Here is a 200,243-nt window from a genome sequence, read left to right as displayed (position 1 = left end):
AAAAATATTAGGGGTCTGCGCGTTGTAAAATCAATAAAAAATTATTTTATCAATATGCTTATTTCTGGAAATTACAGACTCTTTTAATAAGCCATCTATAACATCATATTTTTCTGCACTAAATGGACTGCCGCTAAACAAGGTTTGTAGCTCTAATGCCGTTCGCTCTGCCAGTCTCAATGGAAGTGCTAGGCAGCAATGATCCTCCATAAAACAGTAGACTAAATCACCGAAATATTCATCGATTGTGGCAGATAAACTACCCTTCCGGAATACGTTAGTATTGAAAATATATTCCTCTGGTTCGAAAAATGTATTATTCCTATAGTTAATGTCTTCTCTTTTTTTCATTATTCAATCATAGACGTTAATGTTGTCGATCACGTGATTGGTAAGAAAAATATCGTCATGCCCAAATTCTTTTAAGTAGGTAGCGATTACTGTTTTGTGATCGCCTCTTATCGATTCGCCATCACGCTTGCCTACATCTCGCTTAGTTGGCTTTTCGCCAATTTCTAGTTTAAGCGTATATATCCCAGCGCTTTTCGCAAAGCAATACCCGTTGGCCGCAAAAGAACAACGTAACAAATAGAATACACTATAGTAAAGTTTTACCACGGCCCACGAATGGAGCCCTCGATTAATAGCGTTTACAGCCTCAACGAGGCTTAAAATCGCTTTAAAATAGAGATCTTCAGTGTCCTCAATCAGTAAATTGTGGAGTGCCGGCAAATTGACTGCATTAACTTCGTATTTTAAAAATTGTGAGTTGTATGTTTTCCACTTTTCGACATCACTGCATCCTACCTCTTGCTCTATGAAACTTTGAACACGAAGCCTAGAATTCATAATGTTCTTGGTCCGGCAACGAGTTTAGCAAATTACTTTCCAGCAAGTCTCGAATTTTCTTTCTTGCAGTTTTCCCATCCTGCCCCTGCAATTGATCCCAAGTAATTAGCCCTTCAGTATCTAGAGAAATGAAATCTTTCATTGTCTTTATAGAAAACGAGCCTTTTTCCGCGCAGCGCTTAATCAACGAATCAAAAAAGAAATCCATAGCGCCATTAAAGCCTGCCGCTTTAATAAAAGGATTCTTATTGCCATCCCAAATTTTGGCATTGGAGTAATAGTCCCTTATGCAGCGAAAAAAATTCCAGACTGCTTGCCTTTGAGTATCGAGAGTTTTTAGCTTGTAGGTATAAAAGGTGCCGGTCGGAGGTTTAAGATGGTCTTTAATTGATGCAACAAACGTTGAGAGCTCAATGTACCCTTGGCCACGAGGACTACCTGGGAATTTCAATAATTTATATAATGGGGAAGTGGGATCATCGTTAAGTTCACGGGCTAAATCCGTTGCCCGGTTAGTGGCATGATTTTCGTCATCAATGACTTCACCAAATAAATCAAATATTAAGCTCTTCGGAACAGGCCGTTGCTCAGTATTGATATTTAAAAATATTCTTGCAGCTTGTTTGGTAGTTAAGCCTACACAAAGTGTAACAAGTATATCTCGATCTCCAATAGCAGGATCGGCTTCCATTGCCTGCTCCAAACCGGCCAATCTATGTTGCCCATCGATGACTTGTGCCGCAGCTGTTTGCAATGGTATTTTAATTACCGCGCTGGCCGCAAATGCGGGGCTGTAGTTTTCATCTGTCCAATTTAATATAAACGAATTGAAAAAAGTATTTCCGTCCATAATATAAGACTTAATATCATTAATCCGTCGGATGCTTAAAGGCCTTTGAACGGCGCCTACTTCGTCATCCTTACCTCTAACCGCTACATAAGATATCGTAACGACATCCCTAACTTTCATTGAGAATGTATATGTTGGAATATCCCCAAATTTGGTCATAAGAAATGCTGTCGAAAACGTCGGTAGGACATTTAACTTCGCAGTCTTCGACGCTGCCTTCGGCACAGGTTTCTTCTTAGCAGGATCCACCGAGGTGATCTTCTCTACAGCTTTTTTGGATTCAGTACCGGCCATGAAATCTCGCTTTTCCCTTGGTTGAGAAGGTTTTCGACGGAATAGTGCGTGTCGCACTTCCTTCAGTATGATGGAGAATATACCATTTTCTAGTAAAGAAAAAGCTCCCAGGTCGATAATGAGGGAAATTCCCAATATTAGTTTGCGTAAATTTTTTTGTTACTCGAAGGTGTTGGAAAAGGACGATTCTACGGTTAGCGCGCATCTACTGAGAAACCGTATTGCGGTAGCGACCTTGCGTCGGCTTTACTTCAACCAACCCCGGCGCAAAAACACCCACACCGGCGAAATCATCGATGCCACCATCAAGGTCAATGCCAACGGATAGCCGAACTTCCATTCCAGCTCCGGGAAGAACTTGAAGTTCATGCCGTAAATACTGGCGATCAGGGTCGGCGGCAGGAAGGCCACCGAGGCCACCGAGAAGATCTTGATAATCTTATTCTGGTTAATGTTGATGAAACCGACCGTGGCATCCATCAGGAAGTTGATCTTGTCGAACAGGAAGGAGGTGTGGCCGTCCAGCGATTCGATGTCGCGCAGGATCTGGCGCGCTTCCTCGAACTGCTCGGCGTTGAGCAAGCGGCCGCGCATCAGGAAACTGACCGCGCGCCGGGTATCCATCATGTTGCGCCGGATGCGCCCGTTCAAATCCTCTTCGCGCGCGATCGCGTTCAGGGCGGCGGCCGCATCTTTATCGGTGAATTCTTTTTGCAGCACCAGCCCGCTGACTTCTTCCAGATGCTGGTAAATCCCTTCCAGCGCATCGGCCGAATACTCGGCATCGGTGGCGTACAGGTCGAGCAGCACATCCATGTAGTCGGCGATCGACCCGGGGCGCGAGCGGGCGCGCATGCGCACCAGGCGGAATACCGGCAAGTCGTCGGTGTGCACCGAAAACAGCATCTTGCGCGCGAGAATGAACGCGACCGTGACCACACGCGAGGGGCCGTCGTCTTCTTCCAGCAGGAAATCGGTGCGCAGATGCAAGTCGCCGTTTTCCGCTTCGTAATAACGGGCCGACGCTTCGATATCCTTGACTTCGTCTTCGCCCGGCAAAATCACGCCGTAGATTGTCTTGACCCAGGCCCGCTCGTCGTCGGTCGGATCGGTCAGGTCGACCCAGACCGGCGCCACGTTTTCCAGATCCGCGCGGGACTCGATCGGTACCTGATTGAGTCGGCCATTTTGTAGGACAAATACGTTGATCATGCGCTTTCTCGGCCGGATTCAAAACAGCGCAAGTGTACCCGTTAGGCCTGAGCCCGGCCACCCCGAAACACTTAAATTGGCTCAGCGCAGCTGTTTTTCGATCATTTTGTCGATGGTGGGGCTGGAGCCCGGCGCGGCCTTCTCCAGCGGCGGCTTTTTCGGTGCCTCGAAGCCCTTGGTATCGTGGATCTCGATGACCTTGCTGGTGCGGTTGCCGGGCGTGCAATCGGTGTTGGAAATGACCGTCTTGCCGTTGATGATGCACTTGCGCATCACGCCGTCGCCCTGGCCGCTCACCTCGTTGACCGTCTTCCTGGCCGAGTCGATCAGCGTGCCGGCGGGACTGGCGCCGACCATCTTGCCGGCCTTGGCCGCGCCTTCGGCGAACAGATTGCGCTCGTAACGCATGGAAAACAAGGCGGCCATGGCAAGCGCGGCCAGCACGGCCGAGCCGGTGCCGACCCAGAACAGGGACATGGCGCCCTCCTGGAAACGGCGGGGATGGAACATGGTCATCTCCTGGTGAAGGATTAGGGCAATTCCGCCGAACTCATACGGTTGACGATCAGCGTGGTGCGCTGCGCCAGGTAGCTCGAACTGCGGTGCCGGTCGTAATAACGCGGATTGGGCAGCATCACGGCCAGTTTGGCGGCTTGTGCCACGCCCAGGTTGGCCGCGCTGGTACGGTAATAATAGCGCGAAGCCGCCTCGGCACCGAAAATGCCGCGTCCGAATTCAGCCACGTTCAGGTAAATTTCCAGGATGCGCTGCTTGCTCATGACCGTTTCAAGCATGAAGGCGATGATCATTTCCTGGCCCTTGCGCAGGTAGCTGCGCGAGCCGGACAGGAACAGGTTCTTGGCCAGCTGCTGGGTGATGGTGGACCCGCCGCCGACCACCTTGTGCTTGCGGTTGTTGCGCTCATAGGCTTTTTGCAGCGCTTCCCAGTCGACCCCGTCGTGCTCGGAAAAATTGGCGTCTTCCGACGCGATCACGGCCCGTTTCAGGTTCTCGGAAATGCGCTCGTAGGGCACCCATTGCTGCTGCAGCACGGCCTTGGGTTTTTTTTCGCGCATCAGCGCCAGCTGGTCGTTCATCATGCTGGTGCTCGAGGGATTGAACCAGGACCACCAGCACACCATCAGGAAGAAATACAGCTGGGCCAGGACGATCAGCAGCAAGGGGCCGAGGAAGATCCACTTGACCCAGCGCCGCCCGCCCGCCTTGCCGCCCTTGCTCATACGCCCAGGCGCAAGCGGTCCAGGATGGCCGCGGTCTCGGGACGGGCGCCGCGCCACAGCAGGAAGGCTTCGGCGGCTTGCTCGACCAGCATGCCCAGGCCATCGCGTTGGCGCGCGCCATGCTCGCTGGCAAACACCATGAAGGGGCTCGGCTCCTTGCCGTACATCATATCCAGCGCCAGCGTGCCGGCGCCAAAGGCGCTGCCCGGCACCGGCGGCAAGTCGCCGGCCAGGCTGGCGGAAGTCGCGTTGATCACCACATCGAACGGGCCGGCGATGTCCTCGAAGGCGCAGGCGGCCAGGCGCTGGTCTTGCGCCAACTGGGCGGAAAAGCGCTCGACCAGGGCCTCGGCCGTGGCCACGCTACGGTTGGCAATGGTCAGCTCGGCCGGCAAGGCGGCCAGCAGCGGCACCACCACGCCACGCGCGGCGCCGCCCGCGCCCAGCAGCAGCACGCGCTTGCCTTCCAGGTCGAGGCCGGCATTGCGGGTGATGTCGTTGACCAGCCCGGCGCCATCGGTATTGTCGCCAATGATGCCGCCGCTACTGTTAAACAAGAAGGTATTCACGGCACCGGCCGCGCGCGCGCGTTCGGTCAGGCGGTCGGCCAGGTCGGCCGCTTGCAGCTTGAAGGGCACGGTGACGTTGGCACCGCCATAGCCGGCCGCCACCAGCGCGCGCACGGTGGCGTCGAACTGGTCGAGCGGCGCCAGGCAGTGCTCGTAGAGCATGTCTTGCCCGGTTTGCAAGGCAAAGGCGGCGTGGATCTCGGGCGACTTGCTATGGGCGACCGGGTTCCCGATGACACAGTAACGCTCGCTCATCGCGCGTCGCCACGCAGCTCGGCTTCCAGCTTGTCTTCGCGCGTGAACTTGAAGCGCGTGATGATGACCCACAGGTCATCCTTGTCGGAGGACAGCATGTTTTTCGGGAAAGCCCCGAACGGCGCGGCGCGCCGCACGATGGCCAGCGCAGCCTTGTCGAGCGCCGGATTGCCGGAACTCTTTTCGATGCGCACCCCGCCATCTTTCTGGTAAATGCTGCCATCCTGGAAAATCGGAATGTACACGGTCAGCTCGCCGTACAGCTTCTTGCCGTCGCGCTGGGGGAAGTTCAGCGTACCGATATCCTCGACCCGCTTTTGCATGGTCTTGTAATAGATCGCGTAGCCCACCGCCTGGGTGCTCGGCGTGATGTAGGTCTTGCGCGGGCGCTTGTTCTGGTCTTCGATGCGCTGGGCAATCTCGGCCGTCTTGCGCGCCAGCGGGCGCGTGCTTTCGATCAGGTCGGCGCCGTCGCGCTCGGGATCGGGCTTTTCCTTCTCGGTGACCGGCGAGGCTTTCAGGGACGAGTCGCGCGTCTTGGTCAGCAGGTTTTGCTGCATCTGCTCAAGCTCGGTGATGCGGCGCAAGGTCGATTTGACGCTTTCGCCCGTCTCGTTCTTGTGCATGTCGGGCAGCGGCGAGGCGGCGCGGCCGCTCTCGGCATTGCCGCCGCCATCGAGGTTGGCCTGGGCCAGGGCATCGGCCTTGAGCGGCTTGTTGGCATGCTTGGCGTTGACCAGGATGACTTCGAGGCCGGGATCGGCCGGGGTCAGGGTGAACGCCTCGGGCGCGACGAAACGGACCGCCAGCAGGGCCGCGTGTACCGTGACCGAAACGGCGACGGCGATGGACAGGGAGCTTAAATTTTGCAAGTGCTTCACACGATACCGGGAAGAATCTGTTGAATCAGGGAACGGCCATTCTACATTCTAATGGCCGCCGTGGCGATGCTGACAACTGCCTAGCTGGCCGCCGGTTCACTGGTGATCACGGCCACCGCGCCTTCGGCTTCCGCCGCTTCCGTCGCGGCCGCTTCGCCGCTATCCGGCGCGACAGTGTCCGGCGCTGCCGCTTCCTCTTCCTCGTAGTCGAGGTCGGCATCGGCGGCGATCTCGCTGACCGCCGGCAATTCCAGCAGGCGCGCTTCGATCGTCAGGTCCAGCTCGTCCCAGCGCAGGATGTCGAGTTTGACCTGGGCCCCGCGCGCCACTTGCGGCATGCCGGGCAGGCGGATGATCAGCGGAATGTCGGCCAGACGCAACACTTCATCCTTGAGCACCACCGCGTCGACCTGGCGCTGGTCTTGCTGGCCGAGCCAGCGCAGGCACCAGTAGCGCTCCATGTTTTGCTGGTGATCGTTGTAGGCGGCGTAGGCGGCGTCGAACGCGGAGACGATCGCGAACAGGTTGGCGTCGCGCGGCTTGAACGGGGCCACCAGCGGGGCCGTCACGCCGTGCTCGGCGCAGGCCAGGATTTGCCACTGGTTGACCAGGTCGGTGTAGCGGCGCAGCGGCGAGGTGCTCCATGCGTACTGGTCCACACCCAGGCCCTGGTGCGGGGCGGCATGGGTGACCATGCGCACCTGCATCTTGGCGGCCCAGCCGGCGCCGCTGCCGGCGCCTTGCGAGCGGTAAATACCGGGCACGCCCGAGTCGTGCATCAGCTTGCCCCAGGTGCTGTTGGCGAAGATCATCAGCTCGGCCACGATCTTGTCGAGCGGCGCGCCGCGCTTGCGCCGCAGCACCGTGACCACGTCGTCTTCCACGTAGAAATTGAAGTCGACCCGGTTGTTTTGCTCGGGTTTGAGGCCGAAACCTTCGCGCTTGACCATGCGCGCCGCTTCCAGGGTGAGCGCCCACTGCCACAGAACGGCCATCTCGGCCTTGTGCGGATACTCGCCGGTGCCGGCGGCCAGGGCTTCTTCACTGACGACATCATCCAGGTCGTTGTTGCGCAGATTGCTCTTGATAGGCACCAGTTCGGCGCGGGTCACGGTCGACTTCACGCTCCAGTCGGCCGGGTCGATGGTGGCGTACAGCGACACCGCCGGGCAAGTCTTGCCTTCGGCCAGGGTGAAGGCGGCCACCAGTTCATCCGGCAACATGGTGATTTTGTCGCCCGGCATGTAGACGGTGGACATGCGCGCGCGCGCCATTTTGTCGATGGCGTCGTCGGGGCGGATGCCCAGGCCCGGCGCGGCGATGTGGATGCCGACCTGCACCATGCCGTCCGGCAGCGTGACGACCGAGAAGGCATCGTCGATTTCGGTGGTGGTGACGTCATCGATCGAGAACGCGGCCACGGCGGCCAGCGGCAGGTTGGCCGGCGCGGCTGGCACCGTCACCGCGGGAAAGCCCGAGCCGCGCGGGAAATTCTCGAACAGGAAGCGCGCCATGTGCAATTCTTTGGGCGACGCGATGCCGCCGGCGGCCAGCATCAGGCGCGGCGGCGTGGTGTGCAGTTCGTTGCAGGCGGCGTCGAGCGCCTTGAATTCGATGCTGTTCTTGTCCGGTTTGAACAGCAATTGCTGCACCAGCGCACGCATGGATTCCGGCAAGCGGTTGGCCTTGAGCTCGTCCACATAGCCGGCCTGGATCACCCCTTGCTGTTTCTTTTTCTCGATGCCGGCCTGGGCCGCGCGCAGGGATGCTTCCGGAGCCGCCTTGTAGCGTCCGCGGCCCTTCTTGTAGAAATAAATCGGGGCGCCATGCAGCGCCAGGATCAGGCCGGCGGCTTCCGACGGCAGCGGAGTGTGGCCGAAATACTCGGCGCCCAGCTCGGCGAAACCGAACTCTTCCTGGCCGGCGACTTCCCACAGGAACTCGAAATCGACGTCGGCGGCGACCGCCTTGGCCGCTTCCAGCAGTTCGGCGGCGGATGGCTTTTCGTACTGCAGCAGCACATCCTTGACCTTGACCTTGGTACGCTTGCCGCTTGGCATTTCGACCTGGTAGGCCTCGCCCGCTTGCGACAACACGGTGCCGACCTTGAAATCGCCGGATTCTTCAAAAAATAGATTCATGTGAATGCTTTGTCTTTACTTGGTATGGTTCGTTGGCGCTGGGTTGGCATCGCGCCGGGCCAGTGCCAGGACCGGGGGCAAGAACACCTCGGTCACCAGCAACATGCCCCGGTGGCGGCGATACAGGCAGCGCCGTGCATATAAAACAGTGTCGCCAGCCGCGCCCAGGGCAGCGCGGGCGCGCGCCATCAGGGGGTGGCCGGCGCGGATCCGCGCAAATTCCAGTTCGCCGCGTGTCACTTGCGGATCGTAAAACAGGGTACTGCCAAGCGAGCGCTCGCCCAGGCCGCCGAACAGCGGCCAGTCGCTGGCGCTGGCCGACAGCGGCACCACGGTGTGCGCGAACACCACCGGCGTGTCGTCGCAGCGCAACAACACTTCGCGTTCCAGCACCTGGACCGCGCGCGGCAGCTTCAGCGCACCGGCTTCGTCCGCCAGGCACGGGGCACGCCGCTGGTGCAAACGCTGCACCCGGAATGCCTGGCTGTGCGCGATCAGGCGCGCCGTCAGCGAGCCGCCGCTGGTGAGCCAGTCGCGTAGCAGGGGCGGCGCGTTGACACGGTTCACATGCGGATGCCACAACGCCTGGCGCAGCGAGGCGCCGCTCACCGCGCCGGGCTCGCGGCGCGGTCCAGGCAAAACGCCAGGACCTCGTCCACGTACTGCCCGAATTCGGCGATGGCGTGGTCGCTGCCATCGATCACGTGCTGGCGCGCGCCGGCGTAGTGCGCCGTCATGTCGCGGTAGTCGAGCACGTCGTCGCCGCTGGCCGCGATCAGGAAATAACGCTCCGGGCCGGTGATGGCCGGCACCGCCAGCGCGCCCAGTTCGTCGATATATGCGCGCTTGAATTCAAAAACTTTGTCGGAATGATACTCGGTCGTGACGCCGACATGCTGGTCGAGGTCTTTCAGGGGGTAGATCGCCGGGTTCAGCAGCACTGCGCGGCAGCCGAGGCGCTCGGCCAGCCAGGTAGCGTAATAGCCGCCCAGCGAGGAACCGATGATGGACAGCTCGCTGGCGTCATAACGCTCGATGAGGGTCAGCGCCAGCGCCATCGCTTCTTTCGGCGAAGCCGGCAGCTGCGGGCAGACCAGCTCGGATGCGCGCCCCAGCGCCGCCATCTTCTCGCCCACCACGCGCGCCTTGAACGAGCGCGGCGAGGAGCGGAAACCGTGCAGGTAAAGAATCATCGGGCCAGCGCCTCAAGCAGTTTCTGGTGCACGCCGCCGAAGCCGCCGTTGCTCATGACCAGGATATGGTCGCCCGGCTGGGCCGCGTCGACCACGGCTTTCACCAGGAAATCGATCTGGTCGAAGCTGTGGGCGATGGCGCCCAGCGGACAGAGGGCGTCGGCCAGGCTCCAGCCGAGCGCCTGCTGGCTGCCGAAGCCGAACACCAGGTCCGCTTCGCGCAGGCTGCCGGGCAAGGCATCTTTCATCGAGCCCAGTTTCATGGTGTTCGAGCGCGGTTCCAGCACGGCCAGGATGCGGCCCTGGGCCTTGTCGCCGCTGCCAATCTTCTGGCGCAAGCCGTTGACAGTGGTCGCAATCGCCGTCGGATGGTGGGCGAAATCGTCGTACACGGTGATGTCGCGCACCACGCCGCGCACTTCCATGCGCCGCTTGACGCTCTCGAAACGGGCCAGCGACACGGCCGCCTGGGCCACCGGCACGCCCACGTGGCGCGCCGCAGCAAGCGCCGCCAGCGCGTTCAGGCGGTTGTGCTTGCCGGTCAGGCCCCAGGTCACGGTGGCGACTACCTCGCCCTTGAAGACGACGTCGAAGTTACCGCCGGCATGTTCGGTCATGGTCCAGTCGACCCCGTCGCTGGCGCCGAACATTTCCTTTTCGCTCCAGCAGCCGCGCTTGAGCACGCGCCCGAGCGAGGCTTCGTCGCCGTTCACGATCAGGCGTCCGACACCAGGCACGGTGCGTACCAGGTGGTGGAATTGGGTTTCGATGGCACCAATATCGGGGAAGATGTCGGCATGATCGTATTCGAGGTTGTTCATTACGGCCGTTTTGGCGTGGTAATGCACGAACTTGCTGCGCTTGTCGAAAAAGGCGGTGTCGTACTCGTCCGCTTCGATCACGAAGAAGATCGACGGTTCCGCACCCGACAGACGCGCCGAGATGCCGAAGTTCATCGGCACGCCGCCGATCAGGAAGCCCGGCGCATAGCCGGCGTCTTCCAGTATCCAGGCCAGCATGGCCGAGGTGGTGGTCTTGCCGTGCGTGCCGGCCACGGCCAGCACCCATTTATCGTGCAGGATGTGTTCGCCGATCCACTGGGGACCGGACATGTACGGCAGGCTGCGGTTCAGGATTTCCTCGACCAGCGGATTGCCGCGCGCCACCACATTGCCGATCACATACAAATCGGGATTGAGCTGGGTCTGCTCCGGGCTGAATCCCTGGATCAGTTCGATGCCCTGGGCTTCGAGCTGGGTGCTCATCGGCGGGTAGACATTGGCGTCGCAGCCGGTGACCTTGTGGCCGGCTTCTTTCGCCAGGACCGCGAGGCCGCCCATGAAGGTGCCGCAAATGCCGAGGATGTGAATATGCATGATGTCGGGGTGTGGCCAAATGAATGAATACGCGATTTTACCCGACCCAATGGGATGGCTCGAAAAACCGTAGCGAGCGGTGGGAGTTGGGGCCGAGAAGCGCAGCCGTACGAAGGTACGGTGAGCATCGCAGGACTTTCGTGTCCCGGCCCAAAATCGCGCCGCGCAGTAGGTTTTTCGAGCTATCCCATGGCATTTACCGTTCCAGAGTATGATCTCGCTCATGATGCCTACCCCGATTGACGATCTCTCCCTGCTGCGCGCGGAAATCGCCGCCGTCGCCGCGCGCATGATTGCCCAGGACGGCGCCGACTACGCCAGCGCCAAACGCAAGGCCGCGCTGCAAGTGCTCGGCGAGCGCGCCGACGCCGGCCGCCCGTATGCCGCCAACCTGCTGCCCGACAACGCGCAGATCGAAGACGCCGTGCGCGATTACCAGACCCTGTTCCAGGCCGACACGCAGCCGGCGCGCCTGCTCGCGCTGCGCCAGGCGGCCCTGCAAGTGATGGATGCGCTGGCCGAATTTTCGCCCTACATCAGCGGCGCCGTGCTGAACGGCAGCGCCGGCGAGTACGACGACATCGAGCTGCAACTGTTCGCCGACAGCGCCAAGGAAGTGCAGATTTATTTACTGAACCGCAACGTCACCATCGATATTTCCGAAACGCCGCACTTCAAGGGCGCGCGTTACGACCCGGTCGAGACGGTCAGTTTTTTGTGGCATGGCGAAGGCGTGCACGCCGAACTGTATGAAAAGCACGACTTGCGCGGCGCCCTCAAGCCACGCGCCGACGGCCGCCCCCAGCGCGCCGACGCCGCCACGCTGCGCAGCATGATGACACCCCCGACTTCACCCCAGGACCCGACATGAACAAGCAGACCCTTTTCACCTTTGCCGGCATTGCCGTGCTGGCCGGCGCGCTGGGCGCCTACGTTGGCGTGCGCAATAAGCAAGCACCTCCGGTGGCGGCCGCCATGCCGGCCGGGCCCGCCGCCAGCGCTGCGGGCACCCCGGTCGAGACCCTGTTTGCCGAAACCATGAACGACCCGGCCGGCAAGGCCCAGGCGCTGGCGCAATGGAAGGGCAAGCCGCTGGTGGTCAATTTCTGGGCGCCCTGGTGCCCGCCGTGCGTGGAAGAAATGCCGGAACTGGCCGACCTGGCCCGCGAGCACAGCGCGAAAAACATCAATGTGATCGGCATCGGCATCGATTCCCCGACCAACATCGCCGAATTTGCGACCAAATTCAAGATCACCTATCCCATCTACGTGGCCGGCATCAGCGGTACCGATTTGTCGCGCAAGTTTGGCAACAGCGCTGGCGGCTTGCCCTACACCGTGCTGATCGGCGCGGATGGCCTGGTCAAGAAGACGTATCTGGGGCGTATCAAGTTCGACGAGCTCAAGGCTGACCTGGCCGCGCTCAAGTCTTGAGAGGCAAAAGCCTCGCCGCAACCGTGCTTTACGGTACGGAATGCACCGTTCAGTAATTTCAAGCAATTTTTTTCGCTTGCCAATGCCCGCCGTTGGCGGCAAAATGCGGGACTTTCGCGTGATAACGACCCTTCAACCATGGCAAAAAAGCTCCTTCTGCTCAACGGCCCCAACCTGAATCTACTGGGGACACGGGAGCCAGAGGTGTACGGCAAGGCAACACTAGCCGACATCGAGAACGCTGCGACAGCCCAGGCTGGCGCGGCGGGTGCGACAATATCTTGCTTTCAGAGCAATCATGAGGGTGCGCTGATCGATGCCATCCATGCCGCCCGTTTGGACGGCGTGGACGCCATCGTCATCAATCCGGGCGGGTTGACGCATACCAGCGTCGCCTTGCGCGATGCCCTGGCCGGCGTTGCCATCCCGTTTGTGGAAGTCCACATCTCGAATATTTACCAGCGCGAAGCATTCCGCCATCATTCTTTCCTGTCCGCGATTGCGCAGGGCACCATTTGCGGGCTCGGCATTGATGGATATCGCTTTGCCATCGACTTTGCGCTTAAAAAGCGTTAATCTACTGGCATCTTCAAGCATTATGCGCGGTTATGCTTTTATCATGCATTCCGCATACTCTTAAAACACAATAAATTCCAAGGGGTTTCACATGGATTTACGAAAACTCAAGACCTTGATCGATCTCGTCGCCGAATCGGACATCGCTGAACTCGAAGTAACCGAAGGCGAGAGCAAGGTCCGCATCGTCAAGTCATCCGCAATCCCGCAGAATCAGATGGTCATGATGCAGCCGCAAGGCATGCAGCAGCACTACGCCAGCGCCCCGGCAGCCGCGCCGGTCGCCGCCCCCGTGGCCGTCCCGGCCGAGCCAACCGGCCACATCGTGAAGTCGCCGATGGTCGGTACTTTCTACCGCTCGTCGGCACCGGGCTCCGCCGCCTACGTCGACATCGGCTCGAACATCAAGGAAGGCGACACCCTGTGCATCATCGAAGCGATGAAGCTGCTCAATGAAATCGACTCGGATGTGTCCGGCGTCGTGACCAAGATCCTGGTCGAAAACGGCCAGCCTGTCGAGTTCGGCCAACCGCTGTTTGTGATTGGCTGACCGACCACTATGTTTGAAAAAATTCTCATTGCCAATCGTGGAGAGATCGCGCTACGTATCCAGCGCGCCTGCCGCGAGATGGGCATCAAGACCGTGGTGGTCCACTCCGAAGCCGACAAAGACGCCAAGTACGTGAAGTTGGCCGATGAATCGGTGTGTATCGGACCGGCGCCATCGGCCCTGAGCTACCTGAACATGCCGGCGATCATCAGCGCGGCCGAAGTCACCGATGCCGAAGCGATTCACCCCGGCTACGGCTTCCTGTCCGAAAACGCCGACTTCGCCGAACGCGTGGAAAAATCCGGCTTCGTCTTCATTGGTCCGCGTTCCGACTCGATCCGCCTGATGGGCGACAAGGTCTCGGCCAAGCAAGCCATGATCCGCGCCGGCGTGCCCTGCGTGCCAGGTTCGGACGGCGCCTTGCCGGACGACCCGAAAGAAATCATCCAGACCGCGCGCCGCGTGGGCTATCCGGTGATCATCAAGGCCGCCGGCGGTGGCGGCGGACGCGGCATGCGCGTGGTCCACACCGAAGCGGCCTTGCTCAACGCCGTGGCGATGACCAAGACCGAAGCCGGTGCCGCCTTCGGCAATCCGGAAGTGTATATGGAGAAGTACCTGGAAAATCCGCGCCACGTGGAAATCCAGATCCTCGCCGACGAACACAAGAACGCCGTCTGGCTGGGCGAACGCGACTGCTCGATGCAGCGCCGCCACCAGAAAGTGATCGAAGAAGCGCCGGCGCCGGGCATTCCGCGCAAACTGATCGAAAAGATCGGCGACCGCTGCGCCGAAGCTTGCCGCAAGATCGGCTACCGTGGCGCCGGGACCTTCGAGTTCCTGTACGAGAACAACGAGTTCTATTTCATCGAAATGAACACGCGCGTGCAGGTCGAACACCCGGTCACTGAAATGATTACCGGCATCGACATCGTGCAGGAACAGATCCGCATCGCCTGCGGCGAAAAACTGCGTTTCCGCCAGCGCGACATCATGCTGTCGGGCCACGCCGTCGAGTGCCGCATCAATGCCGAAGATCCGTTCAAGTTCACCCCGTCGCCGGGGCGCATCGTTTCCTGGCACGCGCCGGGCGGCCCTGGCATCCGCGTCGATTCGCATGCCTACGCCGGTTATTATGTGCCGCCGCATTACGATTCGATGATCGGCAAGGTCATCGCCTACGGCGCCACGCGCGAGCAAGCCATCCGCCGCATGCAAATTGCGCTGTCGGAAATGGTGGTTGAGGGTATCCTGACGAATATTCCGCTGCATCGCGAACTGATGATCGATGCGCGCTTTATCGAAGGCGGCACCAACATCCATTACCTCGAGCAGAAACTGGCCGACAAGCCGGACCTGCCGAAAGGCCCGACCAGCCCTAACAAATCGGAAACGAAGGCAGACGCATGAGCTGGACAGAAGTTGTCATTGAAATTGCACGTGAACACGCGGAAGCCCTGTCCGACGCGCTGATGGAAGCCGGCGCCCTGTCGGTGTCGGTGGAAGATGCCGACGAAGGCACCGACCAGGAAAAGCCGCTGTTCGGCGAACCTGGCATGGAACCGACCGAAGCGGCGTGGGAACACAGCCGCGTGGTGGCCCTGACCGACGTCGATGCCGACCAGGCCGCCATCGTGGCCGAAGCGGCTGCGGCGATTGGCATTGAAACCACGCCGGCGTTCACTACGCGCGCCGTGGCCGACGAAGACTGGGTGCGTTTGACCCAGTCGCAGTTCGCGCCTATTCATATTGGCAAGAACATCTGGGTCGTTCCGAGCTGGCACGAAGCGCCGGATCCGGACGCCCTGATTCTCGAACTCGACCCGGGCCTGGCCTTTGGCACCGGCAGCCACCCGACCACGCGGCTGTGCATGGAATGGCTGGAGGCGCATCCCGCCCCCGGCAAGACCGTGCTCGACTACGGTTGCGGCTCCGGCATCCTGGCCATGGTAGCCAAGAAAATGGGTGCGGGCGACGTGGCCGGTGTCGATATCGATCCGCAAGCGATCGAATCGGCGCGCGACAATGCCGCGCGTAACCAGTGCGAGATCGATTACTACCTGCCGGACAGCTTCGCCATCTCGGCCAAGCCGCATCACGCCACCGGCAAGTTCGACACGGTCGTGGCCAACATCCTGTCGAGCCCATTGAAACTGATGGCGCCGATGCTGGCCGGCCGGGTCGCCGCGGGCGGTTCGCTGGTGTTGTCGGGCGTGCTCGCGCGCCAGGCGGAAGAAGTGGCCGAAGCGTATGCGCCGTTCATCACGCTCGGCGTGTGGGCGGAGCAAGATGGCTGGGTAGCACTGCACGGCCAGCTTGGCAGCAACGTTCCACCTACCCCTCGCGGTCAATAAAGGCATGGCGCTCGCCACTCGATGCCCCCATTGCAGCACGACTTTCCGGGTCGCTTCCGACCAGCTGAAGTTACGTGGGGGCATAGTGCGCTGCGGCGCCTGCAATGAAATTTTTGATGGCAACGCGGCACTGATCGAACTCGACGCGCTGCCGCCAGCCACACCCTCCCCTGTTGTCGAACCGCCTTCCGCCCCGGCGGCGAGTGCGTTCGCCGATCCCGGCAATGCCGTGTCCACGCTGCACATGGAGACTGCTTTCGTTCCGGTGTGGCTCAGGCAGCAACCGGCGCCGGCTCCCGAGCCTGAACCGGTTCCTGAGCCTGAACCCGAACTGGTGCATGTGCCGGAACCCGAGCCTGTCGCGGAACCAGAACCGGAGCCAGAACCGGAACCAGCGCCACGAACCAAGCCCTTCATCCCGCTCTCGATTGCGACCTTTGTCGAGCCCGAGGATATGTATGACGAGCCCTACGCGGCGCCGTACGTCGAACCCGAACCGCCGCCGGCAGTCTGGCGCGGCAAGTCCAAGACACCCTGGCCGACGATCGATATCGACGGCCACGATCAAGCGCCGCCCGCGTCTGGCCCTGCGCCATTTCCGGTCGACATGCCAATCGATGAAGAAATTGTTGCGATTGCGCCGCCGGAAGACCTGTCCGAGCCGGAATTTGGAGAGCTGAGCTTCGACGAACCGGTGCTCGACCTGACCTACCCGTCCGCCCCGGTACGCGATCCGAACGCGCGCATCGAGCCGGTGTTCTTCGCGCCGGAGCCCAAGGCACCGGTATTTGTCGAGCCGGTATTTGTCGAGCCAGTATTTGTCGAGCCAGTGCGCGTCGAGCCGGCCTTTGCCGAGCCGGCCCGGTTTGAACTGCCGGCCAAACCCGCGTTCGACGAGCCGATCCATGCCGTGGTCGCCGAGCCTGCGAAGGTCCTGCTGCCGCTGGTCGCGCCTGCGTTCGATGAACCGGTGCATACCGAACCGGAACTTGCCGAACCTGCCCAATTCCTGCCGCCGCTGGTCGAGCCTGCGTTCGATGAGCCGGTGCATGCCGAACCAGAACTGGCCGAAGCTGCCCAGTTCCTGCCACCGCTGGCCGAGGCTGCGTTCGACGAGCCAGTCCATGCCGAACCGGAACTGGCCGAGCCTGCCGGATTCCTGCCGCCGCTGGTCGAGCCTGCGGTCGATGAGCCGCTTCATGTCGAACCGGAGCTGGCCGAGCCTGCCCAATTCCTGCCGCCGCCGGTCGAGCCTGCGTTCGATGAGCCGGTCCATGTCGAACCGGAACTGGCCGAGCCAGCCCAGTTCCAGCCACCGCTGGTCGAGCCCTCGTTCAACGAGCCGCTCCATGTCGAACCGGAACTCGCCGAGCCTGCCGGGTTCCTGCCGCCACGGGTCGAGCCTGCGTTCAACGAACCGGTCCATATCGAACCGCAACTTGACGAGCCGGCCTACGACGAACCAGTCCGCGTCGAGCCACGTGCCGCCAGGCCGGCCAGGTTCCAGCCTGTGGTCGAGCATGCATATGACGAGCCGGGGCACACCGTGCTGGTGCTTTCCTACGCTGAAGAAACCACGCCGCACGACGACGAGGCGCGCAGCGACGCATTGCTGAACCCCAACACTGAACCACTCGTGCGCGACCTGGAGCATGCCCCGTTGCCGCTGCTGCGCCAGTCGTCGGGCGACAATCCCGCGCCGAAGCCGTCGAAAAAGGCGGCAAGGAAGCCGGCCGCGCCACCACCGCCGCCACCAGCAGAAGTTGTTCCCGAGCCGGAGCACGACGAGCCCGATTTCCTGCGCCGCAGCCGCGAACTGGAAGAAAAACAAGGCTCGCGCCGGATCGCGATGCTGCTCGGTTCGGTCTTGCTGGCGATCCTGCTGGTGGGCCAGGGCGTTACCACCTTCCGCAACATCCTGGTGGCCAAGTTCCCTGCGATCAAACCCGTGCTGGTCTCGGCCTGCGCCACGCTCGGCTGCAAACTCGAACTGCCGGCCCAGATCGACAGCCTGAGCATCGAAACGGGCGAGCTGCAATCGCTCGGCGCCAACGCCTTCACGCTGTCGACCCTGCTGCGCAACCAGAGCGACCTGACCCAGGCCTGGCCCAACATCGAACTGGCGCTGACCGATGGCAACGACAAGACCCTGCTGCGGCGCGTGGTCGTGCCCGCCGAATACCTGCCCAAGGGCACGGTGACGGCCAAAGGCTTCGCGGCGCGCTCCGAACAAGCCGTCAAACTGACTTTTGAAGTAAAACAGATCAAGGCATCCGGCTACCGTATCGCTATCTTCTATCCATAAGGCACATCATGACCAAGACCACGCTGATCTGCGGATCGCTCGCATTCGACAAGATCATGCAATACAACGGCCGTTTCGGCGAAACGCTGCTGGCCGACCAACTGCACAAGGTCAACGTCTCCTTCCTGGTACCGACCTTGCGCACCGAATACGGCGGCTGCTCGGCCAACATCGCCTACAACCTCAAAATGCTGGGCGGCGAGCCGCTGATCATGGCCGCGATCGGCCAGGATGGCGGCGAATACCTGGAACGCTTCGACAAGCTGGGCATCGAGACGCGCGCGATCCGCAAGATCACCCACTCGTACACCGCGCAATGCTTCGTCACGGCCGACCTCGACAACAACCAGATCAATGCCTTCCACCCGGGCGCGATGGAATTCGCGCATGAAAACAATGTCGGCGACCAGGGCGCGCTACGCGTGGCCATCATCGCGCCGGACGGGCGTGGCGGCATGCTCAAGCACGCGCGCGACTGCGCGGCGCTGAACGTGCCGTTCATGTTCGACCCGGGCCAGCAATTGCCGATGTTCAGCGGCGACGAATTGATCGAATTCATCAACCAGGCGACCTATGTGGCCGCCAACGACTACGAATTCGAGATGCTGATGGACCGTACCGGCCTGACCCTGGCCGACATTGCCGGCCGCCTGGAAGCGCTGATCGTCACGCGCGGCGAGAAGGGTTCCGAGATTTACACCGGCGGCAAGCGCCACGAGATTCCCTGTGTGCAAGCGGCGGCGGTGGTCGACCCGACCGGCTGCGGCGACGCTTACCGCGCCGGGCTGCTGTTCGGCATCACGAACGACCTCGACTGGCCAACCACCGGCCGCCTTGCGAGCCTGATGGGCGCGATCAAGATCGCGCACCAGGGTGGGCAAAACCACGTCGTCACGGCCGCCCAGATCGCCGACAAGTTCGAAGCCGAGTTCGGCTACCGCTTCTAAGTCGCAACACCGGCGCAACACCGGGGTCTGACCTCTGATTAGTAATCTTTCTAATCAGAGGTCAGACCCCGGTTGGGAAACCAGTGGCCCTACTTCAACAGTATTCGCGCGACCTGCTCCGGCGTCAGGGTCGCCGACACCACTTCGACCAGCTTGCGCTTGTTGGTCAGCCCGTGCGTGATCGTGAGCGCACTTTTCGGTACGCCCAGTTCTCCCGATAAATATTTGATCAAGGCCTCGTTGGCCTTGCCTTCGATCGGCTGCGCTTGCAGCTTGAGCTTGAGCGCGTCGTCGAGCACGCCGATCACCTCGGTCTTCTTCGCATTCGGGGTGATCTGCACCGCCAGCCGCAATGCGCCCGGCAGCGCCGAACACCAGGCCCGGCTCATCGCAGGCCGAACAGCATCTGCACCAGGATGTGCACGATCTTGAGCAGGATCATCGCCACCATCACCGACAGATCGATTCCGCCAATCGGCGGCACCACTTTGCGCAGCGGACGCAGCAAGGGGGCGTTGAGGGCCTGCACGAAGGGCGCCATCGGCGCCTGCGGGTTGACCCAGCTCAGGATGACTTCGATGAACAGCAAGCCGATGAAGCCGTACAGGATCCAGGTCAGGAAGTTGTACAGGGCCAGGATGGCCACCATCTCGAACGAGGCGCCAAAGAACAGGATCACGGACGTCGCCAGCGCCACCACCAGAAAGGCGCCGACCAGGCTGGCCCAGTCGTAGCCACCCACGCCGGGAATGATGCGCCGCATCGGCAGCACCATCCAGTCCGACAGGGCATAGATAAATTGCCCGATCTGCGACGGCGGGCGCACGCGAATCGCCTGCATCCAAAACCGCAGCAACAGGACTCCACCGAGGATGGAGGAGATGGTGTCGACAATCAACTGAACAATACTGTGCACATGCTCTCCTTAAAAAAAAACCGCTGTGTGAATCAAGTCACACAGCGGCATTTTGCCTGATCCAGGCCCAACTGCCTGTTACGGACGGCTGCTGGTCGGGAAAGGCCATGCTGCTGCTGGAGCCAACACAGTTTTCGCCGCTGGCGCTGGCGCCGGTACTGCCGCTACTGCTGGCGCAGGAGTTGCCAGCTTCGATGCCACGTCGGCTTTCGGCGCAGCTGCCTTCTTCGGCGGTCCCGCCTTCTTTACAACCGGCTTGGCTGCCGCAGCGACAGGAGCTGCCGCTGGCGCCGCTGCTGGCTTGGCTGCTGGCTTCGCCGCAGCCTTAACCGGCTTTTTTGCTGCTGGCTTAGCCGCCACCTTTTTTGCTGCTGGCTTTGCTGCTGCTTTCGCTGCTGGCTTTGCTGCTGCTTTAGTTACTGCTGGTTTTTTGGCGGTCGACGTCGCTGCTGCTTTTTTGGCGGCTGGCTTGGCTGCGGCTTTGCTGGCTGCTGGCTTCGCTGCTGCTTTTTTGGCGACAGGCTTGGCGGCCGGTTTGGCTGCGGCTTTTTTCGCTACCGGCTTGGCTGCTGGCTTCGCTGCCGACTTGGCTGCTGGCTTGGCCGACGACTTCGCTGCGGCTTTTTTCGCTGCTGGCTTCGCTGCTGCCTTCTTCGCTACCGGCTTGGCCGCGGCTTTTGCCTTGGCTGCTGGTTTGGCTGCTGGCTTGGCTGCCGCTTTTTTGGCGACTGGCTTGGCTGCTGCTTTTTTAGCGACTGGCTTGGCGGCCGGCTTGGCTGCTGCTTTTTTCGCTACCGGCTTGGCTGCCGACTTCGCTGCCGACTTGGCTGCTGGCTTGGCGGCGGTTTTCGCTGCGGCTTTTTTCGCTACTGGCTTCGCTGCTGGCTTGGCTGCGGCTTTTTTCGCTGCTGGCTTGGCTGCGGTTTTCGCTGCGGCCTTTTTCGCTGCCGGCTTGGCTGCAGGTTTGGCTGCGGCTTTCGTGGCTGGCTTGGCTGCGGCTGCTTTCGCGGCGACTTTCTTCACTGGTTTCTCGGCAGCGGCTTTCGCGACTGGTTTCTTTACTGCGGGTTTCTTAGCGGCTGTTGCCATTTGGGTTCTCCTTCATCTGCGATGGGAAAAAATCACGCTACAAGATTTAAAACCCGTCCGACCCGTAACTGGAGGTCAGGCGAATTATTCATCGGCACAAACGTGATCGTGTTTATGCTAATGAATTCGGCACCAGCTGAACTGCTGCAACTCCTCAAGTTTGCAGCGCTTCAGCTATAGTCGTTTCTGAAAACAGAGACGACGGATACGGTGTTCATGGTTCGCTGTCCACATCCAAAAGCCCACAACCGTAAAAGAAAAAGCCGCCATGCCTGAACCGGATCAGGCAGTGCGGCTTTGTCTTTTGCAGAAGTTTAAGCACATATCTGTTGAATCAGCGTCCCATTTTGATCGATGATTTTGTCGTCGCGCGCGGCTTGCATCTTCGCGTTCACGTTTTGACAAATTCAATCACGTAAAGTACACGAAAACCTTGTCAGTGCGCAACTGGCACACTGCATTTGTTTGACTTTTTTTTTCGCGTGGCGCGCGCATCGGCACGCGATCGTTGTGCGCGGCGGCGCGCCAATGCGCGCCGCGCGCCGCCGCGCGTGCTGTCGATGCGGCCCGGGCACTGCGGGCGCGCGCCCACGAGCAACGCAGACATGCCGTACCTAAAGGCGCTATGCGGCGCCGCCAAGCGCGCGCCGGCAGCGCCGGCGGCAGGCGGCGCGCGCTGCGCGCTGCGCGCAGCGACAGGCGCGGCGTCGAATGCGGCAGATGCGCGCGACGCGCGCATCGCGCGCTGTTCGTTGCTGCTGCGAGACGTATTGGCGCAAGCGCGCACGTGAATGGCGCTGCGCGCTCGCGCGCTCGCTTGAAGTAAACAGTTTGGCGCGCCGCCTTGGCGCGTGCGCTCTTGTGCCAGGTCCGGCGCCGGCATAGCATCGCTTCAGGCGCCGCGCGGCGACCACAACAAAACAAGAGACGATCGATAAACAGACTAGTCAAGTGGCTCACCATCCTCGGCATGGCATCGCTGATGGCGGCGGCGGGAGCTGCCGAACGCGGCACCAGCGAGGAAGCGGTGGCCCTGATGAAAAAGGCGATCACCTACTACAAGACGAACGGCATGGAAAAGACCGCCGCCGAGATCAACGGCAAGACCGGCCTGTTTGAAAGCAAGGACCTCTACCTGTTCATCGCGCCCGTCGCGCCAGGGCCGGTGATGGCGCACGGCGCCAATACCAAACTCGTTGGCAAGGAACTGGGCGACCTGCGCGACGTCGACGGCGTGTATTTCACGCGCCGCTTCCGCGAGGTGGCCGCCAAGGAGGGCAAGGGCTGGGTCGAGTACAAATGGCCCAACGCCAAAAGCGGCGCGCTGGAAGCGAAGAGTACCTACGTCGAGCGGGTCGACGATGTGTACTTGGCGTGCGGCGTGTACAAGCCCGGCAAGTCCTGAGACACGGGCGTGCGCGGCTCCCAAAATGAAGAAAGCTCCCACAGGGAGCTTTCAGAAGAACGCACGGCAGGGTGATCCCGCAGCGCAGCGATGCTTATTCCCAGTTCAGCGCGCCGCCGGTCTGGTACTCGGTCACGCGCGTCTCGAAGAAGTTGCGTTCCTTTTTCAGGTCGATCATCTCGCTCATCCATGGGAAGGGATTTTCCTCGTGCGCGAACAGCGCGTCCAGGCCGATCTGCTGGGCGCGGCGGTTGGCGATGAAGCGCAGGTAACCCTTGAACATGGTCGCGTTCAAACCCAGCACGCCGCGCGGCATGGTGTCTTCGGCGTACGCATACTCCAGGTCGACCGCTTGCAGGAACAGCGCCTTGATCTCTTCGCGGAACGCCGGGGTCCACAGCAGCGGGTTTTCCATCTTGATCGTGTTGATCAGGTCGATGCCGAAGTTGCAGTGCATCGATTCGTCGCGCAAGATGTACTGATATTGCTCTGCCGCACCCATCATCTTGTTCTGGCGGCCCAGCGCCAGGATCTGGGTAAAGCCCACATAGAAGAACAAGCCTTCCATCAGGCAGGCGAACACGATCAGCGATTTCAACAGCTTCTGGTCGTTTTCCACGCTGCCGGTGGTGAACGCCGGGTCGGTCAGGGTGTTAATGAACGGAATCAGGAACTCATCCTTGTCGCGGATCGACTTGACTTCGTTGTAGGCGTTGAAAATCTCGCCCTCGTCCAGGCCCAGCGACTCCACGATGTACTGGTAGGCGTGGGTGTGGATCGCTTCCTCGAACGCCTGGCGCAGCAGGTACTGGCGGCACTCGGGCGCCGTGATGTGGCGGTAGGTGCCCAGCACGATGTTGTTGGCGGCCAGCGAATCGGCGGTCACGAAGAAGCCCAGGTTGCGCTTCACCAGACGGCGCTCGTCGTCGGTCAGACCGTTGGGATTTTTCCACAACTCGATGTCGCGCTGCATGTTCACCTCTTGCGGCATCCAGTGGTTGGCGCAACCGGCCAGGTATTTGTCCCACGCCCATTTGTATTTGAACGGGACCAGCTGGTTCACATCGGTCTTGCCGTTGATGATGCGTTTGTCGTCGGCGTGCACGCGCTTGGCGACCGCTACGGCATCGGCGTCCGCTACGGCGGCGGGTTCGGCACCCGCTACGGCGGCGCTTGGCGCCACGGGGCGCGCGGCTGGCGCGCTGGCTGTTTCATCGTCCCAGGACAACATGGTGTATTCCTCTTTCGTCTGTCTTCAATTCGGTCTTGCGCGAAGCGCCGTGGCGCCCCGCCTCTTTGCCAGCGATTACTGGCAGGCTTCGCATTCCTCGAAGCCATCGTCGCCCGGACGCAGGTAGCACGCCGCGCCGTCTTCCTCGGCCGCCGCCGCTGCCGTCGCCGCCGCGCTTGCCGCCGCTGCCGCCGTGTCGGCCGCCGCACCGATTGCGTGGGCCGACATGCCGCCATCGACCGCCACCGCGTTCAGCGCGCCGGTCTTGGAGGTCGACTTCTCCATGTGGGTCGCCGCGATGGTGCGCAGGTAGTAAGTGGTCTTCAAGCCGCGCAGCCAGGCCAGCTTGTAGGTTTCGTCGAGCTTCTTGCCCGAGGCGCCAGCCATGTAGATGTTCAGCGACTGGGCCTGGTCGATCCACTTCTGGCGGCGCGACGCCGCTTCCACCAGCCAGCTCGGCGAGACTTCGAACGCCGTTGCGTAAATGTCACGCAAGTCTTGCGGGATGCGGTCGATCTTGGCCAGCGAACCGTCGAAGTATTTCAGGTCGGCGATCATGACTTCATCCCACAGGTCGCGCGCCTTGAGGTCGCGCACCAGGTAAGAATTGATCTCGGTAAATTCGCCGGACAGGTTCGACTTCACATACAGGTTCTGGAAGGTCGGTTCGATGCAGGCCGACACGCCGATGATGTTCGAAATCGTCGCGGTCGGGGCAATCGCCACGCAGTTCGAGTTGCGCATGCCGAACTGCTTGATGCGCTCGCGCACCACGGTCCAGTCCATGGCCGACGACATGTCCACTTCCAGGTAGCCGCCGCGTTCCTCGGCCAGCAGCTTGATCGAATCCTGCGGCAGGATGCCGCGCTCCCACAGCGAGCCGGCGTACGACTCGTAGCGGCCGCGCTCTTCGGCCAGCTCGGTCGAGGCCAGGTAGGCGTAGTAGCACACCGCTTCCATCGAACGGTCGGCAAATTCCACCGCCTGGTTCGACGAATACGGTACGCGCATCATGTGCAGGCAATCCTGAAAGCCCATGATACCCATTCCCACCGGACGGTGGCGCATGTTCGAGTTACGTGCTTTTTCGACGGCGTAGTAATTGATATCGATGACGTTGTCGAGCATGCGCATCGCGGTGCGCACGGTTTTCTGCAGCTTGACCGGGTCGAGCTTGCCTTCTTTCATGTGCGCCGGCAAGTTCACGGAACCCAGGTTGCAGACCGCGATTTCCGACTCGTTGGTGTTGAGGGTGATCTCGGTGCACAGGTTCGAGCTGTGGACCACGCCCACGTGTTGCTGTGGCGAACGGATGTTGCATGGATCCTTGAAGGTGATCCATGGGTGGCCGGTTTCGAACAGCATCGACAGCATCTTGCGCCACAGGTCGAGCGCGGCGATCTTCTTGAACACGCGGATCTCGCCGGCGGCAGCCTTGGCTTCGTAGCCGGTGTAGGCCGCCTCAAACGCCTTGCCGACCTTGTCGTGCAGGTCCGGCGTTTCCGATGGCGAGAACAGGGTCCAGTCGCCCTTTTCCATCACGCGCTTCATGAACAGGTCGGGAATCCAGTTGGCCGTGTTCATGTCGTGGGTGCGGCGGCGGTCGTCGCCGGTGTTCTTGCGCAGGTCCAGGAATTCTTCCACGTCCATGTGCCAGGTTTCCAGGTAGGCGCATACCGCGCCCTTGCGCTTGCCGCCCTGGTTGACCGCCACGGCGGTGTCGTTGACCACTTTCAGGAACGGCACCACGCCTTGCGACTTGCCGTTGGTTCCCTTGATGTGGGCACCCAGGGCGCGCACCGGCGTCCAGTCGTTGCCCAGGCCGCCGGCGAACTTGGCCAGCAGCGCGTTTTCCTTGATGGCGTCGTAGATGCCTTCCAGGTCGTCCGAGACGGTGGTCAGGTAGCACGACGAGAGCTGCGAGCGCAGGGTGCCGGCATTGAACAGGGTCGGGGTCGAGCTCATGAAATCAAAACTGGACAGCAGGTTGTAGAACTCGACGGCGCGCGCTTCACGGTTTTCTTCGCGCAGCGACAGGCCCATGGCCACCCGCATGTAGAACGCCTGCGGCATTTCGATGCGCACATCGCGCACGTGCAGGAAGTAGCGGTCGTACAGGGTTTGCAGGCCGATATAACCGAACTGCAAGTCACGGTCGGCAACCAGGGCCTTGGCCAGCTTGGCCAGGTCGAAGGTGGCCAGTACCGGGTCCAGCAACTCGTTTTCGATGCCCTTGGCGATGTATTTCGGGAAGTACTCTATATAGTGTGCCGCCGCCTTCGCTTGCGGGACTTCTTCGCAGAACACTTCCTTGCGGATGGTGTGCAGCAGGATGCGGGCCGTCACTTGCGAGTAAGCCGGGTCCTTTTCCATCAGCGCGCGCGCAGCCAGGATGGCGGACTTGTGCAACTCTTCGACCGGCACGCCGTCGTACAGGTTCTTCACCGTTTCGGCCAGGATGGCGTCGGCGTCGACGTGCTTTTCCAGGCCGACGCAGGCGGCGGCGATCAGGTCGCGCACCTGGTTCATGTCGAGCAGGCGGCGCTGGCCGTTCTCAAGTACGTGGATTTGCGGCGCACTCACGTCGGCCGAACCGCCCAGCGCTTCCTTCTGCAGGCGGCGCTCTTCCATGTGCTTGGCGCGGTACAGCACGTAGGCACGCGCCACGTCGTGCTCGCCCGAACGCATCAGCGACAGTTCAACCTGGTCCTGCACGTCTTCGATGTGGAAAGTGCCGCCCGATGGCTGGCGCCGGATCAGGGCCGACACCACGTTCTCGGTCAGTTGCTCGACCAGTTCGCGCACGCGCGCGGAGCCGGCGCTCTGGCCACCGTTGATGGCCAAAAAGGCCTTGGTGACGGCGATCGAGATCTTCGATGGTTCAAACGCGACGACAGCGCCGTTGCGGCGGATGATGCGATAGTCGCCGCGGGCGGCGACGGCGGCGGCGCTGGTGGACGCTGGCTGGCCAGCCGCTCCAGGTGTGATGTGCAATTGGTTGATCGAAGAATCTTGGGATGTTTGCATTGGACCTCCTGGAGCGGCGGGCTTTGGTCTGCCGCCGGTTGTTATCAAGTGGACGGCGTCATTCAACCGTCCCCAACAAATATAAAAACAAAAAAACACCCCGCCAGCCTGGATTGTCGAGGCCGGCGCCGTGAGGCGATGGTGGGTGGATTGCGCTAAAAAACTGGGCTTGCCGTGCTGCGTTATGGATGCTGAGTTATCGGTGGTAGCGCTTCAAAAACCACTATATCTAGTCGATTCATCAAATGTGGGACTAATTGTAGTGCCTCACCCGGGGAGTGGCAATAGAATTAAGTAGCAATATTTTCCTGTGCGTCGCTTGACTTTTTTGACTCAGGCCGCATGAAGGACTGCCCGGTTAGCACATACTAACGGGTGCCATTTTTTGAAGCAGCCGCCAGCGCGCGCGCCTGCCATTTCTGCGTCGCGGGGCAGCATTATAAACCGTGGCGGGAGTGGGCGCTGGAATGGGCCTGGAAGGACGCCGCCCGGCTATCTGGCCGGCCCGCGCAGGCGGGGGCCAAGTTATTTCTGCGCAGACGCGCCGCAGGCCCCAGGTGCTGGCGGCCGCACCCTACCCTTCCGGCTCCTGGATATCGAGCTTTTGCATCTGATAGCGCAGCTGGCGGAAGCTGATCCCCAGCAGCAGGGCCGCCTGGGTGCGGTTGAACTGGGTCTGGGTCAGCGCGCGCAGGATGATCTCGCGCTCGACCTGCTCCAGATAATCGGGCAAGTTGCTGGGCAACTCGGCCGGCCCGCTCACGCTCATCGGCGCAGCCACCTGCGGCGCGCCCGCCTGCAGCGGCGCCGCCACCGCCTCGGCCACCGGCGCCGGCCGTTCGGCCACGCGCGCGCCCTTGAGCGACAGGTCGCCCACTTCGATCACGCCATCGTTGGCGAACGCCAGCGCCCGTTCCAGCACGTTCTCCAGTTCGCGCACATTGCCCGGGAACGAATACGTGCTCAAGGTTTCCAGCACCTGCGGCCCAAGGGCGGCCTGCTGCCCCGCCCCGGCCAGGCGCGCCAGCATGCCATGGACCAGCACGCCCAGGTCGTCGAGCCGCTCGCGCAGCGGCGGCACGCTCAACTCGATCACGTTCAAGCGGTAAAACAGATCCTGGCGGAACTTGCCGGTTTCGACGCACTGCGCCAGGTTCTGGTGGGTGGCGCTGATGATGCGCACGTCGACCGGCTCTTCGCTGGTGGCGCCGATCTTGCGCACGCGCCGTTCCTGGATCGCGCGCAGCAGCTTGACCTGCATCGCCAGCGGCAAATCGGCCACTTCATCGAGCATCAGGGTGCCGCCGTTGGCCGCGTGGAAAAACCCGTCGCGCTCGTCGGCCGCGCCGGTAAACGCACCCTTGCGGTAGCCGAAAAACTCGGCTTCCATCAGCGCTTCGGGAATCGCGCCGCAATTCACGGCAATGAAGGGCTTGCCCGCGCGCGAACTGCGGGCGTGGATTTCGCGCGCCACCAATTCCTTGCCGCTGCCCGACTCGCCCGTGATGGCAATCGGCGCCATCGAGCGCGCCAGCCGTTCGATCTGCTTGCGCAGCGATTGCATCACGGCCGATTCGCCGATCAGGCGCGACGCCGTGCCGGCCGCCGCCGGGCTGCCGCTGTGCGTGGCCGGGGCCGACAGGCGCAGGGCCGACTGCACCATCACGCGCAAATCGTCCAGCACCACCGGCTTGGAGACGTAATCGAAGGCGCCCGCCTTCAAGGCCACCACCGCGTTTTCGGCGCTGCCGTAGGCGGTCACCACCGCGATCGGGGTCGACTTGTTGGACGCGCTCACTTCCTGCACCAGTTCCAGGCCCAGGCCGTCGGGCAGGCGCATGTCGGTGAGAATGAGACCGTAATCGTTCTGCGCCAGGAAGGCGCGCGCCTCGCGCAGCGTTTCGGCGCTGTCCACATCGAGCCCCATCCTGACCAGCGTGATTTCCAGCAGTTCGCGTAAATCCGCCTCGTCATCGACGACCAGTACGCGGGGTGATGTCATGTTGTTGCCTTTCTATTACTAGTAACACCGCGCGCCCCCAGCGGCTGCGCGAATGAAATCACAAAGCGGCCACTGGCCGCGCGCACGCCGAAGCCGCTGGCATCGAAGCGATATTCGTAATCGAGCATCGCCGCGTTGTTCAGGCACAGCTCGCGCGCCAGGTACAGCCCCAGCCCGGTGCCCTTGCTCGAGGTCGTATAGAACGGCTCGAACAGGTGGGCCCGCACCTCGGGCGTGATGCCCGGACCGTCATCCTGCACGTGCAGCTCCATGCCGCCGGCCGAGTCGGTCACCACGTAGACGCGGATACTGCCCACCCCGCCGCTGGCGTAGCGCAGCGCATTGGTCAGCAGGTTGATCAGCACTTCGCGCAGGTGCAGCGCGTCGAAACGCACCGGCACGGCTCCAGTGTTGCCCAACCACACTATATCATCGGCGACACTCTGGGTTTCGTCAAATTCGGTTTTCAGCTCATTCAAAAACGGGCCGAGCAACAAGGGATCGCCATTCGGCTGGACCTTGCGCGACAATTGCAGTATGTCTTCGACCATGCGGTTCACCCGCGCCACATTGTCGCCGACGATCTTGAGCAGGCGCGCCTGGCCCGGCTCGTGCAAGTCTTCCGCCAGCAGGGCGGTGGCGTGGCCGATCGCCGAGAGCGGATTGCGCACCTCGTGCGCGATGCTGGCCGTCAGGCGTCCCATCGATGCCAGTTTCAGTTCCTGGGCCTGGTTTTCGATGGCGGTCACATCCTGCAAGAAAATCACGCAGCGCTCGGACGCCTCGTCGACCGTGTCGACCCGCGCAAAGCGCAGCTTGAGGTGGGCCGCCAGGTCGCGCCGTCCGCTCCAGGCGGCCATGCCGGCCTCGCCCCCGCCGCTGTCGCGGTAGGGCTTGACGGTGACGAAGGCGGCGCGCGCCACGCCGGCGGCGCTGGCCGGCCCGACCTGCTGCTGCCACTCCGAAAACGCGAACGCGACCGGTTCCAGCGCGGGCACCTCGGACAGGGCAAAGCCGCTGTCGCCGTTGGCCAGCCCCAGCATGTGCTGGGCGGCCGGGTTGCCGGCGAAGATGTGGCCGTCGCGGTCGACCACGAGAATGCCATCGTCGACATCGGCGATCACGATCTGGTTGATCGCCTGCTGGATTTTCAGGTCGGCGCCGTGGCGCGTGGCCAGTTCTTCCTGCCGGATCAGCCTGGCGGCGAGGCGGCTGACCACCATCACGATGGCGAAAAAGGCGGCGCCGTACAGCCCGGCCTGGGTGAGCGGCATGCCGGCCGCGCCCAGGAAGACCTGGTACAGGGAATCGATCAGCAGGAACAAGGTGACCAGCGCGGCCGAAAACAGGGCCAGCAGGCGCGGTGCCAGGATTGCGGCCCCGGCCAGCGGAAACAGGTACAGGATCACCAGGCTGCCGCGGCTGGCGGCGGCGGCCATGTACAGCACCGAAATGACGCCGATGTCGACCGCGATCTGCAGCACCACCTGCATCAGGAAATGCTTGCGCACGTACACGCTGGCCAGCACGAAGGCGCCGGCCAGCACCAGGTAGGCGATGCAGGTGTCGGCATACAGATGCGGGCCGGCGCTGGCCACGTCTTTGTGGTCGAAGGCCAGGTAGGCCAGCAGCACCAGCGAGATGACGATGCGGGTGGCGGTCAGCGCCTGCAGCGAGCGCCAGAATGTTTCGCGCGACTCCGCCGACAGCGCGCTCCAGAAGGACATCACTCAGGCGGGCGGCAAACGCGCGTGGTCCGGGCTGCAATACTCGCGCCCGCCGGCCTTGACCGCTTCCGACTCGGGGAAGTACACATGGCAGTGGGCGCAGGCGATCATGGTTTCCGCTTCGCGCGCGGCCGGCCGTGGAGCGCTGCCCTGCCCGGGCGGCGGCGCCATGCCGCGCAGCTTGCTGCGGATGGCGGCGATAATCAGGATCAGCAGGGCGATCCAGAACAGAATGCGTGTCATGCCAGCCCCCGGTGCAAAACGACTTCAAGAACGAAACGGCTGCCGACATAGGCCAGCACCAGGGTGGCGAAACCGGCCAGGGTGAAGCGCAGCGCGGTCTTGCCGCGCCAGCCGCGCCAGCGCCGTCCGGCCAGCAGCGCGGCGAACAGCAGCCACGACAGCAAGGTGAAGACACTCTTGTGATCCCACTTGAGCACGGTGCCGAACACTTGCTCCGAAAACACAATCCCCGAGAGCACGGTCAGGCTGAGCAGCACGAAGCCGATCCAGATCAGGCGGAACAGCAGTTTTTCCATGGTCAGCAGGGCCGGCAGCTGGTCGAGCGCGGTGGCCAGCCAGCCGGCTTGCGGGTTGCGCGCGTGCAGGCGCGTTTCCTGGAGCGCCATCAAGACCGCGTGGAAGGCGGCGATGGTCAGGGTGCTGTAGGCCAGGATGGCGACCGAAATATGCCAGCCGAAGGCCGGGGCGCGTCCTTCGAGCTGCAGCACGCTGCCCGGAAACACGGCCGGCAGCAGCGCGGCGGCGGCGGCGCAGGGCATCACCAGGCGGCGCAGGCCATCGAGCGCGAAATTGCGGTTTTCGATCCAGTAGGCGGCCACCGAGATCCACAGGGCGGCGGAAATCATCAGCGCGAAGCCGATCCGCACGCTGCCGGGCGCCATCATGTCGAACCAGAGGGCGGCGCCGTGCAGCAGCCAGGCCCCGGCCGTGACCCCGGAAATGAGGGCGCCCCGGGGCGTGGGAAGAAGGGCGCACAGCGCGTACAGCAGCGCCGCTGCGATAAGTAAGTAAGTCTGCATGGCGCAAGTTTACACTATCGGCGCGCGCTGGCGGGGACGGCGTGACGGCGCCGCCGCCAGCGCCGCCTAATCGACCGCCGCCATGCGCAACTCGTCGTTGTGGTGGCGCTGCTGCTCTTCCATGACCAGCTGCCCCAGCTCGCGCTTGAGCGCATTGAAATCGGGCGCGGCCGGGTCGCGCAGGCGCGCCAGATCGACCATCACGTCGCGCTTGACCGTGCCCGGACGGTAAGTCATCACCACGATGCGGTCGGCCAGGTAGATCGCTTCCTCGATGCTGTGGGTGACGAAAATGATGGTCTTGCCGGTGGCGGCCCAGATGCGCAGCAGTTCGTCCTGCAGGTTGCGCCGGGTCAGCGCGTCGAGCGCGCCGAACGGCTCGTCCATCAGCATGATCGGCGAATCGAGCGCCAGCACGCGCGCAATCGCCACCCGCTGGCGCATGCCGCCCGACAAATCCTTGGGAAAGCGCTGGCGGAAGTCGCCCAGCGACAGCATCTCCAGCAGGCGCGCCACGGTGGCCGCGATGGTGGCCTTGTCCAGGCCCTTGATTTCCAGGCCGAAGGCGACGTTCTGCTCGACTGTCATCCAGGGAAACAGGGCGTACTCCTGGAACACCATGCCGCGCTCCGGCCCCGGCCCCGTCACCGCGTGCGCGCCGGTGCGGATGGTGCCGCGCGTGGGCAGCGCGAACCCGGCGATGGCGTTGAGCAGGGTCGACTTGCCGCAGCCCGACGGTCCCAGCAGGCAGGTGAATTGCCCGGCCGGGATCTCCAGGTTGATCTCCTTGAGCGCGACCAGCTCGCCCGCGGCGCTGTTGAAGACCTTGTCGACGCCCTCGATATGGATCGGTGATGCACTCATCTCAGTTCTCCAGGCCGCGGTGCCAGCGCAGCAGGTAATTGTTCAGGCGGTTCATGCCGATGTCGATCGCCAGCCCCAGCATGCCGATGGTGGCCATGCCGGCCATGATCTTGTCGGACCAAAAATACTCGCGCGCTTCCAGGATGCGGAAACCCAGGCCATTGTTTACTGCGATCATTTCCGAGACGATCACCACGATGAAGGCGGTGCCGATCCCGATCCGCACGCCGGACAGGATGTAGGGCACGGCGGCCGGCAAGATCACGCGCACGAACATGGTGCGCTCGCTGGCACCCAGGTTGCGCGCCGCGCGCAGGTAAATGGCGTCGACCTGGCGCACCCCGGCGATGGTATTGATCAGCACCGGAAAGAACGCCCCCAGCGCGATCAGGAACACGGCCGGCGGATTGCCCAGCCCGAACCACAGGATCGCCAGCGGAATATAGGCGATCGGCGGAATCGGGCGCAGCAGCTGTACCAGGGGATTGAGCCAGGCATACACGCGCGCGTTCGCCCCCATGGCCAGCCCGAGCGGCAGCGCCAGCGCGGCCCCGATGCCGAAGCCGAGCAGCACCCGGACCATGCTGGTGAGCGAATCGACCATCAGTTCGCCCGACACGGCCCAGGCCAGCCAGCTGCCATCCACGTGCGGCTGCAGCGGCAACAGGTACTCGATCCACTTGCGCAGCACCGCCAGCGGCGACGGCAACACCTGGGGATTGACCAGGCCCTGCACCGCCGCCAGCTGCCACAAGGCGATCACCACGGCCGGCACCACCAGGCCGATTCCCACTTCACGCAACTGTCTGCTATTCATGCCACCTCCGGAAAACGTTGTTACAGCACGCTTGGATTGTCGAACCGGGCCCGCTCACTTGCCCCCCAGGCTTTTTTTTGCCGCGTCCAGCAGGTCGGTCCTGACCCAGTCCCTGGCCAGCGGCGGGCGCACCATGCGCCCCACGCCGGTCTTGACCATGGTGTCGGTGGTGATCTGGATATGCTCGGCCGTCACATCCAGCGAATACGGCGAATTGGCGATCGCATCCTTGAAGTCGGCGCCGCTGATCTGGCCCTTGTAGATCACGTCGCGCACGTACTTCTCGGCGATGGCCGGCTGGGTGATGAAGGTGCGGGTCGCTTCGACGAAGCAGCGCATGAATTTGTCGGCCAGCGCCCGCTTGCCGCTGTAGAAAGCCTCGGTCATCACCATGGTGCGCACCGGCTCGCCGATCGGGGTGTCGTAGGGTTTCAGCACTTCCCTGCCGAAACCCCGGTTGATGGCTTGCGAGGATTGCGGCTCGGATTGCATCATGGCATCGATATTGGCCGCCATCAGCGCCTGGTTCAGGTCGGCGAACGGCAGGTAAATCACATGCACGTCCTTGCCGGGCGCGCTGTCGGCGCTCATGCCGTGCTTTTGCAATTGGGCCATCAGCAGCACTTCCTGGATGCCGCCGCGCGTGACCCCGACCTTGCGGCCTTTCAATTCTCGGATGCCCCTGATGCCCAGGCCGGGCCGCGCCACCAGGCGCGCGCCGCCCCTGGCAAAACCGGCGACGATGATGATCGGCGCGCCGCTGGCGCGGCCCGAAATGGCCGCCTCGGACGCCGTCGTGCCCACGTCCAGCTCGCCGGCGATGATCGCTTGCATCACATCGAGGCCCTTGGCGAAGATCTTTTCGTCGACCTTGATGCCGCACTTGGGCGCGATTTCCTTGATGTACGAAACGGCGCCGAAATGCGCGAACTTGAGGTTGCCAAGCCGGATCACTTCCTCGGCGTGGCTGTGGCTGGCGGCAAACAGCGCCGCCAGTACGATCGTGTTGCAGATGAGCTTCCCTGGCATGCCTGTCTCCGTTGAATGGTGCAGAGTCGATGAAGTAGCGCGCGTGTCGTCATGCATGCAAACGAGCCGCCACCGGCCCCGGTATCCGGCGCGGTATCCGGCGCGGTTTCCGACGCGGTATCCGGCGCGGTTTCCGACGCGGTATCCGACGCGGTATCCGACGCCGTTGCCACACGTTTGCATGCTTACCTCAGGGAAAGATAGCCCGGAGAGAAAGCAATGTCCAACGACTGGCGCAAGCTTTGCGCTGATAAGATGCTCCTCCCTCCGTGAAAGAAATCAATGAAACCCATTTTGCATAAGCGCATAGGCGCACCGTTGTTTTTCATGATGTTCGGCCTGGCTGCCATGAGCACGGCGCAAGCCGGCGAGCGCCGCTGCACGTTTTACGAAGACCCGTCGGCCGACGGCAACGTGTTCGAGCCGCCGCGCTGGCCGGGCAGCCTGACGCCGGGCATGTATGCCCAGCCCGGCATCGTGCGCGCCGGGCGCGACGATTTTTACCAGTTCATCGCCTGGCGCGCGCTGGCCGGCATGCCGCTCGACGCCGCCGCCCAGGAGCGCCTGCGCCCCTTCGACCCGTGCTGGCTGACCGAAACGAGCGAGCACCACGGCCACAATCCGCACAACGACGCCGCCCTCAAGCACGCGCTGGAAGGGTGGCAAACGGAACGCCTGCGCGGCGGCGGCCCCAAGCAGGCCGCGCTCGCCATCGCCGGCAAGGACAGTTCGGTGCTGAACTGTCCGGCGGACGCATTTCGCAACGCCACCCGCACCCTCGGCATCCGCCTCACCAACTACGGCGCCGACGCCACGCTGCGCGACTGGGTCGTGGGCCAGGACGCCGTGTTCGCCAACTGCGCCGCGCCCGGCGCGATGCCGGCCGATGCCCCGGCCGGCGCGCCCGACTGGCTGCGCATGGACCGCGCCTACCAGCAGGCGGCCGCCCACTTTTACCGCGGCGCCTACCCCGAGGCGGCCGCGCGCTTCGACGCCATCGCCCAGGACGCGGCATCGCCCTGGCGCACCATCGCGCCCTACCTGGCCGCGCGCGCCGACGTGCGCGCCGCCACCGCCACCGCCGCCGGCGACGGCAAGGCCGATGCGGCGCTGATGGCAAGCGCCTTGAAGCGCCTGGAGCCGCTGGCCGACGCCAGCACCGACACGCCGCTGCGCACCGATGCGCGCCGCCTGCGCCAATTGATCTTGCTGCGCACCGCGCCGGCGCAGGTACTGGCCCGGCTCGACACCGAACTGGGCAGCGCCGCCCCATCCGCCAATATCGGACAGGATGTACGCGATTACAGCTATGCCTGGCGCACCACGGCGCCCGCCGAACGCGGCCAACTGGGCTATGGCGCCTGGCTGGCGGCCATGCGCAGCGCGCGCGCCGCCAACGCCTCGCCGGCCGAGGCGCTGCGCCAGTGGGAAGCGACCCAGCAATTGCCCTGGCTGGTGGCGGCGCTCACGCGCGCCACGCCGCAGGCGCCGCCGCCCGAAGCGCTGCTGACGGCCGCGCAAGCGCTGGCGCCCGCCTCGCCGGCCTACCTGACGGCGCGCTACCACCTGGCGCGCCTGGCCGCCAGCGACGCCGAGGCGGTCGCCATCGTCGACGCGGCGCTGGCCCTGCGGCCGGCGCTTGGCGCGGATGACGCCAACGCCTTCAAGCGCATCGGCCTGGCGCGCGCGCGCAACCTGGACGACGTCGGCCGCTTCATCGTGCGCAGCGGCGTGCTGCCGGTGCGGGGCGAAGCGCCGGCCGCCGCCATGGACGTGGCCGCCTTCCTCAACAGCGGCCTGCCGCTGGACATGCTGGCCACCCTGGCGCAGCAAAAAAACCTGCCGCCCAAGCTGCGCGCCGAACTGGAAACGGTGGCCTGGACGCGCGCCCTGCCGCTCGCCCGGCCCGATGTGGCCACCCGCCTGGCGCCCGCCATCAAGGCGCGCTTTGCCGGTTCGGCCCCGCTGGTCGACCAGATGCTGGCCGAAACCAATCCGGCGCTGCGGCGCGGCATCAGCGCCATGCTGCTGGCGCGTTATCCGGGCATGGTTGCCAACGTCAGCCCGTTCATCGGTTACGAGGCCGATCCCACCAAGTTCGCCCATCCGGTTATGCGTGCCAGCAACAACCTCGAACGGTCGCGCGCGAACTGGTGGCAGGTCTTCGCCGGCGGCAAGCCGACTTACGGCAAGAGCGTGCCGGCGCCCGCCGTGCCGACCTTCCTGGCGGCCGACGCGGCGGCCACCCTGCGCGCCGAACGCGCCACCCTGGCGGCCTTGCCGAGCGGCACCGACTACCTGGCCGGGCTGGTCATGGAGCACGCCACGCGCGAGCCGCGCGACGCGCGCCTGCCGCAGGCTCTGTCGATGCTGATCCGCGCCCACGGGGGCGACGCCAGGGGCCAATACACGGCTCCCATGTTCAAGCACTTGCACAAATACTTCACGCGCAACGAATGGGCCAAACGCACGCCGACCCACCGCTGAAGTCTCCCATCCTGATGAACCGGCGAGGCGTGCTGGCCGCAGCCAGCGCCACCATGCCTTGCTGATACACAACGTTACATCTTAATAAATATTTTCAGAATACACTCAATAAAAACTAACCAGGAGTCAACAATGAATTCACGCTCGTTTCAGCTGCGCCGCATGACCCTCCAGATGGGCGCCGCGGCGTTCCTGACCGCCTGCGGCGGCGGCGATGGACCAACGCCGACGCCAACGCCGACGCCAACCCCGACGCCGACGCCAACACCAACGCCCACGCCCACGCCCACGCCAACGCCAACGCCAACCCCGACACCACCCCAGACCTACCCCGGCCCAGTGCTGCCGGCAGGACTGACCCTGATCGCTGGCGACACCGGCAGCATGGTCACGGCGGACGGCACCGGCGTCGACGCCCGCTTCGGCTACATCCGCGACGCGCTGATCGACAGCAAGGGCACGGTGTACATCAGCGAGACCAGGATGGACAACCGTGGCATCTTCGTGGGGACCGGCCCGACGATCCGTGCGTTCGGACGGGACGGCGTGGTTCGTACCGTATTGTCCGCCCCGGTACCCGCCGATGAAAATCACGCGTCCCTCGATCCCACGGGCGCCGACCTGTCCTTTGACCGCGACGAGCAGATACTGGCAAGAGTCGGGCGCACGACTTACCTGATCCGGAAAGACGGCAGCACGACCCAGGTGCCGATCGACCTCAACCCTACCTATCCCGACCAGTCCTTCATCGTCGGCAACGCGGCCGGCGTGCGTTACAGCATCAACTATAGCCGCGAGGGAGGGGGTACCTCGATCGCGCGCATCGGCGCCGACGGCAGCCTGACTGCGTTGGCGGGGAGCACCGTGCGCTCTTCGGAGCCGCGCGACGGCCAGGGCGCCGCGGCCCGCTTCGCCGCCCTCCGCGACGATGGCGTGGTGGTCGACCCGGCCGGCAATCTGTATCTGATCGACGCGGGGACGATACGCCGGGTCACGCCGGGCGGCCTGGTGACCACTTTGGCCGGCGTCGCCAATTCCACATTGCCGGCCCAGGATGGCAGCGGCAGTGGCGCGTACTTCAACGAACCGCGATCGATCGTCATGCATGACGGCCAGCTGCTGGTGCTCGACAAGACAGGGCTGCGCCACGTCACCACCGGCGGCGTGGTCACAAGCGTCGGCCCCAAGCTGACGGACACGCCGCGCATGCTCTTCGCGACGGACACGCAGCGCCTGCTCTCCGACGGCCAGGGAAACGTGTACGCCATCCACCGAAGTCATGTTTCCCTGATTGTGCCCGATGGCGGCGCGTCGCTGTTTGCCGGCAAGCCCGACCTGTCCAGGTTGCCGGTGGACGGCATCGGCGCCGCCGCCCGCCTGGTGCGCCCGAAGTTCATGACGGCCGACAGCGCGGGCAACCTGTTCTTCGTCGAACAGCAACACATCGGCTACCGCTACGCCGGCTATGAGGAGGCCGGGGTGTACCTGCGCAAGGTGGCGCCGGACGGCACCACGACCAGCACCGTGACGTACGGAGGTTATCCGAGCGGCATCGCGGCGGACAGGGCGGGGAATGTGTATGTCTCGACCTTGCGTTACCTTCCACCAACCCATGCAGCGGGCCCGGAGCGTGGCGCCGTCATTCACAAGGTGGGCAGCGACGGCGTCTGGAGCGTGTTCGCCGGCGTCGATACCGAAAAAGGCGGGCAGGATGGCATCGGCGCCGCCGCCCGCTTCAACGCGCCGTCGATTCTGGGCTTCGACCATGCGGGCGATCTGTATGTACAGGACGAGGGCAATGGCTACCGCCGCATCAGCCCGGCCGGCGCCGTGACCACGGTTGCCGCCGTGCCGCCGGAAGTGGGCCACATCACTGACGACGCCGGCAACCGCTACGTCGCCGACAGCGAGCAGAGCACGATATCGCGGATCAGCGCGGCCGGCGTCTCCAGCATCGTAGCGGGCATCCCCGGCCGCGCCGCCACGGTGCTCGGCCCCCTGCCCGGCAGCGTCGAACATCCGCGCGGACTGGTGCGGATCGGCATCAACAGCTACGCCTTCATCTCTGGCAGCGCCATCGTCAGGCTGGCGCTGCCGTAAACGGCGTACCGGCACCCGTTTACCTGGCCGGCCTGGTCATGGAACAATACCGCGCGCGCGCCGCGCGGTGCGCGCCTGCGCTGCCATCCTGATGAACGAACGAGGCATCGTGGCCGCGGCAAGCGCCCACGATGCATTCCCGATACACAACATTACATATTAATAAACATTTTCAGAATACACTTGTTAAAACCAACCAGGAGTTAACAATGAATTCACGCTCGTTTCAGCTGCGCCGCATGACCCTCCAGATGGGCGCCGCGGCGTTCCTGAGCGCCTGCGGCGGCGGCGATGGACCGACTCCAACACCGACGCCGACACCGACGCCAACGCCCACGCCAACCTACCCCGGCCCGGCACTGCCGGCAGGCCTGACCCTGATCGCCGGCGACACCGGCAGCATGGTGCGCGCCGACGGGATCAGGCAAGACGCCCGCTTCGAGGCCATCGCCGACGCCGAGATCGACAGCAAGGGCACCCTGTACATCAGCGATCAAAAGCGCGACAACACCGGTGGCTACTATTTTTTCGGCTATGCGATCCGCAGCGTGGGACGCGATGGCACGGTGCGCACCGTGTACACCCACTCGTTCGACAACAATCCCGGCGCCACGCTCATCCCTGGCGACCCCAGGGTGTCGATCGACGCCCGCGACCAGGTGTTTTTCACCAACCTGAGCCAGACCTATTTGCTGGGCCAGGATGGCATGGCGACGCCGCTGCCCTTCGGCCAGGGCGGCGAGCGCGTGGTCACCAGCGCCGCCGGCATCAGTTACCGCATCACCTACAGCACCATCTCGCGCATCGAGGCCGACGGCAGCGTCACCTTGCTGGCCGGCGCCGACATCACCATACCCCTGGCCAGCGGCGATCCCGCCTTCCCCGGTCCGGTGGACGGCCCGGGCCGCACTGCCCGCTTCAAGTTCATCCGCCCCGAGACCGTCGTACTCGACCCGGCCGGCAATCTGTACCTGGCCGACGCGTCGATGATCCGCAAGGTCACGCCGCAAGGCGTGGTCAGCACCCTGGCCGGTGCCGACGATACCGCAGCCGCGCGCGACGGCACCGGCAACGCCGCCCGCTTCTCCGAGCCGACCGGCATGGCGTACAAGGGCGGCCTGCTGCTGGTGATCGACAACGGCGTGCTGCGCCGCGTGAGCCTGGCCGGCGTGGTCACCACCAGCACGACCACGCTGCCGAACGCGCGCGTGCTGCGGGCGGACCGCGACGGCACCGTGTATGTGGTCTTCCCCGACCACATCGCCACCCTGGGCGACGATGGCCAGGTGACCTTGTTTGCCGGCAAACCCAACCTGTCGGAAACCTCCGTGAACGGCATCGGCGCGGCCGCCCGCCTGCGCGGCCCGCAATGGCTGACGGCCGATCCGTCCGGCAACCTGTATGCCATCGAACGGCAAACGCTCGGCTACCGCAGTACCGGCCCGTATCTCAACAGCGGCGTCAACTTGCGCAAGATCGCGCCGGACGGCAGCGTCACCAGCCGCTTGCTCGCCGCCGGCCTGCCCAGCGGCATCGCGGCCGACAAGGCTGGCAATGTGTATGTCTCGACCCACTGGTACGACTCGGTCAACCCCGGCGCCGCACGGGCCGGACGCGCCATCCACAAGCTCGGCCCGGATGGCACGTGGACCGTGTTTGCCGGCCTCGACGCCGGTCCGGATGAGAAAACCGACGGCAGCGGCGCCGCCGCCAGGTTCAGCGCGCCGCGCATTCTCGGCTTCGACAAGGCCGGCGACCTGTACGTGGAAGATGGCGGCCCGGTGATCCGGCGCATCACGCCCGCCGCAGTAGTCACCACGGTCGCCAGCGCGCCTGCGGAAGTGGGCCAGGTGTTCGACGACGCAGGCAACCGCTACGCCGCCGACACGGCGCACAGCACGATCCTGAAAATCGTCCCAGGCGGCGTAGCGAGCATCGTGGCCGGCACGCCGGAGCGCGCGGCGACCGTGCTCGGCCCCCTGCCCGGCAGCGTCGAGCACCCGAAGGGCCTGGTGCGGATCGGCATCAACAGCTACGCGTTTATTTCAGGCAACGCCATTGTCAGGCTGGCGCTGCCGTAATCGGGCGCGCGCGGCATGGAGGAGACCGGCCCGGCGCCGGTCTTTTTTCGTTGTGACTAGGGTAAAATGACGCCACAACCGGCACTCGCCGGCATCGCCCTATATATTAGTCAGGTCTGCCATGCTAGATAACTTAACCCAACGCCTTGCCAAGGTCGTCAAGACCATGCGCGGTGAGGCGCGTCTGACCGAATCGAATACCGCCGAAATGCTGCGCGAAGTGCGCCTGGCCCTGCTCGAAGCCGACGTGGCCCTGCCCGCCGTGCGCGAGTTCATCAGCCGCGTCAAGGAAAAAGCCCTCGGTGAAGAAGTCATGGCCTCGCTCAGCCCGGGCCAGGCCCTGGTCGGCGTGGTTCAGCGCGAGCTGGGCGCGCTGATGGGCGCGGACCTGGGTCCGGAAGCGTCGCAGCTGAGCTTTGCGCAGCAGCCGCCGGCGATCATCCTGATGGCCGGCTTGCAGGGTGTGGGTAAGACCACCACCGTCGGCAAGCTGGCCAAGTACCTCAAGGAAGAGAAAAAGAAGAAGGTCCTGACCGTCTCGGCCGACGTGTATCGTCCGGCCGCGATCGCCCAGCTCGAATCGGTGACCAAGCAGGTCGGCGCCGACTTCTTCCCGTCCGCCGCCACCGACAAGCCGGTCGACATCGCCCTGGCCGCGCTCGACTGGGCCCGCAAGCACTACCACGACGTCCTGATCATCGATACCGCCGGCCGCCTGGGTATCGACGAAGCGATGATGCAGGAAATCTCCGCCGTGCACGCGGCGGTCAACCCGATCGAAACGCTGTTCGTGGTCGACGCCATGCTGGGCCAGGATGCGATCAACACCGCCAAGGCCTTCAACGATGCGTTGCCGCTGACCGGCATCGTGCTCACCAAGCTCGATGGCGACTCGCGCGGCGGTGCGGCGCTGTCGGTGCGTCACATTACCGGCAAGCCGATCAAGTTTGCCGGCGTGTCCGAAAAACTCGATGGCCTGGAAGCGTTCGACGCCCAGCGCATGGCCAACCGTATCCTGGGCATGGGCGACATCCTGGCGCTGGTGGAAGAAGCGCGCAAGGGCGTCGACAGCAAGGCCGCGGCCGACCTGGCCAACAAGATCAAGGTGGGCGGGCGCTTCGACATGAACGACTTCAAGTCGCAGCTGGGGCAGATGAAGAAAATGGGCGGCATGTCGAGCCTGATCGACAAATTGCCGGCGCAATTCCAGCAGGCGGCCGGCGGCGCCAACATGGACCAGGCCGACAAGCAGGTGCGGCGCATGGTCGGCATCATCGATTCGATGACGCCGCAGGAACGCGCCAAGCCGGAACTGATCAAGGCCACGCGCAAGCGCCGCATTGCCGCAGGCGCCGGCGTGCAGGTGCAGGAAGTGAACCGCATGCTGGCCCAGTACGACCAGATGCAAGCCATGATGAAGAAATTCAAAGGCGGCGGCATGATGAAAATGATGCGCTCGATGAAGGGCATGATGCCGGGCGGGATGCGCTAAGCGCACCTCGTTTCCACATCGTTTCTTTCGACCGACGCCCCTGAAACCGTCGCCCCCGCGCCAAGGCGGCACTCGGCGGGGGCCCAAGTTCGTCGCTGATCCGCTAACTTGGGGGGAACGCATGCGTTCCCGCCGAGTGCCGCCTTGGCGCGGGAAGTCGGTTCCGCCAGTGGCGGGACCGACGACTCACCGGTTCCGGGCACAATCCCCCTGCACCATCCCCCGCCCCATCAAAAACCGCCTTCCGGGCCGTAGTTCTGGCTTTTCCCTATGAAAACGCCGAAAAATTCTTGAAAAACACTTGCGTCATCGGTAAATCCCCACCAATATAAGCCGTGCGATGAATTGCGCAATTTCCCATGTGTTCGTTAAGGAGGCTTGAAGATGGCAACAGCCAAAAAAACCCCAGCAGCAGCGCCAGCAAAAAAGGCCGCCGCAGCTAAGCCGGCCGCAGCGGCAAAGCCAGCAGCAGCGAAGAAAGCTGCTCCAGCAAAAGCTGCAGCCGCACCAAAAGCAGCAGCCGTAAAAAAACCTGCAGCAGCCCCACGCAAGCCGAACGCCGCTTTCATGAAGGCGATGACTCCGTCCGCCGTCCTGGCAGCCGTGGTTGGCGCAACGCCGCTGCCACGCACCGAAGTCACCAAGAAAGTCTGGGACTACATCAAGAAGCTCGATCTGCAAGACGCGGCCAACCGCCGCATGATCAATGCCGACGACAAGCTCAAAGCAGTCTTCGGCGGCAAAGCACAGGTATCGATGTTTGAAATGACCAAACTCATTTCCGACCATCTGAAATAAAAAACAGATTGCTCGTCCAAGCCTGATTACAAAAAGCCCCGGTGTCACCACCGGGGCTTTTTGTTTTTCCAGCCTGTGTCATGCGGCAGGCGCCGGACATCATGTCCGGCGCCGCCCCGTTACGCCAGCCGCGGCGTCAGATCCTGCAAGGCGCTACCAGCCTGCAAGTTCTGGAGCGCCGCACCGAATGGCGCCGCCGACAGCAAGGCGTCCGCCGGCGCCAGCGACAAGGCCGCCAGATTGCCATTTTTGGCGTACTGGTAAGCCAGGTCGCCGCCGATGGCCGCCGTATCGCTGCCGCCCAGGTGAAAGCCCAGCAGCGAGGACGACAAGGCCCAGCTGGTCAAGGCCGGATTGGCCTGGCGCGCCTGGTCGAAGGCCGTTGCCAGCCCATCGAAATTGAAGCGCTCGATCTTCTTGTTGTTGATCGCACTGGCCGATGCCGCGTTGTAGTCGCTGCTGCCTTCGATCACCACCTGCAGATTGGCCACGTTGCGGTTGTTGGCACTCAGGTACCAATCCTTGAAGCTGAGCTGCTCGCTGGTCCCGGTGACCAGCACCAGGTCGTTGCCGGATTTCTTGAACAGCAAGTCCGCATACTTGACGCCTTTGCCCAGCGACACGGTGTTGTCCTTGCCGCTGCTGGCCGCGACCGTATCCTGGCCATCGCCGCGGTTAAACGCAATGATGTCGGCGCCAGTCGAGGTGACGATGCTGTCGTTGCCGCTGCCGCCGATGAACAGCTCGTTGCCGCTGCCACCGGTCAGGCTATCGATGCCGGCGCCGCCATCGAACACGTTCTTGCCGGCCGTGTCGTTCAAGGTATCGGCGCCATCCCCGCCCTGCAGGATATCGTTGCCGTCCGCACCGGCCAGGGCATTGGCGGCGCTATTGCCGATAATCAGGTTGTCGAGCAGGTTGCCGCTGCCATTGATGGCCAGGGTGCCCGTCAGCCTCAGCGCTTCGACGTTGGGGCCGAGCGCATGGGTCACGCCGGAGAGCACCTGGTCCACGCCTTCGCCGGCGTTTTCGGCGACACTGTCGGTGCTGTTGTCGAGCACGTACACATCGTTGCCGGCGCCGCCGGCGAGCTTGTCCGCCCCCGCGCCGCCATCGAGCCGGTCGTCGCCGGCGCCGCCGTTGAGGGTATCGTTGCCGCCCAGGCCATTCAAGGTATCGTTGCCGGCGCCGCCGTTGAGCAGGTCGGCATTCGCGCTGCCGTTGAGCACCTGATTCTTCACGCTGACCACCAGGTCGAACACGTCCGACACGCTCAGGCTGCCGCTGTCGGTGGCGGCGACGCGCACGCTGACGGTGGCGCTGGCCGGCGGCGTGCCGCTGAAGGCGCGCGTGGCCGGATTAAACGTCAGCCAGGCCGGCAGCGCGCCACCGTCGGCCAGGGTGGCCGTGTAAGCGAGCTTGTCGCCCGCATCCGGATCGGTAAACGCTGCCGAAGGCACGGTCCAGGCGAACGGCGTGCCCGGCGACGCGGCCTGATCGGCCAGCGCTGCAGCCAGCACCGGGGCCCGGTTGGCCGCGCCGACCACCAGGTTGACGCCTTGCCCGGCGCCATTGCCGGCGCTGTCGGTGCCCCACAGCTGGAACTGGAGCGTGCCGATATTGCCGGCCGCCGGCGTCCCCGACAGCACGCGCGTGACCGGGTCGAACCTCAGCCAGGAAGGCAGCGCCGCGCCGCCGGCCATCTTGACGCTGTAGGTGACCGTATCCCACGCGTCCGGGTCGGTCACGGTATCGACCGGCACCGTGTAGCTGAACAGGGTATTGGCCTTGGCCTGCAAGGTCGGCAGATAGCTTTTGACCGTCGGCGGGCTGTTGCTGCCGGCCCGGTCGAGCATCAGCTGGACTTTGGCCTGGTCCCACACCGCGCCGCCGGCGAAGGCGATCTTGTCGAGCTTGCCGTCGGTGGCGGCGCCATTGCCATCCTGGCCGGTGGCGAAGTAGCCCATCAGGGCCACCTGGTCGGTGCCGCCCTTGAGCATCAGGAACACGTCGTTGCCCTGCTTCATGGCCGATACATCGGTTTCCAGGATGCCGGCGCCGAAGCGCAGGATATCGATGGCGCCCGCGATATCGGTATTCTTGATGGTGTCCTTGCCATCGCCCTTCTCGAACACATACACGTCGTCGCCGGCGCCGCCGTCGAGGTAATCGCTACCCTTGGCGCCGGTCAGCACGTTATTGCCAGCGTTGCCCCACAGGCCGTTGGCCAGTGCGTTGCCGGTGGCGGTGAATGCCTCGTCGCCGTTGAGCGCCAGGCGTTCGAGGTTCTCGCCCAGGGTCCAGCTGAGATTGGCGCGCACGAAGTCGTCGCCCTGGCCGGCCAGCTCCTCGATGCGGTCGCCCTCATCGTCGACTTCGTAGTAATCGTCACCCGCCCCGCCGACCAGCAAGTCCAGCCCTTCGCGGCCAAACATGGCATCCTTGCCCAGGCCGCCGATCAGGGTATCGTTGCCCTCCAGTCCCAGCAGGTTGTTGTCGGCATCGTTGCCGGTAATGAGGTTATCGAGTTCATTGCCGTTGCCGCGCACCGCCTCGCCCACCAGGGTCAGGTTGTCGACACCGTTGGCCAGGATATAGGTCGTGTCGTAGCTGCGGATGATGGTGTCGCTGCCCTCGTCGAGCGCTTCGTTGACCTCGTCGCTCTCGCTGTCGGTCAGGTAGGTATCGTTGCCAAGCCCGCCGCTCATGGTGTCGGCGCCGGCGCCGCCATCGAGGCGGTTATTGCCCTCGTTGCCGCGCAAGACATTGTCGGCATCGTTGCCGCTGCCATCGACGTCCAGGCTGCCGGTCAGGACCAGGCCTTCGAGGTCGCTCGCCAGGGTGTAGCTCAGACCGGTTTCGACGGTATCGAAGCCAGCCTCGCCAGCTTCGACGATCTGGTCGGCCAGGGTATCGACCACGTAATAGTCGTTGCCCTGCCCGCCATCGAGCTGGTCGGCGCCGGCGCCGCCATCGAGCGTGTCCGCGCCCTCGCCGCCATCGAGCGTATCGGCACCGGCAGCGCCATCGAGGCGGTTGTCGTAATGATTGCCGGTGAGGCGGTTGGCGAGCGCATTGCCGCGCCCGTCGATGGCACCGGTGTTTTCCAGCACCAGCGTTTCGATGTTGTCCCCCAGCGCAAACGTGGCGCTGGCCCTGACCGTGTCCTGGCCCTCGTCCGCCGCTTCGAGCGCCAGGTCGGTGCTGGCGTCGACGATGAAGACATCGTTGCCCAGGCCGCCGATGAGCACATCGTTGCCAGCCCCGCCGTCGAGCCAGTCGTCGCCGGCGCCGCCATCGAGGGCATTGACCGAGGCATTGCCAAGCAGGGTGTTGGCGAGCGCATTGCCGATGCCGTCGGCGGCGCCGGCGAGCGCGTCGAGCTCCAGGATCTCTACGTTCGCCGGCAAGGTCGTGCTGACCGAGGCGCGCACCGTGTCCATGCCTTCGCCCGGCAGTTCGAGCACGACGTCGGCCGTGCTTTGCACCAGGTACAGGTCGTCGCCGGCGCCGCCGCTGGCGCTGTCGTCGCCCAGGCCGCCGTCGAGCGTGTCGTTGCCGGCGTCGCCGCGCAGCTGGTCGTCGCCCGCCTGGCCCAGCAGCAAATCGTGACCGCCGCCGCCGCCCAGCGTATCGGCGCCATTGCCGCCATCGATGCGGTCGTCGCCGCCGGCGCCATTGATGCTGTCGGCCTTGGTGTAGCCGGCAATGAGGTCATTGCCTTCGGTCGGCAGCAAAGCCTGTTCGAGGATCGCGGCCAGGTTCCACAGCGTGCCGTCCTGGAACGCAATCTGCTCGATGCGGCGTCCGGTGCCCGCTTCCTTCTCGAAAAATCCCGGTACGCTCAGGCTGTCGCCGCTGCCTTTCAATTGCAGCTGCAAGTCGTCATTGACGCGGGCGATGCGCACGCCGGCGGGGGTGACCCCGGCGCCAAGGCGGATCGTGTCGGTCTTGCCGGGCGTATTGTCATATTCACTGATCAGGTCCTGGCCGCCGCCGCTGCCGAACAGGAACACGTCGTTGCCCGCGCCGCCCATCAGGCTATCGTTGCCGGCGCCACCGTCGAGCGTGTCGTCGCCCTCCTCGCCGGACAGCTGATCGTCGCCGCTGCCGCCATCGAGCGCATCGGCGCCGCCATAGCCGGACAAGCTATCGTTGCCGTCCGCGCCAGCGAGCTGGTCGGCCGTCTCGTAGCCCGTGAGCTGATCGTCGCCGCCAGTGCCGAGCAGCACGCGGCGCTTGACCTCGGCCACATCCCACAGCTCGCCGCCGGCAAATTCGATGCGTTCGACCCGGTTGCGCAGCCCGTTGAAATAGTCCTCGATCGTCACCGTATCGGCGCCGCCGCCCACGCTGAGCAGCAGCGCATTGCCGACCCGCTGGGCACTGGTGTTGGCCACCGTCACATTGGCGCCGAAGCGCAGCACATCGACCTCGCCCTCCGTGCTTTCCGTGTCGCGCAGCACATCCTTGCCATCGCCGCCCGCGAACTGGTACAGGTCGGCGCCACCGGCACCGTCGAGCAGATCATCGCCCGCCCCGCCCTGCAAGACATCGTCGCCGGCGCCGCCCGCCAGGCTGTCGTTGCCGGCACCGCCGTTCAAGCTGTCGCGCCCCGCGCCACCGAGCAAGGTATCATTGCCAGCGGCGCCGGCAATGCTGTCGTCGCCGGGGAAACCGGCCAGCAGGTCGGCCTGTTCGGTCGGCGCCAGGACGCGCTGCTTGACCGTGGCTGCGTCCCACACCACCCCGTCGCTAAATTCGATCCGTTCGAGCTGGGTGACGAACTGCGTGTCGTAGGTAAAGAAGCCGTTGACCTTGACGCTGTCGCCGCTGCCGAAATCGAGCACCAGATCGTCGCCGACGTGGCGCGCGAGCGTGCTGGAGGCGCTGATGCCGCTACCCAGGCGCAGCACGTCGACCATGCCGTCGGCATACCAGCCATTGTTGTCGGTGATGGTATCGCGTCCATCGCCGCGCTTGAAGACATACACGTCGCTGCCGATGCTGCCATCGAGCACATCGTCACCGCGCCCGCCTTCGAGGGTATCGTCGCCGCCGTAGCCGAAGATGGTGTCATTGCCGGCCAGGCCGGCCAGGGCTTCGTTGATCTCGTAACCGTAGATGGCGTCGGCCTGTTCGGTGGCGATGCCGACCAGGGTCTTGACCTTGGCCACCGACCACACGGTCTGGTCGGCGAAAACGATCTGGTCGACCTCGTTGCCGCCGGCGCCATCGCGGTAGAAGTAATCCTTGATCGTCACCTTATCGGCGCCGCCGAAGGCCAGCACCAGGCTGGCGCCTTCGCGCCGCGCCACAGTGCCGGCCGGGGTCAGGCCGGCGCCCAGGCGCAGCGTGACCAGCTTGCCGGCACCGGGCTCGTAGGTGTGGATCACATCGCTGCCATCGGCGCGGTTGAACAGGAACACATCGTTGCCGCCGCCGCCTTCGAGCATGTCGTCGCCCGTGCCGCCGTGCAAGGTATCGTTGCCGCCCCGGCCATCGAGCGTATCGTTGCCGGCCAGCCCGCTCAAGACGTCAGCGCTGGCGGCATAGCCGTACAGCGCCTCGTCGCCGGCGGTGGCCACCAGCACCATGGCCTTGATCTTGTCGATCTCCCACAGCGTGCCATCCTTGAACTCGACGCGCTCGATTTGCAGGTAACCCAAGGCATCGTTGTGGAAGAACTGGCGCACCGTGACCGATTCTTCCTCGCTAAAGCGCAGCACCAGGTCGGTGCCGACGCGGCGCGCCTGGGTGGCGCCCGGCAGCAAGCCGGCGCCCAGGCGCAGGGTGTCGATGGTCTGGTCGCCATTGTCCTGGTCATGGATGATTTCATGGCCATCGCCGCGTTCGTACAGATAGACATCGGCGCCGCCGCCGCCTTCGAGCAAGTCGTTGCCCTTGCCGCCGTGCAGCAAGTCGTTGCCGCCGAGGCCGCTCAAGGTATCGTTGCCGGCCCCGCCATCGATCCAGTCGCCGCGCTGGGCTTCACCTTGCAGCACATTCTTGCCGCGGTTGCCCAGGAGCATGCCGCCGTCCAGCGCATAGCCCACCGGCGTCGGATACGGCAGTTGCGCGCCGATCGCGCGCAGACGTTCGACCTCGAGCGGCGCACCATCCGCTTTCAGGCGCGCCAGCAGGCGCGCCATGCTCACGGTATCGTCGTAGCTGGTGCTTTGCGCCAGTTTCAGCGCCAGGCTGTTGTTCAGGCGCGCCGGATCGAAGGCATCGAAACGGTCCTGGTCGACCGAGTAAAACACGCCATCGAGCCAGCCCTTGTCGAAGGCCTGGGCGGAAAAACTGAGCGCCATGCGGTCGGCGATGAAACCGAAGCGTTCGGCGATATAGCTCTCGTCAAAGGTGGTGCGCCAGGGCGTATAGAAGGAATTGCTTTCGATGAGTTTCTTGCTGATATCGACGCCCGCCAGCGATTCGAGCATCCACACCTTGTCCATGGTGCTCAGTTCGCCGCTGCGCACGCGGCCCTGGCGCACATAGGCCGCGTCCAGGCCGGTCCACTTGGCCATGAACTGGTCGATCTCGTCGCTGACGGCGGCCTTGCCGCTCCCGGCCAGCGCGCTGACATAGGCGCGCAACTCCAGGTTTTCCTGGATCGCATACGACAGGTCGCGCACGGCGCCGAAACCGCGCAGGCGCGGCAGCATCGCCACCTCGCTGTCGAGTTCGAGCTGTTCGTCCAGATGGCGGGCCGGATTCGAATCGGTCAGCGCAAAGTTGACCGCCAGCTCGATATCGGCCACCAGCCGGGCCTGGCCATCCTGGACAAACGCGCCCTGGGCGATGATGCGGTTATCGTTGCTGGCGATGGCCACCTTGGTCGATTCCGTGCCAATCGCGGTGATGCCCAGCTGGTCCAGCGTTTTCAGCTCGCCGGCCTGGGAAATGCCATCCTGGTTGGCATCCTGCCAGACCAGCAGTTCGCTGAACTTGGCGTCGCGGCGGTCGATCACGCCATCGAGATTGCCGTCGAAGCGGCGCTTCAGGCTGCTGAAGCCATCTTCCTGGGCATTGCCGAACAGCTCGGACAGATTGTCGACGAAGCGGTTCTTGTTTTCGTCGGACACCAGCATGCCGTCCGCCGGGCTGATCCAGCCGGTACGCTCGGCGATCGCATCGCTGTTGAAATCGAAGTACACGCTCGACTGGTCGGAGCCGACCGAATTGATGATGCCGTCGTGGTTCAGGTCCAGCACCAGCGGATCGACGCGGGCGCGGGTACGGTTCGGATCGAACGGCGGCTTGGTCGGCACTTCCTTGTCGGTTTCCGACAGATAGATCTCGAGCTGGCCGTTGGACCAGTTCTCGATGGTCAGCGCGCCCTCGGGCCCATTGACCAGCAGGGTCGAGCCCTGCTGGGTGTAGGAGATCTTTTTATCCCACGAATAGTAGACCGTCTCGCCCTTCTTGCGCCAGGCGCCATCGATATAGCGGCGCACGAAACGTACCGTTCCCTGGCCATCGCTGTCGCGGATGGTGTCGCCCCCGGCCGTGTGGTAAAAGTCGAAACCGGCGCCGCCTTCGAGCGTGTCCGAACCCTGGGTATCCCACTTGTCGGTGGCGCCCTTGAGCACATCGTTGCCGCTGCCGCCTTGCAGGGAATCGTTATCGGCCTGGCCATCGAGGGTATCGTTGCCATCGCCCCCGATCAGGGTATCCTTGCCCTTGCCGCCGAGCAGCTTGTCGTTATCGCCGCCGCCGTCGAGCGTGTCGGCGCCGATGCCGCCGTCGAGCGTGTCGTTGCCCTCGCTACCGGAAAGCTGGTCGTCGCCGCTGCCGCCTTCCATGTAATCCTTGCCCTTGCCGCCCGTCAGCACATCCTTGCCGCCCATGCCATACAGGTGGTCGTCGCCCTCGCTGTAGCCGGGCGCGTCGCCGGCGGCGGCGCCGAAGATGGTCTTGTGATTCAGGGAGGAAGGGGTGAGGCGGCGGTCGGTCTTCAGGTCGAGGAACAGGCGGTCGCCGGCCGGCGTGTCGGCACCGTCGGTCTTGTTATCGGCGAGAACCGCCACCAGCATCGCCGCCCGGTCTTTCAGGTAGTTCTCGGTCAGCTGGCCATTGCCGGTGTCTTCGTTGAACACATCGAGCTCGCCGTCGTTATTGAAGGGCGCATAGTTGGCGCCCACCACGGCGAACGGCAGCATTTCGCGCAGTGCGTAGCGGATCGCGATCGCTTCGCCGCTCGAGCCGGGTACATTGGCGCGCGCGGCGATGGCCTCGCTGCTCAAGCCAACCAGGTTGACCAGCTTCAGCGAGCCATTGAGCTTGGTGCGCACTTCATTGATCGCCGTTTGCATGGCCGCGGTGTTAGCGTACACCAGGTCGGGCGGGGTGGGCGTGACCTCGGCGCCGGCCAGGATGGTGCGCAAGCTGTCCACCACTTTTTCCAGCGATTCGAGCGGTTTGTGCGAGGCCGCGTCAAGAATCTTGCGCGCGTCGACCAGGGTCAGCGCCGGGTCCATCCGCTCCAGCAATTCAGCCACGGCCAGCGATTGATTGAGCAAGTCGAGACTGTGGTTCGATACTGGCTGGTTCTCGATAAAGACCGGCAGCTGCTGCCCAAGGGCCTTGGTGAATATCCCTCCGGCACCGGAAATGATCTCGACACCGGCGTCGCCGTACACATGGTTGATTTTTGCGCCCACGGCCGATGGCGTATTCCCGTTGAGCAGGATGTACGGCACGCTGATGCCAGGCGCTTCGAAAATGACGGCCTTGTCGACGTTCTCCAGATGGCTGGCGGTAAACGCCGTGGCCAGGTGGCCGCCGAGCGAATCGCCGGTGACGTCGAAGGTGGTGCCGGCGGGCAGTTTGGCGCCGTCGGCGGCGAACAGCTTCTTATAAAAGGTAGCGAGCGCAAGAATTTGCGCGCCGGCCAGGCCGGTCTGGAAGATGGCCACATCGGCGGCGAGGTCGCGCAAGTCGCCCGAGGTCGCGCTGGCCAGTTCGGTGCCACGGAAGGCGATCACCAGCTTGCCGGTTGCCGTGGTCCGGAACACCGAAGCGGCAAAGCCCGAGTCATCCGAATAATGGTAGACCAGCGAATAATGCTGCGTCACTTCCTTGGCGTGCTCGTCGCTGGCAAACTCGAAGACGATATGGTTGCTTTTGCTTTGCAAATCGGCTTCGGACATGCTCGATCCGGCGAATTCGGTATAGGCGGCGCGGGCCAGCATGGAAAGCTGATAGGTCTCTTTGATATTCACTGTCTACCTTTACTGGTTAAAATAGCTTCGATAAGTCCCTGCGCGCCGGAAGCGAAACGGCTGCCGCAAAAGTCATAGGGTGTGTTGCTGTCGTACGGCGCCGGGGCATCGGGAAACGCGGCCCGGTTGCGCCATCCGCCGACATACGCGTACGTCACCGCGCGCGCCACCAGGGCGCCCGTGGCGCGCTCGGTCATGGTCCAGCGCATGGCGCACAGACGCATGGAGCCCCCCGGGGCGGTGCACGGTTCCATCCGGTGTTCGAGCAGATAGGCGCTGGTGAAGGCATCGATGCGGCGGGCGCGGAAACACGCGCGCGGCAGCGGCAAGACCGGGCCGGGCGCGGCGCTGCACAGATTGTCGACCCGGTAGTAACCCGGCGCGGCCGGCTGGCCGTCGAGCGTCAGGGGCTGGGGCGCATTGCGCCCGCGGAAAGGTCCGCCATCGACAGCGGCCGCGACGCTCGCCGAATCGAATTGAAACTCCACGTACGCCAATTGCTTGCCCACATGGTTGGCGGTATAGGTGGCGGCGATATCGACAATGTCGCCGCTGCCGCCGATGCCGGCCGGGTGCACGGCCAGGCTGTCGAGCCGGTCGAGATGGCGGGCAATCTGGTCGCCGCCGTCGGCCCGGCAGGCGGGCCTGACATAGCGCCACTGGCCGTACAGGCGGTCGATATTGACCAGCCAGTAGGCGGCAAAAGGGGCGCCGAGCATGCCGGCCGTGGCCAGGGCGCGCGCCAGCGCCCCTGTACGCCCGCGCGCGGCGCGCCGGATGCAGAACCACAGGACCAGCGTGACGGCGCCGTAGTAAAGCAAGCCACCCAGCGGATCATGGCCAAAAAACGGCTTCATGCGCAGAAACCGGACGCGGCCGGCACGGCCGTTAGCGGCGGCAATATGGGAGAAAAGAGGTGCCGGTGCGCTGCGCCAATTGCTTGCCCCACCCTGAAAAATGTTTGCTTGCGGATTGCTTGTGGGTTCATGCGGAAAAGGGCCTCGGCCGATTGGCAATATCGGCTGATATTTACATGAAATATAGCTCAAAAGCTACATTTTCGCTACGGAATTATTGCCCGTTTTATACAACCATTATTTTCCCCACAGCATCGGGATAAAAAAAGCCCCACTCTCGCGAGCGGGGCCGGGATGGGGAGCGGCAGGCCTCAGAAACCGAAGGCCGCTTTCATCAGATGGAACACCTTGGTGTTTTCCATCGTCCCCCTGAACACGCCCGAACCGGCGCCGGTGGCGAACAGCTTGACGTCGCCGCCGCCGTGGGTTTCGCCCTTCAGGCGCACGCCGGTCTCCTGATGGTAGCTGTCGGCCAGCGCCGTGGCGCTGTCGACGTCCACGCGCTGATCGAGGCGGTTCGGGCCATTGCCGAACACCAGCGCGGTGTAGGTCTTGCCATCTGCATCGCGCGCCGGCTGGCCATCGTCCACATTGCGCACGATATCGAGGATCGGATTGCCGCGTTTGGCGTACCCGTTCATCACGATCGTATGGTCGTGGTCCGCCGTGACCACCAGCAGCGTATTGCGCAGGCCCGGATCGAGCGTCTCCATCTTGTCGAGCGCCGTCTTGATGGCGTCATCGAAGCCGATGGTCTCGGCCAGTGCATTCTTCACGTTCGAGTCGTGCAGCGCATGATCGATCTTGCCGCCTTCGACCATCAGGAAAAAGCCCTTCGGGTTGGCGGCCAGCAGGTCGATCGCCTTGGAGGTCATCTGCGCCAGGGCCGGCTGGCCGGCGCGCCGGGCCAGCGCGTAATCGAGGTGGCTCACATCGCTGTAGATACCGACGAATTTCCTGCCCTGCGGCGCGGCCTGCATCTCGCTTGCATTGGCCGCCACCGTGTAGCCGCGCGCCGCGAATTCGGCCAGCATGTCGCGTCCGTCGGCGCGGCCCTTCGGATTGCGCGCCGCGTCGAACGGCGTGAAGTGATTGCGCCCGCCGCCCATCAGCACATCGACGCCATCCTGTAGCGCCGGGTTGTAGCCGGCGCCGCCCGGCACGATCTGCGCCGCGATCGAATACGCCATGTCGCGGTCGCACACATGCGAAAAGGTCGACGCCGGCGTGGCGTGGGTCAGTTCCGTGGTCGTGATCGAGCCCACCGACTTGCCGCTGGCCTTGGCCAGTTCGAGAATGGTGGCCGCCGCGCGCCCGTTGCCGGCCGGGCAGGCATCGATGCTGGCGTTGCCGTTGGCATCCTTCTGCGGAGAGAAGGGCTTGGCGTCGGCCATCGAGATGACATCGTTGTTGATCTTGATGCCGGTCATGTAGGCTCCCATCGACGGGGCGCTGTCGGTGGTCTGGGCGTCGTTCGAATAGGTCTTGATGCGCGCCGAGCGCTCCATCCGCTCGAAGTGGAGGAAGCCCTCTTCCTTGTAGCGATAGATGCGCGCGGCGGTGATGGTGGTCGGTCCCATACCGTCGCCGAGGAAGAACAGGATGTTTTTCGCGGCCGGCGCGGTGGCCGACGATGCGGCGGCCGCGAAGGAAGGCGCCAGCGCGCACGAAGCGGCCAGCAGGAGCAAGGGAAAGCGGGAAGGCGTCATGGTCAGTCTCATAAATGGGGCGCGGCTTACCAGCCGGCGGCCGCCTTGATCAGTTCAAACACGCGGGTGTTGTCGATGGTGCCGCCGAAGCGCGCGGCGCCGGCGCCGATCGCGCCGAGGTACACATCGGTGCCGCTGTGGGTCTCGTAGCCGGGTTCGGTGCGCACCACCGCCTCCTGGCGGTAATCGTCCGCGCTCACCTGGGCGTCGGTCAGGTGCGGCGCGGCGCCACGGCTGCCCTGCACGCGTTTTTCGCCATTGCCGAAACCGATGATGGTAAATGGCGCGCCATCGGCATCGAGCTTGATCTCGTTGTTATCGACGCGGCGCATCAAACCCAGCACGCCCGGTTGGGACGGCGTGGTCTTGCCGGTGCGGGGCGCGTAGCCGTTCAGGAGCAGCGAATGATCGTGATCGGCGGTGGCCACGATCAGCGTGTTCTTCAGGTCCGGATCGATGCTGCGCATCTGCGCGATGGCCGCCTTGAGGGTATTGTCGAAAACGACCGTCTCCTGCAGGGCGCGGCGCGCGTTCGAGTTATGCAGCGCCAGGTCGATCATGCCACCCTCGACGACCAGGAAGAAGCCTTTCGGATTGTTCGCCAGGATGGCGATGGCCTTGCCGGCCATGTCGGGCAGGCCCGGCTCCTTGGCCGCATCGCGCATCGAATCGAAGCTCATGTCGTGCGGAGTGAACAAGCCGACCAGCGGCTGGGTGGACGTGCTGTCGACCGCCTTGAGCTGGGCGCTGTCGGCGACCGCGCGATAGCCCTGCGCGGCCAGTTCGGCCAGCAGGTCGCGCCCGTCGCTGCGCTTGCCGCCCTTGGCCGTGGTGGTGAAATGGGCGCTGCCGCCGCCGAGCAGCACATCGAGCCCGCGCGCGCCGAGGGCCGCGTTGTAGCCGGCGCCGCCCGGAACCAGGGCGGCGGCGATATCGTTCTCCATGGCGCGATGGCACACGTGCGAAAAGACCGCGCCCGGGGTGGCATCGGTGACGCGGGTGGTGGTGACCACGCCGACCGACATGCCGCGCTGCCTGGCCAGTTCGGCCAGGGTGGCGACGGGGCGGCCACCGGCGCAGCGGCCGGCCAGCTTGTTGCCGGCGGCGTCAAGGGCGGGCGCGGCGGCGGCCGTATCGGTGCTCATCGACAGCACATTGTTATTGACCTTCACGCCGGTCATATAGGCCGACATGGACGCGGCGCTGTCGGTGACCTGGGCGTCGTTGGAAAAGGTCTTGATGAAGGCCGATTCGGGCAAGGTATCGAGGGTCAGCTCGCCATCCTCGCCGACGGCGTAGATGCGGGCAGCGGTCAGGGTATTGATGCCCATGCCATCGCCGAGGAAGAAGATGATGTTTTTCGCTGGCGCGTGGGTGATGGCCGGGGCCGTGGCCGGCGGCTGGACGCTGGCGCATCCCGCCAAGACCGCCAGCGCGGACGCTGCGGCAAGAAGAGTCAATCGCATGTGCACTTTCGTGAGCTCGGAGAAAAAAAGCAGTCTACACCGCCGGCCACCGCCGTGCCTAACCGGGGTCAGCGCATTACTGGCCCCACTCGCCAAAATCTCCTACACCCGGCATCGAGCCTCCTACACGGCATCGAGCCTCCTACAACCGGGGTCTGACCTCTGATTAGAAATCTTTCCCGCATCCTACAACCGGGGTCAGAGCTCTGATTAGAAATTTTTCCGGTGCGTCAGCAGGGGATGGCGTTTGTCATTTGCCCATCCACTTGTGCAGCAGGCGTTTTTTGAGGGCCGCGCGTTCGTGCGGGTTCTGTCCCCTGCGCTCGGCGCCCCACTCCGCCCACTCCACCTGCTCCCTCAGAGGACGGTAAATATGACCGTCCTTATCCATCGCCCATACGTTACTGACCTCACGTTCCAGCACAGACAGATGGGCTTCCAGGCCATCGGGCAAGGCGCAGGCCAGCGCTTGGCGTTCCCGGGTACGGAAGCGGCGATGCCAGGTCTTCTTGTCCCAGCGCTCACTGCTCGATATACAGAGGCCCTTGATGGGCTTTTGGCGACGGCTACGGCTCAAGATTGGGCAGTCCTCAATGTAGGATTTAGAGTGTCAGGCAGGCAAACCAGGGCTGCCCTTGCTGCGCCAGCCGCTGGTTTTGCAATTAATTTCGAATCAGAGGTCAGACCCCGGTTGTAGGGGGACTCCGCGTTTTTAGCTAGGAAATTTCCACTTTTCCCAGGCGGCGAGCACTGAGTTGGGGTAGGCGGGCTTGCCGCGGCTGCCGTTGTAGCGGCCCAGCGCCAGGTAAGTGTTGCCATTCTCCATGTCGAGGTACATGCGCAAGATCGAGCAGCCGTAGCGCAAGTTCGTTTGCATGTGGAACAGCTTGCTGCGGTCGCTGTCGCCGATCACGTTGGTCCAGAACGGCATCACTTGCATGTAGCCGCGCGCGCCCACCATCGAGACGGCATACTTGCGGTACGCCGATTCGACCTGGATCAGCCCCAGCACCATCCCCGTATCGAGCCCGGCACGGTTCGATTCGTACCAGACCGATTGCAGGAATTCGAGCCGCACCTGGTCGTCCGGCAGCTTGCGCTTGAGCCGGTCCGACATCGCCGCCAGCCATTGCTGGTAGCGCGCCCGCCCCGCCTCGTCGCGAAACACGGGCTGCGGCGGATGCGTGTCCTTGATCGCGTTCGACAGCGCCAGCCGCACCGAGTCGGCCATCGCTTCCTCTTTCTGGTTGCCAGCCCAGGCCGACCAGGAACACAGCAGCCCCGCCGCCAGCGCCAACTGCGCCAGCGTATTGACAATCACCGACGCGCTCACTGGCTCAATTTGCCTTTGATGAACTCGACCATGCCGGCCACCGGCACGGCGGTCGCCTCGGCATCGCGCCGGCCCTGGTATTCGAGGTTGCCTTCCTTCAGGCCACGCTCGCCGATCACCACGCGGTGCGGCACGCCGATCAGTTCCCAGTCGGCGAACATGGCGCCCGGACGCAGCCCGCGGTCGTCGACGATGACGTCCACCCCGGCCGCCTGCAAGGCCGCGTACAGGCTCTCGACTTCAGTCTTGACCATCTCGCTGCGGTCCATCCCCATCGGGCACAGGACCACTTCGAACGGCGCGATCGCGGCCGGCCAGATGATGCCCTTGTCGTCGAAGTTCTGCTCGATCGCCGCGCCCAAAATACGCGTCACGCCAATCCCGTAGCAGCCCATCTGCAGCGGCGCAGGCTTGCCGTTTTCGTCCAGAAAAGTCGCTTTCATGCTCTCGGAGTACGAGGTCCCGAGCTGGAACACGTGGCCGACTTCGATCCCGCGCTCGATCGCCAGCACGCCCTTGCCGTCCGGCGAAGCGTCGCCTTCGACCACGTTGCGCAGGTCGGCAACAAGCGCTTCCGGCAGGTCGCGCACCCAATTGGCGCCCGTGTAGTGGAAGCCTTCTTCATTGGCCCCGCAGACGAAATCGGCCATGTTGGCGACCGTGCGGTCGGCCACGATGGTGACCGGCTGCTTGGTGCCGATCGGACCCAGGTAGCCCGGGATGCTGCCGTAGCAGGCCAGGATTTCGGCTTCGGTGGCGAAGCGGTGCGTGGCCAGGCCAGCTACCTTGCCGACCTTGATCTCGTTCAGTTCATGGTCGCCGCGCAGCAGCAGCATCCAGTTTTCCAGCACCTGTTTGCCGGCGACTTCCTTCTCGACGGTCAGGGCGATGGTCTTGACGGTCTGCGACAGCGGCAGCTTGAGCATCTCGGCCACGCTCTCGCACTTGGTGGCACCCGGGGTGGCGGTCTTGGTCAGCGGTGCGGCGGCGGCGGCGCGCGCGGCGGCCTGCGGCAGCGCTTCGGCCGCTTCCATGTTGGCCGCGTAGTCGGAGGTCGGGCAGTAGACGATGGCGTCTTCGCCGGTGCTGGCGATGACGTGGAATTCGTGCGAGCCGGAGCCGCCGATGGCGCCGTTGTCGGCCGCCACCGCGCGGAATTTCAAGCCGAAGCGGTTGAAGATGGCGGTGTAGGCGTCGTACATGATCTGGTACGAGACCTTCATGCTCGCTTCGTCGCGGTCGAAGGAGTAGGCATCCTTCATCGTGAATTCACGCCCGCGCATCAGGCCGAAACGCGGACGGCGCTCGTCGCGGAACTTGGTCTGGATATGGTAAAAATTGAGCGGCAGCTGGCGGTAGGACTTGATCTCGGAGCGCACCACGTCGGTGATGACTTCTTCCGACGTCGGCTGGATCGCGTACTCGCGGCCGTGACGGTCTTTCACGCGCATCAGTTCCGGCCCCATCTTTTCCCAGCGCCCGGTTTCCTGCCACAGCTCGGCTGGCTGCACGAGCGGCATCAGCATTTCAATGCCGCCCGCCTTGTTCATTTCTTCACGAATAATCGCTTCGACCTTGCGGATCACGCGCAAGCCGGTCGGCATGTACGTATAGATGCCGGAGCCGAGGCGCTTGATCATTCCTGCGCGCATCATCAGCTGGTGACTGACGATTTCAGCGTCGGACGGTGCATCTTTTAAAGTTGAAATAAAAAAACGGGAGGCACGCATATCGGTGAATTCTTTTTAAAAAGAGAGGGTTATAATCAACCTAATTTTAAAGGATTAGCTGGCTGATGCGTCCAATCTTTATACAAATGGGCCCGTTTGACGCGGTTCCCGCCGTTTTCGTACCCCGAAAGCCTGGCGGGGGCCAGAATTTGTGGGTAAATATGTAAGAAGGACGCGCGCTGGCAGAAAGTTTCGAGGTGCACTATGCTCGACCGTGAAGGGTTCCGGCCCAACGTCGGCATCATCCTGCTGAACGCCCATAACGAGGTGTGGTGGGGCAAGCGGGTGCGCGAGCACTCGTGGCAGTTCCCGCAAGGGGGCATTAAATACGGTGAGACACCGGAACAGGCAATGTATCGCGAACTGGAGGAAGAGATTGGCTTGCGCCAGGAGCATGTGAAGATTGTGGGACGCACGCGCGACTGGCTGCGCTATGAAGTGCCCGACCATTTTATCAAGCGCGAGATTCGCGGCCACTACCGGGGGCAAAAGCAGATCTGGTTCCTGTTGCGCATGTGCGCGCGCGATAACGACGTCAACCTGCGCCTGACCGACCATCCGGAATTCGACGCCTGGCGCTGGCACGATTACTGGGTGCCGCTCGATGTGGTGATCGAGTTCAAGCGCGATGTCTACCAGCGCGCCCTGCAGGAATTATCGCGTTTCCTGACCTGGCCGGCCAACGGCGGCCATACGCACGAACGGCGCCACACGGCCCGTTACCTGCGCCAGCCGCACGCGCCGCGCCAGTCATCTCCGGAACAGCCCTGCGCTCCGGAAGCGGAGCTGGTACTGGTGCCGGGCAAGCAATAGCAGGTAATCGCAACACCCGACGGCGCTTCACGGCGCCGTTTTTTCGCCCTCGAAGTTGCACATAAGGCAAGCCAGCGCACCAGCATCGCACCCTTGCCCGCCCCGGGTCATTGGACGGACCGGGACGGCGCCGCGGCGATGGCGGTACAATGTGGCCTACCTCATTTGCCTGTCCCGCCAACCATGTTCACCCCCTCTTCCGACGATGTGCGCCGTTTTTTCTGCGAAGCCTACCGCAAGCAGCGCAGCGGCGAGATTCTCAGCCCGATGGACGCCATCGCCGCCGACTGGATCGTCCAGCACCCCGAATACGCCGATGTACTGTCCGACGCCGAGGCAGCCCTGGCGCGCGATTACTCGGTCGATGGCGGCCAGGCCAATCCCTTCCTGCACCTGTCGATGCACCTGTCGATCGCCGAGCAGGTGTCGATCGACCAGCCGCCCGGCATCCGCGCCGCATGCACTGCGCTGACCCAGCGCCTGGGGGCGCACGACGCCCATCACGAAATCATGGAATGCCTGGGCCAGATGATCTGGACCTCGCAGCGCAACGGCGTGCCGCCCGACAGCGTCGCCTACGTCGAGTGCGTACGCGCGCGTTGCGCGTGATGCCGGCGACGCGGGCGTAGCCATCATTTTGAGCAGCCCTTAACCTCAAAACCGTCATTCCTGCCATTGGCAGAAATGACTTCCCGCGCTGAGCCAGTGCGTCTCTATTTATAGTCAGCGGCCAGCGCCTCCCGCGCCGTCTGCTGCCCGCGCACCCACACCGTCACCACGCTGTCATACGCACTTACATCCTCCAGCGGCGAGGTTTTCATCAGCAGCAGGTTGGCCGCCTTGCCCACTTCGATCGATCCAAGTTCGGCATCGAGCTTGAAAGTGCGCGCATTGTTGATGGTGGCCGCCTTGAAGATCTGTGCCAGCGACAGACCGGCCGCGTGCAGCTGCTGCATCTCGCGGTAGCCGTTCAGGCCGGGCAGGTTGCCGTACGTCGGCGACGATGGCGTGTCCGAGCCGAACACGAAATTGGCATCCCGGCTGGCCAGATACGCCACCACCGCGCGCTGGCGCCGCAGCGGTCCTTCCATGCCCTGCATGACGGCGGCGTCGTCCTCCCCCTCGGTCACTTCGGGCTTGAACCACTGCCCTTGCGGCGTGGAAAACCAGGCCAGCAGCGACGCCGGCACCACCTTGCGCAGCGCCGGATCGTTCAGGTAGCCCGGTTCCACATAGGCGCGCAGTCCGTACAGCACCTGCATGGTCGGCTGAAAACCGGTGCGCCGCCCGGCGATCTGGTCGAGCAGCGCCTTGATCTGGTCCGGCAGGCCGGCCTGCCCGTTCAGCGCCCCCCAGTGCCACATGCCGTGCGCCAGCACGTCGGCCTTGCCGGCCACCGCGAACGACTGCGCCTCGAACGAATTGGCGTGGGTGACCAGGACCTTGCCGGCTTGCGTGGTGGCGGCCCGCACTTCGGCAAATTTGGCGGTGCTCATCACCGGCAGGTTGCGGTCGGCCCCAAACCCGCGTTCGAAGTGGGTCTTCACGCAAATGCCGCCAGCCTTGACCACCCGCGCCACGCCGGCGGCCACGGTGTGGGTGGATGGGGCGAATTCGGCCGGCACGGTGGTCGGCATGGCCGGATCGAACAGGAAATTACCAAAACTCTTGAAGCGCGTGTCCGGCGCCATGAACGACATCGGATAGCCGTTGGCCAGCACCAGCGCTTCACCGCAGTGGAATACGTCCGGATGCAGCGGCTCCTTGCGCAAGCGCTCGATCACGCCGTAGTCCGATACCGCCAGGTCGATCACGGTGGTAAAACCGTGATACAGGAAGGAACGCGGCATCTGGCGGAAGTAGTTTTGCGCCATGCTGTCGCCCGACGCGCCTTGCTCCATGCTCATGCCCGGCACGGCGTGCAGGTGCACATGGGAGTCGATCAGGCCCGGCGTGAGGTAATAACCCTTGCCGTCGACGGCTTTGGCGCCGCTCGGCGCGGCCCCGGACGGCCCGCGGTCGACCCGGGCGATGCGCCCGCCGTCGATCAGCACACTGCCCGTTTCGATGCGGTCGAGCTTTTCGGGCGAGACCAGCTTGACGTTGGAGATCCAGATCCGGTCGGCGCAAAAGGCCGGGTTGCACAACATCAGGGTGGCCAGGCAGGCCGGCAACAGGGTGCGTTTCATGAAAACTCCGTGGCTGTGAGTGAAGGGTGAATGGACCCATTTTCACGATTTAGCCCGGGAGAGTCGTCCCGGATGATGATTCGGCACCTGTTTCCGGGCCCGCGCCGGCACCGCCGCGCCGAAATTCGGACGGGGTCAGGCCGGTCTGCTTCTTGAAGGCGCGGTTCAAGGTCGTCTTGCTATTAAAGCCACACGCGAGCGCCAGGTCGAGGATGCTGACGCTGGTCTGGTCGGGCGCATGCAGCGCCAGTTTGAGCGCGTCGACCCGGTAGCGGTTCAGGTATTCCTGCAGGTTGACGCCGCAGGCATCGTTGATCAGCTGCGACAGTTCGTGCGGCGTCATGGCCAGCAGCGCGGCCAGTTGGTCCAGCGTCAGTTCACCGTTGCGGTAAACCTGGCCGACTTCCATGCACCGTTTCAGTGCATCGAGAAAGCTGGCGCGGTCCGGCTCCGACAGGCGTTTGTTGGCGTAGCGCGGCGCGGGTTCAGGCAAGGTGGCGGGCATCGCCAGTTGCTCGCGGTAGCCGAGCGGCAGGCGGATCGCCAGGAACGCGGTCGCATACACAAAACAGGCCAGCGCGATGGCGCCCAGCGCATCCGACGACAGCGGCAGCGCGATGTCGAGCAATTCGATGCCGAAGGCGGCCACGCTGCCGGCCGCGCCAAGCACCCAGATTTTGGTCAGGCGTGCCAGGCCGGCGGCCAGCGGACCGCTTGCCGCGCCGCGAATCAGGCGGTAGCTGGCCACCACATACCAGATGAATAGCAGCGTTTTCACCAGCACCGACACGCCGATATACCACGGCAGCATCGGGCGGCTCTGCATCCAGGCCAGCTTGGCCGCCGCGCTTTGCAGGTAAAACGGCAGCATGGCGGCCGTCGCCAGCAAAAACGGCGCCCCGTGGAGCCAGTCGCGCGCGCGCAGGCGCTGCCCGGTCAGGACGCTGCGCAGATATAAATACAGCAGCGGCCCGCTCAGCAAACCGATGGTGGCAATCGCCAGGGCGCTGTGCGGATACGTTGTATACAGGCGGTTGATGCCGAGCCAGGCATGGCCGATGACGGCCACGCTCCCCAGCAGCAGGGCGGCCAGCAGCCGGTTGGCTCCGCGCAGCTCGGCCTGGCGCGCCGCCAGCAGGGCAAGCGCGAGGAACACGCCCTGCCCCATGGCCAGCAGCAGGAGTAGCGAGAGCGCGGTTTGCGTCATGGGTTCAGGCCAGTTTGAAGAGGGCAAAAACAAAGCGCCTCCCACCTTCCCGGCGAGGAGAAGATGGAAGGCGCCTTGGTGACAGCGTCGGTATTGCCGGTGCGGTTTAGCGCTTCAGGACCAGGTCCGATGGAAGGCTGTGCAGGTAAGCGGCGATATCGGCCATGTCCTGGTTGGACAAGTCGGCGACATTGCTGGCCATGCTAGGGTTGTTACGGCCGTTCGGGCCATCGCCACGCTTGTAGGCGATCAGCGCGTGCTTGAGGTAATCGGCGTGCTGGCCTGCCAGGCGCGGGTAGATCTCGTTGGTCGGCTTGTTGAAATCGGCGCCGTGGCACGATGCGCAGGTGCGCTTCTTGACCAGGGCTTCGCCGTTGGCGATATTGCCGCCGGCGGTGGCGCTCAGGGAAACAGCGCCGCAGAACAGGGCGATCATCAGTTTTTTCATGGCTCTGTCCTTATTTTTTCTGCTGCGAATAGTAGGCAGCGGCGTCGGCAATGTCCTGGTCGGACATGCTGCCCGCGATACCGCGCATCGAAGGGTGCTTGCGCTCGCCCTTCTTGTAGGCGTTCAGCGCGTTTTCGATGTACTTGGCCGACTGGCCGCCAATCATCGGCACCGAATAGACTTCAGGGAAAGTCGCTTTGTAACCGGGGATGCCGTGGCAGCCGATACATTGTTCAACTTTTGCAGCCTTGGCGTTTCCAACGATGTCCGCTGCGGCGGACACGTTCGCGACGCAGGCGAGCACGAGGAGTGCGATGAATTTTTTCATGGTGGCGAGGGTAAGTGATAATCGGGTATCGCACGTGCAAAATTATTATGTTTTGCACTATCAACCTGAGATTTTAACCGAAGTGAAGTGACCCGTCCACTTTCACGGTGTTGCAGTGCCACCCTTCCGGTTCTGGCATATACTCCAAATAATTCCACTTTTGACCAGACACGCACATGCACGCATCGCATTCGCAGGCGCACCGCTTCCAGGGTTCGGACAGTTACGTCGCCACCGCCGACCTGAAACTGGCAGTCAACGCCGCACTCACCTTGCAGCGTCCCTTGCTGATCAAGGGCGAGCCGGGGACCGGCAAAACCATGCTGGCCGAAGAAGTCGCCGCCGCGCTGAACATGCCGCTGATGCAGTGGCATATCAAGTCCACCACCAAGGCCCAGCAAGGCCTGTACGAGTACGACGCGGTGTCGCGCCTGCGCGATTCCCAGCTCGGCGACGAGCGTGTGCGCGACATCCACAACTACATCGTCAAGGGCGTGCTGTGGCAAGCCTTTACCGCGCCCGAGCCGGTGGTGCTGCTGATCGACGAAATCGACAAGGCCGACATCGAGTTCCCCAACGACCTGCTGCGCGAACTTGACCGCATGGAGTTCTACGTCTACGAGACGCGCGAAATGGTCGTGGCCAAGCACCGTCCCCTGGTGATCATCACCTCGAACAATGAAAAAGAGCTGCCGGACGCGTTCTTGCGGCGCTGCTTCTTCCATTACATCAAATTCCCCGACAAGGACACGATGGAGCAGATCGTCAAGGTGCACTACCCGACCTTGAAACAGGACTTGCTGGCGCAGGCGCTGCAAAGCTTCTATGAAGTGCGCGACGTGCCGGGCCTGAAGAAAAAGCCCTCGACTTCCGAATTCCTCGACTGGCTCAAGCTGCTGCTGGCCGAAGACATCCCGGCCGAAGCGCTGCGCAGCCAGGATGCCAAGGCCATCGTGCCGCCGCTGCACGGCGCCCTGCTCAAGAACGAGCAGGACGTGCACCTGTTCGAGCGCCTGGTGTATATGTCGCGGACCAACCGCTGATGATCCAGGTCGACGCCCTCACCCTCGAATTCAACGGTGTGCGCCTCGAGCCGCTCTCGCTCGCGCACGCGGACGGCCTGCGCGCGGCCGCCAGCGACGGCGAACTGTGGAACATCCGGGTCACCTCGGTGCCGGAACCGCACAACGTGGAACAGTACATCCGCAACGCCCTCGAGATGCCCGACCGGCTGGCGTTCGCCGTGATCGACGCCTCCAGCGGCGTGGTGATGGGCTCGACCAGCTACCACGACATCCTGCCCAAGGTCGACCGGCTCGAAATCGGCTGGACCTGGTATGCCAAAAGCCGCCAGCGCAGCCACGTCAACACCAGCTGCAAACTGCTGCTGCTCTCGCACGCCTTCGATACGCTCGGCTGCGCGGTGGTGGGCCTGCGCACCGATAACTTCAATCACGCCTCGCAGGCCGCCATCGAGCGCCTTGGCGCCAAAAAAGATGGCGTGATCCGCCACGGCGCCCTGCGCCGCGACGGCACCGTGCGCGATACCGTCATGTACAGCATCGTGCGCGGCGAATGGCCCGAGATCAAATCGCAGCTGCATTACCAGCTGCAGCGCGCGGGAGCTTGAGGTGCTGATCGACTTCTTCTTTACGCTCAAGGATGCCAAGATCCCGGTCACGATCAAGGAATTCCTCACGCTGCTCGAAGCGATGGAGCGCAACGTCGCCGGCGCCTCGATGGATGACTTCTATTATGTATCGCGCCTGACCCTGGTCAAGGATGAAGCGCACTACGACAAGTTCGACCGCGCCTTTGCCCAGTACTTCAAGGGCATCAACGCCGCCTTCGAGACGAATGCCGCCATTCCGCTCGACTGGCTGGTCAAGCGCATGGAGCGCGAACTGTCGGACGAGCAGAAACGCCAGCTCGAAAAATTCGGCTACGACAAGCTGATGGACCGCCTGAACGAACTGCTCAAGGAACAGAAGGAGCGCCACGAAGGCGGCAGCAAGTGGATCGGCACCGGCGGCACCTCGCCGTTCGGGAACGGCGGCACCAATCCGGAGGGCGTGCGCATCGGCGGCAAAGGCGGCAACCGTACCGCGGTCAAGGTGTGGGAACAGCGCGCCTACCGCGACTACGACGCCGAACGCGAACTGGGCACGCGCAACATCAAGGTCGCGCTGCGGCGCCTGCGCAAGTTCGCGCGCGAAGGCGCCGAAGATGAACTGGCGCTCGACGCCACCATCCAGGCCACCGCCAACAACGCCGGCTACCTCGATATCAAGATGCGGCCGGAGCGCCGCAACAAGGTCAAGGTGCTGATGCTGCTCGATGTGGGCGGCTCGATGGACGACCATATCGAACGCACCGAGGAACTGTTCTCGGCGGCGAAGACCGAATTCAAGAACATGGAGTTCTTCTATTTCCATAACTGCGTCTACGACTACCTGTGGAAGAACAACCGGCGCCGCAACGCTGAACGCTTTCCGACCTGGGATATCCTGCGCAAGTACCCGGCCGATACCAAGCTTATTTTTGTCGGCGACGCCACCATGAGCCCTTATGAAGTGCTCCATCCCGGCGGCTCGGTCGAATACAACAACGAAGAAGCCGGCGCCGCCTGGCTGGCGCGCTTCTGCACGGCGTTTCCCAAGTTCGCCTGGCTCAATCCCGAGCCCGAAGGCGTGTGGCAGTACCGCCAGTCGATTTCCGTGATCCGCCAGATCATGAGCAACCGCATGTTCCCGCTGACGATCGAAGGGCTGGAACGCGCCATGCGCACCCTGAGCAAATAAGGGGCACGCCAGCCTTTGCGGCGCTACCCGCCGCGCATGATTGTGATTTTGGCAACATTTTTCGTTATGCGGAATCGTGCGCGCGGCACGGTCTTGTAGAATCTTGCGGCACCCATCGACCCGATGGAACGAAAGGAATACATGCCCGATCTGCTGACGATCCTCACCAATCTCGCCTGGCCCGTTGCGATCTGTCTCGCGTGGATGGCCGGCGAATTCGGCAAGCGCTGGACCGGCCTGCCGCGCATCAGCTTCTACGGCATCGTCGGCTTCGCCCTCGCCAGCACCCAGACCGGCGTGCTGCCGCCCTCCGGCGCCGGCCCGGTCCTGGTCATGGCCGATATCGCCTTCGGCCTGATTCTGTTTGAACTGGGCTACCGCATCAACCTGCGCTGGCTGCGCACCAATCCCTGGTTCGGCATGGCCGCGCTGGTCGAAGCGCTGGGCACCTTCGTCGCCGTCTATTTCGTGGCCATGTGGTTCAACGTCAGCACCATGACCGCGCTGATGCTTGCCTCGCTCGCCATGTCCACCTCGCCCGCCACGGTGGTGCGCATCATCAATGAACAGCGCAGCTCCGGCCAGGTCACCGAACGCGTGCTGCACCTGTCCGCGATCAACTGCGTGCTGTCGGTATTTACGTTCAACGTCATCGTGGGCTTCTGGATCTTCCACAGTTCGTCCGACATCGGCGACGCCACGATCAACAGCCTGGTGGCGCTGTTGATGTCGGGCGTGGTCGGCGCCCTGTTCGGCGTGGTGGTGCCGGCGCTGCTGCGCCACCTGGGCAACCTGGCGCAGGACGCCACGGTCGGCTTTGCGCTGGCCGTCATCTTGCTCGTCTCGATCACCTATACCACCCAGCTCTCGCCGGTGGTGGCCACGCTCGCCTTCGGCCTGACGGCGCGCCACCGGCGCGTGGCCTTCAGCCAGGCGCAGCGCAATTTCGGCGCCCTCGGCGAGCTGCTCACGGTGCTGCTGTTCGTGTACGCCGCATCGACCCTGGAATGGCGCGAAGTGTTCGCCGGCGGCGCGCTGGCCGTGACGGTGGTGATCGTGCGCCTGGCCACCAAGACGCTCGGCGTGACGGTGTTCTCCAAGTTGTCCGGCATTTCGTGGCGCAAGGGTGCGCTGACCGGCCTGGCGCTGGCGCCCGTGTCGGTGTTCGTGATTTTGCTGCTCGAGCATGCGCGCCTGCGCGGGATCGACGTGCAGGAACTGCGCTCGATGGCCGCGGTGACCATGCTGCTCGAAGTATTCGGCCCCATCATCATCCAGCGCGCCCTGATCTGGGCCCGCGAAACCACGGAGGCCTGAGATGCCGCTTGAACCGTTTGCCCAGTCGAAGGCACTGACCTTTGGCGTGGAACTGGAGCTGCAACTGGTCAGCCTGTCGGACTTCGACCTGACCGCCGCCAGCCCGGACTTGCTGCACCTGCTGGCGCAAAAACCCTTCCCCGGGAATGTGACGCCCGAAATCGCCGAGAGCATGATCGAGATTAATTCGAGCGTGCATTCGAGCCACCTGCCGCTGCTGGCCGAACTGCTGGAGATTCGCGACATCCTGGTGGCCGCGGGCGACCGCCTCAATATCGGTTTGTGCGGCGGCGGCACGCATCCGTTCCAGCACTGGTCGGAGCAGAAGATCTTTCCCAAGCAGCGCTTCCAGGAACTGTCGTCCCTGTACGGCTACCTGGCCAAGCAGTTCACGGTGTTCGGGCAGCACGTGCACATCGGCTGCGCCTCGGGCGACGATGCGATGTTCCTGCTGCACTCGCTGAACCGGTATATTCCGCACTTTATCGCGCTGTCGGCGTCGTCGCCGTTCGTGCAGGGGCACGACAGCCTGTTCGATTCGGCGCGCCTCAATTCCGTGTTTGCGTTTCCGATGAGCGGGCGCGCGCCGTTCACATTGAGCTGGGACGAATTCGCAAATGTGTATTTCGCGAAGATGGAACGCACCGGCATCATCAAGAGCATGAAGGATTTTTACTGGGATGTGCGGCCCAAGCCGGAGTACGGGACCATCGAACTGCGCGTGTGCGACACGCCGCTGACGGTGGAACGGGCGGCCGCGCTGGCCGGGTATCTGCAAGCGCTGTGCCGGCATCTGCTGGAGCGGCGCGAAGAGCCGCCGGTGGAAGATGACTACCTGGTGTATAACTTCAACCGCTTCCAGGCGTGCCGGTTCGGGCTCGATGGGGCGATTACGCATCCCAAGACCTACGAGACGATGTCGCTGCGCGAGGATATCCTGACCACGCTGCGCAAGATGGAGCCGCATGGCGAGGCGCTCGGGAGCCTGGGCGCGCTGCGGCATCTGTCGACGGCGGCGCAGGAGGCGAGCGATGCGACGTATTTACGCAGGCAGTATGAGGAACAGGGAAGCGCGGAGGGGATGGTGAATGCGGCGATCCGGCGGTTCAGGGGCAAGCGCTAACAACCGCCGCTTTTGCTATATCCACCGCCAAACCTGCCGCACCAACCACCGTCGTTCCTGGCACTGCCAGAAACGACTTCCCGCGCTGGCGGGAACCCACTTTTGTTCCGTAGTCGTCGGCTGAGCGGCGGACTTGGGTTCCCGCCTGCGCGGGAACGACGGGGACGGCTAGAGCCGCGTCTCGCGCGCCGCCCGCAAGAATTCATCCAGAATCGGCGTGCAATCCAATAAATCCACCCCGCCGGCCCGGTGAAACTCCGGGTGCCACTGCAATCCCATCACAAAATTCGCCCTTTGATAGCGGATCGCTTCGATGATCCCATCCGGGTCCGACATCGCCTCGACCAGGATATCGCGCCCCAGGTCCTTGACCGCCTGGTGGTGAATCGAATTGACCACCGGCCGCCGCACATCGGGGAACATGCGCCCCAGCGACGACCCCGAGGGAAAAATCACCTTGTGCCGGTGCGCGTCGTAATCGCTGTGCACGTGCGCGTGCGCCGCCGGCACATTGGTCGCCACATCCTGGTACAAGGTGCCGCCGAACGCCACGTTGATCAACTGGCAGCCGCGGCAAATCCCCAGCACCGGCTTGCCCGCATCGACGAATTCGTGCAGCAGTTCGAGTTCGTACACGTCGCGCGCGCGGTCGCCGCTCCACTCGGGCCGGGTGGGGCTTTCCGAATACGTCTGCGGCGACACGTCGGCCCCGCCCTGCAGCACCAGGCCGTCCAGATGGCGCGCGTAATGGCGCAAGGTGATATTGCTCGGATGGAGAAGGCCGTTGGTATTAACCGTCGGGATCATAAATACCAGCACATCGCGCGACATCACCCACTGCGCGATCGACTCTTCCAGGTATTGCAGGTTCTTGCTGCGCAGCCCAGTGGACCCGGGCTCCGGATGAAAAATCCGCGCCGAGACGCCAATGCGCAGGGTGCGGCGCATGAAATCGCGCCCGATCCTGTCGCGCAGGTTGCGCCAGCGTGAAGCCAGCACGCGGCGCGCCAGCGCCAGCGGCGTGTCGCTGTCCTTATGGTAGCGCGGCAGCGCGTCGGAACGGCGGTCGGGCACGCGCGCGGCATGGGCGCCATCCTTGTCCTGGTCGGGAGCCGGAGCAGGATCAGGAACTGGAACTGGAACAGCGCTTGGCTGCAAGGACTTGTCGGTATCGGGCATGCCTTAAATATAGCGCTCCCATGCAAGCGCACGATTCAAAGTTGTAACAAAATTGTGACCGGCACGCACTCAGGGCGGCAGCGACAGCAGCTTCTTGAGCGCCGAGACCAGGTGGCGGTCGGCCATCGGCTTGTCGAGCAGGCCGCGCACGCCGGCCGTGCGCGCACGCGCCGTGTCGTAGCCCGAGGCCTGGTTCACCAGCAGCACCACGGCGATGCGGTCGGCGCCTTCCTGCTGTTTAATTTCGCTGCACAGCGCATACGGATCGATGCCAGGGGTCGAGGTATTGATCATCACCACCGACACCGGCGTCTCCGCGCACAGGCGCACGGCCGCCGCCGCGCTCTCGGTCCACTCCACCGACACCTGGTGCGCCGACAGCAGCCGCGCCACATGGTCGCGCAGCGCGCCGCGCTTGTCGACGATCAGCACCGCGCCGTTCGGCGCCACACGCCGCATCTTGACGAAATCGAGCGGATCGGTGATGTCGAGATCGAGGCGGATGCGGCGGCGCCGCTCGTGCACCGGCGGTGCCTCGGGCGCCAGCATGCCGGTCAGCGCGTCGGCGCGCTTGCGCCCCATGTCGGTGAGCAGCTTGAACATCTGGAACATGTCGAGCGGCCGCGCCAGCTGGGCGCAGGGAAACTCCATCCCGGCCGAGCCGATCACCAGAGCGGGACGGGTCAGGTCCGGCTGCCACGCCAGCAAGGCGGCCAGGGCGCTCAGGTCGTCGCCGTTGGCAATGACCAGGTCCGGATCTTGCAAACTATCGCCGAGCAAGCAAGAATACGACGGCCCGTCGCGCGGGGGATGCGCGAGCGCCGTCCCCAGCTCGGATCCCTCGGCGGAAGGAAAGCCCAACAGGCGAACGCTCAGTAATTGCCTTTTTGCATGCATTTTTGCTAACTTATGGAATGTTTCTATACACACTTCTTGGTGTGCGTACAAATCTAACCACAATCGCCCGGGCTGGCAAGCACATTCATCCAAGTCAATTTATCTCCTTTTCCGTCCGACAAGATAGAATGCGCAGGCATCCGCATAAAGAACTTAGACATGGCCACCAAAAAACCTGCATCCGACTACAGCGAATCCTCCATCCGGGTCCTCAAGGGACTCGAACCCGTCAAACAGCGTCCGGGCATGTACACCCGCACGGAAAATCCGCTGCACATCATCCAGGAAGTTATCGACAACGCCTCCGATGAAGCGCTCGGCGGGCATTGCAAGAACATCGGCGTGACGGTCAACGTGGACGGCTCGATCACGGTCGAAGACGACGGCCGCGGCATTCCGGTCGGCCTGCATCCCGAAGAAAACGTGCCGACGGTGGAAATCGTCTTCACGCGCCTGCACGCGGGCGGCAAATTCGACAAGGGTTCGGGCGGCGCTTACGCCTTCTCGGGTGGCTTGCACGGGGTTGGCGTCTCGGTCACCAATGCGCTCTCCTCGCGCCTGGAAATCACGGTCTGGCGCAAGGAAGACAACGGCAACGGCCTGCACAAGATGGCCTTCGCCGACGGCGACGTGATCGAGCCGCTGGCATCGATCCCGGCGCCGCGCGACGGCAAGAAGAGCGGCACCCGCGTGTGCGCCTGGCCGAACCCCAAGTATTTCGACTCGCCCGCGATTTCGCAGGTCGAGCTTGCGCGCCTGCTGCGCTCCAAGGCGGTGCTGCTGCCCGGCGTGACGGTCACGCTCACCATCGCCAAGACGGGCGACGTGACGACCTGGAAGTACGACGAAGGCTTGCGCGGCTACCTCAATGAAATGCTGGCCCAAGGCACCAGCGGCGAAACCCTGATTCCGGTGTTCGAAGGCGCCCAGTACTCGAACGGCGAAACCGACGGCTTTGCCGAAGGCGAAGGCGCGGCCTGGGTGGTGGCGTGGACCGAAGAAGGCGCGGTGGTGCGCGAATCGTACGTCAACCTGATTCCCACCTCGAACGGCGGCACCCACGAATCGGGCTTGCGCGACGGCCTGTATGGCGCGGTCAAGAGTTTTGTGGAGATGCATTCGCTGCTTCCGAAAGGCGTGAAACTGCTGCCGGAAGACGTGTTCGCGCGCGTCTCCTTCGTGCTGTCGGCCAAAGTGCTCGATCCGCAGTTCCAGGGCCAGATCAAGGAACGCCTCAACTCGCGCGACGCGGTGCGGCTGGTCTCGACCTTCGCCAAGCCGCCGCTCGAACTGTGGCTCAACCAGCACGTCGAGTACGGCCGCAAGCTGGCCGAACTGGTGATCCGCCAGGCCCAGTCGCGTCTGCGTTCGCTGCAAAAAGTCGAAAAGAAAAAGTCTTCCGGCGTGGCGGTTCTGCCCGGCAAGCTGACCGATTGCGAATCGAGCGACATCGCGCGCAACGAACTGTTCCTGGTCGAGGGCGACTCGGCGGGCGGTTCGGCCAAGATGGGACGCGACAAGGAATTCCAGGCCATCCTGCCGCTGCGCGGCAAGGTGCTCAACTCCTGGGAAACCGACCGCGACCGCTTGTTCGCCAACAATGAAATCCACGACATCGCGGTGGCGATCGGGGTCGACCCGCACAGCGTGGGCGACACGCCCGACCTGTCGGGCCTGCGCTACGGCAAGATCTGCATCCTCTCGGATGCGGACGTGGACGGCTCGCACATCCAGGTATTGCTGCTGACCCTGTTCTTCAAGCACTTCCCGGCCCTGTTCGCGCCCGGTCACATTTGCGTGGCGCGCCCGCCGCTGTACCGGGTCGACGCTCCGGCGCGCGGCAAGAAGCCGATCCAGAAGCTGTACGCGCTCGACGATGGCGAACTGGTGGCGATCCAGGACAAGCTGCTGAAAGAAGGCTTGAAGGAAGGCAGCTGGAGCATTTCGCGCTTCAAGGGCCTGGGCGAGATGAACGCAGAACAGTTGTGGGAAACCACGATGAACCCGGACACGCGGCGGTTGCTGCCGGTATCGCTGGGCGACTTCAGCCACATCGATGCTTCGGCGCGCTTCAACATGCTGATGGGCAAAGGCGAAGCCGCGGCCCGCCGCGCCTGGATCGAAGAGCACGGCAACGAAACTGAAGCCGACATCTGATTTGTTACAACACCGGGGTCTGACCTCTGATTAGAAATGTCACAACACCGGGGTCTGACCTCTGATTAGAAATATTTCGAATCAGAGGTCAGACCCCGGTTTGCGGCAGCGCAAACGGACACTGAACCATGATTATCGGCATCGACCTGGGCACCACCAATAGTCTCGCGGCGGTGTGGCGCGACGGCAAGGCGCACCTCATCCCGAACGCACTGGGCAGCTTTCTCACGCCTTCCTGCGTTGGCATGGATGACGACGGCACCGTGCTGACCGGCGAAGCGGCGCGCGCGCGCTTGCAAACCCATCCGCATATGACGGCGGCCATGTTCAAGCGCTACATGGGCAGCGAACGCGAAACCCAGCTCGGGGCGCGCAAGTTCCGCCCCGAGGAGCTGTCGTCGATGGTGCTGCGCTCGCTCAAGGAAGACGCCGAAGCCTGGCTCGGCGAAAAGGTCGAGGAAGCCATCATCACCGTGCCCGCTTACTTCAGCGACGCCCAGCGCAAGGCGACCCGGGTGGCCGGCCAGCTGGCCGGGCTGCGCGTCGAGCGCCTGCTCAACGAACCGACCGCCGCGGCGCTGGCCTACGGCATCCAGGACACCAAGCGCGAAACCAAATTCCTCGTGTTCGACCTGGGCGGCGGCACCTTCGACGTCTCCATCCTCGACCTGTTCGAGGGCGTGATGGAAGTGCGCGCCACCGCCGGCGACAATTTCCTCGGCGGCGAAGACTTTGTCAGCGTGCTGGTGGACGCTTTCCTCTCGCGCAGCGGCCTGTCCAAGGCCCTGGACGGCACCGAGTTGACCGGCACCCAGCGCCAGCGCCTGCGCGCGGAAGCCGAACGCGCCAAGCGCGCACTGTCGGACAGCCTGAGCACGCGCATGGCCTACCACATGGGCGGCCAGGAATACAGCTGGGAGCTGACCGAGGACTTGTTCGTGCTGCTGTGCGACCACCTGATCGCCCGCCTGCGCACCCCGGTCGAACGCGCCCTGCGCGACGCCACCATCAAGGCATCCGAACTCGATACGGTGGTGCTGGCCGGCGGCGCCACCCGCATGCCGCTGGTGCGCAAGCTGGCCGCGCGCATGTTCGGGCGCTTCCCGTCGATCAGCCTCGATCCCGACCAGGCGATCGCCCTCGGCGCCGCGGTGCAGGCGGGCCTGATGGCGCGCGACGCCGCCCTCTCCGAAGTGGTGATGACCGACGTCGCGCCCTACTCGCTCGGCATTTCGGTGGCGCGCGAAATCGGCCCGAACAAATACGAGGGCGGCCATTACCTGCCGATCATCGAACGCAATTCGACGGTGCCGGTCTCGCGCGTGGAAAATATCACCACCATCAACGACTACCAGAAGGAACTGGTGGTGCACGTGTACCAGGGCGAGTCGCGCCGGGTGTCGGACAACGTCTTCCTCGGCAAGCTCAATTTCCCGATCGAGGCGAAACGCGCCGGCGAAGTGAGCGCCGACGTGCGCTTCACCTACGATATCAGCGGCGTGCTCGAAGCGGAGATCACGGTGCTGCCGACCCAGGAAAAGCACACGCTGGTGATCACCGAAAATGCCGGCGTGATGACCCAGGCCGAAGTGGCAAAGCGCCTGGCCGAACTGAGCGAACTGAAAATCCACCCGCGCGACAAGATCGAAAACCGCACCCTGGTGGCGCAGGCCGACCGCCTCTACGAGCAGTTGCTGGGCCATGAGCGCGAATACCTGGCGCAGCACATCGCGGCCTTCACGGCGGTGCTCAATACGCAGCAGCCATCGGCCATGCGCAGCGCCCGCGAGACGCTCACGCGCGTCATGCGCGACCTTGGCGGGAGTTCTTTCCTATGAACGTCTGGAGCGTGCTCGGAATGAAGGCCAGCCGCGATGAGCGCGCCATCAAGCGCGCCTACGCGGCCATGCTCAAGGTGACCCGTCCGGAAGACGATCCGGTCGCCTTCCAGATCCTCAACGATGCCTACCAGGCCGCGCTGCAGCTGGCGCGCCAGGCGCATGACATGGACTGGCCGGACGAGGAACCCGCCCCGCGCCAGCCGGAGCCGGAGACGGAGTACGAGCCGCCGGTCTACATGGCGGCCTACGCATTCGACCCGGATGCGGCGCCGGCGCGCGAGGAAGCGCCGCAGGACGTACCCGTCTACACCGCCTTTTATGAATTCGATCCGTCGCAGCCGAAGCCGGAACCCGAGCAATATCGCTTGCCGCCGCCCTTGCCCGTCCCGATCGCGGGGACCGGACCCGCTTCGCCCGTGGTGGAAGCGCGCCGCGTCTGGGCCGCATTCCTGACGCGCGCGCACCAGGACACGCGCCAGCGGCTGGCACAGCTGTTCGCCGGCGAGGAGCTGCTCAATATCGAGGTGCGCGACTGCTTCGAGGAGTGCGCGGTCCAGTATTGCGCCGGCGAAGGCTGCGAGGACGACTTCCGCGAAGCGATGGCAGTGCACTTCGGCTGGGTCGACGACGCCAGTTTCGTGGGGCGCCAGATGCCAGACGAAACCGGCATGATGCTGGCGCGCCTGCGCGCCCAGCGCTCGTACGCGCACTTTTGCCAGCTGGCCCTGGAGGACGAGGTGGTGCGGGCGCTGCTCGATGGCGACCCGCGCGGCGTCATCGGCAGGTATCCCGATGCCGCGTTCACGGAACGCATGCGCGAACTGCTTGAACTGGTCCACTGCTACCATGGCGAGATGCTCGACCTCAGGCTCGATGCCGATATCGTCGAACGGTGGGTAGCCGTCGTCCAGGGCCGGGGATGGTCGCGCTGAGCCCCGCCCCTGCCGCGCGCGGGATCGACCGCCGCACACCCAAACAAACACACTCAATTTTCATAAGCACCTACGTACATGTCCTCACAATCGAATCTGTTTGAACCACCTCCACCGCCGCCACCTGAAGACGTCGAAACGCTGACGCTGTCGACCTTCGCCGAGCGCGCCTATCTCGATTACGCCGTCTCGGTCGTCAAGGGCCGCGCCCTGCCCGACGTGTGCGATGGCCAGAAGCCGGTGCAGCGCCGCATCTTGTACCGGATGAACGAACTGGGCCTGAGCGCAACCGCCAAGCCAAGCAAGTCGGCCGCCGTGGTCGGCGACGTCATGGGAAAACTGCACCCGCACGGCGACCAGTCGATCTACGACGCGCTGGTGCGCATGGCGCAGGACTTTTCGCTGCGCTATCCGCTGATCGATGGCCAGGGTAACTTCGGCTCGCGCGACGGCGACGGCGCGGCGGCGATGCGCTACACGGAAGCGCGCCTGACCCCCATCGGCAAGCTGCTGCTCGAAGAAATCGATGAAGGCACGGTCGACTTCCAGCCCAACTACGACGGCGAACACGCCGAACCGAAAGCCCTGCCGGCGCGCCTGCCGATGGTACTGTTGAATGGCGCCTCCGGCATCGCGGTCGGCCTGGCCACCGAAATCGCCTCGCACAACCTCACTGAAGTAGCGCGCGCCACCGTGGCCATGATCCGCAATCCCAAGATCACCCACGCCGAACTGATGACGCTCATTCCGGGGCCGGATTTCCCGGGCGGCGGCCAGATCATCACGCCGCCGGCGCAGATCTCGGACATGTACGCCAGCGGACGCGGGTCGATGAAGGTGCGCGCGCGCTGGAAGATCGAAGAGCTGGCGCGCGGCCAGTGGCAGGCGGTGGTGTCGGAACTGCCGCCGGGCGTGTCGTCGCAAAAGGTGCTCGAAGAGATCGAGGAGCTGACCAACCCCAAGATCAAGCTGGGGAAAAAGGCGCTCACGCCCGAACAGCTGGCACTCAAGCAGACCATCCTGGGCTCGCTCGATACGATTCGCGACGAATCCGGCCGCGCCGCGCCGGTGCGCCTGGTATTCGAGCCGAAATCGAAGAACCAGGACCAGGCTGAATTCATGCTGATGCTGCTGGCGCATACCTCGCTTGAGTCGTCCAGTTCGATCAACCTGGTGATGATCGGCGGCGACGGGCGGCCGCGCCAGAAGGGCTTGAGCGAAATCCTGCAGGAGTGGATCGATTTCCGCTTCGTGACGGTGCGCCGCCGTACCGATTTCAGGCTGGGCAAGGTCAACGACCGCATTCACATTCTCGAAGGACGCGAAGCGGTCCTGCTCAATATCGACAAGGTGATTCACATCATCCGCAATTCGGACGAGCCGAAGGCCGCGCTGATCGCCGAATTCCGCCTCTCCGACATCCAGGCCGAGGATATCCTGGAACTGCGCCTGCGCCAGCTGGCGCGCCTGGAGACGATCAAGATCCAGCAGGCTTTGGCAGAACTGCGCAAGGAAGAAGTCAGCCTGCGCGACATCCTCGACAATCCGTCGACCATGAAGCGCCTGATCATCCGCGAGATCGAAAGCGACGCCAAGCAGTTCGGCGATGCGCGCCGCACCGTGATCGAAGAAGCGCAGCGCGCCACCGCCGAGCAAAAAATCGTCGACGAGCCGGTCACGGTGATCGTGTCCGAAAAAGGCTGGGTGCGCGCGCGCACCGGCGTGGGCCACGATGTGGCGCAGTTCACCTTCAAGGCGGGCGACTCGCTGTATGCGGCCTTCGAGTGCCGCACCATCGACAACCTGCTCGGCTTCGGCGACAACGGCAAGGTGTACTCGGTGCCGGTGGCGGCGCTGCCGGGGGCGCGCGGCGATGGCGTGCCGATTACCACGCTGGTCGACCTGTCGGGCGGCGCGCGCATCCTGCACTATTTCGCGGGCAGCGCACAGACCGTGCTCTTGATGGCGTCGAACGCGGGCTATGGTTTCGCGGCCAAGGCGGGCGACATGGTCAGCCGGCTCAAGGGCGGCAAGTCCTTCATCACGCTCGACGATGGCGCGCAGCCGCTGCCGCCGCGCGTGATCGCGGCCAATGCCAGCGCGGTGGCCTGCCTGACCGAAAAAGGCAAGCTGCTGGTGTTCGGGATGGATGAACTCAAGACGCTGACCAACGGCGGACGCGGCGTGACCCTGATCGAGCTGGAAGACAAGGAAAAACTGCTGGCGGTGCAGCCGATTTCGCAAAAAGGCGTGACGGTGCACGGGACCTGGGCGGGCGAGAAGCCGCGCGCGGTCGATTTGTCGGCCTCGGGCCTGGCGGTCCACTTCGGCAAGCGCGCACGCAAGGGCAAGGCGCTGGTGGCCAGGATCAAGGTCATGACGCTCACGCCGATTGGCTAAGTAGCGCTCCTCCGGCGCACCTCCGTCATTTCTGCCATTGGCAGAAATGACTTCCCGCCCCAGGGCGGCACCCGGCGCGAATGACGGAAGCAGGAACGCTGGGCGGGGTGGCCAACAACAAAAACGGGGTAAGTATTGCCTACCGAGGTCAGACCCCGGTCAGGCAATACTTACCCCGTTTTCATTCCATCACCCTGCAAGCAGGGCGCATAGATTAGTGCTTGGCAGCAGCTTTTTTCACGTCCGAAGCGGCTTCCACTTTGGTTTCGTGGGTTTTTGCCGCGGCGGTCGCTTTGTCGGCGCCAGCTTCAACAGCCACTTTTTCCGCTTTTTCGTCGGCCTTGATCATTTTTTTCTCGGCTTTCAGATTGGCTTTGGCGACTTTTTTCTCGGCCTTGGCTTCGGCTTTCATTTTGTCTTCCGGATCAGCCTTGGCGACGTCGGTGCTCGCTTCCGCGTGGGCTTTTACCGCTTTCGAATGCGCCTTGGTTTTTTTCTCGGTAGCGTCGGCGGCAGCCTTGGTGGTTTTTTCGTCGGCTTTGGCAACTACTTTGGCTTCCTTGGCTTCGGCTTTGGCGATGTCCTTGTTGGCGGTCGCTTCAGCTTTGACAACGGCTGGCGTAGCAGCTGGCGTTTGTGCATAAACCGAAGTAGCGAACAGGCCGGCGATCAGGGTAAGGAGTAATTTGTTCATGGTTGTACCTTTTAGAAGACTGGTTGGGGGTTTCTTATCCGTGGACGTTTTGGACCGGAGTCCGTCGCCATCTATCGTTCTCAACTTTATATTTCGTCAAGGAACGGCATCCAGAATATGTCTTGCGGCACACTGGGTCTGTGCGCTAGCGCACGCATTCCAGAGCTAACCAAAAGCAACTTCCAACCAGGCGAACTGGACAAGAAAATTCCAGATCGCCCGCCGTTGCAGGCCTTACGCCTACTTCCCCGCCCTCTTCCCTGCATATAAATCGATGATGGTGGTGATGCCATCGTTACAGACGTTACAGAATCTTTCACTTCGATCGAACATCAGGCACTGCATTTCCGACCGATAGTAGCCGCTCGCCTCGTAATTGCCCCCCTCGAAGGCACCCACGTCGTGCCGGTGCGCGGCCTTGGCGAACAGGGTATTGGTATGGGTCAGGTCTTCGTGGAACAGTGCGCTCATCTCCGACTCGGGCCGGTTGGCGGCGCGCAGCGCGGCGCGCCGCTTCTGGTAGGCGCGCGCATAGTCCTCGTACTGGGCCTTGGGCCAGACGGTCGGCAGCGGCGTGCCGGCCTTGACGTGGCGCTGCCATTTCAGCTTGGCCGGGTCGCGCAGCGCGGTCACGTTCGGCTCCCACGGCTCGATCCGTCCGGCGCTCGACTGGTAGGCCACGGGCGAGGTGTAATACTCGTCGGCCAGGCCGGCGAAATGGTGGCCGAATTCGTGCACGAACAGGTAATTGGCCCAGTCGTTGCCGGCCGCCGCGGTACTGAACTGGCCGAAGATGCCGCCGCCGCCGTAGGTATCGTTATTGACCAGGATTTCGATGAACTCGTACGGCGCATGCTGGGCGATGTCGCGCAGCGCGCGGTTGTCCAAGGTGAGCACGTAGCGCTCGCTGCCGAAAATATCGTAGCGCGTGCCCAGCGCCGATGCGCGGTGCACGCCGGTCGATGGACGCGACACGCCGCTCTCAGCGGTCGGCACCGCGATGGCCCACACATTGAAGTCGCCCGCGCGCTCCTTGAACGGCGACACCGTGAACAGATGATCGGCCAGGCGGCGCGCGTCGGCCTCGAATTTTTTCATCTCGGCGGCGGTGTAGCCGTCCCCCATGACCAGCAGGTCGACCTTGGCCGGGGACGGTCCGCTGACGCGGATCGGAATCGGTTTGGCCGGTGCCGGTGCCTGTTTGCGCACCACATCCGGCGCGTCCGGGTCGACCTCGACGCTCCAGGCGACCGAAAACTGATTGCGCTCGTCGCGCTTGAGCACCCGCACCCGCACCGGTTTGCCAAAGGCCGGAAAGCGCACCGACTCCTCGAAGCCGCGGCTGATGCGCATCGCTTCCTCGGTGGTGCGCCATTCGCCGAAAATGGTGGAGAAGCCGCGCGAATACAGCAGGTCGCCCGTTTTGGCGTCCACCACTTCGACCATGTTCTGGCCACGGTTGGTGGTGTCGACGTTTTGCGACAGGTCCCCGGGCCACGGCAGCGGTTCGATCACCACCCGTTCGAGCGCGTATTGGTCGGACAGGGCATTGCCGCTGTGCTGATAGTCGACGCGGACGGTGGCGGGCGGCTGGGCGTGGGCCTGGGCGGCGGCGGCCAGCGCCAGCAGGCCGGCGGCGCGGCGCATGAAACGGAGGGGGGACAGCGGCATGGCGGTTTCCTTGCAAGCGTGGGTCGTGCTGTATTGTAAACCCGCCCCGGACGGCGCAAAAGAGCGTAATCGGCATAGCGTTCAGGACCCGCGCGGCGCCGTGGTAGCATGTCGCTTCCCTTGGAATCCCAGCGACGATGTACACAACGATTGAAAGCCAGGCTGAATCACTGATCCGTGACACCGGCGCGCGCCTCACCAAGCCGCGCTCGCGCGTGCTGGCGTATCTGCTGGCGCAGAACAAGCCCCTGACCCACCACGACATCCAGGAAGGCCTGGCCGGCGCGGCGCTCGATTCCGTGACCTTGTACCGGGTGCTGGAATGGCTGAGCGAGCACGAACTGGTGCACCGCATCGCCGGCGCCGACCAGGTGTGGCGCTTCAACGCCGGCGCGGGCCAGCACGGACACCAGCACGCGCACTTCCAGTGCACCCGCTGCGAGATGGTGACCTGCTTTACCGACATCGCCCTGCCCGCCCAGATCACGCTTCCCGACGGCTTCACCAGCGACCAGGTCGACTTCCTGATCAAGGGCGTGTGCCAGGTGTGTAACGCCAAAAAGTAAAACCGGTGCCGCATCAGTCACGCGGCTAACGCAAGCCTATTGCATTAAAGAGGTATTCGACCTATTATGGCAACTCAGTTGCATTAATATCTTGCCCTATCCGGCTCCGCCACGCCTGAAGAAATCCCACGCATGCACATCCCGACCGCCAGCGCCATCCTCCTCGCCAGCCTCGCGCCGCTGGCCGCCACCGCCGCGCCGGAGCCGATCGACAAGGTGGTGATCGGCGGCCAGCGCGAGCACTATCGCAGCCTGTCGGCCACCGGCGCGACCAAGACCGATGCGCTACTCAAGGACCTGCCGCAAAGCGTGCGCGTGCTCACCAGCGAGGTCCTGCGCGACGCCGGCGTGAGCACCCTGGCCGCTGCGCTCGACCTGGCCAGCGGCATTGCGCGCCAGAGTAACCTGGGCGGCTTGTGGGACAGCTACGCCATGCGCGGCTTCACGGGCGACCCCAATTTCGGCTCCGATTTCCTGGTCAATGGCTTCAGTTCGAGCCGCGGCTACAACGGCCTGCGCGACACCGCCAACACGCAATCGATCGAAGTGCTCAAAGGCCCGTCGGCCGCCCTGTACGGGCGCGGCGAGCCGGGAGGCACGGTCAACATCGTCACCAAAAAGCCGCGCTTCGTCCAGGAGCGCAGCATCAGCGCGGCGGCCGGCAGCTTCAATACCTGGCGCACCGCGCTCGACGTCACCGGCCCTGTGAGCGAGACGCTGGCCTACCGCGTCAACGCCGCCTGGCAGCAGGGCGAGAGCTTTCGCGACAGCGGCCGGCGCGACACGCTGCTGCTGTCGCCCTCGTTCGTGTGGCTGGCGGGCGAGCACACCACGGTCTCCTACGAGATCGAAGCGAGCCAGCAAAAAGCGCCGTTCGACCGTGGCGTGCCGGCGCTGAACGGCAAGCTCGGTGCGGTTCCCGCGTCGCGCTTCCTGGGCGAGCCTGGCGATGGCCGCACCACCGTCAAGTCGCTCGGGCACCAACTGTTCGTGCAGCACGCCCTGGACGGCGGCTGGTCGCTGCAATCGGGCCTGTCCTACCGCGACAGTGAACTGAGCGGCTTTTCGACGGAAGCCAACAACCTGCTGGCCGACGGCCGCACCTTGCGGCGCCAGCGCCGCCACCGCGATTTCTCGGCCACCGACACCTCTAGCCGGGTCGAACTGCTCGGAAAACTGGGCACGGGCGCCTTGCGCCACAGCGTGCTGTTCGGCGTCGACGCCTACCGCTTCGACGACCGCCGCGTGCAGCTGCGCCGCAATCCGTCAAGCGCCAATCCGTACACGATCGATATTTTCCAGCCGGTCTACGGCGCCGTTGCCGATCCGCTGACGCTGTCGATCGACACGCTGGAGCGCCAGCGCGCGCACGGCGTCTATGCGCAGGACCAGATTGACCTGGGCAGCCAGTGGAAAGCCCTGCTGGGCATTCGCTACGACAGCGCCGCTCAAACCGTCACCAACAACCGGCTCAAGACGGGCAGCGCGCAAAGCCTGCACGCCAGCAGCCCGCGCGCGGGCATTGTGTACCAGCCGGCCAAGGCGCTATCGCTGTATGCGAGTGCGGCGCGTGCCTATCGCCCGAACAGCGGCATCAGCATCGACAACCGCGCATTTGAGGCGGAAAAGAGCCTGTCGTATGAACTGGGCGCGAAAATCGACGCCCTCGACGGAAAACTGAGCAGCACCGTGGCGCTGTACAAGATCGACAAGAAGAACGTCCTGACGACCAACCCCGCCAATACCGACTTTGCGATCCCCGCCGGAGAAGTCGGCAGCCGCGGCCTGGAACTGGACGTGGCCGGCACCGTGGCGCGCAAGCTGCAGCTGTCGGCCGCCTACGCCTACACCGACGCCACCGTCACCAGGGGCGACAAGACGATCCTTACCGGCAGCCGCTTTCCGAACGTGGCGCGCCACAGCGCCAATCTGCTGCTGGTGTCCAGCTTCAGGCTGGGCGAGGCCAAGGCCAGCGCCGGCGCCGGCGCCAGCTACGTGGGCAAGCGCATGGGCGACGTGGCCGCATCGAGCAGCTTCGAACTGCCCGCCTACAGCACCGTCAAGCTGGTGGCGGCCTACGCGCCGCACCGCAAGCTGCGCATCGCGCTCAATATCGATAACCTGTTTAACAAGACCTGGTATGCCAGTTCGTACAGCCAGATGTGGGTGGCACCGGGCACCGAACGCGCGGCCACGCTGACGGCCAGCTACAGCTTTTAAGAGCCGACATGACCGCCATCGCACCCGCGCCATCCAAACGCATCGCCGCCATCGATGCGATGCGCGGCCTGATCATCCTGATCATGACGCTCGACCACGCGCGCGAAACCTTCTTCCTGCACCACCAGGTCGGCGACCCGATGGACCTGGCCACGACCGAGCCACCGCTGTTTTTCAGCCGCATGGCGGCGCATTTCTGCGCGCCGATGTTCGTGTTCCTCACCGGCCTGTCGGCCTGGCTGTACGCCAATCCGCCGTCCGGCCCGCGCAGTCCGCGCGGCTTTTTGCTCAAGCGCGGCCTGTTCCTGATCGTGCTGGAACTGGTGTTCGTCAATTTCGCGTGGTCGGGCCGCTTTCCGCCGCCGGTGCTGTACTTGCAGGTGATCTGGGTGATCGGCCTGTCGATGATCGCGCTGGCCCTGCTGCACAAGGTGCCGCTGCGCTGGCTGGCACTGCTCGGCGCCGTGATCGTGGCCGGCCACAATGCCTTGTCCTTTCCCGGACTGGAAGCGGGCAGCCTGGCGCACGCCGCGTGGACGCTGCTGGAGCAGCGCGGCTTCCTGGTGAGCGAGGGCGCGACCCGCGTCAAGATCAGTTATCCGCTGCTGGCGTGGATCGGGGTGATCTTGCTCGGCTACGCCGCCGGTCCCCTGTTTTCAACCACGGTGCAGGCGCCGGCGCGGCGCCGCATCCTGCTGCTCGCCAGCGCGGCCTGCCTGCTGCTGCTTGCGCTGCTGCGCGGCTTTAACATCTATGGCGAGACGCGGCCGTGGACCGTGCAGGCCGACCTGCTGCACACGGCGATGGCGTTCCTGAACCTGACCAAGTATCCGCCCTCGCTCAACTTCCTCCTGATGACGCTCGGCGTGGGGATGCTGGCACTGGCATGGATGGAAGCGGCGAACCGGCGCGTGGTGGCCTTTTGCGCCACCTTCGGCGCGGTGCCGCTATTCTATTACCTGGCGCACCTGTATCTGCTGCTCGCGCTGCGCGGCCTGACGGCGGCCGTCTCAGGCGGGCAGGCGCACCAGGCGGGCGGGATCGGCGAAGTGTGGGTGTGGGCGCTGGCCGTGATCGCGGCGCTGTACTACCCGTGCCGCTGGTTCGGGCACTACAAGCGCACCAGCGGCCGGGCGTGGGTGCGCTACCTGTAGCGTTTACTTATACTGGTACAGCGGCTGGCGGATCAGGATCGGCAGCACGTCGAGGCGGATGTTGAAGACCGAGTAGGTATCCGAAATCGCCGACATATAGCCGATGCTGTCCTTGGTGCGGCTGAAGCGGAACTCGAAGCCCAGTTCCGGCTGCAGGTCGCGCGGGCTGCCCAGGGTCAGGCCGATGGCGTCGGTCTGGTCGCTGTCGATCAGGCGGTGCATCAGGTCCACCACCGTCGTGTTACCGAGGATATCGGCAAAAAACAGCGGCCCACGGTAGTACGGCGCGGCCGGATCGAGCTTGTTGGCCAGCTTTTCGCGCGATGGCGTAAATACTCCGCTCAACAGATTGAAGCGGTCGCCGTTATCGAGGTAACTCAGTTTGGCATTGCTGACATTGAAGTCGCCCGGCGTCGAGGTGGCGCTATTGAGGTCGATCAGCAGCGCGCCCTTGTAGCCGAGCACCTCGACGTCGCGGTTGCCGTGAATGATCATCGACGTGTTCTCGTCGATCCCCAGCCCCATCTTGTAGCCCTTGGCCAGCATGGCCGGCAGCATGCGCCCGAAGCGCCCGCGCACCAGCAAGTGCTGGTCAACGAAAACGTCCTTGCCGATGAAGCCCAGGCCCGGCGCCAGTTCCATGCCGTCGGCCACGCCGCGCTTGAGGGTGGAGAGCACCGAATTGACATCGTAGAACATGGTGCTGCTCATGATCGCCGCGCCGGCGCTGGTGCCGGCGATCACGCCGCCGTTGCGGTACATGGACCACAGCGCGTCGAGCACCAGGCTGCTGCTGCCATCCTTCTTGCGCAGCGCTTCGATGATGCGGGCCTGGTTGCCGCCGACGAAATAGGCGCCGTCGGCGTGGCGCACCGCGTCGGCCAGCACCGGATCGTTGGCCGCGACACGGTAGTCGACGCCTTCCAGCTTGACGGCGACCGGCACGAAAAAGGCATCGGCGCCGTAGGAATTGAGCACTTCGACGTTGTTCTTGCCGGCGATGTCGGGGCTGGCCGAGGCCGAGCCGAAGACGGCGATGCGCGCCCCCGGACCGCCCGCCAGTTCGACGATGCGCTTCCACACCGCCGCGTTCTCGCCGCGCAGCGCGCCGCCGATGATCACCAGCGAGCCTTTCGGCCCACCTTGCGGCACGGCGGGCGCCGGAACCGGAACCGGGGCCGGAACCGGGACCGGGGCCGGAACCGGTGCCGGAACCGGTGCGGCGGCCTGCGCCTGGCCCGCCGCCAGCAGGAGCAGGAACAGGAACTGTAAGTATCGGCGGGCCAGGTTCAGCATCGGTGGTTCTTCCTTATTCGGTAGGTCGGGCGGCGGAGCACGCAGCCGGTGTTATGTGAAGGCAAGATGATACCCCGCGCAGAAATATTATGTCGTATTCCAGAAATGCAGCCGGCGCGGCGGCGGCTTTTTATGCCACACTTCCGCTAACGTCATTTAACGGTCACGACCATGCAAGCACAAACCCATCGCATCTCCCTGGAGGACAGCAGCATGTCCTCGCAACTGGCCAGTTTCCATTTCGGTACGCCGGGCACCGGCAAGAAGGTGTATATCCAGGCCGCGCTGCACGCGGACGAAGTGCCGCCCATGCTGGTGTCGCAGTTTTTGCGCACCGAACTGCTGGCGCTGGAGGCGGCCGGCAGCATTCGCGGCGAGATCATCCTGGTCCCGGCGGCCAACCCCATCGGCCTGGCCCAGGCCATCCACGGCGCGCCCTTCGGCCGCTTCGACCTGTCGACCGGTACCAATTTCAACCGCGCCTACAAGCACGTGGCCGAGGACCTGAAAACCTCGCTCGAAGGCTTGCTCGGCCCCGACGCCGAGGCCAATGTGGCCCTGATCCGCGCCCACGCGCGCGAATCGGTCGGCGCCTGGCAGCCGAAAACCGATGCCGATGCGCTCAAGAAGATCCTGCTGGGGATGGCCATCGATGCCGACATCGTGCTCGATCTGCACTGCGATAACGAAGCGGTGCTGCATATATATGCAGGCACCCCGCTGGCCGAGGCGGTGGCGCCGCTGTCGGCGCTGATGCAGGCGCACGCGGTACTGCTGGCGCTCGAAGCGGGCGAAGAACCGTTCGACGAAGCTTGCAGCCGCCTGTGGTGGGACCTGGCGGCGCACTTCGGACCGGGCTTTCCGATTCCGCCGGCCTGCCTGTCGACCACCGTGGAGCTGCGCGGCGAGATGGACGTGAGCTATGAACTGGCCCAGCGCGACGCGCACGCCCTGCTGCAGTTTTTGGCGCATGCCGGCGTGCTGGCCGTGGCGCCGCCCGAGCTGCCCGAACCGCTGTGCGCACCGACCCCGCTCGAAGGCGTGGAGCCGATCGCCGCGCCGCATGCCGGCGTGCTGGTGTTCCTGAAACAATTGGGCGAAAAGGTCAGGGCCGGCGACGCCATCGCCGACCTGGTCGAGCCGGTGAGCGGCCGCACCACGACCTTGCGCTGCAGTGTCGACGGCGTGTTCTTCGCCCGCACCGCGCACCGCCATCTGCTGCGCGGCATGGCGGTCGGCAAGATCGCGGGACCAGTGGCTTTCCGCGCCGGAAAGCTGCTGAGCCAATGAAACTGCGCATCCCGAATACCTTCGTCCTGCTGTTTTTAATCCTGGCGATGATCGCCGTGGCCACCTGGCTGGTGCCGGGCGGCCAGTACGAGACGGTGCTGGTCGATGGCAAGCCACGCATCGATCCGGCTTCCTTCCACTACGTGCAGAGTAATCCGCAAGGTTTCGTGGCGCTGATGATGGCGCCCATCAAAGGCTTCAAGGAAGCGGCCCAGATCATCGGCTTCGTGCTGATCGTCGGCGGCGCGTTCGCGGTGCTGCAAAAGACCGAGGCGCTCGACGCGATGATCCGCAGCGTGGCGCGCGCGCATACCCATTCGGCCTTCGTGCGGGCGATGCTCATTCCGGTGTTCGTGACCATCTTCTCGCTGGGCGGGGCCACCTTCGGCATGAGCGAGGAGTCGATTCCGTTCGTGCTCATTTTCGTGCCGCTGGCGCTGGCCCTGGGCTACGACTCGGTCATCGGCGTGTCGATTCCCTTTCTCAGCGCGCAGGTGGGCTTCGCGGCCGCCTTCCTCAATCCTTTTAATGTGGGCGTGGCGCAGAATATCGCCGGGATCGAGATGTTCTCGGGCGTGGGCTACCGCCTGATCGTCTGGTTCGTGGCGACCGCGCTCACCATCGCGTTCCTGATGTGGTACGCGGCGCGCATCAAGCAGGATCCGACGCGCAGCCCCACCTACGCGCTCGATCTCGACAAGCGCAAGGAAAGCGACGGCGCCGCCCTCGGCAACCTGACCGGCATGACGCTCACCCACGGCACGGTGCTGCTGCTGTTCGTCGGCTTCATGGCGGCGATGGTGGTCGGCGTGATCAAGTACGGCTGGTACATCAACGAGATCGCCGCGCTGTTCCTGGTGATGGCGATCGTGGTCGGCGTCATCGGGCGGCTCGACAGCGACGCCTTCGTGGGCGCTTTCCTGCACGGTGCGCGCGACCTGGTCGGCACCGCGCTGGTGATCGCCCTGGCGCGCGGCACCATGATCCTGGCGCAGGATGCCAAGATCATCGACACGATGCTGCATTCGCTGGTGCCGCTGGTGCAATCGTCCAATCCGGTGTTCGCGGCGCAGAAGATGTTCGTCATCCAGACGGTGATTAACTTCTTTCTTCACTCGGGCACGGGACAGGCCGCGCTGACCATGCCGATCATGGCGCCGCTGGCGGACCTGGTGGGCATCACGCGCCAGACCGCGGTGCTGGCGTTCCAGCTGGGGGAACTGACTTTGCCGATGATTCCCACCTCGGGCGTGACGGTGGGGGTGCTGGCACTGGCGCGCATTCCGTGGCTGACCTGGGCCAAGTGGATGGTGCCGCTGCAACTGGCGTATTTTGTGATGGCGCTGCTGTTGCTGATTCCGCCGTGCTTGATGAACTGGAGTTGACCTTCATCGTTCCCGCGCAGGCGGGAACGCATGCGTTCCCCCCAAGTCCGTAGTTTAGCCTGCGGCTACAGCACAGAATGAGGTTCCCGCCTGCGCGGGAAGTCGTTTCTGCCAATGGCAGGAACGACGGTTCATAAAATAGCGGTATTAAATGTGGTGCGCTTCGCCGAACCAATGAAAAGAGTCGTTAACTGACGTAGATATTCGGGAAATACCGCTCCATCAGCGACTCCGGCCTTTGCGGCGACGTGAATCCAAACTGCGCATACAGCGCATGCGCATCACCCGTGGCCAGCATCAGCCTGCGCAGGCCCTTCAAGCTCGGATGCGCCAACACCGCCTTCATCAGCTCCTTGCCATACCCGCGCCCACGGTACTCGGGAATCACGAACACATCCACCAAGTTACCAAAAGTCGCAAAATCGGTGATCACGCGCGCAAACGCCACCTGGCGCCCGTCCACGTAGCCCCCGAAACACAGGGAGTTCTCGATCGCGCGCTCCACTACCGGTCGCGAAATACCAATGGCCCAGGTCGACTGCTCGCTGAGGAAGCGATAAATTAACGGAACGTCGAGCTGCGAGCGGTCGGTACTGATCTGTAAATTGGACATGGCTGGGCGCATCCCTTTAAAAGAAACAATTCTACCTTCGTTCGCTGCGAGCGCAAGGGCCGCGCGCGAATTCGGAACAGCTGTGCAACCCCCAACAGGAATTGCCCGCAGCCTGCTTTCCTTGTTTATAATCAGGTAACGCAAAGGAACTCTTCACATGACCGCACAACTTTCAAAGAAGGGCGAAGCCTGGTCGGCGCGCTTTTCCGAACCTGTCTCCGACCTCGTCAAACGCTACACCGCTTCCGTCTTTTTCGATAAACGCCTGGCCCTGTTCGACATCGCCGGTTCGCTCGCGCATGCCGAGATGCTGGCAGCCCAGAACATCATCAGCGCCGCCGACCGTGCCGAAATCGAACGCGGCATGGCCCAGATCAAGGCCGAAATCGAGGCCGGCAGCTTCGAGTGGCTGCTCGACCTGGAAGACGTCCACCTCAATATCGAGAAGCGCCTGACCGAACTGGTTGGCGACGCCGGCAAGCGCCTGCATACCGGACGCTCGCGCAACGACCAGGTGGCCACCGACATCCGCCTGTACGTACGCGCCGCCATCGACGACATCGTGGTGCTGCTCAACGGCCTGCGCCTGGCCTTGACCGACCTGGCCGAACAGCATGCCGACACCATCATGCCCGGTTTCACCCACATGCAGGTGGCCCAGCCGATCACCTTCGGCCACCACATGCTGGCCTATGTCGAAATGTTCGGGCGCGACGTCGAACGCATGCAGGACGCCCGCAAGCGCGTCAACCGCCTGCCGCTGGGCGCCGCCGCGCTGGCCGGCACCACCTTCCCGATCGACCGCGAACGGGTGGCGCGCACGCTCGGCTTCGACGACGTCTGCCACAACTCGCTCGACGCCGTTTCGGACCGCGATTTCGCGATCGAGTTCTGCGCCGCGGGCGCGCTGATCATGACGCACATCTCGCGCATGTCCGAAGAACTGGTGATCTGGATGAGTCCACGGGTCGGCTTCATCGACATCGCCGACCGCTTCTGCACCGGTTCGTCGATCATGCCGCAAAAGAAAAACCCGGACGTGCCGGAACTGGCGCGCGGTAAAACCGGCCGTGTCTACGGCCACCTGACCGGCCTGCTGACCCTGATGAAGGGCCAGCCGCTGGCCTACAACAAGGATAACCAGGAAGACAAGGAGCCGCTGTTCGACACCGTCGACACGCTGGTCGACACGCTGCGCATTTTTGCCGACATGGCCGGCGGGATCACGGTCAAGCCGCACGCCATGCGCGCCGCCGCCCTGCAGGGCTACGCCACCGCGACCGACCTGGCCGACTACCTGGTCAAGAAAGGCTTGCCGTTCCGCGATGCCCACGAAGCCGTGGCGCGCGCCGTACGGGCCTGCGACGACCTCAAATGCGACCTGTCCGAGATGTCGCTCGATAAGCTGCGCGAGTTTTCGGACCTGATCGGCGACGATGTGTTCGCGGTGCTGACGCTGGAAGGCTCGGTGGCGGCGCGCGACCATGTGGGCGGCACCGCGCCGCGCCAGGTGCGCGCGGCGATTGCCCGCGTGCGCGCCCAGCTGGCCGGGTAGGCGCGGCACCATCAGTGACCTGTTTTTAGTCGACCGGCGCAGCAGACGCCGGCGACTGTGCTTGTTTTTGAACATTTTGTTTGAAACTACTGGAGATACCAGCACCATGCTCACGTCACTTTTCATCCCGCTGTCGCGCGCGATCGACACTCTCAATGAGAAGATCGCCAGCGTCGTCAGCTGGGCCCTGCTGGCCTCCGTCCTCATCTGCGCCGGCAATGCCCTGGTCCGCTACATCTTCCATACCAGTTCCAATGGCTGGCTCGAAATCCAGTGGTACCTGTACGGCGCCATGTTCATGCTCGCTTCCGCCTATACGCTCAAGCGCGACGAGCATGTGCGCATCGACGTCATCGTCGGCCACTTCTCGAAGCGCACCCAGGTCTGGATCGACCTGTTCGGCTATTTGCTGTTCCTGCTGCCCGTCTCGCTGCTGATCCTCTGGTACGGCATTCCCTTCGCCCGCATTTCCATCGAAAGCGGCGAAATGTCGAGCAATGCCGGTGGCCTGATCGTCTGGCCCGCCAAACTGCTGGTGCCGCTGGCCTTTGCGCTGATCGTCCTGCAGGGCGTCTCCGAAATCATCAAGCGCATCGCCTTCCTGGCCGGACGCATCGACGCCAGTTCGTTCAGCAAGCAGGTGGTCACGCCGCAGGACGAAATCGACGCCATCAAAGCCGCCAACAAGATCACCTAGCGCAGCACGCACAGCCACTTCGGTCAGGGACACATGGAACAATTCATCATCGCCAATCTGGCACCCATCATGTTTGGGGCGCTGGTCATCTTCTTGCTATCCGGTTTTCCGGTCGCATTTTCACTGGCCGCCAACGGCCTGTTTTTCGGCCTGGTCGGCATTGAACTGGGTTTGCTCAAGCCCGAACTGCTGCAGGCGCTGCCCAACCGGATCTTCGGCATCATGGCCAGCGAAAATCTGCTGGCGATTCCCTTCTTTACCTTCATGGGCCTGATCCTGGAAAGGTCGGGGATGGCGGAGGACCTGCTCGACACCATCGGCCAGCTATTCGGCCCGATCCGCGGCGGTGTGGCGTACGCGGTCATTTTCGTCGGTGCGCTGCTGGCCGCGACGACCGGCGTGGTGGCCGCGTCGGTGATCTCGATGGGACTGATCTCGCTGCCGGTGATGCTGCGCTACGGGTACGACAAGCGCATCGCCTCCGGCGTGATCGCCGCCTCCGGCACGCTGGCGCAGATCATCCCGCCATCGCTGGTGCTGATCGTGATGGCCGACCAGCTGGGCCAATCGGTGGGCGACATGTACAAGGCCGCTTTCATCCCGGGCCTGCTGCTCACCGCGATGTACGCCGGCTATGTGCTGGCCCTGTCGATCTTCAAGCCCACGCACGTGCCGGCGCTGCCGCTCGAAGCACGCAACCTGGGCGAGCCGAACGGCGACAGCGGCGCGCGCTCGCTGCTGGCCATGGTCGCCAGCACGGTGGCGATCGCGTTCGCAGTCGCCGCCGTGCTGCGTGCGAGCCACCCGCAACTGGCCCCGGACGAAGCGGGGATCTATTCCACCGCCGTGGGCGTGATCGCCTCATTTGCGTTCGCAGTGCTTAACCGCCGCCTGAAACTCGGCCTGCTCTCGCGCATGGCCGACCGCGTGGTGTTCGTGATGGTGCCGCCGCTGGCGCTGATCTTCCTGGTGCTGGGGACGATCTTCGTCGGCATCGCCACGCCGACCGAAGGCGGCGGCATGGGTGCGATGGGCGCCATCCTGCTGGCGATGCTGAACGGCCGCCTGTCATGGAGCCTGCTCAAGCAAGCCATGAATTCGACCACCCGCCTGGCCTGCTTCGTCATGTTCATCCTGATCGGATCGACCGTGTTCGCACTGGTGTTCCGCGGCGTGAACGGCGACCTGTGGGTCGAGCACCTGTTGACCAGCCTCCCGGGCGGCGTGAATGGCTTTCTGCTGGTCGTCAACATCATGTTTTTCGTACTGGCCTTTTTCCTCGATTTCTTCGAGCTGGCCTTCATCCTGGTGCCGCTGGTCGGGCCGGTGGCGAACAAGATGGGCGTTGACCTGGTCTGGTTCGGCGTGCTGCTGGGCGTGAACATGCAGACCTCCTTCATGCACCCGCCGTTCGGATTTGCGCTATTCTATCTGCGCTCGGTGGCACCGAAAGAGGTCAAGACATCCGACATTTACTGGGGCGCCATTCCGTTCGTGGTGATCCAGGTGATCATGGTCGGCCTGATCATCGCCTTCCCGCACCTGGTGTCGGTGGAATCGAAGGTCGACATGAAAGAGGACCTCGAGCTGCACATCGACACCCCGGCCGCCGAAGCGGAAGCGCTCAAGCTTCCCGCCGACGGCGCCGACAAGCAAGAGGAAGACAGCACCCCGGAGCTGAACTTCTCGACCGATACCGACCCTGACCCTAAAAAGAAATGAGCGCGATGAATATTGGTGGAAAAAGCATGGACGAGGCGCTGGCCGCCTTGTCCGACATGACCGGCGGGATGACCCCGATCGGCAAGGAAGAACACGAGCAGCGCATCGCCAGGGCCCAGGCCTTCATGCGCGACCAGGGCATTGGCGCGGTGTTCCTGAACGCGGGCACCAACATGCGCTACTTCACGGGCACCAAGTGGTATGCCAGCGAACGCATGGTGGGCGCGATCCTGCCAGCCACAGGCAGCCTTGAATACATTGCGCCGGTGTTCGAGGAAGGTTCGCTGACCGACTTCATGCTGGTCAAGGGCAAGGTCAATTGCTGGGAGGAGCACGAGAGCCCCTACCAGCTGTTCATCGACGTGTTGCAACGCATGGGCATCGGTCCCGATGCGGCCGCGCCGCCACGCATCGGCATTTGCGAGAGCGCCGCTTTCTTCATCGCCGACGGCATTCGTCCACTGGCGGCGGGCTACGCGCTGGAAAACGCCAAAACGGTCACGGCGTTCTGCCGCGCGCGCAAGTCGTCCGCCGAAATCGCCCTGATGCAGCGCGTGAAGGACATGACGCTCGAAGTGCACAAGGCCGCCGCCAGCATCCTGCATGAGGGGATCACCACGGTCGAGGTGAGCGACTTCATCGCGCGCGCGCACCGCAAGGTGGGTGCGCCGGGTTCGTATTTTTGCATCGTGCTGTTCGGCGAGGCGACCGCCTATCCGCACGGCGTCAGTTATGCGCAGACCCTGACGCCGGGCGACGTGGTGCTGATCGATACCGGCTGCCAGGTGCATGGCTACATCTCGGACATCACGCGCACCTATGTGTTCGGCGAGATCAGCGAGCGCCAGCGTTTCGTGTGGAATGCGGAGAAGGCGGCGCAACTGGCCGCGTTCGCGGCGGCGCAACTGGGCGTGCCGTGCCGCGAGGTCGATGCGGCGGCGCGTGTCTCGCTCGAATCGAATGGCTTCGGTCCCGGCTACAAGCTGCCCGGCCTGCCGCACCGCACCGGCCACGGGATCGGCATGGATATTCACGAGTGGCCTTACCTGGTCGGCAGCGACAGCACGCCGCTCGATGTCGGGATGTGCTTTTCGAACGAGCCGATGATCTGCATTCCGGGCGAATTCGGCGTGCGCCATGAAGACCACTTCTATATGACGGAGACGGGACCGAAGTGGTTCACGGAACCGGCCCACACCATCGACGATCCGTTCGGCATGGCCCGCTAAAGCTGCCCTGCGCGCCGGGCACCGCGATGGTGGTCCGGCGCCAAATGCAATTGTGAAATAGTGCATTTGAAATAATACAATTTCCTTTGCCGGCTAGTCAGACTTCCTCGCTTTCGACCCTCCCCGCATGAAACAGTGTTGCAAAGAAGTAGAAAAACACTGGGTTGTTACAAAATAAACAAACCTTCGCGTTTATTTGTTTCCGCTAATCATCTACTATCTCTGGTTGTGGACATCCCGGGATAATTTCATGCAAGAACAACAAGTACTCGACGCAGCTATCGCTGATGTCGATCTGGACGACAAGACCCCAACCATCCAGCTTGATGTTGCTGGAAATGAAGAAATAGGCGGCGTGTCGCTGGCCACGGCGGCCACCGCGCTGTTGTCGACCACCGTATTGGCCGCCTGCGGCGGTGGCAGTAGCGGTGGTGGCAGCGTCAGCTCAACCCTGCCATCGGTGGCAACGCCGCCTGTGATTTTGCCCACGCCGACCATGCCGGCCCCGGTGCCCACGCCAGTTCCGACCCCGGTAGTGCCAACGCCGACCGTTCCGACACCGACTGTTCCAACACCGGCCGTTCCGACGCCGACGGTTCCAACACCGACGGTTCCGACGCCGACTGTTCCGACACCGACGGTTCCGACACCGACGGTTCCGACACCGACCGGGCCGAAGCCGACTGTTCCGACGCCAACGCCAACCCCGACTGTTCCGACGCCGACCGCTCCGACGCCAACGCCGACGCCGACCGCGCCAACGCCAACGCCAACGCCGACCCCAACACCGACGCCTACACCGACGCCTACACCGACGCCAACACCAACACCAACACCAACGCCAACGCCAACACCAACGCCGACGCCGACACCAACCCCGACGCCCACGCCGGTGGAAAAAATCGGCCTCGCAGAAGCATCGCGCTTCCTGGCGCAGGCGTCGATGGGTGCCACGCGCGAGCAAATCGCCCGGGTGCAGCAGCTCGGCTACGCCGGCTGGATCAACGACCAGATGGCCATGCCGCGCTCGCAGTCGCGCTGGGATTACCTGGTCTCCAAGAAATTGAACACCGTCGAATTCAAGAACTCCGAAGCCGGCCACGATGCGGCGTTCTGGCGCAAGATGGTGTTCTCACCCGATACCCTGCGCCAGCGCGTCACCCTGGCGCTGTCCGAAATCCTGGTCGCTTCCCTGAGCGGTTTCAACGCAAGCTGGAGTAATTTTTCCAGCGCCGCGCACATGGACTTGCTGGAAGCCCACGCCTTCGGCAACTACCGCACCTTGCTCCAGCGGGTATCGCTGAGCGCACCGATGGGCGAGTATCTGACCTATCGCGGCAACGTCAAGGTCAATCCCACCACCGGTGCCCTGCCCGATGAAAACTATGCGCGCGAAGTCATGCAGTTGTTCACCATCGGCCTGGTCCAGCTGAACAACGACGGCACGCCCAAGCTCAGCGGCGGCTTGCAGCAGGAAACCTATACCCTGGACGATATCACCGGCCTGGCCCGCGTGTTCACGGGCTGGAACTACGACATGGCCGGCGCCGACAACAATACGCCGGAATACAAGCGCCGCCCGATGAGCCTGACGGCCAGCCGGCATGACACGAGCGTCAAGAGCTTCCTGGGAAGCAGCATCGCCGCCGGCATCGACGGCCTGACCAGCCTGACGCGCGCGCTCGACACCATCTTTGCCCATCCGAACGTGGCCCCGTTCATCGGCAAGCAATTGATCCAGCGCCTGGTGTGCAGCAATCCCTCGCCCGCCTACGTGGCCAGGGTCAGCGCCGTGTTCAACAGCGATAATAACGGCGTCAAGGGCAACCTGGCCAAGGTCGTTTCCGCCATCCTGCTGGATACCGAAGCGCGCAGCGCCAGCCGCCTGACCGATCCCAACTTCGGCAAGCTGCGCGAACCGGTGCTGCGCTTCACGGCGTGGGCGCGTGCGTTCAAGGCCAACTCGCCGACCGACGCCTGGGCGATCGGCAACACATCCGACCCCGGCACCCGACTGGGCCAGAGTCCCGGCCGTTCGGGAACGGTATTCAATTTCTTCCGTCCGGGCTACGTGCCGCCCAACAGCGCCATTGCCGCTGCGCGCATGGTCGCTCCGGAGTTTCAGATCACCAATGAATCGACCGTGGTCGGCTATGTCAACTACATGCAGACGGTGGTCAGCAAAGGCGTGGCCGACGTCAAGGCCAACTACAGCGCCCTGCTGCCCCTGGCCGATGTCGCGGACAAGCTCGTGACCGAGCTGAACCTGGTGCTGGTGGCGGGCCAGCTGGCGCCGGCGACGGTCAACCTGATCAAGGGCGGGATCGACTCCATGCCCAAGGGCACCGACCCCGCCCGCCTGAACCGCATTTACGCCGCCCTGGTACTGGTGCTGGCATCCCCCGAATTCATCGTCCAGAAATAGGAGCAGCCATGCAAAATAAAAATGGAACCAATGCATCGCGCCGCGCCTTTTTACAACGCGCTTCGGCCCTGTCGGTTGCCGGCGTTGCCGCGCCGTGGGCCATCAACGTCGCCGCCATGGCCGAGGCGAGTGCCGCCACGGCCACCGACTACAAGGCGCTGGTGTGCGTGTTTCTGTACGGCGGCAACGACTATGCCAATACCGTCACGCCCTACGATCCCGACAGCCACGCGAAATACCAGTCATTCCGTCCCAGCTTCGCGCACAGCCGCACCGCGCTGGCCGCGACCGTGCTGAACCCGACCGTGGTGCCGCTGGACTCGGCCGGCTTCGCGCACCAGTACGCGCTCGCTCCCACGCTGGCGCCGCTGGTACCGCTGTTTAACGACGGAAAACTGGCCGTGATGCTGAACGTGGGCAATCTGGTCCAGCCCACCACCAAGCTCCAGTTCGCCAACAAGTCCGTTCGCTTGCCGCCCAAACTGTTTTCGCACAACGACCAGCAATCGGTGTTCCAGTCGTCGTCGCCGGAAGGCGCCACCTCGGGCTGGGGCGGACGCATTGGCGATCTGTTCCAGGCGAGCAATACGAATTCGACCTTTACCTGCATCAATGTGTCGAGCAATGCGGTGTTCTTGTCGGGCAATACGGCGGTGCAATACCAGGTGTCGACCAGTGGCTCGGTGCCGCTGGCGGGACTCAAGAATCCGCTGTTCGGTTCGACAACATCCTCGGCGGCGCTGCGCACGCTGATGACCCAGCAGCGCAGCCACGTGCTGGAAGACGAATACAACCGCATCGGCAGGCGCTCGATCGAAGCCAATGAAGTGCTGACCGGGGCCCTGAGCTCGACGCCGGCGCCGAAAACGGCGTTCCCGGCCGCCAACAACCTGGGCGACCAGCTGAAACTGGTCGCGCGCATGATCGCCGCCGGTCCGACCCTGGGTGCGAAACGGCAAGTGTTTTTCGTCTCCATGGGCGGCTTCGACACGCACGATGGCATGCTGACCAATCACCCGGCACTGATGACCAAGCTGGGCGACGCGATGGCAGCGTTTTACGCGGCGACAGTGGAATTGGGCGTGGCGGAGAAAGTGACGACGTTCACCGCCTCCGACTTCGGCCGCACGATGGCCGGCAATGCCGACGGATCGGATCATGGCTGGGGCAGCATGCACTTCGTGATGGGTGGCGCGGTCAAGGGCAAGCGCTTTTACGGCACCGCGCCGGTGGTGGCCAATGGCGGACCGGATGATGTCGGCCAGGGGCGTTTGCTGCCGACCACCTCGGTCGACCAGTTCGCCGCCACGATGGGCGCGTGGCTGGGGGTGTCGAACAGCGAATTGCTGGCCTTGCTGCCGAATCTGGGGAATTACAACGCCAGTACGCGTAACTTAGGCTTCGTTTAATACGGCCAACGTAGCTCCGTCGTTCCTGGCACTGCCAGAAACGACGGCGCGAAAGGTAGCGGTGTTCCGCGCCAATCACCCCTTCTTCATCACCAGCGTCAGAATGTCATAACTGGCCACCAGTTCATCATTCTGATTGGTGACCTGCACATCCCACGCCACTACGCCCTGCCCCACGCCCTTGTCATCGGTGCGGTTGCGATCGACCTTGCGCTTGCACGTCAACCGCGCGCGGATCGTGTCGCCAATCGCCACCGGCGTGATAAACCGCAGATTATCCAGCCCGTAGTTGGCCAGCACCGGCCCCGGTGCCGGCGACACAAACAGCCCCGCCGCCGCCGACAGCACGAAGTAGCCGTGCGCGATGCGCTTGCCGAACTGCGAATCCCTGGCCGCGATCTCGTCGAAGTGCATGTAGAAATAGTCGCCCGAAATCCCGCCGAAGTTGACGATATCGGCCTCGCTCACCGTACGCCGGTGCGTGAGCAGCGAGTCGCCCATCTGCAGTTCCTCGAAATACTTGCGGAACGGGTGCAGGGCCTCCTCGCGCACGGCCGCGCCGCGCACGTACTCGCCCGTGATCGCCGCCAGCATGGTCGGCGAACCCTGTACCGCGGCGCGCTGCAGAAAGTGGCGCACCGCGCGGATGCCGCCCAGCTCCTCGCCACCGCCGGCGCGTCCCGGCCCGCCATGCTTCAACTGCGGCAAGGGCGAGCCGTGACCGGTCGAATCGACCGCCGCTTCGCGCTCCAGCACCAGTACGCGGCCGTGCGTGGCCGCCGCCACCGGTACCGCACGCGCCGCAATGGCCGTGTCCTTGGTCACCAAGGTGCTGACCAGGCTTCCCTTGCCGCGCGCGGCCAGCGCCAGCGCCTCGTCCAGACTTGAGTACGTCATCATCGTGCTGACCGGGCCGAAGGCTTCGATATCATGCACGGCATCGTTGTTCATGCCGTCGCGGCACAGCAGCAGCGTCGGCGAGAAGAAGGCGCCATTGGCCGCACCCTCGCCCACCGGATTGAACCCATCCTTGGCGCCGAACAAAATCTCATTGCCGCGCGCGAGCATCTCGACCCGCTCGCTGACGTCGCGGTGCTGGTCCATCGACGCCAGCGCGCCCATGCGCACCTCCTTCACCGACGGGTCGCCCACCACGATCTTGGCCAGGCGCTCGCGCAGGCGTTCGCCGACCGCTTCCACGTGCTGCCTGGGCACGATGATGCGGCGGATCGCGGTGCACTTCTGGCCGGCCTTGCCGGTCATTTCGCGCGCGACTTCCTTGACGAACAGGTCGAACTCCACATCGTCTGGCGTCACGTCCGGTCCCAGGATGGCGCAGTTGAGCGAGTCCGCTTCAGCGGTGAACGGCACCGAGTGGGCGATCAGGTTCTTGTTGACGCGCAGCTTGGCGGCGGTATCGGCCGAACCGGTGAAGGTGACGACATCGGCACCGGTCAGGCGGTCGAGCAGGTCGCCGGTGCTGCCGATGACCAGTTGCAGCGCGCCTTTCGGCAGCAGGCCGGAATCGTCCATCATGCGCACCACGGCTTCGGTCAGGTAGCTGGTGGCGGTGGCCGGCTTGCCGATGCACGGCATCGCCGCGAGAAAACTCGGTGCGAATTTTTCGAGCAAGCCCCAGATCGGGAAGTTAAAGGCGTTGATGTGCACCGCCAGCCCGCCGCGCGGCACCAGGATGTGGGTGCCGGCGAAGCCGCCGTTCTTGCCGAGGGCGAGCGCCGGACCTTCGTGCAGCACATTGCTCGACGGGAGTTCGCGGCTGCCCATGCTGGCGTAGGCGAACAGGGTGCCGATGCCGCCTTCGATGTCGACCCAGCTGTCCGGACGGGTGGCGCCGGTCAGGTGCGAGATCGCGTACAGCTCTTCCTTGCGCTCCATCAGGTACAGCGCCAGCGCCTTGAGGCAGGCGGCGCGCTTCTGGAAGTCGAGCGACATCAAGGCCGGCACGCCGGTGCTGCGCGCGTAGGTGACTGCCTCGTCGAAGTCGATTTTTTCGGCGTGGGTGTGGTAAATCAGGCTGTTATTGAGTGCGCTGTGCAGCGGCACCGATGCTTCGGCGCCAAGCCAGCGGCCGCCGATCAGGCTTTGCAGGGTAGATATGGTTTGCATTGTGTCTTCTCCAAATTCTCTGTTTTATTCTTTAGGGGCGTGCATGCCGGGACCCAGCTCGATACGCGCGCGGTCCGGCTCCGGTTCGGTCAATGCCTCGACCTCGCGCATCGTCTCCATGGAGCGGATCGCCAGGTCGTGGTACTGCCTGGTGCCGAAGCTTTTCCAGCTGATTTCCTTGTCCGTCAGTTCGCGCATGATACGCGCGGGCGTGCCCATGACCATGCTGCGCGGCGGGATCAGCATGCCGGCCTTCACAAAACTCATCGCGGCGACGATCGATTCCTCGCCCACCACGGCGCGGTCCATCACGACGGCATTCATGCCGACCATGGCATTGCGCTTGATGCGGCAGCCGTGCAGCACGGCGCCGTGGCCGATGTGGCCATCGGCTTCGACCACCGTGTCTTCGCCGGGAAAGCCGTGCATGACGCAGGTATCCTGCAAATTGGCGCCCTCTTCCAGGATCAGCCGGCCAAAGTCGCCGCGCATCGATGCCAGCGGGCCAATGTAGCAGCGTGGACCGACGATCACGTCGCCGATCAGCACCGCGCTCGGATGCACGTAGGCGCTCGGATGGACCACCGGCGTGACGCCGTTGATTGCGTAGACCTTGACCATGGCGCGCACCTTATACTTTTTCGATGACCAGGGCAATGCCCTGCCCGACGCCGATGCACATCGTGCACAGCGCATAGCGCCCGCCGGTGCGGTGCAACTGGTTGACGGCGGCCAGTACCAGGCGCGCGCCCGAGGCTCCCAGCGGGTGGCCGATGGCGATCGCGCCGCCGTTCGGGTTCACATGGGCGGCGGCGTCGGCCAGGCCCAGGTCGCGCGTGACCGCCAGTCCCTGCGCGGCGAAGGCTTCATTGAGCTCGATCACGTCCATCTGACCGATGGCCAGGCCCGTCATCGCCAGTACCTTTTTGGTCGCCGGCGACGGCCCGAAGCCCATGATGCGCGGCGCCAGGCCGGCCATGGCCATGCCGACGATGCGCGCGCGCGGCGTCAGGCCGAAGCGTTCGGCGGCGCTGCCGGAAGCAATCAGGATGGCGCAGGCGCCGTCGTTGATGCCGGAGGCGTTACCGGCGGTGACGCTGCCGTCGGGCGTGACCACGCCTTTGAGCTTGGCCAGCATCTCGATGCTGGTGTCGGGACGCGGATGTTCGTCGGTGTCGAACACGCGCGCGTCACCCTTTTTCTGGGGGATGGTGACGGCGACGATTTCTTCCTTGAACACGCCGGCGGCATGGGCGGCGGCCCAGCGCTGCTGGCTGCGCAGGGCAAATGCATCCTGGTCGGCACGGCTGATGTTGAATTCCTTCGCCACGTTTTCGGCCGTTTCCGGCATCGAATCGATACCGTATTGTGCTTTCATGAGCGGGTTGATGAAGCGCCAGCCCATGGTCGTGTCTTCGATCTTGGCCGCGCGCGAAAACGCGCTGTCGGCCTTGCCCATGACGAAAGGCGCGCGCGTCATGCTTTCGACGCCGCCGGCGATGATCAGATTCGCTTCGCCGGCCTTGATGGCGCGCGCGGCGATGCCGACGGCGTCCAGGCTGGAGCCGCACAGGCGGTTGATGGTGCTCGCCGGGACCTCGGGCGGCAGCCCAGCCAGCAGCGCAGCCATGCGGGCGACATTGCGGTTGTCTTCGCCGGCCTGGTTGGCGCAGCCGAAGTACAGGTCGTCCACGGCGGTCCAGTCCACGCCCGGATTGCGCGCGATCAGGGCGGCGATCGGCAGTGCCGCCAGGTCGTCGGCGCGCACGCCGGACAAGGAACCGCCGTAGCGGCCGAACGGGGTACGGATGGCGTCGCAGATAAAGGCGTCGGTCAGTTTGCTCACAGGTGCTCCTTGATTCAATTCGATGATTTCGGGCGCTGGTCGATCACGCGCCGGGCCTTGCCGGTCAGGGTGCGCTCGATGCCGTTGGCCGGCAGCAGCTTCACCCGCGTGGTCACGCCCACGAAAGTCTTGATGCGGTGTTCAAGCTCGCGCGCCAGGGCCGCCACGGCGTCCTGCGATTGCGCGGGGTTGTGTAAGCCGTCGCGCAGTTCCGCCACCACGTCGAGCTTGTCCAGATGGCCGTCGCGCGACACCACCAACTGGTAATGGGGCGCCAGCAGCGGCATCTTGAGGATCAGTTCTTCGATCTGGCTGGGGAATACGTTCACCCCGCGGATGATCAGCATATCGTCCGAGCGGCCGCTCATCTTGCCCATGCGGCGCATCGCGCGCGAGGTCGGCGGCAGCAGGCGCGTCAGGTCGCGCGTGCGGTAGCGGATGATCGGCAGCGCTTCCTTGGTCAGCGAGGTGAATACCAGTTCACCCTCGGCGCCGTCGGGCAGCACTTCGCCGCTGTCCGGATCGATCACCTCGGGGTAGAAATGGTCTTCCCAGATCACCGGACCGTCCTTGCTCTCGATGCACTCGCTGGCCACGCCCGGCCCCATCACTTCGGACAGGCCGTAGATGTCGACCGCGTCGATACCGGCGCGCCGTTCGATTTCGCCGCGCATGGCGTCGGTCCACGGCTCGGCACCGAAAATGCCGACCTTCAGCGACGACGCCGCCGGATCGAGCCCCTGGCGCGTGAATTCCTCGATGATGTTCAACATGTACGAGGGCGTGACCATGATGATCTCGGGCTTGAAGTCGCAGATCAGCTGCACCTGCTTTTCGGTCTGCCCGCCCGACATCGGGATCACGGTGCAGCCCAGCCGCTCGGCGCCGTAATGCGCGCCCAGCCCGCCGGTAAACAGGCCATAGCCGTACGAGACGTGCACCATGTCGCCCGCGCGCCCGCCGGCGGCGCGGATCGAACGCGCCACCACGTTGGCCCAGGTGTCGATGTCCTTTTGCGTGTAGCCCACCACGGTCGCCTTGCCGGTGGTGCCGGACGAGGCGTGGATGCGCACCACTTTCTCGCGCGGAACCGCGAACAGGCCGAAGGGATAATTGTCGCGCAGGGTTTTCTTGTCGGTGAAGGGGAATTTGGCCAGGTCCGCCAGGGTGCGCAAGTCGTCCGGATGCACGCCGGCGGCATCGAACGCGGCGCGGTAGTGCGGCACGTTGTCGTAGGCGTGCCTGAGCGACCATTTCATGCGTTCGAGCTGCAACGCCTGCAGTTCGTCGCGGCTGGCGCGTTCGATTGCTTCGAGGTCGCCGGGAGCGGGCGTGCGCTGGACCATGGTGTTCTCCTTATTGCGCCAGTTCGGCCACGTTGCCGGCCACGCGATGCGATTTGCCGCGCAACAGGGCAACCTTGCGGCCATCCTGGTTGGTGACGGTAACGTCGTAGACGCCGGTTTTCCCGGCCAATGCCTGTTCGGTCGCTTCCGCCGTCAGCAGGTCGCCTTCGCGGCCCGGAGCCAGGTAATCGATGGTGCAGCCCGCGCCCACGGTGTTCAGGTTGTGCGAGTTGCAGGCGAAGGCAAACGCGCTGTCGGCCAGCATGAAGATATAGCCGCCGTGGCAGGTCTGGTGGCCATTGAGCATGTCGACGCGTACCGGCATCGTCATGCGCGCGTAGCCGGGACGGATTTCGGCGAGCAGCATGCCGAGCGCCTGGCTGGCGGGATCGCGCTCGAACATGGTTTGGCCGGCCAGTTCGGCCAGCGCTTGAGGGTCAATTTGCATGGGTCAGAAGCCGCTTCCATTGGCGAGTTTGCGGCGCAGCAGCGGAGAGACGCGGTAGCGGTCTTCGCCATAGGCGGCGGCCAGGTTGGCCAGCACGCTTACGATGTGCGGTATGCCGACCGCATTCGCCCAGGCCAGCGGCCCACGCGGGTAGTTGACGCCCTTTTGCATCGCGATGTCGACCGCCGGGGCGGTGCACACGCCCTGGTTGACGGCGTCGGCCGCTTCGTTGGCCAGCATGGCGACGGTGCGCATGACTGCCATGCCAGGCACGTCGTCCAGGCGCGTGACCACGAAGCCGGCCGCCTGGAACAGGCCGACCGCCGCGTTGTAAGCGGCGTCGCTGCACTGGTCCGCGCGCGCCAGGGCGATGCGGGTCGCCTTGCCGTAATCGAGCGCGAGGTCGAACAGCACCGTGTCCGGATGGCGGTTGGCGCTGGCGCGTTCGGTGGCGCTGCGTCCGTCGGTCAGGAAGATGGCGGCGCCATTGCAGTGAAAGGCCGGCGCTTCGTTTTCGCCCGCATTCGGCAGCGGCTTGCGGTGGCCGACTGTGAAGCCGGCGCCGGCCAGGCGCTGTTCCAGCGGATGCGTCACGGTGTCGGGCACGTCGGCGTCGATGCTGATGCTGACCACTTCGGGACGCGCATGCGCCGCCTCCTGGCTGGCCGCCGCCTTGGCAGCGCCCTCGCCGTACTGGTAAAAGCCGCGCCCCGATTTGCGGCCGAAAAAGCCGGCGTTGACCATCTCCTGTTGCAGCACTGACGGCGTAAAGCGCGGGTCGCCGAAGTAGGCGTTGAACACCGACTGCGTGACCGAGAAATTGACGTCGTGGCCGATCAGGTCCATCAGTTCGAATGGGCCCATGCGGAAACCGCCGCAGTCGCGCATCACCGCATCCAGGGTGGCGGCATCGGCGGCCTGCTCCTGCAACAGGCGCAGGCCTTCGGCGTAGAACGGGCGCGCCACGCGGTTAACGATGAAGCCGGGCGTCGACTTGGCGTGCACCGGGTTCTTGCCCCAGGCGGTGGCGGTGGCGTACACCATCTCGGCGACGGCCGGATCGGTGGCCAGGCCGCTGATGACTTCGACCAGCGCCATCAGCGGCACCGGATTAAAGAAGTGCATGCCGACCAGGCGTTGCGGGCGGCGCAGCGGCGCGCCAATCGCCGTCACTGAAATCGAGGAGGTATTGGTCGCCAAAATGCAGTCGTCGCCGACCACGTTCTCCAGGTCGGCGAACAGCATGCGCTTGACGTCGAGGTTTTCGACGATGGCTTCGACCACGAGAGCGGCGTCGCCGACTTCCTTCAGGGTCGCCACGCTGTGCAGGCGCGCGCGCGCGGCGATGGCTGCCTCGCCGCTCATGCGGCCTTTTTCGACCAGCGTGGTGTAGACCTTGCCGATATCGGCAATCGCCTTGTCGACCGCGCCGGTACGCGTGTCGAACAGCTTGACCACGTAGCCGGCGGCGGCGGCCACCTGCGCGATGCCCGCGCCCATGGCGCCACTGCCGATGACGGCGACGATGCTGCCTTGTTCCAGTGCTGCCATGTTCATTCCCCCATGAAGTGCGGCGTGCGCTTCTCGATGAAGGCGGTCACGCCCTCGCGGTAATCGTGGCTGTATCCGAGTTCACGCATCATGTCGCCTTCCAGCTTGAGCTGCTCGGGCAGGGTGTTGGCGTAGCTGGCCTGGAGCGCGCGCTTGGTGAAGGCCAGGCCCTTGGTCGGGGCCACGGCGAAGTGTTCGGCCATGGCCATCGCATCGTCCATCAGGGCGGTGTCGGCAACGGCCTTCCAGATCAAGCCCCATTGCTCGGCCAGTTCGGCCGGGATTTTTTCACCCAGCATGGCCATGCCCATGGCGCGCGCGTGGCCGACCAGGCGCGGAAGATGCCAGGTGCCGCCGGTGTCGGGGATCAGGCCCAGTTTGCAGAACACTTCGACGAAGCAGGCCGATTTGGCGGCGATGACGATATCGCAGGCCAGCGCCAGGTTGGCGCCCGCGCCGGCGGCCACGCCGTTGACGGCACAGATGACGGGCATCGGCAGCGAGCGCAGGGTCATCACCAGCGGTGCGTAGTACGTTTCGACCGAGTGGCCCAGGTCCACGCCTTCGGCGCCCGGTTCGACCGCGCGGTCCGACAAATCCTGGCCGGCGCAGAAGCCGCGTCCGGCGCCGGTGAGCAGCAGCACGCGCACCGTGGGGTCGGCCTGCACCGCGGCCAGCGCCGAGCGCACCTCCAGGTGCATCGCCTGCGTGAAGCTATTGAGCTTGTCGGGGCGGTTCAGGGTCAGGGTGGCGATGCCGTGCCCGATCTGGAACTTGATGTTTTCGTAGTTCATGGCGCGTCCTGGGGTTGTGTGTTCGATTGTGGGTTGGATTATTCGTGCTGGTCGAAATCGACGACGACTTTGTCTGTCACCGGAAAGCTCTGGCAGCTCAACACGAAACCGCGCGCGATTTCGTAGTCTTCCAGCGCGTAGTTCGCGTCCATGTCGACCTTGCCGTCGAGCAGCTTGCAGCGGCAGGTCGAGCACACGCCGCCCTTGCACGAGTAGCGCATGTCGATGCCGGCGCGCAGGCCGGCGTCGAGGATCGATTCCTTGTCCTTGTCCATCGTGAAGCTGGTGTGGTTGCCGTCCAAAATGACGGTGACCTCGGTCTCGTGGCGCACCAGCGCGTCGAACTGGCGCGGCTTGTGCTGGTGCTTGGGAATGCTGGCGGCGAACAGCTCGACCTTGATATTCTGCTTCGGCATGCCGGCTTCCTGGAGCGCCGCCGAGACGCCGTGCATCATGTCTTCCGGGCCGCAGATGAAGGCGATGTCGATATCGTCGATGCGAATCCAGTGCTTGATGAACTGCTCGACCTTTTCCTTGGTGATGCGGCCGTTGAACAGGTCAATGTCCTGCTGCTCGCGGCTCATCACATAGGCCAGGTTGAGGCGCTCCATGAAGCTGTCTTTGAGGTCGGTCAGTTCTTCCTTGAAGATCACCGACGACGAGGCGCGGTTCCCGTAGAACAGCGTGAAGCGGCTTTTTGGCTCGGTAAGCAAGGTGGTCTTGATGATCGACAGGATCGGCGTGATGCCGCTGCCGGCCGCAAAGGCGACATAGTGGCGCACGTTATCGGCCGCCAGCGGCACGTTGAAGTGCCCCATCGGCGGCATCACGTCAAGCACCGCGCCGGGCTGGAGATGCTCGTTGGCCCAGCTCGAAAACAGCCCGCCCGGGGTGCGCTTGATGGCCACGCGCAGCGTGCCGTCCTGCACCGCCGAACAGATGGAGTAGGAGCGGCGCACGTCTTCGTCGCCGATCTGCGCGCGCAGGGTCAGGTGCTGGCCCTGCTGGTAGGCGAAGCTGGCGGCCAGGTCGTCCGGCACGGCGAAGGTGACGGCGATGGTGTCGCGCGTTTCGTTGCGCACCTTGGCGACGGTCAGTGGATAAAATTTGCTCATAGCTGGCCTTAGTGATAACTCAGTGGCACTTGAAATAATCGAACGGTTCGCGGCAGTCCAGGCACTTGTAAAGCGCCTTGCACGGCGTCGAGCCGAATTGGCTGGTCAGTTCCGTATGGTCCGAACCGCAATTGGGACAGATGACGACCAGCTTCGGCGCCGCCACGCGCTTGACGCCCGAATGCAGGCCGCTGATGTCGATCGCCTGCTGCGCCGGTGGGGCAATGCCGTAGCCTTTGAGCGCGGCCTTGCCGGCGTCGCTCATCCAGTCGGTGGTCCACGCCGGCGAGAGCTGGTTCACCAGCCGCACCTCGGGCACGCCGTGGCTGTGCAGCGCGTCGCGCACCGAGTCGGCGATTACGGTCATGGCCGGGCAGCCCGAGTAGGTCGGCGTGATGGTCACCACGCAGGTGGCCTCGTCCCACGCCACCGCGCGCACGATGCCCAGGTCGACCACCGAGATCACCGGGATCTCGGGGTCGCTGACCTCGCCCAGCCAGGCCCAGACCTGTTCCGTGCTGGCCGGCTGCGTGCTCATTACCACTCGGCCCCGGGGTACGACCGTTGCAGGAACTGCATTTCGGCCAGGATGTAGCCCAGGTGCTCGCTGTGGCGGCCGGTTTTGCCGCCGCGCTGCATCCACGCCGCCGGATCGGGCATCGTCAACGTCGCTTCGGCGAAGATGTCGGACACATGCTCGATGAAGGCCGCGCGCAAGCCCTCGGCGGCGGGCGCGACGCCCTGCTCCACCATGGCGATGTCGATGGCGTCGTAGAGGAACATCTCGCCGCTGTACATCCACAGTTCGTTGACGGCAGCCTGGGTCTTGGCGTGGCTTTCTGGCGTGCCGTCGCCCAGGCGCACGATCAGGTCACCGCTGCGGCGCAGGTGGTAGGTGATTTCCTTGATCGATTTTTCGGCAATCTCCGCGATGCGCGCGTCAAGCGATTTGGCCAGCCCCTGCATCAGGAAGTAGTGCCAGGTATCGAAGAAGAACTGGCGCACCATGGTGTCGGCGTAATTGCCGTTGGGCTGTTCGACCATCAGGCAGCAGCGCATTTCATGGGCGTCGCGCAGGAAGGCCAGCTGGTCTTCGGTGCGGCCGCGCCCTTCGAGTTCGCCGGCGTAGGTCAGCCACATGCGGGTCTGGCCGAGCAGGTCGAGGGCGACGTTGGTCAGCGCCATGTCTTCTTCGAGCGCCGGCCCCTTGCCGCACAATTTGGACAGCTGCTGCGACAGGATCAGGGCGTTGTCACCCTGGCGCAGCAGGTATTCGATTTTCTGGTCCACAGGCACGCTCACAGGTTCTTGACTTCTTCCGGCATCGGGAAGAAGGTCGGGTGGCGATAGACTTTGCTGTTGGACGGCTCGAACAGGGCCGACTTGTCGCCCGGGCTGCTGGCGACGATGTCGGCGGCGCGCACGACCCAGATCGACACGCCTTCGTTGCGGCGCGTGTAGACGTCGCGCGCGTTATTGACCGCCATTTCGGCGTCGGACGCGTGCAGGCTGCCCACGTGCTTGTGCGCCAGGCCGTGCTGGCTGCGGATGAAGACTTCCCACAGGGGCCATTCTTTACTCATGTTTATTCTCCGGTGTGGTGGGGCTAGGCGGCAGCGCGCGCCGATTTCTTGTCGGCATAGGCGACCAGCGCATCGCGGAACCAGGCGCCGTCGTCGTACGCCTTCACGCGCGTGCGCAGGCGCTCGCGGTTGCACGGGCCATTCCCCTTCAAGACATTCTGGAACTCGCTCCAGTCGATCTCGCCGAATTCGTAGTGGCCCGTCTCGGCATTGAACTTGAGGTCGGGATCGGGCACGCTCAGGCCAAGGTACTCGGCCTGGGGCACGGTCTGGTCGACCATGCGCTGGCGCAGTTCGTCGTTCGAGAACAGCTTGATGCGCCACTGCGCCGACTGCGCGCTGTTGACCGATTCGGCATCCGACGGGCCGAACATCATCAGGGACGGCCACCACCAGCGGTTCAGCGCATCCTGCGCCATCGCCTTTTGTTCGGGCGTGCCCTGCGCGAGGCTCATCATGATGTCGTAGCCCTGGCGCGCGTGGAACGATTCTTCCTTGCAGACGCGGATCATGGCGCGCGCGTACGGACCGTACGAGCAGCGGCACAGCGGGATCTGGTTGATGATGGCCGAGCCATCGACCAGCCAGCCGATCGCGCCCATGTCGGCCCACGACAGGGTCGGGTAATTGAAGATGCTCGAATACTTGGCCTTGCCCGAATGGAGGGCGGCCAGCAGTTCGTCGCGCGAAACGCCCAGGGTTTCGGCCGCACTATACAAGTACAGCCCGTGCCCCGCCTCGTCCTGGATCTTGGCCAGCAGGATCGACTTGCGCTTGAGCGTGGGGGCGCGCGTGACCCAGTTGCCCTCGGGCAGCTGGCCGACGATTTCGGAGTGCGCGTGCTGGGAAATCTGGCGGATCAGGGTCTTGCGGTAAGCCTCGGGCATCCAGTCCTTGGCTTCGATCTTGACCCCGGCATCGATGCGCGCCTGGAACTCGCGCTCCTGCTCATCCATGTCTTCGGCGCTCTGGACTTTCTTGAGGCCGGTTTCTACGAGTTGTGCATACATGGTGCTGCTCCCATTGCAAAGGCGATCGGCCGATAATACGATACGTAAAATAAGATGTACACAGTTTAATTGAGTCGCATTGTATATTCGTATCTCATCGGAATAGAATCGATAGCAAAAAAACCATGCTGCGCCCAACACGCGCTAAAGTAAACGGCTGCTTTGCTTGACAATCACCCCAGCGCGCCAGACCATGCACCCATGAAACAATTTACCAGCACAGCATGGATTGCCGACTTTCTCGCCAGCGATCCGCCCCGTTCCAAGTCCCTTGTGATGACCATCTTCGGCGACGCCATCGCCCCGCACGGCGGCACCATCTGGCTCGGCAGCCTGATTGAATTGCTGGCGCCGTTTGGCGTCAACGACCGCCTGCTGCGCACCAGCGTATTCCGGCTGGCGCAGGAAGGCTGGCTGGTGGCCAACCGCGACGGGCGCCGCAGTTCCTACGCCATCCTGCCGCAAGCCCTGCCCCGCTTCGAGCGTGCCAACCGGCGTATTTACGCACCGCTGGCCGCGCATTGGGACGGCAACTGGACCCTGGTGCTCTCCGGCGCCGGCAGCATCGACGCGCCCGAGCGCGCACTGCTGCGCAAGGAGATGCTGTGGGAGGGCTACGCCATGATCGCACCCGGCATGTTCGGCCACCCGGCCAGCAACGCCGGCGTTCTCGAAGAACTGCTCGCGCGCGTGGGCGTGAAGGACAAGCTGTTTGTGTGCCGGGCCAGCGCGCTGCCGGGCGTATCAGGCAGGCCGCTGCAGGACCTGGTGCAGGATGGCTGGGACTTGTCCGGCGTGGTCCAGGGCTACCGCCATTTCATCGAACGCTTCGCGCCCTTGCTGGACCTGTTGAAAAACGACGAGGCGCTCGCGCCCGAGCAGGCGTTTGTGATCCGCACGCTGCTGGTCCATGCCTACCGGCGCGTGCAGCTGCACGACCCGATGCTGCCGATCGAACTGCTGCCCGATCCGTGGCCAGGCAGCAGTGCCTACGAACTGGCGCGCGCCGTGTATGCGCGTACCTACGCGGGCGCGGAAGCGCACATCATGGCCACCCTGCGGCGCGAGGACGATGGCGCACCGCAGGCCGACGCCGGCTTCTTTCAGCGCTTCGGCGGGCTGGCTGATGGCTACGCGCCAGGCGACGCGCCAGGCGACGCGCCAGGCGACGCGCCAGGCGAGGCGCCAGGCGAGGCGCAAAATGCGTGGCCGGGGCCGCGATAGCGACGCTACAATTACACGCAACTTTTGCGCGTACAAGAGGCTACAATTGGGCCCACGTCCCTCAGCCACATTACAAAAAACTCGGAGACTGTCATGCAACGTCGTTCCTTCCTCACCAAAAGCGCAGTGGGCGCCAGCGCCGGCGTCATTGCCGCGCCGGCGCTGGCGCAAATCAATCCTGAAGTCAAATGGCGCATGGCGTCGAGCTTTCCCAAGTCGCTCGATACCATCTTCGGTTCTGCCGAGGCGTTCACCAAGCGCGTGGCGGAACTGACCGGCGGGCGCTTCCAGATCCGCCAGTTCGCCGCCGGCGACATCGTGCCGGGCTTGCAGGTGATGGACGCGGTGCAGGCGGGCACGGTCGAAATGGGCCACACGCCGTCGTACTACTACTTCGGCAAGGATGCCACCTTCGCGTTCGACTGCGCGATGCCGTTCGGCCTTACCTCGCGCCAGCAGACCGCCTGGTTCGACCAGGGCGGCGGGCGTGAACTGATGCGCGACTTCTTCAAGGGCTACGGCATCGTCAATTTCATGGCCGGCAATACCGGCACCCAGATGGGTGGCTGGTACCGCAAGGAGATCAAGAGCCTGGAAGACGTCAAGGGCATGAAGATCCGCATCGCCGGTTTCGCCGGCCGCGTGATGGAGCGCATGGGCGCGGTGCCGCAGCAGATTCCGGCCGGCGACGTGTACGCGGCGCTGGAAAAAGGCACGATCGACGCGGCCGAGTGGGTCGGTCCGTACGACGATGAAAAGCTCGGCCTGGCCAAGGTGGCGCCGCACTACTACGCGCCGGGCTGGTGGGAAGCCGGGCCGCAGCTGTCGTTCTACATCAACATCAAGGAATGGGAAAAGCTGCCGGCGCAGTACAAGGCGGCGGTGGAAGTGGCCAGTTACGAATGCCACGTGACGATGCAGGCCGGGTACGACACCAAGAACCCGGCCGCGCTGGCGCGCCTGATCAAGAACGGGGCCAAGCTGCACACCTTCTCCAAGGCGATCATGGACGAGGCCTACAAGATCTCGACCCAGGTCATGGAAGAGGAAGCGTCGAAGAACGCCAAATTCAAAAAGGTGTACGATCCTTGGAAGCGGTTCCGCCAGGACCAGAACATGTGGGCCTCGGTGTCCGAGCAAGTGATGCAGAACTATATGATTTCGATAGGAAGAAAGTAGCTTAGGGCTCATTTGCGCCAGGTCAAACGAATCGGCCGGCGCATTTGATACCTTCGATGCGGTGACCCTGCCTGGGTGCGTCGCTTACCGGGGACTGATTATGGATGGCATCTATTTTTCCTGCGCCGACGTGACGAGCCTGAGCCCGCACGGCTTCTGGCTGCAGTGTGGCGAGGAAGAGTTGTACTTGCCGTTCGTGGAGTTTCCGGTTTTCGAGCACGCGACCATTGCGCAGATTTGCCGGGTCAAGTGCGTGAGCACCGGACGGGTGTATTGGCCGGAGCTCGATGTGGATTTGACCCTGGAGGCGATCCGCAATCCGATGGCGTATCCGCGCGATAGCATCAATTACGATTGCTGAGTTGGGCCTTGCACCGTCATTCCCGCCATTGGCAGGAACGGCGGTGCAAGGGGCGCGGATGACGGTGGTCTGCGCGATCTGCCGGGATACTACAAAAGCCGCGTCTCTGCCGGCACATTCCACCAGTTGTTGTGCAAGCCATCCGCATACTTCAGCGGCGCCGCGATCAGCTCTTCCGGCGTCACGTCGTCGAGCGCGGCCACATTGACTGACACGAACGCCCCGCCGATCTCTTCCACATACCCGCGTACGAACGAGCGCACGCCGCATTGCCGGCAGAACGGATGATGCACGCTCCTGGTCGCGAACTGGTAATCGCTCAGCTGCTCCTCTCCCGCCAGCAAGCGGAACGCCTCAGGCTTGATCGCCACGTTCCACGCCCGCGTCTTGCTGCAGATGGTGCAGTTGCATTTGCCGGTACCCTGGCTCAGGTCGATATCGGCTTGGTAGCGTACCGCGCCGCAATGGCAGCTGCCGTGATAGGTCTTTTTCATCGCTGTTCTCCTTCGGTGTGTTCAAAACATCAGCATAGAACCCAAACAGGGCGATTTTCGCCCTGTTAACCGTGTTGAATCCGAAGGCGTATCATGACGCCTCGCGCGCAAAGCTGTCGCGCTTCTCATTCACCAGCCAGGGACACACCATGTCTATCAAAATCAGCAGCCGGTTCGACGCCGGCGCCATCGATATCGTGAGCGCCACCAGCGCCTCCTCGATCGACCTGAACATCCGCAAGGATTCCAGCGCCGACATCACCCAGTGGTTCTACTTCCGCCTGCAAGGCGCGCAGGGCCAGGCGTGCACGATCCGCTTCCTCAACGCCGGCAAGAGCGCCTATCCGGCCGGCTGGGAAGGCTACCAGGCCATGGCCAGCTACGACCGCGTGGAGTGGTTCCGCGTACCCACCAGCTTCGATGGCGAGGTGATGGCGATTACCCACACGCCCGAGATGGACAGCGTCTACTACGCCTACTTCGAGCCCTACTCGTGGGAACGCCACCTGGAACTGCTCGACCGCGCCCAGCTCTCCAAACAGGTGCGCATGCTCGACCTGGGCAGCAGCGTCGAAGGGCGCGACATGAACGTCCTGGTGATCGGCGACCCGGCAGCGAAGAAAAAAGTCTGGGTCATCGCGCGCCAGCATCCGGGCGAAACCATGGCCGAGTGGTTCGTCGAGGGCATGCTGGACGCCCTGCTCGACCCGGCCGACGCCTTCGGCCGCCAGTTGCTCAAGGAAGCCGTGTTCTACGTGGTGCCGAACATGAACCCGGACGGCTCGGTGCGCGGCAACCTGCGCACCAACGCGGCCGGCGCCAACCTCAACCGCGAGTGGAATACGCCGACCATGGAACGCAGCCCGGAAGTGTTCGTGGTCAAGAACAAGATGAAGGAAACCGGCTGCGACCTGTTCCTCGACGTGCATGGCGATGAAGGCTTGCCTTACGTGTTCGTGGCTGGAAGCAACTCGCTGCCAACCTTCACGCCAGAGCAGGCCGCGCAGGAAAAACGCTTCGCCGACGACTTCAAGATCGCCAGCCCCGACTTCCAGGACGTGCACGGTTACGGCGACTCGCCCTACACCGACGAAACCATCACCATGGGCTCGCCGCATATCACGCACGCCTTCGGCTGCCTGTCGCTGACGCTGGAGCTGCCGTTCAAGGACAACGCCAACGATCCCGATCCGATTTGCGGCTGGGACGGCGCGCGCAGCGCACGCCTGGGCGCCGCCGTGCTGCAACCGATCCTGCAAGCGCTGCGCCATCCGGCTTGATGCGATACTGCTTTTCGCCATTGCTTCATTTTTTTGATTCACATCAACGATTTAGTTGAAGCCAATCAATAAACTTCTTCCATACCCAATGACAAACGAAGAAGGAAGTAGTGATGAAGAGCAAATTGTTAGCAGTCGCAGTGAGCATGCTGGGCCTGATCGCCGTTGATGCCCAAGCCCAGGACGGACCATGGCTGGTGCGCGCGCGCGCCGCGCACCTGAACCCGGCCGACAAGGCCACGCCGGTCGGCGGCGCCGGTGCGTCGGACCGCATCTCGGTGTCCGACAAAACCATTCCAGAAGTTGACGTCAGCTATTTTTTCACGCCCAATTTCGCGGCCGAGCTGGTGCTGACCTATCCGCAAAAACATGACGTGATGCTCGATGGCGCCAAGATCGGCACCTTCAAGCACTTGCCGCCAAGCTTGCTGGGCCAGTACCACTTCAACCCGATCGGCCAGTTCAAGCCTTACCTGGGCGCCGGTATCAACTACACGCGCATTTCGCAGGTCAAGCTGCTGGGCGGTGCGGGCGGACTGGAAAACCACAGCGTGGGCCTGGCCCTGCAAACCGGGGTCGATTTCAGGATCGATAAAAACTGGTCGCTCAACCTGGACATCAAGCGCATCACTATCCGCAGCGATGTGATGATCTCGGGCGCCAAGGCCAGCACCGTGAAGATCGATCCGGTCCTGATCGCCGTGGGCGCCGGTTACCGCTTCTGATGCAAGGGGGCGTGCCTGCCCTGGCAGGACGCCCTTTGCGGCCTAGCGCAGATTGGCTTGCGGCTTTTTCGTCAGTTCGTCGACGGCCGCCAGGATCTCGGCTTCCTTGTAGCCGCCGAAGCGGCGGTATCCCACGTACGTGAGCGGATAACCGCTGCCTTCGAGCGCGTTGTAGGCGATTGCGCCCGCTTCCGATGCTTCGACATCGACATCCTCGAAGGGGATCTTCTTTTCCTCGAACAGTTCGCGCTGCGCCTTGCAGTAGCCGCACCATTTGGTCCCGTACAGCACCACCTTTGGCTTGTCCTGCGCATCGAAATGGTTGGCCATGACGATGCGTTCGCGCCGCGTCAGCGCATCCTTGCCCAGCACTTCGCCGAGCATCCCGGCCAGGGCATGCACATCGTCGCCGACGCTGCGCCGCTTGCCGGCGATGACCGTGGGCAGCGCGTCCACGCGGTATTTGTTATCCGGCTCGGTGAGGACCACTTCCTGGAAGGCCGGCACGCGCTTTTTCAATTCCTTGCGTATCTTGTCGCAATGGTCGCCGCACTCGGCGCTGGTGAACAGCATCACGGCCGGCTTGCCATCCTTGTCGAACGCAGCGCCGCCGCCAGTGGACAGGCGCCCGGTTTTGTAGGCATACAAGGCGCCGCCGGCGATCAGGGCAAGGAACAGGATTGTTTTCATGGTCGTTTCAATAAATGACAGGGCCGGGCGAAGCTGTTCGCTTCGCCCGGCCTTGAGCACCGCTCCCGCGCAGGGAGCGAAGGGGTTTTACTTGCGTCCGGCCTTGATCATGTACTCCACCATGGCCGCTTCGGACACCGAGGCCCACATGTTCTGGTCCTGGCGGAATCGCTTCCATGGCTCGTAGATGGTCTTGAACTTGGCATTCTTGGCCGCTTCTTCGTTCATCACGTCCTGCGCCGCCTTGTAGCAGGCATCCATGATCTCTTTCGAGAAGGTGCGCAGCTTGACGCCGTTCTTGAGCAGGCGCGCCAGCGCCGCCGGGTTCTTGGCGTCGTACTCGGCCTGCATGCCGATGTGCGCTTCATACGTGGCGCATTCGAGCGCGGCCTGGTATTCCTTGGGCAGCTTTTCCCATTCCTTCATGTTCACGTAGAAGGAGAAGCTCGCGCCCGCTTCCCACCAGCCCGGCGCATAGTAATACGGCGCGACCTTGTAGAAGCCCAGTTTTTCGTCATCGTAAGGACCGACCCATTCGGCCGCGTCGATCGTGCCTTTTTCCAGTGCAGGATAAATGTCGCCACCGGCCAATTGCTGCGGCACCAGGCCCAGGCGCTCGAGTACCTTGCCGGCGAAACCGCCGACGCGCATCTTGGTACCCTTCAAGTCTTCCACCGACTTGATTTCCTTGCGGAACCAGCCACCCATCTGGGTGCCGGAATTACCGCCCAGGAAGTTGACGATGCCGTAGCCCTTGAAGAAGTTGCGGGTCAGTTCGCGTCCGCCGCCTTCCTGGTACCAGGCCGTATGCTGGCGCGAGGTGAGGCCGAACGGGACCGCGCAGTCGAAGGCGAAGGTGGCGTCCTTGCCGAAGTAGTAGTAGGACGCGCTGTGGCCGATTTCCACAGTGCCGGCCTGGACCGCGTCGAGCACTTGCAGGCCAGGGACGATTTCACCGGCCGCGAACGAGCGGATGGTGAACTTGCCACCGGTCAGTTCCGCAACGCGCTTGGTCAGGATATCGGCCGCGCCGAAAATGGTGTCCAGTGATTTTGGAAAACTGCTGGCGAGGCGCCAGGTGATGGTCGGATGCGACTGTGCCAGCGCCGGTGCGGCGACTGCGCCGGCTGCAGCGCCGACTGCCGCTTTTTTAATAAAGGAACGACGTTCCATATGTCTGTGTCTCCTGAAGTGTTTACATCACGGGAAAACCACCAGTGTCATGGTGCTAAGGCTAGTGTATTTGCGTCTAGGCAAGCATGCAATGCAATTTATCTTACAGCAGTCTTACAGGATGGGGAGGGGTGTTTCGCGTGGACACAAGGTGCACACGCGCAAAGGCGTCAGCGGCGATCAGCTGCCGGCCACGACCATGTTTTCGATCAGGATCGATCCGGTCTGCTTGTTTCCACGGATGAGAGTGTCATTGCCGATGGCAACGATCTGCTGGAAGATATCCTTCATGTTGCCGGCGATCGTGATTTCCTCGACCGGATACTGGATCACGCCATTCTCGACCCAGAAACCGGAGGCGCCGCGCGAATAGTCGCCGGTCACGTAGTTGGTGCCCTGGCCCATCAGTTCAGTGACCAGCAGGCCGCGCCCCATTTTCTTGATCATGCCGGCGAAGTCGTCGCCGCGTTTGGTCTGGGTCGAGCTCATGGTGAGGTTGTGCGAACCGCCCGCATTGCCCGTGGTTTTCATGCCCAGCTTGCGCGCCGAGTACGAGGACAGGAAATACCCCTGCACCACGCCATCCTTGACCACATTGCGGCGCACGGTGCGCACGCCTTCTTCATCGAACGGGGCCGAGCCGACCGCGCCGATCACGTGCGGGTCTTCCAGGATCTGGATATGCGAAGGGAACACCGGCTGTCCCAGCGAATCGAGCAGGAAGGTCGACTTGCGGTACAGCGCGCCGCCCGAGGTGGCTTGCACGAAGGCGCCCAGCAGGCCGGCCGCCAGCGGCGCCTCGAACAGCACCGGGCAGGTGCGCGTATCGAGCTTGCGCGCGTTCAGGCGCGCCAGGGCGCGTTCGGCGGCGTAGCGCCCGACCGCCTCCGGCTGGGCCATCTTGTTCGGATCGCGCACCGAGGTGTACCAGTCGTCGCGCTGCATCCTGGCGCCCTTGCCGGCGATCGGCGCCACCGACAGGGTGTGGCGCGAAAACGGATAGCCGCCCGCGAAACCGCGCGAATTGGCCGACACGAAGTGCGATTGCTGCACGTGCACGCTGGCGCCTTCGCTGTTGGTGATGCGCGCATCGACGTCGAACGCGGCCGCTTCGGCGCGCTGCGCCAGCACCACCGCTTCTTCGGTGGAGATCATCCACGGATAGCACAGGCGCAGGTCGCGCGGCTTCATTTCAAGCATGTCGGCATCGGCCAGGCCGGCGCAGTCGTCATCGGCCGTGAAACGGGCGATGTTGTAGGCCGCATCCACCGTGGCGCGCAGCGCTGCCGGGGAAAAGTCGGAGGTGCTGGCATTGCCGCGTTTTTGACCGATATACACGGTCACGCCCATGCCCTTGTCTTTATTCTGCTCGATCGTCTCGATTTTGCCACGCCGGACCGACACTGACAGACCGCTTCCCTCGCTGATGTCGACGGCTGCATCGGTGCCGCCCATCTCCTTGGCAAAGGCCAAAACGTCGCGCGCCAGCTGCTGCAGCTGATCCTGGGTGTGGATAAAGACGGAGTCGTTCATGTGGTGTTTTCTTCGGCTGTCCGGTTAAACGGGTATGATAGCAGTCGTTTACAGTTTTTACTGATCGGCTTTACGCCTATCGGAACCATATCATGCCAAATCCAAACCGGGGCGCCTGCGGCTTCCAATCGTCCGAGTTCGAGCAAGAATACGAACGCCCTTCCAAGTCCGAACTCAAGCGCCAGATGAGCGAGCTGCAAAAGCTCGGCGAAGAACTGGTCGCCGAAGCGCGCGACCGCGTCAAGCGCGTTCCCATGCCCGAAGACGTGCGCGATGCGATCCTGGCTTGCCAGCTGATCACCAACCACGAGGGACGGCGTCGCCAGATGCAATTCGTCGGCAAGAAGATGCGCACCCTCGACGAGGAAGAAGTGGCCGTCATCCAGCGCACCATCGATAGCTGGAAAGGCATGTCCAAGGCCGACACCGCCGCCCTGCACGCGCTCGAACGCCGCCGCGAAAAGCTGCTGGCCGACGACAAGGCCCTGACCGTGTTGCTCGAAGAAAACCCGGAACTCGATGTGCAGCACTTGCGCACCCTGATCCGCAACGCGCGCAAGGAACAGGCCGAGAACAAGCCACCCAAGGCCTACCGCGAGATCTTCCAGATCCTCAAGGACATCAACAAGAAGGGCAAGGCCGCGGCCAAGCCTGCGGACGAGGACGAAGACGGCGAGCCGATCGATGACGAGTCCGACGACGAGTAATGCCACGCAGTTGGCGGATGAACTGGTGATCGGCCTGGTGTCGGTCTCGGACCGCGCCAGCGGCGGCGTGTACGAAGACAAGGGCTTGCCGGCGCTGGCCGACTGGCTCGCCAGCGCCCTCACCACCCCTTACCGCATCGAAACGCGCCTGATTCCCGACGAACGGGCACGCATCGAAGCGACCCTGGTCGAACTGGTCGACGTGGCGCGCTGCCACCTGGTGCTGACCACGGGCGGCACCGGCCCTTCGCGGCGTGACGTCACGCCCGAGGCCACGGTCGCCATCGGCACCAAGGAAATGCCCGGTTTCGGCGAGCAGATGCGCCAGATCAGCCTGCAATTCGTGCCGACCGCGATTTTGTCGCGCCAGACTGCGGTGATCCGCGAGATCGACGGCCACGCCGCGCTGGTGATGAACCTGCCCGGCCAGCCGAAGGCGATCAGGGAAACCCTCGAAGGTCTTAAAGATGCAGACGGCAAGCAACTGGTCGGCGGCATTTTCGCGGCCGTGCCCTACTGCGTCGACCTGATCGGCGGTCCGTATATGGAAACCAACCCGGCCGTATGCAAGGCATTCCGGCCGAAATCGGCGCAGCGTCCCGCGCCGCCTACCGAAAATGAACGCATGAGCAAACTGTTAGACAACATCGAAATCGAAACCGCCCCGAACCCGACGGTGGCGATCATCTGGATGCACGGCCTGGGCGCGGACGGCAATGACTTCGTGCCGCTGGTAAGCGAGCTCGACTTGAAAGGCTTGCCCGGCATCCGCTTCGTCTTCCCGCACGCCAACACGATGCCGGTGACGGTCAACGGCGGCTACGTGATGCGCTCGTGGTACGACATCGTCAACGCCGACATCGGCCGGCGCGAAGATGAAGCCGGCCTGCGCGCCTCGCAATTGCAGGTCGAAGCCCTGATCGCGCGCGAAAAGGCGCGTGGCATTCCCGCCTCGCGCATCATCCTGGCGGGCTTCTCGCAGGGTTGCGCGATGACCTTGCAGACCGGCTTGCGCCATCCGGAAAAGCTGGCCGGACTGATGTGTTTGTCCGGTTATGTGCCGCTGGCCGACAAGATCGCCGCCGAGCGCTCGGAAGCCAGCCTGGGCACCCCGATTTTCCAGGTGCACGGGCAGCACGACGGCGTGATTCCGATCGCCCGTGCGATCGCTTCACGCGACCTGCTCAAGTCGCTGGGATACCAGCTTGAATGGCACGATTACACGATGCAGCACTCGCTGTGCCAGGAAGAAATCGACGATATCGGCGTCTGGCTCAAGAAAGTCCTGGCCTGATTCAAACTGCCAAGCCGTGCAAGTGAGTCCGTCTGCCCCAGAGAGCGTAGAATGCGTTCTTTGATAGCAAAGGCAGACAATGAAAAAAACCGGCATGGCAAAGAGTGACGCCAAAAAATTGATGGGCAAGATGGTCGCCCCTGGCGCAGCCGGCTTCGGCAACGCCGATAACGCCGCCGTCGACCGCCGCGAACAGCGCAAGCGCGACCAGGCCCTGGGCCTGGTCCCGTTCGCCGTCAAACTCAACAGCGACCTGGTGCTGCAACTGCAAACCCTGGCCAAGGAAGGCAACGCCGACCTCAACGAAGTCGTTGCCGAACTGCTGGCCAAGGGCCTCGCGGCCTGATCGACCCAAGGTGAAAACCGTCGTTCTCGGCGGGTACGGTAACTTCGGCGCCCGCATCTGCCGCGCCCTGGCGCCTGGCCCCGGCATCGAACTGATCGTCGCCGGGCGCGACCTGGACAAGGCCAGCGCCCTGGCCGGCGCCTGCGGGCACGGCACCGGCGCGGCGCGCATCGATATCCACGATCCCCACCTGGCACAGGCGCTGCGCGCCCTCGGCGCCGAACTCGTCATCCACACCGCAGGACCTTTCCAGCAGCAGGACTACCGCACCGCGCTGGCCACGGCGGCCGCTGGCGCCCACTATATCGACCTGGCCGACGGGCGCCGCTTCGTGTGCGACTTTCCGGCCGCGCTGGACGGCGCCTTCCGCCAGCAACAGCGCATCGCCATCACGGGCGCGAGCAGCGTGCCGGCCATGTCGTCGGCCGTGGTCGACCATTTGACGGCGGGCTGGCGCACTATTTCCTCCATCGACATGTGCATCGCGCCGGCCCAGACCGCGCCGCGCGGGGTGGCGACCATGGCGGCGGTGCTGAGCTACTGCGGCGCCCCGATCCAGGTGTGGCAGGATGGCCGCTGGGTCACCCAGCTGGGCTGGGCGGCTCCCAAAACGGTGGCGTACGCGCGCCTGCGCCCGCGCCTGGCATCGCTGTGCGACATTCCCGACCTTGAACTGTTCCCGGCCCATTATGCGGGCGTGCAGTCGGTGATGTTCCGCGCCGCGCTCGAAATTGGCGTGAGCCAGCGCGGCATGGCACTGCTGGCGGGCTTGCGCCGCATTGGGCTGGTGCCCCGTCCGGAACGCCTGGCCGGCCTGCTCAACCGCGCCGCCGACGGCTTGAATTTCCTCGGCTCGTCGCTGGGCGGGATGGTGGTGCGGGTGCGCGGCCTCGACGCCAATGGCAAGAGCGCGCAGCGCGCCTGGCACATCGCCGCCGATCACGATCATGGCCCGGAAATTCCGTGCATGGCCGCCGTCCTGCTGGCGCGCCGGCTGGCGGCGGGTACCCTGGACCGGATCGGCGCGTTTACCAGCGTCGGGCAGCTGACCCTGGCGGAGTTCGAACCGGAGTTTGGCAAGTGGGGCATGGTGACCGACCTCGGCGAGTGATCGGTTATCATCCGTCCTTGGACAACAACGCTGAAAGAGGTAACACCATGGCCAAGAAAGAAGAACTCGACGAAGAAACCCTGGCGCTGATCCATTGGTGCATCGAGGTGGAAGGCTTCCTGGTGGCCGGCGGCGCAACCCAGAAGCAGGCGCAAGACCATATCGAGGAACAGGTCGAGTGGTTTACCGACCAGTTCTACGATGGCTTGACGCCGGAAGAAGCGGCGAAGGAAGCGCTCGCTTAACGCGGCGCTACCTCATCCGGCGCGGCCGGTGCATCGCGGCCGGTGCGGCGCACCGGCCGCCACTGGACGCGCTGGCCGTCCCACAAGGCGTGCGGGTCGGGCGGCGACGCTGGCGGCCAGAACGCGGCCTTGAAGCGCTTTCGGTTGTCGGGGTCGGTCGCCAGCTTGTCGCCGATGGCCAGTTCCAGCGCGTCATGCCTTGCGCGATCGCGCGCCAGCGCCGGATGCCTTGCATCGGCCGCTTCCGGGGTTCCGCTGGCCGCGAGATAGCGCACCCAGATGGCCCAGTCTTCCATCACCAGGGCCAGCAGCTCAGGCGCAATCGGTGACAAGTAATAAATTTCCTCGTCACGGTCTTCCAGGCCATACATATATACCCGTTCGCATAAATATGCGGAACGCCGTCCAGCTCGGCGATGCCGAGCAAATTGCCGTCGTAAAAAACGTTGACGGTCAATACACGATCGAATTTCATCTACCTCGTTCTTTCGGCCACCGGGGCTGCAAAAGTTCAATATTCCGGAGCAATCGTTGAGACGTACACAGTCGTCGTCACTTAAGGTCGGAGCGGCCTGTGCCCGCGTAACGATGCCGCGTACGCTGTCTGCACGCTCACTGCCCACCGCAGGCAGTCTCCACCGCAAAGTACTTTACAACGTTGCCAACTCCGACGTCCCGGATCATGACCATCGACCTCCGATGCGACGAGCACGATATACGAAAAATCGAATCGCTTTTGCTCGACCACGACATCGCACGGAGTTACTTCCGGGGCGAACTGCATGACTGGCTGGGGAACAGTTTCGATGGCGTTTGGCTGGAACTAAAAGGTCGCAAGCCAGTCAGACTGAATACCGAAACGAGCGCGCACCTTTTTATGATACCGGACAGGTCAACGGTAAGGGTACTCAAAGTGAACGAGGATGGCAACGCACCGGCGGGCACGAAGATCCATTTCGTCAATTCCTTCGTCCCGGACGGTGAGCAAAACAGTGTCGTTATCTTCTCCTTGGAAAAAACGCCTGGCGTTTGGTGCGCCGCTTTGCATATCGGCAGGATGATGCTGCGCCCGGATGCACCAGCCAGACTTTGCACCGTTGCGTTTGGCATGATGGCGGTCACCGCCTACCGTCTCGGCTTCGATCATATCCAGCTTTACGCCGCAGGACGGGGACCTCTGCACCAGAACGATCCCGACGCGTATATCGGATATCGCGTTTGGCCTAAATTCGGTTTCGACGCGCCTGTGAACGCCGCCGAAATGAGCAGGCATCCCGTTGTGTCAATGCATGGGTTGCGCACGGTACAGGAAGTCGTCGCATGCACCCCGGCGTGGTGGGACGCCTGCGGCAGTGGGCGTCCGATGCAGTTTGATGTAAGCCCGACCAGTCGATCGTGGTCGACTTTGATAAACTACCTTTGGACGACCCTGGCGGATTTTTAGCCACCGTTGCAATCACCAAAGCAATCCTACTTGAGGTGAACGCCATGAAACCACTTACCAAAGCGCAAGCAGAACAGCTCGCCGAGTACAGGCGTGCATCGGACGAACTGCGAAAAAAAATCGCTGCCACAGCTGTCCGCGACGAGAACGAAATTCTTCCGGTGAACGGCGTCTTTCACTTCCCGCGCTGCAGGCCGCTGACCTCTGAGCAGGCCTTCGCCCTGTTCGGAAAATCAGAGTTTTCCGACAGCGTGCTTCGAGAGATTGCCGACGACGGCGTCAAGCAAACAGACGAGCTTGTTGCTTACAAGCGTGCAGCGGCCACGCTGCGGAAAGAAATCGCTGCCACCGCAATACCTGACGACCGGGAAATTCTTCCGGTGGGCGGAAGAGTTCATTTAACCCTGAGGGGCAAACCTTTGAATCCCGAACAACAGAAAGTGCAGTTCGGCGAGTCAGCGTTTTCCATCACCGTGCTTCGGGAATTCGCCGACGACGGTACCTGAGTCCGCCTCCTGCCACCTTGACCGGCGTGACCGCCACTACTCCGGCAATGGCGCCGCCGTCGATACCGGCGCCGGCGTCTGCGCCGCGTTCATCACCATCGCCAGGAACGTGTAGTACCCATTGATCCCCATCAAATCGACCACACCTTTTTCGCCGAACAGCGCCAGCGCGTTGGCATACGTCACATCGCTGACCCGCTTGCTCCTGTGCAGCTCCACGCAAAAATCGTAGACCAGCGCTTCATCGACCAGCATCGCAGGCGACTTGCGGCGCTGCGCAATGGCCGCGACGATGCCCGGCTCGATGCCGCTGCGCTCGGCAATCGGCGCGTGGATCGCCCACTCGACCTGCTGGTCCCACTCGCGCGCCGTCACCAGAATCGCGATTTCCGACAGGCGCGTGCCGATCGCGCTGCGGTAGCGCAGGTACTCGCCCATGCGCTGCGCGCTTTCCATCAGCTCCGGGCTGCGCAGCAGCGGCACGAACGGCCCGTACAGCGCCCCGCGCGGGCCGTCGATGATGGCTTGGGCGACGGCCTGCTGCTGCGGCGCGAGCTGCTCGAAGGGGATGGGGCCTAGTCTTTCTCTCATCAAAGAATGTTCCCAAAGGCGGAAATATTTCGCAAATGCATAGCAAAATTGATTTTAAATTCATCGTACTTTGTTTTGCTTTTTCGAGGTGTGCAGATTCATGAAAAAATTTCATGGCCCCCGAAAATGTGTGTTCATGACGACGCTATACTGGACTCAGTGGCTCCGGCCGAACACCTCGCTGCCGGACCACCAGCTTCCAAGTGCAATGGATCTCGATGACAAAAATACTGAGGAGATATTGAGATGTCGAAAACGGCAAAGGCGGTATGGGGCGGTATTCTGATGTTGGCGGCAGGCGGGGCATCTGCCCAGTCGTCGGTAACAATCGGTGGATTGGTCGATCAGTATGTTGGATCGTTGCAGTATAGCGGTGAACCTGCACGCCGCACGGTGGTGCAAAATGGCGGCATGTCGACCTCGTGGTTTGGCTTTCGCGGCGTCGAGGATCTGGGCGGCGGCCTGAAAGCCGAGTTTATGCTCAACGGCTTCTTCCTTGCCGACACCGGCGCCTCGGGACGCTTCGGCGGCGACAACCTGTTCTCGCGCGACGCCTTCCTCGCGCTGTCGGGCAGTTTCGGAAAAATCACGGTGGGGCGCACCAGCGCGCCGAGTTTCCTGCCTGCCGTGCTATTTAACCCCTTCGGCGATTCCTTCCAGTTTTCCCCGCTGATCCTGCACACCTACGTGCCGGCCGGAACTGTCGGTGCGCGCAAATGGGTCGCCACCACGGCTGGCGATAGCGGCTGGAGCAACCAGATCCAGTATTCCACGCCGGTGGTGAATAACTTCCAGTTCAATTTCTATTATGCGCCGGGCGAGCAAGCCGGCAAGAGCAGCAACAAGAACGTCGCAGTCAACGCTTACTACAATAATGGTCCGCTCGGCTTGACCGCGGTCTACCATACCGTGCGGGTGAGTAATCCGAATGGGGGCCTGCCGATCCTCGACGCCACCAAAGCGCCAAACGATTACAGCAGCATTGAAAAGCAAACCGGCTTCTACCTGGGTGCACGCTACGATTTTTCGGTGCTTAAGGCATTCGTCACTTACCGAAAAAACAATGACGATGCCGCCGCCGCCCGCGAGATGGACGACAAGACATTTACCTTGGGGGCAAGCGTGCCGACCGCCAGCGGCGCCATCCTGGTCGGCTATGCCAATACCGAACGTGGCGGCAACTTGCTCGCGGCAGACCTCAAACGCGATACGCTCAGTGTTGGGTACGACCACAACCTGTCCAAGCGCACCGACTTATACACGATCTTCATGTCCGACAAGATCACCGCATCGTCGCGTGCCCGCAGCTTCGCGGCCGGGGTACGCCACCGGTTCTGAGTTGGGTTTGGAGCACGGCGTGGGGACCGCCGTGCTGGGATTGCCTTACTTGTAGATGCCGCAAGCGATCAGGATATCGTCGACCTTTTCAATATAGGCCGACTTCGGTTGCAGCGCTCCCGTTTGCGGATGGGGCCAGACGAAATCGACCCAGCCGCTGCCTTTCTGTTGTGCCACGTCGATGTAGCTCTTGACGGTGCGCACACCATTCTGGTCTTTCACTTCATACATATTGCGGCCAATAATTTTTGGATTGGGGCTGGCCAGGTTGATGCCCTTCATGTCGTAGGCAAAGATATACAGGCTGCCGTCGACGAACTTCCCTTTGGGGTCATTGAATGCGGCTATAGCTTTTTCACGGCCCACTTCCTTGTAATACGCAACCCTTTTTTTTACCATGGCGATTGCTTCCTCCGGCGTGCGTTTCTCTTCCGCGGCGGCGCCGGCTTGCATGCCGATGGCAAGAACAAACATCGCTAACGCTTTGAAAAAAATCTTCATAATGTCCCCTCCGGTTTGGCGTCATGGAGCCCGATTCTGGCCCGGTGAACCTTGCAGGTTCTCATTAATATTAGCAGCTTTTTTTACTTAAAACGACGGGCAACAGCGATTTGTCCGTCCGGTACGACAGCAATCCCTTACCCAATGACAGCAGCGCCGCCGCGACCAAGCCCTGGGCCTGGTGCCTTTCGCCGTCACGCTCAATAGCGAGCTGGTGGCGCACCTAGTTGGCGGCGCTGAAACGCGTCGGCGGGCAGGGCGTCATTGACCTGGCAGGCATCAACGGCTACTACACCTTTCTGGCGACGACGATTCATGCGGCGCGGACGGCTGTCCCAGTGTCGCCTGCCAAGCCGTTACCTGAGTAGACCTCCTTGCGCTTGGACTGGGAGCGATGGTCGCCAAGTAAATCATGTATTGATGGCCCGTCTATTATCAGCTCCGGACTGCGCAGCAGTGGCACGAACGGCCCGTACAGCGCCCCGCGCGGGCCGTCGATGATGGCCTGCGCCGCCGCTTGCTGCGCGGCCGTTAATTGTTCCGCAGCCATCGGCCCGAGTCGGTCGATCATGGTGCTTGCCTTTTCTCTGTTGCATTTATTGCCGTGGGTAAAAATATTCGCACAGCCCCGGGGATAAATCAAAAGAATCGCGCCGTTCTCAGCTTATTGTCAAGCATCAACCATTTCAGCGACGAGGAAGCCATGAGTCACATGATGCACCGCAATCTCCGGCAAACCCCGCCGGTTGCCGTCAGCGCCCAGGGAATGCTGGTGCGCGACAGCGAGGGGAAGACCTACATCGATGCCTGCGGCGGCGCGGCGGTGTCCTCGCTCGGCCACGGCCATCCGGATATCCTGAGCGCGATGCACCGCCAGATCGACCGCAACGCCTACGCCCACACCGCCTTCTTCACCACCGACGTGGCCGAGGAACTGGCCGACCGCCTCACCGCCGGCGCGCCGGAAGGCTTGAGCCAAGTGTACCTCGTCTCGGGCGGCTCGGAAGCGATGGAAACGGCGATGAAGCTGGCGCGCCAGTATTTTGTCGAAACCGGCCAGACCCAGCGCACCAAATTCATCGGGCGCCGCCAGAGCTACCACGGCAACACGCTGGGCGCGCTGGCCGTGGGCGGCAACGAGTGGCGGCGGCGCCATTTCGCGCCCCTGCTGATCGACGTGACGCGCGTGGCGCCCTGCTACGAATACCGCGACCGCCTGCCGGACCAGACCCAGGACCAGTACACCAGCGCCCTGCTGCGCGAACTCGACGAACAGATCCACGCGGCCGGCCCGCACACCATCATCGCCTTCGTGGCCGAGCCGGTGGTGGGCGCGACCGGCGGCGCGATTCCGCCCACGCCCGGCTACTTCCGTGGCGTGCGCAGCCTGTGCGACCGCTACGGCATCCTGTTCATCGCCGATGAAGTCATGTGCGGCATGGGCCGCACCGGCACCATGTATTCGATCGAGCAGGATGGGGTCGCGCCCGACATCATCACCATCGCCAAGGGACTGGGGGCCGGCTACCAGCCGATCGGCGCGGTGCTGGCCCAGCGCGCCCTGGTCGACCAGCTGCGCAAGGGCAGCGGCGCATTCCAGCACGGGCATACCTACATCGGCCATCCGGTGGCCGCCGCCGCCGCGCTGGCGGTGCAAAAGGTGATCGAGCGCGACGACCTGCTGGCGGCGGTGCGCCTGCGCGGCGAATCGCTGCGGCGCATGCTGCAGGCCGAATTCGGCGCGCATCCGAACGTGGGCGACATCCGCGGCCGCGGCCTGCTGCTGGCGCTCGAACTGGTCAAGGAGCGCGACAGCAAGCAGCCGTTCGACCCGGCGCGCAAGCTGCACGCCTCGGTCAAGAACAAGGCCATGGCGAATGGCCTGATGGTGTACCCGATGGGCGGCACCATCGATGGCGTGCACGGTGACCATATCCTGCTGGCGCCGCCATTCATCGCGACCGAAGCGGACCTGTCGGAGATCGTGTCGCGCCTGTCGGACGCCATCGCCGCCGCCCTCGACTGAAGCGGCAGCCGGCGTCCGCTACGGCGTCCGCTACGGCGTCCGCTACGGCGCCGCCCCCTTGCCGGCCAGCCTAGTTGGCCGGCGTCTTGACGATCATGTCGACGATGGTCCACGAAAAGTCGGAACGCAGCGTGCCGTCGAACAGCGGGTCGGTGATGCTCATGTAAAAATCGCTGGCGTACGGCATGACGGGTTTCGGCGCCGGCACGTAGGCCGCCATGTTGTGGCAGGTCATGCAGTTCGACTGCATTCCGGTGTTGGCGTTGATCGCGCCATTGATCGGGCGGCTGATGCCGGCAAACACCTCCGGCCCGAAACCGGCTTCCAGATACGGGTTGTAGCCATACACCGGCGTCCCGACATTCTTGCCGCCGGTGATAGGCTGCGCCGGCGAGACGGTGGAATACGCCAGCGCCATCGCATAGTGGCGCGCCGCGCCGTCCAGGTTCGCGATCGGCCGCGCGCCGGCGATGGCGGACGAACTGGGCGCGAATGGACGGTCGGCATTGGCCGACCACCAGAAGGTTTGCCAGGTCCACATCTTGTTTTCGCGCGTGGTGACGTGCATGCCGACCAGGATCGCGATGTCGCCGGCCCTGACCGGCTGGTTGAGGCGGGCCGACAGCAAGGCCGCATTGTCGGCGCTGATCCGGCTATGGATGAAGTCGCTCAGATAGAAGGTGTTGGCGGGGGTGCGGTTATTGCAGCCGGCATCGTTGCTGTTGCCGCCGATGCCGCTCGGCCGGTTGACATCCACGTACACGCAGCTGTTCCAGTCCGCTTCGCCAAAGCCGCTGTCCGGCTTGGCGGCAGCGGGCCCGGGCCAGCCCGGAAAGCTGTAGATGCCGCGCGCCACGTTCTTGGGAATAATCTTGAAGACCGGCTTGATCGCGATCGCATTTGCTGGAAAATTCGGCAGCTCGCTGTAGCCGTTCGCCATCAGCTGCTTGAGCGTGCTTTCATAAAACAGGCGGTTGCTGATCGCATGTTGCGCGGCCGGCGGGTTGTACGCCACCGACACCAGGATTTCCGTGTCGGGCCGGGCCTCCTTGGACGTGGCGTCAAGCGTGCCTGCCGTGGCATTCTTGAGCGGCCGCCGGTGGCCATGCTGGAACTGGCGCGGCAGGTGCAGGTCCAGCGTGGGACGCGGAAACGGGCCGCGCTTGCCCTCTTCGCGCTGGCGCTCGGGCGCGCTGCGGAAGATGATGTTCGACGGCGAGGTCCAGGTCTCGAACGCGCGCACCAGCGCGCCGTCGATCGTGCCGACCGGCTGGGTCAGCCCGGCCCACAGTCCCCAGGCGTGCTGCTGGATCTGGCTCTCGTTAGCACCGAAAATCCATTGGTTCAGCTGGGTCTCGGGCTTGGGAAACACAAACGCCAGGTTGGGACGCGGCAAGTCGGGCAGGCACACCAGGTTGCCGTCGATATTGCCGATGTCGCCGTACTGGCGGGTCGCGTTCAGGCAGGCATCGACCTTGTCCATGGTGGTGACCTGCTGGGCCCCGCTGAGTCTTTTACAATTGGCCCTGAGCAGGTCGCCGATGACAAAAATATTGTTGCAGGAAAGTTGATAGCTGCCGTTGGGAATGGTCTGTGCGGCGACGGGCAAGGTTGCCGCCCAGCTTGCCAGGGCAAGCAGGAGAGGGGTGCGATAGCTGGTCATGGTCTCTTTCTTCTGTCGATTGAAAGGAGAGGGAGCCGCATGGCGCAAACAGGGCCATGCAGGCCGGCATGCCGGTTTCCCGGCGTACTGGTCTGCATGGTGTGCCTATATTCGCAACAGAATCTAATGAAAAGTCATGCTTAAACCAAGCTATGCATTCGCACAATAAAAATACCGCCTTGGCGTGTCGCCCGGCGCGTGGTGGCGCCGATCAGCCCGCCCAGGCGATCACGTCCTGCTGCTGCTCGCCGATGCCGGCGATGCCCAGGCGCAAGGTGTCGCCTTTTTTCAGGAAGCGCCGCGGGCTGCGCGCCATGCCCACGCCCGGCGGGGTGCCGGTGGCGATGATGTCGCCCGGTTCGAGCGTCATGAAGCGCGACAGGTAGCTGACGATCTGGGCCACGCTAAAGATCATGGTCTCGGTGCAGCCGGTCTGCATGCGCTTGCCGTTCAGTTCCAGGTACAGGTCGAGGCGCTGGACGTCGATCACTTCATCGCGCGTGACCAGCCACGGGCCGACCGGGCCGAAGGTGTCGCAGCCCTTGCCCTTGTCCCACTGCGGGCCGCGTTCGAGCTGGAAGGAGCGCTCCGAGATGTCATTGACGACGCAGTAGCCGGCCACGTAATCGAGCGCCTCTTCTTCCGTCACATACTGCGCGCGGGTGCCGATCACCACGCCCAGTTCGACTTCCCAGTCGGTTTTTTTGGAACCCTGCGGCAGCATTACCGGGTCGTCCGGGCCGGACAGGCAACTGATGGCCTTCATGAACACGATCGGTTCCAGCGGCGGCGTGGCGCCGGTTTCGGCGGCGTGGTCGGCGTAATTGAGGCCGATGCCGATGAATTTGCCCACGCCCTTGAGCGGCACGCCCAGGCGCGGATTGCCGCGCACCAGCGGCAGGGTCTTGTAATCGATCTTGGCCAGCTTGCGCAGCGCCTTGTCGGACAGGAGCGAGGCATCGATATCGGCAACCACGCCGGACAGGTCGCGCAGGCGGCCTTCTTCATCGAACAAGCCGGGTTTTTCCTTGCCGGGACGGCCGTAACGAACCAGTTTCATGTTGTAGTCTTTCAAAGGGGACAGGCGTAAAGTCGCCCGCGATTGTAGCGCAGGCGGGGCGGCCCGTCCCTCAGGCCACCGCCGCGCCCTCCCCGTGCCCCTGCGCGCGCGCGCTGGCCGCCACGCTGCCGCGGCGCCGCACATACAGCACCAGCCCGGGTAGCTGCAACAGCACCAGGATGCCGAAGGCGGCCTGGTAAGCGCTGGCCGGATACTGGTGCAGCACATTCGCCTGCCACAAGCCCAGCACCTGGCCGAAGCCGGCCTGCACCACGAAGGCGCCGATGAAGATCAGCAAATTGAGGCAGGTGGCGGCGCGCCCGGTCAGGCTGGGCGGCATGCTCTGGGCCACGATCGCATACTCGATGCCGGTGATGGTGCCGATCAGGGTAAACAGCACCGAGAGCGTCTGGAAGCCCGGCTTGAAATTGAGCACGATACCGATCTGCACCAGCACGAACAGGCCAACGCCAACCGCTGCCACATCGAGCGGCTTGACCCCGCGCCGCCCGGCCAATTCGGTGATCATGCCGACCGCGATGGCGCCGAAAATCACGGCGGCCATGCTCAGGTACAGCAAATACGCCACGGCGGCATCGGAAAAATGCGCGACGTCGGACAGCCAGCGTCCCATCCACAAGCCTTGCAGGCCGAAAAATACGGTGTGCGGCACCAGCATGAGCGAAATGGTCTTGCGAAACGCCGGATCGCGGTAGACATCGAGGATCGATTGCAGGGTCGGCGCCGGCGCCTTGGGCGCGCCGCTGGCGGCGCGCGGGGTCACCAGCCAGATCAGCAGGCCGATGCAGGCGGCCAGCGCGCCGAGCAGGACGAACAGGCCGCGCCAGTCGGTGAACTGGAGCGCCAGGCGCACCGGCAGGGTAGCCGAGGCCGCCCCCAGCCCGCCCACCGCGATCAGGTAGCCGTGCACCGAGGGCAGGCGCTCCGGTGCGATCCAGCCGGAAATCGACTTGACGGCCGACATGAAGCAACCGCCCAGCCCGAAGCCGATGACGGCGCGCGCCACCACCAGTTCGGCGAAGCTATTGCCATGCGCGAACATGAGGGCGCCGCTGCCGGCCAGCAGCATCAGCACCAGTTGCACCTTGCGCGGTCCGTAGCGGTCGAGCGCGATGCCGACCGGCAGCTGGACCAGCGCGAAGGAAAAGAAAAAGGCGCTGGTGAGCAGCCCCAGCTGCCCGGAGGTGAGCGAGAGCGACTGCACCAGATTGGGCGCCAGCACGGCGTTGACGGTGCGCAGCAGCGAGGACAGGTAATGTCCCAGCGCAAACGGCAGGAACACGGAGAAAAACACGGCCAGGCCGGACAGTCGCTGCTGCTGCGCAGATCGCATCATGCTTTTCTCCAGCCTCAGGCGGCGTCGGTCTGCTTGCCGCAGCCGCCCGCGCTGGCCCGCTGCGCCGTCGTGATCGGGATCACCTTGCCGGCCGGCGCATGGCCGGCGCCATCGTCCTCGCTCTCGAAAAAGAACTTGCTCTTCCCGAAAGCCGGCACCAGGTGGTCCATCCAGGTCGCCTTCTCGTCGAACTTGGCGAAAAAGGGCTTGCGCACCCAGTCCGGATTGCGTGCCTGCAAAAATTGCAAGGCGAACAGTTTTTCGCCATTGATGGTGACCACGCCATCGATCACCACCTTGCCCGGGAAAGCGCTCATGGACGGCCCGCGCACCGTGCGCGACAAGCCCGACACCATCTGGTAAGCCGACTGGAAGATCTCGTGGGCGCGCGCCAGCGGCAGCGAAAAATACTCGCTGGGGCCGGTGTCGCGCTCGACGAACATATAGTAGGGAATCGCCCCCAGGCGCACGCCCGTGGTCCACAGCTCGGCCCAGCTGGCGGGGTCTTCGTTGATATGGCGGATCAGGGGGCCTTGCATGCGCAGGGTGGCGCCGGTCGAGACGATGCGCTTGACCGCTTTTTGCGCCATCTCGTTGCGCAACTCCACGGCATGGCTGTAGTGGCCCATGATGGCCAGGTTCTTGCCCGACGCGACCACCTTCTCGAATAAACGCATCAGGTCGTCGGCATCGCGGTCGGTGACGAAGCGCTGCGGCCAGTAGGCCACCGACTTGGTGCCGATGCGGATGTTCTGGATGTGCGCCAGCTCGGGCGCCAGCAGCGGCTCGATGAACTCGGCCAGCGAACGGGTATTCATGATCATCGGGTCGCCGCCGGTGATCAGGACGTCGGTCACGTCCGGATGGGTGGCCAGGTAAGACACCAGTTCGGTCGTTTCGCGCGCATCGAACTTCATGTCGTCCATGCCAACGAACTGCGGCCAGCGGAAGCAAAAGGTGCAGTAGGCGTGGCAAGTCTGGCCGGCGCTGGGGAAGAACAGCACCGTTTCCTTGTACTTGTGCTGGAGGCCGCGCAGCGGTGCGTCGTTTACGCGCGGCACGTTGTGGGTCATCTGGCCGGCCGGATGGGGGTTCATGCGCATCCGGATCGTATGCACCAGCTGGTTGATGGCCGTCTCATCCTTCTTGTACAGCACCAGCTCGCGCAGCCGGGCATATTCCTGGGGGTGCAGCATGTCGCGGTGCGGAAACACCAGGCGGTAGATGGGATCGTCCGGAATATTGCTCCAGTCGATCAGCTGGTCCATCACATAGTCATTGGTGCGAAACGGCAGCACGCGCGAGACCACCTCCACCGCTTCCTGCAGCTCGGGCGACATGAATTTCCACTGGCGCGCATTGGCGACCGACTGGCGGGTGTAGGGCTTGAATTTAGGGGGCGAAAGATCGGTCACGACGGGCTCCTGTACAGGGTGGGAAGGCAGAAAGTCATCATATGCTTGCCCTACGGAATGAAATTGCCGTAAATCAACATCAGGAGGCGCGCGTGTTCTTGTGCCCGCGCAAGCGGCCTGAAGTGTGGCGTGCGCGCATCCATCGCGCAGGCCTTGACATGGCGCAATCGACGACGTGGGCGGGGGCGTAGATTACGCAATGCACCTAAGCAACAGCCCTCCCTTCCTGAAAGGATTTGCCATGAAATTGCTGCTGACCGCCACCGCCCTGTGCTTCACCTTCGCCGCCGGCGCCGCCTGCGCCGCCGAGCCCACCGAAAAAGACGCCATCGCCATGGTCGAGCGCGGCGTCGCCCTGATCAAGGCCAAGGGCAAGGAAGAAATGGTCAAGCGCATCAATGCCAAGGACAAGGATTTCGTCCAGGGCGAGCTGTACATCGACATGCGCGACCTGCAAACCGGGATCGTGCTGGCGCACCCGATCAATCCTTCGATCGTGGGCAAGGACTTGACCGACGTGCCCGATGCGAGCGGCAAGAAATATCGCCGCGACATCATCAACCTGGGCCAGTCCAAGGGCAAGGGCTGGGTCGACTACCAGTACAAGAACCCCACCAACGGCAAGATCGAACCGAAAACCACCTACATCCAGCGGGTCGACGATGTGGTGCTGGAAGCGGGCATTTACAAGAACTAAAACATGGACGATACGGGCGGCATCTGCCGTCCGTGCAACGTTTTTTCGGGAGTAAGGCATGCTGAACAAACTGCGTATCGGGCCCAAGCTGCTGCTCGCCCCCGCCCTGGTGCTGATTTTGCTGATGCTGGTGGCTGCGGGCGCCTGGTATGGCATGGTGCGCCAGAACGCTTCACTGGAAAAAATGGTGCTGGTGCACGCCACGCGCCAGAAAGCCGCGGCCGACGTCGCCGGCGACGCCAAGCATGCGCATGCGAATATCTATCAATTGCTGGCCTGGATCAACGGCAGCTTCGCCAAGGCGCGGGTGGATGCGCTGACCGCCGACATCGGCAACAAGCACAGCGCCATCGCCGGGCAACTGACGGCGCTGGCGCGCATCGCCGACCCATCCGGGAAAAAGCTGCTCGATGCGGCCGGCGTCACCTTGGCGGCCTACCGCAAGGGCGTGCTGGAAACCATCGAAATGGCCCAGATGGACCAGTCGATCGCCACCAACTCGATGCAAAAGGCGGAAAAGGACTTCGTCGCGCTCAGCGCCAGCCTGGGACAGCTGGCGACCCTGGAACAGACGATGGCCGAGCGCGCCTACGCCGAGGCGCGCGAACAATTCCGCTCGCTGGTGGGGGCCATGGCGGCCCTGGTGCTGCTCTCGATCGGCCTGTCGCTGCTGGCCACGATGCTGGTGCGGCGCGGCATGCTGGCCGATATCCGCGCCATCGCCGAGGTGGTGGGCGAACTGGCCGAGGGGCGCCTGACGGTGGGCACGCCGCACCGCGGGCGCGATGAAATCGCCGATACCTCGCGCGCCCTGGACCACACCATCGCCAACCTGAACCAGACCTTGCGCTCCGTGCTGACCTCGGTGCACTCGATCGACACCGCCTCCAAGGAAATCGCGACCGGCAACCTGGACTTGTCGAGCCGCACCGAAATGCAGGCCGGTTCGCTGGAACAGACCGCCAGCGCGATGGAAACCCTGACCCTGGCGGTGAAGGAAAACGCCAGCAATGCGCGCCGCGCCAACGACTTGGCATCGAGCGCCGCCACCCTGGCCGCGAGCGGCGGGCAGGCGGTCGAACGGGCGGTGACGACCATGGCCCAGATCAAGGCCAGCTCGGGCAAGATCGTCGACATCATCGGCGTGATCGACGGCATTTCCTTCCAGACCAATATCCTGGCGCTGAACGCGGCGGTGGAAGCGGCGCGCGCCGGCGAACAGGGGCGCGGCTTTGCCGTGGTGGCAGCCGAAGTGCGCACCCTGGCCCAGCGTTCGGCGGCGGCGGCCAAGGAAATCAAGACCCTGATCGCGGCCTCGGTCGCCATCATCGATGGCGGCAGCGCCTCGGTCAACGAGGCGGGCAGCAGCATGGGCAATATCGTCGCCTCGGTCAAGCAGGTCAACGAGATCATCGAGCGCATCAGCCTGGCCAGTTCCGAGCAGGCCGAGGGGATTGCCGAAGTCAATATGGCGGTCGGGCAAATGGATGCCATGACCCAGCAGAACGCGGCGCTGGTGGAGCAGGCGGCGGCGGCGGCCGAGAGCTTGCACGAGCAGACGGTGAACCTGTCGCGGGCGGTATCGATCTTCCAGATCGATGTCGATCCGGAGCACGACGAGCAGGCGGATGCGCAGGATGCCGAGCATGCCGCCCTGCACGGCGACCCCGATGCCGAGTACCGCGAGCCGGCCGAGCGGCGCGCGGCGGCGAGCAAGATGCGGGCGGTGGGCGCGCGCGGGCTGTCGCCGGCGGCACGCGCGGCAGCGGGAAGGCGCGCGCTCTGAGCCGGGCTGGCGCGCCCCGGCCAGCGTGGCCCGGCCAGCGTGGCCCGGCCAGCGTGGCCCGGCCAGCGTGGCCCGGCTCAACGTGGCCCGGCTCAACGTGGCCCGGCTCAGCGGAACGGCTTGCTGACGAAGCGCGAACCGGCCAGGCCGAAGCGCCAGGGCACGTCCATGGCCTTGGAAATGCCGATGCGCGGCCCGGCCACTACCAGCACCGGTTCACCCGGTGTGCTGAGCGCGAACGGCGGCGCGTCCAGCGCCAGCGCGTTGTGGGCGCGCGTCACGCCCAGTGCCTGGCACAGCTTGCCGGGCCCGGAGCACAACAGGCGCACATCGTCCTGACCGCGCCGCTCGCGCATCAGGCCGATTCCCGCCAGGGGTTCGAGCGCGCGGATCAGCACCCCGGCGCCATGGCCATCGTCGCGGCAGACAAAATTGAGGCACCAATGCATCCCATACGAGCGGTACACATAGGCATGCCCGGGCGGGCCGAACATGGCCAGGTTGCGCTCGCTGGGACCGGAAAAGCTGTGCGAGGCCGGATCGTCGCGGTCGTAGGCCTCGGTCTCGACGATGCGCCCGCCCACGCCATCGACCAGCAGCACCACGCCGATGAGCTGGCGCGCCACCTCCTGCGACGGCGCATGAAAATCGATGCCCGCCAACGGTGTCTTTGTCTGCATTTTCATGAGAAACAATTCTACCTTGCCACAATGGCGCGCAATGTGTGACGCCGCGCCAACACTGAAGAAAGATTCTTTTTTGCTTGCCACAAGATCAGGCACAGCCGGGCAGACTGGTTTATAGTGATGCATTGCAAGAAATTCCGCACGGAAACTAATCCTCGATATCATATGAGCAACCCAGCCGCCCTCGCCACCTCCTCCGACGACCCGGTCGACGCCCTGATCAAGTCGATCCGGATTCCGCCGCGTCCGAGCCTGCTGGCCGACCTGCAGCGCGAACTGATGTCGGAAGACCCGTCGCCGGCCACCATCGGACGCATCATCGCCAGCGACGTCGGCATGTCCGGGGCGCTGCTCAAGCTGGCCAATTCCTCTTTCTACGGCGGCAAGCGCAAGGCCAAGTCGATCGAGCAAGCGATTTTGTTTCTTGGGATCAATCAAGTAGCCGCCCTGATGACCGGCCTGCTGGCGCGCCGCACCATCGGCACCGACCACGCCTCGCTGGCCAGCTTCTGGGACCTGTCGACCCGGCGCGCCCAGGCCATGGTCTACCTGTCGCGCCGCCTGCGCATCGGCGAAGCCGACGTGGCCCATACCTTCGGCCTGTTCTGCGACACCGGCGTGCCGCTGCTGATGCAGCGCTTTCCCGGCTACGCCGCCACCTTCGCCGACGCCGCCAACGACCCGCTGCGCCCCTTCACCGCGCTCGAAGATGAACGCCACAGCACCAACCACGCCGCCATCGGCTGCCTGCTGGCGCGCAACTGGGGCTTGTCGAGCGAGGTCGCCTGGGCCATCCTGCACCACCAGGATTACAGCGTGCTCGAAGACGAAGCCACCGACGACGCCGTGCGCGCCCTGGTGGCGCTGTCGCTGCTGGCCGAAAGCGCCATCCAGCAGTACCAGGGCCACGGTGGCTCGCTCGAATGGGACAAGGGCGGCGCGCGCGCCAGCGCCTACCTCGGCCTGTCCGACGACGACATCACCGACCTGCTCGACGAACTGCACGATTCCTTCCACGGCGAGCACTAGACTTTCCTGCGCGCGGCGACGATACTGAAAGCACGACTTCAGGAGGCGACGATGAAACTACTTGCCAGCTTGGTCCTCTGTGCACTGTCCTTGCTGGGCAGCGGCTGCGCAGGCGTGCGCGTGCAGCCGCCACTGCCGCTGCCGGCGGTCTTCAGCGACGCCTCGTTCGCGCCGCCGGCGTCCCCGGTCGGCCCGCAGCAGCTGTTCGTGATCAGCCCCGCCATGCGCGCCTACATCGACAGCCCCGAATTCACCGCCCTGATACGCAAGCTGGGCCCCGAGCGCGGCCTGGTCGAAGCGCTCTACACCAAGGGCGAGCTGAAACTCGAATACGATGCCAGCGTCACCCGCAACGCCGCCGAAACGTTCGACGCGCGCATGGGCAACTGCCTGTCGCTGGTGCTGATGACGTCCGCTTTCGCCAAGCACCTGGGACTGGAGGTGCAGTACCAGGACGTGATGATCGACGAAACCTGGACCCGCAACGCCGGCCTGTATTTCGCCAGCACCCACGTCAACCTCTCCATGGGCAAGCGCCGCACGGTCCAGCCGCGCGGCGTCCCGCCCGACGAGCGCATGCTGACCATCGACTTCCTGCCGCCCGCGGACAGCGCGCGCTTCAACGCGCACACGATCGAAGAGCGCATGATCGAAGCGATGTACATGAATAACCGCGCGGCCGAGGCGCTGGCCGACATGCACCTCGATCAAGCTTACTGGTGGGCGCGCGCGGCGGTGGTGCACCTGCCCACCTTCTCCACCCCGTACAACACGCTGGGCGTGATCTACCAGCGCCACGGCGACCATCCGCTGGCCGAGCGCGCGTTCAAGGCCGCCCTCACGCTGGAGCCGGAAAGCACGATCTCCATGCACAACCTGGTGCCGGTGCTGGCCAAACTGGGCAAGACACAGGAATCGCAGGCGCTGGCGGCGCGCCTGGCCAAGCTGGAGCCGACCCCGCCCTACCACTGGTTCCACCAGGCGATGAAGGCGCTGGCAGAGGCGCGCTATGACCAGGCGCGCGAGCTGCTGCACAAGGAAGTGCGGCGCGCCCCCTTCAACCACGAGTTTCACTTCTGGCTGGCGATCGCGCACTGGCGCCTGGGCGAAGGCACGGCTGCGCGCGACGAACTGGCGCTGGCGCTCGACAACAGCACCACCCACGCGGCCACCGAACGCTATTCGGCCAAGCTGGCCTATTTGCGCTCGCAGATCGGCAACCGCCAGCGCGCTTACTGAGCATGCGTTTGCGTACGTAGAAGTCGCAGCTGGCGCGCCCGGCAAGCAGCGGCCTATAATCGTCGCTCGTCCATTCTTAGCGAGCCCCCATGCGCAGCGACCTGCCCGCCCTGATCATCATCGACATGCAAAAAGCCATGGCCAATCCGGCCGCCGGCCAGCGTAACAACCCCGATGCCGCTGAGCGCATCGCGCGCCTGCTGGCAGCCTGGCGCGCGGCCGGCGCGGCGGTGGTCCACGTACGCCACATCTCGCGCACGCCGGGCAGCCTGTTCTGGCCGGGCCAGGCGGGCGTACAATTCCAGGAAGCGCTCGTGCCCCTGCCGCATGAACACGTGGTCGAAAAAAACGTGCCCGACGCCTTTATCCATTCGACCCTGGAACGCTGGCTGCGGGTGCGCGACGTCAAACGTATCGTCATCGTGGGCGTGAGCACCAACAATTCGGTCGATGGCAGCGCCCGCAGCGCCGGCAACCTGGGATTCGACACCACCGTGGTGGCCGACGCCTGCTTCGCCTTCGCCTGCACCGACTACGCCGGCCAGGCGCGCAGCGCCGACGAGGTGCACGCAATGGCGCTGGCCAACCTGGACGGCGAATACGCCACCATCAGCGACAGCGCCAGCGTGCTGCGCGAACTGGCCGCGACCTGACTTTTCCGCGCCGATTCATCAGCGTGTCATAAACAGGCTCCAGACTTCCAGCCATCGTTCACTGGAGCCTTCATGACCTCAACACTTTCACGCCGCGGTTTTCTCACGCGCGGCGGCATCCTCGCCGGCGGCACGGCGCTCAATGGTTCGCTGCTGCTGTCGGCCTGCGGCAGCTCGGACTCCCCCGCCCCCGCCGTGATCCCCAGCGACGCCGAACGGCCCAAGCTGCCATCGGGAATCGGGTTCGGCGACGTGACGGGCGAGCGCGCCGTGATCTGGAGCCGCAGCGACCGCAATGCGCAAATGATCGTCGAATACGACACCAGCGAACGTTTCAGCAACGCCAGCCGCATTGTCGGCCCTTACGCCACCGACGCCACCGACTTCACCTCGCGCGTCGACTTGGCCGGCCTGCCCGCCGGCCAGACCGTGTTCGTGCGCGTGAAGTACATCGACCCGGCCAACGGCCGCATCGAGAGCGAAGCGGTGGCGGGCCAGTTCCGCACCATGCCGCAGGCCGACGGCAAGCGCGCCATCCGCTTTCACTGGAGCGGCGACCAGGCCGGCCAGGGCTGGGGCATCAACACCGATTTCGGCGGCGTGCGCATGTACGAATCGATGCGCAAGCGCGATCCGGATTTCTTCATCCACAATGGCGACACCGTCTACGCCGACGGCCCGATCGCGGCCGAAGCGAAGGCTGAAAATGGCCAGGTCTGGAAAAGCCTGGTCACCGAGGAAGTGAGCAAGGTCGCCGAAACGCTCAAGGAATTCCGCGGGCGCCATGCCTACAACACGCTGGACCTGAACTTTCGCAAATTCGCCGCGCAGGTGCCGCAGATCTGGCAATGGGACGACCACGAAGTGACCAACAACTACAGCGGCGCCAAGGACCTCTCGTTTGATGCCCGCTACAAGGAAAAGAACGTCGCCACCCTGGCCGAACGGGGCCGCCGCGCCTTCCTGGAATACGCGCCGATGCGCTATTACAAACAGGCCGAACCCCAGCGCATCTACCGCAGCATCGGCTACGGCCCCCTGCTCGACGTGTTCGTGATCGACATGCGCAGCTACCGTGGTCCCAACAGCACCAACCTGCAAAGCGAGGAAAACGCCAGTTCGGCCATCCTCGGTTCGGTCCAGGTGGACTGGCTGATCGCCGAACTGAAGGCCTCCAAGGCGACCTGGAAGGTCATCTCGTCGGACATGCCGATCGGGCTGGAGGTGGCCGACGGCAAGGATGCCAAGGGCGTGGCGATGTGGGAAGCGGTGGCCAATGGCGTGAGCGGCCCGGCCTCGGGGCGCGAGCTGGAAATGGCGCGTCTGCTCAAGGGCATCAAGACGGTGCCGAACGTGGTCTGGATCACCACCGACGTGCATTACTGCGCGGCCCACTACTACGACCCGGCCAAGGCGCATTTCACCGACTTCGCACCGTTCTGGGAGTTCGTGGCAGGCCCGATGAATGCCGGCTCCTTCGGCCCGGGCAAACTGGACATGACCTTCGGCCCGAGCGAAGTGTTTTCCAAGTCGCCGCCGGTGCAGAATTCGTCGCCGTTTGCCGGCTACCAGTTCTTCGGCGAAGTCAATATCGACCCGCAGTCGAAAGCGATGAAGGTCGAACTGCTGGACCTGAACGGGGTAACGCAGTTCAGCAAAACGCTGCCGGCGGCCGGGATTTAAGCCGCCACCGGCTGCGCGCGCGCAAGCTGCTGGCGCATCAGGTGGAAGTACAAGCCATCCTGCTGCGCCACCAGCTGCGCGTGCGTGCCCTCTTGCGCGAGGCGGCCCTGGTCGAGCACCAGGATGCGGTCGGCCTTGACGATGGTGGAAAAGCGGTGCGCGATGATGATCGTGGTGCGCCCTTGCATCAAGGTGTCGAGGGCGCGCTGGACCTGCAGTTCGCTGGCCGAATCGAGGGCGCTGGTCGCTTCGTCGAGAATCAGGATGCGCGGATCGCGCAGCAGGGCGCGCGCAATCGCGATGCGCTGTTTCTGGCCGCCCGACAGTTGCGTGCCGTGCTCGCCGACCAACGTGTCGTAGCCGTCCGGGAAGCCACAAATGAAATCGTGGGCATAGGCCAAAGCCGCCGCTGCCTTCACCTCGTCCAGCGTCACTTCCCGTTCGGCGACTGCGAACGCGATGTTCTCGAAGATACTGCCCGAAAAAAGCGATGGCTCCTGCTCGACGATCGCCAGCTTGCTGCGGATGCCGGCCAGCGGCATGGCGCCCGCGTCGACGCCATCGAAGGAGATGCTGCCGCTGTCGGGCTGGTAAAAGCCCAGGGCCAGGCTCGCGATGGTCGACTTGCCGGCGCCGGACGCGCCGACCAATGCAATGGTCTCGCCGGCGGCGATGGCAAAATCGATGCCTTTGAGCGCTTGCGCCTCGGGCCGCTCGGGATACGAGAACACCACATCGTTGAAGGCCAGGTTGCCCTGCAAGTGCACCTCGCCGGCGGCCGCCGCTGGCGGCGCGCATTCGGCGTTGATCACCTCGAAAATCCATTCGGTGGCGCCGATGGTGCGCATCCACGCGTTCCAGAATTCGCCGATGGCGCCGGCCGCTTCGGTCACCATGCTGGCGTACAGGATGAAGGCGGTCAGGTCGCCCACCGACAGCGCGCCCTGGCCGATCAGGCGCGCGCCGAACCACAGGGTGCCCAGCAGCGCCAGGTACACCAGGAAAGACGAACCGCCGCGAAACAGCGCGAACAGCGCGCTGCTCGACACCGACAGCGACAGCGCGTGTTCGGTCGCACCGGCATACCGGGTGCGCGCGGTGCGCTGCTGGCTGAACGCGTGCACCAGGCGGATATTGGAAAAATGTTCGTGCGCGACCTTGCCGCAATCGGCCTGCCCGTCCTGCATCAGGCGCGCCTGCTTGCGATACACCTTGCCGGTCACTTTGCCGAGGTACAGGGTCGCGGGCAAAAAGAACACCAGCATCAGGCACAGGACCGGCGAAATTGTCAGCAGCATCGCCACGCCGCCGATGAACACGCACAGGCAGCGCAGCGATACCGCCATGCCCATGGTCAGGGTGTCGTGCAGGATGTCGACATCGGCCGTGAGGCGGTTATTCAGTTCCCCGACATGGTGCTTGTCGTAGAAGCGGATCGGCTGGTCGATCAGCGCCGCGTACAACTGGCGCCGGATGCGCGTGACGATCATGTAGCCGGTCGACTCGAAAATGTAATAGCGCGCGGTGGCCGCCACGGCCTGCAGCGCGAGCACGGCCAGCATGATCAGCGCCAGTGAGCTGAACCAGGCCATGTCCTTCTGCACGTTGATGTTATCGATGAAGTACGACAGCGCCTTGGGATAAGCCAGCTGGATCAGCACCGTGACGGCCATGCATGCCAGCCCGGCGCACAGGCGCGCGGCAAAGGGGCGCAGCAGGCGCAGGCGGTCGAGATGGGGCGATGGCTGGCTCACGCGCTGGCCTCGCTGGCGATCCGCACCTCGTCCATCTGTTCGCAAAAACTGCGCCAGTCGTCATCGCCGATCATCCCGCGCGCATCGAGCGTGCCGGCGGCGCTGACGAACAGGTACGATGGCGAGGACATCACGGGATTGAGCATCTCGTAGTCGGCGCCGGCCACGCGCAGGGTGCTGCCAGCGAGCGAAGTCGCCCGCAGGAAGCGGCGCAGGCGCCATGCGGGTTCGATGCTGACCAGCCAGAGCGCCAGGCCGGCGTCGCGCGCCAGCGGCGCCAGGCGCTCGATCTGCGGCAGCTTCTGGCGGCATTTGGGGCAGGCGCTGGAGAGGAACAGCAAGACCGCTGGCTGGCCGTCGCCGCCCAGCGCGGCCGGCGCGCCGCCGGCGAGCGCCTTGCCGGTAAAGGCCGGAACAGCTTCGCCCACCGGCAGCTGCGACGCCGCCTTGGCGGCTGCGCTCAGGCTATTGACGACTTTCGACAGATGCAGCGACAGCTTGAGGTTCAGTGCCACGCTCAGTGCCAGCAGCAGCAGGATCAGGGCCAGGACGTCGCTATCCATCATGCGCTCCGCGTCAGGGCGCGGGCCAGATCGTGGAAGCCGATCGCGCCGATCGTGGCGGTCAGCGCCAGCGCGGCGGCCAGCACGCTCTCTTTCTTGCCGAAAGCGGCGTCGCCGGAAAAGGCGAGGCAGACGCCGATGCTGGCGATGATCAAGCCATTGCGCAGCAAATCGAAGCCGGACACCGGCCGTTCGCTCTCGCCGAAGCAGCTGCATTTGACGCTGCCTTCCACCACGTAGCGATAGCCGACCAGCGCCGTCACCAGCACGAACAGCACCAGGGCGCCGGCCATGCCGGCGCGGCCGATGCCGCCGCCGGCCAGGATCAGGGCGGCCAGCAGCGCTTCGGCCGCGACCACCGCGGGCGCCAGCATCGAGGCCGCCGGCCGGGCCAGGCCGAAGGAGTCGACCAGGTTATCCGCGAAGGCTGCCAGCGCGCGTAATTTGCCGAGAGCTGCGCAGGCGAGCAAGAACGCGGTGAAGAAGCGGATGATCTCCGCGAGGTAGGGCGCGCTGCTCATGGCGAGACGGGGAGCTGGCTCCAGCGCGGCAAAAAGCCGCCGCTGCGGCGCTTGCGCAGCATGGCGCCGTCACGCGTGGCCAGCAATGCATCGTTCCACGGTGCTTCGGCCGATTCGCGCAGGCCGCCGCCGACGATCGTTTGCACGACGCGCGAGATGGCCCAGGCGCACTCCTCGACATCGGGTTCGCGCCGGATGGCCAGGCCAAGTCTTGCCAGCTCTTCGCCGGTCAGCGCGTAGTTGTGCGAGTAGTAGCCGAACATCAGTTCCTTGACAACGTCCTGGCGGAATGCCTCGGTTTTGCCGGGCAGCTGGAAGCGAAGCAGCTCTTCGCCGATCTGCATCACTTCCTGGGTGGAGCGGTAGAACGCGGTCAGGGTCGGCGGGAACACACTGTTGCACAGAAGGCCCAGCGATTGCAGGCGCGCCTCGTCGGAGCTGACCCCGAACCATTGCTCGCTCATGGCGCCGAACATCTTGATGTCCTGGCACGAGAACGAGGAGGCGGGGCTGTCTTCATCGCTGCCGCCATGCAGGTGGGGATCGATCGGCGAGAACATGGCCAGGTCGCCGGCGATGATTTCATTGGCAGCCAGTGCCAGGATGGTGCCCGATGACTCGCAGTGATACGGCACGATGAAGCCCAGGTGGTCGGTGAACTGGCGCAGCAGCAGCGCGATGCGGCGCGCCGCGTTGACGATGCCGCCACGGCATTGCAGCACCACGTCCAGGCGCGGCACGCGGCCGATCCCGCGGCACTGGTCATACAAGGCGGGCAGGATCTCCATATCGATATCGGATGCGCAGAACACCAGGACGCGGCTTTTTCGCAGCGCTTCGATCCCCTTGATCTGGACCTGCATGGCAAAACGGTCTGGCTGGATCATGCGCACCCCTCAATGAGTCGGTCGGCCAGTGCGTCGAGCATCGCGAATTCGGGTATCAACTGCTCGATATAGAGGAACTGGCCGACGGGATTATTTTCGAGAAAAACGACATCCTGGCCGGGCGTGACGATCAGGTCCAGCGCGCTGTAAGGCAGGTCGTAGCTGCGCACGAATGCCAGGCAGCGCTCGCGCACCGCGTCCGGCAAGACGGTCGCCTCGTAGCCGATAGCGGCCGACATGTCGCGCGAATCGATGGCGGTGCGCTGGTCGTCCTGCGAATGGATTTTGGCGGCGAACACGCGCTCGCCGATGATGGTCACGCGCAGTTCGTATTGTTTGGGGATGTATTGCTGAAAATGGCAGGCCAGTTCGCCGACCGATTCCAGCTGTTCCAACATGGCCTGGTCGACCAGGGTGGTGCCGACGCCGGCGTTCACACGGTCGGCCTCGGCCAGGCCGTCACCACCGAGGTTGGGGCTGGACAATGCCTTGAAAATCATGGGACCGTCAAAACTGGCGCGGAAGGCTTTCACCTCGGCCGGCGAATTGCTCGTGAGCGAGGCGGGAATGAGGAAACCCATGCGCGCGGCGCGCTGCAATTGCTCGCCCTTCCACATGGCGCCACGCAGGGCCAGCGGATGGCTCATCCAGAAACAATCGAGGGTGTAGAGCATGCCGAACAGGGATTGTTCGGTTTCGGCCCTGGCGTAGATGCGTTCCTGGATGCCGAGGTCGGGGCTGAGAAAAGAGAAGTCGGCCGGCTTGCGGCTCCAGACCGCGCCCACCTCGGCCAGGTCCAGCGTCACGCCCGTGGGCAGGTGGCGGATCCACTGGCGCAGCACGCCCCCGGCAAACCACTGGGACGTTTGATAGTCGCGCGGGAAGGCGTCCAGATCGAGACGGAAGGCCGCGCATCCCTTGGCCTGCAGGATGGGAATGAGCAGGTCGACGTGCAGGTCGGCGCTGTTACTGACAATCAAAACCTTGTTTGCCATATGCCAATGAAAAGAGGGATGCGGGGTGCGGACGAAAAAAAGCCCTGCGATGAGCAAGGCTTTTTATCCAGCGAATCGGTCAGCAATAGATACCGTTGTCGCGACCTGGGCGGCGGTCGCCGCGCGCATCAGGACCGGAGCAGCCGGCGCTGGACACGCCGTCGCGCGCTTGCCACTGTGGTGCGGGTTTCGCTTCCTTGGCTTTTTTCTCGGCCAGCTTGAACGCGAACGTTTTCATTCCATTTTGATTTTTCATTTTCGTATCCTTCTAAAAATAGCGAAATTCAATCGAACGGTATACCACCTTGGGTGGCAGAGAAATGCTAGTCGCATGCCAACCTAGCGTCAAGATAAAAATTATTGTTTGTGCAATGCAATTTGCATAAGTGAATGGAACTCGTGTATCGCTCTTGCACGGGCGGAACGTGCCAGCCCGGTCGCACTGGTCTATTTCAATAGATCATCACGCAACGTCTTCCACACTATCAATTTTTCCACATACGGTGCCGTATACGCCGGGCTGCTCGACGGCAAGGACACGATACGGTAGCGCCGCGCGTGTTCGCCCAGCGCTTTCATGCCCAGCCGCGCCGCCGTACCGCCATTGAACGCAATCGTCCGGAGCTGCGGCAAGCTGTCCACCAATCCCACCAGATCGTTACCGACCTGGCCGCGAATCTGGCTGTCCAGACTGCCTTCGCGCGTGGCCTGCGCCACCACATCCCACAAGCCGATCCCCTGCGCCAGCAGCGCTTGCAGGCGCGCATCGTAGTCCAGCGCCACCAGGTCGACCCCGGTGGCTTCCGACATCAGCATCCAGAACCGGTTCTGGCGGTTGCCATAATATTGCTGCTGCGCCAGCGAGCGCTCTCCCGGCAGGCTGCCGAGCACCAGGATGCGGGTGTGCGCGTCGACCACCGGCGCGAAACAGCGCTTGAGCGGTGCCGCGTCCGGGTCGACCGTGGAAGACAGGAAATCGTTCATGGCAGCGATTCTAGCAGGGCGCCGGACAGGTGTAGAATCGTCCGGCAAGCCAACCACAACAACAATATCCGGAGACTCCCATGGACCAAGCTACCCAGCCGCGCGCCATCGATACCCTGCTCGCCAAATATAGCGAGAGCCACCTGAACCATACCAATGAAGTGATCCACTTCGTCTGCGTGCCCGTGATCGTGTTCACCCTGCTCGGGATTGTCTGGTGGATCCACCCGTTCGCGGCCGTGGCCGTCACGCTGCTGTCGCTATGCTATTACTTCAAATTGTCGAAGCCGTTCGCGGCCGGCATGCTGGCGATGTCGGCCGTGATGCTGGGCCTGCTCAGCCTGATGCCGCCAGCCACCGTGCTGCCGCTGTCGCTGGCCATCTTCGTGCTGGCATGGATCGGCCAGTTTATCGGCCACAAGATCGAAGGCAAAAAACCCTCGTTCTTCGACGACCTGCGCTTCCTGCTGATCGGTCCGCTGTTCGTGCTGAGCGTCCTGTACCGCCGCCTGCACCTCGCCTGGTAAGCGTTCCGCGCGCTGACGGTTTTTGGGCGATGACGGGCAAGAAATTGCGAATGCCCATATACTTTCCGCATGTCATCTCCACTCCTCTTCGCGATCGCGGCCCTGATCTGGGGCTCCACTTTTTTTGCCATCACCTTGCAGCTGGGCGAAGTCGCGCCGGCGGTATCGGTGGTGTACCGCTTCGGCCTGGCCGCGGCCACCCTGTTTGCCTGGTGCCTGCTGCGCGGCGACAAGCTGCGCCTGCCGTGGCGCGCCCAGCGCTGGGTGATGCTGCAGGGGTTCTTCACCTTTGCCCTGTCGTATGTGTGCACTTACGGGTCCGAGCAATACCTGGTGTCGGGCCTGGTGGCGGTACTGTTCGCCCTGATGGTGTTCTGGACCCCGATCTGCAGCCGCATCGCCTTCGGCACGCCGATTTCCTGGCGCACCTGGGCCGCCGGCATGATTGCCATCGCCGGCGTGACGATGCTGTTCTACCACTCGATTGCCGGCGCCTGGCAAGACATCGCGGGCGGCGGCAGCGGCCACTTCCTGCTCGGCCTGGCGCTGGCCCTGGTCGCCACCATTGCCAGCTCGGCCGGCACGGTGGTGGTGGCCAAGGTGCGCGAGCAATCGTCGAACCTGATGCTGACCATGGCCTGGTCGATGTTCTGGGGCACCTCGATGGTGGCCCTCTGGGCGCTTGCGACCGGCCAGCAATTCGTGCTGCCCGCCGCGCCGCGCTACTGGATGGCACTGCTCTACCTGTCGCTGTTCGGCTCGGTCATCGCCTTCAACGCCTACTTCACCCTGATCAACCGCATCGGCTCGCAAAAAGCCGTGTACATCGGCGTGGTCACGCCCGTCATTTCGGTGTTGCTGTCGATCCAGCTGGAACATTACCGGCCCGGCCCGGTCGAATGGCTGGGCATGGTCGTCTGCCTGGCCAGCGTCGCCTGGGCGCTGCGTGCGCCCGCGCCCGCCGCCGCATCCCCCGCTTCCACCCAACCCGCGCCGGACGCCTGCCTGGCCGCCATTCCCGAGGTTCCATGAATTCCGACAACACCTTCACCATCCGCCCGGCGCAAGCGTCCGATGTCGCCCATATTTACGGCATGATCGTCGAACTGGCCGTGTTCGAGAAACTCGAACACCTGGTCGTGGCCACCGAGGCGCAACTGCATGACGCCCTGTTCGGCGCGCGTCCCTCCTGCGAAGCGCTGGTCGGCGTGGAACATGGCGAGGTGGCCTGTTTCGCCTTGTTCTTCCACAATTTCTCCACCTTCCTCACGCGCAAGGGCCTGTACCTGGAAGACCTGTACGTCAAGCAAGTACACCGTGGAAAAGGTTACGGCAAACAAATGCTCGGCGCGCTGGCGCAACTGGCGCTGGAACGCCAGTGCGGCCGCTTCGAATGGTCGGTGCTCGACTGGAATGAAAACGCCATCAATTTTTACAAAAGCGTGGGTGCGCAACTCTTGCCGGACTGGCGTATCTGCCGCGTCGACGGCGACGCGCTCGGCAAGCTTGCAGCGTCCTGAAAAGAAAAAGCCCACGGGCTAAAATCACCGTGGGCAAACCCATTTTTTTCGAATGGGGAGGGGAGACTGGAGTCAATCTACGGCTTCACTATAGTGGGCGGCTGCCGGTAATTCTTTAGCCTTTACAATTGCTTACCTCTGTTTAAAGCCGTAACTTGTTGTAAGCAATTATTATCCTCTCGAAAACGGCGTGCTTGACGCCGCGCAAACGATGGCGCCTGCGTGCGCGCCACGCAACGCTAGCGGCGGCGCGCGATCAAGCGTTCCCCTGCTTCAAACAGCCCCTGTGTCAGCAAAGCCAGCAGCGCCGCCGGAATCGCGCCGGCCAGCAACATATCGTTATCGTTGAGCGCCAGGCCAATCGTGATGCGCTCGCCGAAACCGCCGGCGCCGATGAAGGCCGCAATCGTGGCCGTTCCCACGCTCATCACCGCCGCCGTCTTGATGCCAGCCAAAATCACCGGCAAGGCCAGCGGCAGCTCGACATGGACCAGCGTCGCGCGCCGGTCCAGCCCCAGCGCCAGCGCCGCCGTGCGCAAGCCCTGCGGCACGCCCAACAGGCCGGTGCAGGTATTGCGCACGATCGGCAGCAGCGCATACACGAACAGCGCCACCAGCGCCGGCACGGTGCCGATCATGCCGAGCAGCGGGATCAGGATGGCCAGCAAGGCCAGCGACGGCACCGTCTGCAGCATGCCGGCCAGCGCCAGCACCGTTTGCCGCAGGCGCGGCGCGAACGCGGCCACGATCCCCAGCGGAATGCCGGCCAGGCAGGCCAGCAGCACCGATGCCAGGACCAGCACCACGTGCTGGCGCGTCAGGGTCCACAGGCTGGCGTCGAACATCTTGCCCATCAGGCCAGCGCGCGCCGCGCCCTGGGCTCCCTTGGGGGGAGTCAGCCAGTTTTTGGCCACGGCGGCGAAACTTTTCCCTTCCAGTTCGACTTGCGCGTTCATGGCGATCATCTGTTCGGCCGTGATGCGCCCTTCCAGTTGCGCGATGGCCGCCCACGCGGCCGGAAAGCGCCGCGGCGCATCGAGCCGGTACAGCAGCATGGCGTCGTAGCGCGGAAAATAGCCCAGGTCGTCCTTGAGCACGCGCAGGCCGTACTGGCGAATCTTGGCGTCGGTCGAGTAGATGTCGATCACGTCCACCTGGCGCTGCGCCAGGGCCTCGTAGGCGATGCCGTGATCGAGGCCGCGCGGCGTGTGCGGCAAGCCGTAGCGCTGCTTGAGGCCCGGCCAGCCATCGGCGCGGCCGATGAATTCGTGCGACAGGCCGAGCTTGAGCGCCGGCTGGCGCGCCAGGTCCGACAGGCTGTCGATGCCCTTGCTGTCGGCGCGCATGGCCAGCGCATAGGTATTGTTAAAACCCAGCGGCAGCGCCACGCCCAGGCCCATGGGTTTCAGGGCCGCGCGCATCTGGTCGAGCGAACTGGCGGACGTGTTCTTGAGGATTTCGAGATCGATGGTGCCCCTGTATTCGGGATACACGTCGATGCTGCCGGCCTGCAGGGCGGCCAGCACGATCGCCGTATTGCCCAGGCCCTGGCGGTGTTCGGCCCTGGCGCCGTGCGCGGCCGCGGCCTGGGTCAGCACCTCGCCCAGGATGTACGACTCGGTAAAGCGCTTGGAACCGACGCGCAGGGGCTCGCCATCGGCCGCCGTGGCGGCGCCTCCAAGGACCAGCGTAAAGACAGATAGCCAGCGCAAGGCCGTGGCAAAAAAGGTGCGCACGGCACTCTCCCGAAAATTTAACCGGGCAAGCTTACCACCGGTTTGCGCAGCACGCCCGCATTGACCACCGAGCGGCAGGGATTGAAACCGATCGCGTACGACAGGTCGGCCGGCCGCGCGATATCCCACAGCGCGAAGTCGGCGCGCTTGCCGAGCGCCAGCGAGCCGATGTCGGCATCGCGCCCGAGCGCGCGCGCGGCGTGGATGGTGGCGCCGGCCAGCGCTTCCTGCGGCGTCACCCGCCACAGGGTGCAGGCCATGTTCATCGCCAGCAGGATCGACGTCATCGGCGAGGTGCCGGGATTGCAGTCGGTGGCCACCGCCATCGGCACGCCTGAGGCGCGCAGGGCCGCCACCGGCGGCTGCACGGTATCGCGCAGGAAGTAGTAAGCACCCGGCAGCAGCACCGCCACCGTGCCGGAGGCCGCCATGGCATCGATGCCGGCCAGGCTGAGGTGTTCGAGGTGGTCGGCCGACAGTCCGCCGAAGCGCGCCACCAGTTCGGCCCCACCCTGGTCCGACAGCTGCTCCGCATGCAGCTTGACCGGCAGGCCGTGGCGCCGCGCCGCCTCGAAAATGCGCTCGGTCTGGGCGCTGGAAAAGCCGATGCGCTCGCAAAAAGCGTCGACCGCATCGGCCAGGCCCAGCGCCGCCAGTTGCGGCAGCATGCGCTGGCAGATCTCGTCGACATAGTCGTCGGCGCGGCCGGCGAATTCCGGCGGCAGCGCATGCGCGCCGAGGAAGGTGGTGGACACGCTCACCGGCAGCACCTGCCCCACGCGGCGCGCCACGCGCAGCATCTTGGCCTCGTCGTCCAGGGTCAGGCCATAGCCGGACTTGATTTCGAGCGTGGTCACGCCTTCGGCCAGCAGGCTGGCCACGCGCGCAAGGCTCTGGCGCAGCAGCTCATCTTCCGATGCGGCGCGGGTGGCGCGCACGGTCGACATGATGCCGCCACCTGACTTGGCAATATCTTCATAGGTGGCGCCATTCAGGCGCGCTTCGAATTCGTCGCTGCGGTTGCCCGCGTGGACAATATGCGTGTGGCAGTCGACCAGGCCGGGCGTGAGCCAGCAGCCGCCGCCATCGTGCACGCTGGCCGCCGGCGGCGCCTCGGCGCGCGGCCCGAGCCAGGCGATGCGTCCATCCTTTACCGCAATCGCGCCGTCGCGCAGTTCGCCGTAGCCCTGCTCCATGCTGGCCAGGTGCACATTGGTAAAGAGCGCGTCGCAGGATGTCATCGGCTAGTCCTCATGGAAGTAAATATCGACAATGAAAATTGTCGCCTGGCCCGCTTCGAGCGTCCAGATGGATTCGCCCTCGAACAGCACCGCGTCGTAGCGCACCATGCCGATCCGCTCATCGTCGCCGCTCACTTCCAGGCTGTCGCCTTCGGCCAGGAACAAGATCGTCACATCGGCGCGGGTGGCAAAGCCGGACGTGCCCGACAGGCTGCGCTTGCCCAGCTGGTGCGAACAGCGCGCGCGCCGCGTCATGACGTTGAAGTCCGTGGTCGGCCGCTCGCCGACGGTGGCGATGACTTGCGCTTCGCCGGCAAACTCCAGCACCGGATCGTCGTCGCCCAGCACAAAGCGGCTGTCGCCATCGATATCGAGCGTCACGCCCGGGCCGTCGACCAGCGCCAGGGTGCGGTCGATGCCGGCAAAGACCGAAAACGGTCCGCTGCTGGCGATGGTAGCGAGACTGATGCGCCAGTCAAACGTGTCGAGCCCCGCCAGCGGCGGCGAAATGGCGATTTCGGTGGTGCTGCCGCCGCCGTTCTTCCACGCGGACGCTTCCAGGCTGGCATAGGGAATCAGGATGGTCATGGTCGTAGCTTGCGCAGTTCGGCGATGGTCTGTTTGTAGCGCTGCGCAATCGCCGTTTGCGCAATGTGCTCGTGATTGCGCACGACCCAGCGGCCGCCCACCATCACATCCCTGACAAGATTGTCGTTACCGCAGAAGAGGAAGCTGCCCAGCACATCCTCCGGACCGATGCCGGCCAGGTTGGGATGCTCGCTGTCGAGCACCAGCAGGTCGGCCCGTTTGCCGGCCGCCAGCACGCCCACCGGGCGCCCGCTGGCCTGGGCTCCGCCATGCAAGGCACTTTGCCACAAAAAGTCGCCGACGCGGCGCTGCGTTGGAGAGGCCGCCACATTGCGCTTCTGGTGCAGCAGGCGCTGGCCGTATTCGAGCCAGCGCAATTCCTCCACCGGCGACTGCGACACGTGGCTGTCGCTGCCGATGCCGATGCGCCCGCCGGCCGCCAGATAAGGCGCGAGCGGAAACAGGCCGTCGCCCAGGTTCGCTTCCGTGGTCGGGCACAGGCCCGCCACCGCGCCGCTGGCTGCCAGCGCGGCGCTTTCGCCTTGGTCCAGATGGGTGGCATGCACCAGGCACCAGCGCGCATCGAGCGCCACCTGCTCCATCAAATAGCGTACCGGGCGCTGTCCGGTCAACGCCAAACACTGTTCCACCTCGCCCTGCTGCTCGGCGATGTGGATATGCAGCGGACGGGCCGCTGGCAGCGCCGCCAGCACCTCGCGGATCTGGCCCGCCGACGCCGCGCGCAGCGAATGCGGGGCCACGCCGACTTCGACCTGGCTACTACGCAAAGGTTCGAGCGCGTCGACGATGCGCAGCACGTCGGCGGCATCGGTGCGGAAGCGCTGCTGCTCCGGCGCCAGCGGTTTTTCGCCAAAGCCCGCGTAGCTGTACAACACCGGCAGCATGGTCACGCCGATGCCGGCCAGGTGCGCCGCGGCGACCACGCGTTCGGCCGTTTCCGCCGGCCGCGCGTACAGCGCGCCACCCTGGTCGCGCTGCACGTAATGAAATTCGCACACCGAGGTGTAACCGTGGCGCAGGCATTCCGAGAACAGCTGCGCGGCGATGGCCTCGATATGCTGCGGCGTGATATTGCGCGCGAAGCGATACATCAGCTGGCGCCAGGTCCAGAAGCTGTCAGGCCCCTGGCCGGCGGTTTCGGTCAGGCCGCCAAGGGCGCGCTGGAAAGCGTGCGAATGCAGGTTGACCATGCCCGGCAAGACCAGGTCGGCGATTGGCTCGCCGGCGTGCACCGCGCCCGGCGCAACCGTCAGCAGGGTGCCGCCGGCATCCCATTCGAGCAGGACGTCGGCCTCCCAGCCGTGCGCCAGCAAGGCCTGGCGCGCAAACAGGGTGCACGGCTCGCTCATGAGCGCACCCAGTCCAGCGCCGCTTCGGTAAGTTGACGCAGCAGCGGCTGGACCTCGGCCGCGACCTGCGCCCGGTAAGCGAACGGCGCGAGTTCATCCATGTACAGGTCCTGGCACATCTCCAGCTGGATCGCATGCACGTTCGCGTCGGGCTGGCCGTAGTGGCGCGTGATGTAGCCCCCCTTGAAGCGCCCGTTGACGGCGACCGAAAAACGGTCCTGCGCCTGCGCCACGCCTACCACGGCCTGTTCCAGCCCCGGCGCGCACGACGTGCCCTGGGCGCTGCCGAAATTGAGGTCCGGCAGGCGCCCCTCGAAAAAGCGCGGCACCACCGAGGCGATCGAATGCGCATCCCACAGCACGACCCTGCCGTGCAGCGCCAGCAGGCGGTCGATTTCGCAGCGCAGCTGGCGGTGGTACGGCTGCCAGTAGCGCACCAGCCGTCCGCGCACGTCATGTTCATCTGGCGCCTGGCCGTCCCTGTACAAGGCGGCGTTGCCGAAGGTGTCGACCGGACAAAGCCCGGTCGTATCCATGCCCGGATACAGGTTGCTGTCTTCCGGCGGGCGATTCAGGTCGATCACATAGCGCGACCAGCGCGCCGCCAGGGTCGACGCGCCCATCTCCGTCAAAAAACCGTACAGCTGCGCCAGGTGCCAGTCGGTGTCGGGACGGGCCAGCGCGTCAGGCGAGAAGCGCGCCGCGATGTCGTCCGGGATGTCGGTGCCCACGTGCGGCATCGACACCAGCAAAGCAATACTGCCCGCCTTGAAGTCAAAATCCATGATCGCCCACCTTTACCTTTTTTGCATTATGGCCTGATTATCAATTCGACGGCACAGCGCTGTACAGCGCCGCGAACAGCGGCTTGCAGGAAGCACTCAACTCGCCGTCCAGCACCATCAGGCGCGCCGCCTCGATATCCGGGGCAAAAAAGCGGTCGGCATCGAAGAACGGCACCTTCTGGCGCAGTTGCTGGTGCACGTGCTCCAGGTGCGGGGAGGACGTGAGCGGACGGTGGAAATCGATCCCCTGCGCCGCCGCCAGCAGTTCGATGGCGACAATCACCGCCGTATTGTGCGCCATCTCGTCCAGGCGGCGCGCCGCGAAGGTCGCCATGCTCACATGGTCTTCCTGGTTGGCCGAGGTGGGCAGGCTGTCCACGCTGGCCGGGTGGGCCAGCGACTTGTTTTCCGACGCCAGCGCGGCGGCGGTGACGTGAGCGATCATGAAACCCGAATTGACGCCCGGTTCGCGCACCAGGAACGGCGGAAGACCCGACAAGGTGGCGTCGATCAGCAGCGCGATGCGGCGTTCGGCCAGGCCGCCGATTTCGGCGATCGCCAGCGCCAGCGTGTCGGCCGCGAAGGCGACCGGCTCGGCGTGGAAGTTCCCGCCCGAGATGATCTCGCCGGTGTCGGCGAAGATCAGCGGGTTGTCGGTGACGGCATTCGCCTCGATCAGCAGGGTGCGCGACACGTTCGCGATCAGGTCCATGATCGCGCCCATGACTTGCGGCTGGCAGCGCAGGCTGTACGGGTCCTGCACGCGCTCGTCGCCGACCAGGTGCGAGGCGCGGATCGCGCTCGACGCCACCAGTTGCCGATAAATGGCGGCCGCCGCGATCTGGCCCGGCTGGCCGCGCACTGCATGCACGCGCGCGTCGAACGGCGCATCGCTGCCCTTGGCCGCATCCAGCGACAGGGAACCGGCCACCATGGCCGCTTCCAGCAGGCGTTCGGTCATGAACAGGCCATGCAGCGCCAGCGCGGTCGAAACCTGGGTGCCGTTGATCAGCGCCAGCCCTTCCTTGGGACCGAGCACCACCGGCTCGATGCCGGCCGCCTTGAGCGCGTCCAGCGCTTCGAGCAGCTCGCCGTTCACGCGCACCTGGCCCACGCCCAGCATGGCCAGCGTCATGTGCGCCAGCGGCGCCAGGTCGCCCGAGGCGCCGACCGAGCCCTTGGCCGGAATGGCCGGCATGATGCCGGCGTTGTACAGCGCAATCAGGGTATCGATGATGAGCGGACGCACGCCCGAAAAGCCGCGCGCCAGGCTGCCGATTTTCATCAGCATGATCAGGCGCACCACCGCGTCCGACAGCAGCGCGCCGGTGCCGACCGAGTGCGACAGGATCAGGTTGCGCTGCAATTCTTCCAGCTTTTCGTCCGGGATGCGGGTCTTGGCCAGGATGCCGAAACCGGTATTGATGCCGTAGGCGGCGTCGCCCTTGGCGACGATGGCGTCCACCGCCGCGGCCGAGGCCCTGATGACGGGGTAAGCCGATGGCGCCAGCGTCAGCGCGCCTGGCGCGGCCCAGACAGCGCGCAGGTCGGCCATGCTCATTGCGCCGGGAGTAAGGGTCCAGCCTTGGTTTGAAGTCGTGTTCATGTTTGCTCTGTTCAGATATGCGTGATTGGCGGAGTTAGGGAACCATCGGCAGGTTCAGGCCATTGCGCTTGGCGCAGGCGACGGCCGTCTCGTAGCCGGCGTCGGCGTGGCGCATGACGCCCGAGCCGCTGTCGTTGACCAGCACCCGCGCCAGCCGTTTGGCGGCGGCATCGGTGCCGTCGGCCACGATGACCACGCCCGAATGCTGCGAGTAGCCCATGCCGACGCCGCCGCCGTGATGCAGCGACACCCAGGTGGCGCCGCCGGCGGTATTGAGCAGCGCGTTCAGGAGCGGCCAGTCGGACACCGCATCGGTACCGTCACGCATGGCTTCCGTTTCGCGGTTCGGGCTGGCGACCGAGCCGGTATCGAGGTGGTCGCGGCCGATGACGATCGGCGCTTTCAGTTCGCCCGTGCGCACCATCTCGTTGAAGGCCAGGCCGGCGATGTGGCGCTCGCCCAGGCCCAGCCAGCAGATCCGCGCCGGCAGGCCCTGGAAGGCGATCCGCTCGCGCGCCATGTCGAGCCAGTGGTGTACCTGCTTCTGCTCCGGGAACAGTTCCTTGATCTTGGCATCGGTCTTGTAGATATCTTCCGGGTCGCCCGACAGCGCCACCCAGCGGAACGGGCCACGGCCCTCGCAGAACTGCGGCCGGATGTAGGCCGGCACGAAGCCCGGGAAAGCGAAGGCATCGAGCACGCCCTGGTCCTTGGCCACCTGGCGGATGTTGTTGCCGTAGTCGACCGCTTGCACGCCCATGGCGTGGAAATCGAGGATGGCCTGCACATGAACCGCACACGATGCCGCCGCGTCGGCGGTCAGGCGCGCGTGCTGCGCCGGGTCTTTTTGCGCCGCCTTCCACTGTTCCACGGTCCAGCCGCGCGGCAGGTAGCCGTTGATCAGGTCATGCGCCGAGGTCTGGTCGGTCACCATGTCCGGCACCAGGCCGCCCGCCCTGGCGCGCCGCACCAGCTCCGGCAGCACGTCGGCCGCGTTGCCCAGCAATCCGATCGACACCGCTTCGCGCGCGGCCGTGTGCTGCTTGATCAGGGCGATGGCGTCGTCGATATCCTTGGCCTGCTTGTCCAGGTAGCGCGTGCGCAGGCGGAAGTCGATGCTGCTTTGCTGGCACTCGATATTGAGCGAGACCGCGCCGGCGAAGGTGGCCGCCAGTGGCTGCGCGCCCCCCATGCCGCCCAGGCCCGCGGTGAGAATCCAGCGTCCGCCCCAGTCGCCGCCGAAATGCTGGCGGCCCGCCTCGGCGAAGGTTTCGTAGGTGCCCTGCACGATGCCCTGGGTGCCGATGTAGATCCAGCTGCCGGCCGTCATTTGCCCGTACATGAACAGGCCCTTGCGGTCGAGTTCATTGAAGTGTTCCCAGTTGGCCCACTTGGGCACCAGGTTCGAGTTGGCGATCAGGACACGCGGCGCGTCCGGGTGGGTCTGGAACACGCCGACCGGTTTGCCGGACTGGATCAGCAAGGTCTGGTCGTCTTCCAGTTCGCGCAGGGAAGCGAGGATCTGGTCGTAGCAGGCCCAGTTGCGCGCCGCCCGGCCGATGCCGCCGTAGACCACCAGGTGCTTGGGATTTTCCGCCACCTCCGCATCCAGATTATTCTGGATCATGCGGTAGGCCGCCTCCGTCAGCCAGCTTTTGCAAGCCAGTTCAGTGCCGCGCGGGGCGCGGATCGTGCGGCTGGCATCGAAGCGGGGATCATCATCGAAACTGGTCGGATCGGTGGTCATGGCATCTCCTTCAAGAGTTTAGGGGCAGGCGCGTACGCAGGCGGCACGCGCCCCGTGCAGCTTCAAAGTCTAAGTTGTATATACAACCAAGTCAAATCATTTATGCGCCCGCCAGGCTCACTCTTTTCTATAGACCTGGCGCCCGCCGACCCAGGTTTGCAGCACGCCGACCTTGTGGAGTTCGGCCGCCGGCATGCTGAACAGGTCCTGGTCGACGACGATGAAATCGGCCCACTTGCCCTTTTCCAGCGAGCCGGTGGATTTTTCCTGGTGGCCGGCCCATGCCGCGTCCAGGGTGAAGCAGCGCAGCGCTTCCTTGAGCGTCATGGCCTCGTTGGCGTACCAGCCGGCGGCCGGCTGGCCCGCCGCATCCTGGCGCGTGACGGCCGCGTGGATGCCGAAGAAGGGCTTGGACGACTCCACCGGGAAGTCCGAACCGCAGGCGATGCGCGAGCCTTGCTTGAGAAACGTGCGCCAGGCGTAGGCGCCCTTGATGCGCTGCGGGCCGACGCGCTGTTCGGCCATGTTCATGTCGGACGTGGCGTGGGTCGGCTGCATCGACGGCACGATGCCGATGCTCTTGAAGCGCGCGATATCGGCGGGCGCCACGACTTGCGCATGCTCGATCCGGTGGCGCAGCGCGGCGCCGCCTTTGCTCTTATGGCGCGGGATCAGCTTTTCATAGCCATCCAGGATCTGGCGGTTGCCGGCGTCGCCGATGGCGTGCACGTTGACCTGGTAGCCGCGCCGCATGGCCTTATCCATCATGGCGTGGATGTCGGCGTTCTGGCGGAACAGCAGGCCGTGCGACGCGGGTTCGTCGCTGTAGGGCGCGATCAGCGCCGCGCCGCGGCTGCCCAGGGCGCCGTCCGCATACAGCTTGACCGCGCGCAGCGCATACAGGCCGTCGGCGTAGCTCGTGAGCGGGCCCCTGGCCGAGAGCTGGTCGAAGTCGGCGCCGACGTCGCCGATCATGGCGTACACGCGCGCGCTCAGTTTGCCCTGGTCGGCGTAGCTGCGGTAGAGGGCATCCTGGGCGGCGTTGATGCCCGCATCGTGCACGCCGGTCAGGCCCATGTGCGCGATCTGCTTGAGGGCGCGCTCGAGGACGATTCTGGCCTGGGCCTCGGACTGCTTGGGAAGGACGTTGGCGACCAGTTCCTGGGCGGCGTCGATCAGGACCCCGGTGGCGTTGCCATCGGCGTCGCGCACGATCTTGCCGCCGGCCGGGTCGGGGGTGTCCCTGGTGATACCGGCCAGCTGGAGAGCGCGCGTGTTGGCCCAGCCGGCGTGGCCGTCGACGCGTTCAAGCCAGATGGGGCGGTCGGCGACGGCGCCATCGAGTTCGGCGGCGGTGGGGAAGCGGCCCAGCTTCCAGATCTCCTGGTTCCAGCCGCGTCCGCGCAGCCAGGGGTGCGAGGGATTGGCGCGCGCGTAGTCGGAAGCTGATGTGAGGGCGTCGGCCAGGGTGGCGCTGCCGGCCAGGTCGAGCTGGGTGAGCATCTCGCCCAGGCCGAACACGTGGCCGTGGGCGTCGATCAGGCCGGGGAGGACGGTTTTGCCCTGCAGGTCGATGTGGCGCGCCTTGGGTGCTTTGGCGCGGGTCTGGGCGGCGCTGCCGACGGCCAGGATGCGGCCCTTGTCGTCGAACGCCAGGGAAGTGAAGCGCAGCAGCTCGTTGCGGCTGTTGAGGGTATAGCCGTTGGCGTTATCGAGGACGGTGTCCGCCTGCGCCGGCGCGGCCGCCCCGAGGGCGGTGAGGATGGCGAGGCAGCACTGCAGAGGGATCGGACGCATCATGTCTCCATTCGGTGGGCAAGCCCAAAGTGTAGCGCGCTTTGCCTCCTCGTCAACTTGTTGCCCAGCCGGGTTTCAACCGGGGTCTGACCTCTGATTAGCAATTAAATTCCAGTTCGCAAGCTATTGCCCCCACAGAGCGCCACCGGGGTCTGACCTCTGATTAGCAACGAAACGCGCGCGATTGACGCAGGCACAAGACGACGTCGCATAAGGCGTTACGCTGATGCAGCTTGTTAGCACCCCTCCCCCTTTTTTCAGAGTGCCTTATGCCACGCCGAAATCGTCTGATTCTCCCCGAGGTTCCCCTTCACATCATTCAACGAGGCAACAATCGCTTACCCTGTTTTTTTGTCGAGGCAGACTATCTCGTCTATCTTGATCTGCTGCGTATCGCCGCTGAACAAGCAAGCTGCAGCGTGCACGCATATGTACTGATGACGAACCACATCCATTTGCTGATATCGCCCGAGTCCTGCTCGTCGCCGGCTGCAATGATGAAGTCGCTGGGAGAGCGCTACGTTCAATACGTCAACCGGCGCCATCAACGCATTGGAACGCTGTGGCAGGGACGGTATCGCTCGTGTCTGGTCCAGGACGAGAGGTATTTTTTCGTGTGTCAACGCTATATCGAGCTTAATCCAGTACGAGCCGGCATGGTGGCTCATCCCCTGGACTATCGATGGTCGAGTTATCAAGCAAACGCATACGGAGAAGCGGACAACATCGTCAAGCCACACGCGCTGTATTCTGCGCTTGGAGCAGAACAGCCTGAGCGCCAGTGCAACTATCGCGCATTGTTCCAAGAGGAAATGTCGCAGGCAATGCTCGAGCAAGTGCGCAAGGCCACCAACGGCAACGCCGTTCTTGGAAGCGAAGAATTTATCGCACAAATGGCGATTGCCAGCGCAACAGATGTGATGCCTCGACGCCAAGGTAGACATCGAGACTAGACTCATTGCAATAATTTCGAGTCAGAGGTCAGACCCCGATTAGGCACTGGAGCGAGAATAAATATGCCCCAAGAAAAAAATTGCTAATCAGAGGTCAGACCCCGGTTGTAGGACTAATCAGAGGTCAGACCCCGGTTGTAGGACTATTCGGCGTCGTGGAAGATGATGCCGAGGGTGTGGCGCTGCCCGGAGCGCACGCGGCTGACGCCGTGCCGCATCGTGACACGGCAGGCGCCGCGCGTGCCGTTCACCGGCCGCTGGTTCACCGGGAAGATCACGGCGTCGCCCCGCCCCAGCCCCACGACCTCGGCCCGCGACTGCATCCGCGGGCGCTGTTCGGTCAGCACGAATTCGCCACCCGTGAAATCGTCACGCGGCTGCGACAGCAGCACAGCTACCTGCAAGGGGAATACGTGTTCGCCGTACAGGTCCTGGTGCAGGCAGTTGTAGTCGCCTTCGCCATAGCGCAGGATCAGGGGCGTGGGCCGCTCTTGCCCCGCGGCGTGGCAGCGCGCCAGAAACTCGTCATGCCGCGCCGGAAACCGCGTGGCTATCCCCATCGCGCCATGCCAGCGGTTGGCGATGCGCGCCAGCGGCCCGTACAGCCCTTCGCGCAGCGCCGCCAGGTGCGCGGGCAGCGGGTACCCGAAATAGCGGTACTCGCCGCGCCCGAAGCCGTGCCGCTCCATCACCACGCGGCTGCGGTAGCGCGCTTCGTCGTCGTAGGCACCGGCATAGGCGCGGCATTGCTGCGCATCGAGCAAACCTTCCACCACGGCGCACCCGTGCGCATCGAGGTCGGCGCCGACACGGTCCCACTCGATCGCCACATTCATGCCGCGCCACCCTCGCCGCCGTCACGTTCGCGATCGAGCAAAATGCGCTTGCGCTCGACGCCCCAGCGGTAGCCGGACAGCGCACCGTCGGTGCGCACCACGCGGTGACAGGGAATCGCCACCGCGACCGGATTGGCGGCGCAGGCCCCGGCAATCGCGCGCGCACCGGACGGCAAGCCGATGCGCGCGGCCAGTTCGGCGTAGCTGACGGTCTGCCCGGCCGGAATCTCGCGCAGCGCTTGCCATACGCGCTGCTGGAAGGCGGTGCCGCGCACGTCGAGCGGCAGGTCGAGCCCCACGCCGGGCGCTTCGACCAGGCCGACCACGCGCGCCACCGTGGCTTCGAAGCCGGCGTCGGCGCCGCGCAGGTCGGCCGCGGGGAAGCGGTCCTGCAGGTCGCGCGCCAGCAGGTCGGGGTCGTCGCCGATCAGAATGGCGCAGATGCCTTTGTCGGTCGACGCCACCAGAATCGCGCCTAGCGAGCAGGCGCCGATCGCGAAGCGGATCACGGCGCCGCTGCCGCCGGCGCGCCAGGCGGTGGGGGTCATGCCGAGCCGCGCGGGGGCGCTGGCGTAAAAGCGTGCGCTGGAGTTGTAGCCGGCCGCGTAAATGGCTTCGGTGACGCTGCCTGCCGTGGCCAGGCCGGCGTCGACCTTGCCGGCGCGGCGCGCGGCGGCGTAGGCCTTGGGGGTGATGCCGGTGTGCTGCTTGAACACGCGGTGAAAATGAAAGCGGCTCATGCCGCAGGCCTCGGCCAGGCTGTCGAGGTCCAGCCCGGCCTCGCTGGCGTCGATCAGCCTGCACGCTTGCGCCACCATCCTGGCGTGGCGCTCGGCCAGCGGCGGCTGGTCCGGCTTGCAGCGCAGGCAGGGCCGAAACCCGGCCTGCTCGGCCTCGGCGCCGCTGGCGTGGAAGGCGACGTTGGCGCGCAGGGCGGCGCGCGCGCCGCACGAGGGCCGGCAGTAGACGCCCGTGCTGCGTACCGAGTAATAAAAGACGCCGTCGGCGCCGCCGTCGCGCCGCTGGACCGCGGCCCAGCGTGCGTCGTCGTTGTCGTAGCCGGTGCTGCTGCTGGTGCTGCTGCTTGTGTTCATTGCTGCTTTCATGGCGCTGCTCCCGTTCGCGATCCTGTTCGCATGCCCCTATCGTAGGCGGCGCGGCGGCAGCAGTCATCCCGCTGCTTGCTTTTGAATCCGGCGCCGCGGCCACGGTGCTAAAATCCGCTTTTAAGCCGGCCTTCGGAGAGTAGTTTGGAACAGCAGATTGTGCAAGACACGACGCCGATTTTCCAGCGCATCAAGGATTATCTGCTCGGTGAAATCGCCGCCGGCCGCTGGAAGGAGGGCGACGTGGTGCCGTCCGAACAGGCCCTGGTGCGCCAGTTCGGGGTGTCGCGCATGACCGTCAACCGCGCCGTGCGCGAGCTGACGGCGGAACAGGTGCTGACGCGCCGCCAGGGCTCGGGCACCTACGTGGCGCCGCAGAAGTACCAGGCCACGCTGGTCGAAATCCGCAGCATCGCCGATGAAATCCGCGCGCGCGGCCACCGTCACCGCAGCAGCCTGCACTTGCTCGACAAGGCGCGCGCGAGCGAGCTGCTGGCGCTGCAGTTCGCGCTGGCGCCCGGCCAGCCGCTGTTCCATTCGGTGATCGTGCACTTCGAGAACGAGGTGCCGATCCAGGTCGAGGACCGCTGGGTCAACCCAGCCTGCGCACCCGATTACCTGGCCCAGGATTTTGCGGCCATCACGCCCAACGAACATCTGATGAAGGCCGCGCCCCTGCAAAGCGCGAGTTACAGCATCGAGGCCCTGCCCGCCCCGCGCGATATCGCCAGCATGCTGGCGATCGGGCCGCGCCAGTGTTGTCTGGTGCTCAAGCGCAAGACGCATGCGCTGGGCCAGGTCGCCTCGGTCGTGACAATGTGGCATCCCGGCCAGTTATATCAGTTCACCGGCAAGGTCGGCTGAACGGGGCGCAGCTCTCATCCAGAGCAGAAATACGACACTTTTTCCCGCACGATAGGCGAAGATTCCTGTTGGTAAATTCCCTGAGTCAAAAAATGGCTACTATGGAGGTAGCCTAACTCAACTTCCGATGGCCGCGCCATGCCCGTTCCGATCTGGTCCACCCGTCCCCGCGCCGCCGTGCGCTGGCTGCGCGCATGCGCACTGCTGGCGGCCGCGCTGACCGGCGCCGACGCGCTGGCCCTGGAAAAGGTCGTGGTGCAGCTCAAGTGGCAGCACCAGTTCCAGTTCGCCGGCTATTACGCGGCCCAGGAACAGGGCTTTTACCGCGAGGCGGGGCTGGATGTGACCTTGCGCGAGGCCGAGCGCGGCGACGACGCGGTGTCGGCGGTGACCTCGGGCGCGGCCGAGTATGGGGTGGCCAATTCGAATCTGCTGGTGGCGCGCGCGCGCGGCAAGCCGGTGGTGGTGCTGGCGTCGGTGTTCCAGCATTCGCCGGCGGTGCTGCTGGTGCGCGCCGGCGCCGACGGCAAGCCGCAGTTGCCCGCCAGCGGCACGGTGATGATTTCGCCCAACAGCGTGGAGCTGCTGGTGTTCATGAAGAAGAGCGGTGCGCCGCTGGCCAATTATGCCCAGATGCGCCACAGTTATAACGTGGGTGACCTGGCCAGCGGCCGGGTGGCGGCCATGTCGGCATTCAGCACCGACCAGCCCTACCTGCTCGAACGCGAGCACACCCGCTTTACCATGCTCACGCCGCGCACGGCCGGCATCGATTTTTACGGCGACCTGTTGTTTACCAGCGAGGCCGAACTGCGCGAGCATCCGGCGCGCGCGGCCGCCATGCGCGCCGCCACCCTGCGCGGCTGGAGCTATGCGCTGGCGCACCAGGCCGATCTCGTGGACCTGATCCGGGCGCGCTATCCGCATCGTCTCAGCCGCGAGCACTTGCTGTACGAGGCGCGCGGCATCGTGCCGCTGATGGAGGCCGACATGCTCGAGCCTGGCTACAGCAATCCGGAGCGCTGGCGCGCCATCGCGGCCGCCTACGCCAGCCTTGGCCTGCTGCCGGCCGGGTTTTCGCTTGATGGTTTCCTGTACCAGGCGCCGCAGGCGAACGGGCCGCCGGCCTACCTGGCCGCGCTGGCGCTGGCGGCGCTGCTGCTGGTGGCGGGCGTGGCCCTGTGGCGCCTGCGGCGCCTGGGGGCCACCCTGCGCGCCGAACGCGGCGTGCTGGCCGCCACCCGCGCGCAACTGGCCAGCAGCGAGAACCTGCTGCGCTTCGCGCTGGACGGCTCCGGCCACGGCACCTGGGAGTGGATCCAGCACAGCGGCGAGCTGGTGTTGTCGGCGCGCTACAAGGAGTTGCTGGGCTACGGGCCGGACGAATTCACGGTCGATTTCAATGCCTGGCTGCTGCATGTGCACCCGGAGGACGTGGCGCGCCTGAAGGATGACCTGTCCGCCTGCCTCAGGTCGCCGGGGGCCGGCAGCGGCAACGTGCTGGCGTGCGAGTTCCGCATGCGCTGCAAGGATGGGCGCTGGAAGTGGATGCTGGGACGCGGCATCGTGGTCGAACGCGATGACCGGGAGCGCGCCTTGGGCGTGAGCGGCACCATGGCCGATATCGCCGACCGCAAGCAGGCCGAGGAGGCGCGCGTGCGCGCGGTGCTGGAAGCGTCGCCGGAAGCGATGCTGGTGCTCGATGCCGAGGGCCGCATCCGCCATGCCAACCATTTGTGCGCAAGCAGCTTCGGTTATGCGCTCGAGACCCTGGCCGGGATGCAGGCCGAGCAGCTGGCGCCGGGCGTGCGCGCGCCCGGCCCGCCAAACCAGGTACTCACGGCGCAGCGGCGCGACGCCAGCCAGTTCCCGGCCGAGGTCAATCGCACGCCGATCCAGTTGCAGGGCCATACGCTGACCATCGTGTCGCTGCGCGACATCAGCGAGCGCCAGCGCGCCGAGCAGGCGCTCAAGGCGCTGGCGGCGCGCCTGCACGAGATTTTGCAGATGATGCCGATCGGCCTGTACATCAAGGATACCGAGGGCCGCGTGACGCTGATGAACAGCGCCTGCGAGAGCCAGTTCGGCCTGACCTTTGCCCAGTTGAGCGGGGACGGCAAGGGCGGGCACGGCATGCTCAGCGCGCGCGAACAGGAAGCCTTTGCCGGCGGCGTGATGCTCGATGATGTCGAGACGGTGTACAACGCGCGCCTGGGCCGCGAGCTGCATGTGCGCACCATCCAGAAGCCGGTGCGCAATGAGCAGGGCCAGAGCGAGTACCTGATCGCGATGATGGTCGATATCAGCGCCAGCATGGGCACCGAGCAGCAGTTGCGCGAATTGAACGAGCACCTGGAAGAGCGCGTGCAGCAGCGCACCGCGCAGCTGGACCAGGCCAAGAAGGTGGCCGAGGAAGCCAGCCTGGCCAAGGGCCAGTTCCTGGCCAATATGAGCCACGAAATCCGCACCCCCATGAATGGCGTGATCGGCATGGCTTACCTGGCGCTCAAGACCGACCTGAATCCGCGCCAGCGCGACTACATCGAGAAGATCCGCTTCGCCGGCGAGCACCTGCTGGGCATCATCGACGATATCCTCGACTTTTCCAAGATCGAGGCCGGCAAGCTGGAAGTGGAAATGGTGGCTTTTACGCTCGACCATGTGATCCAGACCCTGTCCACGGTGGTCGCGCCGAAGGCGGCCACCAAGGACCTGGCGCTGGTGTTCGAGCTCGATCCGGCGCTGCCGCGCGCGCTGCAGGGCGATCCGCTGCGCCTGGGCCAGGTGCTGATCAATTACACCCACAATGCGATCAAGTTTTCCGACAGCGGCAGCATCACGATCCGGATCGACAATATCGACGACCGCGCCGACGATTGCCTGCTGCGCTTCCAGGTGTGCGACAACGGCATTGGCCTGACACCCGAGCAGACGGCCAAGCTGTTCCAGTCGTTCCAGCAGGCCGACACCTCGACCACGCGCGAATACGGCGGCACCGGCCTGGGACTGGCGATCTGCAAGCAGCTGGCGCAGCTGATGGGGGGCGACGTCGGCGTCGAGAGCCATCCGGGCAGCGGCAGCTGCTTCTGGTTCACCGCGCGCGTGGGCAAGCTCGATCCGGCCGCCGTCGGCGACCAGGGCGGCCGCGGCCGGGATGGGGCCGCCGCCGGCGCGCGCCCGCCGGGCCAGGACGCGCTGCTGCGCGGGGCCCGCATCCTGCTGGTCGAGGACAATATCTTCAACCAGCAGATCGCCCTCGAAATGCTGGAGGAAGCCGGCTGCGTGGTGTGCCTGGCGCAGAACGGCCTGGAAGCGCTCGACCTGCTGGCCAAGACCGGTTTCGATTGCGTGCTGATGGATGTGCAGATGCCGGTCATGGATGGCTTGCAGGCCACGCGCCTGATCCGCCTCGATCCGCGCCTGGCCGGCTTGCGCGTGCTGGCCATGACGGCCAACGCCACCAGCGAGGACCGTGAGCGCTGCATGCAGGCGGGCATGGATGACTTCATCAGCAAACCGATCCAGCCGGCCGGGCTGTGCGAAGCGGTGGCGCGCTGGCTGCCGCTGCGCCTGCCGGCGGTGGCGGCAGCGCCGGCCGCGCCGTCCCAGCCCGGCTTTCGCACGGTGGCGGGCGACCCGGACGTGATCGACCTGACGGTGCTGGCCAAGCTGCTCAGCTACAACCAGGACAAGGTGCGCAAGTTTGCCTTCAAGTTCCTGCAAACCACCCAGGCCGGCTTCGACGAGATGGAAACGGCGCTGGCGGCCGGCGACATCGGGCGCGTGCGCGAGCTGGGCCACCGCATCAAGTCGTCGGCGCGCACGGTGGGGGCGATGGGCATGGGCGAGCTATGCCTGCGCCTGGAAAACCTGGCCCATGGCAGCCCGGCCAGCGAACGGGCCGAGGCCAGGGCCCTGGTCGCCCAGCTGTGGCCGCTGCTGGCGCAGATCACCGAGCAAATCATGCAGAACACGACATTTGCCAGCGACGCCTAAAAAAAGCCCGCGCACACCTGCCGTTCGGGGGCGACTTCCGGGATAATGGCCGCGCACGCGCGAGAAAGCGTGACGTGAATAACGACAATAACAGCCGCTAAAGACAACCATGGACGAGCCCGCAAAAAAGGCCCCGGCCGCACGCATCCGCGTGCTGCTGCTGGACGATGATCATTTTATGCTGGAACTGCTGGCCGAGATGCTGGCCGATATCGGCAGCGCGGCCGGCCCGGCGCCCGGATTCGAGGTGCGCGCCGAATCGGACGCGCGGCGCGCCCTGGCCAGCCTGGCGCAAGATGCGCCGGACCTGCTGATCTGCGACCTGTCGATGCCGGACATGGATGGCATCGAATTCATGCAGGCCGCCGCCGCGGGTGGCTTCGGCGGTGGCGTGATGCTGCTCTCGGGCATGGACAGCGGGGTGCGCAAGGCGGCCGAGCGGCTGGCCAAGGCGCACGGCCTGAACGTGCTGGGCGCCTTCAAGAAGCCGATCAGCGCCCAGGAATTGCAGGCGGCGCTGGCCCCGCTGCTGGTGCCGGACAGCCCCGGACACGAGAATTCGTACAATCTTTCTCCCCTTTCGGGAAAATAGGTTATTATTTCGGCTAAATCCCCGCCTGACACCCTCTGCCGCCCTTCCCTATATTGCATTTGCACACATCGTCACCACCATGGTGTTGCAAGATGAAAAAGGAAACTGGCTGGCGATCTTTAAGCAGGGTCGGCTTATCCCCCAGGCGTTATTGACCCCCTACCTCATTTAGAGGAAAACATGAGCGAAAATATTAAACACGTTAGCGATGCATCTTTTGAAGCGGATGTCCTCAAGTCGGACCGTCCGGTGCTGGTCGATTTCTGGGCCGAGTGGTGCGGTCCTTGCAAGGCGATCGCCCCGATCCTGGAAGAAGTTGCCAAGGAATACGAAGGCAAGCTGCAGATCGCCAAGATGGACGTGGACGCCAACCAGGGCATTCCGCCCAAGTTCGAGATCCGCGGCATTCCGACCCTGATTCTGTTCAAGAACGGTGTTGTCGCTGCCAAGAAAATCGGCATGGTGACCAAGGGGCAGTTGACCGCCTTCATCGACAGCAATATTTAAGACTGAGTAAAATTACAACGTGACCGCAGCGCGCCCGCGCTGCCGTCTTGTCCGGCCGGGAAGCGTTTGGCCTCGACTGATTTCTTCCCAGATGATTAACCCACGCAGTTCCCTCCCCTACCTTTACTTCCCGTCACGGGACTCAACTCATGCACTTATCTGAACTGAAGGCCATGCACGTCTCCGCTCTGTTGGAGATGGCGATTGGCCTCGATATCGACAACGCAGCCCGCCTGCGCAAACAAGAACTGATGTTCGCCATTCTCAAGAAGCGCGCGAAATCGGGCGAACAGATTTTTGGCGACGGCGCTCTCGAAGTGCTGCCGGACGGCTTCGGCTTTCTGCGCTCGCCCGATGCCAGCTACATGGCCTCGACCGACGACATCTATATCTCGCCTTCGCAAATCCGCCGTTTCAACCTGCATACGGGCGATTCGATCGAAGGCGAAGTGCGCACCCCGAAAGACGGCGAGCGCTATTTCGCGCTGGTCAAGGTCGACAAGGTCAATGGCGAATCTCCGGAAGCGAGCAAGCACCGCATTCTGTTCGAGAACCTGACCCCGCTGCACCCGAACGAGCCGCTGCGCCTCGAGCGCGAAATGAATGGCCAGGAAAACATCACCGGCCGCATCATCGACCTGATCGCCCCGATCGGCAAGGGCCAGCGCGGCTTGCTGGTGGCATCCCCGAAATCGGGCAAGTCGGTCATCCTGCAGCACATCGCCCACGCGATCACGGCCAATCACCCTGACTGCACCCTGATCGTGCTGCTGATCGACGAACGTCCGGAAGAAGTGACCGAGATGCAGCGCTCGGTGCGCGGCGAAGTGGTTGCCTCGACCTTCGACGAACCCGCCACGCGCCACGTGCAAGTGGCCGAGATGGTGCTCGAAAAGGCCAAGCGCCTGGTCGAAATGAAGAAGGACGTGATCATCCTGCTGGACTCGATCACCCGCCTGGCACGCGCCTACAATACCGTGATCCCTGCCTCGGGCAAGGTGCTGACCGGCGGTGTGGATGCGAATGCGCTGCAGCGTCCGAAGCGCTTCTTCGGTGCGGCACGCAATATCGAAGAGGGCGGCTCGCTGACCATCATCGCCACGGCCCTGATCGAAACCGGTTCGCGCATGGATGACGTGATTTACGAGGAATTCAAGGGCACCGGCAACATGGAAGTCCACCTCGAACGCCGCCTGGCCGAGAAGCGCGTTTATCCGGCGATTAACCTGAATAAATCGGGTACCCGCCGCGAAGAGCTGCTGATCAAGGCAGACCAGCTGCAGAAGATCTGGATCTTGCGCAAGCTGCTGTACTCGATGGACGAGATCGAGGCGATGGAGTTCATCCTCGACAAGATGAAGGCGACGAAGAACAATAATGAGTTCTTCGACATGATGCGCCGCGGCGGCTAACACCCCGAAAGCATCACGAAAGGACGGCTGCGGCCGTCCTTTGTCGTTTTTGGCAACTTCGGCAACACCGGGGTCAGACCCCTTTGTCCGGGGTCAGACCCCTTTGTCCTTCTGCAACGTTATCGGCAGCACCGGGGTCAGACCCCCAACGGAAAAACCGGGGTCTGACCCCTTGGGGCAAAAATCGCTGTATAATCGCCGGTTGCAGTATTTAACCCCTGGCAAGTGAGCGGCAATCGGGTCACGAGGCAAGACGACCGACGAAGTGCAGTTTGGCTACCAAACTAACCGAGGCAAGACCATGCGTAAAGATATCCATCCAGAATACCGCGACGTTGTTTTCCACGACCTGTCGTGCGATTTCAAATTCGTTACCCGTTCGACCATCCAGACCCGCGAAAAAATCACCCACGAGGGCGCAGAATACCCACTGGTGAAAATCGAGGTATCGGCTGAATCGCACCCGTTCTACACCGGCAAGCACAAAATCGTCGACACCGCTGGTCGCGTCGAGAAGTTCCGTCAGAAATTTGGCGCCGTCGGCTCCAAAACCGCGGTTGCAAACGGCTAAGTTTTTGCCATGCATACCCAAAAAAGCAGCCCCCGGCTGCTTTTTTTTCGTTGATACTACGTCCTTCCCCAATTCCCGATGCCCCCGTTATCGATGAAACCCGTCCGTCTTTCCGCCGCCGCTACCCTCGCCCTGCCGCGCTGGGCCTTGTTTGCGCTGGGCCTGCTGTACATCCTGCCCGGCCTGATCGGGCGCGCCGACTGGAAAGATGATGCTGGCAGTTTCGGCATCATGTGGACCATGGCCCACGGCAGCGGCGCCGACTGGCTGCTGCCGAATATCGCCGGCATGCCGGTGCCGGACGATGGTCCCCTGGCCTTCTGGCTGGGCGCGCTGTGCATCAAGCTGTTCGGCTGGCTGATGGGCGACATGATGGCGGCGCGCATGTCGACCATCGGCATCTTTTTGGCCGGCACGGCCTCGGTCTGGTGGACCGCCTTCCACCTGGGGCGGCGCCAGGATGCGCAACCGCTGCGGCTGGCCTTCGGCGGCCAGCCCGAGCCGGACGACTATGGCCGTACCCTGGCCGATACCGCCGCGCTGATCTATCTCGGCTGCCTCGGCTTGCTGATGTTCAGCCACGAAACCCTGGCCGTGACCCTGCAGGGCGGCCTGGTCGCCTATTTCCTGTACCGCGCGGTGCGCTACGTGGAAGCGCAGACGGTGCGCAATGCGGTCCTGATCGGCCTGTCGCTGGGCGCGCTGGTGCTTACGCGCGGCGTACTCACGCCAGTGACCTTGCTGCTGGCCCTGTTCCTGTGCACGCGTTTCCTGTCGGTGCCTTTGGCGCCGACCTTGCGCCACCTCGGCCTGGCGGTCCTGACGGCCGCGCTGATCGCGATGGTCTGGGTGTTGCCGGCCTGGCTGGTGGCGCCGTACGGCTTGAATCCGGTCGGCGCCTGGATAGGCTGGACCGCGCGCCAGATCGGGCTGCCAAGCTGGGTCTCGATCAAGACCTTTTTCCGCGTCGGGATCTGGTTCTTCTGGCCGGCCTGGCCGTTCGCCGGCTGGGCCATTTACGCCTGGCGCCGCCAGGACCATCTGCTGCACATCGTGCTGCCGCTGTTTTTCGTCGGCGCGCTCACCTTGCTGATCCTGTGCGATCCGCTGCCGGAAAACGGCGACCTGCTCAAGCTGCTGCCGCCGCTGGCCATCATGGCCGCGTTCGGGCTGCCGACCATGAAGCGCGGCGCCATCAATGCCATCGACTGGTTTTCAGTGATGGTGCTGACCATGCTGGGCGCGGTCGTGTGGCTGTTCTGGATCGCCAAGCTGACCGGCTGGCCGGCGCAGCTGGCCAAGAATGCGCTCAAGCTGCTGCCGGGCTTCCGGCCCGAGGTCGAGGTGCTGGCGTTCGTGGTGGCGGCGGGTGCCACCATCGGCTGGATCGCGCTGGTTCACTGGCGCATTTCGCGCCAGCCGGCGGTGCTGTGGCGCGCGGTGGTGCTGTCGTCGGGCGGGCTGATTTTGCTGTGGGTGCTGCTCATGACGCTGTTCCTGCCGGACTTCAATTACAGCAAGAGCTACGCCAGCGTGGCGCGCCAGATCGCCAGCTCGCTGCCGCTCGATTCGGGCTGCATCAATTCCAACGTGGGCGCGCCGCAACGCGCGTCGCTGGCGTTTTACGGCAAGCTGCCGTTCGATAAAATCGGCTCGGCCAAGTGCGATCTGATCCTGCTGCAAGACAGCGTGAAAGTGCACGACGAGCGCGAACTGGTCAAGCCGCCGCCGGGCGCGGAATGGCGCCTGCTGTGGGAAGGCCGGCGCGCGGCCGACCGCGACGAGCGCTTCCGCCTGTATCAGCGCGCGCCCTGAACCCCGCGCCGCCGTTCAGGCGGCGACAACCTCCTTCAGCCATCCGGCAAAGGTGCGCACGCGCCGACAGCTGCCGGTGGTGCGGATACAGCACGCTGGCGCCGCTGGGACGCCGCGGCCAGCCGGACGACATCGCCAAGGTGGTCGGTTTTCCGGCGGGGCCGGATGCGGCCTGGGTCAACGGCCAGGTCTTGCACGCCAACGGCGCCCTGGCGTAGTGAGCACACGCTTACCCGGTGCAGCGCCGCATCAGCCACTCGACCGGGCCAAGCGCGAAACGCCGGCGCCACAGGTGCGCGCACAGCACCGCGCCGGCCGAGAACAGCAGCGCGCTGGTCACCGCGAAGGCGAGCGTGCGGCCATGGAGCAAGCCAAGCGCTTCGAGCACGCCCATGCCGACCACGACGTGGGCGATGTACAGGGACAGCGCCAGTTGGCCGGTGTGGACCAGGGGTGCCAGCGGGCGCGCGTCGCGCCAGCGTTCACCGATCCAGACGCAGGCCGCGATCAGCGCCAGGGCGTCGCCGGCGCCAGCGATCCAGTACAGGGGCAGCGGCGGCAGCGGCCCGGATGACCACAGGTGGGCCCAGATGCCTTCGCCGGGCGTGGCGTACATGGCGCCGATCAGCATGGTCGATTCGGCCGCGATGCCCATGCCAAGGCCGGTGATGAAAATCCGGTGCAGCACGGCGGGCGACTGCAGGTCGAAACGCCCGGCGGCCATGCCGAGCAACAGGAATCCGGCCCACGGGAAGACCGGGTGGAAGCCATTGAAGAACAGGTTGCGGACAAAGCCGGCCGGGCTCCAGAAGCCGGCGTAGGCCAGCGTTTCCCAGTTCCAGCCGGCGCCATAATCGATGACCGTGGCCAGCAGGACGAAGCCGGCCACCATGGCAAGGGCGGCGGCGAACAGCGCGCCGGTGCGCCACGACAGGACGGCAGCGCCGATCACCATGTAGGCGCCGTAATAATGGAGGATGTCGGCCGGCCAGACCTGCACATACAGCAGGCCGGCGACGAACAGGAAGGCGGCGCGTTTCAGGATGCCGGCGCGGGCGACGTGCAGCGCGCCGGCATCGCCGGACTGGCGCGCGCGCTGTGAAATCAGCGACAGGCCAACGCCTGCCAGGACCACGAAGACGGCGGAAGCGCGTCCGTCGAGCGCATCGAAGAGTGCCAGCCACCACGGGGCATCGGCCGCGCTGGCGTGCATGACGACCTTGAAATTGACGACCACCATGCCGATGACGGCAAGGGCCCGGGCCAGGTCGAGACCGACGATACGTTGTTTCATGGGTAGCCACATTGAAAAAATAACAATGTAGCATGGGGATTGGTGCTTGTTGAAAACGGCGTTTCGATCAGCACGGCTTATGCATCGTCGTGTTGTCGGTCACCGCCATCACGGCCGGCTGAGCAGATGCTGCCTGCACGGTGGGTCATCGGAGTCCTCCCCCTGTTCATCCAAAGTGTTCCACGAGTTCAGGAACAAAAGGCAGCGAGGGATGTCAAAAAGAAGGGAAATTCAGGACCACGCGGTCTGATCGTCGTCACTGCGATCTACGCATAGGAGAACGAATCGTGCTTCACTTTACCGACGCAGGCTTGCGCAACGTATGGCTCAAAAACGGCTACGTCGAGAAAGAAACGCCGTATGGGACAGCCGTCTCGTATCAGGACCTCGATGGACTCATTCGGGCCATATGCCTTGCGCTTGCACATAAGCCTGGCAAGCTGTCGGGCGCCGAGTTCCGTTACCTGCGGAGCGCGTTACTGCTTTCACAGAAGTCCTTGGGCAAGTTACTTGGCTGCACAGAACAATCCGTGGCGAAATGGGAAAAGCAAGGTCGCATTCCCAAGGCTGAAGACTTCCTGATACGGCTCATCTACACTCAAGAACATCATGGGACTGACAATGTGGCGGCAGCCGTCGACACGCTCAAGGCGATTGATCACATAGGCAATAGCAGGATCATCGTCTCGCAGACCGGCGGCAAGTGGGCATGGCAACTTGCCGCAGAGGGCAACGAACAATTGCTTGAGCCAGCTTAACGCTTTCCGGTCCGTACGAGTGCGCTAGACCTTCATCGGCAGGATCACCATCTGCAAGCCTTCCAGGTGCAGGCGGCGCTGTACCGCCAGCGCGGCCTGGTTGTGCAGCAGGCGCGTGAACCAGTTATCGGTCGCGAAAATCAGTTTGCTGGTGAAGAAAATCGAACTCGGATATTCGCGGTTGATCTCTTCGCATTGCCTGGTCACTTCGTCGACGGCATCGGTCCCGAAGCTGATATACGACGACGCGGCCATGCCGTGGCTCTGGCAGAAATCGACAAAATATTCGAGCGTATCGGCCGCTTCCTCGCGCATTTTTTCGAGCGCGCCGATGCCGCCATACGCATGCGAATCAACCGTGCGGGCGTTCACGAACAGGAAGTTCTTGAAGTGGCCGGGGAACATGCGCAGCACCCACAGCAAGGCATGCAGGCCGCCGCCGCGCGAGGAACCGACGATGAACACGGCGGTCTGGTCATCCGCCATCGGCTCCACCGGTTCCGTCACGGGACCGAAGGGCTGGTTGGCGAACACTTCGTCGACCGAGTGAATCGCGGCCTTGGTTTCGCGGTAGTGATTGCGGATCGTGACGCACAGCGCGGCGATGGCGGCGATGATGACGATGGTCGCCCAGCCGCCTTCGGTGAAGCGCTCGTACAGCAGGATCGCCAGGATGCCGGCGCAGATGACGAAGCCGGTCAGCGACAGCAGGAAGCGGCGCACCCAGCTCTGGCCTTCGTTGTTGCGGCTCTGCCACCAGTAGCGGCACAGGCCGAACAGCGAAATGGCGAAGGTGAGGAACACGGAAATCGAATACAGCACCACCAGCAGGGTCACCTTCCCTTCGGTCCAGAACAGGATCGCCAGCGCGGCGATGCCCATCACCAGGATGCCGTTCTGGGTGACCAGGCGCGTCGAGAGGTAGCGGAATTTGTGCGGCACCCAGGAGTCGCCGGCCATGTTCGACAGCACCGACGGACCGCCGAGAAAGCCGGTATTGGCGGCCACGAACAGCAGGCCGGCCTCGAACGCGAGCACGATCACCAGCAGGATCTGGTTGAGCAGCGGGCCGCCCAGGCCCATGCTGTCGATGATGGCCTTGAAGGTGGACGCGTTGAGGGTCTGGCCGGCCACGTGCCGCGCATCCCACAGCAGGTACAGGAGGATGATGCCGGACGCGGTGAAGGCGAGCGACAGCGCCATGTACAGCATGGTCATCTTCCCGGTGCGCACGCGCGGTTCGGCCAGCAGGTTGACGTTGTTGGACACCGCTTCGAGGCCGGTGTAGGTGCCGCCGCCCTGCGAATAGGCCAGCAGCAGCATGCCGGCCACGCCGGTCCAGCCGATGCTGCTGGCCAGTTCGCGCGTCTCGACCATGGTGGTCGGGACCAGTTGCGGCAGGTAGGACGCATGCGCGACGATGCCGTACACGATCAGCACCAGGTGCGTGGCCACGAAGCCGAGGAAGATCGGCAGCAGGATCTGGATCGCTTCCTTCAGGCCGCGCAGGTTCATCACAATCAGGAGGCCGATGAAAAACGCTTCGGCCCAGAGTTTATAAGGCTGGAAGCCGAGCGGCAGGAACGAGGCCAGGGCATCGACGCCGGACGCGATCGAAATGGCGATGGTGAGCACGTAATCGAGGATCAGCGCGCAGCCGGAGACCAGGCCCATATACGGGCCAACCAGTTTGGTGGCGACGCGGTAGCCGCCCCCGCCCGTGGGGAACAGCTCGATGACCTGGTTGTAGGCCAGCGCGATGACGAACACGGTGATGGCGGTGGCCAGCACCAGGTAGAGGCCGAGGTGGGTATGGCCGCCGAGCGCGCGGAAGGTTTCTTCCGGCCCGTAGGCGGAGGACGACAGGCCGTCCGCGCCCAGTCCGACCCAGGCCAGGAAGGCGACCAGCGCCATTGAGTGGCGGGTTTCGCTTTTCATCGGGTCGAGCGCTTTGCCGAGTATGAGTTCGCGGATCTTCTTGTTATTCATCGTGCGCGCGGCCCGTACGGACGGCGTGGTGGCCCAAGGTAGACGAGATCATACGCCGTTCGCCGGGCTGGCGGAATGACAGCCGGGCGCGAAAATGCGAAAGAGTTGCCTGAATCGGGCAAATCAGCCATAATGCGGGTCGCGTTGCCGGGATGGCGGAATAGGTAGACGCACGGGACTCAAAATCCCGCGCTGGAAACAGCGTGCCGGTTCGATTCCGGCTCCCGGCACTAAATGACAATATCAAGCAGTGCCAAGAAGCACCAAAACCCGCCCTTCTCATAGGAGGCGCGGGTTTTTTGTTGTGCTAAGCAGTGCCATGTTGTGGCGTAGAATGGCAAGCATCTGACGGTATTTCTGACGGTATCCGAAATACCGTCACCGCCAGATACCGTCACGGGGAGAAAGCATGGCACTGACAGCGACGTTTATAGACAAGGTAAAGGCGACCGACACGCCCAGCGGCGACAAGTACGCAGACGGCGGCGGTATGTACCTCTTGGTGAAGTCCACCGGTAAATACTGGCGGATGGACTACCGCTTCGAGGGTAAACGCAAGACACTGGCGCTGGGCGTCTACAAGGATGTTTCCCTGGCGAAAGCACGTGTGCGGCGCGACGAGGCCCGCCAGCTACTGGCTGACTCCATCGACCCAGGCGCGGCCAAGCGCGCCGGCAAGCACGCCCACGCTGCGGCCGTGACCACCTTTGAGACCGTGGCGCGCACCTGGCTGGAAAAGACGGCCGCCAATAGGGCTGAGAGCACCCAGGAGAAGAACACGGCCTGGCTGGACCGTAACGTGTTCCCGTGGCTCGGAGACCTGCCTATCGCCGCCATAGGCCCGCGTGACGTGCTGGCCGTGCTTCACAAGATCGAGGCACGCGGCGCCATCGAGTCAGCCCACAAAATCAAGCAGCTATGCGGCCAGGTGTTCCGCTTCGCAGTCGCTACGGGCTTGGCCGACCGGGACGTTACTGCCGATCTGCGCGGCGCCCTGTCCGTGGTGCCGAAATCCCACTACGCCGCCATCACCGAGCCGCAAAAGGCGGGTGCCTTGCTTCGCTCGATCGACACCTACGCCGGCCACCCGTACGCGATTGCCGCCTTAAAGCTCTCGCCCCTCCTGTTTGTCCGTCCTGGCGAGCTACGGTCGGCAGAGTGGTGCGAGATCGACCTGGACGCTGGCGAGTGGCGCATCCCTGGCGCCAAGATGAAGATGAAGTCTGATCACCTGGTGCCGCTGTCCACCCAGGCTATCGCCATCTTGCGCAGCGTGCAGGTCATGAGCGGGGACGGCAGGTACGTTTTCCCCAGCGTGCGCACTACCGAGCGCTGCATGAGTGAGAACACCGTCAACGCGGCGCTGCGCGGCATGGGCTACTCCAAGGACGTGATGACCGCGCACGGCTTCCGGGCGATGGCGCGCACGATCCTGGATGAAGTGCTAGGCGAGCGGGTCGATCTGATCGAGCACCAGCTGGCACACGCAGTGAAAGACCCGAACGGCCGCGCCTACAACCGCACCGCGCACTTGCCGGCACGCCGGAAGATGATGCAGCGCTGGGCCGACTACTTAGACAAGCTGCGCGTGGGGGCGGACGTGATTCCGATACGAACAACGAATTGAGCGTTTACGCAGTCCTAGGCCGATCCCGAAGATCCGTTTCCCCTGACGGGCTGGACTGATACCTTTTTACAGGGCATCAAGGCATGTCGTGAATCAAATAGAAAAATCAAATAAAAAGCTTGCTAAGGCGCTCGCAAACAAACTGGATGCTCTCTCTATCCAATGCCACGAGATTGCAAAACGCATCGGATTGGACGTCGAACGTGCATATCGAATCGGGGAGTGGGATCGAATCAAAAAATTTGATCGCCTGGAGGATGGGGAAGATTTTCTAAGTGATGCAGATTGCAACTTACTGGTTGAGGAGGATAAATTTTGCATTCGTGGCGAGTACAATTTTGACACCGAGATAAATACGGAAATTGATGCTGCCCAATTAAAGCAATTTCGCGAGTGGCACGCTGCAAGCTATAGAGAGCGTGCAGTGGCCCTTGGTATGTTTGCGCCTCTACGCGTTTCTATCGGCGCAAGCGAGGAGGAGTTCGTCAGTCTCGTTTGCCTTGTCTCGGAGTTGTTGGTTTGGATACATATGCCCGACGACGTCCAAATCGAAGCCGAGGCCTCGCAGCGGATATCGTTAGAGATGTCAAAAAGTGGAAAGAAGGGAGCGGCAAAGCGGCATGCCCCAATGGGCAATCTCAAAAATTGGTCTGTTGAGAGATACAGGCTCAGTGAATGGAAGTCAGTGCCTGAAGCGGCCTATACTTTAAAGGAAGAAATTATTGCATATGGTCGTACTATTGGCGCCCATTTGACGGAACAAAATGCTCAGCGCACTATCGAAAAGTGGTTTAGACAGTCCGCCTAGCCGCTAAAAGTAGCCACCAAGCAGCTATCCGCTGCCACATGCCCGCTTAGGAGCATAGCACCACCGGTGCAAGTCAAACATGATTCACCCATCGCAGCACATACCGTGCTACTGCGAACTGCGAAGGGGTGCTTCATGTCACAACGTGTTATCCGCATCAGCGAGCTGGCCACTGCGCCGGCCACCAAAACCAAACCCGCACGACCTGGCAAACTGCCGGTCAGCGCTACGACCGTGTGGCGCTGGGTCCGCGAAGGCAAGTTCCCTAAACCGTTCAAGCTGGGCGAGTCCGTCACCGTGTGGGACGCCGCCGAGGTCGATGCTTTCATCGAGCGCCAGGCCGGGGCCGCACGATGATTGCGTCCCTCCTGAGCTTCCACGAAGGGAGCAGGAAATCACCGAAGGGAGCGAAGGGAGCACCTTTTTTTCTGTGCACCCTTCTGCGCTCTTCGTGCTCCCTTCGTCGCGCCGTTGCTGAAATACTTCACCGCCCTCGTGAAAATTCCTTGACGCCTTCGGGCATCGAAGCCTATTCTGAACACGTTCCCGAAAAAGAGGGAACCTGGTTTGGCGACCGGACACTACCCAAAGCGCACAGACCGCGCAAAGCGGTTTTTTTACGTGTGTTGACCTCGATCGCCCATTCAATGGGCGGCAGTAGTAGGGATACCTTCGGGTATGCCGGTGGCTTTGGGTGCCGGTTCGCCAACCTTACTATTTGCCGCCCTCCCCGTTTGGCGACGGAAGGCGGTGCAAACGCCACCCGAAGAGGTATCATCATGCCAGGCACCACCACATCCCAACATTCCCCATCATCCGTCGGCACCCTGTCCGTCGAGCAGCTTTTTCAAACCGCGTTCTACAACGGTCGCACGCCACGCAGCCAGGAATACAAGGCCGGCGCACGCATGGCGCTTGAGCACCGCATTGAGCGCAAGGACTTCGACATGCCGTATCAGGCGGGCACAGCCGCGGCTGATGCCTACTTCGCTGGTATCGAGGAAGGCAAGACCATCTGGCGCGCCGCTGTCGCAAAGATCGGAGGTGCAGCATGAACGCCCCTGTTGCGGTGAAATTGCCTGTGCCCCCGTACTGCTTCGACGGCGGCGACCTGGGCCTGAACAGCGAAAACGGCCTAGAACCGTTTATCTATTTCGTTGACCAGAACGGCCAGGAGTGGCTTGCACGTTCGGTCGAGCTGGTCTTGCGTCTCCTCGACCAGTTCCAAGAGACCGGACGCGGCGGCCGTGACCAGCTTCTCTGTGCCGCAGCGATTCACTACGGCATGGACGTGTACGCGCTGATCGACGGTCGAAACTTCCAACCACGGGTGGAGGTATAACGATGCAAGCAACCATGACCAATATCGAGGCCGAGTTTGGCGCGGCTATGGCCGTCTACGACCTGGCACCGCCTGAAATCATCGCTGACGGCAAGCGCCGCCGTTTTGACGCAGCCGACGACAAGCAAGGCAAGAAATCAGCCTGGTACATCTTGCACGGCGACAGCGTGCCGGCTGGAGCGTTCGGCAACTGGAAAACTGACCTGTCCGAAAAGTGGTGCGGCAAGTCGGACCAGAAGATGACGCCGGTGGAAAATGCCGAGTACCGCGCCCGCGTGGAAAAGGCACGCCAGGAAGCCGAGCTGACACGTTTGCAGCTGGAGGCGGAAGCAGCCGCGGCGTGCGTGCGCATCCTCGCCGGTGCGCTTGACGCGACTGACGACAACCCCTATTGCGTGCGCAAAGGGATCAAACCGTACGGGCTGAAAGAGTTCAAGGACAAGCGCACCTTGATTGTGCCGATCCGGGACGCTGGCGGGGCAGTCACCAGTTTGCAATTCATCTACGAGGATGGCACCAAGCACCTTAAGTCTCACGGCAAGGTCAAAGGCTGCTATTACAGCTTCGGGGGCAAGCCGATCGATACGCTGCTGGTTTGCGAAGGCTTCGCTACCGGCGCAAGTCTCCATGCCGTGACGCGCTACCCCGTGGCGGTGGCTTTCAATGCCGGCAACCTTGAACCGGTGGCCCTGGCCCTACGCGACAAGCTGCCCGACGTCCGCATTATCGTGTGCGCCGATGACGACCGGTTCAATGAACACGGCAATGTAGGCGTGGCGAAGGCGAAAGCGGCCGCTGCTGCTGTCGGCGGCTGGCTCGCTCTCCCTGCTTTCCAGCCTGGCGACGGTCAGCCTACCGACTTCAACGACATGCAAGCCCGTGAAGGCGATGCAGCAGTCATGGCAGCAATTGGCGCGGCCACGCCCACGGTTGCCGATCAAGATGCACCGTTGCACTTTGATTCCGCTACAAGCCTGACCACTGATCGTTCCATGGTTCCTGCGGTCGACACGCGCACGGTGAAAATCAGGTGTGGCATGGATATTAAGCCGCAACCCATCACTTGGCTTTGGCCTGGCTGGCTCCCTGCAGGAAAGCTCACCATCTTGGCGGGCGCTGCTGGCACTGGCAAAACTACGCTTGCCCTGGCACTCGCGGCAGTACTGACTGCTGGTGGTCGCTGGCCTGACGGTAGCCCCTGTCGCCGTAAAGGCAACGTCCTGGTGTGGTCTAGCGAAGACGTAGCCGATGACACGCTGGTGCCGCGCCTGATTGCTTCCGGCGCTGACCTGAATCGCTGTCACTTCATCGAGGGTATTATTCAAAACGGCGAGAGCGTGCCGTTCGATCCATCGCAGGATATCCCGGAGCTGCATCGCGCCGTGGAGAGGATCGGCGGCGTGTCGCTGCTGATCATCGATCCGATTGTGTCGGCCGTCGCCGGCGACATGCACCGCGCCAACGATGTGCGCCGAAGCCTACAGGCTGTCGTGGACTTCGCAGAGGCCCATAGCTGTGCCGTCATCGGCATCACACACTTTGCCAAGGGCGGCGCTGGTAAGGCCCCCCAGGACCGCGTAATCGGCTCCCAGGCGTTCGGCGCGCTTGCTCGTATGGTACTGGTCACCGCAAAGGAAGAAGACAGCAGCCGCCGTGTTCTGGCCCGTGCCAAGTCGAACATTGCCCCAGATGACGGCGGCGTGTCTTACTCCCTCAACCTAGTCACCATCGATGGCGGCATCGAAGCCACACACGCGGTATGGGAAGGAACCATAGAAGGCACCGCACGCGAGATATTGGGAGAGGTCGAGCACGCCGAGGACGACGGGGATAGCGGCACCCGGGACGACCTACAGCAAATGCTACTCGACACGCTCAAGGATGCAGGCGGTTCGATGGCAACAAAAGCACTCATGGCCGAGGTGCGCGATTCCGGTCACTCGTGGGACGCGGCAAAACGCCTGAAGAAAACGATGGGCATCGAAGCAAAAAAGATGAGCATGGGCGGTGCTTGGGTTTGGTGCTTGCCAGCAACTAGCGCACGAAGGGAGCGCGAAGGGAGCGAAGAGCGCACACAAAATAATGCGCTCCCTTCGCTCCCTTCGGCGCTCCCTTCGGATGCTGACGAAACTATCGAGGTGTCCGTATGAGCCCGCAAATGCTGATTGACAACTGTTCGGCGGCTGGCGTTTCCGTGTATCTGATCGGCGGCGCTCTCAAACTGCGTGGCACCGCAAAGGCTGTAAATGCCATGGCTGACAAGGTGCGGGCGAACAAGGTGGCACTACTGGCTCACTTGGCAGGAAGTCAGGATATCGACCTTGTGGCCGAGTTTATGGAGGTTGACGGCCTAACCCTTGAGCAAGCCCAGGCCATGGCCGCAATATCGGTCCAACCTCGCACGCAGGCTGAATGGCTGGCGATGATTGCCGACCTCAATACGCTGATTAACCAGTACTGCGAAAGCGCCGAGGTCAGCACCGAAGCCAAAGAACAGATACGCGCCGCCAGCTATTCGCAGAGCCTGGCGAGCATCCCGCACGCCATCGATTGGTTCCGCGCCGAACTGACGGTCTCGAAAACACACACATTGAAAGCACAAAATGACTGATAAATTTGTCCCTACCGCAAACGCCGCTACTCTCTCGTCGCAATGCGCCGCCCTCGTCCGCGCTTCCGGCGACCTGATGCACACCCTGACCGTTGACCTTGCCCTCGATAAGCAAGAAGGCTTGAACCGGCTACTGACAGGTGGTGGCCGGGTCGGCATCAAAGTCACCATCGACCGTAACGGTAATAACGAAATTAGCCTGGTGGGCGTCGAGCGCGAAGGCCGGCACCTCACCCTGGCGACGGTGGCGACTGTCGGCAACGGCGTAGGGGTTGCGAATTGATGCCGAGCAACGTATACTTTTGCTTAGTGACTGAGCCTACGGGATGTAGGCCCGGTCCACTTCATCAGCAGCGCGGGATGCCTGCCGAAGTTAAATCGACACTTTCAACAGTGTTCTTTTTCGCTCGGACTAAAGGATTCCAATAATGTCGCTCTCTCACTCTCTACCACTACTAGAAGTTCGTTCCCAGGCCGAGGGACTCGTCACCGGTTACGCCTCCGTGTTCGGCGGCATTGACTCGTACGGGGATCAAGTCGCCAGGGGCGCGTTCCGCGACTCCCTCGCCAACCACCGCGCCAAAGGCACCGCCCCAGTCATGCTGTGGTCGCACAAAGCCGATACGCCAATCGGGCGCTGGATTGAAATGAACGAGGACGCTCGCGGTCTCCAAGTCACCGGCCAAATCAACCTCAAGACCACGGCCGGCCAACAAGCATTTGAACACCTGCGGGCTGGTGACGTTACGGGCCTGAGCATCGGCTACCGCGTCACCAAAGGCGGCTCTCAAATGCGGGAAGGCGTCAACGTGCTGACGGCCATTGACCTGGCAGAAATCTCTGTGGTGTCCGTTCCTGCCGATTCAGCGGCGCGGATTAGTGCGGTCAAGACGGCAGGGATCAAACCGGCCACGGTGCGCGACCTGGAAGAAGCTTTAGCGCAGATCGGGTTTTCCCGGCGCGAAGCCAAGGCCGTCGCATCAAAAGGCTTTGCGGGGTTTGCCGAACCCGACGACTCAATCGAAATCATCGCGGCGCTCAAAGCCGCTACCCAACAATTTACGAAAGCATCCCAATGAACACTCAATACACCAACACCACCACGCCCCTGCTGACCAAATCCTACGGCGACCAACACGGCGGCGCCAGCGACGTGGCCCAGGCCATCACCGAGCTGACCAAGTCGGCAAACGCCCGCATCGATGCAACCGCCGCCGAACTCAAGGAGTTCAAGGAAGCGACCAATGCTCAGATTATGGATCTCGAACAGAAGGGCGTGCGCCGGCCTGCCGGTGACGACGGTGCCGCTGTGGCCGTCAGCTCCCTCGTCCTCAAGAGCAATGGCCTGAGCATGCTGCGAGACAGTTCGGTGAAGAACCTGCGCATTTCGGTACCCGGCTTTGAGCTGGGGCAGAAAGCGACGATTACCAGCAACCGCGTGCACGTAAACGGGAAGCGCGAAACCGAGATTTTTGGATCGATGGGAAGGCGCATCGCTGTCCGTGACCTGCTGATCACCCGACCAACCAAAGCCGCCAGCATCGAATACCTGAAGGGCAATCGCACGGGCACCGCGGCGATCCAAGTGGTTGAGGGTGACGAAAAGAGCCAGATCGACCTGAGCACCTCGCTCGAGACCGCACCCGTGCGCACCATCGCGGTATGGATTCCAGCATCCCGCCAGGCGCTCGACGATGAAGTTATGCTGGCCGACTACATCGATACCGAACTGCGCGATGCTCTCCAACTTGCCGAGGATGCTCAACTCCTGAAAGGCAGTGGCACCGGTGCCAACATCATGGGCATGTGGACCGTGGCAACGGGATACATCCGGCATGTTACCGGCGATAAGCCCAGCGACACACTGCGCCGTGCCATCACCCAGGTTCAGCTGGCGCGCGGCGTGGCCACCGGGATCGTCATCAACCCGATCGGCCTGGAGATGTTGGAGCTGGATAAGGACGGCGAGGGCCGCTATCAGTTCTCGTACACCGTGACCGACGACAACGGGCGTGCGAGCGTGTGGCGGGTGCCTGTAGTAGTCACCGATGCGATGGGGCCGACCGAGTTCATGGTTGGCGATTTCTCCCGCGCAGCGCGCCTGTACGACCGCCAGCAGGCTACCATCGAGATCGCTACCCAGCATCAGGACTACTTCACACGCAACCTGCTGGCGATCCTGGCGGAGGAGCGCGTGGCCTTGGCCGTGATGCGTCCTGAAGTGCTGATCAAGGGCGTGTTCACAGCCTAACCCTCAAGCATCATGGCGTAACTCATGAGTGGCCCGCACGACAAACCGTGAGACCTGCAGGACGTCATCCTTGCGTCTGATGCAGGACTGGCCCAGCCTCACACGCTGGGCCTTTTTGCGTCCGGCGCCAGGTGCGCAGCGGGTCCAGACTTGGAATCCAACCCATACCAAGGGGAGGCCCATCGAGACTGGCGGAAGGTCGCCCACACAGGACCGCTCCGACCCTCGATGCGCACAACCGCGAATTGAGAATATTTTTCTGAGACGGCACCCGACCCCAGAATCAGACCCAGAGTGGGGGCATCGAAACTCTGCACGGCCATGCAGAACAGGACCGCGCTCTACCCATTTATTCACACGGTCAAGATAGAAAAACGGTTTTTTGACATAGCCTCAGATTCCCCAGGGCGGGTCAAAACCTCGGACATATCGTCCGCACAGGACCGCGCTCACCCTCGCATTTAACGCTAACCCACAAAACGCCAGGCCCCCGAATCGGGGTTCTCGATCCCCTGGCCGGCAACCAGCAGCGTTGTGCGCGCGCGCGTACGCGAGGGGGCGGGTCGAAAGTCTGGGGTGATTTTCCCTGGACACCCCTAGTTCCCTCACGCGGAACTTTTCCCCGATAGATTTTTAATCAAATGAACAAATGCGATTGACCGTGGGGACGCTTTCCTTTTTGTCGGTACTTTTGACGGTACTTACGAAATATTTCAACAATCCTCATAGCAGAATTCGATTCCGGCTCCCGGCACCAATGAATTCAAGCACTTACGTTCTCCAGTTGTTTTCAAGCAGTTCCGCAAAGCGCGGTTTGTTCCGCAAAGTCCTCGCATCTCCCCCACGCCAGACGCATACCCCCCCCTGCTCCGACGCCGTAAAGTCGCTGCAGGAGGATTTGATCCAGAAGCACCGCCAAGCATTTAAATGAAGGGCGCTGAGGCTACTTGGCGATCTCGGCCGGCTGCCCCTTCATGATCTAAGCTGAGCACCTCTGCATCGTTAATGCCGGATGAGGATCACTATGGTTGCTCAACACCGGCTATGCGAAGAATTTTTTAAGTAGGTAGAGTGCTTGTGGACACGGGTTCGATTCCCGCCGCCTCCACCACTCAATAAGTTGTTGGCAGACCACGAAAGACGATGTAAGACCCTAATTTTATTGGGAATTCTTAAAAATCGAAAGCTGCCGATTATTGTCTTAGGTTGTCTGTAATTGTCGTAGCAATGACACGCGAACGACACGCAAAAATGCCCGGCTCGCGCTGGGCATTTTTGCGTGTACGGTGCTTGGAATTTCTACTGTTCCATGTTCGTCGTAGGATAGCTGGTCCTGCTACTTGGCCCTCAGCAACTTGACGTCTGCCAATTTGAACGAGGGCGTATCTGAATCGACACTAAACGCCAGTCGACCGGAGACAGTGACTTGCTCGCCAAACGGACTGTACTCTGCCCCTAAGTCACTGACCCGCTGCCGCGCTCTTAGCCTCCGGTTAACTATAAAACTAGACTCATACTTGGCGCAGGAACGACATCGCCATACACTTCCGCAAAGACTGGAATGCCCAAGTTATGCGATTCGTCTTCCATCCATGTGAGCTTCCTTGCCTTCGATTCGGGCGACCCATAAATGTCTGCCCCAATCTTCGTTAGGGTCAAGATTAGTGATTGGAGGGCATCAGAACCTAAAGCGTATCGTATTTTCTCATCTCCTATTCCAATAATTTGGTATGGACAAAACCGGATATTTTTCTCGTACTTCCTTGGCTTGCCAATTTTTATCCACACTGGGCGAATGCTTCCGTCCGCCGATACTAATTCCAACATCCTGGTCGCAAAAATTGCACCTAAAGTCTCTACATTCATCGGCCAACTCCAATTTATTTTGAACAATTAAGGTTCGGCAAATCTTTCCCTTCAGTACAGGCGTTGTAACGCAATGCTGCACTTGAATAGCATCTCGCCTGCACACCGCCCTGCCAAGGCAGACGAGAACAAATTAATTCGTCGGCCTTCATTTGCTTGTGGCAATGGTCGTCGTCTTTGTTAGGTCGGTTACGACCTTGAGCCTTTGCGATAACGCCTGCGGCTCCTCTGGATGCGCGATCCCGATCACTCTTCGCAGACGCGTGGGCCGAATCGTCTGGATGGAACCAGTCATAAACGCTGGTACCAAAGGGCTGGCCGGCAAAATGCTCCCACGCAGAATTGAAGCCGAGGCCAATACCCACACCTACGGCACCAGCTACCGCAACGCCTGCACCTGCCGCTGTGGTTGTAGTGCCAGCCGCTGAGCCGACCCATGTCACAACGCTTGGTGGGGGTACTAGAAGACCCGATGGGTCGACGTATGAGACCGGATTTCCGAGAGCGTAACCGTACGTATTGATTCCACCAGCAAGCCCAATCGGGTCGGACTGCACATACCGTCCAGTCTGCGGATCATAGTCCCGATAATAGTTGTAATATAGATTGGTCTCCTTATCGTAATATTGTCCAGGAAAGCGCAAGTTGTAGGCGAAGTTTCCTACGCGATTCGGGTTTTCATCGGGCTGGTCCTCGCCGAACGGATTCGCGCCGTCCCAGCGCCACACCATCTTGTTGTTGCTGGCGCGCGTGATGACCCGGGCTGTTGCCAGGTGATCGGCATAGACGTAGTATGCATTTTCTTCTGCACCGCTGGCACGCGGTTTGATCACGGCGACCGGCATCCCCTCCAAGTAAATGGTTTCCTGTATCGGCGTCCCGGCGCTGTTGTACTCGCCCACCATCTGCCCGGCCTCGTTGTAGACGAAGTAAGTCGATGCGCCGGCCGCATCCGACTTGATAACCCGCTGGCCGAGCCCGTTGTAGCGATATTGAGTGGTCACGCCACCAACTCCTGTGGCACTGCTCAAGCGCCCATTGTTGCCGTAGACGTAGCGTATTGCTCCATCGCTGACGAGGTTGCCCGTGGCATCGTACGTATTTCGTTTTGCAGGCACTGGTCCGGACGTGGAAGTAAGCCGATTGCTGCCGGGATCGATCATGTTGAGGTAGCTGTTGGGACCGATTTTCAATCTGGTGCGGTTACCATTGGCATCGTATTCGAAACTCTGGCCCCCGATGACGCTATCAAAACCGACCAGGCGATCACGTCCATCGTAGTAGTAGCGCTGGTCCAGCTTGCCCGGCGTGCCACCCTTGTGTGTGCTGGAAACGATGCGCCCGGCGGCGTCGTAACCAAGCGTGCGTAGCGCACCGCCAGCGGCCGGGTGTCCCAGCGGATAGCTGACCAGCCGGTTCTCAAGGTCGAACTGGCGCTCGTATTTGTTGGGACTGCCAGCGCTGTGGTTCCCCCATAACCACGCCCGCACGGCTCCAAACGGTTGGTAGCTTATCTGACTCAGAATCGTCACGCGCGCGGCATTCGGGCGCGTCAAGCCCAGGGAGGACGGTTTCCCGTTGGTGTCATAGGTGACGTCAATGCGATTGCCGCTGGGGTAGGTCATCGTAGTGGCGTGTCCAAGGGCACTTCCTTCGCTGCCGTAAGTGTAGGAGGTCACGAAGCGCCGGGCCGCCGGGCCGCTCGTCTGCTCCTTCCTGATGAGCCTCCCCATGCCATCGTAGGCGTACACCGTTTTTCCAGCCTCATCCGTCATTGCCGTCACGCGGCCCGCTGCGGGCGTGCCGACCGCGCCGTACTCAAACGTGCTGGCGCCGATACCGGTCACGCGACCCGCCGCGTCGTATCGATAGGCAGTCTTGCGCCCGGCCGCGTCGACGTTCGATATCACGTTCCCAGCGCCGTCGAACTGCGTGCTCGTGGTGCCGGTATCGGGACTGATCAACGTCGTCTGCTGCCCCAGTCCGTTGAAGACATAGCGCGTCTGCAAGCGCCGTGGATCGAGCACCGATGCAAGCTGATCCTGCGGCGTGTACGCGTAATCGATGGTCGCCGGCTTGCCCGTGGCATCCGCCGCAGGAAGCGCCTGTTGGATCAGACGATTAAACGTGTCGTAAGTTCCCTTGCTGACACGGCCCATCGAATCGGTGCTCGATGTCAGATTGCCGGCGGCATCGTATTCAAAGCGCGCGCCGGGGTCTTTGGCACTGCGCTGTTCCCGTTGCAGGCGGCTGAGCGCGTCGAAGGCGCGCGTGGTTTGCGCCACCAGTTTGCCGTTCGGGTCTTTCACTTCCTGGCGCACGGTATTGCCCATCGCATCAAGGGTGAAGAAGATGCTGTTGCCGGCACGGTCGCGCAAGCCGGTCATGCGGTGCGCGTCATCGTACGTGTACTCCAGCGCCGATCCGTCGGGCGCAGTTGTACGGATCAGTTGTCCCGCAATATCGTATTCATAACGCGTGGTTTCAGCTTGCCCACTTGTCGCGCGGACGGTGCTGGACACCAAGCGCTGGCGCGGGCCATATTCAAGCCCAACAATCTGTCCATTGGGACGCTGAACTTTCGTCGGCAAGCCATCCTCGCTGTACTCGAGGTAACTGGTCACCCCGCCAACGCTGTTGCGCTCGCTCGCCAAGTCACCGGGGGCGTGGCTTGCGCTGGTGTCGGCGTAATAGACCATGCTGGACGCTTCGGCCTTGCCATTGGCGTCAACCGGGCCGCTGCTCGTCAGCATCTGCCCGGTGCGGTTGTAGGTGTAGCGCCATTCCTGGACGGGGCCGGTTCGGACGGCTACAAAGCCGAGTCCGCCGTTACTGTCCGTGGTCGCCTGAACGCTTGCCCGGCACACAACAGCAATCGGCTTCCCGTTGGGCAGCACTGCGCCGCCAGCACATTCCACGATTTTACCTGCGGCGTCGAGCTGGCCGTTGTAGATCGTCGTATCCATGCGCCCAGGCGACGCGGTACTGCTGGCCAGGGGCCAGTCCGGATGCCAGCGCGTACTCGTCTTGCGCGCGCCGGCTGGAATCGCACTATCGATGCTCGCGGGACATACAGCATCTTTGGCCAGCCCGGTGGTGCGTGCCAGCTCGGTCCCACGGACGGGGTCGCTGATGAAGCAGGTCTTGTTGCCATTGAAGTCGGTACGGCTGGCCACGTCACCTTTGTCGCTGTAGGTGCTTGCCTTGGCACTTGCGGCGCAGCCCGCGCCGGCGGGCTGGCTTTCGGCGGTAATCTGGCTCTTGTTATTGGCGTCGTACGCGATGCCGATGCTGCGGCTGCTGCCGAGCGGATCGGTCACAATCCTGCTGGTCGGGTTGGGATAGGCGAATGTGTAGCGCTGCGCACCGCCGGCGTGCTCCGTCAGCACGGCCTGCGCCTCGCCGTTGTAGGCATACGTGGCAAAGCGCTTGCCGTGCTCATCGGTGATTCCGGTGAGCAGGAAGCGATCGTTGGGATCTTCGTAGTGATAAGAGCGCGAGGAAATCTCCGCACCAGAGCGGTCGAGAAAGTGCACACCGGCCAAGCGGTCCATGCCTTCAATGGGAGCATAGCCGGGTACGGCGGCATGCTCGTATTCGTAGCGCACGCTGCCGGTGGCATTGGAGATCGACGCGATGACGTCACCTTCCCACGTGATTATCAGGCTGCGGCCGCTGGTGTCGACAATCTTGCTGAACTGGTTGTTCGCATCGTAAGTGTAAAACGTGGCCATGCCGGTGCGCGTATGAACGCTGCTGAGTCTGAAGTCGTCGCCGTTCCGGAGGAAACGTTCGACCGTGCCGTCCGGCGTCGTCAGAAGCCAGACAGTTTCATCGGGGCCTTGTACTTCGAGGGTCGTACCCCTGTCGTAACTGGACCTGTATGTGCCGTCTGCCTGCCGCCAGAATTCGACATGGCTACCGTCGCTGAGTGCGCCAATGATTCTCGGTCTGGTATTACCCAGCAATGAAGGTGGCGCGAAAAAGGCGCGCTCGAACGAAAACGACCAGCCCATACCTGCTGATTGCCCGAGTCCGCTTTCGCGCACACTGCGGTAGGTACGCAGGACACCCAGTGCGTCGTTGGCGCCGCCGCCCACATCGATTTCATGCTGGACTTTGGCGCCGCTGGCGAACTGAACCGGGTTCCCAGCAGCCTCTCCGCATTTCAAGGGTGCAGGACTTTCCGGCCTTTGTTTGCGACAAACGCCCTGCGCATAAGCCTGATATCCCGGTTCACACCGCAGGATGGTCTCCCCAAGCCAGGAAACGGGGCCGTGTGAGGTGGGCCACTTATAGGCGCATTCAAAATAGTCGCGGCGTCCTTTGATAGGCCGCATCGCGACAATCGGCTGTCGCGCGTGATGCATCGCCCCTCTTTGACAGGCAGTAACCGGGTCGGGCGCATAACGATCTGGATTAAGCATCCCGGTGTAATACCACCAGCCGAGCGTTCCCTCTGGAAGGCCGTTCTCCGCACGCGCACTGCCGAGCACCAGAAGCACCAGTATCAGGGCGGAACGTATGGCGTGCATAAGCGGCTGAAACAGGCGTGCGTGGGACATCGTCATGGTTTCCTATCCTTTGCGGGAGAAGCTGGCTGCAATTGCCAGTCGGAAAACCAAAAATATCGACTTCGATGACGACAACATTGCCTCATCGCACATCATTGTCTGCCCCGGCTTATTCCAGATCATCCCAAGGCAATACGAGAACCCATCGCAGCCGAGTTACTCATCAACGTAGGTCCGGCCTAACCGCCAGCTCGGCCTCGCATCGCCGGTAGTGCGCCAGCATGTCGGCGCTCACCATCTGCATGGGCGACTTGTCCGGACCGTCGATCCGGCGCATCTCCAAGATCAGCGGCCCGGCTTCGATATCGTCATCACGATATCGAGCAGGCGATGCCGGAATTCCGGTATCGCTCACAAGCACCCCGCGATCACGGCTTCAAGCTCCCCCTCATACTTGAAGTGCACCAGGTGGTCGCGCGCCAGGGCCAGCAATATCTCGCCGTCGCTGGCGTCGGGCAGAAGCGATTTAGTGGCGAAGGCCGGACGCGCCAGCGGCACCTTCACGCACGAGCCGTACACCGGAACCTTGACTGGTGGCACAACAGGCGGCGCGGCGCAGGCAGTGAGCAGCAGGGCCACCAGCAGCAGATATTTCATCGGGGAGCCTCCAAAAGAGCCTTCACCGTTGGCATGGCCTCGTCGCACGTGGTCGCGTGCACGCCAGCGGCCTTGGCCAGCGCGGCATCGAGGCGCCGGCCGTTGGCGGCGGCCTGCTGCTGGGCGGCTTGGCCGCGCGCCTCGGCGAGCAGCTTGGCCGTGCCGGCCGCCTCGACCGCATCGTTTTGCTTCTGAATGGCGACGCGCAGTTCGGCGTTCGCGCTGCGCTCGGCGGCCAGCTCCACCTTGGCGGCGTCACGATCGCGCGCCGCCAAGAACCAGCCGCCGCCAGTCCAGGCGCCTACCATCAGCAGGGCGGCCAGCAGGACCACGGCCGCGATCTTCCAGATACCGCCAGTGACGCCAGCGGCCAGCGTGCCCAGGGCGCTCACGTCGCCCCCACGAGGCACATGCTCCGCTCGGCCTGGCGCCGCTTCGTCAGGCCCGGCAGCCGGATGCCCTTGGCCATGTCCCAGCGCAGCAACTCATCACAACCGCCCAGCGTGTCGCCAGCGTTCAGCTTGCGCGCCATGGTCGAGCCGCACATAGCGTCCCGGCCGACGTTGTACGTGAAGCTGACCAGCGCCGCGCGCCGGTAATCTGGCAGCGGCGCCCGGATGCAGTCGTCCACGGCGTTGTTCGCCAGTTGCAGCGACGCGGCTAGCATGGCCTTGCACTGGTCGAGCGTCGCGCGCTGGCCCAGGTGCACGCCCTTGGTCTCGCCGAAGCAGATCGTTGGAATGCCTACTGGATCGGCGTACGCGGCCAGACGCAGGCCCTCGAAGCCGCCGACCATCGTGACAGCGATTGCGCACCAACCGGCGCGCTGCTTATTTGTCAGTGCCATGCAATTCCTTCTGCGCCATGATGCGCGAGACATTTGCGAAAATGGAGACCGCTGCGGCGCCCCCGGCGAAAACACCGTTCGGCACGCCGGCCGGTTGCCAGATGGCCACGGCCACCTCTGCTGCGCCGAAGGCCGTCGCCGCCAAGTTGAATTTCACGCTCCAGGCCTTGCGCAGCACTGCGCGCCAGTCGTCGACGAGCCTCATTGCTTCACCGTGATCTTGAGCGCCTGCCACATCGCCAGCGCGATCCAGGCGGCGCCCGCCAGCGCGCCCGCCTGCGTGACCTTGATCAGTGCCTCGCGGACCAACCGATTGCGCAGCTCGCGCCATTCAATTACAGCCTCGTGGTAGCGCCGGTGCCCGTCTGTATCGCCGGACGGAAATGCCGTCAGGATTTGCTCCGTTTTGCGCGTGTTGTCTGACAAATCCATCTTGATCGACACCAGCATCGCATCCCGCTCTTGGTCATTCATCATTCGTATCCTTGAATAAAAAAAGCCACCCGAAGGTGGCCATGTAGGGCATGACGAGGGAACTTATTGGTAATAGGTGAACGTTATCGTCCCTCCAGGCGGCACCACGATGTCGTACGACATTCCAGGTACGACAGTAACGTTGGTGAAGTTGCCAGTTGGTGCCGGGCCACCAGTTCCGCCTGGGAAGGTTTTGCTAAATGCGGAACTCGGGTCACCATTCGTCGGTGGCCCGACGGAGTTCCAAGTTACTACGCCCTCTCCGCCGTTGCTGATATTGCCGAATGGCGCCCATCCGCCAGTACCGTATGAGGCAGCCGAGCTACCGATGACACCTGAGAGGGGCCGACTGTGCGTGTCGACTCGATAGGTATTGTTGCTATATTGAACAATCTGATATTCCGTGTATGTCGGATTCCCGCCGGCACTGATCGTAGACTTAGTCGAATCTAATAACGAAACAGCACTGGCCCAGCCATAGTTACCGGCTGTGCTCCCACTACCGCTTGTAAGATAGTTCACGTACACGGTGATCGCGCTGGCAGCCACGACAGATGATGCGGTTCCGTTGCTGCCCCGTCCGGACAACGTGTCGATCATGGTGGTCGTCGCCGGTGCGACCCACGTCCCACTGGCGTTAAAAGTTTGGGTCATTGGCGTACGGGATTTTTTACCGTAGAACAACGAGCGCATGACGTCGATTGAACTTGCCATCTCATCCCCGCAGCACGGAAACGATGAGCGTGGTGCCGCCGTCGCGCGTCGACACCATTACATAATCGGTGCCACCTGTTTGCCAGGTGATATTGGCGATGGCGGCCGTGGACACGACTGCTCCGTCGTACCTGATGAACCGCGCCCCGGCGGGCCAGGCTGGCGCGCCTCCCTGGCCAATGTTCACCAGCTCCAGGAATTGCATCGCATGCTTGCCGCTGGCCGGCCAACCCGTGAAGCTCATCGTCTTTGCGCCTGAAGCCGGCGCCACGCGCTGGCTTCCGCCGTTCGCGTATGCCACAGCAGTGCTCGGGCCGTTATCGTAGTAGGTCATCGAACGCACCAGCTCCTGCAGGTCGGACAGCACCGCGATGGTGCCGCCGGCCGCCGGCACCGTCAGCGGAACCACGGTGCCCGTTGGGATCAAGGTGTCGCACTCGAAGCGCACTTGTTTCGACGCGTCTAAGCTCCCCTTCGCAATCGAGTTAGAGTCGACGAAGGCCACGATTCCGCTGGCCATGGCCGCGCTCCCGGCCGCTGCGTCACGGGCCCGCTCGGCCTGACCCTTGGCAGTCTCCGCAAGACCCTTCGCGGTCTGGGCGGCGTCGCGCGCGGTTTCCGCTGCCCCCTTGGCTAGGTTCGCGTTCGCGAGGGACGTACCCGCGTTGCTCGCGCTGCTTGCGGCGTCCGTGGCGTTGCCGAACACGTTACTCGCCAGGGCGGCAAACTGCGTAACCGCCAAAATGAGCCAGGTGACGAAGGCGTCCATTCGGTTGGAGAAGGTCGCACGGTCGTTGCGTTGAATTGCGGGCGTCGGTACAGGCGTGATTGGTGGAGGGGGAACTACAGCCATTAGATAAATCCTTTCACATCAAGGGAAACGGTGCAGAGGTCTGGACCGTCGAACGACAGGGTTGGGGTCGGTAAACCGAAAACACGAAGAGGCGAGTAATCCACGAGATCGGTCGCGATCACAACGCATGGGACCGACTGGACCTCCTTCAACGTTGCGTAGACAGCCGCGGCCTCCGCGATCCCGAGCTTCGCCGTCACCGACATATCCGTCGTGTTGGCCCCAGGCGTGATCTTGGTTCTACCAAATTTGTCGACATCAATGAAGCTGTAGGAATTCGGCGTCACCTTCGCGCCGTACTCTGTAAGCCCGATTGGCTTCATATCGCCCAGTGCAAGCAGGCCACACTTCGCAAGGCCAGTAATCCGGGTCAGGGTTACGGTAATTTCAGCGTTGTTAAATGCGGCCAAGTCCGTCACTACGAAGTCAGTTTGCGGCTTAAACCGGTCAAAGAAATATTCGTAGTAGTCGCCGGGCTCAGACCCTTCAAGATCATCGGAATAGGCGTAAATCACGTTCCCGCCTGGCGCATCGCGAACGGCGATGCTCAGCCCGTCCGCCTCCAACCCAAACAGTGCAAGTGAATTGAACGAGCCGGGGCGCAACGTTATAGACAAGGGCGACGCCGCGCTTTTGGTTGAAACGTAGCCGTCGAACATTGCCCACAAATTCGTCGGCCCTTGGTCGACCCACCACGGCACGGCGCCGAATTGGTTGATCAGATCGGTCGGATCATGACCAACATTCGACGACGCGGAGACGCTTTCGTAAATCCGGTGGGTCACGGTGCTGATGCACCGTTCACCGAGAGCGTACGCTTTCAACATCGAAAAAGTGGGGTAATCCGCTTCCGGAACGGCTGAGCTTACGATCATGGCGCCGGTAATCGCTACCGGTGCCAGGACACTACAGGGTTGGCTCATGCGGGCACCGCCTTCATTCGGACTGCGTTTCCACCGGAGCTGACGTTATTGAACTGCTTCGCCAACTGGTCGGTACTGCCGGCCGACTTGCCGGTGGCCACAGCGGTTCGTTCCATCGGCGCGCGCAGCTCGGCCAGCTCGCGCCGGACCTCGCGCAGCTCCGCGACCACATCGGCGTTTCCGCCGCCGCTCAGCATCGAACGGGTCTGGTCGGCGTTGAATATCCGCGCTGGCCCAGTCGCCTCCACCTCCGGACCGTTTTCGCCGACCAGGCGCAAGCCGCCGCCGAAATCACCGCCAGTGGCGTAACCAGGAACACCGTGAGTGCGCAGAAACTCCGACAGAGAGCCGTTTTTCCGCGCGTCGAGTTCTGGCTTTGCCGCCTTCATGATATCAGCCAGCTCGGTGTTGTCGACCGACTCGCCGTACGCCTTCTTCCAGAAATCGATACCGCTCTTCTCTCCTTTGCGACCGAGCACCTTCTGGAACAAGCCCTCGACCGACAGCGGAGGCGGCGTGTCCTTCACTGCCTGCACCGCGATACCGAACGCGCGTAGCGCATCGGCGATCGACATCACCCCGGTATTGAGTCCCCGCGCGAGGTCGAGCTGGGTCTGTGCGTTCGTGATGATGCTGTCCTGCGCCGCCATTTCAGCCGCGTGCTGCTCCGCCATGAGCCGGAGCTGTGCCTCGCCGCCGGCCTGTGCGACGCCGGCGGCCTTGTTAATCGCGTCGACCGTCAGCGCTGCAAAGTCGATCTCGGCCTTGGCGTTGTCCTTCAACGCGGCGATATTGCTGCCGGTCCGCGCCTGATCGCGTGCCCATTCCTCAAACGAGCCAAACAGCTGTTGGGACGGCTTCGCAATCGTGGACAATGCTTCGTCCAGACCTTGGATATCCGCAGTGCCGCCGCCGCGCGTGGTAATCGCCGCGCGCGCCAGCAACTCCTGGGCCGAACGACGCTGCGCGCGGTCGAAAAAGGTCGCCTCGATGACCGTCGAGGCCAGCGCATCGTTGAGTTTGTCGAACACACCGCGTACAGCGTCGGCACGTGCGTTGACCGCGCTGATCTGATCCTTCGTGCCGTCTGCGAGGATCTTTAGGTCGTCAACCCGGTGCTGGTACTCCTGCTCGAGGAAAGCCTTGTCCCGATCAACCGCAGTTTTTATGTCGCCCAAGGCCGTATTGGCACCCGTGACGGCGTTGTCCGCTGCCGCCGCCTGGTCCTGCAGCGCGGTCCGGTTCTTGATGAGCGCGGCGGTTAATGCGTCCAAGCCAACAAGCTCGTCGGCCCGCGCCGCAGCAACCGCACCGACCTTGTCGCCGCTCAACTCCATGATCTGGATCTCGATCTTCCTGTTGGAAGCAGTCAGCGCAGCAGCGGTTGCTGCGGCAGTGACAGCCGCTGCCTCATCCTGCAAGGCGTTACGCCGCCTGATGATCGCGACCGTGGAAGGGTCCATGCCCACGACCTCCTTCTCGCGCTGCTCCGTCAACGACCGGGTGGAATTTTCAAGCGCCTCGATCTGGTCCAAATACCTCTGATTTGTCTCGGCCAACGTCTTGGCCTTGCCTAAGCCCTGGACCTCGTCATAAACGTCCCAATTTGACTCGTCGACTTTTTCCCGCCGCTTTGTCGCCAACTCTTCCGGGGTCATCTTCAGCTCGTCGCGCTGGTCGATCAGGCCGTTTCGCTCGCTGAGTTTTTCCGCTGCCGTCTTCGTTTTCTCCAGCTCTGGCACCACAGCAGCAAACGCTTCCTGCAGGGCCATCAAACCGGAGTACATTTCTGAGCCGGCCTTCGTGGCGAGGGCGCCGCTTTCGGACAATCCCAGCACGGCAGACCTGAAATCCTCACGCGTTTTGATCCCCGCCTGTCCAAGCCGCGCCAGTTCGTCGGCCACGTATTTTTGGACAGGCGCCAGACGCTCGGCATCGGTGAGGAAATTGTTCGCGAAGGCGCTGGACTGCTCGGACAGCTTGTCGATGCCGCCGACCAGGGCGATCAGGTTCTCGCGCGCTGCCAGGCTACCAACGCCGGTTGCGCCGAACGTCATACCGATCGAGGAAAGCGCGCTGTCCAGCGTGGCGTAATTCGATGCCAGACGAACGACAGTCTCGGTGTACCCTTCGCCCACCTGGCGAAACCCGTCCATGTCCGGAAACACAGCGGCGCTCATTTGGTCCATCGTTTTTGAGAGCACCGCATTCAGTGCCTCAGTCAGGGCGTCGCCGGTCAATCCCTTGAGGGAAATTTTGGTGACATCGATCTTCAAGGCATCAAGGGTCGCGGTGACGTGATCTGCCCCGATGCCGAGAACCACGGCTGCCTCTGAAAGCTCGGTCTCCACACCTTTGAAGATCAGGCCGAACTGCGAAGGTAGCTCACCGCCCAACGCGGCTGTTTGCGGGGCGTTGGTTGTATTTTTGCTCAGCCCGAAGTAGCTCGATTTCGTGGTGTCCACACTGGCGTACTGATCGAACCCCCTGCCGCCTTGCAGATCGCGCACGCTGCCGCCAAACTGGATGCCGCTATCAACAATCGTTTGCTTCGTTTTCCCCCAAAGGTTA

178 protein-coding genes, 1 tRNA gene and 3 pseudogenes are annotated in these 200,243 nt (G+C 63.6%); 85 read left to right on the top strand and 97 right to left on the bottom strand.

What is annotated here, in order from left to right:
• Positions 1-30: 30 nt before the first annotated feature.
• The 12 genes from PO883_RS05920 to mpl form a co-directional block, all read right to left on the bottom strand.
• A complete protein-coding gene (locus PO883_RS05920) occupies positions 31-351 on the bottom strand; it encodes a hypothetical protein (protein WP_289308904.1) in 321 nt (106 codons plus the stop codon).
• 3 nt (positions 352-354) lie between these two features.
• Positions 355-849 carry a HEPN domain-containing protein gene (locus PO883_RS05915; protein WP_289308903.1) on the bottom strand — a complete coding sequence of 165 codons (495 nt, stop codon included), beginning with the start codon at positions 847-849 and terminating at the stop codon, positions 355-357.
• On the bottom strand, positions 839-2,128 hold the full coding sequence (locus tag PO883_RS05910) for a DGQHR domain-containing protein (RefSeq protein WP_289308902.1): 1,290 nt from the start codon (positions 2,126-2,128) through the stop codon (positions 839-841). Before PO883_RS05910 ends, PO883_RS05915 begins: the two co-directional genes overlap by 11 nt.
• 111 nt (positions 2,129-2,239) lie before the next feature.
• A complete protein-coding gene (gene corA, locus PO883_RS05905) occupies positions 2,240-3,205 on the bottom strand; it encodes a magnesium/cobalt transporter CorA (RefSeq protein ID WP_289308901.1) in 966 nt (321 codons plus the stop codon).
• A gap of 81 nt (positions 3,206-3,286) precedes the next feature.
• Positions 3,287-3,715: a DUF4124 domain-containing protein gene (locus PO883_RS05900; protein ID WP_289308900.1), complete on the bottom strand. Its 429-nt coding sequence runs from the start codon at positions 3,713-3,715 to the stop codon at positions 3,287-3,289.
• A 20-nt stretch (positions 3,716-3,735) separates the two neighbouring features.
• Positions 3,736-4,446 (bottom strand): monofunctional biosynthetic peptidoglycan transglycosylase, encoded by a 711-nt coding sequence (gene mtgA / locus PO883_RS05895; protein WP_289308899.1) that lies wholly within the window; start codon positions 4,444-4,446, stop codon positions 3,736-3,738.
• Positions 4,443-5,270, bottom strand: a complete 828-nt coding sequence (gene aroE / locus PO883_RS05890) for a shikimate dehydrogenase (RefSeq protein ID WP_289308898.1) — start codon at positions 5,268-5,270, stop codon at positions 4,443-4,445. Before aroE ends, mtgA begins: the two co-directional genes overlap by 4 nt.
• Positions 5,267-6,151, bottom strand: a complete 885-nt coding sequence (locus PO883_RS05885; protein ID WP_289308897.1) for a TonB family protein — start codon at positions 6,149-6,151, stop codon at positions 5,267-5,269. Before PO883_RS05885 ends, aroE begins: the two co-directional genes overlap by 4 nt.
• A gap of 80 nt (positions 6,152-6,231) precedes the next feature.
• Positions 6,232-8,292, bottom strand: a complete 2,061-nt coding sequence (locus PO883_RS05880) for a ribonuclease catalytic domain-containing protein (RefSeq protein ID WP_289308896.1) — start codon at positions 8,290-8,292, stop codon at positions 6,232-6,234.
• 15 nt (positions 8,293-8,307) lie between these two features.
• Positions 8,308-8,901 carry a chorismate lyase gene (locus PO883_RS05875; protein WP_289308911.1) on the bottom strand — a complete coding sequence of 198 codons (594 nt, stop codon included), beginning with the start codon at positions 8,899-8,901 and terminating at the stop codon, positions 8,308-8,310.
• Entirely contained in the window at positions 8,898-9,485 is a 588-nt protein-coding gene (locus PO883_RS05870) for a YqiA/YcfP family alpha/beta fold hydrolase (protein WP_289308895.1), read from the bottom strand. Before PO883_RS05870 ends, PO883_RS05875 begins: the two co-directional genes overlap by 4 nt.
• Positions 9,482-10,861, bottom strand: coding sequence for a UDP-N-acetylmuramate:L-alanyl-gamma-D-glutamyl-meso-diaminopimelate ligase (mpl, locus tag PO883_RS05865; RefSeq protein WP_289308894.1), 1,380 nt, complete (start codon positions 10,859-10,861; stop codon positions 9,482-9,484). The genes PO883_RS05870 and mpl overlap by 4 nt, the downstream gene beginning before the upstream one ends.
• A gap of 223 nt (positions 10,862-11,084) precedes the next feature.
• Here mpl and PO883_RS05860 point away from each other — a divergent pair, with 223 nt between their 5' ends.
• The 7 genes and pseudogenes from PO883_RS05860 to PO883_RS05830 form a co-directional block, all read left to right on the top strand.
• On the top strand, positions 11,085-11,732 hold the full coding sequence (locus tag PO883_RS05860) for a hypothetical protein (protein WP_289308893.1): 648 nt from the start codon (positions 11,085-11,087) through the stop codon (positions 11,730-11,732).
• Positions 11,729-12,295: a TlpA disulfide reductase family protein gene (locus tag PO883_RS05855; RefSeq protein ID WP_289308892.1), complete on the top strand. Its 567-nt coding sequence runs from the start codon at positions 11,729-11,731 to the stop codon at positions 12,293-12,295. The genes PO883_RS05860 and PO883_RS05855 overlap by 4 nt, the downstream gene beginning before the upstream one ends.
• 138 nt (positions 12,296-12,433) lie before the next feature.
• Positions 12,434-12,871, top strand: a complete 438-nt coding sequence (gene aroQ, locus PO883_RS05850) for a type II 3-dehydroquinate dehydratase (RefSeq protein WP_167086988.1) — start codon at positions 12,434-12,436, stop codon at positions 12,869-12,871.
• Positions 12,872-12,962: 91 nt separating this feature from the next.
• Positions 12,963-13,421: an acetyl-CoA carboxylase biotin carboxyl carrier protein gene (gene accB / locus PO883_RS05845; protein ID WP_289308891.1), complete on the top strand. Its 459-nt coding sequence runs from the start codon at positions 12,963-12,965 to the stop codon at positions 13,419-13,421.
• Between the two features lie 9 nt (positions 13,422-13,430).
• On the top strand, positions 13,431-14,831 hold the full coding sequence (gene accC, locus PO883_RS05840; RefSeq protein ID WP_054268457.1) for an acetyl-CoA carboxylase biotin carboxylase subunit: 1,401 nt from the start codon (positions 13,431-13,433) through the stop codon (positions 14,829-14,831).
• Positions 14,828-15,775: a 50S ribosomal protein L11 methyltransferase gene (gene prmA, locus PO883_RS05835; RefSeq protein ID WP_289308890.1), complete on the top strand. Its 948-nt coding sequence runs from the start codon at positions 14,828-14,830 to the stop codon at positions 15,773-15,775. Before accC ends, prmA begins: the two co-directional genes overlap by 4 nt.
• 4 nt (positions 15,776-15,779) lie before the next feature.
• Positions 15,780-15,881 (top strand): annotated as a pseudogene (locus PO883_RS05830) (zinc-ribbon domain-containing protein); the annotation flags it as partial.
• 602 nt (positions 15,882-16,483) lie between these two features.
• On the opposite strand, the gene PO883_RS35055 reads toward PO883_RS05830, so the two are convergent.
• Positions 16,484-16,657: a hypothetical protein gene (locus PO883_RS35055; protein ID WP_373890038.1), complete on the bottom strand. Its 174-nt coding sequence runs from the start codon at positions 16,655-16,657 to the stop codon at positions 16,484-16,486.
• A 967-nt stretch (positions 16,658-17,624) separates the two neighbouring features.
• Here PO883_RS35055 and PO883_RS35050 point away from each other — a divergent pair.
• Positions 17,625-18,080 (top strand): DUF3426 domain-containing protein, encoded by a 456-nt coding sequence (locus PO883_RS35050; protein ID WP_229423523.1) that lies wholly within the window; start codon positions 17,625-17,627, stop codon positions 18,078-18,080.
• Between the two features lie 8 nt (positions 18,081-18,088).
• Positions 18,089-19,027: a carbohydrate kinase family protein gene (locus PO883_RS05820; protein WP_289308889.1), complete on the top strand. Its 939-nt coding sequence runs from the start codon at positions 18,089-18,091 to the stop codon at positions 19,025-19,027.
• A gap of 89 nt (positions 19,028-19,116) precedes the next feature.
• Here PO883_RS05820 and PO883_RS05815 read toward each other — a convergent pair whose 3' ends face one another.
• Entirely contained in the window at positions 19,117-19,416 is a 300-nt protein-coding gene (locus PO883_RS05815; RefSeq protein WP_289308888.1) for a DUF167 domain-containing protein, read from the bottom strand.
• A complete protein-coding gene (locus PO883_RS05810; protein WP_167086981.1) occupies positions 19,413-19,943 on the bottom strand; it encodes a YggT family protein in 531 nt (176 codons plus the stop codon). The genes PO883_RS05815 and PO883_RS05810 overlap by 4 nt, the downstream gene beginning before the upstream one ends.
• Positions 19,944-20,050: 107 nt before the next feature.
• Here PO883_RS05810 and PO883_RS35045 point away from each other — a divergent pair, with 107 nt between their 5' ends.
• From PO883_RS35045 to PO883_RS05795, 4 genes are all read left to right on the top strand, one after another.
• On the top strand, positions 20,051-20,272 hold the full coding sequence (locus tag PO883_RS35045) for a hypothetical protein (protein ID WP_373890036.1): 222 nt from the start codon (positions 20,051-20,053) through the stop codon (positions 20,270-20,272).
• Entirely contained in the window at positions 20,245-21,138 is an 894-nt protein-coding gene (locus tag PO883_RS35040) for a hypothetical protein (RefSeq protein WP_373890035.1), read from the top strand. Before PO883_RS35045 ends, PO883_RS35040 begins: the two co-directional genes overlap by 28 nt.
• A 499-nt stretch (positions 21,139-21,637) precedes the next feature.
• Entirely contained in the window at positions 21,638-21,823 is a 186-nt protein-coding gene (locus tag PO883_RS05800; RefSeq protein ID WP_289308886.1) for a hypothetical protein, read from the top strand.
• 179 nt (positions 21,824-22,002) lie between these two features.
• Positions 22,003-22,437: a cache domain-containing protein gene (locus PO883_RS05795; protein WP_289308885.1), complete on the top strand. Its 435-nt coding sequence runs from the start codon at positions 22,003-22,005 to the stop codon at positions 22,435-22,437.
• A 94-nt stretch (positions 22,438-22,531) separates the two neighbouring features.
• Here PO883_RS05795 and PO883_RS05790 read toward each other — a convergent pair whose 3' ends face one another.
• The 9 genes from PO883_RS05790 to PO883_RS05750 all read right to left on the bottom strand — a co-directional run bounded on the left by PO883_RS05790 (position 22,532) and on the right by PO883_RS05750 (position 34,177).
• Positions 22,532-23,668 (bottom strand): ribonucleotide-diphosphate reductase subunit beta, encoded by a 1,137-nt coding sequence (locus PO883_RS05790; RefSeq protein WP_289308884.1) that lies wholly within the window; start codon positions 23,666-23,668, stop codon positions 22,532-22,534.
• A 75-nt stretch (positions 23,669-23,743) separates the two neighbouring features.
• On the bottom strand, positions 23,744-26,695 hold the full coding sequence (locus PO883_RS05785) for a ribonucleoside-diphosphate reductase subunit alpha (RefSeq protein WP_289308883.1): 2,952 nt from the start codon (positions 26,693-26,695) through the stop codon (positions 23,744-23,746).
• Positions 26,696-27,269: 574 nt separating this feature from the next.
• Positions 27,270-28,697 carry a sigma-54 dependent transcriptional regulator gene (locus tag PO883_RS05780; protein WP_289308882.1) on the bottom strand — a complete coding sequence of 476 codons (1,428 nt, stop codon included), beginning with the start codon at positions 28,695-28,697 and terminating at the stop codon, positions 27,270-27,272.
• Entirely contained in the window at positions 28,694-30,424 is a 1,731-nt protein-coding gene (locus PO883_RS05775) for a PAS domain-containing sensor histidine kinase (protein ID WP_289308881.1), read from the bottom strand. The genes PO883_RS05780 and PO883_RS05775 overlap by 4 nt, the downstream gene beginning before the upstream one ends.
• A gap of 3 nt (positions 30,425-30,427) precedes the next feature.
• Positions 30,428-30,667 (bottom strand): PP0621 family protein, encoded by a 240-nt coding sequence (locus PO883_RS05770; protein ID WP_167086972.1) that lies wholly within the window; start codon positions 30,665-30,667, stop codon positions 30,428-30,430.
• On the bottom strand, positions 30,664-31,467 hold the full coding sequence (locus PO883_RS05765; RefSeq protein WP_167086971.1) for an inner membrane protein YpjD: 804 nt from the start codon (positions 31,465-31,467) through the stop codon (positions 30,664-30,666). Before PO883_RS05765 ends, PO883_RS05770 begins: the two co-directional genes overlap by 4 nt.
• Positions 31,468-31,533: 66 nt before the next feature.
• The gene (locus PO883_RS05760; RefSeq protein ID WP_289308880.1) at positions 31,534-32,331 is read right to left on the bottom strand and encodes an ABC transporter ATP-binding protein; all 798 of its coding nucleotides are present in this window, start codon (positions 32,329-32,331) and stop codon (positions 31,534-31,536) included.
• A 1-nt stretch (position 32,332) separates the two neighbouring features.
• Entirely contained in the window at positions 32,333-33,148 is an 816-nt protein-coding gene (locus PO883_RS05755) for an ABC transporter permease (RefSeq protein WP_289308879.1), read from the bottom strand.
• 54 nt (positions 33,149-33,202) lie between these two features.
• The gene (locus PO883_RS05750) at positions 33,203-34,177 is read right to left on the bottom strand and encodes an ABC transporter substrate-binding protein (RefSeq protein ID WP_289308878.1); all 975 of its coding nucleotides are present in this window, start codon (positions 34,175-34,177) and stop codon (positions 33,203-33,205) included.
• A gap of 282 nt (positions 34,178-34,459) precedes the next feature.
• Here PO883_RS05750 and PO883_RS05745 point away from each other — a divergent pair, with 282 nt between their 5' ends.
• From PO883_RS05745 to PO883_RS05725, 5 genes are all read left to right on the top strand, one after another.
• Positions 34,460-36,664 carry a hypothetical protein gene (locus PO883_RS05745; protein ID WP_289308877.1) on the top strand — a complete coding sequence of 735 codons (2,205 nt, stop codon included), beginning with the start codon at positions 34,460-34,462 and terminating at the stop codon, positions 36,662-36,664.
• Between the two features lie 132 nt (positions 36,665-36,796).
• Positions 36,797-38,764, top strand: a complete 1,968-nt coding sequence (locus PO883_RS05740; RefSeq protein ID WP_289308876.1) for a hypothetical protein — start codon at positions 36,797-36,799, stop codon at positions 38,762-38,764.
• A 209-nt stretch (positions 38,765-38,973) separates the two neighbouring features.
• A complete protein-coding gene (locus PO883_RS05735; RefSeq protein WP_289308875.1) occupies positions 38,974-40,845 on the top strand; it encodes a hypothetical protein in 1,872 nt (623 codons plus the stop codon).
• Between the two features lie 121 nt (positions 40,846-40,966).
• Positions 40,967-42,337 (top strand): signal recognition particle protein, encoded by a 1,371-nt coding sequence (gene ffh, locus PO883_RS05730; RefSeq protein ID WP_054268437.1) that lies wholly within the window; start codon positions 40,967-40,969, stop codon positions 42,335-42,337.
• A 384-nt stretch (positions 42,338-42,721) separates the two neighbouring features.
• Positions 42,722-43,135: an SWIB/MDM2 domain-containing protein gene (locus PO883_RS05725; RefSeq protein WP_289308874.1), complete on the top strand. Its 414-nt coding sequence runs from the start codon at positions 42,722-42,724 to the stop codon at positions 43,133-43,135.
• A 119-nt stretch (positions 43,136-43,254) separates the two neighbouring features.
• Here PO883_RS05725 and PO883_RS05720 read toward each other — a convergent pair whose 3' ends face one another.
• The 7 genes from PO883_RS05720 to PO883_RS05690 all read right to left on the bottom strand — a co-directional run bounded on the left by PO883_RS05720 (position 43,255) and on the right by PO883_RS05690 (position 59,457).
• Complete coding sequence (locus PO883_RS05720; RefSeq protein WP_289308873.1) at positions 43,255-52,362, bottom strand: calcium-binding protein; 9,108 nt, start codon at positions 52,360-52,362, stop codon at positions 43,255-43,257.
• Positions 52,359-53,219 (bottom strand): hypothetical protein, encoded by an 861-nt coding sequence (locus PO883_RS05715; RefSeq protein ID WP_289308872.1) that lies wholly within the window; start codon positions 53,217-53,219, stop codon positions 52,359-52,361. Before PO883_RS05715 ends, PO883_RS05720 begins: the two co-directional genes overlap by 4 nt.
• Before the next feature lie 311 nt (positions 53,220-53,530).
• Positions 53,531-54,928 carry an alkaline phosphatase gene (locus PO883_RS05710; protein ID WP_289308871.1) on the bottom strand — a complete coding sequence of 466 codons (1,398 nt, stop codon included), beginning with the start codon at positions 54,926-54,928 and terminating at the stop codon, positions 53,531-53,533.
• Positions 54,929-54,954: 26 nt separating this feature from the next.
• Positions 54,955-56,394 (bottom strand): alkaline phosphatase, encoded by a 1,440-nt coding sequence (locus tag PO883_RS05705; protein WP_289308870.1) that lies wholly within the window; start codon positions 56,392-56,394, stop codon positions 54,955-54,957.
• Between the two features lie 250 nt (positions 56,395-56,644).
• The gene (locus PO883_RS05700; protein WP_289308869.1) at positions 56,645-56,971 is read right to left on the bottom strand and encodes a hypothetical protein; all 327 of its coding nucleotides are present in this window, start codon (positions 56,969-56,971) and stop codon (positions 56,645-56,647) included.
• A gap of 135 nt (positions 56,972-57,106) precedes the next feature.
• Entirely contained in the window at positions 57,107-57,715 is a 609-nt protein-coding gene (locus PO883_RS05695; RefSeq protein WP_370662681.1) for a lytic transglycosylase domain-containing protein, read from the bottom strand.
• Between the two features lie 8 nt (positions 57,716-57,723).
• The gene (locus PO883_RS05690; RefSeq protein ID WP_289308868.1) at positions 57,724-59,457 is read right to left on the bottom strand and encodes a proline--tRNA ligase; all 1,734 of its coding nucleotides are present in this window, start codon (positions 59,455-59,457) and stop codon (positions 57,724-57,726) included.
• Positions 59,458-59,661: 204 nt separating this feature from the next.
• Here PO883_RS05690 and PO883_RS05685 point away from each other — a divergent pair, with 204 nt between their 5' ends.
• Together PO883_RS05685 and PO883_RS05680 are read left to right on the top strand one after the other, a co-directional pair.
• Positions 59,662-60,270: an RNA pyrophosphohydrolase gene (locus PO883_RS05685; RefSeq protein ID WP_289308867.1), complete on the top strand. Its 609-nt coding sequence runs from the start codon at positions 59,662-59,664 to the stop codon at positions 60,268-60,270.
• Between the two features lie 183 nt (positions 60,271-60,453).
• On the top strand, positions 60,454-60,879 hold the full coding sequence (locus tag PO883_RS05680) for a DUF1841 family protein (protein WP_054268428.1): 426 nt from the start codon (positions 60,454-60,456) through the stop codon (positions 60,877-60,879).
• A gap of 104 nt (positions 60,880-60,983) precedes the next feature.
• On the opposite strand, the gene PO883_RS05675 is transcribed toward PO883_RS05680, so the two are convergent.
• From PO883_RS05675 to PO883_RS05660, 4 genes are all read right to left on the bottom strand, one after another.
• Positions 60,984-62,459, bottom strand: a complete 1,476-nt coding sequence (locus PO883_RS05675) for an amidohydrolase family protein (protein WP_289308866.1) — start codon at positions 62,457-62,459, stop codon at positions 60,984-60,986.
• Between the two features lie 49 nt (positions 62,460-62,508).
• Entirely contained in the window at positions 62,509-63,666 is a 1,158-nt protein-coding gene (locus PO883_RS05670) for an AraC family transcriptional regulator (protein ID WP_289308865.1), read from the bottom strand.
• Between the two features lie 106 nt (positions 63,667-63,772).
• Positions 63,773-64,114 (bottom strand): cytochrome c, encoded by a 342-nt coding sequence (locus PO883_RS05665; RefSeq protein ID WP_289308864.1) that lies wholly within the window; start codon positions 64,112-64,114, stop codon positions 63,773-63,775.
• A 10-nt stretch (positions 64,115-64,124) separates the two neighbouring features.
• Positions 64,125-64,442 carry a cytochrome c gene (locus tag PO883_RS05660; protein ID WP_289308863.1) on the bottom strand — a complete coding sequence of 106 codons (318 nt, stop codon included), beginning with the start codon at positions 64,440-64,442 and terminating at the stop codon, positions 64,125-64,127.
• A 176-nt stretch (positions 64,443-64,618) separates the two neighbouring features.
• Here PO883_RS05660 and PO883_RS05655 point away from each other — a divergent pair, with 176 nt between their 5' ends.
• The 5 genes from PO883_RS05655 (at position 64,619) to PO883_RS05635 (ending at position 69,683) form a co-directional block, all read left to right on the top strand.
• On the top strand, positions 64,619-65,485 hold the full coding sequence (locus PO883_RS05655; protein ID WP_054268423.1) for a MoxR family ATPase: 867 nt from the start codon (positions 64,619-64,621) through the stop codon (positions 65,483-65,485).
• Positions 65,485-66,072: a GNAT family N-acetyltransferase gene (locus PO883_RS05650; RefSeq protein WP_289308862.1), complete on the top strand. Its 588-nt coding sequence runs from the start codon at positions 65,485-65,487 to the stop codon at positions 66,070-66,072. Before PO883_RS05655 ends, PO883_RS05650 begins: the two co-directional genes overlap by 1 nt.
• Before the next feature lies 1 nt (position 66,073).
• Positions 66,074-67,243, top strand: coding sequence for a VWA domain-containing protein (locus tag PO883_RS05645; protein WP_289308861.1), 1,170 nt, complete (start codon positions 66,074-66,076; stop codon positions 67,241-67,243).
• Between the two features lie 141 nt (positions 67,244-67,384).
• Positions 67,385-68,560 carry a cation:proton antiporter gene (locus PO883_RS05640; RefSeq protein ID WP_289308860.1) on the top strand — a complete coding sequence of 392 codons (1,176 nt, stop codon included), beginning with the start codon at positions 67,385-67,387 and terminating at the stop codon, positions 68,558-68,560.
• 1 nt (position 68,561) lies between these two features.
• A complete protein-coding gene (locus PO883_RS05635; protein WP_289308859.1) occupies positions 68,562-69,683 on the top strand; it encodes a YbdK family carboxylate-amine ligase in 1,122 nt (373 codons plus the stop codon).
• A 168-nt stretch (positions 69,684-69,851) separates the two neighbouring features.
• Here the strand turns inward: PO883_RS05635 and PO883_RS05630 are convergent, their stop codons facing one another.
• Positions 69,852-70,862: a gamma-glutamyl-gamma-aminobutyrate hydrolase family protein gene (locus PO883_RS05630; protein ID WP_289308858.1), complete on the bottom strand. Its 1,011-nt coding sequence runs from the start codon at positions 70,860-70,862 to the stop codon at positions 69,852-69,854.
• 69 nt (positions 70,863-70,931) lie between these two features.
• Positions 70,932-71,627: a two-component system response regulator gene (locus PO883_RS05625; protein WP_289308857.1), complete on the bottom strand. Its 696-nt coding sequence runs from the start codon at positions 71,625-71,627 to the stop codon at positions 70,932-70,934.
• 291 nt (positions 71,628-71,918) lie between these two features.
• Here PO883_RS05625 and PO883_RS05620 point away from each other — a divergent pair, with 291 nt between their 5' ends.
• The 4 genes from PO883_RS05620 (at position 71,919) to parC (ending at position 79,089) form a co-directional block, all read left to right on the top strand.
• Positions 71,919-73,916, top strand: coding sequence for a DNA topoisomerase IV subunit B (locus PO883_RS05620; protein WP_289308856.1), 1,998 nt, complete (start codon positions 71,919-71,921; stop codon positions 73,914-73,916).
• A 128-nt stretch (positions 73,917-74,044) separates the two neighbouring features.
• On the top strand, positions 74,045-75,754 hold the full coding sequence (locus tag PO883_RS05615; RefSeq protein WP_289308855.1) for a molecular chaperone HscC: 1,710 nt from the start codon (positions 74,045-74,047) through the stop codon (positions 75,752-75,754).
• Positions 75,751-76,689: a J domain-containing protein gene (locus tag PO883_RS05610; RefSeq protein WP_289308854.1), complete on the top strand. Its 939-nt coding sequence runs from the start codon at positions 75,751-75,753 to the stop codon at positions 76,687-76,689. Before PO883_RS05615 ends, PO883_RS05610 begins: the two co-directional genes overlap by 4 nt.
• Positions 76,690-76,767: 78 nt before the next feature.
• Positions 76,768-79,089: a DNA topoisomerase IV subunit A gene (gene parC, locus PO883_RS05605; protein WP_289308853.1), complete on the top strand. Its 2,322-nt coding sequence runs from the start codon at positions 76,768-76,770 to the stop codon at positions 79,087-79,089.
• 214 nt (positions 79,090-79,303) lie between these two features.
• On the opposite strand, the gene PO883_RS05600 is transcribed toward parC, so the two are convergent.
• Together PO883_RS05600 and PO883_RS05595 are read right to left on the bottom strand one after the other, a co-directional pair.
• Positions 79,304-79,783, bottom strand: a complete 480-nt coding sequence (locus PO883_RS05600) for a hypothetical protein (protein WP_289308852.1) — start codon at positions 79,781-79,783, stop codon at positions 79,304-79,306.
• A gap of 240 nt (positions 79,784-80,023) precedes the next feature.
• Complete coding sequence (locus PO883_RS05595) at positions 80,024-81,454, bottom strand: M64 family metallopeptidase (RefSeq protein ID WP_373890034.1); 1,431 nt, start codon at positions 81,452-81,454, stop codon at positions 80,024-80,026.
• Positions 81,455-81,591: 137 nt separating this feature from the next.
• Here PO883_RS05595 and PO883_RS05590 point away from each other — a divergent pair, with 137 nt between their 5' ends.
• The 3 genes from PO883_RS05590 to PO883_RS05580 all read left to right on the top strand — a co-directional run bounded on the left by PO883_RS05590 (position 81,592) and on the right by PO883_RS05580 (position 85,394).
• Positions 81,592-82,020: a Fur family transcriptional regulator gene (locus tag PO883_RS05590; protein ID WP_167086942.1), complete on the top strand. Its 429-nt coding sequence runs from the start codon at positions 81,592-81,594 to the stop codon at positions 82,018-82,020.
• Between the two features lie 132 nt (positions 82,021-82,152).
• A complete protein-coding gene (locus PO883_RS05585) occupies positions 82,153-84,240 on the top strand; it encodes a TonB-dependent siderophore receptor (protein ID WP_289308851.1) in 2,088 nt (695 codons plus the stop codon).
• An 8-nt stretch (positions 84,241-84,248) separates the two neighbouring features.
• The gene (locus tag PO883_RS05580) at positions 84,249-85,394 is read left to right on the top strand and encodes a DUF1624 domain-containing protein (RefSeq protein WP_289308850.1); all 1,146 of its coding nucleotides are present in this window, start codon (positions 84,249-84,251) and stop codon (positions 85,392-85,394) included.
• 3 nt (positions 85,395-85,397) lie between these two features.
• Here the strand turns inward: PO883_RS05580 and PO883_RS05575 are convergent, their stop codons facing one another.
• Positions 85,398-86,690, bottom strand: a complete 1,293-nt coding sequence (locus PO883_RS05575; protein WP_289308849.1) for a cyanophycinase — start codon at positions 86,688-86,690, stop codon at positions 85,398-85,400.
• Positions 86,691-86,861: 171 nt separating this feature from the next.
• Between PO883_RS05575 and PO883_RS05570 the strand changes: the two genes are divergently transcribed.
• Both PO883_RS05570 and PO883_RS05565 read left to right on the top strand, forming a co-directional pair.
• Positions 86,862-87,980 (top strand): succinylglutamate desuccinylase/aspartoacylase family protein, encoded by a 1,119-nt coding sequence (locus tag PO883_RS05570; RefSeq protein ID WP_289308848.1) that lies wholly within the window; start codon positions 86,862-86,864, stop codon positions 87,978-87,980.
• Positions 87,977-89,365 carry a YfcC family protein gene (locus PO883_RS05565; protein WP_167086937.1) on the top strand — a complete coding sequence of 463 codons (1,389 nt, stop codon included), beginning with the start codon at positions 87,977-87,979 and terminating at the stop codon, positions 89,363-89,365. The genes PO883_RS05570 and PO883_RS05565 overlap by 4 nt, the downstream gene beginning before the upstream one ends.
• Positions 89,366-89,552: 187 nt before the next feature.
• Here PO883_RS05565 and PO883_RS05560 read toward each other — a convergent pair whose 3' ends face one another.
• The gene (locus tag PO883_RS05560) at positions 89,553-89,978 is read right to left on the bottom strand and encodes a GNAT family N-acetyltransferase (protein WP_289308847.1); all 426 of its coding nucleotides are present in this window, start codon (positions 89,976-89,978) and stop codon (positions 89,553-89,555) included.
• A 157-nt stretch (positions 89,979-90,135) separates the two neighbouring features.
• Here PO883_RS05560 and argH point away from each other — a divergent pair, with 157 nt between their 5' ends.
• The 6 genes from argH (at position 90,136) to PO883_RS05530 (ending at position 99,015) form a co-directional block, all read left to right on the top strand.
• Positions 90,136-91,533 (top strand): argininosuccinate lyase, encoded by a 1,398-nt coding sequence (argH, locus tag PO883_RS05555; protein ID WP_289308846.1) that lies wholly within the window; start codon positions 90,136-90,138, stop codon positions 91,531-91,533.
• 106 nt (positions 91,534-91,639) lie between these two features.
• Entirely contained in the window at positions 91,640-92,230 is a 591-nt protein-coding gene (locus PO883_RS05550; protein ID WP_289308845.1) for a TRAP transporter small permease subunit, read from the top strand.
• Between the two features lie 33 nt (positions 92,231-92,263).
• The gene (locus tag PO883_RS05545; protein WP_289308844.1) at positions 92,264-93,952 is read left to right on the top strand and encodes a TRAP transporter large permease subunit; all 1,689 of its coding nucleotides are present in this window, start codon (positions 92,264-92,266) and stop codon (positions 93,950-93,952) included.
• 5 nt (positions 93,953-93,957) lie between these two features.
• Positions 93,958-95,181, top strand: a complete 1,224-nt coding sequence (locus PO883_RS05540; RefSeq protein WP_289308843.1) for a Xaa-Pro peptidase family protein — start codon at positions 93,958-93,960, stop codon at positions 95,179-95,181.
• Positions 95,182-95,431: 250 nt separating this feature from the next.
• On the top strand, positions 95,432-97,606 hold the full coding sequence (locus PO883_RS05535) for a DUF1800 family protein (RefSeq protein WP_289308842.1): 2,175 nt from the start codon (positions 95,432-95,434) through the stop codon (positions 97,604-97,606).
• Positions 97,607-97,614: 8 nt separating this feature from the next.
• The gene (locus PO883_RS05530; RefSeq protein ID WP_289308841.1) at positions 97,615-99,015 is read left to right on the top strand and encodes a DUF1501 domain-containing protein; all 1,401 of its coding nucleotides are present in this window, start codon (positions 97,615-97,617) and stop codon (positions 99,013-99,015) included.
• A gap of 75 nt (positions 99,016-99,090) precedes the next feature.
• Here the strand turns inward: PO883_RS05530 and paaZ are convergent, their stop codons facing one another.
• The 12 genes from paaZ to paaA are packed head-to-tail and all read right to left on the bottom strand — an operon-like array spanning position 99,091 to position 110,835.
• Positions 99,091-101,142, bottom strand: coding sequence for a phenylacetic acid degradation bifunctional protein PaaZ (gene paaZ / locus PO883_RS05525; protein WP_289308840.1), 2,052 nt, complete (start codon positions 101,140-101,142; stop codon positions 99,091-99,093).
• Positions 101,143-101,166: 24 nt separating this feature from the next.
• Entirely contained in the window at positions 101,167-101,763 is a 597-nt protein-coding gene (gene paaY, locus PO883_RS05520) for a phenylacetic acid degradation protein PaaY (protein WP_289308839.1), read from the bottom strand.
• 10 nt (positions 101,764-101,773) lie between these two features.
• Positions 101,774-102,979 carry a 3-oxoadipyl-CoA thiolase gene (pcaF, locus tag PO883_RS05515; RefSeq protein WP_289308909.1) on the bottom strand — a complete coding sequence of 402 codons (1,206 nt, stop codon included), beginning with the start codon at positions 102,977-102,979 and terminating at the stop codon, positions 101,774-101,776.
• 23 nt (positions 102,980-103,002) lie between these two features.
• Positions 103,003-104,334 carry a phenylacetate--CoA ligase PaaK gene (gene paaK / locus PO883_RS05510; protein ID WP_289308838.1) on the bottom strand — a complete coding sequence of 444 codons (1,332 nt, stop codon included), beginning with the start codon at positions 104,332-104,334 and terminating at the stop codon, positions 103,003-103,005.
• A gap of 10 nt (positions 104,335-104,344) precedes the next feature.
• Positions 104,345-104,782 carry a hydroxyphenylacetyl-CoA thioesterase PaaI gene (gene paaI / locus PO883_RS05505; RefSeq protein WP_289308837.1) on the bottom strand — a complete coding sequence of 146 codons (438 nt, stop codon included), beginning with the start codon at positions 104,780-104,782 and terminating at the stop codon, positions 104,345-104,347.
• Positions 104,783-104,785: 3 nt separating this feature from the next.
• On the bottom strand, positions 104,786-106,333 hold the full coding sequence (gene paaH / locus PO883_RS05500; protein WP_289308836.1) for a 3-hydroxyacyl-CoA dehydrogenase PaaH: 1,548 nt from the start codon (positions 106,331-106,333) through the stop codon (positions 104,786-104,788).
• Positions 106,334-106,335: 2 nt separating this feature from the next.
• Positions 106,336-107,127, bottom strand: coding sequence for a 2-(1,2-epoxy-1,2-dihydrophenyl)acetyl-CoA isomerase PaaG (paaG, locus tag PO883_RS05495; RefSeq protein ID WP_289308835.1), 792 nt, complete (start codon positions 107,125-107,127; stop codon positions 106,336-106,338).
• Between the two features lie 38 nt (positions 107,128-107,165).
• Entirely contained in the window at positions 107,166-108,242 is a 1,077-nt protein-coding gene (paaE, locus tag PO883_RS05490; RefSeq protein ID WP_289308834.1) for a 1,2-phenylacetyl-CoA epoxidase subunit PaaE, read from the bottom strand.
• 19 nt (positions 108,243-108,261) lie between these two features.
• Positions 108,262-108,780, bottom strand: a complete 519-nt coding sequence (paaD, locus tag PO883_RS05485) for a 1,2-phenylacetyl-CoA epoxidase subunit PaaD (RefSeq protein ID WP_289308833.1) — start codon at positions 108,778-108,780, stop codon at positions 108,262-108,264.
• A complete protein-coding gene (gene paaC / locus PO883_RS05480; protein ID WP_373890037.1) occupies positions 108,780-109,538 on the bottom strand; it encodes a 1,2-phenylacetyl-CoA epoxidase subunit PaaC in 759 nt (252 codons plus the stop codon). Before paaC ends, paaD begins: the two co-directional genes overlap by 1 nt.
• A 2-nt stretch (positions 109,539-109,540) precedes the next feature.
• The gene (gene paaB / locus PO883_RS05475; protein WP_054268390.1) at positions 109,541-109,825 is read right to left on the bottom strand and encodes a 1,2-phenylacetyl-CoA epoxidase subunit PaaB; all 285 of its coding nucleotides are present in this window, start codon (positions 109,823-109,825) and stop codon (positions 109,541-109,543) included.
• A gap of 23 nt (positions 109,826-109,848) precedes the next feature.
• Positions 109,849-110,835, bottom strand: coding sequence for a 1,2-phenylacetyl-CoA epoxidase subunit PaaA (gene paaA / locus PO883_RS05470; protein ID WP_289308832.1), 987 nt, complete (start codon positions 110,833-110,835; stop codon positions 109,849-109,851).
• Positions 110,836-111,036: 201 nt separating this feature from the next.
• Here paaA and paaX point away from each other — a divergent pair, with 201 nt between their 5' ends.
• The 3 genes from paaX (at position 111,037) to PO883_RS05455 (ending at position 113,599) form a co-directional block, all read left to right on the top strand.
• The gene (gene paaX / locus PO883_RS05465) at positions 111,037-112,059 is read left to right on the top strand and encodes a phenylacetic acid degradation operon negative regulatory protein PaaX (protein WP_289308831.1); all 1,023 of its coding nucleotides are present in this window, start codon (positions 111,037-111,039) and stop codon (positions 112,057-112,059) included.
• 93 nt (positions 112,060-112,152) lie between these two features.
• Positions 112,153-113,238 (top strand): TRAP transporter substrate-binding protein, encoded by a 1,086-nt coding sequence (locus tag PO883_RS05460; RefSeq protein WP_289308830.1) that lies wholly within the window; start codon positions 112,153-112,155, stop codon positions 113,236-113,238.
• 100 nt (positions 113,239-113,338) lie between these two features.
• Positions 113,339-113,599, top strand: a complete 261-nt coding sequence (locus tag PO883_RS05455; RefSeq protein ID WP_167087507.1) for a DUF2442 domain-containing protein — start codon at positions 113,339-113,341, stop codon at positions 113,597-113,599.
• Positions 113,600-113,688: 89 nt separating this feature from the next.
• On the opposite strand, the gene PO883_RS05450 is transcribed toward PO883_RS05455, so the two are convergent.
• Positions 113,689-114,093 (bottom strand): GFA family protein, encoded by a 405-nt coding sequence (locus PO883_RS05450; protein ID WP_167087509.1) that lies wholly within the window; start codon positions 114,091-114,093, stop codon positions 113,689-113,691.
• Between the two features lie 149 nt (positions 114,094-114,242).
• Between PO883_RS05450 and PO883_RS05445 the strand changes: the two genes are divergently transcribed.
• Complete coding sequence (locus PO883_RS05445; protein ID WP_289308829.1) at positions 114,243-115,373, top strand: M14-type cytosolic carboxypeptidase; 1,131 nt, start codon at positions 114,243-114,245, stop codon at positions 115,371-115,373.
• 113 nt (positions 115,374-115,486) lie between these two features.
• Complete coding sequence (locus PO883_RS05440; RefSeq protein WP_289308828.1) at positions 115,487-116,098, top strand: OmpW family protein; 612 nt, start codon at positions 115,487-115,489, stop codon at positions 116,096-116,098.
• A gap of 42 nt (positions 116,099-116,140) precedes the next feature.
• Here the strand turns inward: PO883_RS05440 and PO883_RS05435 are convergent, their stop codons facing one another.
• From PO883_RS05435 to pmbA, 3 genes are all read right to left on the bottom strand, one after another.
• On the bottom strand, positions 116,141-116,788 hold the full coding sequence (locus PO883_RS05435; protein ID WP_289308827.1) for a glutaredoxin family protein: 648 nt from the start codon (positions 116,786-116,788) through the stop codon (positions 116,141-116,143).
• 87 nt (positions 116,789-116,875) lie between these two features.
• Positions 116,876-117,961, bottom strand: a complete 1,086-nt coding sequence (locus tag PO883_RS05430) for a TRAP transporter substrate-binding protein (RefSeq protein WP_289308826.1) — start codon at positions 117,959-117,961, stop codon at positions 116,876-116,878.
• A gap of 180 nt (positions 117,962-118,141) precedes the next feature.
• Positions 118,142-119,494 carry a metalloprotease PmbA gene (pmbA, locus tag PO883_RS05425; protein ID WP_289308825.1) on the bottom strand — a complete coding sequence of 451 codons (1,353 nt, stop codon included), beginning with the start codon at positions 119,492-119,494 and terminating at the stop codon, positions 118,142-118,144.
• Between the two features lie 92 nt (positions 119,495-119,586).
• Here pmbA and yjgA point away from each other — a divergent pair, with 92 nt between their 5' ends.
• From yjgA to PO883_RS05395, 6 genes and pseudogenes are all read left to right on the top strand, one after another.
• A complete protein-coding gene (yjgA, locus tag PO883_RS05420; RefSeq protein ID WP_167087519.1) occupies positions 119,587-120,201 on the top strand; it encodes a ribosome biogenesis factor YjgA in 615 nt (204 codons plus the stop codon).
• Positions 120,179-120,808: pseudogene (gene mog / locus PO883_RS05415) on the top strand (molybdopterin adenylyltransferase); the annotation flags it as partial. The gene yjgA and the pseudogene mog, both read left to right, overlap by 23 nt.
• 18 nt (positions 120,809-120,826) lie before the next feature.
• A complete protein-coding gene (locus PO883_RS05410) occupies positions 120,827-121,495 on the top strand; it encodes an alpha/beta hydrolase (RefSeq protein ID WP_289308907.1) in 669 nt (222 codons plus the stop codon).
• A 79-nt stretch (positions 121,496-121,574) separates the two neighbouring features.
• Positions 121,575-121,841, top strand: a complete 267-nt coding sequence (locus PO883_RS05405) for a hypothetical protein (protein WP_289308824.1) — start codon at positions 121,575-121,577, stop codon at positions 121,839-121,841.
• A gap of 10 nt (positions 121,842-121,851) precedes the next feature.
• The gene (locus PO883_RS05400) at positions 121,852-122,952 is read left to right on the top strand and encodes a saccharopine dehydrogenase (protein WP_289308823.1); all 1,101 of its coding nucleotides are present in this window, start codon (positions 121,852-121,854) and stop codon (positions 122,950-122,952) included.
• A 47-nt stretch (positions 122,953-122,999) separates the two neighbouring features.
• A complete protein-coding gene (locus PO883_RS05395; RefSeq protein WP_054268373.1) occupies positions 123,000-123,197 on the top strand; it encodes a hypothetical protein in 198 nt (65 codons plus the stop codon).
• Here PO883_RS05395 and PO883_RS05390 read toward each other — a convergent pair.
• The gene (locus PO883_RS05390; RefSeq protein WP_289308822.1) at positions 123,194-123,529 is read right to left on the bottom strand and encodes a hypothetical protein; all 336 of its coding nucleotides are present in this window, start codon (positions 123,527-123,529) and stop codon (positions 123,194-123,196) included. The two genes, PO883_RS05395 and PO883_RS05390, sit on opposite strands and share 4 nt — an antisense overlap.
• A 350-nt stretch (positions 123,530-123,879) precedes the next feature.
• On the opposite strand from PO883_RS05390, the gene PO883_RS05385 reads away from it, so the two are divergent.
• Positions 123,880-124,641 carry a hypothetical protein gene (locus PO883_RS05385; RefSeq protein ID WP_289308821.1) on the top strand — a complete coding sequence of 254 codons (762 nt, stop codon included), beginning with the start codon at positions 123,880-123,882 and terminating at the stop codon, positions 124,639-124,641.
• Between the two features lie 44 nt (positions 124,642-124,685).
• Positions 124,686-125,147, top strand: a complete 462-nt coding sequence (locus PO883_RS05380; protein ID WP_289308820.1) for a hypothetical protein — start codon at positions 124,686-124,688, stop codon at positions 125,145-125,147.
• 36 nt (positions 125,148-125,183) lie between these two features.
• Here the strand turns inward: PO883_RS05380 and PO883_RS05375 are convergent, their stop codons facing one another.
• Positions 125,184-125,738, bottom strand: coding sequence for a carboxymuconolactone decarboxylase family protein (locus PO883_RS05375; RefSeq protein WP_167087533.1), 555 nt, complete (start codon positions 125,736-125,738; stop codon positions 125,184-125,186).
• A 246-nt stretch (positions 125,739-125,984) separates the two neighbouring features.
• Here PO883_RS05375 and PO883_RS05370 point away from each other — a divergent pair, with 246 nt between their 5' ends.
• Positions 125,985-127,076 (top strand): porin, encoded by a 1,092-nt coding sequence (locus PO883_RS05370; RefSeq protein WP_289308819.1) that lies wholly within the window; start codon positions 125,985-125,987, stop codon positions 127,074-127,076.
• 45 nt (positions 127,077-127,121) lie between these two features.
• On the opposite strand, the gene PO883_RS05365 is transcribed toward PO883_RS05370, so the two are convergent.
• Both PO883_RS05365 and PO883_RS34870 read right to left on the bottom strand, forming a co-directional pair.
• Positions 127,122-127,577: a cache domain-containing protein gene (locus PO883_RS05365; RefSeq protein WP_289308818.1), complete on the bottom strand. Its 456-nt coding sequence runs from the start codon at positions 127,575-127,577 to the stop codon at positions 127,122-127,124.
• Positions 127,578-127,890: 313 nt separating this feature from the next.
• Positions 127,891-128,148 (bottom strand): hypothetical protein, encoded by a 258-nt coding sequence (locus PO883_RS34870; RefSeq protein WP_308605743.1) that lies wholly within the window; start codon positions 128,146-128,148, stop codon positions 127,891-127,893.
• Between the two features lie 132 nt (positions 128,149-128,280).
• Between PO883_RS34870 and PO883_RS05355 the strand changes: the two genes are divergently transcribed.
• On the top strand, positions 128,281-129,603 hold the full coding sequence (locus PO883_RS05355; protein ID WP_289308817.1) for an aspartate aminotransferase family protein: 1,323 nt from the start codon (positions 128,281-128,283) through the stop codon (positions 129,601-129,603).
• Positions 129,604-129,673: 70 nt separating this feature from the next.
• Here PO883_RS05355 and PO883_RS05350 read toward each other — a convergent pair whose 3' ends face one another.
• From PO883_RS05350 to PO883_RS05335, 4 genes are all read right to left on the bottom strand, one after another.
• The gene (locus PO883_RS05350) at positions 129,674-131,266 is read right to left on the bottom strand and encodes a hypothetical protein (protein ID WP_289308816.1); all 1,593 of its coding nucleotides are present in this window, start codon (positions 131,264-131,266) and stop codon (positions 129,674-129,676) included.
• Between the two features lie 211 nt (positions 131,267-131,477).
• A complete protein-coding gene (locus tag PO883_RS05345) occupies positions 131,478-132,326 on the bottom strand; it encodes a fumarylacetoacetate hydrolase family protein (RefSeq protein ID WP_289308815.1) in 849 nt (282 codons plus the stop codon).
• Between the two features lie 70 nt (positions 132,327-132,396).
• Positions 132,397-133,683 carry a nitrate/nitrite transporter gene (locus PO883_RS05340; RefSeq protein ID WP_289308814.1) on the bottom strand — a complete coding sequence of 429 codons (1,287 nt, stop codon included), beginning with the start codon at positions 133,681-133,683 and terminating at the stop codon, positions 132,397-132,399.
• Between the two features lie 14 nt (positions 133,684-133,697).
• Entirely contained in the window at positions 133,698-135,098 is a 1,401-nt protein-coding gene (locus tag PO883_RS05335) for a lysine 2,3-aminomutase (protein WP_289308813.1), read from the bottom strand.
• 241 nt (positions 135,099-135,339) lie between these two features.
• On the opposite strand from PO883_RS05335, the gene PO883_RS05330 reads away from it, so the two are divergent.
• Positions 135,340-135,795 carry a cache domain-containing protein gene (locus tag PO883_RS05330; protein WP_289308812.1) on the top strand — a complete coding sequence of 152 codons (456 nt, stop codon included), beginning with the start codon at positions 135,340-135,342 and terminating at the stop codon, positions 135,793-135,795.
• A gap of 58 nt (positions 135,796-135,853) precedes the next feature.
• On the top strand, positions 135,854-137,581 hold the full coding sequence (locus PO883_RS05325) for a methyl-accepting chemotaxis protein (RefSeq protein WP_289308811.1): 1,728 nt from the start codon (positions 135,854-135,856) through the stop codon (positions 137,579-137,581).
• Between the two features lie 107 nt (positions 137,582-137,688).
• Here the strand turns inward: PO883_RS05325 and PO883_RS05320 are convergent, their stop codons facing one another.
• Positions 137,689-138,267 (bottom strand): DNA-3-methyladenine glycosylase, encoded by a 579-nt coding sequence (locus PO883_RS05320; RefSeq protein WP_289308810.1) that lies wholly within the window; start codon positions 138,265-138,267, stop codon positions 137,689-137,691.
• Positions 138,268-138,432: 165 nt separating this feature from the next.
• Here PO883_RS05320 and PO883_RS05315 point away from each other — a divergent pair, with 165 nt between their 5' ends.
• The 4 genes from PO883_RS05315 to PO883_RS05300 all read left to right on the top strand — a co-directional run bounded on the left by PO883_RS05315 (position 138,433) and on the right by PO883_RS05300 (position 142,871).
• A complete protein-coding gene (locus tag PO883_RS05315; RefSeq protein WP_167087547.1) occupies positions 138,433-139,296 on the top strand; it encodes an HDOD domain-containing protein in 864 nt (287 codons plus the stop codon).
• A gap of 51 nt (positions 139,297-139,347) precedes the next feature.
• Positions 139,348-140,535: a tetratricopeptide repeat protein gene (locus PO883_RS05310; protein WP_289308809.1), complete on the top strand. Its 1,188-nt coding sequence runs from the start codon at positions 139,348-139,350 to the stop codon at positions 140,533-140,535.
• Between the two features lie 89 nt (positions 140,536-140,624).
• A complete protein-coding gene (locus PO883_RS05305; RefSeq protein WP_289308808.1) occupies positions 140,625-141,188 on the top strand; it encodes a cysteine hydrolase family protein in 564 nt (187 codons plus the stop codon).
• A 72-nt stretch (positions 141,189-141,260) separates the two neighbouring features.
• Positions 141,261-142,871 (top strand): alkaline phosphatase, encoded by a 1,611-nt coding sequence (locus PO883_RS05300; protein WP_289308807.1) that lies wholly within the window; start codon positions 141,261-141,263, stop codon positions 142,869-142,871.
• Here the strand turns inward: PO883_RS05300 and PO883_RS05295 are convergent.
• The 7 genes from PO883_RS05295 to PO883_RS05265 all read right to left on the bottom strand — a co-directional run bounded on the left by PO883_RS05295 (position 142,868) and on the right by PO883_RS05265 (position 148,575).
• Complete coding sequence (locus PO883_RS05295; RefSeq protein WP_289308806.1) at positions 142,868-144,625, bottom strand: ABC transporter transmembrane domain-containing protein; 1,758 nt, start codon at positions 144,623-144,625, stop codon at positions 142,868-142,870. The genes PO883_RS05300 and PO883_RS05295 overlap by 4 nt on opposite strands.
• Entirely contained in the window at positions 144,622-145,191 is a 570-nt protein-coding gene (locus PO883_RS05290) for a redoxin domain-containing protein (RefSeq protein ID WP_289308805.1), read from the bottom strand. Before PO883_RS05290 ends, PO883_RS05295 begins: the two co-directional genes overlap by 4 nt.
• A complete protein-coding gene (locus PO883_RS05285; RefSeq protein WP_289308804.1) occupies positions 145,188-145,709 on the bottom strand; it encodes a MauE/DoxX family redox-associated membrane protein in 522 nt (173 codons plus the stop codon). Before PO883_RS05285 ends, PO883_RS05290 begins: the two co-directional genes overlap by 4 nt.
• The gene (locus PO883_RS05280; protein WP_289308803.1) at positions 145,706-146,596 is read right to left on the bottom strand and encodes a hypothetical protein; all 891 of its coding nucleotides are present in this window, start codon (positions 146,594-146,596) and stop codon (positions 145,706-145,708) included. Before PO883_RS05280 ends, PO883_RS05285 begins: the two co-directional genes overlap by 4 nt.
• Entirely contained in the window at positions 146,593-147,591 is a 999-nt protein-coding gene (locus PO883_RS05275; protein ID WP_289308802.1) for a RimK family alpha-L-glutamate ligase, read from the bottom strand. The genes PO883_RS05280 and PO883_RS05275 overlap by 4 nt, the downstream gene beginning before the upstream one ends.
• Before the next feature lie 79 nt (positions 147,592-147,670).
• Positions 147,671-147,847, bottom strand: coding sequence for a hypothetical protein (locus tag PO883_RS05270; protein ID WP_289308801.1), 177 nt, complete (start codon positions 147,845-147,847; stop codon positions 147,671-147,673).
• A 191-nt stretch (positions 147,848-148,038) separates the two neighbouring features.
• Positions 148,039-148,575 carry a DNA-deoxyinosine glycosylase gene (locus PO883_RS05265; RefSeq protein WP_289308800.1) on the bottom strand — a complete coding sequence of 179 codons (537 nt, stop codon included), beginning with the start codon at positions 148,573-148,575 and terminating at the stop codon, positions 148,039-148,041.
• Between the two features lie 80 nt (positions 148,576-148,655).
• On the opposite strand from PO883_RS05265, the gene PO883_RS05260 reads away from it, so the two are divergent.
• From PO883_RS05260 to PO883_RS05250, 3 genes are all read left to right on the top strand, one after another.
• Complete coding sequence (locus PO883_RS05260; protein WP_289308799.1) at positions 148,656-149,102, top strand: DUF962 domain-containing protein; 447 nt, start codon at positions 148,656-148,658, stop codon at positions 149,100-149,102.
• Positions 149,103-149,171: 69 nt separating this feature from the next.
• Positions 149,172-150,134 (top strand): DMT family transporter, encoded by a 963-nt coding sequence (locus PO883_RS05255; RefSeq protein WP_289308798.1) that lies wholly within the window; start codon positions 149,172-149,174, stop codon positions 150,132-150,134.
• Positions 150,131-150,622 (top strand): GNAT family N-acetyltransferase, encoded by a 492-nt coding sequence (locus tag PO883_RS05250; RefSeq protein WP_289308797.1) that lies wholly within the window; start codon positions 150,131-150,133, stop codon positions 150,620-150,622. The genes PO883_RS05255 and PO883_RS05250 overlap by 4 nt, the downstream gene beginning before the upstream one ends.
• A 239-nt stretch (positions 150,623-150,861) precedes the next feature.
• Here the strand turns inward: PO883_RS05250 and PO883_RS05245 are convergent, their stop codons facing one another.
• From PO883_RS05245 to PO883_RS05210, 8 genes are all read right to left on the bottom strand, one after another.
• Positions 150,862-152,358 carry a glycine betaine ABC transporter substrate-binding protein gene (locus tag PO883_RS05245; RefSeq protein ID WP_373890033.1) on the bottom strand — a complete coding sequence of 499 codons (1,497 nt, stop codon included), beginning with the start codon at positions 152,356-152,358 and terminating at the stop codon, positions 150,862-150,864.
• Between the two features lie 17 nt (positions 152,359-152,375).
• On the bottom strand, positions 152,376-153,599 hold the full coding sequence (gene hutI / locus PO883_RS05240; RefSeq protein ID WP_289308796.1) for an imidazolonepropionase: 1,224 nt from the start codon (positions 153,597-153,599) through the stop codon (positions 152,376-152,378).
• A 3-nt stretch (positions 153,600-153,602) separates the two neighbouring features.
• A complete protein-coding gene (locus PO883_RS05235; protein WP_289308795.1) occupies positions 153,603-154,187 on the bottom strand; it encodes a HutD family protein in 585 nt (194 codons plus the stop codon).
• A complete protein-coding gene (locus PO883_RS05230) occupies positions 154,184-155,557 on the bottom strand; it encodes a formimidoylglutamate deiminase (protein WP_289308794.1) in 1,374 nt (457 codons plus the stop codon). Before PO883_RS05230 ends, PO883_RS05235 begins: the two co-directional genes overlap by 4 nt.
• Positions 155,554-156,342, bottom strand: coding sequence for an N-formylglutamate deformylase (gene hutG / locus PO883_RS05225; protein ID WP_289308793.1), 789 nt, complete (start codon positions 156,340-156,342; stop codon positions 155,554-155,556). The genes PO883_RS05230 and hutG overlap by 4 nt, the downstream gene beginning before the upstream one ends.
• Before the next feature lie 40 nt (positions 156,343-156,382).
• Positions 156,383-157,948, bottom strand: a complete 1,566-nt coding sequence (hutH, locus tag PO883_RS05220; protein WP_289308792.1) for a histidine ammonia-lyase — start codon at positions 157,946-157,948, stop codon at positions 156,383-156,385.
• Between the two features lie 34 nt (positions 157,949-157,982).
• A complete protein-coding gene (hutU, locus tag PO883_RS05215) occupies positions 157,983-159,695 on the bottom strand; it encodes a urocanate hydratase (RefSeq protein WP_167087583.1) in 1,713 nt (570 codons plus the stop codon).
• A gap of 117 nt (positions 159,696-159,812) precedes the next feature.
• Positions 159,813-161,492, bottom strand: a complete 1,680-nt coding sequence (locus PO883_RS05210; protein WP_289308905.1) for an amidohydrolase — start codon at positions 161,490-161,492, stop codon at positions 159,813-159,815.
• Between the two features lie 269 nt (positions 161,493-161,761).
• Here PO883_RS05210 and PO883_RS05205 point away from each other — a divergent pair, with 269 nt between their 5' ends.
• Positions 161,762-162,445 carry a transposase gene (locus PO883_RS05205; RefSeq protein ID WP_289308791.1) on the top strand — a complete coding sequence of 228 codons (684 nt, stop codon included), beginning with the start codon at positions 161,762-161,764 and terminating at the stop codon, positions 162,443-162,445.
• Positions 162,446-162,588: 143 nt separating this feature from the next.
• Here PO883_RS05205 and PO883_RS05200 read toward each other — a convergent pair whose 3' ends face one another.
• Both PO883_RS05200 and ada read right to left on the bottom strand, forming a co-directional pair.
• Positions 162,589-163,281, bottom strand: a complete 693-nt coding sequence (locus PO883_RS05200) for a 2OG-Fe(II) oxygenase (protein ID WP_289308790.1) — start codon at positions 163,279-163,281, stop codon at positions 162,589-162,591.
• A complete protein-coding gene (gene ada / locus PO883_RS05195; RefSeq protein ID WP_289308789.1) occupies positions 163,278-164,375 on the bottom strand; it encodes a bifunctional DNA-binding transcriptional regulator/O6-methylguanine-DNA methyltransferase Ada in 1,098 nt (365 codons plus the stop codon). Before ada ends, PO883_RS05200 begins: the two co-directional genes overlap by 4 nt.
• Before the next feature lie 156 nt (positions 164,376-164,531).
• On the opposite strand from ada, the gene hutC reads away from it, so the two are divergent.
• From hutC to PO883_RS05155, 8 genes and pseudogenes are all read left to right on the top strand, one after another.
• Positions 164,532-165,251, top strand: a complete 720-nt coding sequence (hutC, locus tag PO883_RS05190; RefSeq protein WP_289308788.1) for a histidine utilization repressor — start codon at positions 164,532-164,534, stop codon at positions 165,249-165,251.
• A gap of 138 nt (positions 165,252-165,389) precedes the next feature.
• Positions 165,390-169,247, top strand: a complete 3,858-nt coding sequence (locus PO883_RS05185; RefSeq protein ID WP_289308787.1) for an ABC transporter substrate-binding protein — start codon at positions 165,390-165,392, stop codon at positions 169,245-169,247.
• A 109-nt stretch (positions 169,248-169,356) separates the two neighbouring features.
• Entirely contained in the window at positions 169,357-169,839 is a 483-nt protein-coding gene (locus PO883_RS05180) for a response regulator (protein WP_289308786.1), read from the top strand.
• A 180-nt stretch (positions 169,840-170,019) separates the two neighbouring features.
• Positions 170,020-170,346, top strand: coding sequence for a thioredoxin TrxA (gene trxA, locus PO883_RS05175; protein ID WP_167087600.1), 327 nt, complete (start codon positions 170,020-170,022; stop codon positions 170,344-170,346).
• 149 nt (positions 170,347-170,495) lie between these two features.
• Positions 170,496-171,758: a transcription termination factor Rho gene (rho, locus tag PO883_RS05170; protein ID WP_054268339.1), complete on the top strand. Its 1,263-nt coding sequence runs from the start codon at positions 170,496-170,498 to the stop codon at positions 171,756-171,758.
• A gap of 301 nt (positions 171,759-172,059) precedes the next feature.
• Positions 172,060-172,329: a type B 50S ribosomal protein L31 gene (locus tag PO883_RS05165; protein ID WP_054268338.1), complete on the top strand. Its 270-nt coding sequence runs from the start codon at positions 172,060-172,062 to the stop codon at positions 172,327-172,329.
• Positions 172,330-172,422: 93 nt separating this feature from the next.
• Positions 172,423-174,144, top strand: coding sequence for a glycosyltransferase family 39 protein (locus tag PO883_RS05160; protein WP_289308785.1), 1,722 nt, complete (start codon positions 172,423-172,425; stop codon positions 174,142-174,144).
• Positions 174,145-174,245: 101 nt separating this feature from the next.
• Positions 174,246-174,362, top strand: a pseudogene (locus PO883_RS05155) (3-ketoacyl-ACP reductase); the annotation flags it as partial.
• 11 nt (positions 174,363-174,373) lie between these two features.
• Here PO883_RS05155 and PO883_RS05150 read toward each other — a convergent pair.
• Complete coding sequence (locus tag PO883_RS05150; RefSeq protein ID WP_289308784.1) at positions 174,374-175,438, bottom strand: DUF418 domain-containing protein; 1,065 nt, start codon at positions 175,436-175,438, stop codon at positions 174,374-174,376.
• Between the two features lie 287 nt (positions 175,439-175,725).
• On the opposite strand from PO883_RS05150, the gene PO883_RS05145 reads away from it, so the two are divergent.
• Positions 175,726-176,196, top strand: a complete 471-nt coding sequence (locus PO883_RS05145; RefSeq protein WP_289308783.1) for a hypothetical protein — start codon at positions 175,726-175,728, stop codon at positions 176,194-176,196.
• Positions 176,197-176,220: 24 nt separating this feature from the next.
• On the opposite strand, the gene PO883_RS05140 is transcribed toward PO883_RS05145, so the two are convergent.
• Entirely contained in the window at positions 176,221-178,185 is a 1,965-nt protein-coding gene (locus PO883_RS05140; protein WP_289308782.1) for an APC family permease, read from the bottom strand.
• Positions 178,186-178,331: 146 nt separating this feature from the next.
• Here PO883_RS05140 and PO883_RS05135 point away from each other — a divergent pair.
• From PO883_RS05135 to PO883_RS05085, 11 genes are all read left to right on the top strand, one after another.
• Positions 178,332-178,415, top strand: a tRNA-Leu gene (locus PO883_RS05135).
• Between the two features lie 179 nt (positions 178,416-178,594).
• Entirely contained in the window at positions 178,595-179,812 is a 1,218-nt protein-coding gene (locus PO883_RS05130) for an integrase arm-type DNA-binding domain-containing protein (RefSeq protein WP_289308781.1), read from the top strand.
• 88 nt (positions 179,813-179,900) lie between these two features.
• Positions 179,901-180,620 (top strand): hypothetical protein, encoded by a 720-nt coding sequence (locus PO883_RS05125; protein WP_289308780.1) that lies wholly within the window; start codon positions 179,901-179,903, stop codon positions 180,618-180,620.
• Between the two features lie 135 nt (positions 180,621-180,755).
• Positions 180,756-180,977, top strand: a complete 222-nt coding sequence (locus tag PO883_RS05120) for an AlpA family transcriptional regulator (RefSeq protein ID WP_289308779.1) — start codon at positions 180,756-180,758, stop codon at positions 180,975-180,977.
• A 149-nt stretch (positions 180,978-181,126) separates the two neighbouring features.
• A complete protein-coding gene (locus tag PO883_RS05115; protein WP_289308778.1) occupies positions 181,127-181,675 on the top strand; it encodes a hypothetical protein in 549 nt (182 codons plus the stop codon).
• Positions 181,672-181,962 (top strand): hypothetical protein, encoded by a 291-nt coding sequence (locus tag PO883_RS05110; RefSeq protein ID WP_289308777.1) that lies wholly within the window; start codon positions 181,672-181,674, stop codon positions 181,960-181,962. Before PO883_RS05115 ends, PO883_RS05110 begins: the two co-directional genes overlap by 4 nt.
• Before the next feature lie 14 nt (positions 181,963-181,976).
• Complete coding sequence (locus PO883_RS05105) at positions 181,977-184,112, top strand: AAA family ATPase (RefSeq protein WP_289308776.1); 2,136 nt, start codon at positions 181,977-181,979, stop codon at positions 184,110-184,112.
• A gap of 8 nt (positions 184,113-184,120) precedes the next feature.
• A complete protein-coding gene (locus tag PO883_RS05100) occupies positions 184,121-184,573 on the top strand; it encodes a hypothetical protein (protein ID WP_289308775.1) in 453 nt (150 codons plus the stop codon).
• Entirely contained in the window at positions 184,566-184,856 is a 291-nt protein-coding gene (locus tag PO883_RS05095) for a hypothetical protein (RefSeq protein WP_289308774.1), read from the top strand. Before PO883_RS05100 ends, PO883_RS05095 begins: the two co-directional genes overlap by 8 nt.
• 145 nt (positions 184,857-185,001) lie before the next feature.
• The gene (locus PO883_RS05090) at positions 185,002-185,652 is read left to right on the top strand and encodes an HK97 family phage prohead protease (protein WP_289308773.1); all 651 of its coding nucleotides are present in this window, start codon (positions 185,002-185,004) and stop codon (positions 185,650-185,652) included.
• Positions 185,649-186,824 (top strand): phage major capsid protein, encoded by a 1,176-nt coding sequence (locus PO883_RS05085; RefSeq protein ID WP_289308772.1) that lies wholly within the window; start codon positions 185,649-185,651, stop codon positions 186,822-186,824. The genes PO883_RS05090 and PO883_RS05085 overlap by 4 nt, the downstream gene beginning before the upstream one ends.
• Before the next feature lie 1,497 nt (positions 186,825-188,321).
• Here the strand turns inward: PO883_RS05085 and PO883_RS05080 are convergent.
• From PO883_RS05080 to PO883_RS05025, 12 genes are all read right to left on the bottom strand, one after another.
• Positions 188,322-188,690 (bottom strand): hypothetical protein, encoded by a 369-nt coding sequence (locus PO883_RS05080; RefSeq protein WP_289308771.1) that lies wholly within the window; start codon positions 188,688-188,690, stop codon positions 188,322-188,324.
• Between the two features lie 14 nt (positions 188,691-188,704).
• A complete protein-coding gene (locus PO883_RS05075; RefSeq protein WP_289308770.1) occupies positions 188,705-193,261 on the bottom strand; it encodes an RHS repeat-associated core domain-containing protein in 4,557 nt (1,518 codons plus the stop codon).
• Positions 193,262-193,427: 166 nt separating this feature from the next.
• Complete coding sequence (locus PO883_RS05070; RefSeq protein WP_289308769.1) at positions 193,428-193,619, bottom strand: hypothetical protein; 192 nt, start codon at positions 193,617-193,619, stop codon at positions 193,428-193,430.
• Positions 193,616-193,861, bottom strand: a complete 246-nt coding sequence (locus PO883_RS05065; RefSeq protein WP_289308768.1) for a hypothetical protein — start codon at positions 193,859-193,861, stop codon at positions 193,616-193,618. Before PO883_RS05065 ends, PO883_RS05070 begins: the two co-directional genes overlap by 4 nt.
• On the bottom strand, positions 193,858-194,271 hold the full coding sequence (locus tag PO883_RS05060) for a hypothetical protein (protein WP_289308767.1): 414 nt from the start codon (positions 194,269-194,271) through the stop codon (positions 193,858-193,860). Before PO883_RS05060 ends, PO883_RS05065 begins: the two co-directional genes overlap by 4 nt.
• Positions 194,250-194,708 carry a lysozyme gene (locus PO883_RS05055; protein ID WP_289308766.1) on the bottom strand — a complete coding sequence of 153 codons (459 nt, stop codon included), beginning with the start codon at positions 194,706-194,708 and terminating at the stop codon, positions 194,250-194,252. The genes PO883_RS05060 and PO883_RS05055 overlap by 22 nt, the downstream gene beginning before the upstream one ends.
• The gene (locus tag PO883_RS05050) at positions 194,692-194,913 is read right to left on the bottom strand and encodes a hypothetical protein (protein ID WP_289308765.1); all 222 of its coding nucleotides are present in this window, start codon (positions 194,911-194,913) and stop codon (positions 194,692-194,694) included. The genes PO883_RS05055 and PO883_RS05050 overlap by 17 nt, the downstream gene beginning before the upstream one ends.
• Positions 194,910-195,185 carry a hypothetical protein gene (locus PO883_RS05045; protein WP_289308764.1) on the bottom strand — a complete coding sequence of 92 codons (276 nt, stop codon included), beginning with the start codon at positions 195,183-195,185 and terminating at the stop codon, positions 194,910-194,912. Before PO883_RS05045 ends, PO883_RS05050 begins: the two co-directional genes overlap by 4 nt.
• Before the next feature lie 60 nt (positions 195,186-195,245).
• Entirely contained in the window at positions 195,246-195,896 is a 651-nt protein-coding gene (locus PO883_RS05040; protein ID WP_289308763.1) for a hypothetical protein, read from the bottom strand.
• Position 195,897: 1 nt separating this feature from the next.
• Entirely contained in the window at positions 195,898-196,665 is a 768-nt protein-coding gene (locus tag PO883_RS05035; protein WP_289308762.1) for a hypothetical protein, read from the bottom strand.
• Between the two features lie 83 nt (positions 196,666-196,748).
• Positions 196,749-197,672 (bottom strand): hypothetical protein, encoded by a 924-nt coding sequence (locus PO883_RS05030; protein ID WP_167085254.1) that lies wholly within the window; start codon positions 197,670-197,672, stop codon positions 196,749-196,751.
• Positions 197,669-200,243 (bottom strand): hypothetical protein (locus PO883_RS05025; RefSeq protein ID WP_289308761.1); only part of this gene is annotated, 2,575 nt, incomplete at its 5' end. The genes PO883_RS05025 and PO883_RS05030, both read right to left, overlap by 4 nt.

This window comes from Massilia sp. DJPM01, assembly GCF_030348125.1.
GTDB lineage: Bacteria > Pseudomonadota > Gammaproteobacteria > Burkholderiales > Burkholderiaceae_D > Telluria_A > Telluria_A frigida.
Note: the sequence above shows the minus strand (reverse complement) of the source record. Positions and strands in the feature narration are given on the sequence as shown.

Excerpts from the sequence above, each read along its gene's own strand:
- PO883_RS05920 (WP_289308904.1), bottom strand. The coding sequence starts at position 351 with ATGAAAAAAAGAGAAGACATTAACTATAGGAATAATACATTTTTCGAA.
- PO883_RS05915 (WP_289308903.1), bottom strand. The coding sequence starts at position 849 with ATGAATTCTAGGCTTCGTGTTCAAAGTTTCATAGAGCAAGAGGTAGGA.
- corA (WP_289308901.1), bottom strand. The coding sequence starts at position 3,205 with ATGATCAACGTATTTGTCCTACAAAATGGCCGACTCAATCAGGTACCG.
- PO883_RS05900 (WP_289308900.1), bottom strand. The coding sequence starts at position 3,715 with ATGTTCCATCCCCGCCGTTTCCAGGAGGGCGCCATGTCCCTGTTCTGG.
- mtgA (WP_289308899.1), bottom strand. The coding sequence starts at position 4,446 with ATGAGCAAGGGCGGCAAGGCGGGCGGGCGGCGCTGGGTCAAGTGGATC.
- aroE (WP_289308898.1), bottom strand. The coding sequence starts at position 5,270 with ATGAGCGAGCGTTACTGTGTCATCGGGAACCCGGTCGCCCATAGCAAG.
- PO883_RS05880 (WP_289308896.1), bottom strand. The coding sequence starts at position 8,292 with ATGAATCTATTTTTTGAAGAATCCGGCGATTTCAAGGTCGGCACCGTG.
- PO883_RS05870 (WP_289308895.1), bottom strand. The coding sequence starts at position 9,485 with ATGATTCTTTACCTGCACGGTTTCCGCTCCTCGCCGCGCTCGTTCAAG.
- mpl (WP_289308894.1), bottom strand. The coding sequence starts at position 10,861 with ATGCATATTCACATCCTCGGCATTTGCGGCACCTTCATGGGCGGCCTC.
- PO883_RS05860 (WP_289308893.1), top strand. The coding sequence starts at position 11,085 with ATGATGCCTACCCCGATTGACGATCTCTCCCTGCTGCGCGCGGAAATC.
- PO883_RS05855 (WP_289308892.1), top strand. The coding sequence starts at position 11,729 with ATGAACAAGCAGACCCTTTTCACCTTTGCCGGCATTGCCGTGCTGGCC.
- aroQ (WP_167086988.1), top strand. The coding sequence starts at position 12,434 with ATGGCAAAAAAGCTCCTTCTGCTCAACGGCCCCAACCTGAATCTACTG.
- accB (WP_289308891.1), top strand. The coding sequence starts at position 12,963 with ATGGATTTACGAAAACTCAAGACCTTGATCGATCTCGTCGCCGAATCG.
- accC (WP_054268457.1), top strand. The coding sequence starts at position 13,431 with ATGTTTGAAAAAATTCTCATTGCCAATCGTGGAGAGATCGCGCTACGT.
- prmA (WP_289308890.1), top strand. The coding sequence starts at position 14,828 with ATGAGCTGGACAGAAGTTGTCATTGAAATTGCACGTGAACACGCGGAA.
- PO883_RS35050 (WP_229423523.1), top strand. The coding sequence starts at position 17,625 with ATGCTGCTCGGTTCGGTCTTGCTGGCGATCCTGCTGGTGGGCCAGGGC.
- PO883_RS05820 (WP_289308889.1), top strand. The coding sequence starts at position 18,089 with ATGACCAAGACCACGCTGATCTGCGGATCGCTCGCATTCGACAAGATC.
- PO883_RS05815 (WP_289308888.1), bottom strand. The coding sequence starts at position 19,416 with ATGAGCCGGGCCTGGTGTTCGGCGCTGCCGGGCGCATTGCGGCTGGCG.
- PO883_RS35045 (WP_373890036.1), top strand. The coding sequence starts at position 20,051 with ATGCTGCTGCTGGAGCCAACACAGTTTTCGCCGCTGGCGCTGGCGCCG.
- PO883_RS05800 (WP_289308886.1), top strand. The coding sequence starts at position 21,638 with ATGCCGTACCTAAAGGCGCTATGCGGCGCCGCCAAGCGCGCGCCGGCA.
- PO883_RS05795 (WP_289308885.1), top strand. The coding sequence starts at position 22,003 with ATGGCATCGCTGATGGCGGCGGCGGGAGCTGCCGAACGCGGCACCAGC.
- PO883_RS05790 (WP_289308884.1), bottom strand. The coding sequence starts at position 23,668 with ATGTTGTCCTGGGACGATGAAACAGCCAGCGCGCCAGCCGCGCGCCCC.
- PO883_RS05785 (WP_289308883.1), bottom strand. The coding sequence starts at position 26,695 with ATGCAAACATCCCAAGATTCTTCGATCAACCAATTGCACATCACACCT.
- PO883_RS05780 (WP_289308882.1), bottom strand. The coding sequence starts at position 28,697 with ATGACATCACCCCGCGTACTGGTCGTCGATGACGAGGCGGATTTACGC.
- PO883_RS05775 (WP_289308881.1), bottom strand. The coding sequence starts at position 30,424 with ATGTCCTTCTGGAGCGCGCTGTCGGCGGAGTCGCGCGAAACATTCTGG.
- PO883_RS05770 (WP_167086972.1), bottom strand. The coding sequence starts at position 30,667 with ATGACACGCATTCTGTTCTGGATCGCCCTGCTGATCCTGATTATCGCC.
- PO883_RS05765 (WP_167086971.1), bottom strand. The coding sequence starts at position 31,467 with ATGCAGACTTACTTACTTATCGCAGCGGCGCTGCTGTACGCGCTGTGC.
- PO883_RS05760 (WP_289308880.1), bottom strand. The coding sequence starts at position 32,331 with ATGAGTGCATCACCGATCCATATCGAGGGCGTCGACAAGGTCTTCAAC.
- PO883_RS05755 (WP_289308879.1), bottom strand. The coding sequence starts at position 33,148 with ATGAATAGCAGACAGTTGCGTGAAGTGGGAATCGGCCTGGTGGTGCCG.
- PO883_RS05750 (WP_289308878.1), bottom strand. The coding sequence starts at position 34,177 with ATGCCAGGGAAGCTCATCTGCAACACGATCGTACTGGCGGCGCTGTTT.
- PO883_RS05745 (WP_289308877.1), top strand. The coding sequence starts at position 34,460 with ATGAAACCCATTTTGCATAAGCGCATAGGCGCACCGTTGTTTTTCATG.
- PO883_RS05740 (WP_289308876.1), top strand. The coding sequence starts at position 36,797 with ATGAATTCACGCTCGTTTCAGCTGCGCCGCATGACCCTCCAGATGGGC.
- PO883_RS05735 (WP_289308875.1), top strand. The coding sequence starts at position 38,974 with ATGAATTCACGCTCGTTTCAGCTGCGCCGCATGACCCTCCAGATGGGC.
- ffh (WP_054268437.1), top strand. The coding sequence starts at position 40,967 with ATGCTAGATAACTTAACCCAACGCCTTGCCAAGGTCGTCAAGACCATG.
- PO883_RS05725 (WP_289308874.1), top strand. The coding sequence starts at position 42,722 with ATGGCAACAGCCAAAAAAACCCCAGCAGCAGCGCCAGCAAAAAAGGCC.
- PO883_RS05715 (WP_289308872.1), bottom strand. The coding sequence starts at position 53,219 with ATGAAGCCGTTTTTTGGCCATGATCCGCTGGGTGGCTTGCTTTACTAC.
- PO883_RS05710 (WP_289308871.1), bottom strand. The coding sequence starts at position 54,928 with ATGACGCCTTCCCGCTTTCCCTTGCTCCTGCTGGCCGCTTCGTGCGCG.
- PO883_RS05705 (WP_289308870.1), bottom strand. The coding sequence starts at position 56,394 with ATGCGATTGACTCTTCTTGCCGCAGCGTCCGCGCTGGCGGTCTTGGCG.
- PO883_RS05690 (WP_289308868.1), bottom strand. The coding sequence starts at position 59,457 with ATGCGTGCCTCCCGTTTTTTTATTTCAACTTTAAAAGATGCACCGTCC.
- PO883_RS05685 (WP_289308867.1), top strand. The coding sequence starts at position 59,662 with ATGCTCGACCGTGAAGGGTTCCGGCCCAACGTCGGCATCATCCTGCTG.
- PO883_RS05680 (WP_054268428.1), top strand. The coding sequence starts at position 60,454 with ATGTTCACCCCCTCTTCCGACGATGTGCGCCGTTTTTTCTGCGAAGCC.
- PO883_RS05675 (WP_289308866.1), bottom strand. The coding sequence starts at position 62,459 with ATGAAACGCACCCTGTTGCCGGCCTGCCTGGCCACCCTGATGTTGTGC.
- PO883_RS05670 (WP_289308865.1), bottom strand. The coding sequence starts at position 63,666 with ATGACGCAAACCGCGCTCTCGCTACTCCTGCTGCTGGCCATGGGGCAG.
- PO883_RS05665 (WP_289308864.1), bottom strand. The coding sequence starts at position 64,114 with ATGAAAAAACTGATGATCGCCCTGTTCTGCGGCGCTGTTTCCCTGAGC.
- PO883_RS05660 (WP_289308863.1), bottom strand. The coding sequence starts at position 64,442 with ATGAAAAAATTCATCGCACTCCTCGTGCTCGCCTGCGTCGCGAACGTG.
- PO883_RS05655 (WP_054268423.1), top strand. The coding sequence starts at position 64,619 with ATGCACGCATCGCATTCGCAGGCGCACCGCTTCCAGGGTTCGGACAGT.
- PO883_RS05650 (WP_289308862.1), top strand. The coding sequence starts at position 65,485 with ATGATCCAGGTCGACGCCCTCACCCTCGAATTCAACGGTGTGCGCCTC.
- PO883_RS05640 (WP_289308860.1), top strand. The coding sequence starts at position 67,385 with ATGCCCGATCTGCTGACGATCCTCACCAATCTCGCCTGGCCCGTTGCG.
- PO883_RS05635 (WP_289308859.1), top strand. The coding sequence starts at position 68,562 with ATGCCGCTTGAACCGTTTGCCCAGTCGAAGGCACTGACCTTTGGCGTG.
- PO883_RS05630 (WP_289308858.1), bottom strand. The coding sequence starts at position 70,862 with ATGCCCGATACCGACAAGTCCTTGCAGCCAAGCGCTGTTCCAGTTCCA.
- PO883_RS05620 (WP_289308856.1), top strand. The coding sequence starts at position 71,919 with ATGGCCACCAAAAAACCTGCATCCGACTACAGCGAATCCTCCATCCGG.
- PO883_RS05615 (WP_289308855.1), top strand. The coding sequence starts at position 74,045 with ATGATTATCGGCATCGACCTGGGCACCACCAATAGTCTCGCGGCGGTG.
- PO883_RS05610 (WP_289308854.1), top strand. The coding sequence starts at position 75,751 with ATGAACGTCTGGAGCGTGCTCGGAATGAAGGCCAGCCGCGATGAGCGC.
- parC (WP_289308853.1), top strand. The coding sequence starts at position 76,768 with ATGTCCTCACAATCGAATCTGTTTGAACCACCTCCACCGCCGCCACCT.
- PO883_RS05600 (WP_289308852.1), bottom strand. The coding sequence starts at position 79,783 with ATGAACAAATTACTCCTTACCCTGATCGCCGGCCTGTTCGCTACTTCG.
- PO883_RS05595 (WP_373890034.1), bottom strand. The coding sequence starts at position 81,454 with ATGCCGCTGTCCCCCCTCCGTTTCATGCGCCGCGCCGCCGGCCTGCTG.
- PO883_RS05590 (WP_167086942.1), top strand. The coding sequence starts at position 81,592 with ATGTACACAACGATTGAAAGCCAGGCTGAATCACTGATCCGTGACACC.
- PO883_RS05585 (WP_289308851.1), top strand. The coding sequence starts at position 82,153 with ATGCACATCCCGACCGCCAGCGCCATCCTCCTCGCCAGCCTCGCGCCG.
- PO883_RS05580 (WP_289308850.1), top strand. The coding sequence starts at position 84,249 with ATGACCGCCATCGCACCCGCGCCATCCAAACGCATCGCCGCCATCGAT.
- PO883_RS05575 (WP_289308849.1), bottom strand. The coding sequence starts at position 86,690 with ATGCTGAACCTGGCCCGCCGATACTTACAGTTCCTGTTCCTGCTCCTG.
- PO883_RS05570 (WP_289308848.1), top strand. The coding sequence starts at position 86,862 with ATGCAAGCACAAACCCATCGCATCTCCCTGGAGGACAGCAGCATGTCC.
- PO883_RS05565 (WP_167086937.1), top strand. The coding sequence starts at position 87,977 with ATGAAACTGCGCATCCCGAATACCTTCGTCCTGCTGTTTTTAATCCTG.
- PO883_RS05560 (WP_289308847.1), bottom strand. The coding sequence starts at position 89,978 with ATGTCCAATTTACAGATCAGTACCGACCGCTCGCAGCTCGACGTTCCG.
- argH (WP_289308846.1), top strand. The coding sequence starts at position 90,136 with ATGACCGCACAACTTTCAAAGAAGGGCGAAGCCTGGTCGGCGCGCTTT.
- PO883_RS05550 (WP_289308845.1), top strand. The coding sequence starts at position 91,640 with ATGCTCACGTCACTTTTCATCCCGCTGTCGCGCGCGATCGACACTCTC.
- PO883_RS05545 (WP_289308844.1), top strand. The coding sequence starts at position 92,264 with ATGGAACAATTCATCATCGCCAATCTGGCACCCATCATGTTTGGGGCG.
- PO883_RS05540 (WP_289308843.1), top strand. The coding sequence starts at position 93,958 with ATGAATATTGGTGGAAAAAGCATGGACGAGGCGCTGGCCGCCTTGTCC.
- PO883_RS05535 (WP_289308842.1), top strand. The coding sequence starts at position 95,432 with ATGCAAGAACAACAAGTACTCGACGCAGCTATCGCTGATGTCGATCTG.
- PO883_RS05530 (WP_289308841.1), top strand. The coding sequence starts at position 97,615 with ATGCAAAATAAAAATGGAACCAATGCATCGCGCCGCGCCTTTTTACAA.
- paaZ (WP_289308840.1), bottom strand. The coding sequence starts at position 101,142 with ATGCAAACCATATCTACCCTGCAAAGCCTGATCGGCGGCCGCTGGCTT.
- paaY (WP_289308839.1), bottom strand. The coding sequence starts at position 101,763 with ATGGTCAAGGTCTACGCAATCAACGGCGTCACGCCGGTGGTCCATCCG.
- paaK (WP_289308838.1), bottom strand. The coding sequence starts at position 104,334 with ATGGTCCAGCGCACGCCCGCTCCCGGCGACCTCGAAGCAATCGAACGC.
- paaI (WP_289308837.1), bottom strand. The coding sequence starts at position 104,782 with ATGCAAATTGACCCTCAAGCGCTGGCCGAACTGGCCGGCCAAACCATG.
- paaH (WP_289308836.1), bottom strand. The coding sequence starts at position 106,333 with ATGGCAGCACTGGAACAAGGCAGCATCGTCGCCGTCATCGGCAGTGGC.
- paaG (WP_289308835.1), bottom strand. The coding sequence starts at position 107,127 with ATGAACTACGAAAACATCAAGTTCCAGATCGGGCACGGCATCGCCACC.
- paaE (WP_289308834.1), bottom strand. The coding sequence starts at position 108,242 with ATGAGCAAATTTTATCCACTGACCGTCGCCAAGGTGCGCAACGAAACG.
- paaD (WP_289308833.1), bottom strand. The coding sequence starts at position 108,780 with ATGAGCACGCAGCCGGCCAGCACGGAACAGGTCTGGGCCTGGCTGGGC.
- paaB (WP_054268390.1), bottom strand. The coding sequence starts at position 109,825 with ATGAGTAAAGAATGGCCCCTGTGGGAAGTCTTCATCCGCAGCCAGCAC.
- paaA (WP_289308832.1), bottom strand. The coding sequence starts at position 110,835 with ATGTATGCACAACTCGTAGAAACCGGCCTCAAGAAAGTCCAGAGCGCC.
- paaX (WP_289308831.1), top strand. The coding sequence starts at position 111,037 with ATGAAACAATTTACCAGCACAGCATGGATTGCCGACTTTCTCGCCAGC.
- PO883_RS05460 (WP_289308830.1), top strand. The coding sequence starts at position 112,153 with ATGCAACGTCGTTCCTTCCTCACCAAAAGCGCAGTGGGCGCCAGCGCC.
- PO883_RS05455 (WP_167087507.1), top strand. The coding sequence starts at position 113,339 with ATGGATGGCATCTATTTTTCCTGCGCCGACGTGACGAGCCTGAGCCCG.
- PO883_RS05450 (WP_167087509.1), bottom strand. The coding sequence starts at position 114,093 with ATGAAAAAGACCTATCACGGCAGCTGCCATTGCGGCGCGGTACGCTAC.
- PO883_RS05445 (WP_289308829.1), top strand. The coding sequence starts at position 114,243 with ATGTCTATCAAAATCAGCAGCCGGTTCGACGCCGGCGCCATCGATATC.
- PO883_RS05440 (WP_289308828.1), top strand. The coding sequence starts at position 115,487 with ATGAAGAGCAAATTGTTAGCAGTCGCAGTGAGCATGCTGGGCCTGATC.
- PO883_RS05435 (WP_289308827.1), bottom strand. The coding sequence starts at position 116,788 with ATGAAAACAATCCTGTTCCTTGCCCTGATCGCCGGCGGCGCCTTGTAT.
- PO883_RS05430 (WP_289308826.1), bottom strand. The coding sequence starts at position 117,961 with ATGGAACGTCGTTCCTTTATTAAAAAAGCGGCAGTCGGCGCTGCAGCC.
- pmbA (WP_289308825.1), bottom strand. The coding sequence starts at position 119,494 with ATGAACGACTCCGTCTTTATCCACACCCAGGATCAGCTGCAGCAGCTG.
- yjgA (WP_167087519.1), top strand. The coding sequence starts at position 119,587 with ATGCCAAATCCAAACCGGGGCGCCTGCGGCTTCCAATCGTCCGAGTTC.
- PO883_RS05410 (WP_289308907.1), top strand. The coding sequence starts at position 120,827 with ATGAGCAAACTGTTAGACAACATCGAAATCGAAACCGCCCCGAACCCG.
- PO883_RS05405 (WP_289308824.1), top strand. The coding sequence starts at position 121,575 with ATGAAAAAAACCGGCATGGCAAAGAGTGACGCCAAAAAATTGATGGGC.
- PO883_RS05395 (WP_054268373.1), top strand. The coding sequence starts at position 123,000 with ATGGCCAAGAAAGAAGAACTCGACGAAGAAACCCTGGCGCTGATCCAT.
- PO883_RS05385 (WP_289308821.1), top strand. The coding sequence starts at position 123,880 with ATGACCATCGACCTCCGATGCGACGAGCACGATATACGAAAAATCGAA.
- PO883_RS05380 (WP_289308820.1), top strand. The coding sequence starts at position 124,686 with ATGAAACCACTTACCAAAGCGCAAGCAGAACAGCTCGCCGAGTACAGG.
- PO883_RS05375 (WP_167087533.1), bottom strand. The coding sequence starts at position 125,738 with ATGAGAGAAAGACTAGGCCCCATCCCCTTCGAGCAGCTCGCGCCGCAG.
- PO883_RS05370 (WP_289308819.1), top strand. The coding sequence starts at position 125,985 with ATGTCGAAAACGGCAAAGGCGGTATGGGGCGGTATTCTGATGTTGGCG.
- PO883_RS05365 (WP_289308818.1), bottom strand. The coding sequence starts at position 127,577 with ATGAAGATTTTTTTCAAAGCGTTAGCGATGTTTGTTCTTGCCATCGGC.
- PO883_RS34870 (WP_308605743.1), bottom strand. The coding sequence starts at position 128,148 with ATGATCGACCGACTCGGGCCGATGGCTGCGGAACAATTAACGGCCGCG.
- PO883_RS05355 (WP_289308817.1), top strand. The coding sequence starts at position 128,281 with ATGAGTCACATGATGCACCGCAATCTCCGGCAAACCCCGCCGGTTGCC.
- PO883_RS05350 (WP_289308816.1), bottom strand. The coding sequence starts at position 131,266 with ATGACCAGCTATCGCACCCCTCTCCTGCTTGCCCTGGCAAGCTGGGCG.
- PO883_RS05345 (WP_289308815.1), bottom strand. The coding sequence starts at position 132,326 with ATGAAACTGGTTCGTTACGGCCGTCCCGGCAAGGAAAAACCCGGCTTG.
- PO883_RS05340 (WP_289308814.1), bottom strand. The coding sequence starts at position 133,683 with ATGATGCGATCTGCGCAGCAGCAGCGACTGTCCGGCCTGGCCGTGTTT.
- PO883_RS05330 (WP_289308812.1), top strand. The coding sequence starts at position 135,340 with ATGAAATTGCTGCTGACCGCCACCGCCCTGTGCTTCACCTTCGCCGCC.
- PO883_RS05325 (WP_289308811.1), top strand. The coding sequence starts at position 135,854 with ATGCTGAACAAACTGCGTATCGGGCCCAAGCTGCTGCTCGCCCCCGCC.
- PO883_RS05320 (WP_289308810.1), bottom strand. The coding sequence starts at position 138,267 with ATGAAAATGCAGACAAAGACACCGTTGGCGGGCATCGATTTTCATGCG.
- PO883_RS05315 (WP_167087547.1), top strand. The coding sequence starts at position 138,433 with ATGAGCAACCCAGCCGCCCTCGCCACCTCCTCCGACGACCCGGTCGAC.
- PO883_RS05310 (WP_289308809.1), top strand. The coding sequence starts at position 139,348 with ATGAAACTACTTGCCAGCTTGGTCCTCTGTGCACTGTCCTTGCTGGGC.
- PO883_RS05305 (WP_289308808.1), top strand. The coding sequence starts at position 140,625 with ATGCGCAGCGACCTGCCCGCCCTGATCATCATCGACATGCAAAAAGCC.
- PO883_RS05300 (WP_289308807.1), top strand. The coding sequence starts at position 141,261 with ATGACCTCAACACTTTCACGCCGCGGTTTTCTCACGCGCGGCGGCATC.
- PO883_RS05290 (WP_289308805.1), bottom strand. The coding sequence starts at position 145,191 with ATGATGGATAGCGACGTCCTGGCCCTGATCCTGCTGCTGCTGGCACTG.
- PO883_RS05285 (WP_289308804.1), bottom strand. The coding sequence starts at position 145,709 with ATGAGCAGCGCGCCCTACCTCGCGGAGATCATCCGCTTCTTCACCGCG.
- PO883_RS05280 (WP_289308803.1), bottom strand. The coding sequence starts at position 146,596 with ATGATCCAGCCAGACCGTTTTGCCATGCAGGTCCAGATCAAGGGGATC.
- PO883_RS05275 (WP_289308802.1), bottom strand. The coding sequence starts at position 147,591 with ATGGCAAACAAGGTTTTGATTGTCAGTAACAGCGCCGACCTGCACGTC.
- PO883_RS05270 (WP_289308801.1), bottom strand. The coding sequence starts at position 147,847 with ATGAAAAATCAAAATGGAATGAAAACGTTCGCGTTCAAGCTGGCCGAG.
- PO883_RS05265 (WP_289308800.1), bottom strand. The coding sequence starts at position 148,575 with ATGAACGATTTCCTGTCTTCCACGGTCGACCCGGACGCGGCACCGCTC.
- PO883_RS05260 (WP_289308799.1), top strand. The coding sequence starts at position 148,656 with ATGGACCAAGCTACCCAGCCGCGCGCCATCGATACCCTGCTCGCCAAA.
- PO883_RS05255 (WP_289308798.1), top strand. The coding sequence starts at position 149,172 with ATGTCATCTCCACTCCTCTTCGCGATCGCGGCCCTGATCTGGGGCTCC.
- PO883_RS05250 (WP_289308797.1), top strand. The coding sequence starts at position 150,131 with ATGAATTCCGACAACACCTTCACCATCCGCCCGGCGCAAGCGTCCGAT.
- hutI (WP_289308796.1), bottom strand. The coding sequence starts at position 153,599 with ATGACATCCTGCGACGCGCTCTTTACCAATGTGCACCTGGCCAGCATG.
- PO883_RS05235 (WP_289308795.1), bottom strand. The coding sequence starts at position 154,187 with ATGACCATCCTGATTCCCTATGCCAGCCTGGAAGCGTCCGCGTGGAAG.
- PO883_RS05230 (WP_289308794.1), bottom strand. The coding sequence starts at position 155,557 with ATGAGCGAGCCGTGCACCCTGTTTGCGCGCCAGGCCTTGCTGGCGCAC.
- hutG (WP_289308793.1), bottom strand. The coding sequence starts at position 156,342 with ATGGATTTTGACTTCAAGGCGGGCAGTATTGCTTTGCTGGTGTCGATG.
- hutH (WP_289308792.1), bottom strand. The coding sequence starts at position 157,948 with ATGAACACGACTTCAAACCAAGGCTGGACCCTTACTCCCGGCGCAATG.
- hutU (WP_167087583.1), bottom strand. The coding sequence starts at position 159,695 with ATGACCACCGATCCGACCAGTTTCGATGATGATCCCCGCTTCGATGCC.
- PO883_RS05210 (WP_289308905.1), bottom strand. The coding sequence starts at position 161,492 with ATGCGTCCGATCCCTCTGCAGTGCTGCCTCGCCATCCTCACCGCCCTC.
- PO883_RS05205 (WP_289308791.1), top strand. The coding sequence starts at position 161,762 with ATGCCACGCCGAAATCGTCTGATTCTCCCCGAGGTTCCCCTTCACATC.
- PO883_RS05200 (WP_289308790.1), bottom strand. The coding sequence starts at position 163,281 with ATGAATGTGGCGATCGAGTGGGACCGTGTCGGCGCCGACCTCGATGCG.
- ada (WP_289308789.1), bottom strand. The coding sequence starts at position 164,375 with ATGAACACAAGCAGCAGCACCAGCAGCAGCACCGGCTACGACAACGAC.
- PO883_RS05185 (WP_289308787.1), top strand. The coding sequence starts at position 165,390 with ATGCCCGTTCCGATCTGGTCCACCCGTCCCCGCGCCGCCGTGCGCTGG.
- PO883_RS05180 (WP_289308786.1), top strand. The coding sequence starts at position 169,357 with ATGGACGAGCCCGCAAAAAAGGCCCCGGCCGCACGCATCCGCGTGCTG.
- trxA (WP_167087600.1), top strand. The coding sequence starts at position 170,020 with ATGAGCGAAAATATTAAACACGTTAGCGATGCATCTTTTGAAGCGGAT.
- rho (WP_054268339.1), top strand. The coding sequence starts at position 170,496 with ATGCACTTATCTGAACTGAAGGCCATGCACGTCTCCGCTCTGTTGGAG.
- PO883_RS05165 (WP_054268338.1), top strand. The coding sequence starts at position 172,060 with ATGCGTAAAGATATCCATCCAGAATACCGCGACGTTGTTTTCCACGAC.
- PO883_RS05160 (WP_289308785.1), top strand. The coding sequence starts at position 172,423 with ATGAAACCCGTCCGTCTTTCCGCCGCCGCTACCCTCGCCCTGCCGCGC.
- PO883_RS05150 (WP_289308784.1), bottom strand. The coding sequence starts at position 175,438 with ATGAAACAACGTATCGTCGGTCTCGACCTGGCCCGGGCCCTTGCCGTC.
- PO883_RS05140 (WP_289308782.1), bottom strand. The coding sequence starts at position 178,185 with ATGAATAACAAGAAGATCCGCGAACTCATACTCGGCAAAGCGCTCGAC.
- PO883_RS05130 (WP_289308781.1), top strand. The coding sequence starts at position 178,595 with ATGGCACTGACAGCGACGTTTATAGACAAGGTAAAGGCGACCGACACG.
- PO883_RS05120 (WP_289308779.1), top strand. The coding sequence starts at position 180,756 with ATGTCACAACGTGTTATCCGCATCAGCGAGCTGGCCACTGCGCCGGCC.
- PO883_RS05110 (WP_289308777.1), top strand. The coding sequence starts at position 181,672 with ATGAACGCCCCTGTTGCGGTGAAATTGCCTGTGCCCCCGTACTGCTTC.
- PO883_RS05105 (WP_289308776.1), top strand. The coding sequence starts at position 181,977 with ATGACCAATATCGAGGCCGAGTTTGGCGCGGCTATGGCCGTCTACGAC.
- PO883_RS05100 (WP_289308775.1), top strand. The coding sequence starts at position 184,121 with ATGCTGATTGACAACTGTTCGGCGGCTGGCGTTTCCGTGTATCTGATC.
- PO883_RS05095 (WP_289308774.1), top strand. The coding sequence starts at position 184,566 with ATGACTGATAAATTTGTCCCTACCGCAAACGCCGCTACTCTCTCGTCG.
- PO883_RS05090 (WP_289308773.1), top strand. The coding sequence starts at position 185,002 with ATGTCGCTCTCTCACTCTCTACCACTACTAGAAGTTCGTTCCCAGGCC.
- PO883_RS05085 (WP_289308772.1), top strand. The coding sequence starts at position 185,649 with ATGAACACTCAATACACCAACACCACCACGCCCCTGCTGACCAAATCC.
- PO883_RS05080 (WP_289308771.1), bottom strand. The coding sequence starts at position 188,690 with ATGAATGTAGAGACTTTAGGTGCAATTTTTGCGACCAGGATGTTGGAA.
- PO883_RS05075 (WP_289308770.1), bottom strand. The coding sequence starts at position 193,261 with ATGACGATGTCCCACGCACGCCTGTTTCAGCCGCTTATGCACGCCATA.
- PO883_RS05065 (WP_289308768.1), bottom strand. The coding sequence starts at position 193,861 with ATGAAATATCTGCTGCTGGTGGCCCTGCTGCTCACTGCCTGCGCCGCG.
- PO883_RS05055 (WP_289308766.1), bottom strand. The coding sequence starts at position 194,708 with ATGGCACTGACAAATAAGCAGCGCGCCGGTTGGTGCGCAATCGCTGTC.
- PO883_RS05050 (WP_289308765.1), bottom strand. The coding sequence starts at position 194,913 with ATGAGGCTCGTCGACGACTGGCGCGCAGTGCTGCGCAAGGCCTGGAGC.
- PO883_RS05045 (WP_289308764.1), bottom strand. The coding sequence starts at position 195,185 with ATGATGAATGACCAAGAGCGGGATGCGATGCTGGTGTCGATCAAGATG.
- PO883_RS05040 (WP_289308763.1), bottom strand. The coding sequence starts at position 195,896 with ATGGCAAGTTCAATCGACGTCATGCGCTCGTTGTTCTACGGTAAAAAA.
- PO883_RS05035 (WP_289308762.1), bottom strand. The coding sequence starts at position 196,665 with ATGGACGCCTTCGTCACCTGGCTCATTTTGGCGGTTACGCAGTTTGCC.
- PO883_RS05030 (WP_167085254.1), bottom strand. The coding sequence starts at position 197,672 with ATGAGCCAACCCTGTAGTGTCCTGGCACCGGTAGCGATTACCGGCGCC.